The 212,062-nt window shown below is 63.2% G+C and carries 176 protein-coding genes, 1 tRNA gene and 3 pseudogenes (1 of these 180 running past the window's edge); 78 read left to right on the top strand and 102 right to left on the bottom strand.

Annotated features, from left to right (window positions below; translation table 11 throughout):
* Positions 1-382: 382 nt before the first annotated feature.
* Both tyrS and FGL95_RS09095 read right to left on the bottom strand, forming a co-directional pair.
* Complete coding sequence (gene tyrS / locus FGL95_RS09100) at positions 383-1,654, bottom strand: tyrosine--tRNA ligase (RefSeq protein ID WP_338079769.1); 1,272 nt, start codon at positions 1,652-1,654, stop codon at positions 383-385.
* Positions 1,651-2,277 (bottom strand): DNA-3-methyladenine glycosylase, encoded by a 627-nt coding sequence (locus FGL95_RS09095; protein ID WP_420838031.1) that lies wholly within the window; start codon positions 2,275-2,277, stop codon positions 1,651-1,653. The genes tyrS and FGL95_RS09095 overlap by 4 nt, the downstream gene beginning before the upstream one ends.
* 95 nt (positions 2,278-2,372) lie before the next feature.
* Here FGL95_RS09095 and FGL95_RS09090 point away from each other — a divergent pair, with 95 nt between their 5' ends.
* Genes FGL95_RS09090 through FGL95_RS09080 form a run of 3 tightly spaced genes read left to right on the top strand, consistent with a single transcriptional unit; the run spans position 2,373 to position 4,467 of the window.
* Complete coding sequence (locus FGL95_RS09090) at positions 2,373-3,098, top strand: ABC transporter ATP-binding protein (protein ID WP_169585864.1); 726 nt, start codon at positions 2,373-2,375, stop codon at positions 3,096-3,098.
* Positions 3,099-3,100: 2 nt separating this feature from the next.
* Positions 3,101-3,856 carry an ABC transporter permease gene (locus FGL95_RS09085; protein WP_169585863.1) on the top strand — a complete coding sequence of 252 codons (756 nt, stop codon included), beginning with the start codon at positions 3,101-3,103 and terminating at the stop codon, positions 3,854-3,856.
* Positions 3,853-4,467, top strand: a complete 615-nt coding sequence (locus FGL95_RS09080) for a TetR/AcrR family transcriptional regulator (protein WP_169585862.1) — start codon at positions 3,853-3,855, stop codon at positions 4,465-4,467. The genes FGL95_RS09085 and FGL95_RS09080 overlap by 4 nt, the downstream gene beginning before the upstream one ends.
* On the opposite strand, the gene FGL95_RS09075 is transcribed toward FGL95_RS09080, so the two are convergent.
* The 19 genes from FGL95_RS09075 to infC all read right to left on the bottom strand — a co-directional run bounded on the left by FGL95_RS09075 (position 4,459) and on the right by infC (position 24,134).
* Entirely contained in the window at positions 4,459-4,680 is a 222-nt protein-coding gene (locus FGL95_RS09075) for a Trm112 family protein (RefSeq protein WP_169585936.1), read from the bottom strand. The two genes, FGL95_RS09080 and FGL95_RS09075, sit on opposite strands and share 9 nt — an antisense overlap.
* Before the next feature lie 27 nt (positions 4,681-4,707).
* Complete coding sequence (locus FGL95_RS09070) at positions 4,708-7,665, bottom strand: AMP-binding protein (protein WP_420838030.1); 2,958 nt, start codon at positions 7,663-7,665, stop codon at positions 4,708-4,710.
* 63 nt (positions 7,666-7,728) lie between these two features.
* Positions 7,729-9,153, bottom strand: a complete 1,425-nt coding sequence (argH, locus tag FGL95_RS09065) for an argininosuccinate lyase (protein WP_169585860.1) — start codon at positions 9,151-9,153, stop codon at positions 7,729-7,731.
* Positions 9,150-10,349 carry an argininosuccinate synthase gene (locus FGL95_RS09060; RefSeq protein ID WP_169585859.1) on the bottom strand — a complete coding sequence of 400 codons (1,200 nt, stop codon included), beginning with the start codon at positions 10,347-10,349 and terminating at the stop codon, positions 9,150-9,152. Before FGL95_RS09060 ends, argH begins: the two co-directional genes overlap by 4 nt.
* A 23-nt stretch (positions 10,350-10,372) precedes the next feature.
* On the bottom strand, positions 10,373-10,864 hold the full coding sequence (locus FGL95_RS09055) for an arginine repressor (RefSeq protein ID WP_169585858.1): 492 nt from the start codon (positions 10,862-10,864) through the stop codon (positions 10,373-10,375).
* Positions 10,861-11,796 carry an ornithine carbamoyltransferase gene (argF, locus tag FGL95_RS09050; RefSeq protein ID WP_169585857.1) on the bottom strand — a complete coding sequence of 312 codons (936 nt, stop codon included), beginning with the start codon at positions 11,794-11,796 and terminating at the stop codon, positions 10,861-10,863. Before argF ends, FGL95_RS09055 begins: the two co-directional genes overlap by 4 nt.
* Entirely contained in the window at positions 11,793-12,971 is a 1,179-nt protein-coding gene (locus FGL95_RS09045; protein WP_169585856.1) for an acetylornithine transaminase, read from the bottom strand. The genes argF and FGL95_RS09045 overlap by 4 nt, the downstream gene beginning before the upstream one ends.
* The gene (gene argB / locus FGL95_RS09040) at positions 12,968-13,852 is read right to left on the bottom strand and encodes an acetylglutamate kinase (protein ID WP_169585855.1); all 885 of its coding nucleotides are present in this window, start codon (positions 13,850-13,852) and stop codon (positions 12,968-12,970) included. Before argB ends, FGL95_RS09045 begins: the two co-directional genes overlap by 4 nt.
* Positions 13,849-15,048: a bifunctional glutamate N-acetyltransferase/amino-acid acetyltransferase ArgJ gene (argJ, locus tag FGL95_RS09035; RefSeq protein WP_169585854.1), complete on the bottom strand. Its 1,200-nt coding sequence runs from the start codon at positions 15,046-15,048 to the stop codon at positions 13,849-13,851. The genes argB and argJ overlap by 4 nt, the downstream gene beginning before the upstream one ends.
* Positions 15,045-16,103 carry an N-acetyl-gamma-glutamyl-phosphate reductase gene (argC, locus tag FGL95_RS09030; protein ID WP_169585853.1) on the bottom strand — a complete coding sequence of 353 codons (1,059 nt, stop codon included), beginning with the start codon at positions 16,101-16,103 and terminating at the stop codon, positions 15,045-15,047. The genes argJ and argC overlap by 4 nt, the downstream gene beginning before the upstream one ends.
* A gap of 60 nt (positions 16,104-16,163) precedes the next feature.
* Positions 16,164-16,916, bottom strand: a complete 753-nt coding sequence (locus tag FGL95_RS09025) for an N-acetylmuramoyl-L-alanine amidase family protein (protein WP_169585852.1) — start codon at positions 16,914-16,916, stop codon at positions 16,164-16,166.
* On the bottom strand, positions 16,913-17,968 hold the full coding sequence (locus FGL95_RS09020; RefSeq protein WP_169585851.1) for a hypothetical protein: 1,056 nt from the start codon (positions 17,966-17,968) through the stop codon (positions 16,913-16,915). The genes FGL95_RS09025 and FGL95_RS09020 overlap by 4 nt, the downstream gene beginning before the upstream one ends.
* Positions 17,965-18,390: a hypothetical protein gene (locus FGL95_RS09015; RefSeq protein ID WP_169585850.1), complete on the bottom strand. Its 426-nt coding sequence runs from the start codon at positions 18,388-18,390 to the stop codon at positions 17,965-17,967. Before FGL95_RS09015 ends, FGL95_RS09020 begins: the two co-directional genes overlap by 4 nt.
* 14 nt (positions 18,391-18,404) lie before the next feature.
* Positions 18,405-20,873: a phenylalanine--tRNA ligase subunit beta gene (gene pheT, locus FGL95_RS09010; RefSeq protein ID WP_169585849.1), complete on the bottom strand. Its 2,469-nt coding sequence runs from the start codon at positions 20,871-20,873 to the stop codon at positions 18,405-18,407.
* Between the two features lie 19 nt (positions 20,874-20,892).
* Positions 20,893-21,924: a phenylalanine--tRNA ligase subunit alpha gene (gene pheS / locus FGL95_RS09005; protein ID WP_169585848.1), complete on the bottom strand. Its 1,032-nt coding sequence runs from the start codon at positions 21,922-21,924 to the stop codon at positions 20,893-20,895.
* Between the two features lie 39 nt (positions 21,925-21,963).
* Entirely contained in the window at positions 21,964-22,767 is an 804-nt protein-coding gene (locus FGL95_RS09000) for a TrmH family RNA methyltransferase (RefSeq protein ID WP_169585847.1), read from the bottom strand.
* Positions 22,768-22,784: 17 nt separating this feature from the next.
* Positions 22,785-23,174 (bottom strand): 50S ribosomal protein L20, encoded by a 390-nt coding sequence (rplT, locus tag FGL95_RS08995; protein WP_169585846.1) that lies wholly within the window; start codon positions 23,172-23,174, stop codon positions 22,785-22,787.
* A gap of 46 nt (positions 23,175-23,220) precedes the next feature.
* Entirely contained in the window at positions 23,221-23,415 is a 195-nt protein-coding gene (gene rpmI, locus FGL95_RS08990) for a 50S ribosomal protein L35 (protein ID WP_169585845.1), read from the bottom strand.
* A 53-nt stretch (positions 23,416-23,468) separates the two neighbouring features.
* A complete protein-coding gene (infC, locus tag FGL95_RS08985) occupies positions 23,469-24,134 on the bottom strand; it encodes a translation initiation factor IF-3 (RefSeq protein WP_206071703.1) in 666 nt (221 codons plus the stop codon).
* 373 nt (positions 24,135-24,507) lie between these two features.
* Here infC and FGL95_RS08980 point away from each other — a divergent pair, with 373 nt between their 5' ends.
* Positions 24,508-24,843: a DUF1844 domain-containing protein gene (locus FGL95_RS08980; protein WP_169585844.1), complete on the top strand. Its 336-nt coding sequence runs from the start codon at positions 24,508-24,510 to the stop codon at positions 24,841-24,843.
* Here FGL95_RS08980 and FGL95_RS08975 read toward each other — a convergent pair.
* Both FGL95_RS08975 and FGL95_RS08970 read right to left on the bottom strand, forming a co-directional pair.
* A complete protein-coding gene (locus FGL95_RS08975) occupies positions 24,840-26,231 on the bottom strand; it encodes an alpha/beta fold hydrolase (protein WP_169585843.1) in 1,392 nt (463 codons plus the stop codon). The genes FGL95_RS08980 and FGL95_RS08975 overlap by 4 nt on opposite strands.
* Before the next feature lie 52 nt (positions 26,232-26,283).
* Positions 26,284-26,973: a helix-turn-helix transcriptional regulator gene (locus FGL95_RS08970; RefSeq protein ID WP_169585842.1), complete on the bottom strand. Its 690-nt coding sequence runs from the start codon at positions 26,971-26,973 to the stop codon at positions 26,284-26,286.
* Positions 26,974-27,036: 63 nt separating this feature from the next.
* Here FGL95_RS08970 and FGL95_RS08965 point away from each other — a divergent pair, with 63 nt between their 5' ends.
* Positions 27,037-27,732 carry an alpha/beta fold hydrolase gene (locus tag FGL95_RS08965; RefSeq protein ID WP_169585841.1) on the top strand — a complete coding sequence of 232 codons (696 nt, stop codon included), beginning with the start codon at positions 27,037-27,039 and terminating at the stop codon, positions 27,730-27,732.
* 163 nt (positions 27,733-27,895) lie between these two features.
* Here the strand turns inward: FGL95_RS08965 and FGL95_RS08960 are convergent, their stop codons facing one another.
* Positions 27,896-29,026, bottom strand: a complete 1,131-nt coding sequence (locus FGL95_RS08960; protein ID WP_420838029.1) for a lipase family protein — start codon at positions 29,024-29,026, stop codon at positions 27,896-27,898.
* A 97-nt stretch (positions 29,027-29,123) separates the two neighbouring features.
* On the opposite strand from FGL95_RS08960, the gene FGL95_RS08955 reads away from it, so the two are divergent.
* Positions 29,124-29,822, top strand: a complete 699-nt coding sequence (locus FGL95_RS08955) for a lytic transglycosylase domain-containing protein (protein ID WP_240962900.1) — start codon at positions 29,124-29,126, stop codon at positions 29,820-29,822.
* On the opposite strand, the gene uvrA is transcribed toward FGL95_RS08955, so the two are convergent.
* A complete protein-coding gene (gene uvrA / locus FGL95_RS08950; RefSeq protein ID WP_169585839.1) occupies positions 29,819-32,722 on the bottom strand; it encodes an excinuclease ABC subunit UvrA in 2,904 nt (967 codons plus the stop codon). The genes FGL95_RS08955 and uvrA overlap by 4 nt on opposite strands.
* A 101-nt stretch (positions 32,723-32,823) precedes the next feature.
* Here uvrA and FGL95_RS08945 point away from each other — a divergent pair, with 101 nt between their 5' ends.
* From FGL95_RS08945 to FGL95_RS08930, 4 genes are all read left to right on the top strand, one after another.
* Positions 32,824-33,507, top strand: a complete 684-nt coding sequence (locus tag FGL95_RS08945) for an MBL fold metallo-hydrolase (RefSeq protein ID WP_169585838.1) — start codon at positions 32,824-32,826, stop codon at positions 33,505-33,507.
* Between the two features lie 89 nt (positions 33,508-33,596).
* Positions 33,597-34,802, top strand: a complete 1,206-nt coding sequence (locus tag FGL95_RS08940; protein WP_338079785.1) for an FAD-dependent oxidoreductase — start codon at positions 33,597-33,599, stop codon at positions 34,800-34,802.
* Positions 34,799-35,401, top strand: coding sequence for a DUF4389 domain-containing protein (locus FGL95_RS08935; protein ID WP_169585836.1), 603 nt, complete (start codon positions 34,799-34,801; stop codon positions 35,399-35,401). Before FGL95_RS08940 ends, FGL95_RS08935 begins: the two co-directional genes overlap by 4 nt.
* Positions 35,388-36,020, top strand: coding sequence for a class I SAM-dependent methyltransferase (locus tag FGL95_RS08930; protein ID WP_169585835.1), 633 nt, complete (start codon positions 35,388-35,390; stop codon positions 36,018-36,020). Before FGL95_RS08935 ends, FGL95_RS08930 begins: the two co-directional genes overlap by 14 nt.
* Here FGL95_RS08930 and FGL95_RS08925 read toward each other — a convergent pair.
* Together FGL95_RS08925 and FGL95_RS08920 are read right to left on the bottom strand one after the other, a co-directional pair.
* Positions 36,017-38,503 (bottom strand): ABC transporter permease, encoded by a 2,487-nt coding sequence (locus FGL95_RS08925; protein ID WP_169585834.1) that lies wholly within the window; start codon positions 38,501-38,503, stop codon positions 36,017-36,019. The two genes, FGL95_RS08930 and FGL95_RS08925, sit on opposite strands and share 4 nt — an antisense overlap.
* A 22-nt stretch (positions 38,504-38,525) precedes the next feature.
* Positions 38,526-39,071, bottom strand: coding sequence for a QcrA and Rieske domain-containing protein (locus FGL95_RS08920; RefSeq protein WP_169585833.1), 546 nt, complete (start codon positions 39,069-39,071; stop codon positions 38,526-38,528).
* Positions 39,072-39,527: 456 nt separating this feature from the next.
* On the opposite strand from FGL95_RS08920, the gene FGL95_RS08915 reads away from it, so the two are divergent.
* Positions 39,528-41,729 (top strand): ATP-binding protein, encoded by a 2,202-nt coding sequence (locus FGL95_RS08915; RefSeq protein ID WP_169585832.1) that lies wholly within the window; start codon positions 39,528-39,530, stop codon positions 41,727-41,729.
* A 3-nt stretch (positions 41,730-41,732) separates the two neighbouring features.
* The gene (locus tag FGL95_RS32915) at positions 41,733-42,395 is read left to right on the top strand and encodes a response regulator (protein ID WP_169585831.1); all 663 of its coding nucleotides are present in this window, start codon (positions 41,733-41,735) and stop codon (positions 42,393-42,395) included.
* A 4-nt stretch (positions 42,396-42,399) separates the two neighbouring features.
* Here FGL95_RS32915 and FGL95_RS08905 read toward each other — a convergent pair whose 3' ends face one another.
* From FGL95_RS08905 to ligD, 3 genes are all read right to left on the bottom strand, one after another.
* On the bottom strand, positions 42,400-42,990 hold the full coding sequence (locus FGL95_RS08905) for a TetR/AcrR family transcriptional regulator (RefSeq protein WP_169585830.1): 591 nt from the start codon (positions 42,988-42,990) through the stop codon (positions 42,400-42,402).
* 88 nt (positions 42,991-43,078) lie between these two features.
* Positions 43,079-44,437, bottom strand: coding sequence for a cryptochrome/photolyase family protein (locus FGL95_RS08900; RefSeq protein ID WP_206071610.1), 1,359 nt, complete (start codon positions 44,435-44,437; stop codon positions 43,079-43,081).
* A gap of 3 nt (positions 44,438-44,440) precedes the next feature.
* On the bottom strand, positions 44,441-45,418 hold the full coding sequence (gene ligD / locus FGL95_RS08895) for a non-homologous end-joining DNA ligase (RefSeq protein ID WP_169585828.1): 978 nt from the start codon (positions 45,416-45,418) through the stop codon (positions 44,441-44,443).
* Between the two features lie 48 nt (positions 45,419-45,466).
* Between ligD and FGL95_RS08890 the strand changes: the two genes are divergently transcribed.
* From FGL95_RS08890 to FGL95_RS08880, 3 genes are all read left to right on the top strand, one after another.
* Positions 45,467-46,210 carry a DoxX family protein gene (locus FGL95_RS08890; RefSeq protein ID WP_169585827.1) on the top strand — a complete coding sequence of 248 codons (744 nt, stop codon included), beginning with the start codon at positions 45,467-45,469 and terminating at the stop codon, positions 46,208-46,210.
* A gap of 102 nt (positions 46,211-46,312) precedes the next feature.
* Positions 46,313-48,577: a HelD family protein gene (locus FGL95_RS08885; RefSeq protein ID WP_169585826.1), complete on the top strand. Its 2,265-nt coding sequence runs from the start codon at positions 46,313-46,315 to the stop codon at positions 48,575-48,577.
* Entirely contained in the window at positions 48,574-48,948 is a 375-nt protein-coding gene (locus FGL95_RS08880) for a DUF732 domain-containing protein (RefSeq protein ID WP_169585825.1), read from the top strand. Before FGL95_RS08885 ends, FGL95_RS08880 begins: the two co-directional genes overlap by 4 nt.
* Before the next feature lie 10 nt (positions 48,949-48,958).
* On the opposite strand, the gene FGL95_RS08875 is transcribed toward FGL95_RS08880, so the two are convergent.
* Entirely contained in the window at positions 48,959-49,411 is a 453-nt protein-coding gene (locus FGL95_RS08875; RefSeq protein ID WP_169585824.1) for a universal stress protein, read from the bottom strand.
* Between the two features lie 129 nt (positions 49,412-49,540).
* Here FGL95_RS08875 and FGL95_RS08870 point away from each other — a divergent pair, with 129 nt between their 5' ends.
* Both FGL95_RS08870 and FGL95_RS08865 read left to right on the top strand, forming a co-directional pair.
* Entirely contained in the window at positions 49,541-52,324 is a 2,784-nt protein-coding gene (locus tag FGL95_RS08870) for an alpha/beta fold hydrolase (protein WP_169585823.1), read from the top strand.
* On the top strand, positions 52,321-53,169 hold the full coding sequence (locus tag FGL95_RS08865) for an ABC transporter permease (RefSeq protein WP_169585822.1): 849 nt from the start codon (positions 52,321-52,323) through the stop codon (positions 53,167-53,169). Before FGL95_RS08870 ends, FGL95_RS08865 begins: the two co-directional genes overlap by 4 nt.
* Before the next feature lie 4 nt (positions 53,170-53,173).
* On the opposite strand, the gene uvrB is transcribed toward FGL95_RS08865, so the two are convergent.
* Positions 53,174-55,330 (bottom strand): excinuclease ABC subunit UvrB, encoded by a 2,157-nt coding sequence (uvrB, locus tag FGL95_RS08860; RefSeq protein ID WP_169585821.1) that lies wholly within the window; start codon positions 55,328-55,330, stop codon positions 53,174-53,176.
* Between the two features lie 52 nt (positions 55,331-55,382).
* Between uvrB and FGL95_RS08855 the strand changes: the two genes are divergently transcribed.
* The gene (locus FGL95_RS08855; protein WP_420838028.1) at positions 55,383-55,886 is read left to right on the top strand and encodes a ribonuclease FAU-1 family protein; all 504 of its coding nucleotides are present in this window, start codon (positions 55,383-55,385) and stop codon (positions 55,884-55,886) included.
* 11 nt (positions 55,887-55,897) lie between these two features.
* On the opposite strand, the pseudogene coaE reads toward FGL95_RS08855, so the two are convergent.
* Positions 55,898-56,809, bottom strand: a pseudogene (gene coaE / locus FGL95_RS08850) (dephospho-CoA kinase); the annotation flags it as partial.
* Positions 56,810-56,930: 121 nt separating this feature from the next.
* Between coaE and FGL95_RS08845 the strand changes: the two are divergent.
* Positions 56,931-57,143 (top strand): hypothetical protein, encoded by a 213-nt coding sequence (locus tag FGL95_RS08845; RefSeq protein WP_169585819.1) that lies wholly within the window; start codon positions 56,931-56,933, stop codon positions 57,141-57,143.
* 125 nt (positions 57,144-57,268) lie between these two features.
* On the opposite strand, the gene rpsA is transcribed toward FGL95_RS08845, so the two are convergent.
* Positions 57,269-58,753: a 30S ribosomal protein S1 gene (rpsA, locus tag FGL95_RS08840; RefSeq protein ID WP_169585818.1), complete on the bottom strand. Its 1,485-nt coding sequence runs from the start codon at positions 58,751-58,753 to the stop codon at positions 57,269-57,271.
* 176 nt (positions 58,754-58,929) lie between these two features.
* Between rpsA and FGL95_RS08835 the strand changes: the two genes are divergently transcribed.
* The 3 genes from FGL95_RS08835 to FGL95_RS08825 are packed head-to-tail and all read left to right on the top strand — an operon-like array spanning position 58,930 to position 62,057.
* Positions 58,930-59,799, top strand: a complete 870-nt coding sequence (locus FGL95_RS08835) for a class I SAM-dependent methyltransferase (protein ID WP_169585817.1) — start codon at positions 58,930-58,932, stop codon at positions 59,797-59,799.
* Between the two features lie 45 nt (positions 59,800-59,844).
* Positions 59,845-61,272, top strand: a complete 1,428-nt coding sequence (locus FGL95_RS08830) for an ABC transporter substrate-binding protein/permease (protein WP_169585816.1) — start codon at positions 59,845-59,847, stop codon at positions 61,270-61,272.
* Entirely contained in the window at positions 61,269-62,057 is a 789-nt protein-coding gene (locus tag FGL95_RS08825) for an amino acid ABC transporter ATP-binding protein (protein WP_169585815.1), read from the top strand. The genes FGL95_RS08830 and FGL95_RS08825 overlap by 4 nt, the downstream gene beginning before the upstream one ends.
* 49 nt (positions 62,058-62,106) lie before the next feature.
* Here the strand turns inward: FGL95_RS08825 and FGL95_RS08820 are convergent, their stop codons facing one another.
* Positions 62,107-62,259 carry a type II toxin-antitoxin system antitoxin gene (locus FGL95_RS08820; protein WP_169585814.1) on the bottom strand — a complete coding sequence of 51 codons (153 nt, stop codon included), beginning with the start codon at positions 62,257-62,259 and terminating at the stop codon, positions 62,107-62,109.
* 9 nt (positions 62,260-62,268) lie between these two features.
* Complete coding sequence (locus tag FGL95_RS08815; protein ID WP_169585813.1) at positions 62,269-63,129, bottom strand: SPFH domain-containing protein; 861 nt, start codon at positions 63,127-63,129, stop codon at positions 62,269-62,271.
* Positions 63,130-63,221: 92 nt separating this feature from the next.
* Between FGL95_RS08815 and FGL95_RS08810 the strand changes: the two genes are divergently transcribed.
* Complete coding sequence (locus FGL95_RS08810; RefSeq protein ID WP_169585812.1) at positions 63,222-65,543, top strand: putative bifunctional diguanylate cyclase/phosphodiesterase; 2,322 nt, start codon at positions 63,222-63,224, stop codon at positions 65,541-65,543.
* A 2-nt stretch (positions 65,544-65,545) separates the two neighbouring features.
* Here the strand turns inward: FGL95_RS08810 and FGL95_RS08805 are convergent, their stop codons facing one another.
* The 4 genes from FGL95_RS08805 to FGL95_RS08790 all read right to left on the bottom strand — a co-directional run bounded on the left by FGL95_RS08805 (position 65,546) and on the right by FGL95_RS08790 (position 69,391).
* On the bottom strand, positions 65,546-66,298 hold the full coding sequence (locus tag FGL95_RS08805) for an amino acid ABC transporter ATP-binding protein (RefSeq protein ID WP_169585932.1): 753 nt from the start codon (positions 66,296-66,298) through the stop codon (positions 65,546-65,548).
* Between the two features lie 38 nt (positions 66,299-66,336).
* Positions 66,337-67,251: an amino acid ABC transporter permease gene (locus FGL95_RS08800; protein ID WP_169585811.1), complete on the bottom strand. Its 915-nt coding sequence runs from the start codon at positions 67,249-67,251 to the stop codon at positions 66,337-66,339.
* Between the two features lies 1 nt (position 67,252).
* The gene (locus FGL95_RS08795; protein WP_169585810.1) at positions 67,253-68,188 is read right to left on the bottom strand and encodes a transporter substrate-binding domain-containing protein; all 936 of its coding nucleotides are present in this window, start codon (positions 68,186-68,188) and stop codon (positions 67,253-67,255) included.
* A 138-nt stretch (positions 68,189-68,326) separates the two neighbouring features.
* Positions 68,327-69,391: an isocitrate/isopropylmalate family dehydrogenase gene (locus tag FGL95_RS08790; RefSeq protein ID WP_169585931.1), complete on the bottom strand. Its 1,065-nt coding sequence runs from the start codon at positions 69,389-69,391 to the stop codon at positions 68,327-68,329.
* Between the two features lie 26 nt (positions 69,392-69,417).
* Here FGL95_RS08790 and FGL95_RS08785 point away from each other — a divergent pair, with 26 nt between their 5' ends.
* The 3 genes from FGL95_RS08785 (at position 69,418) to FGL95_RS08775 (ending at position 70,787) form a co-directional block, all read left to right on the top strand.
* On the top strand, positions 69,418-69,945 hold the full coding sequence (locus FGL95_RS08785; protein ID WP_169585809.1) for a 2'-5' RNA ligase family protein: 528 nt from the start codon (positions 69,418-69,420) through the stop codon (positions 69,943-69,945).
* Positions 69,946-69,976: 31 nt separating this feature from the next.
* Positions 69,977-70,342, top strand: coding sequence for a thioredoxin (gene trxA, locus FGL95_RS08780; protein ID WP_169585808.1), 366 nt, complete (start codon positions 69,977-69,979; stop codon positions 70,340-70,342).
* A gap of 85 nt (positions 70,343-70,427) precedes the next feature.
* Positions 70,428-70,787: a YciI family protein gene (locus FGL95_RS08775; protein WP_169585807.1), complete on the top strand. Its 360-nt coding sequence runs from the start codon at positions 70,428-70,430 to the stop codon at positions 70,785-70,787.
* Positions 70,788-70,832: 45 nt separating this feature from the next.
* On the opposite strand, the gene polA is transcribed toward FGL95_RS08775, so the two are convergent.
* The 8 genes from polA to FGL95_RS08735 all read right to left on the bottom strand — a co-directional run bounded on the left by polA (position 70,833) and on the right by FGL95_RS08735 (position 81,803).
* Entirely contained in the window at positions 70,833-73,565 is a 2,733-nt protein-coding gene (polA, locus tag FGL95_RS08770) for a DNA polymerase I (protein WP_338079768.1), read from the bottom strand.
* Between the two features lie 43 nt (positions 73,566-73,608).
* Complete coding sequence (locus FGL95_RS08765) at positions 73,609-75,729, bottom strand: bifunctional serine/threonine-protein kinase/ABC transporter substrate-binding protein (RefSeq protein WP_169585806.1); 2,121 nt, start codon at positions 75,727-75,729, stop codon at positions 73,609-73,611.
* A 15-nt stretch (positions 75,730-75,744) separates the two neighbouring features.
* The gene (locus FGL95_RS08760) at positions 75,745-76,518 is read right to left on the bottom strand and encodes an ABC transporter ATP-binding protein (RefSeq protein WP_240962819.1); all 774 of its coding nucleotides are present in this window, start codon (positions 76,516-76,518) and stop codon (positions 75,745-75,747) included.
* Positions 76,505-77,458 (bottom strand): ABC transporter ATP-binding protein, encoded by a 954-nt coding sequence (locus tag FGL95_RS08755; RefSeq protein WP_169585805.1) that lies wholly within the window; start codon positions 77,456-77,458, stop codon positions 76,505-76,507. Before FGL95_RS08755 ends, FGL95_RS08760 begins: the two co-directional genes overlap by 14 nt.
* Entirely contained in the window at positions 77,455-78,651 is a 1,197-nt protein-coding gene (locus FGL95_RS08750) for an ABC transporter permease subunit (RefSeq protein ID WP_169585928.1), read from the bottom strand. Before FGL95_RS08750 ends, FGL95_RS08755 begins: the two co-directional genes overlap by 4 nt.
* Before the next feature lie 68 nt (positions 78,652-78,719).
* Positions 78,720-79,742: a branched-chain amino acid ABC transporter permease gene (locus FGL95_RS08745; RefSeq protein ID WP_169585804.1), complete on the bottom strand. Its 1,023-nt coding sequence runs from the start codon at positions 79,740-79,742 to the stop codon at positions 78,720-78,722.
* An 80-nt stretch (positions 79,743-79,822) separates the two neighbouring features.
* Positions 79,823-81,049, bottom strand: a complete 1,227-nt coding sequence (locus FGL95_RS08740; protein WP_338079767.1) for a branched-chain amino acid ABC transporter substrate-binding protein — start codon at positions 81,047-81,049, stop codon at positions 79,823-79,825.
* 151 nt (positions 81,050-81,200) lie between these two features.
* Complete coding sequence (locus FGL95_RS08735; protein WP_169585802.1) at positions 81,201-81,803, bottom strand: ANTAR domain-containing response regulator; 603 nt, start codon at positions 81,801-81,803, stop codon at positions 81,201-81,203.
* Between the two features lie 139 nt (positions 81,804-81,942).
* On the opposite strand from FGL95_RS08735, the gene FGL95_RS08730 reads away from it, so the two are divergent.
* From FGL95_RS08730 to FGL95_RS33130, 5 genes and pseudogenes are all read left to right on the top strand, one after another.
* Positions 81,943-82,016, top strand: a tRNA-Leu gene (locus FGL95_RS08730).
* 200 nt (positions 82,017-82,216) lie between these two features.
* A complete protein-coding gene (locus FGL95_RS08725) occupies positions 82,217-82,759 on the top strand; it encodes a hypothetical protein (protein ID WP_169585801.1) in 543 nt (180 codons plus the stop codon).
* On the top strand, positions 82,731-83,171 hold the full coding sequence (locus FGL95_RS08720; protein ID WP_169585800.1) for a hypothetical protein: 441 nt from the start codon (positions 82,731-82,733) through the stop codon (positions 83,169-83,171). The genes FGL95_RS08725 and FGL95_RS08720 overlap by 29 nt, the downstream gene beginning before the upstream one ends.
* Positions 83,172-83,404: 233 nt before the next feature.
* Complete coding sequence (locus FGL95_RS08715) at positions 83,405-83,851, top strand: hypothetical protein (RefSeq protein WP_169585799.1); 447 nt, start codon at positions 83,405-83,407, stop codon at positions 83,849-83,851.
* 889 nt (positions 83,852-84,740) lie between these two features.
* Positions 84,741-84,892 (top strand): annotated as a pseudogene (locus FGL95_RS33130) (hypothetical protein); the annotation flags it as partial.
* Positions 84,893-85,564: 672 nt separating this feature from the next.
* Here FGL95_RS33130 and FGL95_RS08705 read toward each other — a convergent pair.
* The 7 genes and pseudogenes from FGL95_RS08705 to FGL95_RS08670 form a co-directional block, all read right to left on the bottom strand.
* Positions 85,565-86,227 carry a hypothetical protein gene (locus FGL95_RS08705; RefSeq protein ID WP_169585798.1) on the bottom strand — a complete coding sequence of 221 codons (663 nt, stop codon included), beginning with the start codon at positions 86,225-86,227 and terminating at the stop codon, positions 85,565-85,567.
* Between the two features lie 1,308 nt (positions 86,228-87,535).
* The gene (locus tag FGL95_RS08695) at positions 87,536-87,736 is read right to left on the bottom strand and encodes a hypothetical protein (RefSeq protein WP_169585274.1); all 201 of its coding nucleotides are present in this window, start codon (positions 87,734-87,736) and stop codon (positions 87,536-87,538) included.
* A gap of 348 nt (positions 87,737-88,084) precedes the next feature.
* Positions 88,085-89,884 (bottom strand): vWA domain-containing protein, encoded by a 1,800-nt coding sequence (locus FGL95_RS08690; protein ID WP_169585796.1) that lies wholly within the window; start codon positions 89,882-89,884, stop codon positions 88,085-88,087.
* Between the two features lie 346 nt (positions 89,885-90,230).
* A complete protein-coding gene (istB, locus tag FGL95_RS08685; protein ID WP_169585795.1) occupies positions 90,231-91,019 on the bottom strand; it encodes an IS21-like element helper ATPase IstB in 789 nt (262 codons plus the stop codon).
* Positions 91,016-92,526: pseudogene (istA, locus tag FGL95_RS08680) on the bottom strand (IS21 family transposase). Before istA ends, istB begins: the two are co-directional and overlap by 4 nt.
* Positions 92,527-93,011: 485 nt before the next feature.
* Positions 93,012-94,826: an NPCBM/NEW2 domain-containing protein gene (locus FGL95_RS08675; protein ID WP_169585794.1), complete on the bottom strand. Its 1,815-nt coding sequence runs from the start codon at positions 94,824-94,826 to the stop codon at positions 93,012-93,014.
* 904 nt (positions 94,827-95,730) lie between these two features.
* Positions 95,731-96,477 (bottom strand): hypothetical protein, encoded by a 747-nt coding sequence (locus FGL95_RS08670; RefSeq protein ID WP_169585793.1) that lies wholly within the window; start codon positions 96,475-96,477, stop codon positions 95,731-95,733.
* A 185-nt stretch (positions 96,478-96,662) separates the two neighbouring features.
* On the opposite strand from FGL95_RS08670, the gene FGL95_RS08665 reads away from it, so the two are divergent.
* From FGL95_RS08665 to FGL95_RS08655, 3 genes are all read left to right on the top strand, one after another.
* The gene (locus tag FGL95_RS08665) at positions 96,663-97,439 is read left to right on the top strand and encodes a hypothetical protein (protein ID WP_240962818.1); all 777 of its coding nucleotides are present in this window, start codon (positions 96,663-96,665) and stop codon (positions 97,437-97,439) included.
* A 729-nt stretch (positions 97,440-98,168) separates the two neighbouring features.
* Positions 98,169-98,600, top strand: coding sequence for a hypothetical protein (locus FGL95_RS08660; RefSeq protein WP_169585792.1), 432 nt, complete (start codon positions 98,169-98,171; stop codon positions 98,598-98,600).
* A 1,238-nt stretch (positions 98,601-99,838) separates the two neighbouring features.
* Positions 99,839-101,161 (top strand): phenylacetate--CoA ligase family protein, encoded by a 1,323-nt coding sequence (locus FGL95_RS08655; RefSeq protein WP_169585791.1) that lies wholly within the window; start codon positions 99,839-99,841, stop codon positions 101,159-101,161.
* A gap of 87 nt (positions 101,162-101,248) precedes the next feature.
* On the opposite strand, the gene FGL95_RS08650 is transcribed toward FGL95_RS08655, so the two are convergent.
* Positions 101,249-102,349: a TetR/AcrR family transcriptional regulator gene (locus FGL95_RS08650; RefSeq protein ID WP_169585790.1), complete on the bottom strand. Its 1,101-nt coding sequence runs from the start codon at positions 102,347-102,349 to the stop codon at positions 101,249-101,251.
* A gap of 751 nt (positions 102,350-103,100) precedes the next feature.
* Here FGL95_RS08650 and FGL95_RS32905 point away from each other — a divergent pair.
* Positions 103,101-103,370 carry a LuxR C-terminal-related transcriptional regulator gene (locus tag FGL95_RS32905; protein WP_420838033.1) on the top strand — a complete coding sequence of 90 codons (270 nt, stop codon included), beginning with the start codon at positions 103,101-103,103 and terminating at the stop codon, positions 103,368-103,370.
* Between the two features lie 536 nt (positions 103,371-103,906).
* Here the strand turns inward: FGL95_RS32905 and FGL95_RS08640 are convergent.
* From FGL95_RS08640 to FGL95_RS08630, 3 genes are all read right to left on the bottom strand, one after another.
* Positions 103,907-105,460, bottom strand: a complete 1,554-nt coding sequence (locus tag FGL95_RS08640) for a vWA domain-containing protein (RefSeq protein WP_277351752.1) — start codon at positions 105,458-105,460, stop codon at positions 103,907-103,909.
* Between the two features lie 625 nt (positions 105,461-106,085).
* Positions 106,086-106,280, bottom strand: a complete 195-nt coding sequence (locus FGL95_RS08635) for a hypothetical protein (protein WP_169585787.1) — start codon at positions 106,278-106,280, stop codon at positions 106,086-106,088.
* Between the two features lie 1,418 nt (positions 106,281-107,698).
* A complete protein-coding gene (locus FGL95_RS08630) occupies positions 107,699-107,980 on the bottom strand; it encodes a hypothetical protein (RefSeq protein ID WP_169585786.1) in 282 nt (93 codons plus the stop codon).
* Between the two features lie 622 nt (positions 107,981-108,602).
* On the opposite strand from FGL95_RS08630, the gene FGL95_RS08625 reads away from it, so the two are divergent.
* Positions 108,603-110,609 carry a sensor histidine kinase gene (locus tag FGL95_RS08625; protein WP_169585785.1) on the top strand — a complete coding sequence of 669 codons (2,007 nt, stop codon included), beginning with the start codon at positions 108,603-108,605 and terminating at the stop codon, positions 110,607-110,609.
* 98 nt (positions 110,610-110,707) lie between these two features.
* On the opposite strand, the gene FGL95_RS08620 is transcribed toward FGL95_RS08625, so the two are convergent.
* The 4 genes from FGL95_RS08620 to FGL95_RS08605 form a co-directional block, all read right to left on the bottom strand.
* Positions 110,708-111,007 carry a helix-turn-helix transcriptional regulator gene (locus tag FGL95_RS08620; protein ID WP_338079766.1) on the bottom strand — a complete coding sequence of 100 codons (300 nt, stop codon included), beginning with the start codon at positions 111,005-111,007 and terminating at the stop codon, positions 110,708-110,710.
* Between the two features lie 169 nt (positions 111,008-111,176).
* Positions 111,177-112,094, bottom strand: a complete 918-nt coding sequence (locus FGL95_RS08615) for a hypothetical protein (protein WP_169585783.1) — start codon at positions 112,092-112,094, stop codon at positions 111,177-111,179.
* 131 nt (positions 112,095-112,225) lie between these two features.
* Positions 112,226-113,431, bottom strand: a complete 1,206-nt coding sequence (locus FGL95_RS08610) for a sensor histidine kinase (protein WP_169585782.1) — start codon at positions 113,429-113,431, stop codon at positions 112,226-112,228.
* Complete coding sequence (locus tag FGL95_RS08605; RefSeq protein ID WP_169585781.1) at positions 113,401-114,075, bottom strand: response regulator transcription factor; 675 nt, start codon at positions 114,073-114,075, stop codon at positions 113,401-113,403. Before FGL95_RS08605 ends, FGL95_RS08610 begins: the two co-directional genes overlap by 31 nt.
* A gap of 1,184 nt (positions 114,076-115,259) precedes the next feature.
* Between FGL95_RS08605 and FGL95_RS08600 the strand changes: the two genes are divergently transcribed.
* Both FGL95_RS08600 and FGL95_RS08595 read left to right on the top strand, forming a co-directional pair.
* Positions 115,260-115,715, top strand: a complete 456-nt coding sequence (locus tag FGL95_RS08600; RefSeq protein WP_169585780.1) for a hypothetical protein — start codon at positions 115,260-115,262, stop codon at positions 115,713-115,715.
* Positions 115,716-116,854: 1,139 nt separating this feature from the next.
* A complete protein-coding gene (locus FGL95_RS08595) occupies positions 116,855-117,277 on the top strand; it encodes a nuclear transport factor 2 family protein (protein ID WP_169585779.1) in 423 nt (140 codons plus the stop codon).
* A 21-nt stretch (positions 117,278-117,298) separates the two neighbouring features.
* On the opposite strand, the gene FGL95_RS08590 is transcribed toward FGL95_RS08595, so the two are convergent.
* The gene (locus FGL95_RS08590; RefSeq protein ID WP_169585778.1) at positions 117,299-117,745 is read right to left on the bottom strand and encodes a hypothetical protein; all 447 of its coding nucleotides are present in this window, start codon (positions 117,743-117,745) and stop codon (positions 117,299-117,301) included.
* Between the two features lie 106 nt (positions 117,746-117,851).
* Complete coding sequence (locus FGL95_RS08585) at positions 117,852-118,136, bottom strand: helix-turn-helix transcriptional regulator (protein ID WP_169585777.1); 285 nt, start codon at positions 118,134-118,136, stop codon at positions 117,852-117,854.
* A gap of 234 nt (positions 118,137-118,370) precedes the next feature.
* On the opposite strand from FGL95_RS08585, the gene FGL95_RS08580 reads away from it, so the two are divergent.
* Positions 118,371-119,636 carry a TetR/AcrR family transcriptional regulator gene (locus FGL95_RS08580; RefSeq protein ID WP_169585776.1) on the top strand — a complete coding sequence of 422 codons (1,266 nt, stop codon included), beginning with the start codon at positions 118,371-118,373 and terminating at the stop codon, positions 119,634-119,636.
* 3 nt (positions 119,637-119,639) lie between these two features.
* Here the strand turns inward: FGL95_RS08580 and FGL95_RS08575 are convergent, their stop codons facing one another.
* The 7 genes from FGL95_RS08575 to FGL95_RS08545 form a co-directional block, all read right to left on the bottom strand.
* Positions 119,640-120,809: a glycoside hydrolase family 3 N-terminal domain-containing protein gene (locus tag FGL95_RS08575; protein ID WP_169585926.1), complete on the bottom strand. Its 1,170-nt coding sequence runs from the start codon at positions 120,807-120,809 to the stop codon at positions 119,640-119,642.
* 514 nt (positions 120,810-121,323) lie between these two features.
* Positions 121,324-121,905 (bottom strand): hypothetical protein, encoded by a 582-nt coding sequence (locus tag FGL95_RS08570; RefSeq protein ID WP_169585775.1) that lies wholly within the window; start codon positions 121,903-121,905, stop codon positions 121,324-121,326.
* Positions 121,906-121,932: 27 nt separating this feature from the next.
* Complete coding sequence (locus tag FGL95_RS08565; RefSeq protein ID WP_169585774.1) at positions 121,933-122,490, bottom strand: hypothetical protein; 558 nt, start codon at positions 122,488-122,490, stop codon at positions 121,933-121,935.
* Between the two features lie 526 nt (positions 122,491-123,016).
* Positions 123,017-124,267: a serine hydrolase domain-containing protein gene (locus FGL95_RS08560; protein WP_240962816.1), complete on the bottom strand. Its 1,251-nt coding sequence runs from the start codon at positions 124,265-124,267 to the stop codon at positions 123,017-123,019.
* On the bottom strand, positions 124,267-125,307 hold the full coding sequence (locus FGL95_RS08555) for a YVTN family beta-propeller repeat protein (protein WP_169585772.1): 1,041 nt from the start codon (positions 125,305-125,307) through the stop codon (positions 124,267-124,269). The genes FGL95_RS08560 and FGL95_RS08555 overlap by 1 nt, the downstream gene beginning before the upstream one ends.
* A gap of 164 nt (positions 125,308-125,471) precedes the next feature.
* Positions 125,472-126,707, bottom strand: coding sequence for an acyltransferase family protein (locus tag FGL95_RS08550; RefSeq protein ID WP_338079765.1), 1,236 nt, complete (start codon positions 126,705-126,707; stop codon positions 125,472-125,474).
* Between the two features lie 14 nt (positions 126,708-126,721).
* Positions 126,722-127,639, bottom strand: coding sequence for an SGNH/GDSL hydrolase family protein (locus FGL95_RS08545; RefSeq protein WP_240962887.1), 918 nt, complete (start codon positions 127,637-127,639; stop codon positions 126,722-126,724).
* Between the two features lie 227 nt (positions 127,640-127,866).
* On the opposite strand from FGL95_RS08545, the gene FGL95_RS08540 reads away from it, so the two are divergent.
* Positions 127,867-128,211, top strand: a complete 345-nt coding sequence (locus FGL95_RS08540) for a hypothetical protein (RefSeq protein WP_169585769.1) — start codon at positions 127,867-127,869, stop codon at positions 128,209-128,211.
* 10 nt (positions 128,212-128,221) lie between these two features.
* Here FGL95_RS08540 and FGL95_RS08535 read toward each other — a convergent pair whose 3' ends face one another.
* From FGL95_RS08535 to FGL95_RS08490, 10 genes are all read right to left on the bottom strand, one after another.
* Positions 128,222-128,905, bottom strand: coding sequence for a hypothetical protein (locus FGL95_RS08535; protein ID WP_169585768.1), 684 nt, complete (start codon positions 128,903-128,905; stop codon positions 128,222-128,224).
* Between the two features lie 15 nt (positions 128,906-128,920).
* Positions 128,921-130,078, bottom strand: coding sequence for a hypothetical protein (locus tag FGL95_RS08530; protein WP_169585767.1), 1,158 nt, complete (start codon positions 130,076-130,078; stop codon positions 128,921-128,923).
* Positions 130,075-131,106: a hypothetical protein gene (locus FGL95_RS08525; RefSeq protein ID WP_169585766.1), complete on the bottom strand. Its 1,032-nt coding sequence runs from the start codon at positions 131,104-131,106 to the stop codon at positions 130,075-130,077. Before FGL95_RS08525 ends, FGL95_RS08530 begins: the two co-directional genes overlap by 4 nt.
* Before the next feature lie 34 nt (positions 131,107-131,140).
* Positions 131,141-133,993, bottom strand: coding sequence for a GAP1-N2 domain-containing protein (locus FGL95_RS08520; RefSeq protein ID WP_169585765.1), 2,853 nt, complete (start codon positions 133,991-133,993; stop codon positions 131,141-131,143).
* Positions 133,990-136,389 carry a SaeA-related protein gene (locus FGL95_RS08515; protein WP_169585764.1) on the bottom strand — a complete coding sequence of 800 codons (2,400 nt, stop codon included), beginning with the start codon at positions 136,387-136,389 and terminating at the stop codon, positions 133,990-133,992. The genes FGL95_RS08520 and FGL95_RS08515 overlap by 4 nt, the downstream gene beginning before the upstream one ends.
* A 41-nt stretch (positions 136,390-136,430) precedes the next feature.
* Entirely contained in the window at positions 136,431-139,217 is a 2,787-nt protein-coding gene (locus FGL95_RS08510) for a magnesium transporter (RefSeq protein ID WP_169585763.1), read from the bottom strand.
* A 1-nt stretch (position 139,218) separates the two neighbouring features.
* Complete coding sequence (locus FGL95_RS08505; RefSeq protein WP_169585762.1) at positions 139,219-142,785, bottom strand: tubulin-like doman-containing protein; 3,567 nt, start codon at positions 142,783-142,785, stop codon at positions 139,219-139,221.
* Between the two features lie 43 nt (positions 142,786-142,828).
* Positions 142,829-145,726, bottom strand: coding sequence for a vWA domain-containing protein (locus FGL95_RS08500; RefSeq protein WP_169585761.1), 2,898 nt, complete (start codon positions 145,724-145,726; stop codon positions 142,829-142,831).
* Positions 145,723-146,166 (bottom strand): hypothetical protein, encoded by a 444-nt coding sequence (locus tag FGL95_RS08495; protein WP_169585760.1) that lies wholly within the window; start codon positions 146,164-146,166, stop codon positions 145,723-145,725. Before FGL95_RS08495 ends, FGL95_RS08500 begins: the two co-directional genes overlap by 4 nt.
* Positions 146,167-146,418: 252 nt before the next feature.
* Entirely contained in the window at positions 146,419-147,591 is a 1,173-nt protein-coding gene (locus FGL95_RS08490; protein ID WP_169585759.1) for a flagellar basal body-associated FliL family protein, read from the bottom strand.
* Positions 147,592-147,817: 226 nt separating this feature from the next.
* Here FGL95_RS08490 and FGL95_RS32900 point away from each other — a divergent pair, with 226 nt between their 5' ends.
* The 4 genes from FGL95_RS32900 to FGL95_RS08470 all read left to right on the top strand — a co-directional run bounded on the left by FGL95_RS32900 (position 147,818) and on the right by FGL95_RS08470 (position 154,256).
* The gene (locus FGL95_RS32900) at positions 147,818-150,184 is read left to right on the top strand and encodes a DUF7937 domain-containing protein (RefSeq protein WP_169585758.1); all 2,367 of its coding nucleotides are present in this window, start codon (positions 147,818-147,820) and stop codon (positions 150,182-150,184) included.
* A 99-nt stretch (positions 150,185-150,283) separates the two neighbouring features.
* Complete coding sequence (locus FGL95_RS08480) at positions 150,284-151,912, top strand: PQQ-binding-like beta-propeller repeat protein (protein ID WP_169585757.1); 1,629 nt, start codon at positions 150,284-150,286, stop codon at positions 151,910-151,912.
* A 408-nt stretch (positions 151,913-152,320) separates the two neighbouring features.
* A complete protein-coding gene (locus FGL95_RS32265; protein ID WP_169585273.1) occupies positions 152,321-153,058 on the top strand; it encodes a hypothetical protein in 738 nt (245 codons plus the stop codon).
* Positions 153,059-153,875: 817 nt separating this feature from the next.
* Positions 153,876-154,256: a sigma factor gene (locus FGL95_RS08470; RefSeq protein WP_169585756.1), complete on the top strand. Its 381-nt coding sequence runs from the start codon at positions 153,876-153,878 to the stop codon at positions 154,254-154,256.
* 438 nt (positions 154,257-154,694) lie between these two features.
* Here FGL95_RS08470 and FGL95_RS08465 read toward each other — a convergent pair whose 3' ends face one another.
* Entirely contained in the window at positions 154,695-156,185 is a 1,491-nt protein-coding gene (locus tag FGL95_RS08465) for an NAD-dependent epimerase/dehydratase family protein (protein WP_169585755.1), read from the bottom strand.
* A gap of 2 nt (positions 156,186-156,187) precedes the next feature.
* Positions 156,188-157,321 carry an aminotransferase class I/II-fold pyridoxal phosphate-dependent enzyme gene (locus tag FGL95_RS08460; RefSeq protein ID WP_240962815.1) on the bottom strand — a complete coding sequence of 378 codons (1,134 nt, stop codon included), beginning with the start codon at positions 157,319-157,321 and terminating at the stop codon, positions 156,188-156,190.
* 405 nt (positions 157,322-157,726) lie between these two features.
* Here FGL95_RS08460 and FGL95_RS08455 point away from each other — a divergent pair, with 405 nt between their 5' ends.
* The 6 genes from FGL95_RS08455 to FGL95_RS08430 all read left to right on the top strand — a co-directional run bounded on the left by FGL95_RS08455 (position 157,727) and on the right by FGL95_RS08430 (position 165,328).
* Positions 157,727-158,842, top strand: a complete 1,116-nt coding sequence (locus FGL95_RS08455) for an acyl-CoA dehydrogenase family protein (protein ID WP_169585753.1) — start codon at positions 157,727-157,729, stop codon at positions 158,840-158,842.
* Entirely contained in the window at positions 158,839-161,145 is a 2,307-nt protein-coding gene (locus FGL95_RS08450) for an MMPL family transporter (protein ID WP_338079764.1), read from the top strand. Before FGL95_RS08455 ends, FGL95_RS08450 begins: the two co-directional genes overlap by 4 nt.
* Before the next feature lie 58 nt (positions 161,146-161,203).
* Positions 161,204-162,817 (top strand): LCP family protein, encoded by a 1,614-nt coding sequence (locus tag FGL95_RS08445; RefSeq protein WP_338079763.1) that lies wholly within the window; start codon positions 161,204-161,206, stop codon positions 162,815-162,817.
* A 99-nt stretch (positions 162,818-162,916) separates the two neighbouring features.
* The gene (locus FGL95_RS08440; RefSeq protein WP_169585752.1) at positions 162,917-163,783 is read left to right on the top strand and encodes an SGNH/GDSL hydrolase family protein; all 867 of its coding nucleotides are present in this window, start codon (positions 162,917-162,919) and stop codon (positions 163,781-163,783) included.
* Between the two features lie 130 nt (positions 163,784-163,913).
* Positions 163,914-164,288 (top strand): ArsR/SmtB family transcription factor, encoded by a 375-nt coding sequence (locus tag FGL95_RS08435; protein WP_169585751.1) that lies wholly within the window; start codon positions 163,914-163,916, stop codon positions 164,286-164,288.
* A complete protein-coding gene (locus FGL95_RS08430) occupies positions 164,285-165,328 on the top strand; it encodes a cation diffusion facilitator family transporter (protein WP_169585750.1) in 1,044 nt (347 codons plus the stop codon). Before FGL95_RS08435 ends, FGL95_RS08430 begins: the two co-directional genes overlap by 4 nt.
* 29 nt (positions 165,329-165,357) lie before the next feature.
* Here the strand turns inward: FGL95_RS08430 and FGL95_RS08425 are convergent, their stop codons facing one another.
* Positions 165,358-166,422: a hypothetical protein gene (locus FGL95_RS08425; protein ID WP_169585749.1), complete on the bottom strand. Its 1,065-nt coding sequence runs from the start codon at positions 166,420-166,422 to the stop codon at positions 165,358-165,360.
* Entirely contained in the window at positions 166,419-167,702 is a 1,284-nt protein-coding gene (locus FGL95_RS08420; protein WP_338079762.1) for an oxygenase MpaB family protein, read from the bottom strand. The genes FGL95_RS08425 and FGL95_RS08420 overlap by 4 nt, the downstream gene beginning before the upstream one ends.
* A 60-nt stretch (positions 167,703-167,762) precedes the next feature.
* On the opposite strand from FGL95_RS08420, the gene FGL95_RS08415 reads away from it, so the two are divergent.
* Positions 167,763-168,419: a TetR/AcrR family transcriptional regulator gene (locus FGL95_RS08415; RefSeq protein ID WP_240962814.1), complete on the top strand. Its 657-nt coding sequence runs from the start codon at positions 167,763-167,765 to the stop codon at positions 168,417-168,419.
* Here the strand turns inward: FGL95_RS08415 and FGL95_RS08410 are convergent, their stop codons facing one another.
* Positions 168,420-168,707: a DUF4190 domain-containing protein gene (locus FGL95_RS08410; RefSeq protein WP_338079761.1), complete on the bottom strand. Its 288-nt coding sequence runs from the start codon at positions 168,705-168,707 to the stop codon at positions 168,420-168,422.
* Positions 168,708-168,781: 74 nt separating this feature from the next.
* Between FGL95_RS08410 and FGL95_RS08405 the strand changes: the two genes are divergently transcribed.
* A complete protein-coding gene (locus FGL95_RS08405) occupies positions 168,782-169,534 on the top strand; it encodes an arsenate reductase/protein-tyrosine-phosphatase family protein (RefSeq protein ID WP_338079760.1) in 753 nt (250 codons plus the stop codon).
* A 2-nt stretch (positions 169,535-169,536) separates the two neighbouring features.
* Complete coding sequence (locus tag FGL95_RS08400; RefSeq protein WP_169585747.1) at positions 169,537-169,929, top strand: VOC family protein; 393 nt, start codon at positions 169,537-169,539, stop codon at positions 169,927-169,929.
* On the opposite strand, the gene FGL95_RS08395 is transcribed toward FGL95_RS08400, so the two are convergent.
* Both FGL95_RS08395 and FGL95_RS08390 read right to left on the bottom strand, forming a co-directional pair.
* Complete coding sequence (locus FGL95_RS08395) at positions 169,917-170,279, bottom strand: cupin domain-containing protein (protein ID WP_169585920.1); 363 nt, start codon at positions 170,277-170,279, stop codon at positions 169,917-169,919. The genes FGL95_RS08400 and FGL95_RS08395 overlap by 13 nt on opposite strands.
* Before the next feature lie 23 nt (positions 170,280-170,302).
* Positions 170,303-170,647, bottom strand: coding sequence for a nuclear transport factor 2 family protein (locus tag FGL95_RS08390; RefSeq protein WP_169585746.1), 345 nt, complete (start codon positions 170,645-170,647; stop codon positions 170,303-170,305).
* Between the two features lie 102 nt (positions 170,648-170,749).
* Here FGL95_RS08390 and FGL95_RS08385 point away from each other — a divergent pair, with 102 nt between their 5' ends.
* The 7 genes from FGL95_RS08385 (at position 170,750) to FGL95_RS08355 (ending at position 179,465) form a co-directional block, all read left to right on the top strand.
* Positions 170,750-173,965, top strand: coding sequence for an ATP-binding protein (locus tag FGL95_RS08385; protein ID WP_169585745.1), 3,216 nt, complete (start codon positions 170,750-170,752; stop codon positions 173,963-173,965).
* Positions 173,949-174,347: an SRPBCC family protein gene (locus FGL95_RS08380; protein ID WP_169585744.1), complete on the top strand. Its 399-nt coding sequence runs from the start codon at positions 173,949-173,951 to the stop codon at positions 174,345-174,347. Before FGL95_RS08385 ends, FGL95_RS08380 begins: the two co-directional genes overlap by 17 nt.
* 59 nt (positions 174,348-174,406) lie before the next feature.
* Positions 174,407-175,876, top strand: a complete 1,470-nt coding sequence (locus FGL95_RS08375; RefSeq protein ID WP_169585743.1) for an APC family permease — start codon at positions 174,407-174,409, stop codon at positions 175,874-175,876.
* A gap of 69 nt (positions 175,877-175,945) precedes the next feature.
* Positions 175,946-176,233, top strand: a complete 288-nt coding sequence (locus tag FGL95_RS08370) for a hypothetical protein (RefSeq protein ID WP_169585742.1) — start codon at positions 175,946-175,948, stop codon at positions 176,231-176,233.
* 42 nt (positions 176,234-176,275) lie between these two features.
* Entirely contained in the window at positions 176,276-178,048 is a 1,773-nt protein-coding gene (locus FGL95_RS08365) for an N-acyl-D-amino-acid deacylase family protein (protein ID WP_169585741.1), read from the top strand.
* Complete coding sequence (locus FGL95_RS08360; RefSeq protein ID WP_169585740.1) at positions 178,045-178,647, top strand: TetR/AcrR family transcriptional regulator; 603 nt, start codon at positions 178,045-178,047, stop codon at positions 178,645-178,647. Before FGL95_RS08365 ends, FGL95_RS08360 begins: the two co-directional genes overlap by 4 nt.
* A gap of 20 nt (positions 178,648-178,667) precedes the next feature.
* Positions 178,668-179,465, top strand: a complete 798-nt coding sequence (locus FGL95_RS08355) for a crotonase/enoyl-CoA hydratase family protein (RefSeq protein WP_169585739.1) — start codon at positions 178,668-178,670, stop codon at positions 179,463-179,465.
* Positions 179,466-179,470: 5 nt separating this feature from the next.
* Here the strand turns inward: FGL95_RS08355 and FGL95_RS08350 are convergent, their stop codons facing one another.
* Complete coding sequence (locus FGL95_RS08350; RefSeq protein WP_169585738.1) at positions 179,471-180,382, bottom strand: oxidoreductase; 912 nt, start codon at positions 180,380-180,382, stop codon at positions 179,471-179,473.
* Positions 180,383-180,459: 77 nt separating this feature from the next.
* Between FGL95_RS08350 and FGL95_RS08345 the strand changes: the two genes are divergently transcribed.
* Complete coding sequence (locus FGL95_RS08345; RefSeq protein ID WP_169585737.1) at positions 180,460-181,059, top strand: TetR/AcrR family transcriptional regulator; 600 nt, start codon at positions 180,460-180,462, stop codon at positions 181,057-181,059.
* A 21-nt stretch (positions 181,060-181,080) separates the two neighbouring features.
* Positions 181,081-182,253: a protein kinase domain-containing protein gene (locus FGL95_RS08340; RefSeq protein WP_169585736.1), complete on the top strand. Its 1,173-nt coding sequence runs from the start codon at positions 181,081-181,083 to the stop codon at positions 182,251-182,253.
* Here FGL95_RS08340 and FGL95_RS08335 read toward each other — a convergent pair whose 3' ends face one another.
* Entirely contained in the window at positions 182,254-182,997 is a 744-nt protein-coding gene (locus FGL95_RS08335) for a hypothetical protein (protein WP_169585735.1), read from the bottom strand.
* A gap of 98 nt (positions 182,998-183,095) precedes the next feature.
* Here FGL95_RS08335 and FGL95_RS08330 point away from each other — a divergent pair, with 98 nt between their 5' ends.
* The 3 genes from FGL95_RS08330 (at position 183,096) to FGL95_RS08320 (ending at position 186,797) form a co-directional block, all read left to right on the top strand.
* The gene (locus FGL95_RS08330; protein ID WP_169585734.1) at positions 183,096-184,685 is read left to right on the top strand and encodes a phospholipase D-like domain-containing protein; all 1,590 of its coding nucleotides are present in this window, start codon (positions 183,096-183,098) and stop codon (positions 184,683-184,685) included.
* Between the two features lie 111 nt (positions 184,686-184,796).
* A complete protein-coding gene (locus tag FGL95_RS08325; RefSeq protein ID WP_169585733.1) occupies positions 184,797-185,792 on the top strand; it encodes a zinc-binding dehydrogenase in 996 nt (331 codons plus the stop codon).
* A gap of 9 nt (positions 185,793-185,801) precedes the next feature.
* The gene (locus FGL95_RS08320; RefSeq protein WP_169585732.1) at positions 185,802-186,797 is read left to right on the top strand and encodes an RNA polymerase subunit sigma-70; all 996 of its coding nucleotides are present in this window, start codon (positions 185,802-185,804) and stop codon (positions 186,795-186,797) included.
* Positions 186,798-186,808: 11 nt separating this feature from the next.
* Here the strand turns inward: FGL95_RS08320 and ampC are convergent, their stop codons facing one another.
* Together ampC and FGL95_RS33125 are read right to left on the bottom strand one after the other, a co-directional pair.
* Positions 186,809-187,933 carry a class C beta-lactamase gene (gene ampC / locus FGL95_RS08315; RefSeq protein WP_169585731.1) on the bottom strand — a complete coding sequence of 375 codons (1,125 nt, stop codon included), beginning with the start codon at positions 187,931-187,933 and terminating at the stop codon, positions 186,809-186,811.
* Positions 187,934-187,971: 38 nt separating this feature from the next.
* Positions 187,972-191,103 carry a protein kinase domain-containing protein gene (locus tag FGL95_RS33125; protein WP_169585730.1) on the bottom strand — a complete coding sequence of 1,044 codons (3,132 nt, stop codon included), beginning with the start codon at positions 191,101-191,103 and terminating at the stop codon, positions 187,972-187,974.
* A gap of 131 nt (positions 191,104-191,234) precedes the next feature.
* On the opposite strand from FGL95_RS33125, the gene FGL95_RS08305 reads away from it, so the two are divergent.
* Complete coding sequence (locus tag FGL95_RS08305) at positions 191,235-194,327, top strand: FAD-dependent oxidoreductase (protein ID WP_169585729.1); 3,093 nt, start codon at positions 191,235-191,237, stop codon at positions 194,325-194,327.
* Here the strand turns inward: FGL95_RS08305 and FGL95_RS32895 are convergent.
* Positions 194,307-195,230, bottom strand: coding sequence for an FHA domain-containing protein (locus tag FGL95_RS32895; RefSeq protein ID WP_169585728.1), 924 nt, complete (start codon positions 195,228-195,230; stop codon positions 194,307-194,309). The genes FGL95_RS08305 and FGL95_RS32895 overlap by 21 nt on opposite strands.
* A 69-nt stretch (positions 195,231-195,299) precedes the next feature.
* On the opposite strand from FGL95_RS32895, the gene FGL95_RS08295 reads away from it, so the two are divergent.
* Complete coding sequence (locus tag FGL95_RS08295; protein WP_169585727.1) at positions 195,300-195,755, top strand: MarR family winged helix-turn-helix transcriptional regulator; 456 nt, start codon at positions 195,300-195,302, stop codon at positions 195,753-195,755.
* 20 nt (positions 195,756-195,775) lie between these two features.
* Positions 195,776-197,023 carry an MFS transporter gene (locus FGL95_RS08290; RefSeq protein WP_169585726.1) on the top strand — a complete coding sequence of 416 codons (1,248 nt, stop codon included), beginning with the start codon at positions 195,776-195,778 and terminating at the stop codon, positions 197,021-197,023.
* A gap of 13 nt (positions 197,024-197,036) precedes the next feature.
* On the opposite strand, the gene FGL95_RS08285 is transcribed toward FGL95_RS08290, so the two are convergent.
* A complete protein-coding gene (locus tag FGL95_RS08285; protein ID WP_169585725.1) occupies positions 197,037-198,314 on the bottom strand; it encodes an HNH endonuclease signature motif containing protein in 1,278 nt (425 codons plus the stop codon).
* 610 nt (positions 198,315-198,924) lie between these two features.
* On the opposite strand from FGL95_RS08285, the gene FGL95_RS08280 reads away from it, so the two are divergent.
* A complete protein-coding gene (locus tag FGL95_RS08280; RefSeq protein WP_169585724.1) occupies positions 198,925-199,461 on the top strand; it encodes a hypothetical protein in 537 nt (178 codons plus the stop codon).
* Position 199,462: 1 nt separating this feature from the next.
* Here FGL95_RS08280 and FGL95_RS08275 read toward each other — a convergent pair whose 3' ends face one another.
* From FGL95_RS08275 to FGL95_RS08245, 7 genes are all read right to left on the bottom strand, one after another.
* Entirely contained in the window at positions 199,463-199,795 is a 333-nt protein-coding gene (locus FGL95_RS08275; protein WP_169585723.1) for a hypothetical protein, read from the bottom strand.
* A gap of 61 nt (positions 199,796-199,856) precedes the next feature.
* Complete coding sequence (locus FGL95_RS08270; RefSeq protein WP_169585722.1) at positions 199,857-200,135, bottom strand: hypothetical protein; 279 nt, start codon at positions 200,133-200,135, stop codon at positions 199,857-199,859.
* 117 nt (positions 200,136-200,252) lie between these two features.
* Entirely contained in the window at positions 200,253-200,585 is a 333-nt protein-coding gene (locus FGL95_RS08265) for a hypothetical protein (RefSeq protein ID WP_169585721.1), read from the bottom strand.
* 88 nt (positions 200,586-200,673) lie between these two features.
* Positions 200,674-201,006, bottom strand: coding sequence for a hypothetical protein (locus FGL95_RS08260; protein WP_169585720.1), 333 nt, complete (start codon positions 201,004-201,006; stop codon positions 200,674-200,676).
* 114 nt (positions 201,007-201,120) lie between these two features.
* Entirely contained in the window at positions 201,121-202,032 is a 912-nt protein-coding gene (locus tag FGL95_RS08255) for a MinD/ParA family ATP-binding protein (protein WP_169585719.1), read from the bottom strand.
* Complete coding sequence (locus FGL95_RS08250; protein WP_169585718.1) at positions 202,029-202,832, bottom strand: DUF8176 domain-containing protein; 804 nt, start codon at positions 202,830-202,832, stop codon at positions 202,029-202,031. Before FGL95_RS08250 ends, FGL95_RS08255 begins: the two co-directional genes overlap by 4 nt.
* Positions 202,833-202,870: 38 nt before the next feature.
* Positions 202,871-203,881, bottom strand: a complete 1,011-nt coding sequence (locus FGL95_RS08245; protein WP_169585717.1) for a hypothetical protein — start codon at positions 203,879-203,881, stop codon at positions 202,871-202,873.
* A gap of 316 nt (positions 203,882-204,197) precedes the next feature.
* On the opposite strand from FGL95_RS08245, the gene FGL95_RS08240 reads away from it, so the two are divergent.
* The 9 genes from FGL95_RS08240 to FGL95_RS08200 all read left to right on the top strand — a co-directional run.
* Positions 204,198-204,662: a GtrA family protein gene (locus FGL95_RS08240; protein WP_169585716.1), complete on the top strand. Its 465-nt coding sequence runs from the start codon at positions 204,198-204,200 to the stop codon at positions 204,660-204,662.
* The gene (locus FGL95_RS08235) at positions 204,655-206,874 is read left to right on the top strand and encodes a glycosyltransferase family protein (protein WP_169585715.1); all 2,220 of its coding nucleotides are present in this window, start codon (positions 204,655-204,657) and stop codon (positions 206,872-206,874) included. The genes FGL95_RS08240 and FGL95_RS08235 overlap by 8 nt, the downstream gene beginning before the upstream one ends.
* Positions 206,875-207,000: 126 nt before the next feature.
* Positions 207,001-207,981 carry a glycosyltransferase gene (locus FGL95_RS08230; RefSeq protein WP_206071606.1) on the top strand — a complete coding sequence of 327 codons (981 nt, stop codon included), beginning with the start codon at positions 207,001-207,003 and terminating at the stop codon, positions 207,979-207,981.
* Positions 207,978-209,126 carry a dTDP-4-amino-4,6-dideoxygalactose transaminase gene (gene rffA, locus FGL95_RS08225; RefSeq protein ID WP_169585714.1) on the top strand — a complete coding sequence of 383 codons (1,149 nt, stop codon included), beginning with the start codon at positions 207,978-207,980 and terminating at the stop codon, positions 209,124-209,126. The genes FGL95_RS08230 and rffA overlap by 4 nt, the downstream gene beginning before the upstream one ends.
* Positions 209,127-209,282: 156 nt before the next feature.
* Positions 209,283-209,795 carry a L,D-transpeptidase gene (locus FGL95_RS08220; protein WP_169585713.1) on the top strand — a complete coding sequence of 171 codons (513 nt, stop codon included), beginning with the start codon at positions 209,283-209,285 and terminating at the stop codon, positions 209,793-209,795.
* A 12-nt stretch (positions 209,796-209,807) separates the two neighbouring features.
* Positions 209,808-210,488, top strand: coding sequence for a phosphatase PAP2 family protein (locus tag FGL95_RS08215; RefSeq protein ID WP_169585712.1), 681 nt, complete (start codon positions 209,808-209,810; stop codon positions 210,486-210,488).
* Complete coding sequence (locus tag FGL95_RS08210) at positions 210,485-210,877, top strand: DUF1003 domain-containing protein (RefSeq protein ID WP_169585711.1); 393 nt, start codon at positions 210,485-210,487, stop codon at positions 210,875-210,877. Before FGL95_RS08215 ends, FGL95_RS08210 begins: the two co-directional genes overlap by 4 nt.
* A gap of 39 nt (positions 210,878-210,916) precedes the next feature.
* On the top strand, positions 210,917-211,510 hold the full coding sequence (locus tag FGL95_RS08205) for a molybdopterin-dependent oxidoreductase (protein WP_169585710.1): 594 nt from the start codon (positions 210,917-210,919) through the stop codon (positions 211,508-211,510).
* Positions 211,507-212,062, top strand: the 5' portion of a protein-coding gene (locus FGL95_RS08200; protein ID WP_338079758.1) for a ferredoxin reductase. It continues 179 nt past the right edge of the window; 556 of the gene's 735 nt are visible here — the first part of the coding sequence; the start codon lies at positions 211,507-211,509; its stop codon lies beyond the right edge, outside the window. Before FGL95_RS08205 ends, FGL95_RS08200 begins: the two co-directional genes overlap by 4 nt.

Here is a 212,062-nt window from a genome sequence, read left to right as displayed (position 1 = left end):
AAGAATGAGAAAGACAGCAAAACCAATAACTAATTGGCACTGACATTCATCGACACACTGTTGAGTTCTCAAAGAACACGCACACACCATCACACCCACACTCAGCGGGTCCTCCGGGGCAACCGTTCCAGCCTAACCAATCAACCCCCAAGAGTCAAAGACGCGCTCGAACCTTTACGTTCGATGACTCCGGGTTTTCAAAGCGCTCGACCGTCCAACCTCGTTTCCCAGGCCTTTCGGTCCGGGTCGGTGTCCGTGTCGCTCTGACTTGAAGAAAGTTACGCGACGGAGAACAACAAATCAAATCGCCTGGTCGCGGCTGAAAATCCCAGTTCAGCGGCGTAAGGTGCGCGATCGCCGACCGGAATTACAACAATGTGATTCAGGGCACTAGTTCGATACCCGCGAAGTTGCGCTTCCCGCGCCGCACCACGAGCCAACGATCGTGCAGAAAATCAGCAGGTGCGGGCGCCCACGCCTCGTCGCTCACGCGCTGGTTGTTGACCGACGCGCCACCCTCCTTGACCGCTCGACGCGCGGCGCCTTTGCTCTCACACAGTCCACTGCTCACGAGGAGATCGACGATCGTGCTCGGCTCCCCCGATCGCAGCTGCGCCACCGACGCCTCCCGCAATGCGGCGGCAAGGGTCGGTTCGTCCAGTTCGGCGAGTTCTGCCCGACCGAACAACGCTTGACTCGCGAGTTCCACCGCTCGCGTGTTCTCTGCGCCGTGCACCAGCGTCGTCATCTCGGCAGCCAATCGGCGCTGGGCCTCACGAGCGTGCGGACGCTCGGTGGTCGCCGTCTCTAGTTCGGCGAGTTCGTCGGCCGACAGGAAGGTGAACCACCGCAGGTAGCGGATGACATCGGCATCTGCCGTGTTCACGAAGTACTGGTACCACGCATAAGGACTGGTCATCTCTGGGTCGAGCCACAGGCTCCCGCCACCTGTCGATTTGCCCAGCTTCGTACCGTCCGCGGATGTGACGAGCGGTGTAGTCACCGCGTGTGCAGTCCCGCCTTCGACGCGGCGAACGAGGTCGACGCCGGCGATGATGTTCCCCCACTGATCGGAACCACCGACCTGAACGCTGCAGCCATGGTTTCGCCACAGCTGCAGAAAGTCGTTGGCCTGCAACAGCATGTAGCTGAATTCGGTGTAGGAGATGCCATCGCCGTCCAGCCGACGTTTGACGACATCGCGCGACAGCATGACGTTCACCGAGAAGTGCTTGCCGACATCCCGCAAGAAGTCGATGACATTCAGCTGCCCGGTCCAGTCGAGGTTGTTGGCGATGACTGCACCCGTCGGGGACTCGTCGAACTCGACGAACCGCTCCAGCTGGGAACGGATTCGCCCAGCCCACTCGGCGACCGTATCCGCCGAGTTCATCGTCCGCTCCCCCACGTCGCGCGGATCGCCGATGAATCCTGTTGCGCCACCTGCCAACACGATCGGACGATGCCCAGCTTGCTGAAAACGTCGCAACATCAACAGCGGCACCAGGTGACCGGCATGCAGGCTCGGCGCGGTCGGATCGAAACCTGAATAGACGGTCAGGACGCCGGCGTCGCTCGCAGCGCGGAGCGCATCGATATCGGTGGACTGAGCGATCAGGCCGCGCCAGGTCAATTCGTCGACGATGTTGGTCACGCTGTCGATCCTTCCGCAAGGCCCACACCGGGCGCACGTGGGCTTCGCCGGTACGTCGAAACCGCGGGCGATCCCGGCAGCCACAGCCGCCACGGCCGGTCGGCCGCCGTGCTGATCCCGACCCGCGGACCAGCGGCCCACTCGGTCACAGGGTCCAGCGACAGCTGGATCCGAGCGTCCGCTCCGAACAGGCAGGAACCGTTGTCTTCCAGCGCAATTCCGAGCGCATTGCCGAGATTCCCGGGCCCACGAGCAAGGTCCGCGGGCCGGCGAGCAGTAGGTCGGCGGGCGAACGCGATGTCCTCGCCGTCGACCACCTCTGCGGATCGAAGTAGTACCGCGCCCGCAACACCGGGCGGACTACACGTCACGTTGAGACACCGGTGCATCCCGTAACTGAGATATACGTACAGGCACCCAGGATCGCCGAACATCACGGCATTGCGCCGAGTCGGACCCGGATAGGAATGCGATGCCGGATCCGGCCACGGACCGCCTGGATCGGTCCCGTAGGCCTCGACCTCGACGATGCGCACGACCACCCCGTTCGCCGACAGTGTGCCCCCGAGGATCCGGCTGGCGGCGGTCACCGGATCGACGCCATCGAACTCTCGAAAAGTCACGTCACTGATTGTGCCCGACCTCTTGACCTGCACCGTTGCAGGGTCTATAAATTCACTACGTGATGAACTCATCACCTGATGAATTGGAGCAAGCGATGGACACTACCGTCCGTACGGACGCGATCGTGATACGAAATCTCAGCGTCAAAAGAGGTAAGAACCCCGTGCTGCGCGACGTCAGCCTGACGGTGCCGCGAGGTTCGATCACTGGCCTGCTCGGCCCGTCTGGATGCGGAAAAACCACTCTGATGCGCAGCATCGTCGGCACCCAGATCGTCGAATCAGGCGAGCTGACCGTGCTCGGCGCTCCCGCCGGCTCGAAGTCGCTGCGTTCGCAGGTCGGCTACGTGACCCAATCCCCCAGCATCTATCCGGACCTGACGATCCGCCGCAACGTTGCCTACTTCGGCGCTCTGTTCGGTAAGTCGTCTGCCGGCGTCCAAGAAGCAATCGATGCAGTCGGCCTGACGGCCTACGCCGATCAACGCGGAGACGAGCTGTCCGGCGGGCAAAAGACCCGCGTCTCACTGGCGTGCGCACTGGTCGCAGAGCCGGAGCTGCTGATTCTCGACGAGCCCACCGTTGGACTCGATCCCGTTCTGCGAGTTGAGCTTTGGGAACGCTTTGCGGCGATAGTCGCCAAGGGCTCTACCCTGCTCGTGTCGAGCCACGTGATGGACGAAGCCGAACATTGCGACCAACTGCTGCTGATGCGCGAAGGTCGACTGCTCGCGGAACTTCCACCCGCCGAACTGCGCGAGCGCACGGGTGAAGAAAGTATGGAAAACGCATTTCTCGCGCTCATTCGTAGTGGAGCATAAGCATGAACGCCAAGGCCTACGCCGCGACAACTGTCCGAATCCTGGAGCAGCTCAAGGCAGATCACCGAACAGTCGGCATGATCGTCGCCGTCCCGGCACTCCTCATGACCCTGCTGTACTTCATATATCAGAACTACCCGGGTGCCCCGAATCAACCGCGACTGTTCGATCGCGTCGCGATCAGCATGCTCGGCATCCTCCCGTTCGTGCTGATGTTCCTGATCACCGCGATCGCCATGCAGCGCGAACGCGCATCGGGAACGCTCGAGCGCCTCATGACCACTCCATTGTCGAAATTGGACCTGCTCGCTGGCTACGGATCGGCGTTCTCGTTCGCAGCTGCCATTCAGGCGGCCGTCGCGTGCACGGTGACCTTCTGGTTCCTCGGCTTGACCTCGCAGGGCAGCGTCGCGCTGGTCATCCTCGTTGCGATGGTCGACGCCGCGCTGGGAGTGGCGCTCGGCCTGCTCGCGAGCGCATTTGCCCGAACCGAGTTCCAGGCCGTGCAATTCATGCCGATCATCGTCCTGCCGCAATTCTTCCTGTGCGGGCTGCTCGTGCCGCGAAACTTGTTGCCAGGCTGGCTCGAAGCGATCAGCAATGTTCTTCCGCTCAGCTACGCGGTCGACGCCCTGAACCAGGTCGCGACCCAGACTGGCGCGACCGGGCAGATGTGGCGGGACCTCGCAGTCGTCGCCGGATTCGCCATCGTCGCGCTCTGCCTGGCAGCGGCGACCCTACGCCGCCGGACGCCATGACGGCCGAAAGCGCCACCGCTGAGCCGGCCCGAACCGGAAGGCGGCCCGGCCAGTCGGGTACTCGTGAGGCGATCTTGAACGCGGCACGGGTCCGATTCGGCGAAGTCGGCTTCGACAAAGCGTCCATCCGGTCGATCGCCGCCGAAGCAGGCGTCGACTCGGCACTCGTGCACCACTACTTCGGCACCAAGCAGGAGCTGTTCGTCGCCGTCGTCCAACTACCCATGGATCCGCGAATAGTGTTGCAGGCAATAGCAGCTGCGCCACTGGACAATCTCGGCGAGCACCTGCTGCGGACCGTCGTCGGCGCTTGGGACTCGCCCGCAGGGATCGGCATACTCGCCGCGTTCAGAAGTGTGATCGGCGGCGGGGACACCACGCTGTTCCGCACCTTCATGCTCGAAGTCGTGCTGAAGGACGTTCGCGAACGCGTCGACAACCCGAAAGGCTCGGGCCAGAAGCGCATTGCTCTTGTCGCGTCGCAGATGATCGGCTTGCTCACCGTCCGCAAGGTCATAGAGATCGAACCGATCGCATCGATGTCGGTCGACGAACTCGTCGAGCTGGTTGCCCCAACCGTCCAGCGCTACCTGACCGGCGACCTACCCTGAGGCGCTTGTACCCCGAGCGACGTAGTCCTCGTGCTGAGCATCGTCGGCAACGTCGCGCGCTTCGTCGATCAGCAGGACCGGAATCCCGCTCTCGATCGGATACGCGCGACGCAGCCGCGGGTTGTAGAACAGCTGGTCCTCGCGAACGAGCAGCAGAGGCCCTTTGTCCTGCGGACACACGAGAATGCTCAGCAGAAACGGGTCGAGCTCCAATTCGGATTCCACGCCCCAGACCCTACGTCAGCCCGTGGACTCGGTTGGAAAGAGCATTGCCGCGACCTCCGCTGTCAGCTCCTTGTATGCGCCATCGTGCGGTTCGTACGCCCAAGTGGTGGGTCCCGGTGCGGGCATGCCACGTGCCGCGAGAGCGCGGTTGCTCGGCCGGTAGGTCGAGCTGAGGGCGATCTCGTCGACGACGTGAACCAGGTCCGGGCGGTCGGCCGGTGCAAGCTCGCGAATCGCCGACGTGACTGTGTCCGCTTCCAATTCGGCACCCTTGTGCAGCGTGACCGCCGCGACAGCGAGGGTCCGGCCGCCGACCTCGACGCCGTACGCCACGGCCAGGTCGACCTCGGGAATCGAGTCGAGCAAGTCGATGATCGGCTGCGTGAACACCGGCCCGCGAGCGGTCTTGACCACCGTCTTCTTGTTGTCGACCAGCCAGTAGTCACCGTCGGCGTCACGACGGAAAAGATTCTCCGTAGGGATCCACGCGTCGCCGCGATCGAACACCCCACGCATCGCCGCACCGCCGGCGAAGGCACCGTCGGTCGCGGCCTTGCTCATCAGCAGGCCCACCTCGTCGGTCTCGCAACGGCGGACGAAGCCGTCGTCCTGCTCGATGAACTTTCCGGCAACCGCGTCGTAGGCGGCGAGTTCGACGTGAGCGGTGCCCGGAACCGGCCGCCCCTTGCAACCAGCCTTGATACCGGAGACGTTGGCCAGAACGACGTCGCCCTCGATGGACGCATAGAACTCGAGGACCCGCGCAGGCTTGAACCGCTCGGTCGTCTCGTACCACAGGCCGACCGGCATGCCGGAACCGATGAACAGCCGAATCGGGTGGTCGCGCCCGATGGCGAGCGACTCCGCAGCGAGAATCTCGCGCATCATCGTCCACGTGTAGGTCACGACTGTGACGCCGTAGCGGTGGATCTCCTCCACGAACTTGTCCGGATCGAGCCCGCGACCGAGCGCGATCCGAGAACCACCCGCGACCGCGCCACCGACGCTGACCAACAGTCCCGACGAATGATGCAGCGGCGCAAGACAGTACACCGTGTCCTGGCGGCCCAGATTGGCGGACGTCGCGGTCCCGAACGCCGACAGCGCCCAGCGGTGGTTGGTGACGGGTTTGAGCTCCATCCGGTCGCCGACACCGGCTACCAGGATGAAGGCGAGTTCGCGCGCAAGCCCTGGATTCGGCTTGTACCAGGCCGGAATCCGGACCGCGCCGGGATCGATCTGCTCGAGGTCGATCACCGTCTCGACCTCGACATCGAGACCGCGATGCTCACCACCACCGAGGACGAGCACCTTGATGCCCGTCGCTGCGGCGCTCTTGAGATTGTTCGGATCGGTGACGAGCGTGTCGATACCGCTCAATTCGATCGCAGTCGGGAGGTCCGTACCAGGAGGCAGCAGGACCGCAACGGCACCCAGCCGCGACAAGGCAGCGATCGTGACCAAGGCACTGGGGCGAGTCTCCATCAACACGCCAATTTGCGCAGACGGTCGTACGCCGACACTGATGAGGCCGCGAACGACGTTGTCGATACGCGTATTCACGGCCGCGTTCGTGTGGACCCGATCGTCGAAGAGGAAGCACTCTCCCAACGGTGCCCGCCTGCCCTGTTCGGCAAGCAACGAACCGAAAGAAATTTGCGTGTGCGGCTGAATCTGGCCCAACCGCGCGAGCCGGGGCAGTGCTCGGGCCGCTTCGCTCGACATGCCGATCGTCCCGCGGAACGCACCTTGGGCAATGTTCGCGATCTCACGACCGATGCCTGCGGTCACTTCTACGACCGATGTGGCCGTCGCTGCGAATTTCGAACCGGCCGAACCCGGACTCGACGCGCCTTCGTCATAGCTCATTTCGTAGATCAGCTCGGGTCGCGGACCGAGATCCTCACGCCATTGCACCCAGTCGGCGACGGCCGGCCACGTGATGGTCGCGGCCTTGGTGCCGACGACGAGTCCGAAATGACCTGCCCGGATGTCGGCCTCGAACACCTCGGCATTCGGCGCGGCACGACGAATGCCGCGAACCGCTGCCGGCTGACCGATATCGTCGACCTCGCCGACGAAACTCAGGATCGGGATCGTCAGATCCGCCAGCGAGATGACCTGATCGCGGACCACGAAGCCGCCGGACATCATCCGATTGCCGACCACGAACTGCTTGAGCAAGTCGGCGATGGCCGGCCCCGAATACGGGACCCAGCCCTCGTTGGACAGGAACCGCCGCTGCTGCTCGCGCGGCAGCAGCGCCTCACGATCGTGCAGCTGACGGACGAAATCGATGCGGGATTTGACGGTCTTGATCGGGTCCAGCAGTTGGAAGCCGGTTTTGACCATGGTGTCCGAGATCGACAGGCGATTGAACACGTGATCGGCGAGGAACTCGGCGCCCTTGGTGGCGAATTCGACGGGAACACCGAGCGGCATGTTGGCTGCCGCGTCGACCGGGCTGCCGAACGTCATGATGCTGGCGATGTTCTCGCACTTGCGGAACGCCGCGGCTTGGTAGGTGAACATGCCACCCTGCGAATAACCGGCGATGTGGACATCGCGCTTCGTCCGCCGATGGATATCGTCGATTGCGTCGCTGACGGCGACAATGTGATCGGCGAGGTCGCGCTCCCAGCCGCCCTCTTCGGTGGCAGGCGAGCCGAAGTCGACGACCCACGGATCGAGACCGGCTCGGTGCAGAATGCCGACTGCCCCGTCGCTGGTGACGTCGTAGACATCGGCCGACACCATCAGCGGCGGAACGAGCAAAACCGGCGGCAGGGTGCCGACCTCGGTCTCGGGATGATAGTGGCGAAGCTTGTACATCCGCTTGCGCTCGACAACGTCGAAAGGCGAGGCGACCTCACCCGTGTCGAGACCGCCGAGCCGCATCACCTCTAGCCCGTTCTGCGCGGTCGCGATCAACCGCTGCAACGGTCCCATCACCTTGTCGGGATCCAAACTCACCACGGCATACTCCCAGCTAACAGCGGCCTTTCGGCTCTGTATTGGCACGTCCGTTAGAGCTTCTCACACGGAGTCAGCCGACCATCGGCGATGGGCAACCGCAGTTTCCCGCACTCCACCGAGTTGCTTCGCGACTTGAATCCCGGCGGTGCCACCGCGGGCATCACGCGAGGCGATCGAACCCGCGACCGTGAGCACCGCACGAACATCGGGCGTCAACGCCGGGTCGATCGACGCGAACTCCTCGTCGGTCAACTCGTCGAGACCGACGCCGCGCGATTCGGCCTGCCGAACGCACGCGCCCGCCGCTTCGTGCGCGACGCGGAACGGCACGCCGTTGCGGACGAGCCACTCGGCGATGTCGGTCGCCAAGGTGAAGCCGGCAGGCGCGAGCTCGGCCATGCGGTCCGTGTGGAACGTCAGCGTCGACACCAAGCCGGCGATCGCGGGTAGCAGCAGCTCGAGCTGGGCAACCGAATCGAACAGCGGCTCCTTGTCTTCTTGCAGGTCACGGTTGTAGGCGAGAGGTTGCGCCTTCAACGTCGCAAGTAGACCGGTGAGGTTGCCGATCAACCGCCCCGCCTTTCCGCGGGTGAGTTCGGAGACGTCCGGGTTCTTCTTCTGCGGCATGATCGACGAGCCCGTCGACCACGCGTCGGCCAGCGTGACGTACCGGAATTCGGGCGTACTCCAGATGATCACTTCCTCAGCCATGCGGCTCAGATCGACCGCGATCATCGCGAGAACGAACGCCGCCTCTGCCGCGAAGTCGCGCGACGAGGTCGCGTCGATCGAGTTGTCTGCCGCCGCATCGAACTTCAACTCGGCGGCAATCGCGTCGGGATCCAGTCCGAGCGAGCTGCCCGCCAGGGCTCCCGATCCGTACGGCGAAATTGCGGCGCGCTTGTCGAAGTCTTGCAAGCGAGCAATATCACGCAACAACGGATGCGCATGAGCAAGCAGGTGATGCGCCAGCAGCACGGGCTGAGCGGCCTGCAGATGCGTCTTGCCGGGCATCACCGCGTCGGGATGCGCGGCAGCCTGCGTTGCAAGGGCATCGACGACATCGAGCACTCCCCCAGCTACCCGCCGGACCGCGTCACGCAGCCACATCCGGAAGAGCGTCGCGACCTGATCGTTGCGCGAACGACCAGCGCGCAGCCGCCCACCGAGCTCGGCACCGACCCGGTCGATGAGGCCGCGCTCCAGCGCGCCGTGCACGTCCTCGTCGGATTCGGCCGGGGCGAACTCGCCCGACTCGACATCCCGTGCAAGGCGGTCGAGACCGTCGAGCATCGAAATCAAGTCCGCGTCAGTGAGCAACCCAGCCGAGTTCAACACCCGGGCGTGAGCCTTCGATGCTCGGATGTCGTACGGCGCCAACACCCAGTCGAAGTGCGTCGACTTGCTCAGCGCCGCCATCGCCGCCGCGGGACCGGACGCAAAGCGCCCGCCCCACAGCGCGCCGGTGTTGGTCGAGGAGGTCACTGCCCGCGATCCCGCTTGGCCGCAATCTTGGACGAAAGTCCGTGCAGCTGAACGAATCCCTTGGCCGCCGACTGGTCGAAGGTGTCGCCCTCGTCGTAGGTCGCCAGGTTGAAGTCGTAGAGCGATTCCTTGCTGCGACGGCCGTTGACGATGATGCCGCCCGCGTGCAGTACCAGCCGGATGTCGCCGGTGACGTGCTCCTGCGTATTCGCGACGAAGGCCTCCAGCGCGTTCTTCAGCGGCGAGAACCACAGGCCGTCGTACACCAGCTCGCCCCAGCGCTGCTCCATCTGACGCTTGTAGCGGCCGAGTTCACGTTCGAGGGTGACGTGCTCGAGCTCCTGGTGCGCGGTGATCAGCACCATCGCGCCGGGAGCTTCGTAGATCTCGCGGCTCTTGATGCCGACGAGCCGGTCCTCGACCACGTCGAGGCGGCCGACGCCCTGCGCACCAGCGCGAGTGTTGAGTTCCTGAATCGCCTCGAGCACGCTGACCTCGCGGCCGTCGATCGCGACCGGCTTGCCTTGCTTGAACGAGATGATCAGCTCGTCGGGTGCATTGAAGTTGACCGTCGGGTCGACGGTGTAGTCGTAGACGTCCTTCGTCGGCGCGTTCCAGAGGTCCTCGAGGAAGCCCGTCTCGACCGCGCGGCCCCACACGTTCTGGTCGATCGAGAACGGCGACTTCTTCGTCACGTTGATCGGGATGTTGTTCTCTTCGGCAAAGGCAATCGCCTTCTCCCGGGTCCACGCGTAGTCGCGGACCGGCGCGAGAACCTGCAGGTCAGGCGCGAGCGTATTGAATCCCACCTCGAAGCGGACCTGGTCGTTGCCCTTACCTGTGCAGCCGTGGGCCACAACGGTTCCGCCGTGCGTCCGGGCAGCCGTGACGAGGTGCTTCACGATCAGCGGACGACTGATGGCCGAGACGAGAGGGTAACGGTCCATGTAGAGGCCGTTGGCCTTGATGGTCGGCAGGCAGTACTCGTCCGCGAACTCGTTGCGTGCATCCATCACCACGGACTCGACCGCGCCGCAGTCGAGGGCGCGCTGCCGGATGACGGACATGTCCTCGCCGCCCTGACCGAGATCGATGGCGACACAGACCACTTCGGCCCCCGTCTCCTTGCCGATCCAGCTGATGGCGACGGATGTGTCCAACCCGCCCGAGTAGGCGAGTACGACGCGCTCGGTCATTGTTTTGTGCTCCTTCTTTGCGTTCAGGCCAAGTCTTCGATTTTCGCGGCGAGCTGCGCGCCGGTGGTCGGTTCGCGCGCGATTACGAGAATGGTGTCATCCCCAGCAATCGTTCCGACAACGTCCGGCAAAGATGCGCGGTCCAATGCGCTCGCCAGGTAGTGCGCCGCCCCGGGCGGAGTACGCAATACCGCAAGATTTCCGCTGGCATCGGTCGAAACCAGCAACTCCGACAGCAACCGTGCCACCCGGTCGGTACCGCCGAACACCCCGCGCACGGGGCTGCCATCCTCGGGGACGACATAGACGCCACCCCCGCCGTCTGCGGCCCGCAATTTCATCGCACCGAGTTCTTCGAGGTCCCGAGACAGCGTTGCCTGCGTGGTTTCGATGCCTTCCTCGGACAGCAGCGCCGCAAGCTCGGTCTGGCTACGGACCGCGTTCGCCGAGAGCAGCTCGACGATCCGGGCTTGCCGTCCAGCTCGTGTTCGCGCGATCGCCGGATTGACCGTCATCGCAGGTCTCGCTGTTGTAGCAACCACACGAGCAACGCCTTCTGTGCGTGCAGTCGGTTCTCGGCTTCGTCCAAGACGACGCTCTGCGGCCCGTCGATCACCTCGTCGGTGATCTCTTCACCCCGATGGGCGGGAAGGCAATGCAGGACAAGTGCGTTGGGGTCGGCCTTGGCGAGCAATGCTGCGTTGATCTGGTACGGCCGGAACGGTCCGACGCGGTCGAGTCCGTCGTTCTCCTGCCCCATCGAGGTCCAGGTGTCGGTCACCAAGACGTCCGCACCGTCGACCGCCGCGATCGGATCAGTCGTGACGGTCGCCTTTGCACCCGTTTCGGCGGCCCGGGCTCGGACTGCTTCGAGCACGTGCGGCGCAGGGATGAAGCCTTCCGGCGCAGCGACGGTCACGTCGATACCTGCGGTGACGCCACCGAGCAGCAACGAGTGCGCCATGTTGTTTGCGCCGTCGCCCAGGTAGGTCATCCGCAGACCCTTCAGCTCGCCTTTGCGCTCTGCGAGCGTTTGCAGGTCGGCGAGGATCTGGCACGGGTGATAATCGTCGGACAACGCGTTCACGATGGGAACGGTTGCACCGGTTGCCATCTCCTCGAGTCGGTTCTGACCGAACGTGCGCCACACGATTGCGTCGACATAGCGCGAGAGCACCTTGCCGGTGTCCTGCAACGTTTCCTCACGACCGAGTTGCGTGCTCTTGCCGTCGACGATCACGGCGTGCCCGCCGAGTTGCGCGATGCCGACCTCGAACGAGAAGCGCGTGCGCGTCGAGTTCTTGTCGAAGATGACGCCGACGGCGCGCGGACCTTCCAGCGGTCGGTGCGAGAACGGCTCGCGCTTGAGTGCGGCCGCGAGAGCGAGTATTTCAGCCTGCTCGTCGGGCGTGATGTCGTCGTCTTTCAAAAAATGCCGCACGCTCATTGTTCCCCAGCCTTGTCGAGAATCGCAGGGAGCGCGGCGACGAACGTGTTTGCCTGCGCTTCGGTCAGGATCAGTGGTGGCGCGAGCCGAATCACATCCGGCTTTGCCGGGTTCACCAGGAATCCGGCCTCGCGCGCAGCCGCGTCGACGTGTGCCGCGACATCAGCCGTGAGCACGATACCGATGAGCAGGCCGGCGCCGCGCACATGATCGACCAGCGGATGACCGATTGCTTCGATCCCCGTGGCGATCGTCTTACCGATCGAGTCGGCATGCGAGATCAGGTCGTCGTCGGCGATCGTCCGCAGCACCGCCAATGCTGCTGCGGCGCAGACCGGATTGCCACCGAACGTGGTGCCGTGCATACCGGGCTGCAGCAGGTCCGCGGTGGGTCCGGTCGCGATGCACGCACCGATCGGCAACCCACCGCCGAGGCCTTTCGCCAGCGTCATCACATCCGGCACGATGCCTGCAGCCTGGTGTGCGTAGAACCAGCCTGTGCGCCCGATGCCGGTCTGAACCTCGTCGAGGATGAGCAAAGCACCATGGCGCGTGGTGATTTCCCGCGCCGCCGCCAGGTAACCCTCGGGCGGAACGACGACGCCGCTCTCGCCGAGGATCGGTTCGAGGAACACCGCGGCAGTCTCGTCGTCGACCGCTGCTTCCAGAGCTGCGATGTCGCCGAACGGAATATGAACGACGCCCGGCGGCATCGGTTCGAACGGTGCACGTTTCGCCGGTTGACCGGTCAGCGCGAGCGAGCCCATCGTCCGGCCGTGGAAAGCCTCTTCGCACGCAACGATTTTCAACCGTCCGGTGAGCCGGGCGATCTTGAACGCCGCCTCGTTCGCCTCGGTGCCGGAGTTGCACAGCAGCACCCGGCCTGGGGCCCCTACATGTGCAAGGAGCTGCTCGGACAACGCGATTCCCGGCTCGGTCGCGTAGAAGTTGGACGTATGGCCGAGCGTGCCGAGTTGCGTGGTGACCGCTTCGATGATCGCCGGGTGCGCGTGGCCGAGGATGTTGACCGCAATGCCGCCCAGGAAGTCCAGGTATTCCTTGCCATCGGCGTCGTAGAGCACCGCGCCCTCGCCACGGACGAGCGCCACCTTCGGCGTGCCGTAGTTGTTCATCATCGCGCCGGCCCAGCGCTGCTGCAGCTCTTGGGTGCTCATGTGGGTGTCACCATCGTTCCGATTCCCTCTCCGGTAAACATCTCCAGCAGCACCGAATGCGGCACGCGACCGTCGATGACGTGCGCGGAAGGCACCCCGCCTTGGACAGCACGCAGGCACGCTTCCATCTTCGGCACCATGCCGGAATCCAAGTTCGGCAGCAGCTCTTCGAGTGCACCCGCCGCAATTCGCGACGTCAGCGAGCCGCGATCCGGCCAATTCGTGTACAGGCCTTCGACATCGGTGAGCACGATCAACTTCTCGGCGCCGATGCCCTCGGCGAGCGCTGCAGCCGCGGTGTCGGCGTTGATGTTGTGCACGATGCCGTCGACATCCGGTGCGATCGACGAGACGACGGGAATGCGGCCGGCGCCGATGAGATCGAGAACCGCATCGGGCGAGACGGTCGTGACATCGCCGACCAGTCCGACGTCGGTCGGGGTGCCGTCGACCAACACCGTCCGGCGGGTAGCGGTGAACAGGTGCGCGTCTTCCCCCGAGATGCCCACCGCATACGGACCGTGCGAGTTGATCAACCCGACCAACTCGCGACCGACCTGGCCGAACAACACCATGCGGACGACGTCCATCACCTCGGGCGTCGTGACGCGGAACCCGCCCTTGAATTCACCTTGCATACCAAGCTTTTTCAGCATCGCACTGATTTGCGGTCCACCGCCGTGCACGACCACCGGCAACACGCCGATGGTCCGCAGAAACACCATGTCCTCGGCGAATGCGCGCTTCAGCCCGTCATCGACCATGGCATTCCCGCCGTATTTGACGACGACGATCTTGCCGGTGAACTGCTGCAACCACGGCAGTGCTTCGGCCAGAACGTAGGCCTTCTGACTCGCAGTCAGCGACTCGATGCTGGTCATGAGCTGTAGGCCGAATTCTCCTCGACGTACGCATGACTGAGGTCCGTGGTCCGGATGGTCGCCTCGGCATCGCCGATGCCGAGGCTGATCACCAGGTGGATGTCTTCGCCGGTCAGGTCGACCTCGCGAGCGCCCGGTGCACCGACGCCATCGATGCACACGGGATTGCCGTTGAACGACACCGAGATCCGGTCCGGGTCGAGCGTGATCGGGGCCATGCCGATGGCAGCCATCACCCGTCCCCAGTTCGGGTCGGAGCCGAACAACGCGGTCTTGACCAGGCTGTCCCGCGCGACCGTTCGAGCGGCCGCGACGGCCTCGTCCTCGGTCGCCGCGCCGGTCACGGTGACGCGGACTCGTTTGGTGACGCCCTCGGCGTCGGCCATCATCTGAGCGGCGAGGTCGTCACAGACGGCCAGCACGGCGGCGTCGAGGTCTTCTTGCGACGGCTCCACGCCACTGGCGCCCGAACTCAGCAGCAGCACAGTGTCGTTCGTCGACGATGCGCCGTCGACGTCGAGGCGGTCGAAGGTCAGGCGAGTTGCCGCGCGTAGCGCTTGGTTCAGTTGCTCGGTGGTCGCGACCGCGTCGGTCGTGATCACCGACAGCATGGTTGCCAGGGCAGGCGCCAACATGCCTGCACCCTTCGCCATTCCGCCGACGACCCATTTTCCGTCGTGATGGAACGCGGCTTCCTTGGCGACGGTGTCGGTGGTCATGATGGCGTGCGCCGCGTCGGTGCCGCCCGAGATTCCGCCCGCAAGTTCATGCACGATCTCGGTGAGGCCAGGCACCAACTTCTCCATCGGCAGCCGATCGCCGATCAACCCGGTCGAGCAGACGGCGACCTCGATCGCGCCGGTCTCGGTCCCCCAATTGCTCAGTGCGGCAGCCAGTTCCTCAGCGGTCCGGTGGGTGTCCTGGAAGCCCGGCGCGCCCGTACAGGCATTCGCCCCGCCGGAATTGAGGACGACCGCGCGGACCCGACCGGTCGTAAGGACCTGCTGCGACCACAACACCGGCGCAGCTTTGACCTTGTTGGAGGTGAACACACCGGCGGCCGCAGTCTCCGGGCCCTCGTTGAAGACGAGCGCCAAGTCCGCCTTACCACTCTTCTTGATTCCGGCCTTGATACCCGCGGCTCGAAAGCCGGCAGGAGCGGTGACGCCTTGCGTGCGAAGCAATTTGCCGTTCAAGGAGCTACTCCCACCGTCGAGAGCCCATCGGTTTCGGGGAAACCGAGGGCGAGGTTCATGGACTGAATTGCAGCGCCGGCCGTGCCTTTGGTGAGGTTGTCGATCGCGGCGATCACGACGAGCAGGCCTGCGCCCTCGTCGACCGCCACGCCGAGCACTGCCGCGTTCGATCCCACCACCGAACCGGACTGTGGGAACTGGTTTTCCGGAAGGACGTGGACAAAAGGCTCGTCGGCGTATGCCTTTTCGTACACCGCACGCGCCTCTGCCAGCGTCGCCGTCGTCGGCGCGGTGCAGGTCGCGAGGATGCCACGAGGCATCGGCACAAGGACCGGAGTAAACGACACGGTGACAGTCGAATCCGTCAGAGCGCCCAGGTTTTGGATGATCTCGGGCGTGTGCCGATGCACTCCCCCGACGCCGTACGCCCGCACCGACCCCATCACCTCGGCGCCCAACAAATTGGCTTTGGGCGCGCGCCCTGCGCCGGACGCGCCGCTGACCGCAACGACATTGATGCGCGGCTCCACGATTCCCGCAGCAACGGCGGGAGCCATCGCGAGACTCGCTGCCGTCGGGTAGCACCCCGGCACCGCGATTCTCGTTGCGCCGACCAGCTTCTCCCGGCCACCCGGAAGCTCGGGAAGACCGTAGGGCCAGCTACCCGCATGCGCACTGCCGTAGTAGCGCTCCCACGCAGCGGCGTCGGTCAATCGGAAGTCCGCACCGCAGTCGATGATGACGGTCGACTCCGGAAGCGCCTTGGCAATCTCCGCGGAATTCCCGTGCGGAAGGCCGAGGAAGACGACGTCGTGCCCCGCAAGCTCGTCGAGCGTGGTCGCCGACAGCACGCGATCGGCGATCGGCAACAGGTGCGGATGGTGCTCGCCGAGCGTGCTGCCTGCGTTTCCGCCCGCCGTCAGCGCGCCGATGGTCAATGCACCGCTCTGGTATGCGGGGTGGCCCAACAACAGTCGCAGGATCTCGCCACCGGCGTAGCCGCTCGCTCCTGCGATCGCAACGGTGCCTGGGCTTTCAGGCGTCCAATCTCCCATGCGATTTATTATGCACCATCATGCAAGCTCATTCATAGAATGGTGCCTGAAACTCCGCACTCAGCCGAGGAAGGCCACGATCCCGTTCGCGATGACCTCTGCGTAGTGCTGCCTGCCGTCGGGCGACGACAAGATCGCGGCCTCGATCGGATCGCGCATATTGGCGCATTCGATGAGTGCAGACGGGCGCTCGGACAGATTCAGACCGGCCAGATCCTCACGTGGATTCAACCCATTGGACCCGACGTAGTTGGATGGCACGAATCCTGCGCCCGCCAATGCGTCGCGCAGCGTGGTCGCGAGCCGAATCGACGGCTCACCCTGAGCGTCGTTGAGCGGGGGTGCCGAGTAGGCGACATGGAAGCCGCGCGCATCCGCGGAATCGTTGCCGTCCCCATGGATGGAGACCACCGCAGCCGCGTTGGCACGGTTGCCGATCGCCGCCCGTTCGTCGACGCACGGTCCGACGCCGTCGTCGGAGTTTCGGGTCATGATCACCTGAACGCCGCGCAGCGTGAGCAGATCGCGGACTCGGTTCGCGACGTCGAAGGTGAACGCATGCTCGGAGTAGCCGGTGTTCGTCGAGGTACCGCTGGTGTTGCACGCCTTCGTCCCACCGCGACCGGTCGGCACCTGCCGATTCAGCTCCGCTGGCGTACCGCCACCGTTGTGCCCTGGATCGAGAACGACGACGGCGCCGAGCGGGAGCTTCTCCGGCAAAGGTGCGGGCGCGGTCTGCGCTGCCGTCGTGCACGCACCCATCACCACTGTGGCGAGTGCTGCAACGAAGACGGCGCGTACGGCTCGAGTCATGAGGTCACGATAGCGGCCGCACCTGCGTCGGAAAGCAAGGCCAAGGTCGCGTCGGAGGTGAAAAACGGAGCCAACCGTGACCGGATCTGGGCCGCGAGAACGCCATCCGACTTCGCTGCCTCGAGGATGGGCGGGGCGAAGGCGACGATGTCGGTGACGACCTCGTCTGCGCTGATCCCGACCTCGACCAAAAGTCCGGCAAGGGTATGCGAACCGTACTTCTCGAAGAAGACGTCGATGCCCGCGTCGATAGCGTGACCGATGTACTCCTTGTTGCGCGAGGTCCTCGCGATCTCGTGAATGATCACAACCAGCTCGCGCAGGTCCGTCTGGGTCAGGTACTCGCGGAGTCCGCTGACCGGCTCGTCGGCATGCAGATCCCAGAACTCCATGGCCGCGTCGTGCAGCGGGGCGTCGTGAATGAGCTCTCGAATTGCATTGTTGGTGCGGCGCAACGCAAATTGAGCGCCCCTTCCAGCGACGTCGCCGAGGAACCCCTCGAAGTGTCGATCACCCGCACTCCGGACCTTGGTTGCCGCACCCTTCCCCATCTTCAGCACAGCCGACATGCCAGGCACCTTCTCGGCCCGAGCACGGTTGGCTGCCATGAAGTCCGCGACAATCTTGTTTACGAAGGACGACGCGATGTTGGCGACCAGCGGGCTTTCGGTCAGTCGCTCCAGCGCACGATCGTGCAGCGTGTTCATCGTCAGGAACTTCTCGATCAACGCCGCGACCGGCTCGCGGTCGACTACGTCGCCGAGGGTGTACTCGTCGCTGGCGGCCATGTCGTAGATCGCGTCCGCGACGGCGACCGTCATATCCTCGATGATGTCGCTGCCGCCGACCGCGTCTGTGAGTCGATGACCAACGGCCTTGACCATCGCGCTGTCGACGACCTCGGAGACGATCATCGTGTCGGCCACCGCAAGGACGTCGGCAACGTCGCGTGCCACGACGTCTTTGAAGCGTTCGCCCGTCAGCTCTGCGAGTACGAACTCGACCTGGGCGTCGAGCAGCCGATCGGCCAACTCCTTCGGATCCGCGGTCACTCGGTGCCCTTCGGCTTGTCTTCGGTGCCGTGCACGGAGCGGCGAATCTCTTCCAGCCGCTCACGACCGGCCTTTTCGCGTGCATCCCACTGCTCTTGCAGCGACTGACCTGCAGGAGTCGACTTGTCGAGTTCGCGGCGGCCCAGCGAAGTGCCGAAGCGTTGGTCGATCTTGTCGCGGACGCGATCGAGCGTAGGAACACCGGCGTCGGTGTAGTCAGGCGCAGGTGCCTGGACCGTAGGCGCGATCACCGGCGCAGGTGCCACAGCCGGAAGCTGCACCGGCGGTGGCACATTCCCGACCGCCGCCGCATGCAATGCCGCGAGACCGGGTCGATCCGCCGTGACGTCTCGCACCACATCCCGCAGTTCTTGGTCGGTCAAAGTACGTAACCATGCGAGTGCGTCGCTGTTGTCCACCACGACGCCCAGGCTACTCAGCTCCGGAGTTCGGCGCCGACAGCTGTGGCCGCGGCAGCAACGGCCGCATCCCGGACCGCGCTGGCCTCGTCTTCGGTGAGGGTGCGGTCGTGGGCGCGGATGCGCAGCGCGAACGTGAGCGACTTGCGGCCGCCGAGCTGCTCGCCCTCGTAGACGTCGAACAGTCTGATGTCCTCGAGCAGATCGCCTGCACCGAACAGCAGCGCTGCCTCGACCACGGACGCGGGAACCGACTTGTCGACCGCCACCGACACGTCCTGCAGCACGGCAGGGAACGGGGAAACAGCAGGTGCAGGCAGGGATTCGACGATCGGCAGCGCATCGAGATCGAGTTCGAACGCACACGTCCGACGCGGCAGATGCGACCGCTCGAGCACCGCAGGGTGCAGTTCCCCTGCGTGACCGACGACGACACCGTCGACGAGCAGCGCTGCGCACCTGCCGGGATGCCACGGCAGCTGCTGGGCAGCCTGCCGTTCGATGGTGACGCCAGCGGTCAACGCAATTGCTTCGACGGCCGCGAACGCGTCTTCGGCTTGGGCAGGCCGACCTGGCCCCCACGGGCCTCGCGGTTCGCGATCACCGGTCAAGACGCCCGCGATGTGGACGGGCTGCGCAGGCAACGAGGCTTTCAGGACCGCGATCTCGTCGTCGGTGGGTCGGCGATCGACAGGCAGCGGATCCACGGCACGGGTGTTCGGACCGGGCTGCACGACCTGCGCGATCCCGAAGATCGACAGGTCACGCTGGCCCCGAGCGATATTGCGGCCGGCCACTTCGAGCAAACCGGGTAGCAGGGTCGTTGCCAATTCGGGTCGGTCCGCTTCCAGCGGATTCAGCACGCGGGCGGTGTGGCGCCTCGGATCGTCCCGGTCGAGCCCCCAGATATCGAACACGCCCGTCGGCAGAAACACCGGCGGGGGTACCTCGACGAAACCTTCGAAGGCGAGGGCACGGCCGAGCGCGCGCCGCCGTCGCTGGGCCGCGGTCAAACCGCGACCGGGCGGCGCCGCGACCAGCACTGACGGAATCTGCTCCAGCCCTTCGAGCCGCAGCACTTCCTCGACGAGGTCGGCCGGCTGGACGAGATCGGGCCGCCACGACGGCGGCGTGACCGCCAGCGTGCCCTTTCCCTTGACGGCGCAACCGATTTGCGTAAGACGACTGACCGTCGTGCCTGCCGGGTAGGACACTCCAGCGATGCGGTCCGGGAGATCGGCCGCGATCTTGATCGACGGACGTGCTGCAGGCGCGCCACCGACATCGGTGAGGACGTCTTCCACTGTGCCACCGGCGATCTCGACCAGCAGGGAGGCGGCACGATCGAGCGCGGCAATGTTGAGGGCGGGGTCTACGACGCGCTCGAATCGTTTCGAGGCCTCCGACGACAGCTTGTGCCGGCGGGCAGTGCGGAAGATCGCCAGTGGATTCCAGGTCGCTGCCTCGAGCAGGATGTCGGTCGACTCGCCGCCGACCTCTGTCGTCGCGCCACCCATCACCCCTGCAAGTGAGATCACGCCGGTGTCGTCTGCGATGACGACGTCTTCCACGTCGAGCACTCGCTCCGCATCGTCGAGAGTGGACAGCTTCTCTCCCGCTGTCGCGCGACGAACGACCAACCCGCCGTTGAGCTTTGCAGCATCGAACGCGTGCAGCGGCTGGCCGAGCTCGAGCATCACGTAGTTGGTGACGTCGACCGCAGGCGAAATCGGCCGCACGCCCGACAACAGCAGACGGCGTTGCAACCACCACGGACTCGTCGCCTGTGGGTCGATCCCGGTGACCCTGCGCAGCGCGAATCGCGTCGCGCCGGAATCGGGCTCGACCGTCACGGGCCACGCTTCGCCCTTGGCGTTCTGCGCGAGTTCGATTGCAGGGTCGGCGAATTCAAGGTCGAAACCGCACGCGAGTTCACGGGTGAGGCCACGAAGAGAGAAGCAATAGCCGCGGTCGGGGGTGATGTTGAGTTCGATGATGGTGTCGCCGAGACCGAGCAACTCGTTGCCGTCGGATCCCGGCTTCGCGGTCCCGGGTTCGAGGACCAAAATCCCCGAATGGTCCTTGCCGACACCGAGTTCGGCGACCGAGCAGATCATGCCGTCCGAGACGCGACCGTAGGTCTTGCGCGACGCGATCTCGAAGCCACCCGGAAGCACGGCGCCGGGCAGGGCAACGACGACCAGGTCGCCCACCGAGAAGTTCCGTGCGCCGCAGACGATTCCACGCGGCTCTGCTTCACCGACGTCGACCTGACAGAACCGGATCGGCTTCTTGAACTCGGTGAGTTCCTCGATGTCGGCCACTCGGCCGACCACCAACGGACCGTCGACCGGATGCAACGGGTCGACCTCTTCCACCTCGAGTCCGACGCGCACGAAACCCGCGTCCAACTCCTCGGGAGTCACCGACCAGCCGGGATTGGCCCGGTCGAGGATCTCGGTCAACCAGGATTGCGCTACTCGCACGTCGAAGTCGCTTTCTTTCTCAGGCCTGCACGCCGAATGGCAGCGTGAACCGGACATCGCCTTCGACGATGTCGCGCATGTCGTCGATGTCGTTGCGGAACTGCAGGGTTCGCTCGAGGCCCATGCCGAACGCGAAGCCTGTGTAGACCTCGGGATCGATGCCGCATGCGCGCAACACATTCGGATTCACCATGCCGCAGCCGCCCCACTCGATCCAGCCCGCGCCACCCTTCTTGCTCGGGAACCAGACGTCGACCTCGGCAGACGGCTCGGTGAACGGGAAGTAATTGGGGCGCATGCGGGTTCGTGCGTCCGGACCCAGGATGCCGCGCGCGAACGCATCGAGCGTCCCCCGCAGATGCGCCATCGTCAGGCCCTTGTCGACCGCCAAGCCCTCGATCTGCGAGAACACCGGCGTGTGGGTCGCGTCGAGTTCGTCGGTACGAAAGGTCCGGCCGGGGCAGACGACGTAGATGGGCAGCTCACGCTCGAGCATCGTCCTGATCTGGACCGGCGACGTATGGGTCCGCAGTACCTGCCGGGATCCCTCGGGCGCGACGTGGAAGGTGTCCTGCATCGTCCGTGCCGGGTGATCGGGCAAGAAGTTCAGTGCGTCGAAGTTGAAGTGCTCGGTCTCGACCTCCGGCCCCTCGGCAACCTCCCAGCCCATCGCGACGAAGATATCGGCGACCTGCTCGGAGATGACGGTGATCGGATGGCGAGCGCCGAGAGCTCGACGGGTTGCCGGCAGCGTCACGTCGATCGACTCGGCTTCCAGGACTGCGGCGTCGCGTTCGGCGAGCAGCACGGCGCGGCGTGCTTCGTAAGCGTTGTTGACCCGAACCCGCGCGGCGTTCACTCGCTTGCCTGCGTCGGCTTTCTGGTCTTTCGGCAGTGCACCCATGCCGCGGCGCGCCAGCGCAATAGGAGACTTGTCGCCCAGATGCTCGGTTTTGGCTTCGGCGAGCGCGTCCAAATCGGCCGCCGCCGCGAACGCCTTCTCAGCTGCGGCGGCTGCCGCTGCGAGGGACTCTTCGCTCAGCGGATCCATGGTGCCAACTCCTGACCTCGTCTATGTAGGAATTTGATCCTACGAGATTGATTTGCCCCTTCGTTGCGCGCGTGAGCTCGCATACAGACAGATCGCCGCTGCCGTAGCCAGATTCAAGCTCTCCGCACGGCCCTGGATCGGGATGCGAATGCGGTGATCGGCGCGAGCGAGAACGCTGGACGGCAGACCATGGGCTTCGTTGCCGAACAGCCATGCGGTCGGGCCGTCGAGCAGTTCGTCTGCATCGTCCAGATCTACTTCACCATCGGCCGCGGTGGCGAACAACCGAATATCGGTCAGGCTGTCGAGCACCGAGTCGATGCTGCGCTCCCGTGCGATGGGGATATGGAACAGGCTGCCTGCGGACGCGCGGACACACTTGCCGTTGTGCGGATCGACCGTGTTGCCTGCGAAGACGACTCCGTCGGCGCCGACCGCATCAGCAACGCGAACCACAGTGCCTGCGTTGCCTGGGTCGGCTATGTCGATCGGAACGGCCAGCAACCGCGGCTTTGCGCCGAGCACTTGCGACAACGGAACGTCGATCTGGCGGCAGACGGCGACCAGTCCTGGCGGCGTGACCGTGTCTCCCAGTGCTCGGGCGGCCTTGTCGTTGACGAGCGATGCCCGCAGTCCTGACTTCAACGCACGATCGACGAGCGCCATCGCGCGTGCGCCGGCGTCGGCTGTGTAGAACAGCTCGCTGACATGGCCCCCGTCGAGTGCCGACCCGACCGCGTTCGCTCCCTCCGCGAGGAACTCGCCGGTCTTCTTACGATCGGCAGTGCGATGCAGCTTTACAGACGAGACGACCCGTGGAGTCCGCTCGGTGAGGGGCTCCACGGGTCGTGGGTCGTGAATCAAGCAGCCGGTGCGTTGGCAGCGTTTACATCCGAAGGCAGTGCTGCCTTCGCGATCGCAACCAAGCCGGCGAACGCCTCGGCGTCCGACACCGCGAGTTCCGCGAGGATCTTGCGGTCGACCTCTACGCCAGCGGCCTTGAGGCCCTGGACGAAGCGGTTGTACGTGATGTCGTTGGCGCGAGCCGCGGCGTTGATGCGGGTGATCCACAGCTTGCGGAAATCACCCTTGCGCGCCCGGCGGTCGCGGTATGCGTAGCCGAGCGAGTGGAGCTGCTGCTCCTTGGCCTTGCGGTAGAGGCGCGAACGCTGACCGCGGTAGCCCTTCGATGCCTCGAGTACACTCCGACGCTTCTTCTGGGCGTTGACCGCCCTTTTAACGCGTGCCACTGGAAAATCCTGTCGATCTGGGGGCAGTTACGCCCCGATGGTCAAGTTAGATACCGAGCAAGCGCTTGATGCGCGGAGCGTCAACCTTTGCAACCGACTCCGTGCCCTCGAGGCGACGGGTCCGGCGGCTGGACTTGTGCTCGAGCAGGTGGCGACGGTTTGCCTGCTCGCGGAGCAGCTTGCCGCGCCCGGACACCTTGAATCGCTTCGAGGCGCCGCTGTGGCTCTTCATCTTTGGCATTGAAATCCCCTGGTTCTCGGTCGTGCTCTGTTCACATTGTGAAATGTGGTGGTCTAGCCGCTGGTGGCTTCGCCGCTCGGTGCAGCGGGTGCTGCAGGCGCCTGCGGAGCTGCCGTTGCGGGCGGATCCGATGCGCGCTGGTGAGCCGCCACGCGGGTTTTCGCACCCTTGTGGGGCGCGAGCACCATGGTCATGTTGCGGCCATCTTGCTTTGCCGAAGTCTCGACGAATCCCAACTCGACGACGTCCGCGGCTAGACGCTGCAGCAACCGGTAACCCAATTCGGGCCTGGACTGCTCGCGACCGCGGAACATGATCGTCACCTTGACCTTCGAACCGACCTCGAGGAAGCGAATCACGTTGCGCTTCTTCGTCTCGTAGTCGTGATCGTCGATCTTGGGACGGAGCTTCTGCTCCTTGATGACAGTCTGTTGTTGGTTCTTGCGAGACTCCCGCGCTTTCTGCGCCGTCTCGTATTTGAACTTGCCGTAGTCCATGATCTTGCAGACCGGTGGACGGGCATCGGGAGCAACCTCGACGAGGTCGAGGTCGGCTTCGAGGGCGACGCGAAGTGCATCTTCAACACGCACGATCCCAACCTGCTCACCGCCTGGTCCGATAAGACGGACCTCGGGAACACGGATGCGATCGTTGATGCGGGTCTCTGTGGTGATGGGGCCTCCTAGGTAGAGCGGTGTCCTTATGACAACCGCCCGCAGCCTGGAACCCTTCCCGTACTCAACGCAAAGAACCCCGCGTCGTTTCCGATGCGAGGCCCGATTGTCGACCGATCTGCTGACGCACAGCCCATAGGCATGGCGACAACCCCTCGAAAATATCGAGGGAGCTCATTCGCGGTGTCTAATGCAAGACGCCTCGAACGAGCGACCGGAACCGTAGCGTGTGCTTGCCGCGCAACGGTGGGAGTCGGGCTCCACTTACTGCCCTGAGGGTTCGCATGAACCGTTCAGGGAGGTCGTCGGGGAGAAGTCTAGCATTTATGCACGTCGCGACCGAATCGTCGGAAACTGTGCGTGATTTTCACCCCTCTGGCAGTGAGACACGCGCACGGGAACGGTAGCGTCGGCACCCGTGAGCGACCAACCCGTCCGTGAGCTAGCCGACGTCCCTGCGGTCGAGGTAATCAGCCGAGCTGCAGTGATGCTGATGAGTTCGGCAGCCGAGAAGCTGGGACTGTCCGATCCGGACCCGGATAACAGCCCCCACCGTGACCTCGACGAAGCGCGTCGGGTGATCACTGCGCTCGCCGGCCTGGTCACGGCGTCGGTCGAGTACCTCGGTCCGCACGCTGGTCCGATCCGCGAGGGCTTGCAGGCGCTGCAGAAGGCGTTCCGCGAATCGTCTGCGCACCCCGACGAGCCAGGCAAAGGCCCGGGAGAGAAGCTGACCGGACCCGTCTGGACCTAATGGTTCTCGTGCTGGACACCTAGCAATTTGTGAATCCCATGCAGGCCGTCCCGTATCGGTCCGGCTGGGGTCATGCCCTCGACCGTCTCGACCAGGTCACCCAGGCTGTCGATGATGCTGCCGCCGGTCGACTTGTAAGCGGGCGTCATAGGCTCGTTGGTCTCGGTCGCGGCATCGTTTTTCGACATGACGATGTTCGGTCCGGCGCCGACGCTCTCGCTCTCGACTGCCGTGACGATGCGAAGCAGCTCGGCGTTGACTTCGTCCTTGGCCTCGAGGATCGTCATGTGCCCGCATTTGTCGACAGTCGTCAGCGTCGCATCGGGTAGCGAACCGATGAAATTGCGATCTCGGGCGGGAACGATTCGATCCTTGGCACCCTCGATCACAGCGACATGCGCGTCGCCCAACGCGGCCAACGTCGGCCGCTCGTCGTGATCGAGAATCGCCGCGACGAGGTCGCCGGTCTGGCGAAAACCGTTGGCGTAGACGATCGATGCAGTCGTGCGTAACGCCTTCTTGGAACCCCGTTTGCCAATTGCGAAATATCGCAGCGACAGCAGGTACGGCGCCAGCCCCATCAATCGCGGAACGAACCTGGGCAGCGCGTCGAGCACCAACAGGAAACCGGCCGCTTCACGACGCATCAGCCAGCTGACCGGCGAGAGAATCCGCCACAGGCCGAAGGTCATGGTCGTGCCGAGTCGGTCCGGCGTCGCCGAGCACAGCACGTAACCGCTGGTGCGGAGGGCGAGATCCGGGCGAACGACGGGGAGCGCAAGAACGGTCAAGCCACCCATCGAATGGCCGCACAGGACGAGTCGGCCGGTCCGCGCGGTGGCATCGATGACCAACCCCAAGTCCTCTGCCAGTTGCCGCACACCGCGGACCTTCTGGTCCAGCTTTCGCGCGTCGGACTTGCCGTGCCCACGCGCGTCGTAGCTGACCCTGCGGACCGAGCTGTCCGCCAACGCTGCTCGCTGAAAACGCCACGAGCTCGCGTTCATCTGAATCCCGTGCACGAAGACGACCGTCGTCTGCGCGTTCGCCGGTCCCTCCACTTCGACGTGCAGCTTGGCACCATCAGCCGTGCGCACGGTTTCGGTTTGGCCGGCGCGGCCCTTGTCTGCCAATTCGCGCCACGGTCGGCCGTCCCAGTATTCGAGTACGCCGAACCACCCTGCGAGGAAGATCCCGCCGCCCAGGAGGACGACGCCGATCGCCCACCAGACGAGCGAGCTGAGGCTCATGACCTGGAGCAGTCCGTAGATTGCCCACACCGCGACTGCCAAAGCGATGAGCGCTGCTCCCCCGGCCAGCACGAGGAATTCGAGAACGCACGCCGCTCGCGAACGGCGCGCGTGGTCGTACTGTCCTGTGCTGGCCATCGCACACCTCCGAGATCGGCGTTCAACCTCGGTCGATCGTAAGCTTTACGGTTCACCCGCGGATCGGAAACGCGTCGGCTGGTGGCTCGCCGAAGACAGCGGGGTCACGCGGCTCGAACTGGCGTGTCGTGACCGCTGCATCGGTCACGCGGTCGAGGCGGAACCACCGCACAGCGTTGCGCGTCAGACACCATCCGATGACGTACCAATGGCCGTCGGTGAACGCCAAAAGCTGTGGCTCGACTCTGCGGAGGGATCGGTTTCCGTCGCCGTCCGTGTAGCCGAGCGAGACGACGAGGTTCCGCTCCACGCCCTCCTCGATCGCTCGGCGGATAGTCGCCGCCGAACCGTCGGCCCCACGCACCCACACCCGTGCGCCCACTTTCTCGACCTGCTGCCGAGAGGCGGGGTCCATGACATCGAGCAGCTTGGCCAGCGCAGCGCGACCGTCCTGTGCGTACGGCGCGTCGCGGTTCATCGCCAACGCGACCGCGATCGCGACTGCCTGCGCCGATGTGAAATTGACCGGTGGCAGCGACGGCTGGCCGATGAGGAAGTACCCGCCGCCCGGACCCGCCTGCGCCGCGATGGCGCTGCCGGCCGCCTGCAAAGTCGCGATGTCGCGTTTGATCGTCCGCGTCGTGACTTCCAACAGGTGTGCGAGTTGTTCGGCTGTTCGGCCACGGTCACCGACGCGGCGCAGTTCCTCCATGATCGCGTGAAGTCGGGCCGCTCGCTGCATCGATAAATCGTGACATAAATAGTGACAGGCAGGTGTCACCAGGCCGATGGCATTGTGGCTGGCATGACAAAGCACATCGTTCTCGTCCCAGGATTTTGGCTCGGCGCGTGGGCATGGGACGCCGTTGCCGCTGACCTACGCGAACGAGGAAACCGAGTGACGTCATTGACGCTGCCAGGTCTGGCGCCCGACGCCGATCGGGCCGGCGTCACGCTCTCGGATCAGGCTCGCGCCATCCTCGACGTCGCCGACAAAGGTTCGGTTCTCGTGGCACACAGCGGCGGCGCTGGACCGGCATACATCGCGACGGATATCGCGCCCGACCGATTCGAGCGCGTGATCTACATCGACGCTGGCCCCCTCGCCGATGGGCTCGCCATCAACTCCGAACTCGACGAATCACTCACCGAGTGGCCGCTGCCGACGTGGGCGGAGCAAGAGGCCTCAGGCAACAGCCTCGACGGACTCGACGACGCGACCTTGGCGCGCATCCGCGAACTCGCGGTCCCGGAGCCTGCGCTCGTCGCACGTGAACCGTTAGCGCTGTCCAACCCGGCTCGGCGGAACGTTCCCACGACAATCGTCTGCAATGCGCTGCCGTCCGAGGTCCTGCTGCAATTCCGCGATGCCGGTCACCCGATGGCCCAGGAACTGCGCGAAATCGACGCCGAATACATCGACCTGCCCACCAGTCATTGGCCGATGTTCTCCAAGCCCGCCGAACTTGCCGAGATCATCGATAAGGTCGCGAACCGCTGAGACCCAGTGCATACAAATGGTGGCTCCGAGGGCTGATTTCGCCACCATTTCTATGCGCTCGACGCTTCGTGAGGGCTAGTCGAGCGAGTTCGGCGAGAGTGTCATTGTTCAGGCAAGAACCGCCGAAATTGCCTGAAAAACTGCACTTTCGGCGCTCAAGGGGCTAGCCGAACAATCCCGCGACGAAAGGCACTGTGTCGGGCAAGGATTGGTTCATCGTTCCGCTGTGAGTGGTCGGGTAGGCGCGGAAGGTGATCGGCTCGTTGTTGGCCGCGAGCCTGGCTGCCAAGGCCATGGTGGTCGGGGGCGGAACGTCGGTGTCGAAGAGGCCTTGTCCGATGAAGAAGGGTCGGTCGTAGCCGGTTTCGGGAATTCCCATATAGCCGCGCAAGATCTGGTCGATTCCGGGAATCGCGGACAGCGGTCGGGTGAACAGCGAGCCGATCGCCAAACCTCCGACGACGTCACCGAATTCGTCGTAGCACAGGGTGTCGGCCTGATTCAGCAGCGCGACGCCCTGCGGGGTCAGCAACGAATCGATATCCAGAGCCGGGTAGGTCGCGCGTAGACCGTTGAGGATGTAGACGAGGTAGGTGTTGAGGCTGTGGCCGAGCGTGATCGGCGGCACCGATGGACCCAGCTTCGACACCAGATCCTCGATGTAGGACGGCACTCCGGTCGCGACTGCGCCGCGATAATCGAGGTCGGAGCCGCCGAACTCGGTGGCATATCGCGCAGTCGTCATCGCAGCGCCTGCGCCCTGCGACTGGCCGATGACGACCCACTTTTTCGAGAGCGCCGGGAACTCACTCGTGCTGGCCTTCACCATGTCGACGACGCTGTGGGCTTCGACGATGCCGTTCAAATACTCGGTGGGGCCAGGGGTTCCGTGGCCGACGTAGTCCGAGGCGACGACCGCATAGCCTTTCGACATCCACGTCTGCAGGTAGGGGTAATCGCGTTCGGGAAGCAACGGACCGTGGATGCTGTACGCGCATTGGTCACCGAGTCCGAGGGTGCCGTGCGCCCAGGCGACGACAGGCCACCCGCCGGGCGGTGGCTGCCCGGCCGGGAGATAGACCGCGCCGCTGCTCAATGCTGGACCGTCGGGTCCGGTGGTCCAGTAGGTGAGGCGACGAGCATCCGCGGAACCAGGCACCCAGATTTCGCGCGGCAGCGGCTCGTTGTCGACGACCGATCCGGGCGCCGCATCGGCGATCGCCGGGCACATACTCGCCGCCGAAAGCAGCAGAGCCACTAGCAGTATCGACCGGACGACGACGGCTCTAGTCACAGAGGAGCAGCCTAGTCCAACGCATACTCTGGAAAAGGTGAGCGGCAGACAGACATTGCGCGGACTGGGTGCGTTCACCGTTGGCCTCGTCGTGATTCTGCTGATCGGTCTAGCTTTCGTCGCACTCGTTGCACGAGATCGCCACGATCTCGTAGACATTCCGGAAGGGATCCCACCAGGGGCGGGCATCGCTGTCCCACCGATCGATCTCGATGCGCCAGGGCGCACAGCTGGTCAGCTTCGTTCGTGGGCGATGGACCTTTCCCCCGACCTCGGCATCCCTATCGTGTCGTTGGAGGCGTATGGCTACGCGGCAGCGGTGATGGCCCGGAGCCGACCGGATTGCGGCATCGCCTGGACGACATTGGCCGGCATCGCGGCGATCGAAAGCAAGCACGGTACCTATCACGGCTCCGAGGTGGAGGCCGATGGAAAAGTCAGTCCGCCGATTCGGGGCGTACCGCTCGACGGGTCGCCCGGTGTGGCCGTCATTGCCGACACCGATGGCGGAGCGTTGGACGGCGACCCCGATTACGACCGCGCGATGGGCCCGTTCCAGTTCATCCCGGAAACCTGGAAGCGGTTCGGCACAGACGCCAATGGCGACGGGTTCGCCGACCACGACAGCATCGACGACGCAGCACTGACCGCCGGAAAATACCTGTGCGTCAGCGGCGGCGACCTCACGTCACCGGACGGCTGGCAGCGGGCCGTCAAAACCTACAACCAGTCGACCAAATACCTGCTCGACGTGCGAAACGCGGCGGCCGCCTACTCGGTCGGCCGGGCGCCTTAGGCGACGGTCGCGGGTTTGCGAGTCCGCTTCTTGCGTGGTGGTGGCGTGCGTTCCAGGACTTGCTTCAAGAACTGCCCTGTGTAGCTGTCCGCGACCTCGGCAATGTCCTCGGGTGTGCCCTCCGCGACGACGACGCCGCCGCCGGACCCGCCCTCCGGTCCCATGTCGACCACCCAGTCCGACGTCTTGATGACGTCGAGGTTGTGCTCGATCACGATGACCGTATTGCCCTTGTCGACAAGGCCGTTCACCACGAGCAGCAGCTTTCGAATGTCCTCGAAGTGCAGGCCGGTCGTTGGCTCGTCGAGGATATAGGCAGTGCGTCCGGTCGACCGCTTCTGCAATTCGGCGGCAAGCTTGACGCGCTGCGCTTCACCACCGGACAGTGTCGGTGCTGGCTGGCCGAGCCGCACGTAACCGAGTCCGACGTCCACCAGCGTCTGCAGGTAGCGGTGAATCGACGTGATCGGTTCGAGGAACTCGGCTGCCTCCTCGATCGGCATGTCGAGAACCTCGGCGATGGTCTTCCCCTTGTAGTGGACTTCGAGGGTCTCGCGGTTGTACCGCGCGCCGTGACACACCTCGCACGGCACATAAACGTCCGGCAGGAAGTTCATCTCGATCTTCAACGTGCCGTCGCCCGAGCACGCCTCGCACCGGCCGCCCTTGACGTTGAACGAGAACCGGCCTGGCTGGTAGCCGCGGACCTTCGCCTCCGTCGTTGCCGCGAACAGCGTCCGGATCTTGTCGAACACACCGGTGTAGGTCGCCGCATTCGACCGCGGGGTACGACCGATCGGCGACTGATCGACCTGCACGAGCTTGTCGAGCTGATCGAGGCCGTTGACCCTCGTGTGCCGACCGGGAACCTGGCGTGCGCCGTTGAGCTTGTTCGCCATGACGGTCGCGAGGATGTCGTTGACCAGCGTCGACTTACCGGATCCGCTGACGCCCGTGACCGCTGTCAGCAGGCCGAGCGGGAAGCTGACATCGATGCCTTGCAGGTTGTGCTCGCGGGCTCCGACCACCGTGACCTGCTTCTTGCGGTTCGCGATCCGCCGTACCAGCGGAACAGGTATCTCGGAACGACCGGAAAGGTATGCGCCCGTGATGGATTCCGGATCGGTGAGCAACTCTTGATAAGGACCGCTGTGCACCACCCGGCCACCGTGTTCGCCTGCCAGCGGGCCGATGTCGACCACCCAGTCCGATGCCCGGATGGTGTCTTCGTCGTGCTCGACGACGATGAGCGTGTTGCCCATGTCGCGCAGCCGGGTGAGTGTCTCGATGAGTCTGCGGTTGTCGCGCTGGTGCAGACCGATCGACGGTTCGTCGAGAACGTACAGCACGCCGACCAAGCCCGACCCGATCTGTGTCGCGAGGCGGATGCGCTGCGCTTCGCCGCCGGACAAGGTTCCGGCCGCACGCGAAAGCGAAAGGTACTGCAGGCCCACGTCGAGCAGAAAGCCCAACCTGGCCTGGACCTCTTTGAGCACTTGCCCGGCGATCGCCTTCTCGCGCGGACCGAGTGTGAGGTTGCCGAGGAATTCGGCGCACTCGGTGATCGACAGTGCGCTGACCTCGGCGATCGACTTCTTGTCATCGCCTGCGGCGATGGTGACGGCGAGAATCTCGGGACGCAGCCGCGCACCGTTGCATGCAGGGCACGGCACATCGCGCATGTAGCCGTCGTACCGCTCCTTCATCGCATCCGATTCCGTCGCCTCCATACGGCGATGCAGGAACGGCATGACGCCTTCGAAGTCGGCGTAATACGAGCGAACTCGGCCGTACCGGTTCTTGTACTTCACATGGACCTGGTCAGAACTGCCCTCCAGCACGGCTTTTCGAGCCTTGGGCGGCAAATCCTTCCACGGCGTCGACATCGAGAAGCCGAGGATCTCGGCAAGCCCCGACAGCAGCCGACCGAAGTACTCCGACGCCTGACCCACGGACCACGGCGCGATCGCGCCGTCCTCGAGGCTCAGTTCCGGGTCTGGAACCACGAGGTCGGGGTCGACCTCTTTCCGGATGCCGAGGCCCGTGCACTCTGGGCACGCGCCGTACGGCGAGTTGAACGAGAACGACCGCGGCTCGAGATCGTCGATATCGAGCGGATGGCTGTTCGGGCAGGCAAGCTTCTCCGAGAAGCGACGCTCGCGGTCGTGCGCCTTCTCGTCGCGATCGACGAACTCGAGAACGACGATGCCATCTGCCAAGCGCAACGCGGTCTCCACCGAATCGGTGAGCCGCTGCTTCGACGTCGGCTTGACCGTGAGGCGGTCGACCACGACCTCGATGTCGTGCTTCTCCTGTTTCTTCAGCTTCGGCGGATCCGTCAGCTGGTGCACGACGCCGTCGATGCGAACACGGGAATAGCCCTGCGAGTGCAGCTGATCGAAGAGGTCGACGAACTCGCCTTTACGAGTACGGACCACGGGCGCGAGCACCTGGAAGCGGATGCCCTCTTCCATGGCAAGCACCTGGTCGACGATCTGCTGCGGAGTTTGCTTCGCAATCAGCTCGCCGCAGACCGGGCAGTGCGCGGACCCCGCGCGCGCGTAGAGGAGACGGAGATAGTCGAAGACCTCGGTGATCGTGCCGACCGTCGATCGCGGGTTGCGGTTGGTCGACTTCTGGTCGATCGAGACCGCAGGCGACAAGCCCTCGATGAAGTCGACATCCGGCTTGTCCATCTGGCCGAGGAACTGGCGGGCGTACGCGGACAGCGACTCGACATACCGGCGCTGCCCTTCGGCGAAGATCGTGTCGAATGCGAGACTCGACTTACCAGACCCGGACAGCCCGGTGAAAACGATCAGGCTGTCTCTTGGTAAATCGAGGTCGACTCCGCGCAGGTTGTGCTCGCGCGCACCGCGCACTATCAGGCGATCCGCCACAGGCAATCCCTTCTCGTCTCCACGGTTGGAGAGGCTACGTGGTCCCACCGACAAGTTTGTTGTAGGCGATTGCGTCGCAACCGCCGAGTACCGTTCGGGATATGGACCAGCCCATCGCCATCGACGACACCTACACCGGCCACGTCTCCCCCGGTTCTACACCTCAACGCCGGGTATTGCCCGGCGCGAGCATCGTCAAACTCTCAGTCGGCCCCATGGACAACAACGCGTACGTGGTCCAGTGTTCCGCGACAGGGCGCGCACTCCTAATCGACGCCGCCAACGAGGCCGACCGACTGACTGCGCTGCTCGACACCGTGGCGCCGAACGCACTGGACTTGCTGGTCACGACCCATCAGCATGCCGACCACTGGCAGGCCTTGGCCGCCGTCGCACCATCCGCCAAATCGACAGCCGCCCATTCGCTCGACGCCAAACCACTGCCCGTCACCCCGGACCGCACGTTGACCGACGGCGAGGTTGTCACGGTCGGTGACCTGCAGTTGGAGGTCGTCCACCTGCGCGGCCACACACCCGGCTCGGTCGCGTTGGCCCTGACCGACGGCGACGGGACCGTGCATCTGTTCACCGGCGACTCGCTGTTTCCCGGTGGGCTCGGCCGAACGACCTCACCCGAAAACTTCGCGTCACTCTTCGCCGATGTGACGGCGAAAATCTTCGACCGCTATCCCGACAGCACCATCGTCTACCCCGGCCACGGCGACGACACGACGCTGGGCACCGAGCGCCCACACCTCGATGAATGGAAGAGTCGCGGCTGGTAATCAGCGACGCCCATAATCGAAGAGTGTGGACGTTCGCCGATCACGGTCGATTTCACCGTCGGCCTCGCCTCGATCATCGAGCGCGGGTGATCCCACAGCTCCGGGTCCTCGTAATCGGAGCCGGCGTAGGCGGGATCTCCGTCGCACGCGGGCTGCTACGCGACGGTCACGACGTCACGGTTTTCGAACAGAAGTCGGCCGTGCGAGCGGGTGGCGGTGCAGTGACCATCTGGCCTAACGGCGCGACGGTTCTCACCCAGTTGGGCGTCGACATGTCGGAGGCAGGCCAGGTTCTGTCGACGGTGCGGGTCATGACCTCCACTGGCCGGAAGATCGCCACCTTCGACGCCGCAACGATGGCGGAGCGGCTCGGCGCTCCGGTCCGAATGGTGCCGCGTCGAGTGCTCCTGGAGCGCCTACTCGATGGTTTCCCGATGGATCGGGTCCGGTGCGGATCCTGCGCCGTCGCGGTGACGAATACTGCCGACGGCATGCGCGTCGAGTTCGCCGACGGCAGTCTCGCCACCGGCGATCTGGTGATCGGCGCTGACGGTCTGCACTCGGTCGTCCGCGACATCGTCGGCGCGCAAGCCGCCCAGCCGACCGGATGGTGCAGCTGGCAAGGACTGGCATCGGTTCCGCAGATCGCCGACCGGGGTACCGCTTTCGTGATCATCGGCGAGCATGGAAACCTGGGGATGTGGCCCGCGGGGGGCGCTGAGCTGCAGTTTTGGTTCGACCTGCCGTGGACACGCGACTACATCAGACCCAACCGTCCACTCGAGTTGATTCGCTCGCATTTCGCAGGCTGGTCCGACAACGTCGACACGGTCCTGAGCGTGTTGACTGCCGACGATCTTGCGCATTCGCCGTATCCGCATTTCCGCCATCCGATTCCGCCGGTGGTCGATCAGGGCGCGTTGACCCTGCTCGGCGATGCAGCCCACACGATGCCGCCCACCTTGGCCCAGGGCACCAACCAAGCACTGCTCGACACGATGGTGTTGTGCGAGGCGTTGACGCGCGTTGGCTCCCAAGCGAGCCAGTCCGGCGTCACAGCCGCGCTGCGCTGGTACGAGAAGGTCCGTCGAAACCGGGTCACGGTGGTGTCGCGGGTGGCGTCGCTCCAGGTATCACACGGCGAAGCTGCGATGCGGCCCGCAGCGTTGGTTCCCGATGCGGTCATGACCTGGGTGCTCTCGACCTTTCTTCGGTCGGTCAGTCATCGCAGGTTGTCGGCAGCAATCGCAAAGGACCTCGACAGTGCCCACACCGCGACCTCCCCAGGGCGATGACCAGCGGGGACCCGGTTCGGGTCCGAGCCGAGCCCGACACACCGTCACGCTGGCTGTGGCTCGTCAAATGGTGTGTCTTGGCCGTCCCTCACTATCCGATCTTGATCGCGCTCTACATCGCGTATCCGCTCCTCACGGTCGTCGCCGGCGTCGCAGTCTTGGTCACCGGACGATTTCCGCGTGCCATCTTCGACTTCAACGTCGGAGTTCTGCGCTGGTCCTGGCGACTGATGAACTACCGGTTCCCCATGAACGCGACCGACAAATACCCGCCGTTCACCCTGAAATCTCGGGCCGACTACCCCGCCGATCTCGAGGTCGACTACCCGGTACAACTGACGCGATGGGCCGTGCTCGTGAAGTGGCTGCTGGGGCTGCCGCAATACCTCATCGCATGGGCGATGGAACCGTTGCTGCAATTGCTGTGCCTCGTTGCGGCCATCGCTCTGCTCTGCACCGGGACGGTCCACCAGGGGATCTTCGACCTGCTGATGGGCATCGTTCGTTGGCGGTACCGAGTCGCGGTCTATGCCTCCCTGATGACCGACGTTTATCCGGTGTTCCGGCTGGATCAAGGAGTAACGCATGACACGCGGTAACCCACTCTTTCCGTACATCTACGGGTACGGCATGCCCATTTTCGACCGGCTCTTCTACCGTCGATATCGGCGCGAGGCAATGAGCAACGCGACCGGCCGATTGCTGATGGTCGGCATCGGACCCGGAGCGGATCTCCTGTTTCTGCCGCCTGCCGTCACCTCGGTCGCCGCAGTGGAGCCGGAGCCCGCGATGCGGCGGATGGCCAGCTCCGTCGCGCGCAAGCACGGCATCGAGGCTGACGTCGTCGACGGCGTCGGTGAGTCGATTCCATTTCCGGACGACAGTTTCGATTCGGTTCATGTCGGGCTGGTGCTGTGCTCGGTCGATGATGTCGGCGCCACCCTCACCGAAATTCGCCGGGTGCTCAAACCCGGCGGACGATTGGTCGTCCTCGAACACGTGCGTGGCGATGGTGCGATGGGTCGTTTCCAGGACCTGATCGCCAAACCGTGGTCCTGGCTGGCGTCGGGCTGCGAGCCCAACCGGCGCACAGTCGACGCCATCGCGGCGGCAGGATTCGACACCTCGAACCTGCGCGGCATCCCACGCACGTTGGTGCCGCCGCCCTGTACGCCGCACCTGCAGGGTTTCGCCACGCTCACCGACTCGGCGAACTAGTCGACGGTCACGGCGTCGATGATGTTCAGCCGCGCCGCACGCACGGCAGGCGGGACAGAGCCGAGCAGGCTGATGACGAGCGCACCCGCGGCGAAGAGCAATGCAGCAGGGCTGGGCCGGAAGTTGACGTCGAAATTCATGATGTCGCCGCTGACAAGGCTGACCAGCCACTGATCTGCCAACCCGAATGCCAACCCCAGAACACCACCGACCACACCGATCCCGGCAGCTTCGGCCAAGATCATTCGCAGGGTGTAGCGACGACTCGACCCCATCGCCCGCAAGACGCCGATCTCCCGCCGCCGCTCCAGCACCGAAAGCGTCAACGTGTTCAACAACGCGATCGCGGCGACGAACACGACGATGATCCACACGGCAGTCGCGATGAACATGCTCTGCTGCAGCGGCGCTTCGAGGCCCACCAACGCCGCCGGACCGTCGTAGACGTAGCCCGGCGCCGGAACCACCGCACGTACAGCGGTCAGCAGCTCGCCTGGATCGACACCCGGTCCGGCAGCGACCTGCAGGGTTGTTGCACCTGGGCGATCGAACCACTGCCGCAATTGATCGAGATTCATGCCGATCGTCCCGATGATTGTCGAGAAGTACGGCACCAACGCAAGGACAGCCACGTTCTGCTCGCCATGTGGTGTCTGCAAGGCCAGGTCGTCGCCGACGTCAACGCCGAGAGCCGTTCCCAAGTTTTGGGTGACCACCACTCCCCGACCGTCGAGCACTGCCGTGCGGACCTGCTCGCTGACGGCACGGTAGAGCGAGTCGTTGGTACGTGCAGCGAATCCATCGAGCAGCACTCGCTTGCCGCCGACCGCCGCGAACGCGAACGACCCTTCGGTCACCCGTGCTACGCCTGGTACGGCAGCGACCTGCTCTGTCAGCCCACTCGGGAGGATCGTCGTCGGATACGTGTCCGGCGGGTCCGCGCTCACCCAGACGTCCGTCTCGGCGACCGAGGAGAAGATTCCTCGCGCTGACCGAATCATGTCGTTGTCTGTGCCGGTTATCCCGACGGTGGTGACTACCGCGATAAGGACGGTCATCACCGTGGCCCACACCCGCCGCGGCGCGCGCTCGATCGTCGCCGCCGCGAGCGCACCGGCCGAACCGAAGATCCGCGCCGTCGCAGCCGTAGCTCGGACGATCGGGACGGTCAACGCGAAGCCCAACGCGATCTCGGCCGCGAACAGTGCGCCCATGGCGGCGAAAGCTATCGGCCCGACATGCGCCACTACAACGAGGATCGCCCCGGCGAACACCAAGACCGCGCCTACCCCGCAGACCAATCGAAGCCACCGCGGAATGAAATCCGCGGTCGAGGCCCCCGCAGACGCCAAGGCCTCGATCGGTGACACCTTGTAGACCTGCCGGGCAGCCATAGCGGCCGCTGCCACGCTGGTGAGCACGGTCGCTACGATCGCGGCAGGAATGGCGAATCCGGGCAGCGAATATTCCAGTCGAACCTCGAGCCCCTGGGTCACGGCGGGTGGCAGCCGACCGATCGCGACGCGACCCAGCACGATTCCGAGGCCCGAACCGAGCGCTCCACCGATCAGCCCGAGGATCGCCGCCTCGGTCACCATGTCCCGGACGATCGTCGTGCGTCTACCGCCGATCGCACGAAGAATCGAGATGACCGGACGGCGTTGCGTGATCGCCATCGTCATAGTCGTATACATCAGGAACGCGCCGACTACGAACGCGACGGTCGCACCCATCAGCGCCATGTAGTTCATCAACTTCACACCGTCACTGGCCTGGGCAGCTCGTGCGCTCGGGTCCCCGACGACAGCTCGCCCGTTCACGGCAGTTGTCACCGCGGCGCGCACCGTGGCCAGGTCGGCATCGGGTGTGGTGGTGATCAATATCGAGTCGAGTTGACCTGGGCGGTTCGTGACGCGCTGCGCCAATGCAAGCGGAGCGAGGATGTAATGCCCGTCGTTGAGGTCCGCGAGTCGTTTGCCCTGCAGCACCCCCGCGACGGTGACGGTGCCGGTTCCCAACGCGAAGCTCTCGCCTTCCGCATGCCCGACACCCGGACCGATCAGAACACCATTGGGCACCGCGAGCAGCGAGCCGAGTCGGCCGCCGAGTGCGTCGCGCAAGTTATTGCCGAGCGCAGCGCTTCTCGCATCCGCGCCGAGCAGCAGCACGTGGCCCGACGGAGTAGCGACCGTCGTTCGCAGCATCGGCGCCGCAGTTGCAACGCCCGGAAGCGCAGCGACATCGTCGACGATCGAGTCGGGAAATCCGGCGTCGGTGATGCCCGCGACCTCGAGCGCGGCCGTTCCCGCGATTCCCCCAGCGAGCCGGTCGACCGACCCCGATATCGAGCCGAAGATGCCGAACACCGCGATCAGGTAGCTCGCCGACACCGCCATCACGACGATCGAGGCAACAGTCCGACCGCGATGCACCGCGAATTCGCGCAAGCTGAACACACGGAGACGATCGACGACCGCGATCATGACGTGCTGCGCACTGCTCGTCTCAGCTCAGCGGCGGAATCGTCGGCACCCATTCGGGCTCGTTCGGGAGCACGTTCGGCAGACTTGGGCACGGTATGTCCAAACCCTGCACAACGGGTTCGAGCACCAGCGCCTCGCCGTCGACACGAATCATCCGCGGCGCCAGCGACAAGAACGCCGGGCCGTGCGCGACCTTGCCGTTCAGATAGAACTTGCTGCCGTGGCAATGGCAATCGATTGTTCCGTTGGCAACGGTCGAAAGATGGCAGAACGCATGAGTACACGTTGCGCAGAACGCTCGGAAGTCGCCGGCCGTAGGTTGCGTCACGACGACATCGCCGAGAATCATGCCGCCCCCGACGGGGATATCGGTGGTCTGCGCGATCACCCGCGCAACCGACGAGCACTGCACGGGCGCCGGGCCGGGTTCGGCGGGCGTAGCGGAAGCTTTGGGCGCGGCTCTCGAACCGACGGCTACGAATGCGGCGGCAGCAACCCCCGCACCGGTAATCATCACTGTGCGTCGATCGATGTTCTTATCGATGTGCGACTGCTCTCGCTCGGGCATGGGCCTCCCTTTCTGCGAGCACTTACAACATCAAGTAGGGCACCGATCGGCACGTCGCACAAGGGGACGAAAGCGACACTTCGGATCGATCCGCGCTGATCACCCGTCCATCGACCAGCGCATGGCCTCGGCTGCGATCGGCAGACGGCGATGCATGGATCAACTCCCCCCAGTCGATCCTCATTCTTGCGTCCGATCCCGCGGACCGTGCGGCCCCGACGCGCCACACCAAGTAACGTTCCCACAACGTCGGGGGCGGAAGATCGTCGTCGAACTGCGTCGCAAGGAATCAGAATCGAGGTGGCCGAGGATGTCGTCAGTTTGCGAAACCCCTCGCCTCGCAAACGCGACATACCGCACGGCGCCTCGGCAAATACTCTGCACGATGCCGGCGCTCGTGTATGTCGGGTGTTTACGCGACAGTCGCAAATGGGACAGCCAGATCGGTTCTGTCCGTTGACCACACGAGAAGCACGCAGGCTCGTCGAACTGATCGCATTCGGGCTACGACACATCGTCGTATTGATCACTGGCGCAGTCGATCTCGTCGTCTGGCAGATGGCCGCGCCTGCAGGGCCGATGCTGAGCGCAACGCTCGTCGTCTGGTCCGTGGCGCGGTTGGTCACGCGCCGTTCGGGCCCGGTCTGGCTGATTGCGGACATGGCAATTGCCGTCGGCTACATCTGCTGGTCGCCGTCTCTTCTAGAGGGCGGCGTTGTGCCAGCCACAGCCGGAAGTGGCAGCGTCGCAGTGGCGATGATCATCTCGGTCGGCCTCGTTGCCCGAACCTCGGTCACCGTCGCCGTGACCGCGTCGACTCTGGCGGCGTTGATCGTTGGCTGGTCAGTGGTCGGATATTCGACCCTGGCGCTCGGCTACGGACTCGTGTTGGCCGCGGAGTGGGGGCTGACGGTGTGGATCGGCCGCATGGTCCGCCGGGCATCGCAGCTCGCCGACGAAGCGCTGACCGAAGGCAACCGCGCCCACGTTGCTCGCCAGGTGTCGCTCGCGCGACGGTCGTTCGAACGCGAGCAGTGGGCATTGCTGCACGACACCGCCGCATCCACTTTGCTAATGGTCGGCCAGGGCGTTGCGGTGGATCCTGCCCGCCTCGCAGCCCAAGCGAAGCGCGATCTGGCAACACTGGAGTTGGTGCCGCTCGATGACACGGGCACGACGATCGATCTCGTCGCGCAGCTGGCGACGCTCGTCGTCGACTTTCCGATCGCCGTTCGATTCTCGGGCTCGAAATCCCTCGAACTCGACGAAGCGACAGCACGGACCGTCGTTGCTGCGGCACGGGAGGCCTTCAACAACGTCGAACGACATGCCAACGCCCAAACTGTGGTCGTGCACGTCGAGGACCGATCCCTCGCCATCTCCGACGACGGAATCGGGTTCTCGTCCGCCCGTGAGCGATTCGCTGCACGGCACGGAGTGCGCAACTCGATCATCGCTCGGCTGCAGCACATCGGCGGTGCAGCGACTGTGTCGTCCGCGCCTGGACGCGGAACTGCCGTCCGAATGACGTGGCCCGTGCGGTCCGATGAGTCGACAGCCCCCGCCCCGATTGCCGACCCCGCCGGGGGCATTGCGCGCATTCAGCGAGCGCTCGGGTACGGGGTCGTGATGACCGCCGGTCTCATGGCCTTGTTCTCGGTGCCACCACCCGGCGTGGCAGGCACCGAGCCGACGTGGTTGCTACCAGTGCTGATGGCGACGAACGTCGCAGGCATTCTGTTCGCCGCGTACGGCATCAGACGCAGTTGGCCACCCGTTGCGACCTGGCTGGTGATCGGACTGGTGTTTGCGGTCGCGCCGCTGCAAGGCCTCTTCGGCGAATCCGTTCGACTGATCGCGGGTACGAGTTGGACGTTGCTGGCCCTGACGTTTCGCTGCCGGCTGCCTGTATCGCTCGCGGTGGTGGTCGCCTCCTGGATTGCGGCGTTCGGCGTCGCGAGCGTGCGGTCCGTCGAGGGCGCCGGTTTCGCAGTGCTCGGGTACAGCGCTGCAGGCAGCGGCAGTCTGTTGATCTTCATCACCGTATTGGCCGACATGATTCGACGAGCGGAGCGCACCGCGCTCGCGGAGACCAACGATCGTGCTCGGCTCGCTGCGGCACAGGCAGTCGAGGATGCCCTGCAGCGGGACTACCGGCGCCGCTTCGACGATCTGTCGAAAGCTGTCGTGCCGCTGCTCCGCGGTCTTGCGTCGGCGCAACTGTCCAGCGTCGACCCTGCGGTTCGCGCGACCGCGCGTGTCGAAGACGCGCGCATGCGACGACTTTTCGCCCAATCCGTGAGCTTCGACCATCCGCTGCTGCAGGAACTGCAACCGAGCATCGACATCGCCGAAAGCAATGGCGCCACAATCACGTTCGACATCGCGGCGGACGTGCCTGACATCCCAGCGACTGCGCGGACCGAGTTGCTCGTCGCTCCGTCCATGCTGCTGGCCGACAGCCGGTCGCGAGCTCGAATTGTCGTTGCTTCGTCGGCGACCGACGTGACGATCAGTGTGGTCTGCGACTGCGGAGCGGACGCAATTCGGGCCGTGGAAAGGCTGCCCGGCGACGCCGCGTTCGAGCTGATCACGTTGGCTGACGAAACGTGGTTGAAGGTCCGTCATCCACTTGCCGAGCTCTCGAAAAGGACCTGAGCGGTGCCGGAAACCGACGCTGTGCGGATCGCGGTCATCGACGATCACGCCGTCATTCACGACGGCATCCAAGCCTGGTGTCAGGCCGCCGAGACACCGATATCGCTGGTCGCGACCTACACCGAACCGGCGGAGTTCATCGCCGAATCAGTGGCACCGCAGCCGATCGACGTTGTGATCCTCGACCTCCAATTCGACCGGCAAGCGCCGAATCTCGAGGCTGTGCGCATCATCTGCGAGCGAGGCTATCGAGTCATCATCTACTCCCAGCACACCGACTCATCGCTCGTTCTCGCATGCCTGGACCTCGGCGTCGTGACGTATCTGTCGAAAGCAGAAGGTCGCGCGCACCTCGTCGCAGCGATCGAAGCTGCTGCAACGGACCGCTCGTATTTGAGCCCGACCATGGCGAAGGCGATGAGTGCCGACGACGCACAAACACAGCCGCGCTTGTCGCAACGGGAACGCGAAGTGCTGCTGAGCTGGTTCCAGACCGAATCGAAAGCGTTGGTAGCCAAGAGCCTGTTCATCACGGTCCGAACGATCGACACGCACCTTGCCCGCATCCGGACCAAGTACGCAGCCGTCGGCCGACCAGCGCCGACCAAGGCCGCGCTAGTGGTCCGCGCGATTCAGGACGGTCTGGTCCGGGCGGACGAACTCTGACGCATCATCCGATCGAGATCGGCGCGTCCGTGAGGATCATCGCGACCAATTGGACGATCCGATCGATCGCGACTTCCCTCGGCAGCGTCGGCGCGACCGCGTGCGACGAAGCGATTCGAGCCACCGCGTCCGACACGACGACGGCCTGTTCCTCTGACAGCCCGGGTCGCCGTGCTCGAAACAGCTCGGCCAGCCGCGCAGTCGCCCGCTCGTTCGCCATCCGGATGAGCGCGATCAAATCCTCCTGGTTCGACCAGCCGGACAGGATCGTCTGAATCAACGGCTCGTCGGCCATGTCGAAGAACAGTTCCAACGCTGCGCGGAGCCCTACCTCGGTCTCTGCCGATTCCATCGCTTTCGTGATTCCCGCGGTCAGCTCGTCCAACCGATGCAGGATGTATGCGTCGCCGAGTGATCTGCGCGAGCCGAACTCGTTGTAGACCGTCTGCCGGCTCACTCCGGCGGCCTGCGCGACGGTCGCGATACTCGTTGCCGCCCACCCGTTGTGGCGGATGAGCTCGTCGACTGCGCTGAGAACGGTTTCGCGCAACAGGTTGTGCGCGGCTGTGACGTACGGGATCTTCGGCGAAATCATGGGCTGTCCAGCAGTTCTTTCCGTTCGGGAGTGACGTGGACATTACCCGTCTTGATGTCTTGCGTCTAGACAAACATAGGCAATTTGTCTACGCCTTGATGTCATCGTAACGGCGCAATGCGTCCACCCGCTCATGCGCGTGGTCGACGATCGGCTCCGGGTAGTCGTCCGGTCGCGAATCCTTCAACGTGTGGACCGCTTTTCCCGCGACCCCGGCGAGTTCCGGCACCCAGCGCCGAACGTAGTCGCCGTTGGGATCGAACTTCTCGCCCTGGGTTGTCGGGTTGAAGACGCGAAAATACGGCGAGGCATCGGTGCCGGACCCCGCAGTCCATTGCCAGCCGTGCTGGTTGGACGCAAGGTCACCGTCGACGAGGTGCCTCATGAAATGACGTGCGCCCCACCACCACGGCAAGTGGAGATCCTTGGTGAGAAAGGACGCGGTGATCATGCGGACGCGGTTGTGCATCCACCCTTCACCGAGCAACTGGCGCATGCCGGCGTCCACGATCGGGAAGCCGGTGCGACCCTCACACCACGCCGCGAAATTTTCGTCGGCTTCTCGTCCGCTGGCGTACTCGATCCGATCGAATCGCCGGTCGAAGTTTTTCCTGGCGGTATCCGGTCGGTTGTGCAGAACATCGGCGTAGAAATCGCGCCACGCGAGTTCGCTTCGCAGTGTCGCCGTGCTCGGCTCGTCGCCACGAAGGTCGGCGAGCAACGTCCGCGGGTGCACGCAACCGAACTTCAGAAATGGTGACAACCGGCTACTGGCATCGAGGTCCGGGCGGTTGCGTGCGTCGTCGTATTGTCCGAGATCCTCGGCGAGAAACTCCTTCCACCGTGCGAGCGCGGCGGCCTCGCCCGCTGCTGGCAGCGTTGTCTCGCCGAGGTCTTCGTCGTCGGGAATAGCGATGCGGTCGGGCAGGTCGGGCTCGAGCCAACGGACCGTCTTCGCATCGGTCTGCGCCGGAGCGCGCCACCCGTGCTCGTACCACGCGCGCCGAAACGGTGTGAAGACTTTGTACGGTGTGTCGTCGGATTTGCGAATTCGACCGGGCGCGACGGCATACGGCGACCCTGTCGCGACGAGTTCGACCGAGCCGAGCGCCTCGCCGACCTCGGTGTCCCGTCGGGTGCCGTACGGTCCGTAGTCGGCGCTGATGTGGACCGTCTCGGCGTCGATCGACGACGCGACTTTCGGCAAGACGTCGACGGGGTCGCCTTTCACGACCAGCAGCCGCCCGCCGAGCTGCTCATCGAGCGCTCGCAGGCAGCGGTACAGATACGTCCGCCGCGCCGGACCCGATGGTCCAAGCAACTTCTCGTCGAGGACGAACAATGCCAGGCAGTGGTCCGCCGCATCGGCAGCGCTCAGCAGGGTCGGGAGATCACCAAGGCGGAGGTCGCGCCGAAACCACACGATCGCGCTACGTTTCACAGCCATCCTTCAGTCGTCCAGGTCGGTTCCACCGGGATCGGCGGCGCCGTCGTGCTCGTCGCGTTCGGCCCATTCGAGAAGCGGTTCGATCGAGAACACCGCGTCGTCGATGCCGGCGTGCAGGTCGCCGAGTTCGGCGAATCTCGCTGGCACCGTAGCGATCGTGAAGTCGTGCGGATTCACGTCGTCGACCTCGTCCCACGCAATGGGCGTGGACACGGTCGCATCGGGAACACCGCGGACCGAATACGCGCTGGCGATGGTGTGATCGCGGGCGTTCTGGTTGTAATCGACGAACAACTTGGCTGGGTCACGGTCTTTGCGCCACCACGTGGTGGTCACGTCGTCTGGTGCCCGACGCTCGACCTCGCGCGCGAATGCCAGTGCGGCCCTTCGGACATCGCCGAAACTCCAGTCCGGCCGGATGCGGACGTAGATGTGCATGCCCTTGCCGCCCGATGTCTTCGGCCAGCCGACGGCGCCGAGTTCATCGAGCACTTCATGCGCCACCCCTGCCACGCGCTGCACGCGGTCGAAACCGCAATCGGGCATCGGGTCGAGGTCGATACGCCATTCGTCGGGTCGCTCGACGTCAGCGCGCCGACTGTTCCACGGGTGGAATTCCACAGTCGACATCTGCACCGCCCACACCACATCGGCGATGTGCGTGACGCACAGTTCGTCCGCATTCCGGTTGTAGCGCGGAAAGTGGACACGGACCGTCTGCACCCAGTCCGGCGCACCGTGCGGCAACCGCTTCTGGTGCACCTTCTCGCCGGCAAGGCCATCTGGAAACCGGTGCAGCATGCACGGACGCTCGCGCAGCGCCCGGACGATGCCGTCGCCGACGCTGATGTAGTAATTCGCCAGATCCAGCTTCGTCGCACCCGTCGCAGGGAAATAAACCCGGTCGGGATTGGAAATCCGGACCGTGCGGTCGCCGACTTCGAGTTCGATCGCAGGAGACTTGCTCTTGCTGGTCGCCATGCACGCAACCTTACGTTTCGAATCTGGGCGGCTGGGAACTCTCGAAGCATGCTGATTCGCAGAATTGCCCGACCACTCCTGTCGACCATCTTCATCGCCAAGGGCGTCGACGCACTGAGAAACACCAAACTGAACGCGGACGCCGCGAGGCCGATGCTCGAGAAGTCCGGTGTCCAGGCCGACGCCGAGACCATCATCCGCGCGAACGCCGCAGCTCAAATCGCCGGTGGCGCACTCCTGGCATCCGGACGGGTGCCGCGGCTGGCATCGGTTGTCCTTGCGGGAACGCTACTTCCAGGCCAGCTCGGCCAGCACGCCTTCTGGACCGAGACCGATCCGGACCGCAAGGCCCAAGAGCGGACCGAGTTCTTGACCGGCCTCAGCCTGCTCGGCGGCTTGATGATTGCGTCCGTCGACACCGAAGGTAAGCCGTCCCTCGGCTGGCGCGGCAGGAAGGCCGCAGCAGCGGCCGCCGCTGCTGTGTCTGCTGCGCTGCCTATCGGAGAAAGCTCCTCCGACCACGCGGTGGGCGAAAAGGTCAGCCACGGTCTGCACATCGCAGCCGAGCGCGGGCGTTCGCTTGCCGACGTTGCGCAGCATCGCGGTGCCGAACTGGCCGACATTGCTCGCGAACGCGGACCGGTGTTGGCCGAAGCCGCCAAGAGCAAGGGCGCCGAACTCGCCGATATCGCTCGCGAACGCGGTCCGGTCCTCGCCGATGCCGCAAAGACCAGAGGCGCCGAGCTCGCCGAAGCTGCTCGGGAGCGCGCCGCGGACCTTCGCGACCGCTAGGCCCTCTGACCCCGCACTTCGGCGCGGATTGCAATGTCGCACTAGACTCCTCAAGGCCGTTTTCGCGACAGTTTTCGTCGCGTCCGAAACCGAGGAGATCTATTGCCTGAGGACGGCCAGAGTGCACTCGACCGTGAGCAGGCGTACGTGTCGATGCTGTACCAACAGCTCGACACGATGCGCGCGTATGCGTCCACTCGCTTGAGCAAAGTCCTGCTCGAGACGGGCGGAACGCCGCAGGCGAGAAGTGAGCGCGAATCGTTCAGCCAGATGTATGCCGAGGATTTGGCGAAGTACGACGCTGCGGAAAACGGTCTCTGTTTCGGCCGGATCGACCTCGATGATTTGGAAGAGCGCTACATCGGCCGCATCGGGGTCTTGGACGAGAAGAACGACTTCGAAACGCTCCTACTCGATTGGCGAGCGCCTCTCGCTCGACCGTTCTATCTGGCGACAACCGCGGCACCCGACGGCGTCACGCGGCGCAGGCATATCCGGACCCGCAGTCGTCGCGTCACGTCGATCAACGACGAGTATCTGGACCTCGACGCCGCCGAATCGGCGGGTCGGATCGACGGCGGCAGCGTCGGCACCGAAAGCGCCTTGCTCGCCGCACTCAACGCCGCCCGCACCGGGCACATGAACGACATCGTCGAGACGATCCAAGGCGAGCAGGACGCGATCATCAGGTCCGACCACAAGAGCGTTCTGGTCGTCCAAGGCGGTCCAGGCACCGGCAAAACTGCGGTCGCTCTGCACCGCGCGGCCTACCTGCTCTACACCTACCGTCAGCAGCTGGCGAAGAGTGGCGTGCTCATCATTGGTCCGAATGCGACGTTCCTCGACTACATCGGTCAGGTGCTGCCCTCGCTCGGCGAGACCGGCGTGCTGCTGTCCACGATCGGCGATCTGTACCCCGGTGTGCGTGCGTCGCGCGAGGACACGATTCGCGGCGGCGAGCTCAAGGGTTCGCTTGCCATGATCGACATCTTGCGCAACGCGGTCCGGGATCGGCAGGAACTGCCCGAGACAGCCGTGCCTTTGCGCTTCGATTCGGTCACCGTGCTTCTCGACCGTCGCATCGTGACGCGGGCGCGTGGCCGGGCCCGATCATCTCGCCGACCGCACAACCTCGCGCGACCGATCTTCGTGTCCAGCATCATCGATTCACTGGCCGATCAGGTCGTGATCGCACTCGGCGAGAACGTCGTCGGGGGCGCCAATCTGCTCAGCCGCGACGACATCGCCGACATCCGTGATGAATTGCGGTCCGACCCCGAGGTCATGGGTGCCATCGGTCGGCTGTGGCCGGAGCTGTCGCCACAGGACGTCCTGATCGAGCTGCTGTCGTCGCCTACCCGACTTGCGACCGCAGCGCCGGACCTCACCGACGACGACCGAGCGAGCCTGCTGCTCGGCGACGAGTGGAGTTTCTCCGCTGCGGACGCTCCCCTGCTGGACGAACTTGCCGAACTGCTGGGCGTCGACGACGCCGAGGAGAAGGAACGCGCGGACCGACGGTGGCGTGCACAGATCGCGGATGCCCAGGGCGCACTCGACATTCTGACGGGTTCCGCGCCACAGGATCTCGAAGACGAGGTCGATCCCGAGATTCTGATGGCCTACGACCTGATCGACGCCAGTCAGCTCGCGCAACGTCAGTCGACGGGCACCCGGCTCACGACGGCCGAGCGTGCCGCAGGCGACCGAACCTGGACCTACGGTCACGTGATCGTCGACGAGGCGCAGGAGTTGTCGGAGTTGGCGTGGCGAATGGTGATGCGCCGCATCCCGAATCGCTGGATCACGGTCGTCGGCGATGTCGCGCAAACCGGTGATCCGGCGGGCACATCGTCGTGGCAGCGGATTTTGGAACCCTACGTCGCGCGACGTTGGAAGCTTGCCGAGTTGACGGTCAACTACCGCACTCCCGCGGAGATCATGGATGTTGCCGAAGACGTTCTGGCCGCGATCGATCCGGAGGCGACGATTCCTCGCTCGATCCGCAACTCGGGCGCACCGCCATGGGTCGAGCGCGTCGACGAGGATGATTTGGAGGCAGCGGTTCGCCGTCACGTCGCCGCCGAAACCGGGCCCGGTATCAGCGCGGTCATTGCAGGGCACGACCTGCGCGCCCGGCTCGCCGGTCTGGAGTCCGACACCGTCAGCGTCCTGACCGTTCGAGACGTGAAAGGGCTGGAATTCGATTCGGTGTTCATCGTCGACCCGCAACACATTCTCGATGAATCACCCCGCGGGATGAACGATCTTTATGTTGCACTCACTCGCGCAACGCAACGTCTGGGCGTTATTCATTCGCAGGAACTGCCCGCAGTGCTCGAACGAGTCCATGCGGTCACGCGGTGAGGATCGAGGTCGCCGTCGGCGCCTCAGCAGCCATGTTGGTGCTGCTCGGCTGCTCGTCGCCGGCGTCGGATACCTCACCGACATCGACGACAACGCTGAGCGCCGTTGCGCTCAGCGGGCTCGACGCCAAAGCCCAGGGCTACAAGGACGCGCTGCTCGCGGCGGGAGTGCCCGCGAGCCAGCCCGATTCGACCACCCTGGCGATGGTGCAGGGCATCTGCCGCCAGATCTCGGACGGCACCCCCGAGACCGAGATTGTCGCCAACCTTCGTCCGCTTGCGGACTACGCGGCAATGATGTCAGCAGGCAAGCTGACCGGCGCCCAGGTTGCGCAGCTGTACCTGGACACGGCACGGTCCAGGTACTGCTGAGACGAAAGCGTCAGCGAACCGTGTGCACGATCAGAACGTCGGACGCCGTCTTGCGCGCGATGTCGGATGGCACGGACCCGAGGAGGCGGCCGGTAAGGGAGTTCAAACCCCGGTTTCCGACAACCAGCAGATCTGCCTGTGTTTCGTCGATCAACCCGAGCAGCGCATCCACGGGCGCGCCGACGACTGGGCGGAGCACAACGGTGGTGGCGCCGGCGGCAGTGGCCTTCTCTTTCGCCGTCCGCAGAATCTCGTCCGTTGGGCTGGAACCCCGTACTTGGTATGCGTCGCCCTTCAACACGTCCGCCGCGGCGCCGAGGTCGCGCTCGTCCGTCGGGTAGTACGCGCAAGCGATGACGAGCTTCGCCGATTCGTCACCAGCGAGCGATGCGGCCTTCTCGACGGCTTTATACGACGAGTCGGAGCCATCAGTCCCGACGACTATGGTCCGGTACGCGGTCATTCGTTCCTCCAGGGGTGCAGTAGACCTTCGTGCTGACCCTAGCCTTATCGGCCCTGGATGAGGCGCATTTGCGGCTAAACACACAACTGCGCACCGTCAGTGATCGAAATTGCCGCATACATTGGTGTGATGCGAATTCGGTGGCGGCGCGCAACTGCGATCGCCGGTGCCGCCGCGATAGTCGTTGTGCTCGGTTTCGCGGCATCGAAATCCGATGACGCGCCGTCGGTTCCCACCGAAGACGTCTCCATCACCGTGCCCGCCGGACCAGGCGACGCGGCAACAATAGCGCTGGACGCACGCGTGTACGAGCCGGAGTCGACGCCTGCCCCCGCCGTCCTGCTTGCCCACGGCTTCGGTGGGAGCAAAGAATCGGTCGACAATCAGGCGCGGCGGCTCGCTAGAGACGGGTTCGTCGTACTCACCTACAGTGCAAGAGGATTCGGCAAGAGCACCGGCACCATCTCGATCAACGACCCCGACCGCGAGGTCGCGGACGCAAGAGAGTTGGTGAGCTGGCTGGCCGTTCGCCCCGAGGTCGCGCTGGACGCGCCCGGCGACCCACACGTCGGAGTCACGGGTGGATCGTACGGCGGCGCACTCGCATTGATGCTCGGCGGCACCGATCCGCGAATCGACGCCATCGCCTCCGCGATCACCTGGAACGACCTGGGCCAAGCGTTCTTTCCGAATTATGCGACACCCTTGTCCGGCACGGGGGTCGCGGCGCCCGGCGTGCTCAAACGCGGCTGGGCCGGAGTATTTTTTGGCACGGGCAGTGCCCCCGACGAGGACGCGCCGACCGACACCGGACCACCTGCCAGCGTCGGCGAGCAGATCTGTGGCCGGTTCGACGAAGCCCTGTGCCGTGCGAGCGTCCAGTCGCTCGTCTCCGGAACGCCGACACCGGAACTGCTGGCGCTCTTCCGATCTCACTCGCCGGTTGCCTACGCGTCGAACATCAAGGCACCGACCCTTCTTGTCCAAGGTCAGCGCGATACCCTCTTCGGTCTCGATCAGGCTGACGCCACCGCCCATCAAATCGCTGCTGCCGGTACGCCGGTCGAGGTTCGGTGGTTCAACGGTGGTCACGACGGCGACGCTGCTCGAGGCGATTCGGCGATGCGGGCCTTCCTGCACGACACCCTGATCGACGGCAAGCTGCGTCCGACCAGCGACGCGCCCTTCAACTACGCGTTGCCTGGCACCGCCAACGAGCAGGGCGAAATTCCGAGCCGCCGGATGGCGGCACCGAATTACCCCGGTTTGCAGGGGACCGACGCCGCCGAGGTCCGGGCGCTGCCGCTGTTGGCGAAGTCCCCCGTGCCGCAGAACATCATTCGACCGCCAGGGGCCGCACCGTCCGCTGTGTCGAGTGTGCCGGGGCTCGGCTCGGTGTTGTCGGTGGCGTTACCCGGTCTCGACATCATCGGCACCGACCCGCCTGGTCAGGCCGCGACGTTCAGTACTCAGCCGGTGACGTCACCACTCACGATCACCGGGTCGGCGACCGTCGATCTGCGCATCCAATCCTTCGCCGCCCCTGGTGAATCCGTACTTTTTGCCAAGCTCTACGACGTCAGCCCCGACGGTCGCCGCACACTGCCAGGCGGCGCGGTGTCGGCAATCCGCCTGCCCGACTCCCCCGACGGAGCCCCGCAGAACGCGCGGATCACCTTGCCGGGCATCGCGTATCAGCTGGCAGAGGGCCACCACATCGAAATCGCCGTAGGCACAACCGATCAGGCCTATGCGGTGCCCGTGAATCCCGCGGTCTTCAGCGTCGAGCTCGCCGACCCGCAGGTGCAGATCCCGACCGTCGATGGCTCACCGACTGCTCGCGCGGTGCCGTTGTCGCCGCTGATCGGCATCGGTGCAATCGTGGCCTTCTTCGTTGTCGCGTTCATCGCCGTCAAGGTGTGGACCCGCAGGCGCGGAACCGCCGACGCCGATCCCGAGTTGGCGCACGTTCCTCTCGTGGTCACCAACCTCGCGAAGACCTATTCGAACGGGTTCCGCGCAGTCGACGGCGTGAGCTTCCGCGTGGAGCACGGTCAAGTGCTCGGCCTGCTCGGACCCAATGGCGCAGGGAAAACGACGACGTTGCGCATGGTGATGGGCCTGATCAAGCCCGCCGCGGGCGAGGTCCGGGTGTTCGGTCACAAGATCACTGCGGGAGCGCCCGTCCTTTCTCGGCTCGGCGCATTCATCGATGGGCCCGGTCTGCTCCCCCATCTGTCCGGCGCGGAGAACCTGCGCTTGTTCTGGCTCGCGACAGGTCGTCCGGCGGAAGACGCGCACCTCGACGAAGTCGTCGCAATCGCCGATCTCGGCGCGGCCATCGATCGGAAGGTTCGGTCGTACAGTCACGGCATGCGGCAGCGGCTCGCGATCGCGCAAGCGATGCTCGGCCTGCCTGACCTGCTCATTCTCGACGAGCCGACCAACGGTCTCGACCCGCCGCAGATTCGGACGATGCGTGATGTGTTGATCTCGTACGCCAAACGCGGCCGGACCGTCGTGGTGTCGAGCCACCTGCTGGCCGAGGTCGAGCAGACCTGCACGCATGTGGTCGTGATGAATCAGGGCAAGGTGATCAGCTCCGGCTCGGTCCGCGACCTCGTCTCCGCAGGCGGACCGACCGAGATTCGGGTCGACGACTCCGCTCGCGGGGCGGCCGCTCTCAAGGGCTTGGTCGGCCTCGGGCGGGTGGTCGCGACCGACGGCGACAACCCTCGCCTGCGGATCGACATGGGCACCGCAGCGCCGGCGGACGTGGTCCGGGCGTTGGTCGACGCAGGCGTCGCGGTCAGCGGGGTCACCTCGTCGACCCGGCTAGAGGATGTGTTCCTCGCGCTGGTGCACGACCCGCGAGCCGTGGACGGCGCGAGCGAAAAGGAGCCCGCCCGATGACTCATCCCGACGGTCGCGCAGTGGGCTACCGGCCCGCCCGGACCCTGCCGGTCCGCGTCGAGTTCGAACGCCAGCTTCGCCGCCGACGCACCCAGCTGGCGATCGGATTCGTCGCGCTGTTGCCGGGAATCCTGGCCGCCGCGTTCGCGATCGGCGGCGCGGACGCGGGATCTGGTTCCGGCCTCATCGAATTGGCGACGCGCGGTGGCGTGAACTTCACCGTGTTCACGCTCTTGATGTCGGTCGGCTTCCTACTGGTCGTGGTGGTGTCGTTGTTCTTCGGCGACTCGGTCGCGAGCGAAGCTGCGTGGTCGAGCCTGCGGTACCTGCTGACGATCCCGATTCCACGGTCGCGGATGCTCGCGGTGAAAGCTCTTGTCGCGGCAGCGCTTTCCTTGGTGGCCCTGGTTGTGCTCGTCGTCTCGGCGTTGAGTCTCGGCACTCTGCTGTACGGCGCGGACCCACTGGTCACGCCGTTCGGCGACTCATTGCCGTACCAGACGGCAGCAATGCGGCTCGTGCTGGCGCTCGGCTACATTGCCATCAACCTGACGTGGGTCGCAGGCCTCGCCTTGTTGTTGTCCGTTCTCACCGACGCTCCCCTCGGCGCGGTCGGCGGCACGGTGATGGTCGCGATACTCGTGCAGATTCTCGACCAGATCACCGCGCTCGGTTCGCTGCGAAACCTGCTGCCCGGGCATTTCGCGTACAGCTGGACCCGGACCCTCGCGCCATCCATCGACTGGCACGACATCGCCATCGGCTCGTTCTCCGCGCTCGCTTACGCGTCCGTCTTCTGTGTGGTCGGCTGGATCCACTTCGTCCGCAAGGACATCACGAGCTAGCGGGTTACTTCAGCCCAGCTGCGTCCATTCCGCGCAGTTCCTTCTTGAGGTCCTGGATTTCGTCGCGCAACCGGCCTGCGAGTTCGAACTGCAGATCGCGCGCGGCGTTCATCATCTGATCGGTCAGTGACTTGACCAGGTCAGCGAGTTCGGCCCTCGGCATCGACTTCACGTCGCGGCCCTCGAAGACACCCGAACTGGTCGATGCGCGGCCCGGTTCGCCCTGCGCTCGTCGGCCGCGGCTCTGGTTGCGACCGGACCCACCGACGCCGACCGAATCTTCGGCTTCCTCGTAGACCTGGTCGAGGATGTCGGCGATCTTCTTTCGCAGCGGCTGCGGGTCGACGCCCATCTTCTTGTTGTATTCGATTTGCTTCTCGCGTCGCCGCTCCGTCTCGCCGATGGCGATCTTCATCGAATCGGTGAGTTTGTCCGCATACATGTGCACTTCGCCGGAAACATTTCGGGCAGCGCGGCCAATCGTCTGAATCAGGCTGGTACTGCTGCGCAGGAAGCCTTCCTTGTCTGCGTCAAGAATCGCGACGAGCGAGACCTCCGGCAGGTCGAGGCCTTCGCGAAGCAAGTTGATGCCGACCAGAACGTCGTACTCACCGAGGCGGAGCTGACGGAGCAGCTCCACGCGTCGGAGGGTGTCGATTTCGGAGTGCAGATACCGAACCCTGATGCCGAGCCCGAGCAGGTAGTCGGTGAGATCCTCGGACATTTTCTTGGTCAGCGTCGTCACGAGGACGCGCTCGTCTTTCTCGGCACGGATGCGGATCTCGTGCACCAAGTCGTCGATTTGGCCCTTCGTCGGCTTCACAATGACGTGCGGGTCGACCAAGCCGGTCGGGCGAATGACCTGCTCGACGAACTCGCCGCCGGCCTGCGCCAGCTCGTAGTTGCCCGGCGTTGCGGACAGGTAGACCGCCTGACCGATCCGGTCCGCGAACTCCTCCCACGTCAGCGGCCGGTTGTCGACCGCTGACGGTAGCCGGAACCCGAACTCGACGAGGTTGCGCTTGCGCGACATATCGCCCTCGTACATGCCGCCGATCTGCGGCACCGTCACGTGCGATTCGTCGATGACCAGCAAGAAGTCTTCGGGGAAGTAATCGATCAAGGTCGCGGGGGCCGTCCCCGCCGCGCGCCCGTCGATGTGGCGTGAATAGTTCTCGATGCCGGAGCAGAACCCGACCTGACGAATCATCTCCAGGTCGTACTGCGTGCGCATCCGCAGCCGCTGAGCCTCGAGGAGCTTGCCCTGCTTTTCCAGCTGGGCGAGCCGGTCGGCGAGTTCGGCCTCGATGTCGCGCACCGCGCGCTCCATGCGCTCCGGCCCTGCGACGTAGTGCGTCGCAGGGAAGATGCGCAGCTGCTGGACCTCGCGGACGACGTCGCCCGTCAGCGGATGCAGGTAGTACAGCGACTCGATCTCGTCCCCGAAGAACTCGATACGGACCGCCAACTCTTCATACGACGGGATGATTTCGACGGTATCGCCACGCACCCGGAACGATCCGCGGACGAACGACAGGTCGTTGCGCGTGTACTGAACGTCGACGAGCAACCGAAGCAACGCGTCCCGGTCGATCTGTGCCCCGACCTCCAGCTGCACGGACCGATCCAGGTACGACTGCGGCGTGCCGAGACCGTAGATGCACGACACCGACGCAACCACCACGACGTCGCGGCGCGACAGCAGGCTCGACGTCGCCGAGTGCCGCAGGCGCTCGACGTCGTCGTTGATCGAGCTGTCTTTTTCGATGTAGGTATCGGTCTGGGCGATGTACGCCTCGGGCTGGTAGTAGTCGTAGTACGAGACGAAGTACTCGACCGCATTGTGCGGCAGCATCTCGCGCAGCTCGTTCGCCAGCTGGGCGGCCAGAGTCTTGTTCGGCGCCATCACCAACGTCGGCCGCTGCAACTTCTCGATCAGCCACGCCGTCGTCGCCGACTTACCGGTTCCGGTAGCACCCAGCAGGACGACGTCCTTCTCTCCCGCCCTGATGCGACGCTCCAGGTCGGCAATCGCCGCAGGCTGATCACCGGCAGGCTGATGATCGCTGACGACCTTGAAAACACCCTCGGTCCGCTCGATCAGCTCGCCGACCGGTCGGTGCTCCGAATGAGCGATGGGATACTCGGTTGCAAACGCCATGCTAACCAGAGTAAGCGGACGCACCGACACGTTCTCGGCTAACTTCTTCAGTGTGGTCGATGTGCATAAGCCGAAGGTGGAGTACTTCGACGTTCCCGGCCGCACCAACACCGACCCGAAGGGCTTCGTCCGCCTCGTCGACTCCTACCGGGTCGAGCCGTGGGGCCTGTACATGGCGCGGCCGTCGGACCACCAACGCTTCCACTACCTCGAATCGTGGCTGTTGCCGTCCGTCGGACTCCGCGCCTCGATCTTTCACATGCGCGAAGACATGACGGTCGGGCGGATCTATATCGACATCGGTGAGTTCACCTCCGGACCCGACGTCTGGACCTCGGTGGACCATTACCTCGACCTCGTCGTCCTGACCGGCGAAAGCACTGAGCTACTCGACGTCGACGAACTGATCGCCGCCAACTCCGCCGGATTGCTCAGCGCAGCCACCGCCGAAGATGCCGTGGCGAAGGCGGTCGCTGCAGTCGACGGCATCGCGGCGCATGGTTACAGCTGCGAGGCCTGGCTCGAATCGTTGGATATGCCGATCACCTGGCGGTGACCCGCTCAGCTCATCTGCAGCCGCGCTGGACGTCCGGGATCGGCAGAGCCGTGGCGCCTGACGCCGTCAGCACGAGGAAAACCGCCCGCTGCAAGCGATTGCGACAAGGCTTCCGACGACGAATTGTCCGCGACCGTGATCGTCAGATCGATGACGTCGATTGCATCGTCGCCGAGTGCGGTCGGGCCGACATGATGGATGGCTGCGGCCTTTTCACCGGCCAACACCCACAGGCGAGCGATGAGCCGCTGAGCTTGCCTGGGCCACTCCGGATTTGCGGGCACGACCACTCGAGCCGGTGCTGCGACGTTGCCCTCACGCACATTTCGCTCGAACGGCACTAGGCGCTCGTCCCACAGCCGACCCACCTCGTCGTCCAGCGATCCCACCGGACCGCTGTTGTCGAGCCACACATCGGCGACCGCGCGGCGCTGATCGTCGGTTGCCTGCGCCGCAATACGCGCTCGCGCATCATCTTCGGCGATCTCGCGATACTGCATAAGTCGCCGGACCCGTTCCTCGGCATCGACCCACACGACGATCACCAAGTTGAACAACGGTGCCAAGCCGCCTTCGACGAGCAGCGGAATATCCTGCACCACAATTGCATCCGCAGGTGCGGATTCGATCAGCTCGGCAGTTCGCTTGCCGATCAATGGATGAGTGATCGAATTGAGCTGCTTTCGGGCGTCGTCGCTGCCGAAAGCTTTGGCTGCCAACGCTGCCCGGTCGAGATTGCCGTCGTCGTGCAATATCTCGGGACCGAATGCGTCGACCAGCGACGCGAGACCCGGCGTCCCAGGCTCGACCACTTCGCGCGCAATTCGATCCGAATCGACTATGACCGCGCCGTGATCAGCCAACAGTTTCGACACTGTCGACTTACCTGCGCCCATTCCACCCGTGAGCCCAATTCTCAACACGTGCTCAGTCTCTCATTCAACACGCCGATAGAGCACCAGTCCCAAATGCATCAGGTTCATCAATATGTCGGTTATGTTGCACGTGGTGTGCCAGGCCAACCATCTCGAACAAAGGAATTCCATGCGAAGCAATCAACACCAGGCCGGTCGGCACCGCCTGGGCATGGTGAACGGGGTGCACTGCATTCTGATTCCCTCAGTGGCAAATGCGCTTGCGGAGCACCGTCGTAATTGGTTCACCTCGCTGATCAGCCCTGCCCGTCACAGCTTTGCAGCGATGCGCAAGCGAACCGAATCAGCGGCAACGCACTGGGTTCCCGCCACTGCCAGCTGAACCCCTCACTGCACAAGCGGCTCAACCCCACTGGGGTTGGGCCTTTTGTGTTTTAGCGGCGCAGGCATCCCGCCAACGAAAAAGGCCCCGATCCATACGGATCGGGGCCTTTCTTCAGCTACAGATCAGGAGTTGCCCGAAAGCTTCTCGCGAAGTGCGGCGAGCTGAGCGTCGCTGGCGAGCGAGCCGCCTGCGGACTCGGCAGGAGCGGAGGACCCGGCGCTGGCGCCGGCCTCGTCGGACGAAGCACCGGACTCGGAGGAGTAGTTCGACGACCCTGCAGCCTCGGCTGCGGCGTCGGCGGCCATCTTCTCCATCTGAGCGGTGTGCATCTTGTGACGACGCTCGGCCTCGGCGTAACGGCCTTCCCACTCTTCACGCTGCTTGTCGAAACCTTCGATCCAGTCGTTGGTCTCGGAGTCGAAGCCCTCGGGGAAGATGTAGTTGCCCGCTTCGTCGTAGCTGTCGGCCATGCCGTACTTCGACGGATCGAATTCGGCGTGGTAATCCTCGTTGGCCTGCTTGAGGCTCAGCGAGATCCGACGACGTTCGAGGTCGATGTCGATGACCTTGACCATCGCATCGTCGCCAACGCCGACAACCTGGTCCGGGACCTCGACGTGGCGCTCGGCCAGCTCCGAGATGTGGACCAAGCCCTCGATGCCCTCTTCGACCCGAACGAAGGCGCCGAACGGGACGAGCTTCGTGACCTTGCCGGGCACGATCTGGCCGATTGCGTGGGTCCGGGCGAACTGACGCCACGGGTCTTCCTGCGTTGCCTTGAGCGACAGCGACACGCGCTCGCGGTCCAGGTCGACGTCGAGAACCTCGACGGTGACCTCGGTGCCGACCTCGACAACCTCGGACGGGTGGTCGATGTGCTTCCAAGACAGCTCGGAGACGTGCACCAGGCCGTCGACGCCACCCAGGTCCACGAAGGCACCGAAGTTGACGATCGAGGAGACAACACCCTTGCGGACCTGCCCCTTCTGGAGCTGGTGCAGGAACTCGCTGCGGACCTCGGACTGGGTCTGCTCGAGCCATGCGCGACGCGACAGGACCACGTTGTTGCGGTTCTTGTCGAGCTCGATGATCTTGGCCTCGATCTCCTTGCCGACGTACGGCTGCAGATCGCGGACACGACGCATCTCGACGAGCGACGCGGGAAGGAAGCCACGGAGGCCGATGTCCAGGATGAGACCACCCTTGACGACCTCGATGACGGTGCCCTTGACGGCCTCGTCCTTTTCCTTGAGCTCCTCGATGGTGCCCCAAGCGCGTTCGTACTGCGCGCGCTTCTTCGACAGGATCAGCCGGCCTTCTTTGTCCTCTTTGGTGAGGACGAGCGCCTCGATCAAGTCACCGACGGAAACGACCTCGTTGGGGTCGACGTCGTGCTTGATGGACAGCTCACGGGACGGGATGACACCTTCGGTCTTGTAACCGATGTCTAGCAGAACCTCGTCGCGATCGACCTTCACAATCGTGCCCTCGACGATGTCGCCATCGTTGAAGTACTTGATTGTTGCGTCAATGGCGGCGAGGAAGTCCTCGGCGGAGCCGATGTCGTTTACGGCTACCTGCGGCGAGGCGACGGTGGATGAGGGCATGTGTTGAGTTGCTCCGGACGGGTTGTAGGTCGGTCGATGGGTGTTCTGTCGGACACGCGCGCGGCGTACCGCACCTGAACAGGCGCAGCACAAACACACTCGCGGGGAACAGGGTACGCGACTGCGGTTGAGCGGGGCAAACCGGACGCAGTGTGTCGCGACCCTAGAGTAATCGCATGCCTGAGCCCGCACCTGGCGCGTCGCAAGACCGTCACGCCGACGCAAACGCCCAGCTAGGGACCGTGGGCGTCAGTCGGGCGCGGCTCGATTCCGCCACGAGCCAACGAGCCAGCCGCTCCTGGTGGGACGCCGACGCCGATGCCTACCACTTAACGCACGGTGAATTCTTGGGTGTGGACTCCGACGCCGGCGAATTCGTCTGGTGTCCCGAGGGTCTGCACGAGGGCGACATGCACCTACTGGGTGACGTCGAGGGCAAGGCAATTCTCGAGGTCGGGTGCGGATCGGCCCCGTGTTCGCGCTGGTTGGCGAGCCAAGGTGCCCGTCCAGTGGGGCTCGACCTCTCGATGGGCATGCTCGCGCGCGGTCTCGCGGCGATGGAACGCACGGGAAACCGGGTCAGTTTGGTCCAAGCAGGCGCTGAGTACCTGCCGTTCGCGAACGAGAGTTTCGACATCGCATGTTCGGCGTTCGGTGCCGTTCCGTTCGTCGCCGACTCTGCGTTGCTGATGCGCGAAGTTGCCCGAGTTCTTCGACCCGGCGGGCGCTGGGTGTTTGCGGTCAACCACCCGATGCGGTGGATCTTCCCGGACGACCCCGGTGAGGCCGGGCTGATCGCGACGATTTCCTATTTCGATCGCAGCCCCTATGTAGAGGTCGACGCGCAGGGCACGCCGACCTACGTCGAGCATCATCGGACGCTCGGTGACCGGGTACGGGAGATCGTCGCGGCCGGACTCGTTCTCGAGGACGTCGTCGAACCCGATTGGCCCGAATGGCTGGACCGCGAATGGGGCCAGTGGAGTCCGCTGCGCGGGGCGCTTTTTCCCGGCACCGCAATCTTTGTCACCGCAAAACCCCTGTGAGCGAAAAGGTTCTTTCGTCGGGTAATCACCTCTAGGGTTCCCCGAATGCGAAGGTTCCACGTATCAGCGGTCCTTGCGATCCTCCTGGGCACGGCATTGCTGAGCGGGTGCGGCGGTCCGGACGATTCCGATTCGAACGTGCTGCGCGTAGGGACCGAGGGGACGTACGCGCCGTTCAGCTACCACGATCCCGAGACCGGCGACCTCACCGGTTACGACGTCGACGTCATCAAAGCGATTGCCGAGAAGCTCGGCAGGCGCGTTGAATTCGTCGAGAGCCCGTGGCGCTCGATCTTCCAGAACCTCGAGACCGATCGATTCGACGTCGTCGCGAATCAGGTGTCGGTCAACGACGAGCGCAAGGCTCGCTACGACCTCACCGATGTCTATGTGCAGACCGACGGCGTGATCGTCGTCCGCGCCGACGACGACCGCATCAAAGGCGTCGCAGATCTGAGCGGAAAGACCGCGGGCCAGACGTCAACCTCCAACTGGGCCGATTCCGCCCGTGGGGCAGGCGCAAAGGTCGAGGACGTCGACGGTTTCACCGAAGCGGTCCAGATCCTGAAAGACGGCCGGATCGACTTCATCATCAACGACAACCTCGCCGTGCTGAATTACCTTGCCCAGCACCCGGACAGCGGGTTGAAGACCGTCGGCGTCGTAGGTGAGCAGAGCTCTCAGGCGTTTGCACTGCGCAAGAACAGCCCGCTCACCGCCGACATCAACAAGGGCCTGGAGGACATTCGCGCCGACGGCACCCTCGAAGAGATCGGCGACAAGTACTTCAATCCCGAGCCGAAGCAGACGCGAAGCACACTCCAACTGGTCAAAGACACCCTGTGGCCACTGGCGAAGTCGGCCCTGAAGGGCACGATCCCGCTGACTGCCATCAGCTTCGTCCTCGGACTGGTGATTGCGCTGGCTGTGGCGTTGGCGCGGTTGTCGCCGATCAAGCCACTGTCCTGGCTCGCCCGGGTCTACATCTCATTGATTCGTGGCACGCCGCTGCTGGTCCAGCTCTTCATCATCTTCTTCGCACTCCCCCAGGCCGGAATCACGATCGATCCGTTCCCAGCCGCGGTCATCGCGTTTTCCTTGAACGTCGGCGGTTACGCGGCAGAGATCATCCGCGCGGCGATTCTCAGCATCCCGCGCGGGCAATGGGAGGCCGCCGAGACGATCGGCATGGATTACCGAACCTCGTTGCGGCGCATCATCCTTCCGCAAGCGCTACGGACCGCGGTGCCACCGCTGTCCAACACGCTCATCTCATTGGTCAAGGACACGTCGCTGGCATCGACGATCCTCGTCACCGAAATCCTGCGGACCGCGCAGATCGCGGCCGCGCCGAGCTTCGAATTCTTCGCGCTCTACGGCACCGCGGCGCTCTACTACTGGGTGATCTGCTTGGTGTTGTCCTTCGGCCAGGGCAAGCTCGAACATCGACTGGATAGGTACATCGCGAAATGACCAGCAACGAGCACGTCACGAAGTCCGACGCCCGGCCGCTCATCGAGGCCACCGGCATCACCAAGTCGTTCGGTGACAACAAGGTGTTGCGCGGCATCGATATTCGGGTGCCGCGTGGGTCCGTGACGACGATCATCGGACCGTCCGGCTCCGGCAAGACGACCTTGCTGCGCGCACTCAACGCCCTCGATGCGCCGGACGGCGGCGTGGTCCGGGTCGGCGACGTCGAAATCGACTTCAGCACGAAACCGACCAAGGCGGTGCTGAAGGCGTATCGAGCGCAGAGTGCGTTCGTCTTCCAGTCGCACAACCTGTTCCCGCACAAGACTGCGATCGAGAACCTTGTCGAAGGTCCGATCGTCGTTCAGAAGCGGCCGAAAAACGAGGTCTACGCCGAGGCCCGGGAACTGCTGGAGCGAGTCGGCCTGGGGCACAAAGAGAATGCCTATCCGAGCCAATTGTCGGGCGGTCAGCAGCAGCGGGTCGGGATCGCGCGGGCACTTGCGTTGCGCCCCAAGCTGATTCTGTTCGACGAGCCAACCTCGGCGCTGGATCCGGAGCTCGTCGGTGAGGTGCTGAAGGTGATCAAAGACCTCGCCTCCAGCGGCTGGACCTTGGTCGTCGTCACGCACGAACTGCAGTTCGCGCGCCAGGTTGCCGACCAGGTGTTGTTCACCGATGGCGGACTGGTCGTCGAAACCGGCCCGCCGGACGACGTGATCGGCAACCCACAGAACGAGCGGACCATTCGATTCCTCGATCGGGTGTTGAACCCGCTGGGCTAGAACAACCGTGCGCGAGTTTCACCCCTGTGGGGGTGAGACGCGCGCACGGTCAGCGAATCTTGCGACCCGCCTCGGTCAGCGCCAGTCGCAATGCGAATTCGATCTGGGCGTTGACACTGCGCAGGTCGTCGGCGGCCCACTTCGCAATCGCATCGTGGACCGCCGGGTCCAACCGCAACAGAATCTTTTTGCGCTCAGCCATGGCGCCGCATCACCCATAGATGGTGCCGGTGTTGACGACGGGCTGGACGGCACGGTCGCCGCAGAGCACCACCAACAAGTTCGACACCATCGACGCTTTGCGGTCTTCGTCGAGTTCGACCATGCCTTGTTCGGCGAGACGGTCGAGCGCGAGTCCGACCATGCCGACCGCGCCTTCGACGATTTGCCTGCGTGCCGCGACCACCTGGGAGGCCTGCTGCCGGACCAACATCGCCTGCGCGATCTCGGGTGCGTAAGCAAGGTGGGTGATCCGCGCTTCCAGCACCTCGACGCCGGCGAGTTCGGTGCGTTCGCGAAGTTCGATGGTCAACTCGTTGGCCACCTCGGTGCCGTCGCGAAGGCTGGTCCGTCCTTCGTCGTGTGAATCGTAGGGATGCGTCGTCGCCAGATGCCGGACCGCCGCCTCGGACTGAATCGCGATGTACTCCTCGTAGTCGTCGACCGCGAATGCCGCTTTGCCACTGTCGGTGACCTTGTAGACGACGACTGCTGCAATCTCGACCGGGTTACCGTCGGCGTCGTTGACCTTCAGCTTCGCAGTCTCGAAGTTGCGGACCCGCAGGGTGATTCGCCGACGAGACGATAGCGGAACAACCCAGGAGAACCCCGGCTGGTTGACCGAACCGATGTACCGGCCGAAGAACTGAACGACCCGCGAATCGTTGGGGTTGACGATCGTGAACCCCGTCATCAGAAGCAGGAAGAAGATGCCGCCGACGACGAGTCCACCGCTCGCGCCCGCAGCCCCGCCCGCTGCCGCCCCTGCCCCTACGACAGCGAGATACAGGACCACCAGCACCAACAGCACCAGGAATCCGTTCAACCGAAACGCTTGCCGCTCCATTTCCATGCCCTTCTCGTGCTACCAAAGTGATATCACTACGATACCAGTGCGATGATCTGGTGTAGTGCAGCGCGTCGAGGACTGCGAAAGAAGCAACGATGAGGTTCAGTCTCGACCCGACGGCCGACAGGCGAACGGGGGGCGAATTCGCGCCCGTGGGTGTCACCCATGCGGTCACCGTTTCGCGGGTGCTGTGGACGCTGGGGTTCGTCGTCTTCGCTTGGCACGGCGCATACACAACGTTCAATATCGGACGCGGGCACTGGGACTTCGTCGTCAGCCAATGGACGCCGTTCGTCGTCTTCCTCCTCTGCGCTGCCGCGTCCGCAGCGCGCGCACTGTCGGACCGACGAGATCGCGCGACCTGGCTGGTATTCGCGTGCGGGCTCGGGTTCTACGCCGTGAGCGCAGCGTGCGTGGCAGTGGCGGCACAGTCGGACAGCCCACGAGGATTTCCCGCGGCCTCCGATGTCGTCGCGTGGCCGATGTATCCGTTGGTGCTCGTCGCGATTGCCCTGCTGGTGCGCTCTCAACGCAGTCGCGCACGCGCGGACCTCTGGCTCGACGGCGTGATCGGTGGTTTGGCGGTTGCCTCGATCGGTGTGGTCGTCATCTTCGACGTGATCATCGATCCACAAGCCGCGCTGGCGGGCTCACCGGGAAACGTGGTGTACGTCCTGGGCGATCTGCTCGTGGTCGGATTCGGGATCGGCTCCTGCGCGTTGCTGGGCTGGCGCCCGTCGCGTGCACTTGTCGGTGTCATCATCGGCTTCGCCGCGCTGGGGCTCGACGACACCCTGTACCTGTCGGCACAGGTGAAAGGGACCTTTGTCCCCGCCAGCGGGCTGGATTCGTACTGGGTCCTGGCCGTGTTGCTCGTCGCTGCAGCCGCTGCGTGGGCGCCGTCGGCACGCCAACTGACTCATGCCGTGACGCCGAGGAGCGTCGTCGCGTTTCCGTTCGTTTTCGCTCTCGCCACGGTTTGTCTCGCGGCGTACGAAGGGCTCACGAACCGCCACAACACCCTGGCCGTCTCGTTGACCACGCTGACGCTCGTCGCCGTCGTCGTGCGCTTCGCACTGACCTTCCGCGCACATCTGACCATGATCCAGGAGACCGAACATGATGCGATCACCGATGACCTGACCGGCTTGGGGAACCGCAGGAAACTGCTGCGCAACGCCGATCTCCTACTCGCGGGCGCAGCTAACGAACGACCGGTCGCGCTATTGCTGCTGGATCTCGACCATTTCAAGGACGTCAACGACTCGCTGGGACACGCTGCGGGCGACGAGTTACTTCGCGTCGTTGCGGCCCGCTTGACGACCACACTGCAGGACGGCGACCTGCTTTACCGGCTCGGTGGCGATGAATTCGCCCTGCTGCTTTCGGACGCCGAATCAGAAGCTGCGCTACGGGCGGCTGCCGCCCTCGTCGCCGCCCTGGACACGCCGGTGGACCTCGACGGGCTGCCGGTGGCGACGGGAGGAAGCATCGGTATCGCGCTGAGTCCCGACCATGGTCGCGATATCGGCACACTGCTCCGCCGCGCCGACGTGGCGATGTACCGGGCCAAACGAACCCAAACCCGCCACGCGGTGTACAGCCAAGAGTCCGACGGACAAGAGACGACCCGGGCTGGCATACAACTGCTCGGGCAGCTACGCCGCGCGATCGGCGACGGCGAACTTGCCGTGCACTACCAGCCCAAGGTCGACCTTCGCACCGGCAGCCTCATCGGCGCGGAGGCCTTGGTCCGCTGGCTCCACCCCGACCGAGGCATGCTCTATCCGGACCAATTCCTACCCCTGGTCCGGCAGCACGGACTGATGCACGCGATGACCGACTTGGTCCTCGACAGAGCCCTCGACGACGCGGCCACATGGCACGCCGGCGGACATCCGCTGCCGGTTGCGGTCAACCTGTTTCCACCGACCTTGGGCGATGTGGATCTGCCGACCCGGATCACGCAGGCTCTGGCCCATCGCGATCTTGCTCCGACGACGTTGATGGTCGAAATCACCGAAGATTTCCTCTTGGGCAACCTCGACCGAGCCCGCACCGTACTCGTCGGACTACGCGAACTCGGGATCCGCATCGCGATCGACGACTTCGGGAGCGGCTACTCCGCCTTGTCCTACCTGCGCGAACTGCCGATCGACGAGGTGAAATTGGATCGTTCGTTCATCGCCCCCATTACGCACGATCCCCGTGCGGCGTCGATCGTGCGTGCCGTCATCGACCTCGCTCACACTCTGGGGCTGACCACGGTCGCCGAGGGTGTAGAAGACACGGAGACCGCGAAGACACTCGCCGGCTACGGCTGCGACGTAGCGCAAGGCAACTACTACAGCGCGCCGGTCACGGACTGCGATCTGCTCTTCCTATTGGCCTCCGCGCCGCGCGCAAAACTGCGCTGACGTCACAACAGTCGGGACAAGAACAACTTCGTCCGCTCGTGCTGCGGGTTCGTCAGCACCTCTCGTGGATCACCGGCTTCGACGACGACACCGCCGTCCATGAAGACCAGTTGATCGGCGACCTCACGGGCGAATCCCATTTCGTGCGTGACGACGACCATCGTCATGCCGTCGCTTGCCAATTGCCTCATGACAGCCAGCACCTCGCCGACCAACTCGGGATCGAGCGCCGAGGTCGGCTCGTCGAACAGCATCAACTTCGGATCCATCGCCAGCGCTCGCGCAATCGCCACGCGCTGCTGCTGTCCGCCGGACAACTGCGCGGGATAGGTGTCCGCCTTGTCCTGCAGGCCAACTCGTTCGAGGAGCTCTCGTCCGCGCGCAATCGCGTCGGCCTTGCGGACGCCCTTGACTTGGATCGGTGCTTCGATGACGTTGCCCAGCGCCGTCCGGTGTGGGAACAAGTTGAAGTGCTGGAACACCATCCCGATGTCACGACGCTGTTTGTTGGCGACCCGTGGGGCCTGCTCGTAGAGCTTGTCGCCCTTCTGGCGATACCCGACTAGATCGCCATCGACATAGAGCCTGCCAGCGTTCACCTGCTCGAGGTGGTTGATGCAGCGCAGAAAGGTCGACTTGCCGGAACCGGACGGACCGACCATACACAGCACCTGACCACGCCCGACCTCGAGCGAAATCCCTTTCAGCACCGCGAGTGCCCCGAAGTTCTTGCACACCCGCTCGGCCCTGACCATCGGAACGGAAGCGGTGTCCGGCGCCTTCTCAAGAGAGGTCACTGCGCGTCACCGCCGCCACCGGCCATGCCGGCCATCGCCTTGAGTTGTTTGGTTGTCAGCTTGCGGGACACGCCTTTCGAGTAATACCGCTCGAGGTAGAACTGGCCAACCATCAACACACTCGTCACTGCGAGGTACCAGGTCGCCGCCACGAGCAGCAGCGGGATCGGCTGGAAATTGGTACCCGAGATATCGCGGGCGACGCCGTAGAGCTCCTTGCTGTACGGCACCGCGGTGACCAGCGATGTCGTCTTCAACATGCTGATCAGCTCGTTGCCGGTCGGTGGGATGATGACCCGCATCGCCTGCGGCAGCACCGTTCGTCGCATCGTCAACGACCACGACATACCCAGTGCAACAGACGCTTCCGTCTGGCCTTCGTCGACCGAGTTGATACCGGCACGCACGATCTCCGCCATGTACGCGGCCTCGTTGAGCCCCAGCCCGATCACGGCGAAAGCAAAAGCGGCGCTTAGCCCTTGGATGTCGAAGTGCGCAAACTGTGGACCGAACGGAATACCGAGCACGATCGTCTTGTACAGCGACGGGAACAGCCCCCAGAACACGAGCTGCACATAGACAGGGGTGCCGCGGAAGATCCACAGGTACACCCAGGACGCCGACCGCAGAACAGGATTGGGCGACAACCGCATCACCGCAAGCAGTACACCGAGGACGACGGCAATGGCCATGGCGAGCACCGTCAGCTGGATCGTCGTCCATGCGGCCGCCGAAATCCGCTGGTCGAAGAGGTACTTGCGATACGTCGCCCAGCCGTACGCCTTGTTGGTCGCCGCGCCGTAGATGAACAGCCCAGCAAGCACGAGCACGACGACAGCGGCGATCACCCTGCCCGGCCGACGAAGCGGTATCGCCTTGATCGGAACAGGCTCGTCGACTACCGGGTCCATGTCAGCTGGTCGCGCCGTTGATGACCGGCTTCTCGATCAGACCGGCCTCCACGCCCCACTTCTCGGCGATCGTCTTGTACTGGCCGTTGTCGATCAGCTTCTGCAGAGCCTTCTGCAACGCCGTCGCCAGCGGCGATCCCTTGGCAACCGGCCAGCCGTACGGCGCGGAATCGAAGACAGGACCTGCCGGTTCGAGTTTGCCGCCGCTCTGCTTGATGGCATATGCGGTGACAGGTGAGTCGGCCGACATCGCGTCGACATTGCCGAGAACGAGATTGGTTGCGGCGTCGTCCTGCCGGTCGTACTTCACCTTCTCGATCGCGGGCTTGCCTTCCTTCACGCATTTATCGCTCTTTGCCGGGATCTCGTCGGTGTCCTCGACGGTCGTGGCTTGGACGGCGACCTTCTTGCCGCAGGCGTTGTTCGGGTCGATCGGCTTACCGGTCTGCTGCGCCCACTGAATGCCTGCGCTGAAGTAGGTGGTGAAGTCGACCTGCTTCTCGCGCTCCTTCGAGTCGGTGAACGACGACATACCGACGTCGTACGAACACGCCTGGATCGCAGGAATGATCTTGTCGAAGTCGGACTCCTTGTAGTCCGTCTTCAGTCCGAGTTCTCCCGCGACGGCGTCCAGCAGGTCGACGTCGAAGCCGACGATCGTCCCCGAGCTGTCCTTGAACTCGTTGGGGGCGTACGGGATGTTGACGCCGACGACCAACTTGCCCGAGCTCTTGATCTTCTCGGGAAGGGAGCCTGCCGGTGCGTCGGGATTAGCCGGGTCGGGGGCGGCCGTGGTGGTCGGACATGATCCTGACGCCGCACTGCCCGTGTCCTCATCGTTGTTTGCGCACCCGGCCAGCGCAAGGACGCCGACTCCGGCGACCGCAACTATCGAGCGGACAAATCGACTGCGGGAAAATACAGATCGATCAGACACGGACGTCCTCCAATGATTGGTCGGCACCCAGGCAACGTTGCCCTGCCGTGGCAATGTAGATCACGGAGACCGCGCCTGCTAGGTCGTAACCGAACATTAATCCCAATTGAGAATCCGCGGAACCTTTCGCAAAGCCGCTCAGCGCCGGTGAATCCGGGCAAGTACGTGCTCGGTGAAGGTGCTGGTCGATGCCAAACCGCCGAGGTCTGCTGTCGCGGTGCCTGCCTCGAAGGTGCCAGCAACAGCAGCGCTGATTCGATGGCTTGCGCGGGTAAGGAGAAAGTCACTGCGGCGATCACCGAGCCACTCCAAAAGCATTGCCGCAGAGAGAAACAGCGCTGACGGGTTCGCCCGGTTGTGGCCCGCGATCGTCGGTGCCGCACCGTGCGCGGCTTGCGCCATCGCAGTCGTGTCCGAGCAATTCAAAGACGCGGCGAGACCGAGCGATCCGCTCAACTCCCCCGCCAGATCCGACAAGATGTCGCCGAACAGGTTCTCGGTGACGACGACGTCGAACTTCGATGGATCGCGCACCAAATGCGCTGCCATCGCGTCGACGTGTTCGTCGTCGACGCGCACGTCCGGGTACCCCTGCGCGACCTCGAAACACACATCGCGGAACAGGCCCGTCGTCATCGGCAGAACGTTTGCCTTGTGCACGATGGTGACGTGCTTTCGCCGACCGCGAGCCAGCCGAAACGCCGTGTGCGCGATACGTTCCGACGCCGCCCGGGTGATCACACCGACCGACAACGCAACATCGGGAGTCGGCATGAACTCCCCCGCTCCCGCGAACATGTTGCGATCTGCGTAGAGCCCTTCGCTGTTCTCGCGGACGATGACGAGGTCCATCTGCGACGCGACAGACCGCAGCCCGGTGAAGGTCCGGGCTGGCCTGACGTTGGCGAACAGACCGAACCGCTTGCGCACCACACCACCCGGCGGCGTGCCGCGGCGATGCTCCTGCGGGTAGGAGGCGCTGTCGTGCGGTCCGATAATCCAGCCGTCGACGTCGTCGAGTGCCGTCAGCGTCTGCTCCGGCAGCGGCGCGCCGAACTCCTCGATCGCACTGTGCCCCATGGCGAGCGGCACCCACTCGACCTTGGGCGCCCCCACTACGGCGAGCGCTTCGTCCACGAGGAGCCGCGTCGGTGGCACGATCTCGTGGCCGATGCCGTCGCCTTCGATCACGCCTAGTCGAATCACGCCCTATCACTACCATGGCGATCATGGTCCAGTCGGTGGAGTTGCTCCTCGACGCCGAAGCCGAGGCCGCAATCAGTCGGCAATGGCAGTCGTTGGCCGACGCTGGATTGCCGGCCTTGCACGAACCCCATCGGCCACACGTCACACTCGCCGTCGCGCAAGAGATCTGGCCCCGCATCGAACGACGCCTCGAGCACGACCTCGACTTCACACCGTTTCCGCTTCGAATCGGCGCTGTGATGGTGTTCGGCGATCGACGGCCGATCCTGGTTCGGCTCGTCGTCCCCACAGTTCATCTGCTCGACCTGCAGCACCGAATACATCACATCGTCGCTGGTTCGCCCGGCATCGCCACGAACACTGCACCCGACGCATGGACCCCGCATGTGACGCTCGCACGGCGAGTCCAGCCGGACCAGCTCGGTGCCGCGATCAACACCGTGCTGACCGGCGGCGATATCCGGGCGACGGCAGTCGGGATTCGGCGGTGGGACGGCGAACAACGACGAGCGTGGACAATCGCGGAAGAATCGACGCCCCCTCGGCGTTGAATGGCTTAGACATCCAAGCGAAAGGAATGCAGTGGCCACTCAGACCCTGACCCAAGAGAACTTCGACGAGACCGTCACCGGCAACGACATCGTGCTGGTCGACTTCTGGGCCGAGTGGTGCGGTCCGTGCCGTGCCTTCGCTCCTACCTTCGAGAAGTCATCCGCGGCACACCCCGACGTAGTGCACGGCAAGGTCGATACCGAGGCCGAGGAAGGGCTCGCACAGGCCGCCAACATCCGGTCGATCCCGACGATCATGGCCTTCCGCGAAGGCGTACTCGTGTTCGCACAGCCCGGCGCGCTCCCCGCACCGGCACTCGAGGACCTCGTGACCCAGATCAAGGCCCTCGACATGGACGACGTCCGTCGCCAGATCGCCGAGAACGAAGCGAAGTAGAAAGCTCGTCCCTTCGTGTCGAAATCCCGTTAGGTTGTTCGACGCGGTAGTGAGGACAACCCGGTCCGACACGAAGGGAAAGCCGATGCGCTACATCAGCTGGGTACGAAGCGACAAGGAATACGGCGCACCGCCACAGGCGCTCACAGACGCCATGGCCAAGGCCGGAGAAGAAGCGTTCAAGAACGGCACCATGGTCGACATGGGCGGATTGAGCACCCTCCGCGAAGGTGGCGCAAAACTACGGTTGTCCGGCGGCACCATCGTCGACGGTCCGTACAGCGAAGCCAAAGAACTCGTCGGCGGCTACGCGATCCAGAACTACAACTCCCTCGAAGAGGCCCGGGAAGGCGCAGTCTGGTTGCTCCAGCTGCACAAGGACCTGTGGCCCGGGTGGGAGGGCGAGGTCGAGGTCCGGCAGATGTACAGGCCGGAAGACTTCTAGATCTCGCAACAGCCGCACCCGCTTTCGGGTGCGGCTGTTGTAGTTCTAGTGCGCTGCCGCGTCCCAACTACGACCAGTGCCGACCGACACATCCAGGGGCACGGACAGTTCGATGGCCGATGCCATGTTCTCGCGCACCAACTTCTCGACCTGCTCGCGCTCGGAGTCGACGACCTCGAACAGCAATTCGTCGTGGATCTGCAACAACATTCGCGATTTCAACTTCTCCGCGGCCAGCGCCTTCTGCACGTTGATCATCGCGACTTTGATGATGTCGGCCGCCGTGCCCTGAATCGGTGCGTTGAGCGCTGCGCGCTCGGCAACCTCACGGCGTTGACGATTGCTGCTATCGAGGTCTGGCAGGTAGCGCCGACGACCGAACAGCGTCTGCGTGTAGCCGACCTTGCGGGCTACTTCGACGGCCTCACGCAGGTAATCGCGCACCCCGCCGAACCGTGCGAAGTACACGTCCATCTGCTCTTTCGCCTCTTCGGTGCTGATCTTGAGCTGCACCGAGAGGCCATATGCACTCAAGCCGTACGCGAGCCCGTAGGACATCGCCTTCACTCGACGCCGCAGCTCAGGCGTGACCGCGTCGATGGGCAAACCGAACGCCTTCGACGCAACGAAACTGTGCAGATCCTCGCCGGTGTTGAAGGCTTCGATCAGTCCCTCGTCCTTGGAGAGGTGCGCCATGATCCGCATCTCGATCTGGCTGTAGTCGGCGGTCATCAGCGTGTCGTAGCCCTCGCCGACAACGAACGCGTCCCGAATCTGCCGGCCTGTGTCGGTCCGGATCGGGATGTTCTGCAGGTTCGGCTCGACCGACGACAACCGCCCGGTCGCGGCGATCGTCTGGTTGAACGTGGTGTGGATCCGGCCGTCGTCGGAGACTGCCTTCAGCAACCCCTCGACAGTGACCTTGAGCCGCGTCGCATCGCGGTGAGCAAGCAGATGCTCGAGGAACGGGTGCTGCGTCTTCTCGAACAGCCCTTCCAGCGCATCGGCGTCGGTGGTGTAACCCGTCTTGGTGCGCTTCGTCTTCGGCATGTCGAGCTTCTCGAACAGCACGACCTGCAATTGCTTGGGCGAGCCGAGGTTGATCTGCTCGCCGATCACCTCGTACGCCTCGTTCGCTGCGCGGTTCACCTCTTCGGAGAAGCGGCTGTGCAGGTCGTTGAGGTGATCGGTGTCGATCGCGATGCCTGCGGTCTCGAGATCCGCCAGCACCGTGAGCAGCGGCAGCTCCATCTCGGTGAGCAGTGCCGTCGACTCGATGCGCTCCAACTCTTCGTCGAACGCGGTCGCAAGATCGGCCACCGCCTGGGCACGCAGGATCTCGGCTTCGGCAGTGTCGGCACCGAGTTGCTCTTCGTCGTCGAGCAGCGAAAGTTGGCCCTGGTCAGACTTTTCCACCCGAAGTTCGCGCTTCAGATAGCGCAACGAGAGGTCGTCGAGGAAGAAACTGCGTTGCCCGGGCCGAACCAGATAAGCCGCGAGTGCGGTGTCACTCGTCAGCCCGCCGAGCTCCCACCCGCGACCGCGCAGCGCGTGCATCGCGGCCTTCGCCTCGTGGATGACCTTCGGCTCGGCCGGGTTGGCGAGCCACTCCCCTAGAGCTTTCTCGTCGGCAGGGGTGAGTGCCGTCGTCTCGATATATCCGCCCTCGCCGTCGCCCGCGGCAATGGCGATTGCTTTGACATCGCCGCCATACGGCGTCGTCGTTCCGACGATCGAAATCCCGTGCCGCACGCCGCCCGACGCGTGCGCCGCAAGCCACGCGCCTACCTCGCCGGCCGGAATTGCGCCACCGCTGATCTCGAAGCCTTCTTCGGCTTCGGGTTCTGCGGACGCCAAAGTCTCGAACAACCGATCGCGGAGTACCCGGAACTCGAGATCGTCGAAGAGCTGGTGAATCTTGTCGCGATCCCATGGACCGTGCTCGAGCTGGTCGGGCGTGTACGGCAGCTGGACCGTCTTGAGCAATTCTGTGAGCTGCCGGTTCATCACCACGCTGGACAAGTTCGCCCGCAGCGCATCGCCGACCTTGCCGCGAACCTCATCGACGCGATCGACGAGCGCATTCAGGTCGCCGAACTCCCTGATCCACTTCGCGGCGGTCTTCTCCCCAACCCCGGGAATGCCGGGGAGGTTATCGCTCGGGTCGCCGCGCAGCGCTGCAAAATCTGGGTACTGCTTCGGCGTCAGGCCATATTTCGCCTCGACCTCTTCGGGAGTGAACCGCGTCATCTCCGAGACGCCGCGCTTGGGATAGAGAACCGTCACGTCGTCGTTGACCAGCTGAATCGCATCGCGGTCACCTGTCACGATCAGCACCTTGAACCCCAGCGGGACCGCCTGGGTGGTGAGCGTCGCGATGATGTCGTCGGCCTCGACGCCCGCCTGCGCCATCACCGGAATACCCAAGGCGCCCAACACATCCTTGGTGAGCTCGACCTGCCCCTTGAACTCGTCCGGCGGCCTGCTCCGGTTTGCCTTGTACTCGGGAAACGCCTCCGCGCGGAACGTCTGGCGAGACACGTCGAACGCTGCGGCGATGTGCGTCGGCCCCTCGTCACGAAGAATGTTGATCAGCATCGCGGTGAACCCGTAGACCGCATTCGTCGTCTGCCCACTGACCGTCTTGAAGTTTTCCGCAGGCAACGCGAAGAACGCCCGGAATGCCAGCGAATGCCCGTCGAGCAGCATTAACACCGGCTTTTTCGGCGTTTCTTCAGCGGATGTCGGTAAGGACCGTTGAACGGTTGCGGGGCTCACGCCAGTGAGTCTAGGGAACGGCTCCGACACGTTCCGGGTGCCGTCACTTCCCGACGGCGTAAGCCCACACGTTCTGCTCCGCGAGCTCACCCGGACCGGTCCAGCGGTAGTCGCGCACAATGCCTGGTCCGGAGTAGTTGCGCAGGAATTTGGTCAGTGCCGCGCGGTCGTGTGCGCCCGAATCGATGCCGGTCAGCATGATCGTGGCGACGTCGTAGGCCTCGACCGCCCACAACGGCGGCTGCGACCGAAACTCCTTGGCATACGCAGCTGTGAAATCCTGCGAACCCGGTCCGCACCCGCACGTCACGACCGCCGGACCTGGCGTGAAGTCGCCGTCGAAATCTTTTGTATAGACGCCGTCGCTCGCCGTGAACAGCGACCGCACCCCCGCGACGTCGAGCTGTCGCCACAGCGTCTTCGCAGGCTCGGTGTAACCGCCGAAATACACGGCATCCGGCGCCGACCTCTTGATGTTCTCGACGGTCGCGCCCGAACCGGAGCAACTCGTATCCGCGACCGCGCCCAACCGCTCGTTCATTACCCGCAACTGGTTGTTGCCGACATCGGATCCATCACTCGCGACGCACACCTTTGCGACGCGGCGAACGTTCTTCAGATAGCCCGCCATCGCAGGTACCTGCGCGGGGTCGTTGGTTGTCGCTTGAAAGAACGAATCCCAATGCGATGCAGTCAAACCCGGCCGACTTGCCGACGGTGTGACGAACGGCAAACCGGCGCTGTCGAATTGGCCCCCGACCTGCTCGGCGACCGTGGAAAACACCGGGCCGACGAGTCCGATGATCGACGTGTCTGCGGAAATCAACGTGACGGCGCCGGACGCGACCGGAAGTCCGCCTGCACCTGCGATATCGACATTCTGGAGCCCGACCTGGCAGCCGGGGTTCGCGGCATTGTGCGCGCGGACGGCCAGGCTCGTGCCATTGAAAACGCCGTCACTGATCGAGCCCGCGCCATCGGTCGACACCACGGATACCCCGACAGCAATCGAGAGGCCGCTGCACTCTGCCCGGCCGTCACCGGCGGGATCGACCGCGTGCGTGGCCGTTCGCTCGACCGTCTTGCCGTCTTTGTCGATCAGGAAGTGGGCGGCAGTGTTCTGGGCGATCGGGAATCCGTCAGCGCGAGTGTCGCCGCCGCCCTTGTCGCTCGGCCACTTCCACACGGCCAGGCCGGCAGTGAGCGCGACAACGACAGCAATTACTGCACCCACCAGCAGCGGACGGCGTCGCGAGCGGTGCGGGACGATCAGTGGTCGGGAGGCAACGACAGTCGGCTCGTATGTCTGATAGTCGACAGCGGTCCGGGCCGGTGCCGTGATCGCCTGGCGCAATGCCGACGCAAACTCGGCGCACGTCGCAAATCGCTGGGCGGGATTCTTCGCCATCGCCCGCGCCAACACGTCGTTCACGGCAGGAGGCAGATGCGGCGCCAGCGCGTTCGCCGATGGCGGCGGCTTGTGCATGTGGGCAAACATCACCGACGCGGCACTGTCGCCGACGAACGGTCGCGCACCCGTCAGCAGTTCGAAAGCGCTGCAGGCCAGCGAATATTGATCGGATCGACCGTCGACCGGCCGCCCGTCGATCTGCTCGGGCGACGCATACGCAAACGTCGCGACGACGCCGCCCGTCTGCGTCAGCCCGGCGAGGTCTGCCGCCTTCGCGATCCCGAAGTCGGTCAGCAGTGCGCGTTCTGAATCATCGTGCGCCAGCAACATGTTGGCCGGTTTGACGTCACGGTGAACCAGTCCGGCCCGGTGCGCGTAGTCCAACGCGGAACCGATCTGCTCGATGATCCCCACTGCGCGGCTCGGGTCGAGCTGACCGCGCGCCGCACGAAGCGCACCAGCGGCGTCCGTCCCGTCGACGTATTGCATCGCGATCCAGAGCTGGCCCTGCGCCTGCCCCTGATCGTGGATCGACACGATATTCGGGTGCGAAAGCCGCGCAGCCAGAATCGCTTCCTGGGTGAATCGGCGACGGAAATCTGTGTCGGCGGACAGCTGCTCGTTGAGCAGCTTGAGCGCCACGCGACGCTGCAACTGCGACTGATGGGCGACGTAGACGGTCCCCATGCCGCCCGCGCCGATGGCGCGCTCGATCACGTAGCCCGCGAACGTCGTGCCTGGCTCGAACGGCAACCGCTCCCCCTTCAGCTAACCGACGCCGAGGTACGCCGCCTTGATGGCCGGATCCGCGAGCAGGTCCTTACCGGTCCCGTCCTTGGTGACCTCGCCGGTTTCCAGTATGTACGCGCGGTGGGTGCGAGTGAGCGCCTGTTGAGCGTTCTGCTCGACCAACAGAATCGTCGTTCCCAGCGCGTTGATCTCGGCGATGATGCGGAAGATCTGCTGGATGATCATGGGCGCCAAGCCCATCGACGGTTCGTCGAGCAGCAGGAGCTTCGGGCGCGCCATCAGCGACCGGCCGATGGCAACCATCTGCTGCTCGCCGCCGGACAACGTGCCACCGACCTGGGTGCGACGCTCGAGCAGCCGCGGGAACAGCTCGAAGATCCACTCCAACGTCTCGTTGTACTTGGCCTTCGACTCGAACTTGCGCGCATAGCAACCCATGTCGAGGTTTTCCTGCACGGTCATGCCGGGGAAAATGCCACGCCCTTCAGGAGCCTGGATCATGCCGGCTTTGACGCGATCGTGGGCCTTCATGTGCGTGATGTCGCGACCGTCGAACATGATCTTGCCGCGCGTCAGCGGCAGCAAGCCGGACAGCGCGCGCATCGTGGTCGTCTTGCCCGCACCGTTGGCACCGAGCAGCGTGACCAGCTCACCGGCTTGAACCTGCAGCGAAATCCCGTGAAGTGCTTGAATTCTGCCGTAATTGACGACGAGGTCGATTGCTTCGAGCATCGGCGCTCCGGATTGCACGACCGGAAATTCGTCGGTATCCGGTTTTCTATGCCGTGACATCGTCTGGCACCCCTAAGTAAGCAGCGATTACGGCCGGATCTTCGCGAATCTCGGCCGGCAGTCCGTCGGCGATCTTTCTGCCGAACTCCAAAACCACGATACGGTCGGTCACTCCCATGACCAGCCGCATGTCGTGTTCGATCAGCAGCACCGTGAAACCGTCGTCACGGATCTTGCGAATCAGGTCCATCAATGCGGCCTTCTCGCTCGGGTTGAACCCTGCAGCGGGTTCGTCCAAGCACAGCAGCTTCGGCTCGGTCGCGAGCGCGCGTGCGATCTCGAGCCGGCGCTGGTCGCCGTAGGAGAGGTTCTTCGCCTTCTCGACCGCGCGGGGAGCGATGCCGACGAACTCCAGCAACGCCATGCCACGCTCGACCGCGTCGTGCTCCTCGCGGCGGTGGCGCGGGGTCCGGAAGATCGCGCCGGGCACCGAGGTCTTGTGCCGAGCGTCCGTGCCGACGACGACATTCTCCAGCGCGGTCATCTCGTTGAACAAGCGAATGTTCTGGAAGGTCCGCGCGATCCCGAGCCGGGTGATCGCATTGCGCTTCGTCTTGGTCAACGGCTTCCCGTCGAAGAAGACAGTCCCTGAGGACGGCCGGTAGACGCCGGTGATCGCGTTGAAGCACGTCGTCTTACCCGCACCGTTCGGACCGATCAGACCGAGAATTTCGCCGCGGCGAATTTCGAAGCTGACGGCGTCGAGCGCGGTGAGGCCACCGAACTTGACGGTCAGGTCCTCGGTTCGCATGAGCGCGTCGCCGACTGCAGTCTCGATGGTGCGAGTCGGTGCCACAACGTCGGCAACCGCGTCCGGATCCGCCAGAGCTGGATCGATCGCCGAGACGTCGACAATTCCGGCTTCCTCGACGGGTACTTCCGGCGCGGACTTCGCAGCCATGTCCTCGTTGCCGAACAGCGCGTCGCCTGGGTTCGTCATTTCGACGCTCCGATCGCGTCTTCGGGCTTGGCGACTGGGCGGCGGACCGCTTGATAGATCTGCCTGCCGTACGCGAGCAGTTTCTGGCGCGCGGGGAACAGACCCTGCGGCCGGAAGATCATCAGCGCGACCAAAGCCAGGCCGAAGAAGAGGTACTTGTATTCGCCCAGCGACTGCCCGCCGACCTCCACCGACAGCAAGCGGTTCGGGAGATACACGATGATGAACGCGCCGACGATCACGCCGAGCTTGTTGCCCTGGCCGCCGAGCACGACAGCGCAGATGAACAGCATCGAGTTGATGATGTTGAAGTTCGTCGGGGTGACGAACTGCACCTGACCGGCGTACATGGCACCCGACAAGCCACCGATCGCCGCGCCGATCGTGAACGCCCAGAGCTTGAATTTGAAGGTCGGCACACCCATGATCTCGGCGACGTCCTCGTCTTCACGAATGGCGACCCAGGAGCGGCCGACCCGGCTGCGCTCGAGGTTTCCGACGAGCAGCAGGACGATGACGATCATCACGAGACCGAACCAGAACCACCACACGCCGACGTTGAGCCGGTCGTAGATGTTGCCCTTGAAGAACACGCCTTGTGGATCCGACGCCGACTCGCCGATATGCGGATATTCGACGCGGTTCAGGCCGAGGCTGCCGTTCGTGATTTCGGGCAGGTTGTCGGCGAGCAGTCGCACGATTTCACCGAACCCGAGGGTCACGATGGCCAGGTAGTCACCACGCAAGCGCAGGGTCGGCGTCCCGAGAATCAGACCCGACACTGCGGTGATCGCAACCGCCAACGGCAAGCACGCCAACCACGCCCAGCCGGAACTCAAGAATCCGTCCGGTCCCGTCTGGTTCCACGGACTGTCCGGGCTGGTCAGGATTGCGACCGTGTACGCGCCGACGGCGTAGAAGCCGACATAACCGAGATCGAGCAATCCGGTCTGCCCGACGACGACGTTGAGGCCGATTGCCAGCAACGCGATCATCGCGAACTGCGCCATCACAGCCGAGAACGACGTGCTCGGCGTATCGAGGAACGGCGGTGGATACACCGGGACGATCGCGATCAATACGACGACGACAGCGCCGAACGCCCACTGGGCCGGCCGGGACAGCCCGTCCCACCACGTACGGACCGAGTCGCCCACGCCGCGTCGCGGCACCGGCGGTGGGACTGGCGGCACCGCGGGCGTCGGTGGCACCGCAGGCGGCGGGGGCTCCGACGGCGGGGTTGCTCCCTTGGTCAGGTTGGTCACACGCGTGCCTTTCCGAGACTTTCACCCAGAATGCCGGTGGGGCGGATCATCAGAACGAGGACCAGCAGCACGAATGCGATGACATCGCGCCACTGCGAACCGAAGAAGATCTGACCGTAGTTCTCGATCAGCCCCAGCAACAGGCCACCGAGGAGCGCGCCGCGCAAGTTTCCGATTCCCCCGAGAACCGCCGCGCTGAAGGCTTTGATGCCGAGAATGAAGCCGCCGGAGTAGATGATCGCCGACGGCAAGTTGATCGTGTAGAGCAGTGCTGCCGCGCCGGCCAGAACGCCGCCGATCAGGAACGTCAGCATGATGATTCGTTCGCGCGATACACCCATGAGTGTGGCGGTGTTCGGGTCCTGCGCGACAGCGCGAATGCCACGACCGAACTTCGTGCGGTTGATCAGCACTTCGGTCGCAAAGGCCAGGACCAGCGCGGACACGATGATGATGATCGTGATGTTGTTGACGACGCCGGAGAAGATCGAGAACTGATCCTTCTGCTCGACCAAAGAAATCGGTTGCTGGGCGGTCGATCCGCCGAGGCCGGGTTTGATCTTCGGGAGCACGAAGTGCACGAATTCTTGGATGATGAACGACATACCGATCGCGGTGATCAAGAAGATCAGTGGCTTTGCGCCACGCTTGCGCAACGGTCGGTACGCGATTCGCTCGAGGCCCACGGCGGCTCCGCCGGCCACGGCCATACCGATCAGCACCGCCAAACCCAGATACAAGACCGTCAGGAAGACGCCGACGCTGTACGCGTCACCGGCCGGGGCGAAGCCGAGCAGCTCCAGACCGACGTATTGGCCGAACATTCCGAGCATGAAGATTTCGGAGTGTGCGAAGTTGATCAAGCGCAGCACGCCGTAGACCAGCGTGTATCCGACCGCCACCAGCGCGTAGATCGAGCCGTACGCCAAGCCGTCGATCGTCAGCTGCCAGAAGTTGTCCGCGACCCCTGAGAAGTTGAAATCGATCGAGGCGGCCAAGATGTCGGTGGTTGCGGTCATGCCTGCACTTTCGCAATATCAAGACAACAGGTGCGGGGGTCCAGCAGGACCCCCGCACCCACAGTCAGCCGTCGCTGGAATTACTTGACCTTGTAGACCCAGATCAGTGCCGTGGAAAGCTCGCCGTTCTCGTTCCACTTGTACTGACGGGCCAGGCCCGGGCCGTCATAGGACCGAACAAACTCGAGGAGGTCGGCGCGGGTGACCTTACCCGAGTCGATTCCCTTGAGCAGAATGGTCGTCAAGTCGTACGCCTCGACCGAGTAAACACCCGGGTCCTGACCGTTCAAAGCCTTGTACTCGGCCTTGAACTTATCCGGTGCCGGACCGCAGGGGCACGACAGGATTGCGTCCTTGGACGCGCTGCCTGCTTGCTTGACGAATTCCGGGTCGTTCGAGCCGTCAGCGGAGACGAACACCGCGTTGACGCCGTTCTTCTTGAGCGACGCGGCAAGCGCGGCGGCCTCGGCGTAGTAGCCCGAGTAGAAGATGGCCTGCGCGTTCGCGCTCTTCAGCTTGGTGACCGTGGCGTTGAAGTCCTTGTCACCCTTCTTGATGCTCGCCGCACAGTTCTCATCGGCTGCGGAGCCGAGCGCCTCGGTCACGGCCTTCGCCAGACCGGTGCCGTAGTCGGTGTTGTCCTGAACCACGCACACCTTGTTGTAGCCGAGCGTGCCGGTCAGGTACTTGGCAACAGCCGGACCCTGGATGTCGTCGTTGGCAAGGCCGCGGAAGAAGGTCTTCCACCCGTTCTGGGTCAGCTTGGCGTTCGTCGCAGACGACGTCACCGACACGAGGCCGGCGTCGCTCAGCGTCTGGCCGGTTGCCTTCGTCTCACCCGAGAAGGCGGGGCCGACGAGGCCGATGACCGACTTGTCGTTGATAACGTTCGGGATGACCTGGGTGGCCTTCTCCGGGTTGCCTTCGGTGTCGAACTTCTTCAGCTCCACCTGGCAGCCCGGATTGGCCTTGTTGTGCTGATCGAGCGCGAGCTTCACGCCGTCGATGATGTTGATGCCGAGTGCGGCATCCTCACCTGTCAGCGCGCCAGCCATGGCGATGGACACTGGATCGCACTTCGCCGTGCCGTCGCCGGCAGGGTTCGCTGCCGACGATGCGTTCGTCGCCGGAACTTCCTTACCTTCGAGGTCGACCTGCAGCTCCGGCTGGATGCTGAGCCCAGTTGAAGTCTCCGACCCCGATTCGCTGCTCGACTTGCTGTCGGTCTTCTTGTCGCCACAGCCGGCCAAGACGAGCGTGGCCGCGACTCCAACGATTAACGCGCCCCTCGCTGCACGACGATGCACGTTTTCACCTCCGAGTTCATTGCTCTCCGGCTGTTGACCGGAGGGCCGACTGCGCCAGCCCGGAGAGAACATAACCTCGTCGCGTTACCGATGCATCACATTGGGTGCGATTTCGTCACATTCGCGTCGATGTAGTGCTGCGCAGCCGGTTTTACTCGCTCTTGAGGTTGTCGATCACAACTTGGGCGACGGCCTTCATCGTCGTCCGGCGGTCCATTGCGGTCCGCTGGATCCACTTGAACGCCTGCGGCTCCGACAGCCCCTGCGTCTTCATCAGCACGCCCTTGGCCCGTTCGACCAACTTGCGCGTCTCCAGACGGTCGTTGAGACCGGCCACCTCTTTTTCGAGCGCCGAAATCTCCGAGAACCGGCTCGCCGCCAGCTCGATCGCAGGAACCAGATCCGACTTGGAGAACGGCTTCACCAAATACGCCATCGCACCCGCGTCGCGGGCCCGTTCCACCAGGTCACGCTGGCTGAACGCGGTCAAAATCACGACCGGCGCGATCCGCTTCGTCGCAATCTCCGCCGCCGCATCGATGCCGTCACGGCGCGGCATCTTCACATCCATGATCACGAGATCCGGGCGGTGCTCGATCGACAGGTCCACAGCCTGCTGACCGTCGCCCGCCTCCCCGACGACCTCGTACCCCTCCTCCGACAACATCTCGACGAGGTCCATACGGATCAACGCCTCGTCCTCGGCAACCACAACACGTCGCGGGCCACTGCTGCGCACTTCAGCTGTACTCATCGGTTCCTTGTCCCCTCATTGGCAATGCGGGACATCGCCCCGAAGCTTTGTACGCAGGGTACCGGTGGTTGCGGCTGGAAGCGCATTCTCTATAGTCGTGTTCCGCAGCACCGCCCGCTCCACGGGCCCGCTCGCAAACGCCCTCGTATCCCAATTGGCAGAGGAAACGGATTCAAAACCCGTCCAGTGTGAGTTCGAGTCTCACCGAGGGCACAGGTAAACCCCCAGCTAGCGGCCTTTTAGCCCGCGGACCTGGGGGTTTCGTCATTCACAGCCCCACCCCCGTGCCATCCAACGCGCGGCGTCGTCGGGATAGCCTGCCGGGCGCGCCTCGCCGTCACCCCAATACCGACGTGAGACGATCGTGCCGGCCAACCGTACAGCAGCAAGCCCCTGATGGAGTTCCCGACGACGTGGCAAATCAACCGCTTCCGCAAAGGCAGCCGTGGTGGTACTACGCAATTGGCGTCGTCCTGTTGGTGCTGGTGATCGTAAGCGCCATTTGCGGATTCGCCATCGACGGCACCCGCGGAAAGGTCTCGCAGGGTCTTAATCCCGTTCTCGGCACGCTGTTCGGACTCTGGGCGGCAGACCTCTATTACCGCCGCGACGCCAATAAGAAACTCCATCGGGACGTGAAAAGTGCCGCGTACACCATCAACGTGATGATTCAGCGAGTGTTCGACATCAACCAGTACGTTGCGCAGTCCGCGAACCGACTCAATGAAGGTAATCAGCAGCGCGCATTGCAGGAGCTCTACGGCGCAATTGCCTCCATCCAGGGGACGATGAGTCAGGGTTATCAAGCGCTGCGTCAGTGGCGGGATCTTTCCGACGCGGCGGCGCAGGAGGCAGAGGCAGCTTACGACGAGGATCGAGCGCGGATCGGCCAGCGGCAGCAGATCCAGCGCGGCGGAAGTAACAACAGTGGCGGAGGCAGTAACGGCAATGCTTGAGCAGAATCAGATTCGAGGCAAGGTTGCCGACATCGAAGATCGTTATGTTCTAGTCATCAACAAGGGCGAGGACGACGGGGTCGAACTCGGAATGATCTTCTCAGTAATGGATCCCGATGGAGTTCCTGTCGTTGATCCCGACACCGGCGACCAGCTTGGAAAGCGGCCAATCGAGCGCTTGCGAGTCAAGATCATCGATGTGTATCCGCGGTTTAGCAGGGCGGCAACCTATCGGATGACTGCCGGCCTCGGGATGTTCACGACCACGGCGTCGCTGGCGGAAGTTATGGAGGGCATTGTGCCCGGGCGTGAACGAATCGCCAACCAACCGAGCGAGTCAGAGTCGCCTTCGAAACGAGTCGTCACGGTGAATATTGGCGATCCCGTACGCCAAATCGGTGAGCCCACCTGATGCAATTTGCCGTCACCTAACCAGAGCGTCGACAAAACAGTTGCACCAGTTTCAACGGAGTAGGCGCAGTGGGTTCGGGTAGCTGGTTGCCCGGCTAACAATACTGTCGTCTAACCGCGCCATACGGACGAATAATGCTACGTTCCTGCAAGTAAAGCGCTTCCCAAAAGCTCGCCGCCGGGGATCAGCATCAGCGCTCGGGGGGGTGTGCATTCTTAAGGAGGGCCACGGCCATGTCCGAGCAACAACCCGCGCAGCGGACCATCGTCGTTTCGGTTCCCGGTCGTCGAGTGTGGGCGATGCTAGCGGCAGTCGCTGCCCTGGTCCTCGTCATCATCACGATTCCGTTGATGGCCACCACAATGCGTGACGAGTTTGGTGACTGCGGAACGGTCTGGGCGTCGTCCGACACGTGGACATACAAGTCCACCTACGACGGACCAGCCGGTTACTTCAACGGCTATAGATCGCCAGAGGCGTCAGCCGAAGCCGCGCTCAACGCGATGATGGCCGACGCAAACGTGGGTGCGGCCGCCTACGAGCACTGTCAAGTTATGCACCACGATCGGAAGGTGCTGCTGTCCGTCTTGGGCGGAACAGCTTTGGCGTTGCTATTGGTTGGCGGCGCCCTTTGGTGGACGGGTCGGCGCGGACCGAATCGAGCTCTTCCAGCTGTTTAGCCGGATTTTCGTGCGACCAAACAGCGGCACCACATTCGAAAGAACGTCCGGCGGAGCAACGAGAGTAGGCGCAGTTGGTTCCGGTAGCTGGTTGCCTGCGCCGCGGTCTTCGGCAGGAATCCAGTCGCCGTAGACGTCTAGGGTAAGGCTCGGTTGGCCGTGCCCGAGCCATCTCGACACTTGCAGGAAATGCACCCCGGCAACAGCTGCATCGTTGCGAAGGTATGACGTAGGTCGTGCAGCCGAACGCCGCGCACCTCTGCGGCCGCACTCGATTTGCCCGGCGGATAAACGTCGCGGCTGCCAACAGGTGTTGCCACCATGTGGGCCTCCTGCTTTGCCGCGATGCGTACTGCTGCCGAAGTCAGCCAATCACAGCCGTTCTGCACACAGGAAGACTTGCCGACTTCCTGCAGCCGAAGACTGCATCATTCGGCTGCTCTCGCAGTCGGATGCGGGTGACAGAAAGTCGCGTGCGGGGCGCTCGATTCGAAGAGGGATCAGAATATGCGATTCAATCCGCCACCCAACTGGCGGTCCCGAGGACAGGTGAGGCCCTCCCTCGGGGTGGCAGCCTGATCCGGCATGGCCGCCGGCGCCCGCTGGTTGGCAATTCTGGATGCCGAACAACAAATTGGTCGGCGGCCAGCAGCAGTGACAAATGGAGAATCATGCAGGGCTGGAGTTTCGGCGCAAATCTAGAAATCGTAGGATGATATTCAAGTTTGCGGCCATGATTACTGCGCGGTCATAACCGCCGTCACGGTATACGTAAACGAGCACACCGATTCGAAACGCGGGCAAGTCTCAGTAGCATCGGCGATGTACTTGTCGCAGATCGAACTCCCTTCACTGGCCTTGACGCAGCGCACGGTTAACGGTCACCGACGGCGGCGAAGTCTACGTCGCTGACTCAAACAACGACCGGGTTTCGATGTTAGCCGCGGATCCAACACCCAAACCGAACTCCCGTTCGTCGGACTCGACAGCCCCGACGGGGTGGCGGTCTCCGCGAGCGGAGACGTATACGTCACTGACACATAAACCAATCGAGCGCTTCTGCTCCCTGTCGGCTAGCTCTGTACGGCCGACGTTCCCGCTTCGCTCGGTCTTGGCGGTGTCGATCACTGACACTAATTTGTCGTCGCGATTGACTACTAAGGCGGTTTGGCTGACCAAATCGACGGCCACACCCTCTGCGCCCCGGCCGACCGGGATAGTACTGGCTGCCGAGCGGTCAGGGGGAAAAGCTCGCCTGCCGCGGATCGCGGAAGGGTCAGCGGCAGCGCCCAGATCACTTGACGGACCAGATCGGGGCCGTGCGAGCGCGGGACTCGGAGGCTTCCCCGTTGCGGGGTTCGTTCTCGGCGAGGCGGATTCGAATCCCCAGCGTTGGTGATGGACGGCCGCGAGCTCGGCCGCCGAGGCGATGTCGGGGTCGATGATGGTGGTGATCAGCCGATCGTGTTCCGCCATCTCAGTCCCGGTTGGTGATGCCGTATTTGACCAGACGCAGCCGGGTCCCTTGCGGGTCTGTGGACAGCCCCGGTCGGGGCAAGGCTGATGAGCACTGCCGCTCTCGCGACCGAGAATCTCCTCGGTCGCGCTCAATATCTTGCTTCACTACATGATGGCTGTGATGAGAACCAAACGGATTGGGGGTTTGGCCCTAGTTCATCTGCGTGCACATCAGTCAGTTTGTCGCCGATACTTTCACCACGGCGCATACGCCCACCCGTATATTTTCGAACCTCTTCCGGGATTCGGATTGGAGAGTACTTGAACGTAATGCCCGGCCCCGACCGTTCCCTTCACGCTCTTGTCGACGCCACCTGAGACAAAAGTGCCGTCGCCGCGCGCAATGTCGATATGACCTCCCCCGCCGTCCCATGAACTCTCGGAGAACACCAAGACTCCTTTGGGAAATGCCGTGTCTGCGTGAAACTGGTTCTTGGCTGCCAGTGCCGCTCTGAACTCGTTGGGAGTGTTGTAGCCCGTCGCCCGGACACTGAAAGCGTCAGCGACAAGGAGCATGCAACCGCGCGGGCCGAAATCATCGGTTCCGACATGCGCATTAGCTTTGGCCAGCGCGGCGTCCACCTTCGAAGACGGAGCCGACTGGGGTGCCGCGGCAGGACTCGACTGCGCTCCAGAACCGCACGCTGGGGCGACGTTGCTCAACGTTCCGGTCTCAATGTCGACGTCGGCGACAAAGTGGCCGTCAGACGTCTGATACCAGAGATCGTCCCAGCCCCCGGGGATGTTGAAACTGAAGTATCCCTTCACCTTCTGCCCGTGCTTCGAGCAGCTGAGCGTTAATTGATCGCCGACGTTGTACCAACCCTCTTGGCGCGATTGGAGACTTGCGTCGGTCATCCGTTGTGTCTTTGCTTTGACAGTGGCCGTGGGCGTTGCGTTGGCAACGGGCGCGCTGACCGTTGATGCCAACGCCGTGCTGACGAGGGTTGCTAACGCGATCCTCAGGACGCTGTGCGGCAGCCTGGTGCAAATCGAAGCTGACGACATACAAGACCTCATCGCAACACCAGTCCCTTCGAGAACGACGATCTCGATATATGAATATGATCGTTACGGGTTACGCTACTTTCGAAGTGGGACACCTGGTGTCCCCTGAACGTCCGACAATCTCGGCAGTTGCAAATTTGGTCAATGCGCTGCTCGATTCCAGGCACCCTGTGGTGCAAGCCATTCCGACGGATATGTCTTGTTGCCACGCGCGCGAGGTGTCGTCGGGGCGTAATCCGAGACGGGCGCTCCCGAGGTAATCGCGGATTATCTGTGCTCTCGAATCGGCTGCACGACGTTGAATCCAACGACGACACTAAGGCAATGCGCAAGGCATCGCGCGTGGACAGCGATCAGGTAGCCACGCGTATTTCTGCTCTCGGACTTCTCTCCGTTGTTGGAGACACGCGAAGTGGGGCGGATGAGATGGTTTCGACACGACAAACGCGATCTGGTGCGCATGATCCTTACCCGACGCGCGGCCCTGTGACACATCCCGATCGCGCTGGTGCTGGAATTTCGCAAATTGCCCAAGGGGCGTCGCCGCCACGACACCACCGGCAGCGGTGGAATATTGGTCCAGGTCAACGGCCGTTCGGCGAAACCGGTGATCGATTGGCTCGACACTCGGCCCGCGCAGTGGAGGTCGAACGTCGCGTTCGTGGCGATCGATTTGTCGGTGACGAACGCGAAGGCCGCGCGCGAGGCCCCACGCGAGGCTGATCGTCAGACCAGTTCCACATCTGGCCAAATGAGTCAAACGAGATGGTCGGCCTGGTAATGCGGGCGACCCGGAATGCATCAACCGGCGCCGACTGCTTCGTGCTGTCGAACGACTGACCGACAAACACAGTACAAACTGTTCGAGCGACTGACCTCGGCGGATCCGAACTGCGACATCGCCGCCGCGTGGATCGCGAAGAAACTCCTGCGAGATGTGTTGGCGTGCAGCGCCCGTGGCGGCCGCGGTACGAGATCTCGAGTTTCATACTCGTTCTACGCATTCTGCGCAGCATGCTCGGTGCCCGAGTTTCACACGCTCTCCGAAACCATCAAATCGTGGCAGGAACCGATGATCCTCGCGATCGGGACCGGCCTGTCCAACGCCCGCAGACGACAACTCCTGATGGACCTAGTCGGGTCCTACTCGCACACAGGCTATGCCTTGCCTGAGGCTTTGAAATACATGTAGCCTATGCCGAAAATCGGTACCAGGTAGATGTAGCTCGAAACCCAGTAGCTTCGCTTCGTAAATGCGATATATCCGCCATATCCGATCAACGCAAGCGCGGCAAACCAGCCGCCGACCCCGACTCCGTTGCCATTGGCAGCAAAGACGATAATTGCAATACCTGTCACGACAAAGCATGCCGCATTTATCATTCTGCCCACTGCGTGTCTCCAATTCTTGCCTGAACCCATCCCCTAGCGGGCCATTATTTTCCCACGACACTTACCGCGCTGATATCATTCGAATAATCGACACTTTCCCGTCGGCCAGCGACTGCCGTGCGCGGACAGGACGATCGACTCTTGACCGGAGCAAATAGTGTGCGGATCGCATGAATCCGTTACGTTTCACGTCCAAATGGCATGACTGACATGCGACCAATAGATCCTGGTCGTTTGAATGGAATGCGTCACGCCCGCCGCCCGACATCGCGAGCACCAACGGTTACCAGCGAAGGCCCGAAACGCGATAGGTCGTCAGCGTCGCGCTTGATCGGTGCATTTGAAAGCGACCAGCGTTTTCCAAAAATCCGGAATATCTGCGCTCAGGTCGGGCACACTTTCGGCACCGACAGACGTCCACCTACCGTCTGCGTAGGTGAATCGTTCGGACTTGCGGATTCCTCCTGCCGGATTCGGCATGCCAGCGTACGAGGTTGGCGAGAGCCGCGATTCGGTGACCTCACCCGGTCGCTCGCAACTGAGCCATTCGTACGAGCCTTCGTAATTGACCGTTGGCCAGTTGCGGTCGCCCGGGGAAGCCAGGATCGATAAATGGTTCCCCGTCCAAGTGATCACCGTGTGCGTGGGTACGCCCCCGGCACAAACACATTTTGTCACCACGAGATCCGCGCCGCGCGGCCGGCTAATCAAGAATGCGCCATCGTAGGCACACGGTTCCGAATGCTGGTCGCGCTTCCCCGGGCAATCAGAACTAGACCGAAGCGGGCCCTCGACCTTGATTAGGATTTCCTCGACCTCTCGCGCTGTCGCCACCTTGACCGTCACAGACGCGGTCGGATTGCCCTTTCCCGAATTGGCGGTAGCGATAACCGCAACCCGGTCGTACGTCCCGTCGCCGTCGACATCGACTTCCGCAACTTGCGCGCAACCGGTGGCCACACCTGCACACGGATCAGGCGCGCGACTCGGGGCTGGTGGAAGACAACGACACAGCGCAATCGTCGCGATTGTCCCGGCTATGCTTCCCTTCGATTCCGTGTAGTCCTTGACGAGAAACTTGTAGCCTGCCCGTCTGGCCTCATCGGCTGTCAAGGTCAGATTGTAGGTGCCGTCTTTGTTGTCCACCGTTTCGAGCGGATCCCCGTACAGTTCAATCGCTTTCGCGATTGGCGTGCCTGGTGCGATGCCGTCGATCGTGCGTCCCCCGCCATGCGGTGCAATGGAATCGAGCACACCGTCTTGGAATGTGAAATCGCAATCCCGCCAGACAACAACGACCCGACCGGACAGCCCGACGTCCGGGAAGTCTGAGTGTCCGCGTTTGACCTCACCGACCGTCAATCCGAGATCGATTCCGGCTAATCCCTTCGTCGACAACGATTCTCGCGCTTTCTTAGTGTCCTGGGTCGCGAGCAGCCGCGCAGCGAGTTGACGACTGTTCGCTGCCTGCACGAACAAACCATCAGTCGTGGTTGCGACGCAATTCAGCTGCTCACTCGCCGTGCCGTCGGTCTTGAAACCGACCGTCGATATGGACAATCCTGGATGCTGTAGGCGCAATTCTCTCGCCACTTCACATGGCGGAACGCCGCAGGTATCCTCTCCGTCGGACACCAACACAATCGCCTGGTTGCCACCGTCCGTCGGCAGCATCGACGCTGCGCGTCGCATAGCTAAACTAATCGGCGTATATCCCGACGGCCGCAGCGCATCGATCTCTCCGCGGACTCTGTCCCGATCCAGCCGGCCCAGACCTACCAGCGACTTCACGTCCTGACATCCGGCGACCTTCTCATCATCCGAGCTGCCTGTCCCGATTCCGTAGGTCACCAGCCCGACCATCGCATCTCCAGGAAATGAATCGATCAAACCGACCGCCGCAATTCTCGCCGCGTCGATCCGCGAGCCCGGAGCATCCTCAATAGTCATCGATCCTGACGCATCCAAAATCAACACTGTGGGAACCGCGATTATCGCTGCGGGCGCCGACGAAGCCGATTCAGACGACACTGCTGAATCGCCAGCATCCGAGCTACAGGCCGCCAGCAACGCGACTACAGCCAAAGCAAAAAGAAACGATCCCAGACGCGACATGAAACCCGACGCTACGGTTCTCGGCATCAATCTGGGTAGTCAGACAAACGGCCGACATCCGTAGTCCGAAAATCCCACTCTGGGCCATAATGTCGCGCGGTTGGTGGATCGTTGAGACTGCGGCGATGTGCCGAGCCCTAGCGCTGGCGCGCTGGTAGCGCGGGCTGAAAATGCCGGTGGCGCCGGGGATTTACAGCATGCCGGACAGTTTGAGTCGATGCACGACGATGGTCTTGCAGCCTGCCTCGACGGACCGGGGCCTCGCGCGCTCAGTAATCGTAGTTGGTGTCAATGGCCAGTTTGATGTCTCCGTTTTTGGCCAGGTGAAAGTCCCCACGGTGGTGGGCTAGTTCTGGTCTTTACGTTGTTGTCGGGCGTCTCGCATTCGGTAGGACTCACCGTCGGTGATGACGATGGTGGCGTGATGCAGGAGCCGGTCGAGAATGCTGACGGCAGTCGTGTGTTCGGGTAGGAAGCGGCCCCATTGCTCGAACGGCCAATGCGAGGCAACCGCCAAGGACTGTCTTTCGCAGGCGGCGGCGACAAGCCGGAACAACAACTGGGTGCCGCTGTCATCGAGCGGGGCGAAGCCGATCTCATCGAGCACGATCAGGTCGGCCCGCAGCAGGGTGTCGATGATTTTGCCGACGGTGTTGTCGGCCAAGCCACGGTAGAGAGTGTCGATCAGGTCGGTGGCGGTGAAGTATCGGACCTTCAACCCGGCGTGCACCGCGGCGATGCCGAGCCCGATCAGGGTGTGGCTCTTGCCCGTGCCCGGCGGACCGATCATCGCCAAATTGGCATGTGTACGAACCCATTCCAGGCTCGACAGGTAGGAGAACGTCGCTGCCGGGATCGACGACACCGCGACGTCGAAGGTGTCGAGCGTTTTCGCGACCGGGAACGCCGCGGCCTTGAGCCGGGCGGCGGCGTTGGAGGCATCACGCGCAGCGATCTCGGCCTCGATGAGGGTGCGCAGCACTTCTTCGGGTGTCCAGCATTGAATCTTGGCTCTGCTCAACACGTCCGGGGCGGTGCGGCGAATGGTGCCGAGTTTGAGTCGCCGCAGCGCGGCGTCCAGATCTGCCGGCAAGGCCGGTGCCGCCGGTGGCGTTGCCTGCGTGGTGGTGGTCATGGCATCGCCGTGTCCGGTGGGGTGAATTTGTAGGCATCCAGTGACCGGGTCGCACTGGTGGGCAGGGCCAGGATCAACGCATCACCGGCGGGACGGGGGTGCGGGGTGCCGGCACCGGCAGCCAAGATCGAGCGGACATCGGCAGCACGGAACCGTTTGAACGCCACCGCCCGCGCCACCGCACCGAGCAATGCATCGTGTCCGTGTGCGGCGCCGAGGGCGAGCAGGATTTCCAGTTCGGACCCGAGGCGGGTGTTGCCGATCGCGGCGGCACCGACGAGGAACGCTTCCGCGTGGGTGCCGAGCGCGCAGAACTGCTGCTCGACAGTCGTTTTGGGGCGTGGTCCCCGATCGGGTGCCGGGCGTGGTCGGTCGTAATGGTCGTCGTGGACCGACGCCGTCCCCGGTGCAGCGAGTTCGTGGTCGGCGACGACCTCGCCGGTGCCGGGCTCGATGATCAGCAATCGCCCGCCGTCCTGGAGCAGGGTGACGGTCGTGCCGATCAGTCGGGTCGGCACCGAATACCGCGCCGAGGCGAACCGGACACAGGACAGGCGGTCGACCTTGCGGGTCACCGGTGCCGGCCCGATCTGCAAACGCAGCGACGGCAACGGTTGCAGCAGGACACGTTCGGTGATCAGCCGTTCATCGGGGATCGCGGCGATCTCCGAATGCAACCTGGCATTGACCTCGACACACCACGCCTTCGCTGCGGCGTTGGCGGCATGCATATCGACCGGTTTACCGGTGATGTCGGCGTCGGTGAGCAACGGGACGACCAGGTCGCGTTGGGCGTAGCCGACCAGGTTCTCCACTATGCCCTTCGATTGCGGGTCGTTGGCGTGACAGAAATCTGGGCGGAATCCGTAATGGGTTGCCAGACGCACGTATTCGGGTGTCGGAACGACGACGTTGGCGACCACACCGCCTTTGAGGCAGCCCATCCGATCGGCGAGCACTTTCAACGGGACACCACCGGCCGCGTCCATCGCCGCAGCGATGAAGCCGAGGGTGGTGGTGGCGCGTTCGTTGTCGGCGAAGGCGACGAACCGCCATCGAGAGAACGCGAGTACGGCGCAGAACAGGTGCAACCCGCCACCGACGGTCGCCCAGTCGTCACCAGGTACTCACCCGGGGTCCAGACTGCGGGGCGTCGTCCACGGTGATGGTCTTTGCGCCACAACGCTTTCGCCTCCGCGACCAGGCGACGGAAGTTGCGGTCAGAGCCTTCGTATCCGGCGGTCCGGGCGATCGGCAGCAACCGTTTCGCCGAGATTCTGCCTTTGGATTTGGCGACTCGTTCGGTGACCAGCTCGGTCACGGCGTCGTAGTTGTGTGGCCGTTCGACGCGTTCGGTGCTGTCGTGACCGTGCTGTTCGGCTTCGAACCGCTCGACGACTCGCTTCACGGTCTTGTGGGTGGTGCCGCACAAATCGGCGGCACCACGATAGGTTCCGACTTCTCGATACGCAGAAATGATGTCCATGCGGTCCCTCGCAGACTTCAATGGAAACTCCCTGGGCGGTGTGGTGACTGGTTGGCACCTTCACCGTCACCGCCCAGGCCTCGAGCTCCCGTACGACACGACGAACACGGGTGGGGACTTTTATCTGGCCACCCGTGGGGACCTAGAACTGGCCACCAGTGGGGACTTTTTCATGGCCACGGACAGTTGGCGAGCACGTCGCCCAAAGTGCTTCATTCGACTGACAGAGCTTCAGTCCGCCAGCGGGGTCGCAGACAGTCGACCCGAGTCGGGTCGGTTGGTTGTTTGCCGCCAACGACTACCTGCTGACGGTGATCCGGCCAGCACCGTCGAAGGGTGGTGAGTAGGCATCCAGCCCAGCGCCGCGGCCTCGGATCTGCCAGCTGACGTAAAGCCGGTCACTAGAAGTGTTGGACCCGATGCAATCAGTAGAGAAACGAACAGCTGACAGCACAATTCGCCCTCTTCCCGGATTAATCCATTGGCGTGGCGTGGATTGCCGGGACCTATTTGGGGTTGGGGTTTGTGGTGCAGTGCAGTCGGGGCGTGCCCCAGACATTGATGGCGTCAGTGGAGTGGCGGTCGTCGCGAAGTTTGAGCCTGGAAGCGCCGTTGAGGTCGATCGTGAGGTGGATGGCTTCCTCGTTGATGCCGATGGTCTGATCGGACACAAGTTGGGTGTCGTTTAGGTAGACGCGGAATCGGCCGGGTCCAGTGGGGCTGCCCGATTTGGCGGATTGTCCGATGAAGACGTCGAGTTGGTCGCATTTCCCGGCGAGGAGCAGATTGACGTGGTTGTTGTCGTCACCGGGCGCGTCGCCGGTTTGGTAGTAGCCGGTCGCACTTTTCGGAAACGACGTGTTATTGATGATTTCGGTGCTGCAGCAGTCGTATCCGTTGCCGGTGGACAACGAGCCGATCTCGTCGAGGGTGAACCACCGCGGACCGGTATCGGTGGGAGTGTTCGACGAGGTCGCCGACGTGGTCGGGGACCCGGTGGATGTGGAGGTCGAGCTAGCTATCTCGAACTCGAGGTGTTGTTCGCCTTTGAATTCGGCGGCGATGCCGTCGATGTTGGCGAACAGTTGCTTCGGCAGAGTCGTGAACAGCGACGTTGCAACACTCAGCTTATGCAGGACCCGGGTGGTGTCTAGTTTGCCGACAGCGGCTTGGGCGCCGGCGAGGCCGCATTGGGCGAGGTCACCGAGCGCGTTCGCGAGTTCGGTCGGGGAACCTTTGCCCGGTTTGGTCCAGGACTCGTAGGCGGTAACGAGGCAGTCGTAGGCGGACTTGGTGTTCTGGAACGCGTCGACCAGGTCGTCGCCGGAGACGCCGAGCATATCGATACCAGTCAGGATCGTTTCCAGCTGCAAGGCCGCAGGGTCGATGTCGAGGCTGATCTTTCGAGGGGTCTGACTCGCGTCGAACGCGATGCTCGCTCCCCCGTTCGGGGTGAGCAGACCGGTTTTCCCGTGTGCGAACGATGCGTGCAGCATCGCCGCGAGCTGGTCGGATCCGTGTAAGGGTTGGGTGTTGGTGAATGTACCGGCTGGGTCGGGGGCGACTTGGTAGAACTGCGAGGACTTCGACGTCATGTCGACGGTGATGCCGTTCCCAGCCTGTCGTAGGCAAGCGGTCACGATCCTCGGTTTCGAGGCGGTGATCTTGTAGGTCGCGCCAGCGACCTGCAATTCAGGTTTCCCATTGCAGGCGCTGTCGGTGTTGTTGCTACCGAGCGCTTTCCACGCTTGTTTCGCGGCGTCGGACAGCACGGTGTTGATGTCGACCAGCCCGATTTGGAAGTTCGACAGATGGTCGGTGGTCGTAGTAACCAGTTTGCTCTTCGCATCCCATTCGGCCTCGAGAAGATCCGCCTCGGCCGTCCCAGAGTTGACGGCGACGATCGGGCGGACAGTGTCGCTGATCTTGCCGGCGACGTCGGACTTGGCCAGGTCGAAGGTGACGGTGATCGGCTTCTTCGGCTGCCCACCGTCCCCCAGGGCCAATCCGATCGCCGGGGTCGTTGCCACCGCGGCGGTGAACGGCTTGTCAGCGGCAGAGTTCACGGTTGACAACGACAGCTGTGTCCCCGCATCGGCGACACCGTTCGGCGCCGTCGCAGTAACAGAGACACCGTCGACAACCCCAGAAACGGTCACACCCGAATCGCCGACCACGCCGGACGCAACCTCAGAGCCAGATGTCGAACTCGTCGATTGCGGCGTCACAGCTTTGTCCGGTGATGACTCACCACACCCCACGAGCGCCGCGACGAGAACGATCGTCACACCGATAGCGCCACACGACAATCGAGCACCCATCGAAGCCTCCGAACGGTTCATCCTCGACCCGACTGGGCCGATGCACAAGTTCTGGCTATGGTCCCAGCGATACGCCGGAACCGTTGGTGCATCACGGAAGTTTCATCCATTCAGCTGACACCTCAGGCGCACGGTTCGTCGCATACGACCGGAAAGCCGAGCGCATCGGCAAACCGGAAGACCGCAACGACGGACAGTGGACATCCACCGAGAGACTTGCGAAGTAGTTAGCACTCGTCCGTCGAGTACACACGCCGATCGAACACAAATGGCGTCACCATCGATTGCTCAACAAAGTCGAAGTGCTGGGAGCCGAGCCCGCCATCTAGACCAGAGCAGTCCGCCATTTTCGATCCGGCAGCCGCTCCATGAACGAGTATTCGAGGGACCGAAGAGTGCCTTGCGATTCCCAAATCGCACTGTCGCCTCAGTGAGCATGTTCGGCGCGTGATCGCCGGCGTCGAGTGTGCACCAGGCCGGTTCGTGACGTGGAACCGATTACTTACAGGAAGCGGGTTGCTCGTTGGCGCCGTTTCGAGGGCGTCAATCTTGCTGGCTTTGAAGACGTCAGCGGAGGTTTCGCAACGCCTAGATGGCGAGACAGCGTGCTAAGCAATCGTCGAGGTCCGAGACCGAAGGCCTGCTGGCCGTAGCGGTATCTTTCGCGGACATAAGTCGGCTGCCTCGCTCTATGGGAAACGAGATCTCGACGCTAGCAAGGGGTCGTCCGCATCACGTTCCGAGAATTATTGTTTGTGGAACGGGCTTCGGGACATCAGGGGCGCCGCTGACAAGGGCGATTTCTGCAGGGGGTAAAGAGCTCGTCGGTAGCGTGAGACCGTGAGTTCTTTCGGCCACGACACAATCGTGCGGCGTTGCATTCGAATTGCGCGCGATGGTGCGGTTACCGATCAGGGCTGGGAAACGAGGTCGGGTTCGGAATAGGTCCCGTCAGGCGATCCTTGGAGTAGGACACTTCGCCTGAATAGTGCGGAGTCGATGGTGCGGCATTTCGCTGAACAGGGTCTGCCTTGCTCGCATACAGGGCAAAGATGGCCGCGGTCGCGAGCACCAAAGTGACGACCACATACAACGCAACCACGACCGTCGGCGCGAAAAGGGCACTTACGCAGGTCAAAACGAACGCACCCCCGGCGCACTTTGCGAGGATCAAGGGCAGGTTCGATAGTTGCGGGCGTCCGCCAACCTGCACGTTGGCCAGTGCTGGCTGCTGAAGCGGGCGTTTTGCGGTATTGGCCGCAGTCTGTGTTGGAGCTGGCGCATTCGAGCGCTCGGACGGAACCGGGCGACTGTGCGCCAGCGGGCGTGGCTGCTTGGCTGGCGTCCGTGCGACGACAAGCGCCAGTATTAAAAGGGCCCAACCGAGGAACCGCATCCCTGAGAACCATGGTCCGAAATCATTCACCATTTTCAGATTGGCGACTGTCGTGAGCTGACCGAAAATCAGCTTTGCTTCGATGATCTCCGCCGGAAGCGTAAGCAAGACTCCAAGCATCCCCAGATTCGACGATGCCTTTCCGCGGTTCGACCTTCCCGAAAACATCAACAGAACTCCGAGGCTCGACAACACAATCCAGGCGACGGACCATGCCTTCGCGGCGTCGAGAGTGTGATACGACAATCCTGACATCGAACGGACCTCTGCTCGTCGGCGAAACTAGCGATAGCAAAGAACATCCCACTCGGATGCCTGAGCTGTCTGTCCGACGTTCAGCCGACGGATCGCGTGTCGGTCGGAACCGATTTCTATGGCTTGCGCGTTTCGTGCAGAGCGGAATCATCGCGATAGACCCGGGCGAGTCGGGAGTCGAAGTAATGCATCGTCTCGCCCCATTTGAGACACGAGAATGCTGCGACATTCCTTCATGCCCGTGTCATGCGATCGGCGGATACCTGGGCAACCCGGCCGGGCGGAAGATCACGATTGAGAGTATTCCCGCCAGTGAAGCGACGAGGGTAAAATTGATGAGCAAATCAGGAGCTCGTAACAGCGGCAGCCGTAAATTCGCAGCGGTTGGCGTAATGCTTACAGCCGCAGCCGTCGCCTTTCCCTACGCTGCGTCTGCAGATCCGGAATCCGCTCCGGATCCGAAGCCGATCGGCAACAGCGGAAGCAGTGCCGTCGACTTCGGCAGCAGCGTCATCGATGGCGGTAGCGGCATCATGAATGCCTGTGTACAGGATCCCGGGAGCTGCGTCGGCAGGATCATCGACGGTGGCAGCAGCGCCCTCGGCGCCGGCGTCGGCGTCCTTTTTGGTGGCAGCAGCAACGGCGGGCTTCAGAACTCGCAGCCGTGCAATCAGTCGACCAAGTCGGGCGGCCCCGGGGTCACCACCACAACGCATTCGATCGGCAGAAGTGGACCGACATCGTTCGACTTGTCGTGGGACACCGAGGACGTGCCGGACGATATCGTAGTCATTTATGAGGGCGTTCCGATTGCCGACACCGGCTATGTCGGTGGTCAAAAGGGCACAGAAACCGGCGTGATCAGTGTCAACGTCCCGCCTGGTGGCGCGTCCACTGTCACCGTCCGAGTCACCGGGCCGAGTGGCACTTTATGGGCGTACACCGTCCATTGCCCCAGGTAGCGCTTGGCCAGACTGCTCGGGTCGTTACGAAACTATCCGTGCAGGCCCTAAGTCGAACGGGCGTGACATCGGCCCCCACGACCGGCAGTGCTCGGAAGAGGCGCCTCGCCGCGCCACGGCTCCGGCGCCGGATACTGCACCCGGACATGAAGGAGACGTCGCGGTCCCTTGTCGAGCCCAGATTCTGGCGGGATCGTGGATTTGGCTCCTATACATCCTCCGACGCGAATGGAAATCTGTGCGTCCGACTACGTACCCGACCGTTTTCATTCCGGAGATTCGAGTCCAACAGGGACGAACGTGTCTTCGAACATGCGAGCACTTCGCGCTATTAGTCCATCCCAACCAGAGCCGGATCCAGGTAAGCCGCGACCTCATTTACTTTGGTGGGTAAATCTATGAAGTGCGGTGATTGATTCCTCGCTGATCACGCAGAAGTGTCGAAACCATCTTGGGCAATTCCCAGGTGTACGCCGAATAATCGATTGTCGGGCTCGTTGGATTGTGCCGATAATTGAAAGCGGCCATCGGAGGGAGGCGCGAGCATTATCCGAACGTGCGACAACCAAAAACAAATGTCAGTATTTACCGGTTCCGACCCAGCACGCTACCGCCTGAAACGCGACGATAACAACGACGACGCCACGCCTGAGGACGACAGCACGCCGAAGTCCCGCGGCACAAGAAACGGGCGACCTGAAGCCTCGCCGAATCGACACCAATGAGGTGTTGAGCGATGCCGAGAACGACGGGGTCGTCACCGAAGTCCAGGTGGCGGCTGAGCATCTTGCTGCGCTGTTGCTTGCGGTACACGAAGGTTCCGAGGGAGCGGAGGCACCCCGACCGCATCCCTGGAAATATGACAACGTCATCGACATAGCGCGAGCGCGAGTCGCTGACCTAGATCTGTCCGGGTTTCGTCCATCAAAAGTTGACGTTGTCGAGCCACGCGTCGTCGCCGGAGTCGTCATCATAAAGACAGCCGCGTCAGTCGACGTGCTGTTCTGGTTGGACGCAACGACCGCGACCGCTCGGTTCGGTGGGGCACGCGGCGGAGAGAGCGATACGACTGGGCGTTCGACGCAGTTGGCGCGATTTCTGGCGACTCAGACCGCGGCAGTGCTCGCTGCAGACGAGATCAACCACACGATTCATCTCTGAAATTGACCTGTCTCTCGGCGCGAAATGAGCATTCCACCACCGCGCAGGTCTCTGAGTCCCCTCCTCGACTCAGAGACCCAACAGGTCCCGGCCCCTGACCGGGTCGACCTGGACCGCCTATCCGTGCTCGGCCGATGCTTTTGTCCTTCGAATGTGGGATAGACGACACCTTGCTCGCTGGCAGGCTCCAGTGCTGAGTAACCGTGGCGCAGGCCACACGAACCTAGCCGTCTGTCAGGGGATTCCGGGTCAAGCAACAAAGTAGGACTCGCGCGGTTCAGGACTTGAAATCCGCTCAGATCACACGGGTCTCGCGTCACCATTCATTCGCCATAGGCGTCGTAGGGCAGGAGTCCCGCCAAAGATGTTGCCAGCAACATTATCCCGCGATCATTGCGGGCACCCGATTCATTTCAAGCCTCGCATTTAGCGTTGGCAACGAACGAAGGGGGCTTGACGGCTTGGTCTTTCGACTGGCCCCGATTAATATTTCCGTGCTGAGATGTTGCTGTTTGATGCCTCGAAAGGAACCCGGACAATTCGGGAAAGGGTCACCGACCAAACTAGCGGACGCGCTCGGCATTCAATGTCGAATCGCCGGCTTCATCGGACTCCATCGACAAATTCGACAATCGCGCGGATCCTGCGTAAACAGATTTGCGCTCGGCCTCCAATCACCACACCTGCTAAAGCAGCGATTGCCACACCGACGGCGAAACTAGACTTCGGCTTCGACGATATGCTCGGCCAACAGAACCTTGCCGCATGAATTTTCTTTAGAAAACGCCGAGGAGAATTTCCTTTGCTAACGGTGACCCTATTTCCTGGGTCAACAAAGTCGAACCTCGCCAAAGCGCCCCATGCCAAATAGCGTTGTGCCTATCGAGTTTGGACTCACGGTGAGGGCCGGAGGGTATTCCGAAGCGTTTATTGAAAGGAACTGCTTCTCTCACAATTGGACTTCAGTTCGTTGCCGTCAATACCGATGCGCACGAGGTTCGATGCTGTCTCCAAACCGGCGCGCAGATCCATTTTGGACTGTCAATTCGATATCGCTCGAGCCGTAAGAAACGTGAGGCGTTGCAATGAACGAGATAGTCGATACACGTGGTCCGGCTTCGCCACTTGAGATCTTTCGCAGAGCCAGTCAATTTCCTGGCTATTGCGCATTTCTGGTTCGCCACGGGATGCGTCCGGAAATGGTCACCACGCACGACGACTTCGATTTGGTGCCGGCGATGACCAAGCCAGACGTGATGGCGAATTGGCCGTTGCATGAAGTCGTCAGCGATCAAGGCCATGACCCTGCAGCGATGCTGGTTGCCAGTTCGGGGTCGTCGGGCCAACCCACCTTCTGGGCTCGCGGGACAACGTCCTTCGCCAAGGCCGAAGACCACTTCGATCGGCTCTTTCGCACACAGTTCCAGACTCAACAACGCAGGACACTCGTCGTCGTCTGCTTCGCGATGGGCACGTGGACCGGTGGCACCTACACATTGCTTGCGATGCTCGGCTTACGCTCCCGCGGTCACCTGATCACCGTGATCACACCGGGGGTCGACCTGCGGGCAGTCCAAGACGTGCTGGCTGATTTGGGGCCCATGTTCGATCGAATCGTACTTGCTGGGTACCCGCCATATGTTCGGGACGTGCTCGATCAAGCACCGGAAGCCGCACTTGCCCAGGATATTTGGCTACTCGTCGGCGGCGAGCCGATGAGCGAGGATTGGCGTGACTACGTGTTGAACCGACTGAAGCGAGTTCATGAGCCCGCGCGTGTCGTGTCGGTATACGGTTCGTCGGAGATTGGCTTCGTCGGTAACGAGACGGCACTAACGATCGCGGCGCGGCGGGCGGCACAGAAGGACAGCGCCCTCTCAACTGCGCTCTTCGGAGGACAGCACCCAGCCAGCTTCATCGTCACCGACACCGAAGCAATTCAGCCGACTCTGATCGAATACGACCCACACCTGTGCTACGTCGAGACCGACGAGAACGGATACCTTTTGTTCACCGTCGATGGCACGATTCCGATGGTCCGGTACCGAGTGAACGATCAAGGCAGGTTGATTTGCGGTCAGGAGCTTTTCACGTTGCTGCGCGCGACGGGCAACACCAGGTTGGCCGACATGGTTGACACATCCGCGTGGTACTTGGTCATGTACGGGCGCACCGATGTTGCAGCGATCTTCTGTTCGGCCAACATTTATCCTGACCCTATTCGCACCGTCGTCGACGACCCGACGTTTTCCGAGACTGTGACCGGCAAATTTCTCGTCACAGTAACTCACGACGCGAATCAGCGAGAGCAATTGCATCTCCGCGTCGAATTGCGTCGCGACGCGGTCTACGACGAACAGTTGGCAGACCACCTCGCCAAGTCGGTCGTCGATCGCCTCGTCCGAACCAACAGCGAGTACCGAGTACTGCGTGAAAAGCTCGGTTCCTTCACTGATCCGATCGTCGTCTTCGAACAGTACGGATCGGAAGCATTCATCCCGGGCGCCAAGCAACGACGAGTAGCCCCGGCTGATCCAACGCCGAGTGTTGCGTCGACATAACGAGCAATTCGACGCCCCCACGGCTACCCAGCATTCGACAGCGGAAGTTGTGTGCAACTGTCCAATAGAGACCCAGCCGTCACCTAATCACTTGCTTGCGGTCGGACCAGTGTCCTGGTTGCCGGCACCAGGCGCGCAGATCAACCCACGCAAACAGAGCCTTTCCACCGTCGCCGCAATCGATCCAGGCAACGCGGTCGGATCGCGCAAGGACAGAAACAACACGTTGTTGACGAGCGTCGCTGCGATTGTGGTTGCGGGAATATCGTTGACGATGATGCCGTCGCGCTGGCCTGCCTCCACCGGATCGATGATCAAGCTGGGAAAGTGCAAATCCTTAAGCAGCTCGGTCGCTGATACAGGGGTTTGAAATCGCTCCATGCTGAGGATCATCGTCATCGCCACGGCCATTGATCGGTTATCGCACAACAGGATTGCGAGTTGCTCCAGATACCGCCGCAACGCCTCGTCGGGGGTTCGAAGTATCGAATCGGTACTGGTACGTTGCTTGAGACGTTCGAACGGCGGTCTGAGAGCTGCGGCAACGATATCGACTGATGTCGGGAACAGCTTATCCAAGATCGACGGCGGAACTCCCGATGCTATTGCAATCTGCGTACGAGTCGTATTGAAGTATCCCCGCTTGGAGAATTCGCCGGCGGCGGCATCGATGATCGCTTGGGCGGGATCGTCAGGAAGATCATCTGCCTGCGCGAATCTGTAACTGCCAATCGCCTTGTCCACCAAGGGCCCGATGACATCGTCGATATGCGAGTGAGTTTGCTCGACGTCGGCGACCGCGCCGATAAGAGCAACGACTGCATCACCGAAGAGTTCTGCAGACACGGCATCAGGGTCCAGCTTGGCCCTGAGCTGTAATCCTTCGGCGAGTGCCGTCACAAGTACACCCAGCTTTTGAAACGTGAACGGCTGGCGAAGATTCGCCCCCCATCGTGCGAACTCACCGATTAGAGCATCCGCGGACGAGGTCGTGATGTCGTTATATGTTGCTCGAACGGCGTTCACAGCACCGGGATGGTTGCTACCCAGAGCGGCAACGACGAGACGTAGTTGAGTTCCAGGATCTGTTTGGGCCTGCTCGAAATCCCACCTCGACATCTCGCGTATCGACTGACGCGGATCGCCATCCGCCGTCACATTACGACGCGCTATCTCTGCATCGACCACCGCCCGCCGGCGCCACTCACTGTCATGCATGATCGATGCGAGTAGGTCGTCGATGAATTGCGCCTTACCGCCACCACCTCGCGTTCGCGTCGGATAGGTCGTCGAAAAGGTCTGCTTCGACAACCCCGCCCTCGGAGCAACGTCCCGTTCAACCAACAAACCGTTGATGAGAACATCCGGTCCAGCGCTCGCGAGAGCGTCTCGACCCGCCATCAGAAACCGCTGCCTCGCTGATTTGGACTGTTCTGGCACAGCCATCGCCCCTCCGTCTCGACTCTCGATTCGGCAACAGTGACCGTGCTTGACTCAGAAGTCAAGCCAGCCCGGACTCGGGTACGGGAATGGTGCTGCCGGGAATGCCTCTCCATATGGCAATTAGGGGCGTTCCCGTGCTGAGATAACGGCACAAGTCGCTACCACTAAACCTGTTGGAACGCCTCCGCTTGGTCGCTGACGTTAGGAATGAACAGGCATGCGAGGGGTTTCCTGTTCGGCTGCGCCTGTAGGGAGAATTCTGGAAAGGGCACACACGACACCTGTCGTTCTAAACGGCGCACTCCCGCAGGAACTCGATTGGTATGCACTGAGCAATCTCACCACTTTCCAGAAGGCGATACCTTGGGTCGGGGAGTAAAGGAATTCGGCACCGATGAGTCAAATCTTTCAGAGACAACTCGTCAGTAATAACATTGGGCTACGCCACAATACCGGTGAAGATCTCACTCAGATCGGCGAATCCTCCGCATCCGCGGTGTCTACGGAGAGAAGCAGAACCGTCGATAAGAGAACGCTGTCACGACCAATGCTGAGTAGTCGTGAAAGCGAGGTTTTGCTTGCGTGGCTAAGGGCAGACACCAAACCGGACGCGGCTCGGCGTCTTTACATCTCGCCGGGAACGCTTAACACACACCTCACCCGGATTCGGGCGAAATACGCGGCCGTCGGACGCCCCGCCACGACCAAAGCAGCGCTATTCGCGAGAGCCCTGCAAGACGGTTACACCGACATCGAAGACTGGTGACCCGCCGATCACCACTTGGCTATCCGATGCTCCCGCGCCTCCGCTGACCAGCGAGAGACGAATCCTGTTCTCAATTGACGCCGCGCGCCAATGCGACGTGCCAGTGAACACCAGTCGGGCAACGCCGGGGACGGAGACCGTTTAGGTCAGCTGATTTCCGGGGCTATTGCGCTGCGAGTCCCCCTGCAGCAGGTCAGCCCGTCGCTCCAGCGCAAACTGCTCGCGCCGGCGCTTCCACCAACTTAGAACCGGCTAGCCGGTTCTAACCGCCTCGACGGCTCGCCCTTTTTCCGAACAACAATTCGCGCGGGAAGTTTGTCCGTCGGCACTGGCAAACTACGCTCTCGCGAGCCGCGCTCTCATTGCTTCCCCTGGCCGACTCTGCACGAGGATCGTGACGGACGACGGACGACGCCAACGCCTCGAAGAGCAACAAATCGCCGTAGGCGGATTCCGTTGAGCGCTCGTTTGCTCTGCTCGAAACGGGAGACCCAGAAATGTGCCCGGCACACACATCCGCAAGTACGACGTTGTTCTCAACAACCTTCGTTTGCCGGACCTCGACCGACACTTGGCGGTCCGACGGTCCCGTTGTTTTCGATTGGGAACACTAAATAATCCCCGGGCTTGGCGCTGCCCGTTGGCTTGACGACAACACCGGGACTGCCCTGACCGGCACTGTTACCGACATCGACGTCGTGGTCACGCGCATAGACCGCGCGAATCTGATCCACTGTCGATCCGTCACCGACTCCGCGGTCAGTGACCGTACCTGCAGGTGTGTTTATCCCGGTGACGACACCTTTATCGTCCTTAATCCAAAGGGTCAATGCGTACTGCCGGTTTTCCCCAAGCACAGAGCAATTGTAGTAATGGTTTCGCGTCACAGAAATCGGTGCGAGGGCACCGGCAGCGTCCGGCAACGACATACCAAGCCGGAAGGGCCCGTAGGAATCGGTCGTGGCAACCCAAGCGGTCGGCTTCTTTGGGAGGCAGTGGCACAACACGATCGTCTTGATCAGACCCGAAATAGTGCCTGCTGTTGCGGAGAAGTCGGTGACGGCCATGCGGTATGCGTTGCCGCGTGCTTCGTCCGCGGTGTAGGTAAGGCTGTACGTACCGTTTCTATTGTCGACCGTTTCCAGCGGATCACCATACAGTTCAGTCGCTTTGGCGACGGGAGTACCTGGTGCAATCCCATCGATCGTTCGTCCTCCCCCATGTGGTGCGATGGAGTCGAGAACTCCGTCCACGAAAGTTAATTCGCACTCACGCCACACCACTACGACCCGGCCCGACGACCCGACATCCGGGAACTCGGAGTGGCTGCGTTTAATGTCGCCGACAGCAGATCGCACCTCAACTCCTGCTATTCCGTTAGGTGACAACGACTCTCGCGCAGTCTCGGTGTCCTGGGTCGCCATCAGGCGCGCGGCGAGCTGCTTGCTGTTTGCGGCCTGAACGAACAACCCGTCAGTTGCCGTTGCGACACAATTCAATTGCTCTCTCGCCGCGCCGTCCGTCTTGAAACCCACCGTCGAAATCGACAGACCCGGATGCTGTGCGCGCAACTGTTTCGCCACCTCGCACGGCGGAGAACCACACGTATCTTCGCCGTCGGACACTAACACCACAGCCTGCTTGCCACCATCGGTCGGCAACATCGAAACCGCCTGCTGCAGAGCCAAACTGATCGGCGTATAGCCAGACGGCCGCAGAGCAAGGACCTCACCGCGAACTCGTTCACGAGCCAGACGACCAAACTCAATCAACTTTGTCACGTCCTGACATCCGGCCGCCATCTCTGCGTCGGAACTTCCTGTCCTTGTTCCATAGGTCACCAGCCCGAGCATCGCTTCGTCCGGCAACGAATCGACCAACCCCAACGCGGCCTGCTTCGCTGCGTCGATCCGCAGACGGGGCGCATCGTCGGCCGTCATCGACCCCGACGCATCCAAAATCAACACCGTCGGTACCGTCGCCGGCTTCGCCGACGCCGAGGATGCCGTCGCTGAGCCGGACGACTCTGCTGAATCGGCACCGTCCGAACCACAGCCTGCCAACAGGGCGCACGTGACAGAGAGAGTCATAACGAACGATCCCGTACGACGCATAAATATCGACGCTACGTGCAGCGAACCGCAATTCGACAGTCGACCGAACAGCCGACATCGCGACGCATTGCAAATTAAAAGCCTCTTAAAGGAGAATCGGAATAGCCGCTCGTCTGCCGTGCGACTCGCCACCAGTCGCTCTGAGTGTTGCCTGCGACCCGTTCACCCAAGGCAACGCTTGGATTCGCTCATCAGCCAGTCCTTCGAGTAGCACAGCGCCGCCCGAGCGACAGGTCGAAGAACTCGCGACGGGCTTCGCCTTGCGGAGCGGTTCACCCAGGCGATGAGGATGGGGGCGACGCCGGGACCTGATATCCCCTGCGCCCAGCAGTTCTGCCTTGACCACCTCTGGATCGGCCTGCGTTTCGTTGCGATCGGCGTCCAAACTAGCGCATCGAGTCGTTCAACAAGCGAAAGCGCGGATCGCACCGCGCCCGCAACCGTTGGGCCACGTGCTCGACGGTCGTGTCGTACTGGCGACACCAAGGACAACCAGTAACGATGCCAATCGATCCTCAAACTTCACGCTGACTGATCTCTCCTGCATCGTCAGCACCATCACGGGAATCTACAGCCGACCTGCCGCGATGATCGGTTTCAATTAACCGTTTGTAGACTTCCCCTGATTTCCATTGGCCCCCAGCAGAAATGGTTTGATCGCCCGCCGTTCCGTTGAACGAGCGAGCAAAAAAGTCACCAGACCGGCGACTACAGCGATCACCGCCAAGATCGGAATATACCCGTAGTCTGTCGAGGTCGAAATGGCACCTGTCGAATAATTGGTCGTTGTGGTCACCTCTACTCCCACAATGCTGGCCTTATAAATTATACCGAGAACCGATAGCGCAAAGACCACACCCGACACTCGTTGCACAACACTATTCATAGGACCCTCCAGGGCAATCGGATCGAAGAATCTTCTGCGGGTCCACCGTATCGCGACGAACGCAGCACGCGTGTCATTCAATCGTCCGATTTTCGCCATAGCAGTCCGCGTGAAAGATGGTCGGGCATCGATTCCACCGCCAGCACTCCATTCAGCAACGCGCAATCATGGCAAAGCCGCGCAAGTTGCACGAATCGCATCGAAGTCTCCAAACCCGGATGCGCTCCGATCGACGGGCACAAGTACCCAAGACGGTCGGTGACGACTTTGGGAACAAGTTGCTTAACGTTCAGTTCGACGGCGCCCATCCCGGACTCGCGCAATTCTCGGTCCGTTTCTGGGGGCTTCGCGAGTACATTACTGTCTTCGTATGGAAATGCGGATTCAGGCCGTCGATGCCCTGGTTCGAGCCACGACGTCGAGTCCAAGTTGGCATTCCTTCGTCGTCGGCTCACTTACTCCCTATGCGCCTGCCCGGCAGCCTCGTATTCTTGTACGCGAACGACTGTCAATAGACGTAAACCACTGCATCGTTGCCGCCCCGACAAACGACGACGGTTTCCGTCACACAGGTCATGACGTAGTACAAATTTGTGACTGGACTGAACACGTTAATGATCTTCGCCGGTTTCGCATTTCCCGCGCTAAATTCACGGCGAACATTCTCAGCGAACGGACAAGACGTCACATCGTTACCACGCGCCGAGCGGGCGTACGGTCCCGTACCGGTGTTTGAACATTCGACTGCGTTCGGTGGTGGCACTGCAAGCGGGGACAGAGCCTCTGTATGCGGTGCGACCGTCTGGAGTAGCGACGCAGAAGTCGTCTGGTCGGCGGCGGCCGCATCGTCATTTCCCGAGTGATTGGCCATGAAGATCACAAACCCGGCCACGACGAGTAAGGCAACCAGACCTGCGACGACTGCCGCTGCCGCACGTGGTGGCCCCGAGCGCTGGGGCTGTCCATCGGATGGTTCGGGACCAGGCGGCACTGGGGCAATATGCCCTGGAAACACAGGCGGCGGGAATTCCGTTTCGCGATACTCGATCGGTCGGTTCGCCGTCGCTGACAGATCCTCCGCCGCAGACGGATCCACTGGGACCGTTCCGCCGCCTCGCTTGTGGCTCAGTTGCCAATCCTCCGTCACCGTTCGAAGTTACCCCACCGCGGCCGTGAGATATGCCCCGTTGATTTTACAAGGAAAAAAGTGGTTCGTGACACCGCGGCGTCGAGCGCGTGGAGTGCGGTACACGTCATTTGATTTGTGGCAGATCGACCTTGCCCGGCTCGACCTCGTCGCCGGGCAAGGGCCGGATCCGACCGTATCTTCATTTGTCGCGCACCGCCGTCCAGGTATCCCAGGCGATAACAGTGTTGATTGGTTTCGACGCATTTCCTGCACGCACACATTCAGTGCGCACTTGGCCGGCGACCATCGTCGAGTCGAAGGCCCCTTCATGGCTGACTCCGTGCTTGTCCATTGCCTCCTCGCCGATGTCTTCTTGGTCAAAAAACCCGCCTTGAGGAAATCCGCGCAGGTAGTCTCCCCCGGGTGACGAACATCCGATGGAGGCGACGGCGTAAATCAATGTCATGCGTTTGAGCGACACAATTCGTCGTCCGAAAAATGGAGAATCGGTTCATAGCGCACACACTGTGCAGATTCTGTCGTCTCCGAACCCTTCACCCGGGGGCGATCCCCTTGGCCGGCATACGCGCCAGCCGATTGGTAGACCCAGCGCGGACAAAGGCATGGGTGGTTCCCGCTGTCGCAGGGCGTGGCGACGACAAAGATACGACGTCGGGAGGAGCAAGGCCTCCCCGACTCCGGGGACTCCGCCCCAAGGGGCACTCGACAAGCGCGGGCCACGACGGTAAGGCCGTGCGCAGACGCCGCCCCGCGTCGATCCTTCACCGTGGGCCCTCCGTGGACCGGATACGCCTCACCCAGAGTTCCGGCGGAGCGAGCAAGTGGCGAGCCGTCGCCGCGTCGCTGCAGTACTGTCTAATTCCATGTTCACTACGGCGCAAGCGCCGGAAAGAACCTTCCGGATTGTGTGCTTCGCGTTCGGATCAGCCGGCGTTCTGTTCCTTTCGACCTTGCGTCCCTCTGTCCCTGCGCAATTCGAATTCGCAATACCGTGGTGGAACGTAGCGGCTATCGCACTGATTGCTGTTCCGCCGCCTCTAATGGCAGTCGGGGCATTTTGGTGGCCGATAGCGTCGCTTCGCATGGTTGTCGGAGTGCTCGTCGCATCATTTATTCCGGTCCTAGCGGTGCTGCCTTTCGGGTTTGCGCGCCATGCGTTCCTCACGGACTATGGCTGGCCTTGGCCGACACTAATTCACGGCGTGGTGATCGGCGTGGCCCCGCTTGTGCTGAGTCTGCGTTGGTTCGTTGCCTACTTAGTGGCGTATGGCCCCTTGGTGGCAATGGCGACTTGGTGGGCAGGAACCGGGTGGTCGGCGTATCAAGTCGCAGTGAACACGGTGTCGACGCCGCTGTTCGGGCTGGTGGTCGCTGGGGCGACGATAATGTCGACGCGGGCGGCGGCAACGCTGGACCGCGACACCGGTGCGGCCCTCGTCCAAGCCGCACGTCGAGCTGCCACAATCGCAATGGCGACCGAACGAGCGCGTGTGGACGGACTAGTTCACGATGCGGTTTTGGCTGCTCTGCTATTTGTGGGCCGGACTCGTGGCAATGTGGCGGCGATAGCCGTGGCCGGCGGACAGGGAATCGCGGCGCTTGACCGCATCACCGCGGAATTCGATCCTGCCGCAATGATCACCGTCGGCGAGCTAGTAGTGCAAGTTCGCCGCACCTGTGCAGAGATTGATCACCGAGTCGTGGTCTCTCTTGCCGGGGACCCACAGCGAACGCTAGCTGCCTCAGCAGCCCAGCTCTTTCTAGAGGTGGCGTCAGAGGCGGTCCGCAACAGCGTTCGCCACGCAGATCGATCGGACCGTGCGGTCAATCGCGTCGTAGAGGTTCGCGAGGCGGACTTGATCACTGTTCGCATCACGGACGACGGCTCCGGATTCGAACCAACGAACGTTGGTCCTACGAGGATGGGTCTCGCAGTTGCATCCGCAAGAGTCGACCAATACGGCGGCGCGTCCCTTCTAGTCGATTCGTCACCCGGCGCCGGAACGGTGATCGAGGTTGCAGCACCGTCAATCCCCGTCGTCGACGGCGGACCGCGGACGGCTATAGGGGACGCTGCGCAGCACACCGAACCAGTGACTGCCGCTGGCATGGTCGGGCTGCACACGCCTCTCGCTGCGGTCTTGCTCACGACATACCTCGCCGTCGAAGCAGCGCGGGGATTTGAGTCACACCTCGATCCAAGATGGTTCTCCGCGACTCTCGCGGTGCTGCTCGCCGGAATCGTCTTGCTAGTAGCGCCGTCGCTCGATCCGATGCCGCAAAGACGGGCGGTAGTACTGGCAGTGGTTCCGGGCTTGGCGGCGCTCGCCAACGTTACGGCGATCAACTCCGACAGCCATCATGGTCACAATGCACTCTGGTCGTGGACCATGGGAACCCTGCTTATGGCTCTACTGACTCTGCGGGGAAGGTTCATGCTCGCTTGGTGCGGCATGCTCGCGGCTACCGCCGTGTTTGTCGGTTGGGCGGCGCATTCGCGAACTGGGTTCTACGGCGACTTCACCGGCATGGTGACATGGGAAATGATGCTGCTCGCGATCACTAGCGCATTCTCAGTGACGATGTGGCGGATGGTCGGACGCATCAACGCTGTGAGGATTCGCTCGATCGCGCTCGCGACCGAGCGCGCCGAATCCGAGGCTCGGTTACGCGAACGTGACGATCAGCTGCGATACCTCAACGTCACCGCCCGTCCGATGTTGGTCCGTATGTGCCAGCCCGAGCGCTTCGAGGACGATGAATGCCTTCAGGCGCTGCTACTAGAGGCGCGGCTGCGCGACAGGATCCGCGCACGAACACTAGCGAGTGAACCTCTCCTGGATGCCGCCGCACGCGCCCGCAGCCGAGGAATCGACGTCGTCCTCCTCGGCGACGGTGACGTCGAGGAGGACCAATTCCGTGAGCTGACAGAAATTGCAATCCGCGAACTCGACACCTCCGAGGGCAACCAAGTCACGATTCGCGTCCATCCCGATGGCCGCAGTAAGTTGTGCACGATCGTTCACAACGGCCAAAACTTTAACCGCCGCGTCGAGATTCCCCGATCCGATGCGCTCGCCGACGCGTAACGGCCTCTCGCACAGCAATCGAATCCCACGGAACGAAACGTGCTGAGCTCAAACGCGATCTGACTAACATCGCAAACTGTGCCGTGTCAACCCGGGGCTCAGAGTTGGTCGAGAATAATGTGACCGTCCTGTAGCGCTCTGGCGAGCATTATCGCCTTCGTCGGTGCGGGACGACCGACAGACTCGTATTTTTCGCGTATGCGAGAGAGATGCGTGTTCACCGTTCCTGGCGAAATGTAAAGCTGTTCGCACACACTAGATTTCGAGTCATTGAGGATCCAACTCACCAATACTTCGATCTCACGCGCACTTAGCTTAGGCGCCCGCAAAGGGTGTCTGTCGCAGGCAACCTCACGGGAGTTGGCGTCGACGGCGATGGGAAGTTCGATTGTGAGCACAGTAGTTCCTTTCACCGAACGCTTCGGGAAATCTTACGGCCCCCCGACCGTGGTTTTGAACCGATTAACCACAACGCTATGCGCGATGGCGTGCTTACACGAGGTTCGACTTCCTTGACGCCAGAATTGGGGTCACCGTTAGCCGAAGTAGTTAGTTGCATGCAACTATTTAGGAAATTTGTTGCGTTACAGGGAATGTCGGCGCTACGTTGTGGTCGATTTCGAGGCGCCGAATACCAGTCGCGGGATCGTACGCGAGAATAGTTGCGAGCAGTTGCCGGTGCGGCGGCAAAATTCGGATCGTCACCGTACCTGCCTCGGCCCGTCCAAGCTCGGTTGACACAAGGCTGAACAGGCGCGGTCCGATCTCGTCATCGTCATCGTCGAGCCCGTGGTCGTCGACCATCACGACCTCCACGCCTCGCTGACGAGCTTGCCTTGCAGCTGCGGCAACGCTCGGCTGGTCCAGCGCTGGCGCACGAAGCTTGTCTCGCAAATGGGCTTCGAGGAGCGCGCATTCGAGCTTCGTTGTCGAGTCCAGCTGTTCCGGGTTCGCGATCGTCGACAGAATCGGTCGGACGAGTTGGTCTAGTTGCTGCATCTGCTCGTCGCGTTCGACCAGGGCCGCGGTTGCGGCGGCTTCGGTGGCAATGCGCCGCGTAGATTCTTCGCGGAGGTCGAAGATCGCACGTGCAGCAGGACGGATGGTGTAGGCGAAGAAGGTTGCCATTAAAAGCGGACCGAGGTTGATTACCGAGATGCCGACTCCGTGAAGGAAGCCCTGCCCAGTCGACGCCGACCATATTGCAGTCACAGCAATCATGGCCAACACGTTTATCCAGGCCGCGCCGGTGCGGCCGCGGACGCACATGTAGGTCGCAGTAGCGGTGCCTGTGCCCAACGGCCATAGCTGAGCGGCAGACGTGGGGGGAATTGGCAGGACGCAAAACACCAAAGCACAGCACAACGGGCCCGCCAGCGCCATCATCACCGCAATCCCGACAGGGAGCGGGTCGGGTCGGACTGCGATCAAACCGATGGTGACCGCAAACGTGATCACGAGCGCTGCACCAATCGGCCAGCGCACGTTTACTCCATGCCACGATGTCACGACGAGCAATACCTCTGACGCGAGATAGAATATGGCAATGCCCCACGCGGCGCGTGTGTCCATTCCCAGCAAGGTCCGCGCATCTCGGATGTGCGCTCCACGATTCGTCAAGGCTGGGCCACCCAAACCATTTTGATGGTGGTTCCCGCGCCCAGACATGACTGCACGTCCACCGAGCCACCGTCGAGTTGTTGCATCCGACCTCGGATGCTGACTGCCAAGCCAAGACGATGCGGAGCCACAGCTTCGATATCGAACCCGGTTCCCGTGTCGGCGATGACGGCCTCGAGTCCCATCGCTCCAACCGTCACCGACACCGAGCGCCGAGCCCTGTCGCCTGCGTGGAGAACACTGTTGCGAACAGCTTCTGAAACTGCACCGCCGACCACGCGGATCGCCTCTGCAGGATACGTCGCTTTCTCGGCGCCGGGGTCGACGCGAGTGTCCACTCGCAAACTGTCGTCGACGGCTCCCACCGCCGTGCGCAAGTGCGCCAACACAGCCCTAGCATCAAATGACCCCTGCTCTACATCGCCAAGCTCATCGAGTTTGGACAGTGTCAGTCGCGCCTGATTGCGCACCACGTCAGTGTGCGGTTGCCGAGCCGCAGCAAGGAGCGTCGACATCACCCAGTCGTGAACCAACGCGTTGAACCGGACCCTTTGCACGGCGCGTGCCTCAATCGCCGCGGCGGCGGCGGCGACGGCATGTGCCCCCGACTGCGTCTCGTCAAGCAGCCGACCGGTTCGCATCGCCATCAATGCGGCTGCCACAAATAGCAAGCAGAAGCTCATCGCAAACGCAAGATCTGGGACGAAGGCGCCGTTGTGGTTTGGCACGCGACAGGCGTGATTGATCAACTGCACGATCGTGATCGCAACGACCAGCTGAGAAATTGTCCGACGCGGACCCCAAGCCACCGCCGCCGCCAGACCAGACAGACCAGGAATAGACGAGATCCACGAATCCGATTGCAGAAGAACACCATTCCACGCAATCGGCCACGTCGCAGCTGCGACGACGTACGACAACGCGGTCACACCAGCGAACAAGCGCACCCATCGAAGGTCGCGCCCAAACGTCGCAGCTCCCATCGCAAGCGGCGGAATAAATACCGCGACCACACCGAAGGGCGTCCACCACGCCGCCATGGCCCGCGTCTGATCGCCGATTGCTGGAGCCAACAAGATCAGGTAGAACAGATACCCTGCGCTGACGAAACGTGCGAACAACCGCAAGATGCGAGTCTCGGCACCGCTAGCAAAGTCAACAGGCAGCGCGCCTAGTGGCGTCGACGGGGTATCGGCAGCCATCCGTCCTCCAGTGCCCTTTTGTATAGCTCCGTCTTGGTGCGCGCGGGGCGTCCAGCTTCGGCATACTTTTGCCGAATTCGACCGAGATAAGCGTTGACGGTGTCCTCAGTAAGACCCGACAGCTTCGCCACTCGCGCCGCAGGCTCACCAGACGCATACAAGCCCAGGACGTCACGCTGCCGCGGACTCAAATTCACCTGAGCAAAATCCTCATCTGCATCGATCGCCGCCGCCCAATCCATCGTCGCAACGAGCCGGCCCATCGCCGCATCGCGAATCGCGGAGGCAACAACCTCACCGCGTTCAGATTTGCGCACCACGCCCAATACGCCCGCCCGCGCCGCGGCACGAACCATGAATGGCTCGTCTCCCGAGGTGAACACTAACGTTTCGATTCCCGCCCGCCGCAACTGCTCGACGTTGGCAATTGGAGAGGATCCATCAGGCAAACGAAGATCAAGCATCGCCAGATCGAGATCCGTAGTGATCGCTAGCAATTCGGACACTGTTGTCGCAGCGGCAACGATCATCAGGTCGGGTTCATCCGCGAGAATTTGGCGCAACCCTGCCACTGCCACCGCATGATCCTCGACGACTCCGATCCGCCGAGGCACGCTCCCACAGTGAGGCGTGTCGTTCGTCATCGTCTCCCCCGCTTTACGACTGCCGAGCCGTCACCAGGCAGATCTGCCCTGGAAGCATTGTCGACCGGACGTGCCTATTCCGTAAGTCAGTCAAACGATCGACGAGCGATTCGCGCGCGACGAGTGTCGGCTAGCGCCACACAAACTGTGGCCGTCTGTCTTTACCATGCTGTCTTCGCAAGCGGCTATCGACAGTGCAGCGACTTTGGATGCGAATTTTCGTCCCCTAAACAATGCGTGTCGACCGTTCGCACGATGGACGACGGACTCAGTGTCACACCAGGATATACGCCATACCGAATTCATCAGATCGGCAAGAACTGCAACGAAAGGTAACTCGATGGAGAACAAGACCCTGCCCTTCGCACTAATGGCAGGACTGTCCGCCGCGCTTCTATTCACCGGCTGCTCGTCCAATAAAGGAGGCGAGACTACGTGTCACGATTTTCTGAGTCAAGCGCAGGACAAGCAGGACTCCATAGTCACAAAGATGTACAACGACAAGCACGGAAAGGATCCAAACGGGATCAAACTGGTGGCTCTCCGGACAGAGGCGAAGGCATACTGCTCTATTACAGCGAATGACAAGACCAACATATCCAATGTCCCATTGTCTTAACAGTCGCTGTCCCGCGAGCTTGGCTGGCGTCGTCTATTGTCAGCCTGCGAGTGTCCCCGGGCAGTCCGCGTGAAATTCTGCGCGCTTCAAAATCCGACAAAGGCATCATAATGGAAACGTTTGGGATTATTTTGCATCGCAGTGGGTTGGTGGCTCGACCTGTTTGAATTGCCAATCGGATGTCGTGCACCAATTTGGAGCGCGGTGGCGCCGTGACTGGCGTCCACAATGCTCGAAAGAGCGAGGGCGCGCGCAAGGGCGATAGGCGGATGGAGGCGACGCTGGGTGTCGGATGATTCGCAGCCCGGGCCATCGAATTCGCGACGAAGCAGGCAGCCGCTTGACGCATCGCGCAGAGTATGGATCATTGGACACATGTCCAATCGTCGGCCAAATGCCCGACCTGCTTGTCAGCCACTCATACGCGAAATCCTCACCGCGCGTCGGGCTGATAAGGGCTTGACCAGTTACCTGCAAAGGGCGACGAGGGCCGCAACGATCATTTGCCGCGGCCGCCAACCGGACCGTGCCGACTACTCACGTCCTCGCCGGAGGTGATCACAGCATGGCCAATGAGCCAGCGTTGAGTTCGCCCGAGATCAGCACATTCGAGGTCACGGTCCCCGCGGCGTCGCTGAGCGAACTCATCCTTGCCGTTCACGATGCGGCAGCGCACCCAACCAATACTCAGCGAAAGTGGAAGTACGGCAACGTAATCGGCATTTCTGGTGCCAAGGTCCGGGAATTGAACAGAACCATCGCGCAGAGACGACATAATCGGTTACGTCGCCCTGTCGCTGCCGTCGAGGTCACCCAGCGACGGCTAACGGCCGATGTGCTCTTCGACGTTGACTTAGCCGCTGCGACCGCCAGCGCGCACTTCAGCGGTGCTGGCGAAGCGTCGCAGCGACATGATTCCCGCGAGGAAGCCGCGTGGGCGTCGTTTCTGGCGGTGAGTACGACCGACATACTGCTACAGGCCGGCGTCCAAGCTATCCTTTGCCCGGACGCCAGCATGTGAGCACTCGGCCGCCCAGTGTTGGTGCGCTGCCCACCGGGGCGGCGGCTGTGTCGACGAAGCAGACGACTTCGGCGACCGAGTAGTCGACACGCCTGCAGCCGGCCCAGACGGCTCGAATCGGTCTGTTTGTCGGTCCTACGGTCGCATTTATCGCCACCGGGCTGCACCGCTTCGTGTGAATACATTGACAACCACCGAGCGAGGAATTGCACTCGCACCCCGCGAATCCAGGTTCGAGAATACTCCGGGTCCGGCCATACCAGCGCATTGACTTACTGAAATCGACGGCGGCCCGTCGGTCAAACGTACGATACCGCGGCGAACCGCCGACGAAGTAACGTGGCTGCCGACCGTCGATCATGACGTATCTCGCGTACTTGGGCCCAATTGTGAAAGGACCCATCATGGCCGCACCGCACAAATTCTCCCAGTCACATATTTTCGCACGAACAACCTTGAGCGCCGACCGGGTCGCAGAATTGACTAAAGCAATCGGAGAAAATACAAGCGCGGTGGGCATGTCGACATGACACGCACCGATAGGATTCGAAGGCGCCGAACTGGGAAGCACCAATTTCTCCGTCCGGGGAGTCGGAAAGTTCTCCGAACTGATGGTGTTCCATGTACCAATCGACAACGCGCCAGCAGGTTGCACGGTTCGTAGCGAGATAGACAATTACAAGACCAGCCAGCAGCCCGTGTTCTTCATCCCGTTACGCCTAAGGATATGGTCGGATACAACGCATACCGAAAATTCATGATCAATCTCGCCGAAGCGATTCGGGCTGAGGATCCCGCCGCCCAGATATCCATCTCAGAGCGCGAGGGACAAACCGTCTAGACATGGATGCGATCGTTATCGCAATCCGAGTTGCCTTGGGGCTATCGGCCTATTGGGCACCATCCGATTTTGGACTGATGGAGAATACCGGCGGAATCGTCCTTCGCCGGACCTGTCAGGTTTTCGGGACGACGGGAGTGGTCGCCAACCGGCTCCGCCGAACACGTAGTCACCACCCGAGAGTCCAGACAATTGAGTCCAGATTGCGGGGATACCGCTCGGTCACACTATGTTGTTCGATGACCAAGCGTTGTTCGATGACCAAGCACAGCAGGTCCATCTCGAGGGGAGAATTTCAGTGGCTACGACCACGGACCCGATCAAAGAACTGTTGGACAAGAACGATATCGCCAACCTGGTCGCGGATATCGGGCGATTCATCGACTCGAAGCAGTTCGACGACTTGTCGCACGTCTATTCCGTTGACGCTAGGCTGAAAACCCCCGACGGTGTCACGACCGGCGTCGACGCGATCATCCAGACTGCGCAACGCAATCATGAAATGTTCGAACGGACGCAGCATCTCGTCGCTGGCGTTTCGATCGATCTGCAGGTCGACGAAGCGGTGGTCGACGCCAACATCGTCGCGATCTTTGTCCCTGCGGCAGCAGTCCCCCAAGACAATCGAATCATCGGCATTCACTACGCGTTCGACGCCCTTCGCACCGCGGATGGTTGGCGATTTACCCGCATGTCGATCACGCCCGTTTGGACGCGCTGAGGGCCGCAGAAACCCGATCTCTCACCGAATATCGAAATCGCCGGCGCGCACTCGCAAGAGTAGCGCCGCAGGGATATGGACGCTAAGCAACGCCGAGATCTTGTCGTTGATTGCGACGCCGACAGCGCCCTTGGTGCTGAGAAACTTCGACAGCAACCGTGGGTCGTAATCTGGCCTCGCGAGGAGCGACCGAATTTCATCCCACGTCACATCCACGCGACCAATCGTCGTCTCGCGCAACTTCTCCTGCAAGACGGTTCGGACCACGGTCAGCAACCATTCCTCGTCGACTACGCCAATATCGCGCCCAGATTGCGCGAGAATGTCATCCCGGACCTCGGAACACTCTGGAATCGCCGAGGGCATGTACTGCGCCCAGCGCGAATCAGGCTCGATAGATGCCTCTGCGCTGGTATGAAGTTCCGAACGTGCGCCACGATGTTGGCCACCCCCAACCGTGCCGCTCACATCCGACGCCTTCCGTCGATTCCGCTTCTAGCTACCATGCGGCCTATGGCCGCAAACGGTCTGCTGGCGTGCGTGGGCCCCTGCGCCCGCGCACCGCAATCAGGAGTCATAGATCTTCGACGCAGACGAACCCGTCTTGTAGCGCACGTGCCACCAACGCCGCCTTCGTTGAAGCTGATCGGCCGACAGATTCGTACTTGTGCCGGACGCGCGCCAGATGCGTGTTGACCGTGCCGAGCGAAATGTACAGTCTCTTAGCGACGTTTGCCTTCGTGTCGCAGCAGAACCATGCCAAGAGCACCTCAATTTCACGATCACTAAGATTCGGCTTTGTATACGCGCGTACCCCTTCCACCTCGGACGACCTATTGGCAGATCCAGAAATGCTCATCACGCGGTCCTTGCTGATAAATGCACGACGCTACTGATTCACGCTGCGCAACCATCCCCGACTCTTTTGCAATGGAAGCCGACCATTGCCGGAAGGTCACTGTTGCGTCGCGGAGTCCCCTGTCTCAAGTGAGACGGTTCTCTCTCACACTGTGCTCTAATGAGGCGATCGTCCACAGGATCGACCACTCCGTCGTCACGCGCGAGCACGCCGACCTGATCAAAAGGGGTAGTGATGGCTGTCGAAGACGCGGCCGCCAGGCGGTTTGTCGAAGCTGGCTTGCGCATTCTCATCGATCAACCCGGCAGCATCCTCGATCGCGGTCTTCGCAGCGAGGACGTGATCAACAGCGCCAATGGCTCGCACGCGACGTTCTATCGGAAATTTCCATCCAAATCTGACTTTCTCGCAGAAGTAGTCGATGGGCTGATTCCGTCGGGTCGCTACACACCGAAGCAGATGCGATCACTGGTGCTGACGGAGATGTCCGCCAACGGGGGGCTGACACGGGCCACGGTCCGAGCATTGATCACATCGCACTTCTCAGCGATCACGGACGAGTTGACGGTGACCAAACGTCTTCTCGCACAGGTACTCGCAGTCTCGACGCAGCGTACGACCTTCGCCCTCCGCGCGGATTACCAACGCCGCGACCAACTGGTGCTGGCCGCATTTGAAGCTTCGTTCGGCCGACTCGGCGCGACGCTCCGAAAGCCCTTCACCGCAACGACATTCGCGACTGCAATGATCGCGATCGTCGAGGGTTTCATGATACGCCGCCGGGCCGATCCGGGTTCGGTCACTCCGGCGCTGCTCGCCGACACCATCCTGGCGGTACTTAGCACAATCGTCGACACTGCGCAGCTGCACGAGCACGTGGATGATGCACTAGCGTCGCTCGACCCGCAATCCTCCGTGCCGAGAACGATGGCACGCGATCCGCGATCCGCGGTAATCGTCGCCGCGCGAGACGAATTCAGCAAACGTGGCTACTTCATGACCCGGCTCGAAACGATCGCGTCGAATGCTTCAGTCCCTGTCGAGACGGCTCGGATGTTGTTCCCCACGAAGTCACATATTCTCATCGGCGCACTGAAGTCTCGGGTGTCAGCGCTTACCGAAGCGGTTGCCGACGACCTACTGATCGGCGTCGGCACGATCACGATCATCGAGAACCATCTTCTCCGCTGCGCCCAATTAGTGGCCGACGAGACGGCATTTATGGACGCGCTGGTCGCTGCGGTCGCCCACGACACCTACTCCGAACCAGAGGGCATGATTTCAATCAAGCAGCAATTGAACCTGCCCGCCATCATCGCACCGGTGATTCAGCAGGGGCAAGACGACGGAGACTTCACCGACCTCGGCACGCCGACCGAGATCGCCGCTGGCATCACCAATACTCTCCTACTGCGTTGCTTCACCCGACGCCACCTGTCTCCCGAGGAGAATGCGACATTCATCGGCAACCTGTTACTTCAGGGATTACGTGCTCGGTGAGATCTAGCAAGAGAGAGCGCCTTTGAACTTCGCCACCCGGACCAGGGATTGGTCGACATGCTGCTGGGTCGGCCGGCCGGCGGCGACCGATTTCTCCAATTTATCCGACACGCTCGATACGGTGTCGGTGCTGATCCACAGCGCGATGTCAGCGCCAGCGACGAGGGCGGCCTCGACCGCGGTCTCGATGTCGTACTTCGCGGTGATGGCTGCCATACCGCTGAGATCGTCGGTGAAGATCGGTCCGTCGAACGGCGCAGCGCCGTAGCCGGTCCCTTCGCGTAGCAACGCCATGACCTGCGGGCTGATGCTGGCGGGGATGTTCGCGTCGGTCAAGCCGGGCACGTCGAGGTGACCGACCATGACGGCCGCGCCGCTGGAGACGAGGTCGCGGAACGGCAGCAAGTCGACCTTCTTCAGCTGGTCCAGCGGCGGCGTCGACACCGCGCCGGTGTGCGAGTCGCCAGTGCCGTGACCGTGGCCGGGGAAGTGCTTGATCACCGGCTTGACGCCTGCGTCCAACATTCCCTGGATGTATTTGCCTGCGAATTCGGTGACGACGGCAGGATCGTTGGAGTACGAGTGGTCACCGATCACGGAATCGTCCGGTTGGTTGCTCACGTCGACGTCCGGCGCGAAGTCCACGGTGATACCGAGTTCCTTCAACTTGGCCGCACGCGCCTTGGTGCGCTCGTAAACCTGGTCCGCCGTATAAGTTTTCGCGACTTCGCGGGCGGAGAGCTCAGAACCGCCGAGCAGCTCGGGGATGCGCGAGACCCGGCCGCCTTCTTCGTCGATAGTGACCATCAACGGCAGGTTCGTCGAGGCGGCCTTGACCTTGTCCATCTGAGACTTGTTCAAGATCGACTTGTCGGTCGGGCTGCCGATGAAGATCCCGCCGACGTGTTCTGTGCTGACGACGTCGATCGCGTCCGACGGGCCCGTCACACCGACGGTCAGCAACTGAGCGAGCTTGTCCCGCAAGCTGAATTTTGAGAGGAACTGACCGACACAATCGTTGAACGGCGTCGTGCCGGAGGCTAACGGAGGTTGCAAGGTCGGTTGCGATTCAGGCGCAGCCGACTGAGGCGGGGGAACCCTCGAAGAGTGCGACCTTCCGAATAGCACGAAACCCAATAGCGTCAACGAAACAAATGCGATTGCAAATATCAGCTGGACACGATGGATCGCCTTGCGACGAGGGGCGGAGCTCGCGGCGATGTACTCGCTCTGCTGTAGGTGGGCCGGAAATATCGGAGGCGGGAACGCAGCGATCTCGAGTTCCTCGCGCGCAGGGCGAGATCGGACTTCTGAGGGTCGACGGCGCGACCTACACCGCCGATTTCGTCATCGTTTTCTGCGCCGGTCATCGCACCGCCCGTCCCACTCTGCCTGCGCGATTCGCGCGACCAAGGCCAACCTATATGGATGGAATCAACGTCCCTATCGGACGAACGAATGAATGGAGAGGCAATCGAGTTCAGTGATCGAACGGACTGCTGCCCCGGCTGGGACTAGGCCTCGCGCCATAGCTGCCGCCCGCCGCGCCCCGCGATCTTCGAGAGGTCACGATTCGCGGCCGGATCGATCCGGGGCCGTCATTCCTAGCTGACAGCCATCCTGACGGTCGGCGGCACAATTGTCGAGACCACTGCGTCTCCGAGTATCACACGGATGACCCTTAAGCTCAGCGGATGCCGGTCCGCACCGCGTCCTGATGCTCGTGCAGCACGGCTGACGGGTCCAATTCGTAGATAGGTGCACAGCACCAAGGAAATATGTTATCCATTACGGCGCTCTCCGCCCAGCCCAGATCGTGCGGGAACCGAGTGAGGCGCATTCGACCTATCGTGCGTGGCCCGCGGCTTTCATAGGTCAATTCGGCGACAATCACGGGTAGCCCTGAGCCGTGCGCTTTTGAACCATCCTCCATAGTGAATTCGACTTGCTCGTGCCAGGCGATGCCAATGATGAATATGCCCGGCTCGTCCGTTTGCACGATAACTTTGTTTGCGGGGTGTAGATCACCTTTGTTGAAGTGTTGGGCGAGAGCCCCGCGCAGGTGATTCACTGGCGTCGACGTGTCGAAATAGAGGCCGTTGACGTACTTGTCCATCTTACTTTTTTCACGCGCCCTTCCGGCCGCGTTGAATGGGGCTGAAATCAATCTAAACAGACCACCGATCAAGCCGTCGACCATAGTCTCTAAGATCCACATCCCGACCATGACGACAACCACGATGCCAACGAGAATTGCTAATCCTTGCACGGTGAATTCACCTCTCTCTAGTTTCAGTTATCGCTGCGCAGGGGCGAATGGCACTTCTCGGTCGTTCTCATCCACGAGCACGGCGCGTGCATGTGGGTCAACAGAAGCCACAATTGCGACGAGATTTTCCCGCAAGGACGCGAAGTGCTTGACGGCGATACGCATCGCTTGGCCGTTATCTACCCATCGCAGCATCGCGTGTTCGCAGACTGTCTGGCCGTCGGCTTCCCGAATGACGAAGATGGCGGACCGAACGCACTCATTCCAGTCAACCCTCAATCCATGGTTGCCATCCTTGGTGCTTGGCAGCTCACCAGCGATGTACAGCGAGTCCACGAATCGGGGTTTGCTAGAGGGCAACGGCAGGCGGAAGACGAGCTCGTTCCACAACTTGTCGGATGCGAGGGAGGTGCGGATCTTCAGAGCGTTGGTCCCCAACTCGCCGGCCGCATAGCGCTGCTGACCGTAGACCGCCTTGTCGGTGAGGTCGCTCGCCTTGTCCTCCACCGCCTCGGTGAGGGACGACCAAATCCAGCCGACTACAAAGAGGAACGCAATAGCTCCCACAACGGCCAGCACTTCCATCGCGACCTCCCGTGCCCGGAAGCTAATGCTGATTCAGCGCTCGCTTCTCGACACATCGTCCCAGTGGGGCGCGGGCCGCGCAGTCGTTCAGATGGTCGACACCTCACTGGCATGAGCTGGCGGCATTGGCTCTTTAGCCAACTGTTGACTAGACGGAGTTCACCCTGGAGTCAGGTGACGTGACAAAGACTGTATGGAAGACGTTGCCAGTGTCGGTACGACCGCCTCGCTCCAACGCCCTGCGCGGCACTCCCCTTCTGACGTCAAAGCACGTCAGCGGTGATTCCGTCGCGGTCGCGGCAACGGTGAAGTCGCGCAGCCGAGGAATCCAGACTTCAAACTCTCGGACTCAGGTCGGTCAGCGGGATCCGAGACACGGAAAGTCCGGCGCGCTTTTCAAGAAGCCCGCCTAGCACCACCCGCGCTCACGACGACCACGCTGAATGATTGCCTTGCCCGACGCACTGCAAACGCGTGAGTAATCCTGCGCTCAATATATATCTACTCTGCGGCGATCTGAGTGTCGCTAGTTTTCGTGGAGCGCACGGAAGACGTTCTTCGCAATTTCATTCGCCGGCCGTACGCCTGTCGGGCTGTCTCGCATAGTGCAAAACACGACGATCGTGGTCCCGGAGGCGGGCTCACGGCCCATGAACGTCTGAAAGCCGGGGATCGCGCCATCGTGGCCGATCATCGGACCAAAGGACATCCACCCCAACCCGTATCTGATTGTTGCCGGATTAGTTTCGTCGAGCTGCCCCAAGCTCTCGATGCGCAATCGGTCGATCTCGTGCGTAAGTAAGTGTCCATCGACCAGGGCCCTCGCGTACGTCGCCAGATCCGCGGCAGTCGAGATCACGCCGCCTGCCGCCCAGATCCACGACGGGTCCAACTCCGTCACATCGTGCGGGAACAGTGCACCCGTCCGCGCCGCCTGGAGTTGCGCATCGGGCAACTGCACAGTCTGGAGCGCCGACACATTCGTCCCGTAAAGATATCCACGCGGCGACGGCACCGGCATGGTGTGATCGCCGTCGGCCGGAAATGAGGTCTCATGGAGGCCAAGCGGCTCGAAAATCCTCTCCTGTAACAGATCTCCGAGGGTTTCCCCAGTCACCTGCTGCGCGATCGATGCTACGAGCACAGTGTTCGTGTTCGAGTACCGGAAGCCATTGCCGGGTTCGAAGTACGGCGAATGCGACGTGGCAATAGCGAGGAGCTCCGCAGGCTTCCAGACGTAGCCGGGATTGTCGTCGAGTGTCTCGTTAAAGGACACGTCCTCCGTGTAACTGAACAACCCGCTACGCATGTCCAGCAGCTGTTCGATCGTGATCTCCTCGCCGTCGGGAAATTCCGGGTAGAACTTTGACACCTTGTCCGAAAGACTCAGTTTTCCTTGTTCGACAAGTTGGAGAACAACGGTCGCCACCATAGTTTTTGTCACGGACCCGACTCTGAATCGATCGTCGACGGTAACCGGATCCGTCCCAGCGAAGGCACGCGTCCCGTAGGCCTCCGCCCAAGAGCCGCTCGGTGTTACGACAAATACGACCGCGGCTGGAATCTCTGCCAGCGCCACAGCCGACGACACCACTGGAGCTAACTTGGCATCGAGGCCTGGATCGTTCGGCCGTGGCGACGTATCGGGCGTCGAAACCTTAACTACGTCCGCCGCTGCGGGTTGTTCGGACGAGGGTTCACCGGAGTGTGCGGCCGTACACCCGCCAACCAGAATTACCAAAGCAAAGAACGACACCGAGCGGCTCCGCCAACGCATCATCGCGCCCACGCGTCAATGTCGACGATTGCGGTCATCGTGTGTTCGGTGAAGTTGGTGAAGTACGCGGTGTGGGCTACCGGGTCGTATGCGGCGCCGTGAGGATTGGCCCCGACCGGGATGGTTGATACAACAGAGTGCGCCGAAGCATCGAGCACGCTCACGGTGTTGGTGCCGTGATTGGTGACGTAGACGGTCGACGTCGCATCATCGACGGCTACGCCAACGGGTCCGCTTTGCACCGCAATCGTCGCCGACGTCGACCCAACCGCGAGATCGACTACCGACACTGAATCCTGCGCGTGATTTGCCACGTACGCGGTACCCTTCGAATCGACCGCGACACCCCAAGGCTCATCACCCACTGCAATCGTCATCACGACCTGTCTCGCCGTCGGATCGACCACGCTCATCGAGTCGTCACCGGCATTCACGACCATCACATGCCCGCTCGATCGGTCAACGGCGACGCCATACGGATGATCGCCGACCCGAACGGTAGCCGTCACCGCGGCCGACGCGAGATCTATGACCGACAACGTATCGGACTCGAAGTTCGTTGTGTACGCCTTACCAGCGGAACTGTCAACCGCAACCCCATAGGGCGCGTCGCCAACGGGAATGGTGCGCATAACCGACCGGCTGGACAGATCGATGACCATCACTACGTCGTCTTCCGCGCATGTCACATAGCCCGAGTGCGTAGCCGGATCGATCGCGATAGCAGCCGGTTTGTTCGCTGCGGGAATCGTGGCGACGACCGTCTGCAATGCGGTGTCGAAAATGGTGACTGTGTCGTCATCGGCATTGCTCACGAGCGCGACGCCCAGGATCGGATCCACCGCAACACCCCACGGACTGGAACCGACCGGCAAGAAAGCCGAGCGCGGCGTCCGCGCTGCCGAACTCTGCGTCACCGACGCGGATGTCGCGGCGACGCTTGCCTGTTCCGCCGAAGGCCCCGAGTCATCACGCGTACCGATGACGAGACCTACCACGAGAAATAACGTCGCCAGAACAGCACCTACCAACAATGGCACTCGCGAACGCCGCTGGTGTGGCGGTGGTGGCGCTGCTGGCGGCGAGATCGGAGGAACAATCTGCCCCGGGAATACCGGAGCGGGGTACTGCGGCGCCGAATATCCCACTGGCGGTGGGAAATCGGCACCGTCGGATACCCCAGGCGGCCTCGGACCGTGCCCGGTCATCGAGCCGGATCCACTCGCGACGAATGCAGCGCGACTTCCTGAGATTTCGGACGCGCCCAACGAGTCATGATCGGCATATCAACCCATCGATAAATCGCTGCGGCTGCGATCAAAGACAGCGCGAACACCACCGCCGTCCAGGCCAACCAGCCCGTCGCCGAGTACCGATTCCCTCCGATGAACACGCGAGTCACGATCGCCATGACCGGGAACTGAATCATGTAGAAGGCGTACGACACGTTGCCCAGCCACACCATCCGCGGCGTCGCGCTCCATCGCGAAGCACCACGAATGTCCCGCATCGCCACCGTCGCGATAAGGGCGGTCATCGGCAAAAGCATTAGCACCGACATTTTGTAGTTGACCGGGACAACCCACGTCGCCGCATAGGCGACACAAAGGCTGGCAAGAACAGGAGCCATGCGGGTGTTTCTCCATCGGTTCTCCGCGACAAGCCTCGCAACAAGCACACCGAGATAGAACTCCGGCAGCCGCGATAGCGGGAAGGTGTAGCTCAGCCAGTACGACGGCGACACCGGTATATTCTCGCGGGCGAACCACGCGGGTGACGAATGGATCTCAAACTCCGGCGAATCGTCGCCCGGCAACAGTCGGGGGGCGAAAGCGTTCGCAATTCCCTTCGGACCATCGGCCCATATGTAGAATGCAGTGTGTAGCAACAGGATTGCCACGAACAGTCCTGCGATCGCCCAACCGATGCGAGCTGCTGGAATCCGCGCAACAAAGGGCGCTAGCACCGGAAAGCTCAGGTAGAAGAGCATTTCTGCGCACAGCGACCACGACGGCACATTTAGTCCGCCCACCGTCGTCGATTTCGGCACCCAGGTGTGAACCAAGACCAAGTTTGGAAGCCAAACCACCAAGCGCATCAAAGGGACCGATGCTGCGAGGACGAAGACCGCAGCCGCGAGGATATGCGTCGGGTAGATCTTGAGAATCCTCTTCCGGTAAAAGTTGCCGATCGAATCGCCTTGGCGATACGACCAACAGATCACGAAGCCGGACAGGACGAAGAAGAACGTCACGCCGGCGGCGCCGAGTTGCATCGGAACAAGCCAATGGATCGTTCGGAAAAGATCCGACTTCTGGAACGGGTACACCGGGAGAAACACGAGTGCATGAAGGACAAACACCGCGACCGCCGCCCACCAACGGGCGCCAGTGAGCGACGGCAGCCGCGACCGCGGCGACACCGCCAGATCGATAGTCACACTCGTAGTCATTGTCAAAGACCCAGTTGCGCACGCAATGCCGCAGCCAAAACCTCGTTGCCGGCAACCGAGGGATGGATCGGTGCTCCGACGAACAATGAGTTCGGTTCGGTAAATCCACCGATCCACGAATCTGCGGCACAACTGCCGTGGCGGGCGGTCACGGATCGCGCATCAAAGAATTCGACTCCGAGTACGCCTGCCGCACCGCGCTGTGCCGCGTCAAGGTGGTCTAGGAATGCAATGTAGCCCTCAGCTCGAGGCTGAACCACCTGGCCGCCGGCTGGAAGGCTCAGACACGCAGTCGACTGTCCAGGCGGAAAAACCTCCGGGTAGCCCACGAAGACGATCCGGGACTTCGGCGCGTAGTACTTGATGTAATTGACCACCTCGCGAGTACGGTCGGCAAACGCAAGCGGGGTTACAGCGAGGAAGTCGGGTAGACGGCCCTGGCTGATTGCATCGAAACCGCAGCCTCGGATCACATCCATCAGACAGTCGATCGATGGAAACGCTCGGCCCGGTGACGCGCCCCACGTGTCGTTCCACCCGATCTGAATGAGCACAGCTCGTGTTGAATCGCCGAACGCACCGTCGGCAGCCGCCTTCCGAGCTTGATGCACGAGCGTCCAGCCACCGCCTGTATCGATGCTCCCACCGCTACACGAGACGTCCTCGTAGCCAGGGGTTCCCAGCAATCCACTCGCCGCCGCAAGCCGCGCCGGCCATGCCGTCGGTGGTCTCGTGCACCCGTCGGGATCTCCCCCTACGAATGGGGATGTTGCGGTGAAGGAATCGCCCAAAACCACAAGCGTTCGTCCAATGGGCGCCGCGCTGGCTGAGGGTACGGCAAGCACCGTCGAGCACGCCGCTGCCAATGCCATCACAAACGCAGCAGCCCGTGGACCGACTCCACCCGTGCCCAGCGACATTCGCACTCTCGCGTTCCTTTCGTCCTAGGCGTCGATCCGGACCCAGTGGCCCACGCACTCCGACTCCGCAGTATGTCCGATCCGACGTAAGTGCGCCGTCCGTCGTTTGCATGACAGTCGCAGCAGCTGACACAAGTGCTAGGCTTTGCGGCGCCGCGCGTCCGCGTCCGAAAGACCATGGCGCAGTGGAGGAGAGGGGCCAAAGAGCTCCAGGGTGAGGAGATTCGATGACGTCAAAGCGCACCGGCATGTTGGCTACAGTTGGGTTCGGACTCGTGCTCGCATTGTCTGCCTGCAGCGACGATTCCGGCTCTTCCACCGAGACAAGCACGGGGTCGACCCCAGCAAAGACGACGTCGGAAAGCGCTACGACCATGGCCGAGACCAGTGCGCCGCCGACAGTCGCACCCGAGACAGTCGTGACTCCAGTCGAACCAACGACACCGGCCGCTCCGGTGCCGGCAGTGCCGCAAACTGTCGCTCCTGCACCGCAAACCGTCGCGCCGGTCCCTCAATCCGATGCGCCGCCCGAACTTCCCGACCCGGGTTTCGAGCCGAAGAACGGGTACTGATCCGGGCTCGTTAATACGGATATCCGTACGTCCCTTGCGGTCCAGGTGGCGGAGGGTAAGCGCTTGGCACGATTCCGGTGCGGGCGATCTTCTTCACCTGGATGTACGCGGTGGATGGCGCGAGCCACATACAGACGACCGCGCCGACGCCCAGGGCCACGATCAGCCAGCTAATCGGCCCGCCCAAGACGAAGATCGACGACAATCCGGCGAATACCGTCGAGACAATCCGGCCCGCCTCGCTTCCCGCTTTCGCCAGGAACGCCATCAGCACATAAACGGCGGCGATCAGGATGTACAGGATCGCTAACACGATCACTACGGACATGGCCGCATCATCAGCCCAGCCGCCGACCTGCGCAGCCGAGAAGCCTGACACCTCCCCGTCTGGGATAGTGTCGGTGACACCCGCCGCGTAGCGTCTCAGATCGAAAATCCATAGGGCCCAGCGGATTCCACTTCCAAGCAAAACAACTGCCGCAGCAAGGGTCAGGCCGAACGCGACCCAAATTGTTCCGGGCGGTTTGTCGGCCGCCGCGTATCCGCCCCGATTAGCCGGCGTCGCCGGCACGGGGACGGACGCGAAGGGCGCGGACGTGAAGGGCGCAGGTGGCGGCCACGACGATCCCCAATCGGGCGGCGGCGCCGATCCGCCGTTCGAGAAGGGGTCCGAGGGCGGCGGTAGATAGCTCATCTGTTGACTTCCGTTTCAGAGGACGCCGACGGGCGACAGAATCCAGCGGACTGGATCGACGCACCGAAACGGTGCGATTCCGCGCGAGTGAATGTTCTCGCCGATCGGGGAATCGCCGAGTGCCGAGACAGCGAAGAAGCGGAACGGGATAGGCGCACCGCTCGTCGGGTTTTCAACAGCCGCGACCAAAGGGCCGGCGTGCAGCTTCAACAAGAGGCTGCGGACTTCTTGGTGCAGCAACTCGCCATCGACATCGTTGTAGCGGACACTCATGCTCGGATCACGCAGGTACGCGGCCCCCGGGTTCGCCATCAGCTGGCTCCACTCGGAACCATCGACCTTCCGAAGCGCCTGCAACGCATCGAATTTGGAGAGAATTACAGCGACCTTCGGCGTACCGATCCCAACGCTCATAAGGACATTGCTCAGCACCGTCTTCGGTTCACCACCAATCCGAAGTTGACTGGGAACCAAGTCCATCAGTTGGTCGCGGATCTCGGACACCTTGAGCGGATCGAACATGAAGAACACGCCGTCAGCGTTTGCGAAGAAACTGAGGTGTAGCGCTTGGGACGCACTCGATTCCAGGTCCTCCCCCGCGACATCCCGTATGACCACATAACGGCGGACTCCGCCCCACAGCCCGAGACTGAAGATCAGCGGCTCTCGTTGATAGGAACCTTCGACGTCGGCACGCTGGGTGGACTGCATAAGTCCGCGTTCCTCGTACAGTGGCTTCTCGTAGTAAGTCTGGTAGTTCGTCTGGGTCAGCTGCGTCGCAGGCTCGACGGAACAACCGAGTCGCTCACCTAACTGTTCGAGCTGTTTGATGACAACCGCGATGTAGAGACTCTTACCTGTAGCACGTGCACCTGCCATGGCGATGCACGTCGCTTGTGCCTGACGCCAGCCCTCCGGGTAGCGATAGTGACACATTGCGCACACCTCGGGTGTGCGTTCGTTGCAGGTCGGGCAGGCAGCCCCATCGGGCGGCGCCCAGCCCGGCGCAGCGCCGGGTGCCTGACGCAACTGCAGGATCGGCCCGCTAGCGACGGGACCGCCGGTGAAGGCGCTTGCAGCCGGATCCGGTTTGGCCTCGCAGCGCCCGGACACGCACATCCAGACGTAGTTGTTCGGATCCACCGGGTGAAAGCACCTGGGGCACTTGGTCATCGAGTCACCACCGCATGTCCGCGTCCACCGAGGGTGGTCGCATTGAGCATCGACCGGACGGCGGCATTGACCGCGTCCCGGTCTCGTACAAGACGTTCGAGCGCCGATGCCCCAGGAGGAGGTGGCGCTACAATCGTCACATTCGGCATCGCTTCTTGCCCGTCGAACGGAGTCTGAATAGTCACGATATGACGACTGTCACGGGTGTCGTACGCTAGCCCGTTGCTGTCGGCGGGAACTGCGTCGGTGAGGATGAAGGTCACCATATCGGCAGCACTGCCGTCGAGCTGCGAAACCGCCGCGGACTGAAATCCGGACACGAGTACCACATTGACGACTTCAGCTGTCACCACGGCTGACGCTGTCGCGAGATCTTCGATTTCCAACCACCGAGGCGACGCATCTGCGAGGCAAAGGCGAATCCTCCGGTGTGGCGCGACAACGCTTGCGATGCCTGAGATGACATCCACCACAGCGGCGACACTGCCGTCGGCGAACGCTGGGAGCATCGACGCCGACATGTCGACCGCGATCGCGATATCGGCCTGCGCGTGCTCGGGGAGCTGATCGACACCCAACACCGCGCGTGTCGCGACGCGCGCCTGATTGGCGACGGGACCAAGTTCGATCTCCCGACCGCCGCGCAACGCCGCAACCGAGATTCCTTCTCCGACGGATTCGAGCGCGGCAACGTCTATGTGCGTAAGCCCGGAAACGTCGATCGGGCCAAGCACAGCCCGATCCGGATCCGGGTCGGAGCGGTCCTCGACAGCGAGCGTCAGATGCACAGTCGTATCGGGCGGAAACTCTGCCGGTCCTGCCGGCATAAGGCGAAGCACGGTTGGCGCGTCGACGCGCGGCAGGACCAGCAAACCGGGGGTAGGCCGGACGACCCGTGAATCGTCGACGCCGTTGACGAGCGCCCGAATCGTCGCGGAGGCCACGGGCCCGACGACGGTCATGGACACGACGATCGGCCGTCGCGGAAAGACCGCACGGCCTGCACCTTCCAGCACATATGTCGGCACGCCGGTCAGTCCTTTCGGTTTCGTTCGCGCACGGTCACCTTCTCCTCCGGGTACGGACGCCACCCGGTTCGATGCCACGGTCTTCGAGCCACTTCTTGGCGTACTTGCGGTACAGGGAGAGAATCTTGTCTTCTTCGCCCCCGTAGGTCCTCCTGACGCGCTCGACGAGCGCGCGCTCGATGGCCGCTGGTTCGGCCGGACCGATGTACCGGTTCTGCTCAACAAGACGTTCGACCACTTCGTCGAGCAGCGACACATGCCGATCATCGACGTCCCGCGCAAGTGTGCCGAGAAATCGCTCGATCGGGCGGGCGAGTCTCCGCTCTGGCGCTTGGTCGCCACCCACGACGGCAGCCTCGACCAGCCAACCGACCGAGAGTCCTTCCGAGCGCGTGAGATCGGCGACCGCGGCGACAAGCCTTGCCCGATTCGCAGCATTCTCCTGTTGCACAACAATTTTTGCAGCCTCAAGGATGTCGGAGCGTGACGGATCATCCACTGCCTCGGCTACAGACAGCACGGCCAACGAATGTGCGAGGTCACCGGAGACGCGTGAGCCACCGCTTGGGGCGACCCTTCGCAAAGCTGGTCCCAGGAATCGCTTCTGCAGAGCGGTGCGTTCCTCGCGCGACATCAGATGCCATGCCGAGTGAACCCGCACGTGGTAGATGGCCGACGCGATCGCGTCCCACTCGCCCGGGCCTGCAAGAGGCGGCGGTGATCCCGGTCGTGCGGGTGCCAAGATGCTCGCTGGCAGTCGCCTGTAATCGTCAGTCAGCGGCTCGAACATGAACGTGGACATAAAGTATCGCGGTGGCACGATGCCGGGATAGCGCGCCAGCAACGGATTGAGTGCCGCGGGCGGGAATGCAGCCGCGAAGACAGTTTTGACATCCGGTGCCTGCACGTCTGGTTCGCCGTGTTGCGCGAGTAGCCGCCACAGCACCAGCCAGTTGAGGTGCATCCACCGGTTCGCCATCTTCGAATCGGCCATGTGCTGGCTGGCCAACTCCGCGGTCAGAACCGCGAGCGGGTGGATCTCGCCGACCGGCAATTCGGCCAACTGCCTGGCAGATGGCAACTCGTCCCATGACGGTGGCATCAGCCAGGTCAGCACCTCAGTCGACGACCGCTGACCGAGTGTGCCTCGGTTCATCGGTGCCGCGCTGGCCAACACCGGCCGGACCAATGCCCGCGCGGTGCGTTCGTCGAGAGGCCCGCAGGCCGCAACAAACCCCGGACCCGAACCAGGATCGACAAGTGTTGGTACGACTGCCATTTCAAGGAGATTCTGCGCGCGCTCCAGTGACGAAAGCCCGCCGTAGGACACTGAGTCGAGGCAGTTCGCACGAACAAGTAGATCGAGTGAACGAAACACGGCGAAGACCTGCTCGGGCTGCGTCGGAAATCCCTGGTGACTCGCCTCGCGGAACTGCTCACTAAGCGCGTCGAGATGCGCGGTGATCTGACGGTCGAGACGTTCGGGACGCCAGTGTTCACGGAGACGATGCATCACAAACGGCACGCCGCCGGCCTGGATGAGCCACTGCCTATCGCTGAGCGCCCGTTCGACGTACACGGCGGCGAGCATCTCCAGTGCAACCCGTGAACTCGATCCTTTCGCGGTCCCGAGGACCTTCCAGGCGTCGGCGGCAGAGGTACCCAACGAATCGGCGATCGCTGCCGAAGCACGTTCTGCCAATTCTGGTTTCGCGCTGAGATCATCCGGCGAGTGCCGGGCGATCACGGCACCCGCTTCGGCGCCGACGTCGTCGCGCAACTCTTCGATCAACGCTGCTGCCATAGCGAGGGGCCATGCTGGATCCAGGCCCGTATCGGCGACCGACCTCGCGACATCATCCAGCACGCGTAGCGCGTGGTCGAAAGTCTCATGATCGACGACAGCACTCTGCGCGATCACTGACCATTCGGTGACGGGCACCTCCGATCCTGCGGCGGTGCGATGCGGAGCACCTCCGAGATCGCCGATTGCCGGGACCTCGTTCTCACGTAATACGACGAGCGACTCTGCGCCCGCCACTGCGCCCACGTCGCCGATCGGGACGGCAGTCAGCACAACCCCGCGCCCGAGCGACGCTGGCACACCGGCCGCGCGATCGAACGTGCTCCAGCCGAAGCGGCGCGCGGTGCCGGCCGACATCAAGTGACTCACCGCGCCGATCCACATAGCCGCGGTGTCGTCCGAATGCGCGCCGAATACAACTGCCGGACCTCCTGCGAGCGCTGCTGCGACCGCGTCGAGAAGCACGCTGAGCACGCCGATCCGCCACTCGGCGGGGTCACACAGAAACTCGATCACCGACTGTCGGTTGACAACCGAACCACTCGCCGGCAACGCCGCGGTGCTCAACTTGGCCTCGACCACGTCCGCCGCACCGTATGGGCACAGCCAGTCCGACGAACGCCACAGGTCGATTGGGCGGAGGTCGACATCTGTGGCGTCAGGTCCTCGATCGAGCACCGTATGTGCGAAGACATTGCCCGGGCGTCCAGAACCGTCCGCGCCGGCGGGAACGGTATGCCAGTACCCGGCTCGCCCGTCGGGCAACCGGGTGTACATCAGTCTGCGCGGAAAGCGTGCGACGTCTTCCGGAGTCGGAAACTGCGGCAGCGGCTTCGGCAATTCGAAAGTCGTCTGAACCCAGAAACGCAGTTGTTCGCGCTCGGTGTCGGTTAGACCGCCTGTGATGTCTTTGACCTGCCAGCCGCCGCCAACGCCGGAACCATCGTCGAACGACGAATACGTCAGCTGACCGAACCTATTTATCGCCGCTCCGCCGACCGACTGCTGACTGGGCACCGATTGCGGGACCGCGGCGTGGCCCGGCCACGACGCGGCAGCAGATGTTGCGGAGGGATAAGTCATCGCCGCCGTCCCGCGCTGAGCACAAGCTTGGCCACAGGCGGATCGAGCAGCGCGAAAATGCCGAGCCGCTCGGGAGGAAGGTGAGCGAACAATCGCAGGAAGCCGGTTCGGCCTCGCACGTCGGCCTGGAACTTCAAACCGTTACGCGACGCTGTAAGCCCATTGGGCGGGCTGAACATCTTCGCGGGCCGGTCCGTACCACCCGCCCGCGCCACGTCGATCGCGTCACCGTCGCGCACACCGAGCGGCAACCGGTCGGGATTGTTGACGAGCACGAAAGGTGGCGAACCGTCGGTGTCCTTCTCTGCAGCGATCTCGATCGTGGCGACTATAGGGTCCCCCGTACTGCCGCGGGTGATGTCGAGGTCATAGAACACACGCAGCATGCCCGGGTAGTCGACGGTCACGTACTGCCCTTGGATTCGTTCTCCGGCGGCGAAGGCCACGGGCACCATGTGCAGGGAGCAACCACCGTTGGGCAAGCGTTGCGGAAAGTGCAGCCCACCGAAACGGGCGTACATACCCGCGGAAATCTCGGTGGGCTGGCCGCTGAGCCCCTGGTCGGCGGTCTGGCCCCGAACACCGGTGTAGACGAGCACCGCCGCCGCGCCGGCGGGCCAGGTGAACGTCAGAATCTGCTTGTCGACGCGTTCGACGATCTCGGCGTGTGTGATCCTCTCGGTGCGGGTCGCCGACGTGGTCTTGCCGACCTGATAACGCCCGTCCAGCACGGTCACCGGCGTGAAGTAGGCACGCGTCCATTCTCTCGGCCAAGGCACGTCGACCATAGTGCTACTGGAAGCAGTATCCGACGAAATAGGATGTGCGAGGCGCGATTCGATCGGTAGACCGGCACCAGCAAGCTGGCCTTCAGCCAATGGCACCGCGTCCGCACCGGGCGTGGGACCACTAACCGTGCGGTAGACGTACACCCGTCCCGCCGACGGAGTTGTCCATTTTAGATCGAACTGGCGCTCGCCGTCGTCACCGTCACCAAACACGACTGACAGATCCTCGACTGGTTCGAGCAGCGCCGAGACGAAGGTCTCGGCCTGCGTATGGACCGAGAGCCGCGTTGTGCCATCTATCGTCGCTTCCGCGCGTACTCGGTACAGATAGCGCTTGCCCCGCTCAGCGCCACGGTCGACGAACCCACCGAGGTTCGGGAGATCGGTGAGAATACGGAATCTCGGTTCCTCACCGCCGAAGGCCGCGCGTTCGATCGGGATCCGATAGACCTGTACAGCGCGAATGCCCTCGAACACCGACCACTGTCCGATCACGCGGCCCTGATCCTCGCGGATTTCTAGTTCAGTGACGGGACTGACGAGCGCTCCATTCGCGTACAACGTTGGTTGTTGCCGGATCGCATCCGAAACATTCAGGCCGACATAAGTCCACACTTGGACGTGCCGGACCGCAGACGCGTACCGCCTCGCATCGCCGACCCGCGTATCGAGCGTCGCACCGATGTAGTCACCCTTGTCCGGCCCCCACGGCTGATGCTCGTCGTTGGAGACGAGCCGATAGACGACGACCTCACCGTCGGCCGCCGAGTAGGCGGGCCAGCCGTAGGTCATCCCCGTTGCCAGGGAGCCCGTCACCTTGATCGTGTGCACGGTGTCGGGGGCATCAAAGTAGTCGAATTCGTCGAAATCCTCCGGTTCCAGGTCGAGCAATACTCCTACCGGTGCGCTTCGACGTTCCCGAATGGCTTCACGCGGTGAGGCGGGGGTGGTGTCGGATCGCCCTGCCGTCTGGCTGGCCGGCACCGGCTGTAGAGGCGCCGCCGCGTTGGCGTGCGCCTGCTTGGCCGGCGTCGACATCGGTGTCGCCTGGGTGCGCGGATCGGTCGCGGGTGCCGGTGCCTGTTTGACAGAATCCGAAAGCACGTTGGCGATCTCGGCCGCCAACGCGGGCGATACCGACAAAGTCCGTGCAATGTCCGGGGCCAAGTGACCCGGCATCCGCAAGATAAGGCGGAGTTTCTTTTCCGTGAGCGCGGCGACCTCGGTCCGGCCCGCATCGATCGCTCGGCGCCGCCATTCGAGCAATGCCTCAAGTCGCAGCTCCGCGGGTGACGACGGCCCCCCGAACCGGCTCTCAGACGCTGATGACACCGTGCGGCTCCCGTTCGTTCCCGTGCCGGCCCTCGGGACCAGCAACTTGTTCGGCAATTGCGCGACTGGGTCGACGACGCCCATCTTCAGCTGGTGCAACAGCCAACCCAGCGTCTCGGACCATTCCTCTACTGCTTGCTCGTAGTCGCCGTCGATGGTGTTGAGCGAGGCAATCGTCCGCAATGTTTCGGGCGTCGGTGTTCGTAGACCGCGCGCCTGGGTAATTCGTTGCCATTTCATCAGCTGCTCGAGGCGAAGCTCCGGACTCGCACCCATCGCTGCCCTCCATCACCAAAACTACTGATTCGGAACCAATTTCAGAAGACATAGGTCCCCGATCCAGGCACTTCGACGTGCCGCGGCCCGGGCTGCGGCGCTGCCGCATGCCGTCCGCGCTCATGCTCGTCGACAGAGCTCACGACGTCGGATTCAAGTTCTAGTGCCGCATCCCCGCCCGGTATCAGCACAAGATCGGGGGCGGGTTGGCTTCGCGTACCTACGAACCTGAAGAGGTACTCAGGTATCGCGTCGCTGAACTGCGTCAGGGCAGTCACAGCACCGAGCCCGACGCGCGGCCGGGCGCGTGGATCATCGGGGCCGCCGTCTGACGGAGGCCAGTTCAGCGCGATTCGGGGGTCACCCGCGGAAGCCGCTGCGTCGGTAAATAATTCGTCGTCGAAATATTGGACGCCGAGGTCGCCCGCACCCGCTTCGAGGCCTGCGAGGAAGTCGGGGAGTCCTACGATTTCGGGCCCAGCGGGCGATACGCTCTCGACATGGTCGCGCAATGCCGCCCCGATCGGCGAACGCGGGTCCGACAGTGTCGACAATACCTGCCGCCACAATTCGTCCGAGCCAGACGCAACCACGCGCCCCGCCGCGACCTCACTCGACCACACATCCAAAGGTGAACCTGACCCCACCCCTTCGCTGCCGAACAGTAACCGTGAGTTCTCCCTAATGTCCTGGCCGAGGGCACCGAGTCCGTTACCGGCGTCTGCGATGGCACGCTCCCACACGGGCGTGAGCCACCCGATGCGGAACAGATCACGCCGGACCTGCTGGGCCACGTTGGCGACTACGTCACCGCCCGGCTTGGCTACACCGATCTTGGTACTCAACGGCAGTCCGACACCGATATGTGGCAGAACCGGCACAGCGGCGGCCTCCGGCCCGAACGGCGCACGCAGCAGCGCACCCAGTGCCCTACTCCATGCGAGATACTGCGAATAGGCTGTCGAGAGGCGGTTGACGTCCCGGAGCGCAGTCTTGAGATTGAGCCGATCGGCTTCCGCTTTTGCCGAATCCGATTGCCGTCGAGCCATTTCGGCGAACAGCTCGCCGCGTTCCTTCATGAACGTGACAACAGACGCTACCGCCCACGCGAGGATCGACATAAATGCGAAACCGAGCGCCCACTGCAGCGGAAGCACTGCGAAGCCGAACAGTAGCCCCAGGCCGACAAGCGCAACAAACAACAGTCCGCCGAACAACTTGATGCACATCGCCAGCATTCGCTGCCTGGCGCGAGCCTGCGTGCTTATGTCCGGCGCGCCGGTGCGGCCCTCCATTCGCCCGATCAGCTCTCGAACCTCACGTGTTGTCACCGCGAGCGACTCGAGAATTGCGCGGCCGACCTGGGCTCCGTAGCTGCGACCGGTAACGGTAGCCCACTCCTTGAGGGCCATGCCGGTGTTCTTCGCCTCGAATCCCACGACAGGATCGCCCTCGGCGCGGCTGAGGGTGGCAGCGAGTGTGTTGATCGCGTAGACGTCGTTAGGTGAGACCGAGGAAATCCCGATCACGGCGGCAAGCGGGCCTGCGACCTCGAACCGCTCCGACTCTGCGACAACGCAGTCGGTGACCGACCGCATGACAGCCCTATTGGCGCCGATCTGGATCGGCGGCATGCCAGGGGAACGCTCGCCGCCGTCAGCGAGTGTCAAAGCACCGTTAGCGTAGTCGTCCCACACCGAGGAGAGGTCGGAACGAACGTCGTGGTCGTCCATGCCACCACCGAGCATCGCGCCGAGCCGATCCGACGCGGCCGCTATATCATCGAGTCCAGCCGGAGCACCTTGCGCCGTTACACCGTTAACAACGACGGCATACTCCGAACGCGCGCCGAATACGGTGCTCTGCACCGCACCGGCGACCCCCGTCGACACCCGTCGGACTACTCCCGCATACCACTCCCCCGGCGAATTCTTCAGTGCCGCAAGCAGGTAAGAAAAGAACATCTTGATGGCTTCCAGCGCGCCGATGGTCTTGACCGGCACCGGTGGTGGCGAGACGCGCGGACCCCGTAACAAGTGCCGACTCTTGTTCCACCAGGCACGTGCCATCGCACGCGCCGATATCGCCGCATCGTCGATATAGTAGACCGACTCACCCTGCTGGCGCGGTAACGGTAGCGCCGTACCGGATTCGAAAACCTTTCTGCGCAACTGCGATTCGGCCGCCGAGGCGTCGATGCTGCGGTAGAACGACCGCACGACGCGGATCGTCTGGCCCGGCGGCGGCGCCGAATTGTCGAGCGGTGCATGGTCGATATGCGCCCACATCCCGACGGTACTGGCAATGGCCGGTGCCGCGTGCCGTCCGATCACCACCGGGTCGTCGGTAGGTGTCAATAGTTCGTGTCCGCTACCTGGGCCGCGCGCATCTTCGGGCGCAATCAGCAGGTTGTGCCAGCCTTCGATTGTCGCCGAGTCCACCGTAGGCCCGTCAGGCCGCACAATCAGTATCCGCACGCGCGTGACGCGGGCTCCACCTGCCGACGAGTTGAGCAGTTCGCTGAGCTCCTGATGTGTACCGATGCTCGGTGATTCGGCGCTGCCGGACACCGGCACGAGCACAACGAGGCGAACATAGGCGAAGTTTCGAGCCGCCAGCGTCGATTGGATCGTCGTCCGATGCTTCCGGCCGCCGTCGACGACCGTCGCGTGGACTGTCGTCCGTGTCACCTCGTGTTCGGCAACCCACAGAAACGGACTGACCAGACCAACCGCGGACAAGTCGGTCAAGACGTCCAAGATCCCGTCGGCGGTGCCGCGCCGGGCCACGAGCACGTTCAGCGAGGGCTGTGACAGTGGTGCGACCATCTCAGAAAGTCCCCCCTTGCGGGATCACCACATGGATGAGGTCTGACCCATCACCTGGGCCGTCTGCCGCCGTTGCTCCAGCCAGCAATGAACGTTCGGCAGCCACCTTCGCGATCTCCACGATCGAGATCAATTCATTTGTCGCCCATAGCACGTCCGGCGCGAGGTCACGGAAGACCGGCGTGTTCGACGCCAGATTGCGGTTGCTGATCACCGAGAATTGGCCGCCGCCACGCGCACCCTGGACGCCTTGCACAACGAAGTGGTCGCTGGCGAGATTTCCTACGGTGCGCAGCCATTCCATCGCGAGTTTCGCGCGCTCCTCGATCGAATCCGCAGTGTCCGCGCCAGACACACGAGACGGCTTGCCGCCAGCGGTGGCGCCCGTCGCGAGCCACGGAGTGATAACTGCGGTTGCTGTGACTTCGAGCAGTCCGCTTGCCGGATCCTGCGTGCTCGCGTCGTACAAACCACGCAAAACCTGGTACGGCCGAAGCGAACTCATCGCCGGTGACTGATGCGACTGCGCGATTGCCACTAGAACGCCTTCGAGCACCGCTGGCAGCCAGTCGTAAGTCGCAAGGAAGCTACGAGGTGACGTCAGCAGCGGATGCGGGAAGCCAAGCCAGCGCGCCTTTTCGTCATCCCAGATCTGGACAGGTGTCCCGAATGGCGGCCCGGGTATCTGCACACGCCCAACGAGCTGCCCTACGAACCACCCAGCTGCCATTGCTCGGCGCTCACCCTCTGCCATCGGCAATGCCGCATCGAGCGGTCGAGTACGCCGATAGCGCCAGAACGATTCGCGTGCTTGATCAGCAGTCTGCGCCCATTGCTCGGCCACCGGCTTCAGCACAGACGAGAACGCCAACGGTGAATAGTTCGGGTAGGAACCGAAAACGTCGACCTTCGTCAAGTCGGCTTGATCGCTCAGCGACCGGCCGAAGTTCTCCTTAGTCGCCTGATCGATGCGCGGGTTCGTCTCAAGGATCTTCGCCAACTCCTCTCCGACGGATATTCCGCCGAACGGCACGTCGGAGAATTTGTACCGGTACTCGAGCTGTGCGCCGTAGTGCAACACATTCAGCGCCTCGTCGCTCACGGTGGCCAGCGGTCGGGCCAGCGACAACGTCTCGGCAAACTTCACCACGATGTCATGACGTCGTTGCGCCAGTTCGGATTCCGCAGCCCCTTCGCCTTGGACGAAGTTTCGCAGTGACACGCGGACGAACTTGTCGAAGGACTCGCCCGGTCGAGCGACGAATTGCCGTGCACGATCAAGTAGTTCATGCGGGCGCACATGAACGTCGAACTGAGCAAGGGACGGCTGGAGCAGCTCGCCGGTGAACGGATCGTTGGTGAACGACCGCGAACGCCACTCTGCGGTCTTCTCGACCAGCCCACCGGGTGGCCGATTGCCACCCGTGGTCGCCCACAACCCGGAGATGACCTGCCGTGCCGCGAGCGGTATCGCATCCGACAGCGGAGGTTGCCCACCGCCCTCGCTGACCGCGCGGGGTAGATCGACGCGCTCGTACTGCAGCTGGAAATCGGTCGAACTAGTCAGCAGCACTTCGTTGTTGGCCTCAGCGAAGCGGGCGTGCACGCGCTCCTCCCCGTCGGCCGGCCATGCGCCGTATTGAACGGTCGTCAGCCGGGCAAGACCCAGATCGGCGACCTGCTCACGGGTAGCGTGCTCGAGAATCCGCTGCGCCTCGCTCATGGCGGCGATCAAGGGCATCAACACCTCGGTGGCGATCGCGCCGCATGCCGAGCTGACGTGGCCGGCCGCACGAGCAAACAGATGTGTCCTCACGCTGTTGGCATACGACGCGAGAATGCGATCGTTGAGTTGCGGCCCGCTAGGTACCGTCTTCTTCAACGCCGCGAATGTCGGTTCGACGTCGGCAGGCATCGCGGTGATGTCGCTGTTCGCGTGTCCGACAAGATCACGGGCCGCGGGCAGCAATCCGTCTGACAGGTATCTGCGCAGCCGTTCGGCTAGCGCAGTCGCGTACGGAAGGCCTAGTGCTGCAATCGCATTGGAAACGACGCCGACGATTCTGTTAGCGAGCTCCTGGTGCCAGGAAAACGCCCAGGAGTACGCGGTCGACTGCACGGCCTGGTTCATCGCCGCTCGTCGCTCACCGACTCGCTGGCGTACCATCGGCACCCATTGCGCTGCGTTCATCCCCGCACCGTTGGGAAGATAAGGGCGCAGTTGCTGTTCGATGATGGCGCTGATCATGGCGTCGGTGCTCTGGCGCGGGATTGCTCCGCCGCCCAACCATGGTCCCACCGACGCCGCCGCCCGACCCTGCCCGGAAAGAGCTGGTAGACCGACGGCGACGAGCACCCCGTCCCACTGCGAATCCAGCAGCGCGGTGGCTTGTTCCACCGAGGACGCCAGGTTGCCCGGCTGCAAATGGCCTTTGAGGAGCTTGTCGACGCTGCTGCGGGCAAGCCGCTGCGCTGAATACTCGGCGTAACGATCGCGGCCCATACTGAGACTCGCGAAACCGTAAGAGCCCCAAGGCAAGGAGTCCCAAACACCACTTCCCCAGCCGAGAAAATCACGGTCGCCGTCCGGCGACCCTGTGTTGCCGAGGTCGTACGAGACGAACTGATCGGTCGCCTTGCCGCTCATCATCAGCCCCGCGAGCCCGCGTGCGAGCCCCCGATACACCGCGTTTTGCGAGCCGTCGCCGAAGATCGCGCCTTCGGCTCCCACCTTCCGACCGACGGGGAACACTCGAGCGAATGGAATGAGTGCGCCAGCACCGTTGTGCAAACCAAGCGCGGACAGCGTGCGCTGGTCGTGCTCGCGCGCCGAGCCCGTCTGGCTTGCGACGATCTCGCCGAGCATCGCAAGTGCGTTGGCGCGCACACCGGATCTCGCGGCCTTAGGCAGCGAATCGAAGATGTCGGGCGTCACCATGAACACACCCATCAACTTCGGATCGAGGCCTTCGACGAGCGTCAGAAGCCGGCAGATGTCCAACGCCATCGACGCTCCGGCACCACCGGCCATGGACGAGACGACGAGCACGATTGGGGTGTCATTCGGGTTGTACCCGCCGAGGCCGGGAACCGATAGTCGCGCCATCTCCGACTTTGTCGTGTCGTGATTGAGCTGACTCCACGAATTCTGCAGCCGCGCAAGGATTTCAGAAACCTTATTGAGCGTAATCATGCGACCGACAGCTCTGTATTGACCGGCTCCAACCGAGATCGGGATCGCGACCGCGTCAGGGCGTCGCGGCGCCCAGGTCGCGATCGTGTCGAGGCTCTGTTGGGCACCGAGACGCTGACTTAGCGCGCCGTCGAGCATCGAATAGTTGGCGCCCTGGGGACCACTTCCGAAGTAGGCGCCGTCCTGATCTTCGACGTTCGGCAATCCGTCGGGCCCGCGCTCGGCCCCGCTCGGCACATCCAGGTGCACGAACTTCCATCCCGCGGGGATCTTGTTCACACCGTGCGCAGCCAAATCCGACCGGAGCTGATCCATCATGTAGGACAGCGTCGCCCCGCCCGATCCGCCGCAGCCGACGATCAAGAACCGCCTCATCGGTTACCTCCCAAGTTGTTTCGTCGCATCACACTTGTTCTCGTCACCATTGATTGCCTTGTTGGTCGGGGCTGCCGCCGTACTGAGGCGGCGGAGGCGGAGGCGGCGGACCGTCGCTGCGCGCGCCGCTGTACTGCGGCGGTGGCGGTGGGCCACCGAACGGTGCAGGCGGTGCCGACGGCGGGACGGAGCCGCCCGTCGATGCCGGAGCGTGGGAATCACCACCACCCGGCCCGAACAGATCACTACCACCCGGCCCGAACGGATCACTACCACCCGGCCCGAACGGATCACCGCCACCCGGCCCGAACGGATCACCAATGCCTGGGCCAGCACCGGCAGGCCCAGCGGGAATCGAGCCTGGTGTGCCGGACCGAAGTTCGGCGAGCAGCGCCGGCAGGCGCCGGGCTAGGTCCCCGGCGATCGCGTCGCGCTGGGTCTGATCCGTCATGCCGCTGGTCATCAAAATGACCGCTGCACGATCGGGCGCCCAGCTTGGATCGCTGACCACGATCCACTTGTTGTGGATTGCGAGCGGCAACCGGGCACGTGGCGGCGATCCAATCGACGCTGGAGTCTCCGACGATGCACTGAGCAGCATCGTCTTCTGAGCCGCTACGTAGCCGCTGCCGAAAGGTGACCTGCCGATGTGGGTGGCCAGTTCTATGCTCCCCACCCGCAAACGCCGGGTTGGCTTGTGCAGACCTGGTACGGGATCGACGAGATCGCGCTCGCGCAGCGCGAACGGCTCGCCGTCACGCAGAACAGTTCCAGCATCGATCATCACCGGAATCTCCACTGCCAGTAGGGGTTGTGCGGGGATTCGTGCGGTTAACCATTTCGCTGCGTAGAGAAGCAGCAACGGCAGGCCGGGCCCGAGCAGCAGCGCAAGCAGGAGGGTGAGCCAAAACGTCTGTGTATCGAGCGACTTCGTCAGCTCGAGCGTTAGATTGACGTTCTGGTTGACAACCTTGTCGGGCGCATCGTTGGACACCGACGAGACGACGAACGTTCCGGTGAGGGCGCCTTTGGCTTCGTTCTCCGTCGTCAATTCGACGTCGATGGTGCCGTTCTTACCGTCGTCCAAGTTCAAGCACTTCTCACGAGACGAACCGTCGCGTTGCGCCCCGACGGTCACGGCGCCCACGCCAGCTGGATTGCCGGACAGATCAGGTGTGGCCTTCTCGATCCAAACGCAGCCAGGGCCCGTCACCGGCAGTTTGGCGGTGACAGTTCCCGCACGACTGGATTGACCGAAATCGAGCGCCGTCGCGATTGTCGGATACCCGACAGCGGGCCCTATGTCGATCGGCAGCCTGATCGGGACCGTTACCAACTCGGTGCCGGGGACCGCGGCGCCTGCCGAGTCGACGGTAGGTGCGGTCGACAACTTCAGACCGAGCGCCATGTCGTAGTGCCCCGCGGTCACCCTGGACAGATCGAGCCGTAACGGCTGACCGATCTCTGCCTTCGATAGCACGACGGGCGCGAACTTCGCCGGATCGGGTACCCCGCCGGGGGGCACAAGATCGATAGTCAACGAGACCTCACCGAGAAGGCTCGACGAATCCTTTGTTTGCCCGCCCCGGTCGACGAGCCCGAACTTCAGCTCCTGACTCTGCGACGGTCCGGGCGCGGGAGTCTGGCCGGCGGCGAGGGCTGCTTGATCGAGCCTGGCAGGCCTTACCCCAGCTTCGAGACTGATGCTGCTCTGCGACACGCCTGTGCCGGCGCCACCCTCGTCGACGAACGTCAGTGCCCACTGCCCCGACCATGGAGCATTCGGTTTCGACAGGCTGATCCGGACGGTGTCTGCCGTCTCCCACTTATAGGTGACGCCTGCGCCGGCGATTGTGAGCTGGTCGACGTGCGGTTCGTTTTGAATTGGTATTCGTAGCTGTTCGTTGGCGGGTGACACCAGGTACGGGACCAGGCTCGGATCACTCTTGGCGAGAAGGTCGACGAAATCGATCGAATCGTCGAGGGTGAAGTTGTGCCGTGCGGTGTCGCACACTGTCCCGGCGCAAACACCGGTGTCGTGCACAGTAGGTTGCTGTCCGGGTGTGCTGAGCTGGTCGAAGGCGAACAAGAGTTGATCGATGTCGGACGCTTCGTGGAAGTCACCCGGCTTCGGCGACTTAACCGCGCCACAGTCTCCGGCCCCAGCAGCCGAACCTTCGACGATGCGGCGCATATCGGTGAAGTTCGGCGTTTGGGCGCCGCCGCCTACTAATCCGACTCCGAAGATCACGATGCCCGACGAGCGAATTTGGTCGGCAACGCCACCTGGGCGGCAGATCTGGTTGGCGCCGAGCGAAACTGCTTCGGCGACGCCGGCCTCAGTACTCATATCAACACCAGGCGCGTACGGAACACTCAGGCCGGACCGGTTTTGGAAATCGAAGGCGCCGTCGGTGAACCAGCCGATCGCCTGGCATCGTGGTGCGTTTCCGGTGCCGTGCGGGCGCTGCGCCAGATACGCCCGTGCCGCCTCCAGCGCAGTCAGGTAATCAGTATCGTTTCCGTCCACCCGGTTGGCGAACCTGTCAACGACCGCCTTCAGGTCGTCAGCATTTTGCGGTGTAACCGGTGTCCAACCGCGGTCGACTGTGAAGTCCGTCGAGAACCCGGCGATCGCGACATCTACAGCGAGGTGGTTGCGGTCGGCGTAGCTGGCGAGCCGGTCGATCAGGTACTTGGCAGCGGTCACACGGGCGCCACCGGGATCGGACTGACGCAGGCTGGCTGACTCGTCGATCATCAGTAGTAAGTCGCCGGTGCCCTGGCCCGCGATGCATGCTCCGTAATTCGTGATTGCACTGGCGGCGGCGGGAGGGGGCACTGCCGTCGCAATCGGCCCCATGCCACCTACGCCGAGAATGCCCAGTGTCACAACGGCATACAGCGCTACGGCCGCGCAGACACGCCTCAGCCGGCTCATCGGGTACCCGCCCAGTAGGCGATCCGCAGCGCACCGACGATCACACCGGCCAGCGCGACGGCCAGCGTTACCCAATAGCAATAGGCTGTCCATGCCGGTTGTGAGTAGAACGGCTTGGTCTGTTGCTTGGTATCGAAAGCGGTGTAGACGGCAAGCAGGCCGATGGCGACGGGACCCGCGATCACCCAGCCGGCCACCGCTATCCCGAATGCGGACGAGCCGAGGAGCGCCAACGCCAGTCCGATCAGTGCTGCCGCCCCCGCGATCCCCGCCCATAGAACAGGCGGCCCGGCAATATCTTCGGGCGCGAACAAGCCCTGCCCGTGCGCGGGTTCCAGCCCAGTGGCCTGGCCGAAACTGTCACCGATCGGCGCAGCCGAACCGAATGTATCCCCCACATTCGAGTCTCCGAATGTGTCGAACGGAGGCCGCTGATCCATGGGGGAACCCCCGAAATTTCCGCCACCGAAGCCTGCGGACGACGCGCTGTCGGGATTCGACGCCGGTGACCCGAAGTCACTGAAGTCGAATGGGTTCGGTGGTCCGGACACCCTGCGCCCTCCAATTGTCTCGTCTGAACCGCTGTGCGTGCTCCGACCTCTGCCGCAAGAGTCGAGTCTTACTCAGTTCGCGCGCTACCGATGTCGGTCGAACGATCGACGCACATCGCCTGCGGCGGTAGGAAACTTCGGCTAAGGCTGGTACTCGTTCGAACCCTGTGTGCCCGTCGCGTTGACCCGTTTGGCGAAGCAGTGGTCTTTGTCCATACCCTGCTGCGCGCACCATGCGAGTGCCCCCTGCGAATTACTGAAAGGGATCAAAACGACCGAACCCCACCAGTTCGGATCGTTGTACGAACGGAAGTCACCCGTCCACAGCAGCGCGGTTTCGCGATAGCGCTCACGGAAGTAGTACTGCTCCCCCAGAATCTGCTCAAAGTTCCAGACGATGTTGTCGTAGAACAGTCCCGGCTGTTTGGTACTGACCTGCGGGACCCATTTGTCTGCGCCGAGCGCTCGAATCCGCGCGACGTCAGTGGTCCGCATCGCCTGCAGCCCTTCACTACTGGCGGATTCCGCATCACCGGTCTGCGGTAGCGCGGCACCCGATGCGCACACCCGGCCGACGCTGTCGACGACGTCGGCGGGATCCGCCTGGCTGGGTCCGCCCACTTGCCCCAATTTCTCGACGACGACCTGCGCGCCGGACGTGCTCACCGAATCGGGCAACCGCCAATAGTCGGGGGGGTTAAAGCACAATTCGAGCGCGACCGGCGCATCCCCGCTGCGCGGCAACACGATCGGCTTGGCGGCGAAGTCGAACGTCGCCGCCGCGACGTTGCTTCCGGAATCGGAGATCGCGACGCGAGTTGCACTGGAGGAGAGGATGTCACCGTCGGCGCACCCTGCACTGACTGAGATGGACGCGATGAACTGATGGCCGTCCCTTCGGAACCCAGTGACCGACATGCCCGGCGGGCTCGCACAAGGCACGATTGGGCTGCCGCCTGCGGCGAGCGACTGCGCGCTGCGTTTGCCCGAACTTGCCGCGTTCGTATCGTCATCGCCTGAGCTGACGGCAAAAGTGACACCGCCGATCGCAAGCAGCGCCACGATCACGGCCGCGACAATGAGCAGCGGCTTCCTGCTTCCACCGCGCTCCGGCAGCGGCGGTCCAAGCGGGATCACTTCCTGCGGGAGCGGCGCCTGACCTGGGAATACCGGTGCGGGAAATACGGGTTCCGCATACTGAATGGGCGAAACCGGGTCCGCGCCGCCCGTGAAGTTCGGTACAGCGCCCGTCGGCGGCGGTCCCGGCCGCGGCGGCGGGGTACCGGGTTGCATGCCCTGCCACTCGCCGTTCATAACCACCGTTTCTAAGACCGTGCGTCGCTACAATCGCTCGGCTGCTGGCCACGGTCGTGGTATCCGACTTGCCGTCGATGGCAAATCTACCGAGACGAGGCCCTTCTCGCGTCGGCTGTTCGAATGACAGTCGCAGCAACTAAGGTCGGCGCGCCGTGTCCTTCGAACGACCGACAACGGTGGTGTTTCTGTGGCTTTTGCGCCCTGCGGCGGCGAGAATTCCGTAGTGACCTATCGTGATTCACCGTTCGGCGGCGGTGCGATGCCCCCCAATCCGTTTGCGGCGGCACCGCCCGCACCAGGACAACAGACGGCACCACCTGGCGAGCTTCCGCCACGCCAGACGAAGTTCGCCGACGTCACTCCCGGCGACATCGTGGTCGAGGCAATCGCAGCCGTACTTCTCGTCCTCTCCCTCCTTGTACCGTGGAATCGCGAGTATTTGGCGTTTCGGTTCGACCTCCCTCTAGTCAGCTTGGCCATCATCGGTGCGATCGGGGTATCGCTCCTGTCGCTGCTTGTGTCGTATCTCGGCAGGCTCGGGTCGTCCGTGAACTACGCGAGTATTCGAACCATTCGTGCCCTTCTCAATATCCCGCTCCTCATCGTCGCCGCTGGATTCGTCGGCTACGACATCGTCCGAAAGTTCGTCCACCTCAGTGCCCCGACCGGACTCGGGGACTATCCCGGCGTGGGCGCCGGGGTCTGGTGCGCTGTCGCCGCCGCAGTTCTGGCGGCACAGCCGCGGTCCGCAGAACGGGCGGCACTGCGAATCGATTGGTCCACCTTCGGGCGCGGGTTTGTTCGCGTTGCACTTGTCTTGTCGGCGTTCGCGCTGGTCGCGACGTTGCTCGGTGCCGCCGATTCGACGAACGGCGCGGCTTCGACGAGCCGCCTCGGCTACATCGCGCTGGTCGGAGCTGCCGCAATAGTCGCGGTCGTTTTCGCGACGACGGCGACGCTGGGGCTAAGCAACGACTTCGCAGGGTGGCGAGTCGCCGTCTGTGTGTTTGGAGCAACTGCGCTCATTGTCGGGCTGTGCCTGTCGTTTGCTGGACATCTCGGCTCCGGCGACGGAAATACACGCGCGGGCCAGTCGCCGCCGCGGTCGGTGTTCGGCACCGCGATCCCGCCGCAGCCAGAGCACAACGTGCCCGTCATGGTTGTGCTCGATACGTCGGGTTCGATGAACGAAATCGTAGGCACGGGAAAGACGCGAATTACTGCAGCGCGCGGCGCCGTGAATGCCCTGATCGACAATCTGGACGTCGGCCGCCAATTCGGCATGATCGTCTACCCCGACATCAAAGACCAGCAATCGGAGTGCGCAACCGGCCGCGTTGCAATCGAGTTCGGCAACCTCGACGCCAAAGCCGCGCACGCTGCCGTCGATACCGTCGTGGCCGATGGAGACACGCCCACCGGATCGGCACTGAAGAAGGCAGCACAGACTCTGCGTGACAAGGGCAAAGAGGGCGTCATCGTCCTGGTCAGCGACGGAGAGTCGACATGTGCGAACGAGCCGCCCTGCGACGTGGCGCGTGAGCTCACGGCCGACAAGACCGGAATCCAGGTCAACACCGTCGGGTTCGAAATCTCCCCAACGGGCGCAGGCGAACTTAGTTGCATCGCCAATGCCACTGGTGGGCAATTCATTCCAGCTTCGGATCCCGATCAACTGAGCAAAGCGATGGCCGAACTCAGTCTGTTATCTGCTCCAACCGTGTCGGCTTCGTGGCTCGAACTATTCCACGGGGACGGCGGCTACTACGCGTTATCGCTCTGGATTGCGGCCGGCGCCGCACTCGCATTCACCCGTCGCCAGAACACCGGCAGCACACGCCATTCCGGCTTCGAGTGGCTGGACGGCTGCAGGCACGCACTTACGCTCGTGGCGGTTTGGAACTACGGCTACGCCGTGATCGGCGTGCTTACAGTAGTACTGGGGTTCAACGCCCGAAGCGTAGGCGAGTGCGTTGCGGTCTCGTTCATGCTGGTGACCTGCGGACTCGCGGCATCGTTTGGCGCATCGGCGCTGCGCATCGACAGCGGTTTCGCCGAAGAAGGTCCCGGCTCAGAAGCATTGCCATCGCGTGAGCTCGCGGTTTCAGCGTGCATCGGCCTGGGCTTCCTCTCGATCGGCCGATTGGTCGTCGAAGCCCGACCAGAGAACAATCCGCCGCCGAGTGTCCTCGACTGTGTGATGGTCGCGCTGCCGATCGTTGTCGCCGTGCTGTTGCTAGCCGCTAAACCGATCAACGATCTTTACAACTTGCCGCGCGACAAGGAACGCCACAAACAGGCGGACCAGGAGCAGTTCGGGCCGTTCACCTCACCGAGCCTTGCATCCACGGCCGCCGCTAGCGCGACCAACCCGCTCGGAGACGTGTCATCGTTCGGTTCGCACGGCCGTAGCGAACGCCGAAACGAGCCCTCTCGCAACGATGCCGACGCGTCAGCGGTTGCCAACCCCCGAACCTCGCCCGGCGATCTCTACCGGATCGCACAGGCGCGTACGGACCTGCGCAGCCGAATCGCCGCACACCCCAACGCTTACGACGGGCTTCGCGATTGGATTCGCCAGCAGCAGTAGCCCAACTCCGCTTGCCTGGCGAGCCGGCCGGTAGCACTTGAATCACCGACCGAATGTCGACCATTCGACCGATACAAAGAGCATTCCGAGACGAATAAGGTGTGGCCGATGACGAATCCGACCTCCGGCGATCCGGGGCAGCCCTCCGGGCCGAACTACGATGCGGGGCCGTCGGATTGGGCCTCCGCGCCCATTGGCGACAGCCCGTTCGCCGGTAGCTGGACCACTGGACCGGTAGGTTCCGGCGAACCCGCCGACCGTTTCGCCGCATCTCCCGGCGGCTACGCACCCGACCCCTACGACGTTCCGCCACCCCCGCGCCGTCGCGGCAACGGCGTCCTCATCGGTGGCGCCGTGGCCGTTGTTGCCGTCCTCGCCATCGGCGTCGGCGCCTTCGTCTTTTTTGGCAGCAATGATTCCACCGACTCGGCGAATGGCAACTCCACTCGTCAGGGTGTTCAGGAGCCGCCGGACAACCCTGTGATTACGATTGCTGGCAGCTTTCCCACCGTGCCAGATAAACCGGTTCCGTTGGAGATCGGCGACCCCACCTCAGCTGAGTTCACTTCAAGCGCAGACACTTTGCTGATCCGGGATCCTTCGCGCACAGAAGCACGCACATACGTCCCGGCGACCGGCACGCTCGGCAAACCATTTCCGCTCGACGTATCCCACTGCGACCCAACTGCCATCGATAACCGGGCAGTCTGCGTCAAGGGCGACGAGGTCAGGTTCGTCGATCTCGCTTCCGAAAAATTCGGCGAACCCGTCAAGCTTCAAGGTCTCACGGACGTCCTGGTCACCGCCGACGCGGCATTCGCCGGCGGGCGCGACAGCAACACAGTCTGGATCGCAGACATAACACCAGGCGCGTCTGTTCCGGCGCGGAAGTACGATTCTCCAGGTCCCGGGTGTAACAAGAAAGACGAGTTTCTCTACAGCGCGGGCTCTTTCGTTAGTTTCGGCGGAATTCTTATCAACCCTTCCACCGGCAAACAGATCGATACAGCGGGGAGGAAGGTTCTCGGTGTCGGATCCGTCGCATTGCTGCAGCCCTGTGGGAACGACCACGCGGATATTCAGATCGTCAATCGCGACGGCATGATCCTATTTAGCCACGCGTTCGGCGCAACCCCGACGGTGCCGATCACGCAGCCGACAACAACCGCCCGCAACGACACATCCGCACCCACCACTGCGCCAAGTACCGCCGCGAGCGTTCCTGCGAATCCTAAAAACCCAAGCGCAACAACAGGATCCAATGAATCGACACCGACCCCTGCAGTGCTCAAACGTGGCGACCCGGTGTCATCCAACTATGTGGCAACAGTCATCGGTTCCGATAGCCGGTACGCGATCGGCGCTGATGTATTCAATGCCGCAGATGGAACGAAAGTCTGGTCGGAACCGGGCGGCAAGGCGGTGACCCACATCGTCGATGGCCTCGCAGTTGTGAACGACGGGACCGCGATTCACCTGTACAGCGCCGCGGACGGAAAATCAGTGCGCTCGGGACTTCCTGCGCCGGATGGTGATTCGACCATCATCTACGACGGGCAGCAACTATTGGTGACCCACGATGGGGCACTGAACGCGATCACGTTGCAGGACGGAACGACCCCGTGGCCCCCCCTCACCAAGGGCAAGGTAACCCCGACCGCTGGCGGGCTCGTCCTGGCAGCCGCCGACGGGACCCAGTACTTCGCGACAACCGGGCAACCGTCCTGAGCGAACAGTCGACACCATCCCGCATACGTGCGGCTTCTCGGCAGTATTTTCCAAAGGGAATCGATTTGGCCCGCCATGGTGTTCTTCGGGCCCGATGAATCTCAACGCGCGTAATAAGGCATCGATGCATGAGACCTTTACAACGAGCTTGGTGTCGATGGGGCAAAGTCGCTTTCGGCGTGGCCGGCGCTTCATCTGCCGTTGAAATGAGCCCTGACCCAGCGTGTCCGACACGTTTGATCCGGATTGCGGAGTTGGTGAAGCGGTTATTCAACCCGCTGGGTCAAGGCCAAGGATGGAGGATCATGCGAAACATTGGGTTAGCAATTGCGCTTCTTGGCGCGGCGGCTGGCGGGCTGGTTGTCGGCTGCTCAAGTTTCGGGACCTCCCGAGACTGCATCGCCGCCCGTGACGGCCACCACCAGTGCAACGTCTATCGCGGCGCCGACGCCGACCGGGAATCCGGCGCCTCCACCGGCCGGCGACGCCGATTCCCAGGGGTTTACCGCCTTCAGGAACGGCGCACGGTGCTTCGGTACCGACAAAGCCGAGATGTTCATGCGGACCAAGCAGTCGGCACTGGTGGTGTGCCGAAGCGAGGTCAACCGACTCTATTATCGTGGCTACCGAATATCCGACGGCGCCACTATCGACGTGTACGACGTTTCCCGTCAAACTGATGGATTCGTCGCCACGGATGCTCCCGACAACGCGCGCTACGTGATCACTTCCGACGGATTCCAGCTCATCCAGGACGGCACCGTCGTCGTGAGCGAAACAGCGGTTGAAACAGGTCCCGTGCCTGGAGTGCAAACACCGACGACACAGGCCGCATCGACAATCGTGCTGGGCTCGGCATCCGACATGGGCCCGAATTCGCTCGGCTACGGGACCGAACAGCCCTCGGTGATTTCCATGGGTTCGTGCCCCAATGCCATCTCGCAGATCGTTTGGCAGGACTGGGGCGCCGCAGTGGCGCACGGCAGTGGTCTGGGGTGTGTGGAATACGGTCCGCAACCGCGATACCAGCTGGTGGCTTCCGGCCTCGGCATGTGCCACGGAGTCATGGCATACCGCGCACTACAGATCGCCAGCACTCCCGAGGAGATTTACACCGCTGACCTGCAGCACCTCTGCGACAAATAGCTACGCGTCGTCACACGTTCGACCGACACCTGTCACTTGTGTGCACCCGCTGCTCCGATCTCCGCGATGAGACGCGACCTGCTCAACACCCCGCATTGCTTGTGTTGCCGTACCTCGCTCAAGACCGGCAGCCCGCCTACCTTGTCATCAGCAGAACCCTGGCGTTGAGCGTCTCTGTCCTGTCCAGCCCGAGTCGCGACCAGGGAGCCCGGTGGTGGGGCTTGGCAGCAACTTTCCGAACATATCGCCGACCAAATCCAAGTGACCAACGAACAACGGCAGCTGGCCAATCTCGAACACCTGCCTCGGGACGGGTACCCCATGTTGTGGCGGGGCCACGTCGAATTGGTTCGACAGCGCGACCGAGCAATGTCGCTTCTTGGCTCCAACCGTTCCGCAGCGGTTCCGCAGCGGAGCCAGCAATACGAAACGATCATCAACAGAGCCAACACCAGAAATCCCAGTTCAGCGGCATTTTCAATCATTGCCGTCAACCGCCAACAACCACAAACGTCGAGAGCGACAGATTCAAAACCCGTCCAGTGTGAGTTCGAGTCTCACCGAGGGCACATCTACCCGATGGTCTGCGTGCTCCCCATCGTCGCGCGGTTACCCGGTGGTCTCCACCGGCCTGGTTCGTCGCTCGTTGGCCGCGTTGGCTAACGACCCGATAACGATCGCGAAATCCGTCCCATACGCGGTAACAGTTCGCTTGCCGAAACGCGTTAAGCCACCTGGAGGGTGGAAGGCCACGCCGTCATCGATGACCAAGTGGGTCTGTCCGCCTCGATCGAGCTCGGGGCAAGAACGAACAGACATGGTGATGCGCGATACCGCAAGCAACGACACCGTCGATCGAACACGGCGCACCAGAGACGACGCTACAGAGCTAGCGGACGTGGTCGTCCGCATTGCCGGTGGTGACGTCGACTCGTTCGCGGAGCTTTATGACCGCACTTGCGCGGGTGTGTACGGCATTACACTCCAGGTTTTGCGCGATGCCGGTTTCGCAGAAGCAGTCACTGAAGAGATCTATCTCGAGGTCTGGCGCACAGCCGGCAAGTTCGATCCCTCTAGAGGCTCAGTGCTGTCCTGGTTGATCGACATGACGTACGCCCGCGCGATTGAGCGAGCCCGATTAGAGCGGTCGCGCACCGATCGTGGGTCGCATTCGCAACTTATGACTGGCCCGCCGTGAATATGAGCAACGCCCAAAATCTCGCCTATCAGCCGTCGAGCATTTCGCCAGCCACAGACCCTTTCGCTAGCAATTTGGCGAGCGGCTGGCGATTCGGTTTGCGGCTGTTTTGACTCAACAGTCAACGGGGTCGTGCTCCCCCACCGATAGTTTTGAATCCAAAAGTTTTGACCGAAGACGTGTCTCCGAACCCCGGCCTCGCAGAGACGTGACGATGTCGCGGCCGCAGATCAATGCGATCGGATGCCCATCGGCTCGGACCTCGTCGTAGACCTGCGGGTCAGCCGGAAGTTGCTCAGCCTTGCTCCTAATGATGGTCGTCGACGGAGCCACGAGAGGTGTGTACGACCGGCCCAGCACCGAGTCGCGCCAGGCAGACGGACATGTGTCGGGTCTATCGGATGTCCAGCCCCTGAGTTCGAGTGCCGCCGAGGGGCACTACGTAGCAATCGCAGTCTGAGCGATCGCCACCGCCTCGCGGGGGGTGCGGGCGTGCGGAAGGCGACCAAGAATGGCGCTGTCACAGCGAACCTTTCGGGGCAGCAGCCCGTCCGCAGGCTTCAGATGCCGCTCGAACCTGTGCGAAAGTCGTTCCGCACCAGCACCGACTGTTAGTGTGTCGGGTTCGCCATGGAACCTGGACCGCGCGTAGGCGGCGGCAACTTCGAGCGCGTCCGCAACAGCTTGACCATTAGCGTGACCACGTTTCCCGGTGCTCAGTCCGTGGCCGGGTAGGTCGACCACGACGACGTCGATGCCCATCGCACAGATCTCGGCCGCGATTGGAGTGAGGTAGCGAGCATGCAGACCCGGCGGCGCGGGGATGACGATGGCTCCTCCCCCAACCGATTGTGCGACATGGACTTCGGCGTGGACTGAACCGGTGGCGGTCGGGAGTTGGACGTGTTCGAGCCCGTGCCCGTCGACGCCGACCGCTGCCGATGCGGGCGCCAGGGCAGCCTCGCAAGCGATGTGGCGTTCGAGGGCATCGTCTTTGCGCAGCAGCGGCTTTCCCTGCAGCAAGATCATGATTGCCGCACATTCGTGGGCCGACATGGACGGACGCCATCCGGTCGCGGCCGTGAGCCGGGCAGAGTCCACGATGGTCTCGCCTGCAGTCACCCAGTGGCCGGAGAATGGCGTCAGTCCAAGGCGGAATGCGATGTTGGCGGCAACGATGGCGGGGCGCTCGGGCACGTCGAAGAGCCGCTGCCCTTGCATGGCGGCGAGTTCACGGACTCCCACCCAGTCCTTCGGACCGAGGTTGAAGGGACCGTCCAAGTCTTGTTTTGCGGCACGGTGAAACGCATCTGCCATGTCGGACTCGTGCAGGAACTGGTACGCGGCTTCGTCGGCTCGCGGGAATGCCGCCACCGGACCGGTGAGTTGATCGATGCCGTCATTGGAGAAGCTCGGCCCGATGATGTAGGTGGGACGCAGCATCGAGATCGCCATCTCGCCGGCGTGGCGCCGCAGCCACCATTCGGCATAGTGCTCGACCTCCGCTTTGTCATGGAAGTAATAGCGGTCGGGGTCACCCTCCGGATAGACGTCTTCGGTCACCGGTTCGGGCCGGACTTCCGGGCCGTATGCGTTGATACTCGAGGCAATCACGACCCGCCGTACCCCGGCGCGGTGGGCAGAGTCGATGACGTTGCGTGATCCGCGCAGATTGATGTCGTGCGTCTCGGTCTTGTCCTTGATCTCCTCGACGACGAACGCCAAGTGGATGACCGCTGCACAGCCCCTCATCGCGTCTTCGATCTGCGGGTCACGGATGTCCATCTGGACGGCCTCGAGTTTGGGGTGCTCGATCTGCAAAGTCCGCCTGGACAGCCCGACAACGCTGTCGATATCGAGGTCGGCCAGCAGGACGGGCAGGATCGCGGTGCCGAAATCGCTGGTGGCTCCGGTGACGGCGACCTTCATCGTTACGCCGCCGCCTGTGTGACCGTCTCGGCAATCACTTCGATCGCTCGGTTCAACTGCGCATCCGTGTGCGAGGCCATGACGCACAGCCGCAGCAGCGCGCCCGACCGCGGAACGGCCGGATACAGTGCGGCGCTGGTGAATACACCGCGATCGAAGAGTTGGCGCCACATGTCCATCGCGGCGAGGTCGTCGCCGATGTGCACCGCAACGATGGGCGTCACCGTCTCGCCGCCGGCAGGCAGCGGCGACAGCGCACTGACATCGAGTCCGCTGTGGGCCAGACCGTTTCGCAGCATCGCCGCGTTGTCGAGTGCTCGCTGCGCCCGTTGCGCGCCTTCCTCGCTGCGAATCAGTCGTACCGCCGCCAGGGACGCCCCGATCGCAGCGGGGACGCCGGACGTCGTGAACAAGAACGCGCTGGCATTGACTCGAAGCGAGTCGAGCAGATCCCGGGACCCTGCGATGAATCCGCCCGTCGAGCTCGGGCTTTTGGACAGTGAAGCCATCCGAATGTCTGTTGCCGTGTCGATGCCGAACAACTCGGCGACCCCGGTACGGCGAGCGCCGAAAACACCGAGGCTGTGCGCTTCGTCGACCATGAGCGCTGCGCCGTGTCGCTGGCATACGGCAGAGATCGCTCCGAGTGGTGCGAGATCGCCTTCCATCGAATACAGGCCATCAACGATGACAAGCACGGCGCCGTCGCCGTCGAGTGGTTCCTGAAGGACCTTCTCCAACTCGGCGACATCGTTGTGCGCGAAACGGCGGACGTCCGCCCCCGAGAGCGAGCACCCGTCGCGGATCGACGCGTGCGCCGCAGCATCCACGACAACCCGGTCGCCTGGGCCGACGACGGCGCTGATTGTGCCGAGATTCGTTTGATAGCCGGTGGTGAAAACGATCGCGTCTTCGGTGTCGTGCCACGCCGCGATCTCGGCCTCCAGTTCGAGGTGGAGATCGATCGTGCCGTTGAGCAGTCGGCTTCCGGTGACTGCGGCCCCGAACCGATCCAGCGCGTCCTGAGCGCCCTTCCGGATGGCTGGGTGATCGGCGAGGCCCAGGTAGTTGTTCGAGCCGAGCATGATCTTGTCTGCGCCCTCCACCTGCACAATCGGCGCGGTGGCTGACTCCATGACCCGAAAATAGGGAATTCCGACGGATTCGCGTACGGCCCTGAACAGCTCAATTCGTTCGTCGCCACTGAGTCTTTGAATCAAATTACTTTCAGCCATCGATGCCAACCTCGTCTCCATACGCGGATTTATCCCGGGATTATTGAGAGGGTTCGGATCTGGCGAGAATTAAGATTGGTTACTCAGGATAATCACATGAAATGCCCGAATTATCCCTAATCGACCTTTCAGGCGCCGCACCACAGCCGAAAACCGCAGGTAAGAGCCGTCTTGCCACGGATTGGACACGATCCGAAATTTCCCGGAAAAGAGCACACGGACACAGATCCGCATGGCCGCCCGCTCCGAACCTCCTTACAGACACGCTTAAATTCAGGAAATTCGGAAATTATTCGAGGGAGCATTATGACCGCACTGATGGGCCGTGAACGTGCAGCATTGCAGAAATACCTGCCGAATTTGGTCACCTATTTGGACGAAACGCCACTGCTCGAGATGGAAGGCAAGAACAGCGACGCCATCGCGCATTTCCGGGATGCCGGCGGCACCGCACTGACCATCCCTGTCGAGTCAGGTGGGCTCGGCGCCTCGGCATTGGACGCCGTGCGCGTACAGCGAGCCATCGGCAGCAGGTCGCCGTCGCTCGGCGCCGCGACGACGATGCATCACCTGTCCCTTGCGACCCTCAACGAATTCGCCCAGATGGGAACAGATGAAGACCGCGCGCTCATCAAGGGTTTGGTGGAGCAACGCGCCATCGTGGCTTCGGGTTTCTCGGAGGGCACCACCGGTGGGAGCGTGTTCATTCCCACGATGACCGCAACGCGTAGCGGCGAGACCTACCTCATCAACGGCAGCAAGAAGCCGTGCAGTCTTTCGGCATCGATGGACCTGCTCACCGCGAGCGTGCAGGTCGACAACGGTGAACGGGGCATCGCCCTGATTCCCGCTTCGTCGCCGGGCATTTCGGTGCACCCGTTCTGGGAGAGTTCGATCCTCGCGGGAGCCGAGAGCGACGAAGTCCAACTGAAGGACGTCGAGGTGCCGGCCAGCTTCGTTCTCCTCAACGGCGACGACGACCCCGACGGTCAACACGAGATGACCGGGTACCTCTGGTTCGGAATGCTCGTCACGGCGAACTATCTGGGCGCTGCGAGCGCATTGCTCGAGCGACTGGTCGCGGCCCGCAAGGACGACTACGAAGGTTACGTACGCGCGGCGTCGGAGATCGAGAACGGCATGAGCGCAATCGAGAGTATCGCTCGTGCGGTGGACGAAGGTGAGCGCGGCCAGGACATATCCGTCCGCCTCCTGTTGTGCAGAATCGCCATTCGCGACGCGCTCGTCCGGGCATCATCCGCGGCCGTCGAATCTCTCGGCGGCATCGCATTCATCAAGTCGTCCGACATCGGGTACCTCGCCGCGGCGGTGCACGCCTTCGCATTCCATCCGCCGTCACGTCGATCCGTGTCGGAGTCTTTGGCGCGATTCCACGCCGGAGACGAGTTCGCCTTCGTGTGACAGGGCACCCGCAGATGCTGACCCGCTTGGCGGCCATGGTTGTTCGTTACCCGCGTGCAGTCCTGGCCGGCGCGCTGGCAATCGTCGTTCTCGCGCTCGTCTTCGGAGCCTCGGCCGCCGAGCATTTGAAGGCCGGCGGATTCACCGCGGCAGACGCTGAGTCGACACGAGCGTCGACGCTGCTCGCCGACGAATTCCACACCGGCGAGCCGAATCTCATCTTGTTGGTCACCGCACCCGGAGGGGTCGACACGCCTGCCGCGCGTAGCGTCGGGGAGGGACTCACCGCAGCGCTCGACGCGGAACCCGACGTCTCCGCTGTCGAGTCTTATTGGGCCGCCCCCCAGGGCATTTCCGCAACGTTGCGCAGCGACGACGGAACGAGCGCCGTCGTGACGGCGCGCATCGCCGGCGACGACACGGTCGTCCCGAATCGTGCAGGCGAGATCACCGATCGGTTGACCGGCGAGCATGACGGAATCGTGGTCAGAGCGGGCGGCTTCGGCCCCGTGGAACATGAGATCAACGACCGGATCACGGCCGATCTCGCGGTCGCCGAGGCCATTGCCATCCCGCTCACCGCGTTGTTGTTGATCTGGGTGTTCGGAAGCATCATCGCCGCGCTTTTGCCACTCGCGATCGGCCTGTTCTCTATCATTTCGACGCTCGCGATCTTGCGTGCGGTGGCACTCGTCAGCGATGTCTCCATCTACTCCTTGAATATGACGACTGCGCTGGGGCTGGCCTTGGCCATCGACTACAGCCTCTTCATCGTCAGTAGATTCCGGGAAGAACTCGGTCGTGGTCTCGCACCCGAGCAGGCTGTCCTGCGGACGGTTCAAACGGCCGGGCGTACGGTGCTGTTCTCCGCGATCACGGTTGCCTTGTCACTGGCAACGCTCGTCGTGTTCCCACAGTATTTTCTGAAGTCGTTCGCCTACGCAGGACTGGCGGTCGTTGCCACAGCGTCGTTCGCCGCGCTCGTGATCCTGCCTGCCGCCCTGATTCTTCTGGGACGACGAGTCGACGCCTTGGACGTACGCGCACCGTTGCGCCGGTTGTTCCGTCGTCCGCCTCGTCCACCGGTCGACGAGGCGCGGACCTTCTGGTACCGACTCGTGCGCGTCGTCATGCGCCACGCAACTCCGATCTCGGTTGTCGTCGTCGCCTTGCTGCTTTTGCTCGGATCACCGTTTCTGGCTGCCGAATTCGGCTCCGCCGACGACCGAGTGCTGTCCGACCAGGCGACCAGTCGGCAGGTCGGCGATCTGCTGCGTGAGGACTTCGGCCAGAACGTCACATCGACGGTCGTCGCAGTCCTGCCCGAGTTCCGCGACACCCCTGGCGCGCTTGCCGACTACGCGTCCGACCTGTCCACGGTGAAATCAGTCGGTGAAGTGACATCTGCTGCCGGCATTTTCGAGGCCGGTCAGTTGGTGTCGCCGGCACCGCCGGGCATGAGCAACGACCGAAGCACCTACCTCAGCATCGCCACCGACACCGACCCCTTCTCCCCCGACGGCCAAGCCCAGTTGGATGCGCTACGCGCAGTCCACAGCCCGGCCCCGGCGTTGTTCACAGGTGCCGCCGCGCAGAACCGGGATGCAATCGACACTCTGGGAGCACGAATACCGCTGGCGTTCGCGTTGATCGCACTTGCCACGTTTGTGGTGTTGTTCATGTTCACCGGCAGCTTGGTGCTGCCGCTGAAAGCACTTGTGGTCAATACGCTTTCCCTGACGGCCGCGTTCGGCGCAATGGTCTGGGTCTTCCAGAACGGACATTTGTCGGGACTGCTCGGGTTCACGGCGACCGGCTTCCTCATTCCATCGATGCCGATCCTGATGTTCTGCATCGCATTCGGGATGTCGATGGATTACGAGGTCTTCCTGCTCTCGCGGATTCGCGACGAGTGGATGCGGTCAGACCAACGCGCCGAAGACAATTCAATTGCCGTCGCCAAGGGCGTCGCCCGCACAGGGCGCATCATCACAGCGGCAGCGGCGTTGATGGCGATCGTCTTCTTCTCGATGATCACGTCGCAAGTGTCGTTCATCCAGTTGTTCGGGCTCGGTCTGACGATCACAATCCTTGCCGACGCAACTCTGATCCGAGGCATCCTGGTACCCGCCTTGATGCAACTCATGGGCACCTTCAACTGGTGGGCACCGGCTCCGCTGGCTCGGTTCCACAATCGAATCGGCATCGAAGAATCCGACAGCGAAGACCGACCGACCGCACTCGTCGGAACGGGCGGATCAGACACTTCGCCCAGAAACACCGGTCGGCACAGGCGATCGTGATACCGCAGCCGCGCGCGATCGTGGGGAACGCACGTGAGGCTGGGTAGTCTCGGATTCTGTGATCGATCAACCGCGCCGGCATCGGGCTCCAGCTCGCGGGGCCGGACGGTCGCGCTCGTCGGCGGTCAAGGTCATACGAAGTCTGGCGGCGCTCGCGGCGGTGGCTGCGCTCGTCGGAACCGGCAGTGGGTGGCGGGTCTACCACGGCGTCACTTCCGGCCTGACGCAGTCGGAAGCGCTGGCCGGTGAGCCCACGTCCAACGGCGGGACGCAAAACGTCCTGATCATGGGACTCGACAGCCGTCTTGACGAGAAGGGCAAACCGCTGCCCTCCGATGTCTATGACGCACTGCACGCCGGCGACGACAGCGTCGGCGGCTACAACGCGAATGTGCTGATCCTGCTCCACATTCCGGGTGATGGGTCGAAGGCAAGCGCCATCTCCATCCCGCGCGACGACTACGTCGAGCTGTCTGGCTGCACCGCCAGCCCGTGCAAAGGCAAGATCAAACAAGCCTACGGGCAGGCGCTCGCCCGGTCGCGAGATGCGCTGGCGGCCAAGGGGGTCAGCGACCCACGCCAGCTCGAACAACTCTCGCGCGAGGCTGGGCGGAAAGCCGAGATCGCCACCGTGCGCCAGTTCCTCGGTGGTGTGCCGATCGACCATTTCCTCGAGGTCACCCTCGTCGCGTTCTTTCAGATCGCGCAGGTGGTCGCCCCGATCGAAGTGTGCGTGAACGAGGACACCTCCGACAGCTACTCCGGGGCGCGTTTCCACAAGGGGAAACAGGAAATCGACGCCTCACAAGCCGTCGCGTTCGTTCGGCAACGACGTGATCCCGACACGAATCTGATGTTCACCGATCTCGACAGGGACCGTCGGCAACAGGCGTTCCTGGTGTCGCTGTCGCGGAAGCTGAACGAGAGCGGCACCCTGACCAGCATGAGCCGGCTGCAAGGCATTCTCGACGTCGCCGAACAGAACATCGCAGTCGACGCAAACCCCGACCTGGCCTCGTTGATGACCACTGCGCGGCACCTCAGCGGCGGCAACATCGCTTACTACACGCTGCCGATCGACCACTTCGGAACAACCGACGCCGGTGAGGACGTCAACATCGTCGATGCCGACGCAATCCATGGCATCGTCGGGCGGCTCCTCGGGAGCGGACCGGCGGATGCCGGTGTGCCGACCTCTACCACGCCGGGATCGACGGGGACCGTCGCGGGAGCAGACGGCGTCGTGCTCAATGTGGTCAATTCGTCCGGACAGGTCGGTCTCGCGGGACAACTGGAGTCGAACTTCGCCGCGCGCGGATTCACCCGAGGTGCCGCGAGCAACGGACCGATCCAGAAGTCGTCGTCGGTCCAGTACGGACCAGGTTCGGCACAGCCGGCCCGACAGTTGGCTTCGATGCTGGGCGGACTGTCCGCGTCCGCACGCCCGAACCTGCCGGCCGGAACGGTGCAGGTGACAGTTGGCACCGATTTCGCGCTGCCGCCGAGCCTGTCGAACGAACCGGGCCACAGCAGATCAGATCTCGCCCACTCAACACCTACCAGCCCGCAATCAGCTGTGCCTGTTGTGCCAGCAACGGCGACAGGCAACAACGCACCGGCACCCACCGACCTGACCAGCCTCGGCGGCGACGATGTTCCGTGCGTGAAGTGAACTCGCCGACCGAACCGGGCGTGCGCGCGAAACATGAGTGAAATGTCGCGGGTTTACGTTTACCTTTCATGAACGTTGTTCGAGGGAGACGCCCACGCCATGCGACCCGGTCGTGACGAACACGGGACGCGTGGTCGTCGCGCGCCCGCGGCGGCGGCGATCCTCGCGATAGGCCTCGTCCTCGGCATCATCACAGCTGGTTCTTCGCCTGGAACGCGTCTTGCCACCGACCTCGTCACCCCCAGTGTCGCGCCCGTGGCCGACACCGCCGTGCTGAACGTTGTCAGCATCGGAGACTCCATTCCGGCAGGCAACAATTGCGCCGGGTGTACGCCGTTCATCGAGCTGTTCGGCCAAGTACTCGCCCGCGACCGCGTATCGAAGGTGCAGGTCACCAATCTCGGCGTCGGTGGGGCGACCACCACAGACCTGCTGGAATCCCTCGGCGCCGAAGGCGACGATTCCGCTCCCGTCCGTGATGCCGATGTCGTGACCGTGACGATCGGAGCAAACGACTTCGCATCCTCGCTCGATGGCTATCCCGACGGCGGGTATGACGAAAACTGGCCAAGCACCGTCGACCCCGACTTCGATGTCCTCCGAAGCAACCTCACCACGATTCTGCAGCGCCTCACCGAGCTACGCGAGGGTCGTCCAACGACCGTGCTGGTCACCGGATACTGGAATGTGTTCCCCGACGGCGACGTCGCGCGCCACGAGTACGGACCGGGTTTCGAGGCCGACAGCGCCGCGCTTACCCGTCGTGTCGACACCGTCATCGAGGAGGTGGCGACCGCGCATGACGCGATCTACGTCGACCTCCTACGCGCGTTCAAAGGGTCCGCCGAAACCGACGATCCGACCGAACTGCTTGCCGACGACGGTGACCACCCCAACCAGGCCGGGCATCAGAAGATCTCCGAGGCCCTGTCCGCTGCGGTGGCCCCACGGTCCGCCGATCGTTGACCGCGGCCGCGCGCGCAATCGCTGTGGCGGGATGAGCCCCGCCGCGCTGCAGACCGAACGTTGGGCAGCGATCAGACCGCTCATTTCCGGATAGCGACGCGACAAAAAACGTATCCCTTATTATCTACGTATGAATGCAGCTAACGAGCCTCTGCGGCGGTTGCCTGACGACCAAGTGGGCCTCGTGGTCGAGGTCTTCCGCATGCTCGCCGATGCGACGCGGGTGCAGGTGTTGTGGGCACTCGTCGGCCGGGAGATGTCGGTCAACGACCTCGCCGACCACGTTGGGAAACCCGCGCCGTCGGTGTCGCAGCATCTCTCGAAGCTGCGGATGGCGCGGCTCGTCCGCCCCCGACGCGAGGGCACCACGATCTTCTACAGCCTGGAGAACGATCACGTCGCGCAATTGGTCACCGACGCGGTCTATAACGCCGAACACGCTGGTCCGGGCATCCCCGGACACCACCGCGGCACCGGCGCGCTGAAGGCGGAGACGGGCGCATGACCCACGAGGAACACAACCATCTGGGCCACGGCCATGGCCATGGACACGGCCACGCGGGTTGGGGTGGACGGTTCGGTGCCGCGGTGCGGGAGGTGTTCGTCCCACACAGCCACGATGCCGCCGACAGCATCGACGGCGCGCTGGAATCGAGTGCGGCCGGGATCCGCGCGGTGAAGATCAGCCTCGTCGCGTTGGGTGTCACGTCGATCGCGCAGTTGGTGATCGTGCTGATTTCGGGATCGGTCGCGTTGCTGGCGGACACGATCCACAACATCTCCGACGCGATGACGGCGATCCCGCTCTGGATCGCGTTCGTGCTCGGTCGACGCGCCGCGACCCGCCGCTACACCTATGGGTTCGGCCGCGCCGAAGATCTCGCTGGACTGTTCGTCGTCGCGATGATCACTCTGTCCGCCGCGGTCGCCGCGTTCGAATCGATCCGGCGGCTGATCAACCCAGTCGACATCGTCCACCTTCCTTGGGTCGCCGCCGCCGGGCTCGTCGGATTCCTCGGCAACGAATTCGTCGCCGTCTACCGCATCCGCGTCGGGCGCCAGATCGGCTCCGCTGCCCTCGTCGCCGACGGACTGCACGCCCGCACAGACGGCTTCACCTCGCTCGCCGTCCTCATCGGCGCCGGCGGGGTTGCGCTCGGATTCCCGCTCGCCGACCCGATCGTCGGACTTCTCATCACTATCGCGATCCTCGCCGTTCTGCGTACCGCCGCCCGTGACATATTCCGACGGCTCATGGACGCCGTCGATCCCGAACTAGTCGATGCCGCCGAAACAGCGCTCGCCGCCGAACCCGGCGTGAGAAGCGTACGAAGCGTGAAAATGCGCTGGATCGGACACCGCCTGCACGCCGACGCCGAACTCGACATCGACCCCGCCACCAGCCTTACTGGTGCGCACAAGATCGCGCACGACGCCGAACACACCCTCACCCACGCAGTCCCCAAACTCGACAGCGCACTCGTCCACGCCTACCCCGCACACGACAACCGAGGGCAGACGCGATCGCCGGCGTCGAACACCTGAGTCGCGGCCTGCGTTACCGCCGCTGATCCCTACCGCAACGCCACGAGTTCGTGGAGCGTGGTTCCACTGCGCTGAATCTCGCCCTTGTCGGTGGTGACATTGAGCTCGAAGGCCGAGTTGAATCGGAAGTAGCCAGGATGCCCAATCAATCGGTATGCCAACGGCTTCAGCAATCCGGTGCGCAAAACCGGAACGTCGTCGATGAAGTCGTGGGCGTGAATGACGTCGTTGACGGTCAGGCGAAGATCGACCGCACCCGGAACCTGAATTCTGATCCACGCGGGGTAGGAACGGTTGGCGGTCGAGTCGTAAACCGCTGGACCTTCGGTGAATTCGACTTCGCCTGTGCTCAGGATGATCTCGTTACCACGAGCCAGCATCAACGGCCGAATCTCGTGGGCGCCGTACTTCTTCTGCGTCAGGACCGTCGCGTAGAGCAGCGAATAGTCGTCGACGTAGAGCCGACCCCAATGCCAGCGTTCGATGACGCGCTTCATGTCGCCGACGCCCCAGTTGTGGTCGGCGTAACCGCGGCCGTCCGCGTCGAAGGTCTCTCCGCCGATTCGTACGGACCCAGACACCCGGGCGCGCGGAGCCCCGACCGTCCAACCGAACGAATCCTTTGCACCGAAATGGGTTTCGCCCTTGCCCGGCATCCAACTCGGAGTTTCGTTCTCGAACGTCAAATCGAATTCGAGACCGTCTTCGGCGAGGTACACGTGGTGAATCGGCAACCCCGATTCACCGAACTCGACATAGGCACGGTTCGGCCCGATCACCACGTCGCACTTCTCCGACGAGAAGGTCGCCTGGGCGCGCGGGTACTTCTTGCTGACCTGTAGCCGAGTTCCGTCGGGCGCGTAGACGATCAACTCCACCCATGGCCGGCAGTTCGGCAGGTCCTCGGGCCTACGCTTGGCGAGGAAGCCGATCACGGTGTGCCCCGAGGTCAGGTGCGCATCGAAGTACCAATGCTCGAACGCGGTGAACCTGTTCTCGGAATGCAAAGCGTTGTGGTGCGGGCGCACCGGGGTCAGTTCGCCGTCGCGGCGGCCAGGACCGTTCCATGCCTCGATGATGGTGGGAGTTGTCATCGTCGCAACGCTCCGCTCGCGTCGAATGCGGCTGTACGGCCGCTCATTTGGGCTTGGTACCAGTTCTCGCGGTGCCAGAGCATGACCTTCTCGTGCACGCGACCGAAGCCGGGAACGAACCTGCGCGCCAGTTCCATGCCGGTGATCAAGGGAAACCGCACCAATGGAATGAGAATCCACGGAAACGCTGCAGGCATGGTGTATTTGCTTCGAGTCCCCGGCGCCATGTACATCGCCGAGTACACCGAGTTGATCCGGAAGTTGTAAGCCTCGCGCAGCCGGACCAGACCGCGGTGACCATCTCGCGGGGCGAATGCGGCGGGGTACGACTCGATCAGTTCCGCGCCGTGAGTTCCGGCGTCGTAGGACCGGGACGCGACGGTCATTGCGAGCAGTCGCAGTGCGTCGGTGATCGTCTCGGGATACCACCGGACCCGCACTCCGAGCAGGTAACCCATGTACTTCTGAAAATGCAGCAGGGCCCTGATTTCCGACGGCGTCGTTTGGTGGCCGAGCGACCACAGCGCCAAACCCGGGGTCACACTTCCCGCCAACAGGGTCAACAGCATGTAGCCCTGACTGATCGGCAAACCCCACTTCTCCGTGTCCCATTCGGCGTGCTGAGCGACCCTGGCACGCACCGACACGTGCATCACTCGCACCTTCAGCGCGGTGACGCGGCCCTTCGAACCGGGGGTGAGCAGAGCGCCCGGTTCGGACACGTCGATCCAGAAGCGGCAGGTCTCCAGGAAACGGCGCAGCGCATTGTCACCGGCGTAACCGCCTGCGAGTGACAGCGGCGTCGCGACGGCCGCCTCGGTGTAGATCTCGAGGGTTTCGGCTCCCGCGAAGCTGAAAAGCATTGTGCCCCAGCGGCGCCAGATCGCTGCGCCCTGCTCGACCAGCTCGGGTTGGACCCAATCGGGCACAGTCTCGAACTCGGCGAACAACTCTGCCATCGCGTCGGGGACGTCGGGCAGGCTGTCGATACCGTCGGAGAGTGCGGCGTCGAGCATCTTGCGGCCCGCCTTGGGGCCGACGTCGCCGCGAATGACCTCGGCGACGAAACGCTCTGCGACGGGATCGCCCTCGAACAGGTCGCTGCAGAAGTCGTGGGCCTGACGGTCGGTCGGGAACAGTTCGCCGCCGGTCACCCGCTTCACTATGCGGCGCGCTCGTCGAACCTGTTTGGTGTCCAACGAATCCCAGTAGCGAAAGGCGGTCGGGCACTTCTCGGTGGATCCGTCGGTCGGGGTCGTTTCTATCTCGCTCAGAGTCACTGCGTATCCCTTCGTCAGCTCGACCATACTTCAAAGTACGGAACTGCGGTACCCTTGGGTATGGAGACGGCCAACTATGCTGGGACGCGTGAAAACGGACCTCCGCGCGTGATGGAGTCGACGCCCGTTACGCCGAAGTCCCGAAAGGCGAAAGCCCAGCAGTCCAAGCGCCCTGCGGCGACGCGGCTCACCGAGCAGGATTGGATCGACGGGGCGCTCGCCCTTCTGCAGCGTGACGGCGTCGGCGCGATCCGGATTCCGCAACTCTGCGCGGAGCTCGGCGTGACGAAGGGCAGCTTCTACTGGCATTTCAGCGATGTCGACCAGTTGCTGGAAGCCATCGCCGACCATTGGTGCGGTATCCAGAACGACGCCGTTCGCGGACTGACTGCGGTCGAGTCGTTGCCCGTCGGCGAACGACTCGAAGTGATGGCCGAGGGCCTGATCAACGAGCCGACCTGGCTGGTCGAATCGACGATCCGCGAATGGGCACGGACCGACCAGAAAGTTGCCGACGCAGTGCGCGATCTCGATCTTCGAATCTTCGGAGTCCTGCAGAAGGCGATGCTGGAGCTCGGCTTCTCCCCTACTGAAGCTCGCACTCGCGCAGGCACTTTGGTGTTCGCGGGAATCGGGTTCGTACACAGCCGGCGCAGCATGCCGACACCGACCTCGGCTGAGCTGCGCGAGATGTTCGACCTGCTGACGCGCAGATAGCTAGTGCCCGCTGAGGACCACGACCCCCACCGCGATTGCGAGCAGCAACGGAATTGCCCCGATCACGATGCCCGCGATTGCCAGTCCGCGCCCCTTCTCCCCGGTGCGGCCGATCTGCTTCAGAGCAACGACGCCGAGTATCGGCCCGACGACAAAGCCGACCAGCAATGTGATGGGGCCGACGCACGACGAGATCAGTGACGCGATCGCGTAGCCGTTCGTCGGCCGCGGGAGAACGAAGTCACCGCGCATCTGGTCGGGATTCCACCCGCCTTGGGGGGTTGCCACTCAACGAGGATACCAAGGCAAAAGCTCACCGTTAAGGCTTGATGCATCAAACTGATTTGATGTATTATCCGGCTGTGGCTATAGCAAGCCAGCCCGAGGTTCCCTTGCTCATGCGGATGGCGGCGCATCCGCTTCGCTGGGCGATGCTGACAGAACTGTCTGCCAGCGATCTCCGGGTGCGCGAACTGGTCGCCGCCGTCGGCGAACCGCAAAATCTCGTGTCGTACCACCTTCGGCAACTCCGGTCAGCAGGGTTCGTCGACGTGCGACGCAGCAGCTTCGACGGTCGCGACAGCTACTACCACCTCGATCTCACCCGCTGCGCAGCGGCCTTCGAAGAGTCGGCGCACGCGCTGCATCCGGCTCTGTTCCCCGAGCACGGACAGGCGATGCCGAAGGACAGTTCAGTGTTGTTCCTGTGCACCGGAAACAGTGCCCGCTCTCCGATGGCGGAGGCGTTGCTGCGCCACCGCAGCGACGGCCGGGTGCGCGTCGCAAGCGCAGGCAGCCACCCGAAGACTCGGGTGCATCCGAATGCGGTGCGTGTGATGCGCGAGCGGTACGGCATCGATTTGCGCAAGCAGATCCCGAAATCAGTTGCTGCGGTTTCCGATCAGACGTTCGACCATGTGATCACGTTGTGCGACAAGGTCCGCGAGGTGCACTCGCCTGCGTCGGCACATTGGAGCCTGCCCGATCCGTCGGCTGCCGCGGACTCCGATAGGGCCAGCTACCCGGAATTTATCAGTGTTGCAACAGAACTCGACACCCGCATCCGGTTTCTCTTGCCGACCCTCGCTCACCCTGCCAACACTCAGGAGGATTGATCATGCCCATCACGGCGACGGAGCTCGCGAGTATTCGCTATATCGTCGACGACGTCGAGGCTGCGGTCGAGTTCTACACCACACACCTCGGATTCACCGTCAATCATGATGCCCGACCAGCGTTCGCCGACGTCGTCCGCGGGCCGATGCGGCTACTCCTGTCCGGGCCGATCAGTTCGGGTGCCCGCCCGATGCCCGACGGAGTGACGCCCACTCCGGGCGGCTGGAATCGTATCCACCTCATCGTGGACGACTTGAGCGCAGAGGTCGCACGTTTGCGCGACGCCGGCCTGACATTCCGCAACGACATCATCAGCGGACCGGGCGGACAACAGATCCTCTTACTTGACCCCGCGGGCAATTTCGTCGAACTTTTTCAACCTCACTTGGCGTAGTTGCTGGCTCCCCACCAGTCGATGACGACGACGTCCTCGTCGCCTACGACCCAGGCGTCGTGACCAGACGGGAGTGCGGTGACTTGGCCAGGGACAGCGTCGAATTCGCTGCCGTCAGCCATCACGACATGCAAGGTGCCGGCCACGTGGTACTGGAAGTGCGGCGCTTCGCACAACTCGGTGCCTGCCAACGGTTTGACGTCGTTGGACCATCGCCAGCCGGGATGTAGCACGAGGCGACCGATGTCGGCGCCCTGCACCTTGACCAGCTCCATCTGCCCGTGTTCGAAGGTGCGGGTCTCGTCGGGGCTCGCGAAGTCGCGCTGTTCGTAGGTGTGCGTATGAGTCATGTTGTCGGTCATCGTCGTTCCTTCTATTCGTCCCAGACCTGAACGCCGACTTCGCGCCCGATTCGGCCGTCGGCGATGTGGAGAATGGCTGAGCACAGCACGCGGCTGCCGCTCGGGTATTCGCAGCGTTCGGTGAATGCCACCATGTTGTCCTCGCTGATGAGGTGCTCGATACGGTGCGTCATGTCGCGGCTGCAGACGTCGGTCAGGTAGTCGGCGATCTCCGCGCGCCCGCGCAACACGCGCGGTTTGCTCGGCGGGTTCAGGTGGTCGACCAACTCCAACTCGGCGTCGTCCGCGTAGAGGTCGATCAGATTTGCTGCGTCGCGTTCTTCGATGCTGCGGCGCAAGGTGGCGACGTCGAACATGTGGCACTCCTTCCGGTCCGGGCCACCGATCGCGACCCGCTGACAGAAAGCATCCGCACGGTCCGTCAAACGATCGTCAAGCGGCTACAGTGAGTTGTCGAAATGGTGCACATGCTGCGGATATACGCCTTCGGAGCGCTCGAAGTCGAACTGGATGGCGAGGCGCTGACCCTCCCACCCGGTTGGCGCGTTCGGTCGTTGCTCGCGTATCTCGCGCTGCACCCGGGTCGACATCCCCGCGGCCGACTTGCCGGACTGTTGTGGCCCGAAGTAGCGGACGCCAACGCCCGCGCGAGCCTCCGCAGCGCCGCATGGGCGTTGCGCGCGGCGTTGGGGCCGGCCGCCGACGTCCTGCACGGCGACAGGGACTCACTAGAACTCGGTCCCGAGCAACTGTGGGTCGATGCGCTCGAGTTCGACCGGCTGTGCAAAGCCGGTCGAGCAGACGACGCGGTCGCGATCTGCCGAGCAGAGTTGCTCGCCAATCACGACGAGGAATGGGTCCTGGCGAGCCGTGACGAATACGGTCGGCGGCTCGCGACCGCGCTTGCGGCACTGGCGAGTTCGGCTGAGTCCGCTGACCCGGTCGACGCGGTCGAATGGGCGCGGCGACGCGCAGACCTGTGTCCGCTCGACGAAGACGCGGGTTACGAGCTGATTCGGCTGCTCGGCGTCGTCGGCGATACACCCGCCGCCTTGGTGGCTTTCGCGAAGTTGCGGGCGTCGCTGCAGGCCGAACTGGATATAGAGCCTTCGGCGGCCACAGTCGCGTTGGTAGATCAGTTGCGTCCCACCCCTCCTCCAGCCGCTATTGTCCAGATCGACACTGCACCAACTTTTTTCGGGCGAGCTGACGAACTGCACCGCCTGCGTGACTGCTGGCGACAAGCCAGAACCGGCACTGGCGGGGTCACGTTGATCAGCGGCGACGGCGGAATCGGCAAGTCCCGACTCGCGGAGGAAATCCTCGACACAGCTCGCCTGGACGGGGCCCGCACGGCCGTCTGCGCGCCCGGCGCATTGAGTGGCGCACCGTACGAATTGTGGTCGGAGGCGCTCTCCGAGTTGGTCGACCGCGGCGACCGACCACCCGCCCGCGCACCTTGGGTCGCTGACCTGGCGCGATTCCTGCCTGGCGTCGCCGCGTATCTCGCACCCGACCTACCCCCCGCCTCGGAGACAGCGCCAGCGCACGACCGGGTCCGGTTGTTCGAAGCAGTCGTCGAACTCATCAGCCTGCTGGCAGCCAGAGGGCCGCTGGCCCTGCTGCTGGAAGACGTCCATACGGCCGACGTGTCGAGCCTCGAACTGCTTCGCTACGCCGGACGGCGGCTGGCCCGACTACCGGTCATGGTGATCCTCACCCGTCGCCCCGCGCCGCCACGACCGCAACTCGACGCCGTCTTGGGTGCGCTGCGCGCCAAGGGCGCGCTACGGCTCGAGGTGACCCTGCAACCGCTGTCGCCGAGTGTGATCCGACAACTGGTGCAACAGGTTTCGCAGTTGCCCGAGCCGCTGGAGTCACGGATCGTTGCGGTGGTCGACGGCAATCCGTTGCTGGCGGCGCAGACAGCGAGACACGTCGCGCAAGGTTGCGGCGACCCCGCCGACGGACTTCGCGTCGCAACCCGGACCGCGCTCGCGCGTCTCAGCGACGCGAGCCGGCTGTTCGTGGAGTTGGTCGCGACGAGCGGGCGCGACGTCAGCAGGGTCGAGGTCATGTCACTGCCATTGCTGACCGACCCTGCCATTGCGGCAACGGAATCGCTCGGCGCCGGACTGCTTCGGGTCCGCGAGGCCGCGATCGGCTTCCGGCACGAGTCGCTTCGTCAAGCGGTGTACGACGATATCCCCGAGTTGCGTCGAGCCCGCTTGCACGACGCGCTGGCAGGCGCGATGCGCCGACGCGGCGGGACCGACGACCGTCGTCACGCCGCAGAATTGGCCCGACACCTGCAACTGGCCGGACACCACCAATCGGCCGCTGCCCAGTTTCATCGCGCCGCCGCAGCGGCCAGAGCGGTCGCCGCCATGCCCGAAGCGGCTGAATTTCTGCAGCAGGCAAGCGAATTGACTCCTGACGATGCAGATGTGCTGATCGAGCTTGCCGAGGTGCAGGCATGGCGCGGCTTGCTGCCCGAATCCGACGACGCGTTTCGACGAGCATTGAGTGCCATCGCGCCGACCGACGTCGGCGGGCAGCTGACCGCATGGCTGCGACGTGGTCGCTGGCTGCGCGGCGGTATCTGCCACCCACGCGAAGCCAGGCGGTCCTACCTCGCCGCGTTGGACGTCCTGGACCGTGATCCAGATACCGACCCCCGACTCCGCGCCGAAGCGCTCGCTGGTACGGCTTGGGCGGAATCGGTTGCGGGCGATCCGATCACGGCCAACAATCTGCTCGTTCAGGTCGACGCGCTGACCCACAACCTGCCTGTCGACAACCTGCTGACCCACGATGTCGGTGTGGCTCGGGCGCATGCGCTCCTGCGAGCGGGAAAGTTCACCGAAAGCTACGGTCCGCTGATCGCCGCAGCCGCGGCAGCCGGACGCGCAGGTCGACCCGACATGGCGTATTCCTGCTTGATCAATGCTGCAAGCGCCGCCGCCTGCGCAGGCGCGCTCGACCGGGCGCTGGACTTCGTCGACCGGTGCTATCCCCAGGTCGTCCCGAACGGGCTTGCTCGGCTCGTCGTCAACACCTACACCGGACGGGCGGCCATTCTGCGACGGATGGGCCGCACGACCGAGGCTGCGGAAGCGCTCCGACTGGCGGCCGACACCGCAGACCGTCTCGGCAGCACAGCGCTCGACGGCCTCGTGCATTTCGAACGCGGCCTGCTTTCGCTGACCACGGGCGAATTCGCCGACGCTGCAGCCGAATTGGGGTCCGCACTCGACCAGCCGGACGCGCCGATCAGCCGCCCACTCGCCCGCCTTCATCGTGCAGAGGCGCTGGCGCGATCCGGACGCTGCGTCGAAGCGCAGGCCGAAATTCGTTCCGTGGCAATGGAACCGATGACGGGCAGCGACTTCCCCGACACACTTGTAGCCCGAATGAACCGGATCGAAGCGCTGATCGCCGCAGACGCAGGAGATCTCGAGCTCGAGACATCGCGGCTTCAGCAGGCTGCCGACGGCTGGCAACGACGTATCGCGCAGCCCGCATCAGGTGACCGCTACGTCGCCAACCTCATCGACCTCGGGGCACCGCCCCTGTCCTCGCTCGTCGAGCCGGACCGCGAATACCGAACTGTCATGGCCGAACTGGCCGCCATCACCGAGCGCTTGCGGAGCAACGATGCCCACCTTCGATGATCACACCCACTCTTCAGCCGCACCCGAGGCGGTCTGGAAACTGCTGTACGACCCGACCCGCTTCACCGAATGGTGGGTCGGCGTCGAAACCGTGTCCTCGCGCGTCGACGACCCCACCTACACCATGTATCCCACCGGCTACCCCGACTTCCCGATGCCCCAGACATTGCGAGCCGACCCGCCCAAACAACAGGTGAGCATCTCCTGCCTCGTCTCCGACCTCCAATTCGTCTGGCAGCTAGGTCTCGCCGACGACGGCCGATCCACCGAAATCCATGTGCACGTGGACATTCCCGACGCCGAAGCCGCCCGGCTCGACGCGCAACGCGACATCATCCACCGATCGCTCGGCAACCTCGCCACATTGGCCGCAGATTCCTGACCGAGTGGATTTGTCGACTATCGCCACATAGTCCCTCAATAGGGACTACCGTTTCGACGATGACGGCTGAGAACGTTCTGAATGCGGAGTCGGCGGACGACGAGAGCCGGCATGCGGGCTACGAACCGGAGCTGAAACGAACTCTCGGGCCATTTCAAGTTTTCGCGGTCTCGTTCGCGTTCATCTCGGTCGCGGTCGGCATTTTCGGTACTTACGACGACGTGCTGCAGAATTCGGGCCCGGTCGGAATATGGCTCTGGCCGATTGCAGCGGTCGGGCAAACGTTGATTGCGTTGGTCATCGCCCAGTTCGCTGCTCGTATCCCACTGAGCGGTTCGTCCTACCAATGGGCGTCGCGGCTGGCCAACCCGAAGGTCGGCTGGTTGTTCGGCTGGCTGAGCTTCTGCTACCTGGCGTCCGGAGTGGCGACCGTCGACAATGCGTTGGCGAGCGCAGCGCTGATGCCGTTGCTCGGAATGGAGCCCAACGAGGACACAGCGCGCATCCTGACTCTCGTCGTGCTCGTTATGCAGGCCGTTCTCGTCGTGTTGTCGACACGGCTGGTCGGCCTGATCACGTCGGGTGCGGTGGGGCTCGAATTGGTGATCGTCGTCGTATTGACGATCGCGCTCATCGTCGCCGTGCTGGTCACCGGTGATGGCGATGTCAGCAACTTGACCTCCCGCGGCATAGCGGAGGGAGCACCGAACTATTTCGCGATCGGCGGTGGGTTGGCTGCCGCGATGATCATGGGGCTCGCGACGCTCGTTGGTTTCGACTCTGCGGCGAACATGGCCGAAGAGGCGAAGGATCCCTTCCGGACGGTCCCTCGCGCGATCGTCGGGTCGGTCGTAGCGGCCAGCCTGCTCGGACTTGTGTTCGTCGTCGTGCTGACGATCGCGATCAAGGACATCCCCCGAGTCAGCGCCACCGACTCCCCCGTTGCATTGATCTTGCGCGATCAACTTGGTCCGGTGATGGAGCGATCACTCCTGGTCGCGATCGTGTTCGCCTTCTTCGGGGCCGGACTGGTAACCCTGGCCACCGGCGCCCGCATGGTCTTCGCGATGTCACGCGACGAACGATTCCCCGCACACCGATTGATGCGTCAGGTCAATCCGCGGACCCAGACTCCGATACCGGCGACCGTCTTGATCGTCGTCGTGGGATTCGTTCTCATGGCCGTGTTGCCGGGTGGCGCTCTGCTGGAGTTGCTCACCGTGGGCGGCCTCATCGGGGCATCCCTGTACGGCGCGATCATCGTGCTCTATCTCGCAGTTCGAAAGCGGCTGGGACGTCAGGAAGACGCGTTCGACCTGGGGCGTTTCGAAATGCCGGTCGCGGTCGGCGCTTTGGTGTGGTCGATCGTCGTCGTGTTCATTCTCGTATCGCCTGCAGAGGCCCTTACCGCGGTCGTGATTTCGCTCGGCATTCTCGTCGTAGGCGCGGCGTATCTCGCCTACTTGGTGGTCTTCAAGCGCGAGGTCATGGATACCGAACCCGGCGACGCGGACGTCTTCAAGCATTGATCGAGGGTCGGGATTTTCACCCCTGTGATGCATGGTGGCGAGGGTCTGCACACACGGAACATCATCACCATGCAATTTGCATTCGAAGTGGGTCGTGGACGTGTTCATCGCGTCGACTTCACCCACCACCTGTTTGCTCTTCCGTTCGTCTCGATCAAAGTCGACGGCGTGCCAACGTTTTTCGAATACTGCGGCGCACGAGAACGGGCCAAGACGTACACCGTCGACGTAGGACGGTATGTCGTGCAGATCGAACAGAACTGGAGGAACCCCACGTGGTTTACGGGTTATGCGTTCGCCCGCATGACTTACTCGGTGTACGTCGACGGGGAATTCGTGTGGCAATACGGGAGCTGACGAGCCATTGACACTTAGAGACCGATCTGTTGCTATCTTTCCATGCGATTCGACGTGGTCATCGAGAACGGGCTCTGGTTCGACGGGACGGGAGCGCCGTCGGCGCGGCGGCATCTCGGGCTACGCGACGGGACCGTCGTCGCCGTCTCGGAACAGCCCCTCGACACGGCCGGTGCTCGCGTCATCGATGCGGACGGCAAATGGGTGCTGCCCGGCATGGTGGACATCCACACCCACTACGACGTCGAGGTGCTGCGCGGTCCGGGGCTGGCGGAGTCGGTCCGGCACGGCGTCACGACTATCTTGCTGGGCTCTTGCTCGCTGTCGACCGTCCACGTCGGCGCGACCGATGCCGGCGACCTGTTCGGCCGAGTCGAGGCCATTCCCCGCGACTACGTGATCGACGCCATCGGTGCCCACAAAAGCTGGTCGAGCGCACGCGAGTACGTCGACGCGCTGGAGAGCCTGCCGCTCGGACCGAACCTCGCGGCGTTCATCGGCCACTCCGACATCCGCACGGCGGTCATGGGTTTGGACCGCGCTACCCGACCCGACGTGCGACCCACCCCGAGCGAGCTCGCCCGCATGGAGTCGATGTTGTCAGAAGCACTCAACGCTGGCTTCGTCGGAATGTCCGCGCAGCAGTTGCTGTTCGACAAGCTCGACGGCGAGACCTGCCGGTCACGTACCTTGCCGTCGACGTACGCGAAAGCCCGCGAGCGTCGGCGCCTGAACGCGGTGCTGCGCGAACGGGCGCGAGTACTGCAGGCCGGTCCGGACATCACCTCGCCGAAAAGTGTTGGGGCGATGATCACCTCGACGCTGGGCTGGGGCCGCAAGCCACTCAAGACCAGCTTGCTGTCGGCGGCCGACCTCAAGGCCAACCCTGCGCTGGTTCACATCATGGGACCCATCGCACGCGCGATGAACGCGCTCGGCGGCAACTTCCGCTGGCAGCACCTGCCGGTGCCCTTCGAGGTCTACGCCGACGGCATCGACTTGGTGATCTTCGAAGAGTTCGGATCCGGTTCCGCCGCATTGCATTTGCGCGACCAGGTAGAGCGCAACGAGCTGCTGCGCGACGAGGAGTACCGCCGCCGCTTCCGCAAGGACTACGACCGCAAGTTCACCCCACATGTCTGGCACCGCGACTTCTTCGACGCGGAGATCGTCGCGTGCCCGGAGCCGGGGGTCGTCGGTAAGACGTTCGGACAAGTCGGCAGGGACCGTGGCGTTCATCCGGTCGATGCCTACCTCGACCTGGTGGTCGAGCACGGCACGAAGTTGCGGTGGCGCACGACGATCTCCAACCACCGGCCGCATCACCTGGACAAGCTCGCGGCCGATCCCGGTGTGCAGATGGGTTTTTCGGACGCAGGCGCGCATTTGCGCAATATGTCCTTCTACAACTTCGGATTGCGGTTGCTGCGTCGCGCGCACGCAGCCGAACAAGCGGGTACGCCGTTCTTGACGCTGGAGCGCGCGGTCCATCGGCTCACCGGCGAACTCGCCGACTGGTACGGAATCGACGCGGGCAGGCTGCGAGTAGGCGATCGCGCCGACATCGTCGTCGTCGACCCAGCACATCTGGACGCCTCGTTGGACGAGTACGCCGAGGAACCGGTCGAGCAATACGGTGGACTCCGTCGCATGGTCAACCGCAACGACGATGCCGTGACTGCAGTGTTTGTGGCGGGACGCCAACTCATCGCCGACGGCGAGCCGACGCCGGACCTGGGCACCACACGCAGCGGTCAGTTCCTGCGCGCCGAGGCATCGGCGCCCGCGGCAAGGCTCGATCCGGTCACTGCATGAGCGCCCCGGCGACTCGCCGCACCCAAGCGGAGCGCCGCGCCGACACCATGGGCAAGCTGATCGACGCGACGATCGACGCCATCGCCGAGGTTGGGTACCACCGCACGTCGCTCGGCCAGATCTGTGAGCGGGCAGGCATCTCCCGCGGCGGGCTGTTCCGCCACTTCGACTCGCGCCTCGACGTGGTCGTCGCCGCAGCAGAAGAGGTCGGCCGCCGACACGTCGAGCGCTTCCAGGAGTTGCGGGCAACGGGTGGGGTGACCCGCGCCGCCGACGCAATCTCTTTCGCACGCAGTGAAATTCGTGACCGAATCAACACCGTGTGGTTCGAACTGCTTGTCGCCGCGCGCACCGACCCCGACCTGCGGACGAGACTGGCACCCGTCGCCGAAGCGATGCTCGAAGAGGTCGAGGAACTCGGTCAGCGGTTCACCGACGACTACGGAGTACCGCCTGAACTCGCCCAGCTCATCATCACCTCGCTCATTCACATGTTCGACGGCGAAGCGATCTTCCGGGCGACCTACCCGCGCCCCGCCCTCGAGGAGGCGCGGATGGCGCAAGTCGAGCGACTGCTCGAAGCTGCACGTCGAAAATAGCTCAACGACAGGAGACGCGTGTGTCCACAACCAACGACCAGCCCGCTGTGACGCTCGAACGAATCGGCCATACCGCATTGATCACGCTCAATCGCCCCGACGCGATGAATGCCGTCAACGCGGCTGTGTCGATTGCACTGGGCAACGCATTGGCCGAACTCGCCGCCGACAAGGACTTGCGCGTCGCCGTCGTCACCGGCGCTGGGCGCGCCTTCTGCGCGGGCGCCGACCTGAAAGCCCTTGCCTCTGGCCAGAACATCCTCGACGCCGATCATCCCGAGCGAGGCTTCGCCGGGTTCGTCCAACATTTCGTGGACAAGCCGATCATCGCCGCTGTCAACGGTTTTGCTCTCGGCGGCGGGACCGAGATCGTGCTGGCCTCCGACCTCGCAGTCATCAGTGATCAGGCGAAACTCGGCCTGCCCGAGGTCAAACGAGGTTTGGTAGCGTTGGCGGGCGGCCTGATCAGGCTCCCCCGTCAGATTCCCCTCAAGCTTGCGCTCGAAGTCGCACTGACCGGCGATCCGATCGACGCCGAGACCGCCCTCCGCTGGGGCCTCGTCAATCGCGTTGTGCCACAGGAACAAGTGGTCGAGACGGCGTTGGCCCTCGCCGAGAAGATCGGAACCAATGCACCGCTGTCGGTTCAGGCGTCCAAGCGGATCATCTATCGCGCAGCGGAATACGGGTCCGAGTGGCACGACGACGTCTGGTCGATGAACATGGCCGAGTTCGGACCCGTCCTCCGAAGCGCGGATGCGATGGAAGGTCCCCGCGCATTCGCCGAGAAACGCGCTCCTGTTTGGCGTGGCGAGTAGCGCGCCTACTTGTGCTGCGCGCCGCGAATCGCGTCGACTGGGAACTGCACGCCAGTCAGCTCTTCGGAGGCCGTCCACAGCTTCTTCGCGAGTTCGACGTCGCCTGCCTCACGCGTCCGCCCGACCAGCTTGGGCTTGCCCCGCATCTCGAAAGGACCATCGGGGCCGACGTAGCTGACGCCGGGCAGGTCCTGGCTGACCGCATAGAGAGTCGGCTGGGCTCCCGCTTCCGCGTCTTGGGCGAGCAGCTTGTTGCCAATTGCCATGAGGCCGTTGACGATGCGGTTTCCGGAGTGTGACTGCAAGTTCGTCGCGGCCCAACCCGGGTGCGAATTATGTGCGCGGACAGGCGATCCGGCCTCGTCGAGACGACGTTGCAATTCGAGACTGAAGAGCAGGTTGGCGAGTTTGGACTGCCCGTACGCCCTCGCCCGGTTGTAGTCGCGGGTTTCCCAGTTGAGGTCGTCGAGTTTGATCGTCCCCTGGCGATGCGCCCCGGACGAGACGGTGACGACGCGGTCGGTGATGTTCGGCAGCAGCAGATTGGTGAGCGCGAAGTGGCCCAAATGGTTCGTGCCGAACTGAGTTTCGAACCCATCTTTGGTCTTGCCCTTCGGCGGGACCATGATGCCTGCGTTATTGACGAGCACGTCGAGGGGGCCGGTCCATTCGTCGGCAAAGCTGCGGACCGATGCCAGGTCGGCGAGGTCGAGCTCGCGTACCTCGGTGTTGCCTGCGATCGTGGCGGCGGCGTCCGCGCCTCGTTTGGTGTCACGGACAGCAAGTACGACGCGAGCGCCGACTCGGGCCAGTTCGCGCGCGGTCACCAGGCCGATGCCACTGTTCGCACCGGTAATGACAACTGTTTTGCCGTCGAAGGAGTTGAGCTGAGCTGAAGTCCAGGATGATGTGGTCATGGACCTCAATGTAGGCACTGACAACAAAGTAGTCAATGCCTACATTGCGTCGAGTTTTCAGCTATCCTCTACACACCATGACGTTCACTCGCGCCCGTTCGTACCATCACGGCGATCTGCGCGGCGAACTCCTCGCGCGTGCCGAGGAGACGCTGCGTGAGTCCGGCGTGGACGGCCTGTCGTTGCGGCAACTCGCGCGTGACATCGGGGTCAGTCACGGCGCCCCGAGCAGGCACTTCCGTGACAAACAAGCGCTACTGGACGCGATCGCGTTGGCCGGGTTCGAGCGGTTCGGGGCGTTGTTCACCGACGTGCCTTTGGAAGGATCTTTTCCGCAACGGCTCGAGTCGGTGGTGCGGATCTACGTGCGGTTCGCGACGGAAAATTCCGCGCTGCTGGAATTGATGTTCGCCCGAAAGCACAGTCCGACAGCAAGTTCCGCGTTACCCGCGGCAGCCGAGCAAGCGTTCTTGATACCCGCGGCCTTGGTCGCCGAAGCGCAGGCAAACGGCGAAGTGGTCGCCGGAGACCCGCTGCGGATCGGCGTCGCCGCGTTCGCGACGATGCAGGGCATCGCCACGTTCGTCAGCTCGGGATTCATGACTGCCGAGATGGCCGAGGAACTGCTCGGCGACATCACCACACAGATCTTGAACGGGCTCAGGCCGCGAGCTTGACCCGACGAAAGTGAGTCACAGGTGATATCCACGGGCTCGGTCCTGGCAGGTCGGTACCGGTTGGGCGAACGGATCGGCCGCGGCGGCATGGCCGACGTGTTCCGTGCCGACGACGAGTTGCTCCATCGGCCGGTCGCGGTGAAGGTGTTTCGTCTCGACACTCCCGCCGGTCAGGACCGTCGGCGTATCGACGCCGAGGTTCGGATACTGGCCGCCTTGCGCCACCCTGGGCTGGTCACGGTGTTCGACGCCGGAGCGGTCGACGAGCCCGGTGGCGACACTGCCCCGTTCCTGGTCATGGAATTTATCGATGGGCCCACGCTCGGTCGTCGCCTTGCCGACGGTCCGCTCACGGCCGAGTTGACCGGCCAACTCGGAACCGAACTGTCGACCACCCTCGCGTACATCCACGGCAACGGCGTGGTTCATCGCGACATCAAACCGGCCAACATCTTGCTCGACACCGAGAGCGCAGCGGGAGCCGCCAAACTGACCGACTTCGGCATCGCACGATTGCTGGACAGCACCCGAATCACGATGCACGGCATGGCAATCGGAACAGCCAACTACCTCAGCCCGGAGCAGGCCACCGGCGACCCAGCCGGTCCGCCTGCCGACGTCTACTCGCTCGGACTGGTGCTAATCGAGTGCCTCACCGGCCACGTTGCCTATCCGGGTAGCGGCATCGAAGCTGCGGTCGCGCGCCTGCATCGTCCGCCAATGATCCCGACTGATCACGGTCCGGAGTGGACACGACTACTCACCGCGATGACCGCACTGTCACCCGGTGATCGGCCGAGCGCCGCCGACGTCGCTCACACGCTGGCACGACAGCCGACTCCACCAGGGCCTCCGAGACCGACTGCCACTGCCCTCCTCGACGCGCCCGAGCAGACCACCCCACACTCGAGCCCCCCGTTACTCGGCCGGGTGTCACGTGGCGCCTGGCTTGGTCTGATCGCCGCAATCGCCGCGGTGACCGCTTTGCTGTTGTTCATGGCTTCGACCGCTGACCGGAGTCCCCAGACACCCGGGCCGACCGCGCCGTCCACCAGCACGATCGAGCCGACGACGGTGGACTCGACGGTCGTCGCTCCCCCAGCGCCACCGCCAACGAGCAATCCCGATCACGGTCCAAAGGTGGACAAAAACAAGGACAAAGGGAAAGACAAGAACAAGGGAAACAACAAATAGCTACCAGACGCGATGCCAAGGCTCCGGCGGCGTCCAGTCTTTGAGCACTTCCCTGCCTCGGTCCGCATCCTGGGCCAGGTCCAGCGCCACGAACAACGGCTGCCCGTGGCGCAACGCCGTCTGCACATCCGTCGACACGGTCCGCCATTCGGCGGCCAGCGCCCAGAAAAGATCAGGCAACACCGGCTTTCGCTCGGCATCGATCAGGTTGCTGGACCGCAGGCTCGTCATCACCTCGGACACGGTGCTCGGGGAACGACCGATACGGTCCGCGATTCGCCGAACCCCTTGGGATACATAGGGGTCGAGCAACAACTCCACCGCGACCTCGATGCCACCGCGACCCGAGAAGGGGCTGGTCCGTTGCCCTCTCCCCTTCACCGTCGCGACGTCGGTATCCACGAACAGTCCCGGAGCCGAAAGATGCAGGTGGCCGCGAAGATCCAGCCAACTCCAGCCCGCACCTCGAAGGAGCTCACGCGCGTCGTTGGTGACTCGGTCCGCGACCACGATGCGAATGGCCCGCGAATCAGCAACGCGCCGCTCCCATTTCACCAGCCGACCGGGCAACCCATCCGCCGACGCCAACGAAAGGCGTTTCACCACAATGGGAATGCGCTCGCCCTCGGGAATCACGAGTTCAGCGGTCGATCCCAGCTCGCGCGTATCCACGACCTCGATCCCGACCGTCGCGGTCGCCTCGATCAACGCCGCAATCGGATCCGCCCGCTCCGCCGCCATCATCAGTCGATTGTCCCCTGCGGTCAGGCTGCCGCCGGTGGGAAGTTGATTTTCGACCACCCTTTTGTTTGAGGCGACCGAAATCCGGGGACATCTAGACGGTGCCGATCGAGGACTGGTTTCTCACTGTGGAGGAACGAAACAACTCCGCGTCCGCGATCCCAGCGTGGTCCCGCGAGAATTCGGCCGAGCCGCTGATTCACGGCGCCACCTATTTCGATCGACTGGTGGACGCCGTCCAATCGCTCGAAGCCGGAAACCACCTCTTCTTCACCGATTGGCGTGGGGATCCCGACGAACGGTTGCGACCGGGCGGCCCTACTGTGGCCGAATTGTTCTCCGCCGCAGCGAAACGCGGGGTCGTCGTGAAAGGCCTCATGTGGCGTTCACACCTCGACCGGTTCCAGTACAGCGAGGCGGAAAACCGCCATCTCGGTGAGGACATCGAAGCGGCCGGTGGCGAAGTACTTCTGGACCAACGAGTCCGGTGGGGCGGGTCGCACCACCAGAAACTGGTGGTGCTTCGCCACCCGGGCGCTCCTGAACGTGACGTCGCTTTCGCCGGTGGTATCGACCTCTGCCACAGCCGTCGCGACGACGCGTCACACCGCGGCGATCCGCAAGCAATTTCGATGTCGCCGCGCTATGGCGACAATCCCCCATGGCACGACGTGCAGCTGCAGTTACACGGCCCGGCAGTCGGGGCGCTCGACTCGACGTTTCGCGAGCGGTGGAACGATCCCGCGCCCCTCGACTTTCATTCGCCCATTGCCCTGGTCAAAGACAAGCTGAGTGGTGCGGATCTGTCGCCAGGCAAACTCCCGCCGCAACCGCCCGATCCGCCACCATGTGGAACGCATGCGGTTCAGGTGCTGCGGACCTATCCGGACGTCCGAAGAGCTTTCGACTTCGCCCCGCACGGTGAGCGAACCATTGCCCGCGCGTACTCCAAAGCGGTCCGTCGGGCGTGTCGGTTGATCTACGTCGAGGATCAGTACCTGTGGTCCGAAGATGTGGCCAACTTGTTTGCAGCTGCCTTGAGCGAGAATCCCGATCTGCACCTCGTCGCGGTGGTGCCGCGATATCCCGACGTCGACGGCCGGCTGGAATTGCCGCCGAACATGGTCGGGCGCGAGCAAGCGATAGCCGTCTGCCGCGAGGCGACAAGGGACAGAGTTCACGTCTTCGACATCGAGAATCACAGCGGTAACCCGGTGTACGTGCATGCGAAGGTCTGCGTGATCGACGATGTGTGGGCGAGTGTCGGCAGCGACAATTTGAACCGCCGATCGTGGACGCACGACAGCGAATTATCTTGTGCCGTAATCGACGACACCATCGACGATCGCCCTCCCACCGATCCAGCCGGGACGGGCGATATGGCACGCGTGTTCGCCAGAAACCTGCGTCTGAGCCTTATGCGGGAACATCTCGATCGAGCCGTCGACGGCTCGGAGGACGACGGCCTGATCGACCCAGTGAGCGCGGTCGAGGCGCTGGAGATGTCTGCCAGCAGGTTGGCGGCGTGGCACGAGTCGGGTCGGCGAGGCGATCGACCGCCCGGAAGGCTCCTGCCACACGAACCCGAACAGCTCGGCAGGCTAACCCGACTGTGGGCGCTTCCCGCGTACCGCATGATCTACGACCCTGACGGCCGATCCGTACGCTCGCGCCTGCGCGGACATTGGTGACGCCAGCGTAAGCCGATTCCTTTTGGCGACGAACACGGTCTACACGGTGGAAGAGCGGCCCACTGATAGGGCCGGTCCCCAACATGTGCGCTGAAAAGGAGTCCGATCACCATGAACGCTTCCGCGACTATGCGAGCTTTGCAGCAGGTCTCGTTCGACGGTCCGCAGGACCTGCGCCTGATCGACGACGCGCCGGTGCCGGTTCCCGGGCCCGGCGAGGTCCTGGTCCGTGTCGCGGCCGCCGGCGTCAACTTCGCCGATATCTCGAAGGCCTATGGAACGTTCCTGGACGGACCGCGACCGCCCTACGTGGCGGGTTTCGAAGCCGCCGGACAGGTTGTCGCAGTGGGCGATGCGGTAACCGGCGTGCAATTGGGAGCCCGCGTCGTCGGCATCGGAGACGGCGCTTTCGCGGAGTACATGGTGCTACCCGCAGCGGCAGCGGCGGCGCTACCTCCCGGATGGACCGAGCAACAAGTGCTGGGTTTGGTTGTGAACTGGCCGACTGCTTTGGCTGCACTCAGGCCGCTGGGCGGCATCGCCGCCGGCCAGACCGTGCTGATCCATGCCGCGGCTGGGGCGACAGGCCAGGCCGCGGTCACGCTGGCGAAGCACTACGGCGCGACGGTCATTGCCGCCGCGTCGCCGGGCAAGCATGAGGTAGTGCGCGCACTCGGCGCCGACCATGTCTTGAACTCCCTCAGCGGCGACCTCACCAACGAGGTGCTGAGCCTGACCGGCGGTCTTGGTGTCGATCTGGTGCTGGAATCGGCCGGCGGCGCGACTTTCGCCGCGAGTCTGACGTCGGCGAAGAGAGTCACTGGCCGCGTCGTCGTATTCGGTTTGCCAGGCGGCGAAGCGTCGATCACCAACTGGGAGTTGGTGTACAAGCACCAAGTCCAGATCATCGGCCTCAACATCGGCGTGCTGATCCAAGCCGCACCACAGATCTTCGGCGACGTAATGGGTGAGCTGTTCTCGCTCATCGCAGCCGGCGTGCTGTCCCCCGGCTGCCCCAGCGCCTACGACTTGGCCGACGGCCCGAAAGCGCTCGCGGAACTGGAAGCCCGGGCTACCGTCGGCAAGCTGGCCCTGATTCCGGCTTAGGCTCTCTCCATGACGTCGGACTTGCGGGCGGCACCCGACCAAGACCGCTTCGCCGCCGAGACCGAGCGCTTCCGCCGGGAGCTTTTAGCGCACTGTTACCGCTTGGTCGGCTCCGCGCACGACGCAGAGGACCTGGTGCAAGACACCTATTTGCGGGCGTGGCGGTCCTACGCCGCTTTCGAGGGGCGCGCGTCGGTTCGGACATGGCTGTACAAGATCGCCACGAACGTTTGCCTGACGGCGATGGAGTCGCGGCGGATTCGGGTGTTGCCATCGGGCTTGACTCGCCCGCAAGACAGATCCGACCGTCCACCGAGTCCCGTTGCGCCGAGCGAGGTCTCGTGGCTGCAACCGCTGCCGGATCGGTTGATCGCACCGGGCGACCACGATCCTGCCACCGTCGTGGTCGCACGTGAGTCGCTGCGGCTCGCACTCATCGCGAGTCTGCAGCACCTGCCCGCTCGGCAGCGCACGATCCTCATCTTGCGCGACGTCCTGGCGTTTTCAGCGGCCGAAACCGCAGAGATCCTCGACACCACAACGGCAGCGGTCAAGAGCGGTCTGCAGCGCGCCCGCGCCCGGCTCGACAAGTTGGATCCACAAACCGAGACGCTGCTGGAGCCAGTCGATCCACGGGCACGCGCGCTGCTGGACGGCTACATCGCGGCGTTCGAGAGCTCGGACGCCGCCATGCTGGAGCAGGTACTGCGGACGGACGCCACGCTGGAAGCGACGCCATTCCGCGAATGGCAGGCGGGACGTGCGATGTGCATCCACATGCTCGACACTTACGTGTTCGGTACGCCGGGCGACTGGCGGATGATCCCCACCACCGCCAACGGTCAACCCGCCGCCGTCGTCTACCACCGGGACGTCGCCGGCAATCTGCGAGCCGACGGGACTGTGGTGCTGGCGGCGACCGCTACCGGCATCTCGCGCGTCGTCAAGTTCCACGATTCGAGGCTCGTCGCGATATTCGGATTCCCGGATGTACTCGCGGACTGACCTATTCGTTCTCAGTTCCCGTGTGTGGACAGGTAGTCGAAGATCGCGTGGGCAGCGGTGACCTGGGCATCGGTGGGGAAGTTCTTGTTCGAGAGCATCACGAGCCCGATTCGCTGGTCGGGCACGAAAGCCGCGATAGAGCTGAACCCATTCGTCGTGCCTGTCATGTCGAAGAATGTCGACGACGACGGCGGCCCGGCGGGTGTGGTGGGGTTCGGCTCGGTAATCGTGGCCGTCGACGTGCCGGCTTGCAGTTGATCCAGTGAGACCGGGTACGGGTACTGCTCCCAGCCGAGCCCCTGGACCATGTCGCCGACCTGGTAGTAGCCCGTATGAGTTGCCTCGACAGCTTCCTTCACCGCGGGATCCAGATGACCGGGATCGATGTTTGCCTGCACGAAATCGAGCATGTCGCCGACTGTCGACTTGACGCCGTATGTCTCCGAGTCGAGCACGCCGGGGTTGACGCGCACCCGTTGATGGTCTTTGTCGTACCCCCAGGCGTAGTTGCCGTCCAACTCTTCGGGCACGTTGTAAAAGGTGTGCCGCAGACCGAGTTTGGGGAGAAGGTCAGAGGTAGCGGTATCGGCGAAGTTCTTCTTCATGGCTTTGCCCGTCAAATATCCGAGCAGTCCGATGCTGGGGTTCGAATTTTGCCACTGCTCGCCGGGCTCCGCGGTCGGCGTCCAATCCTCGAAGTACGAGATCAGGGTGGAGTCGGTGACCGAGTCGGGAATCTGGGCCGGCAACCCACCCGCGGTGTTCGTGCCGAGGTTTATCAACGTGGCCGCGTCGACGCCGCTGCCACGCAGCGCAGGCACGTACTCCCCCGGATGATCGTTCAACGAAAGGCGACCCATGGCCTGCGCGTACCCGGCGAGCGTCGCGGTGAATGTCTCGCTGACAGAACCGATCTCGAAGATCGTCTCCGCCGTGACCTTCGTGGAATCGCTTTCGTCAGCATAGCCGTAGACGAAGAAATACTGGCGTCCACCTGCGATCACACCGACCGCAACACCGGGTACGCCGTAGTCGTCGAGGAGCGGCTTGACGGCAGCATCGACCGCGGCAAGGAGCGGACTTTGCGGACCCGGCGGCGTTTTTGCCGAGCAGGACGTGACGAACACGATGGCCATGGCCACCACGATCGCTGCGACCGATCTCAATGCGCCCCTCACGCCTGAGCTTTGGAGAGAATTGCGGCAACGACGGCCTCGGATTTTCCGGTGATGTCCCCTTCGCCGCAGGCAACAGCCTCCGCGACGACGTTGGACCACACGCCCATGCTGTGCTGGCAGGTATAGCCGCCACCCTCGACCGTCCGGTTCTGCGTGATCGTGTTGCCGTTGGTGGAAACGTTGGCGAGCGTCGCGACCGTGTTGGTGCCGCCCTGGTTTGCGAAAACGACGGGCGCACCCGTACACGCTTGCCATTGCTGTTTCGACGTGTCGAGGAATTTGGTGGCCGCCGCGGCCGAGGGAAAACTTGCAACGGACTGGTCGACCAGGAAGTACGCCGCCGATTCCGCTGTCTGCGAAATGTTCTGTTGCGCAGCGGTATGACCTGCGTTGCCGTACGCATACTTTTCGAGCGGATAGATAGCGCTCGCGCATTCGGGGCGGGTAGGAAATTCGGAGGCCGCGTCCAGGACCGTCGACGCGCTCGACGCACTCTCCAGTGTGTGGCCGGTTATGGCGGAAAGCTGCTGCGCTGGAATCAGCAGACTCGAAACCCTGCCGGGCTGGACCAATGCCGAATCGACGGCGGCCGTTGGCGGCGCAGCCGCGCTGGTGCCGTTTGCCGATCCGGCATCCTTGTTGGATCCCGAGTCCGACGACCCGCGGGTAAGCAAGATCCCGGCGGTCACCGCGATCGCAACCGCGACCGCTGCCGCGATGCCGGCAATCAGCCAGTTCCGTCGACTCTTTGGCGGCGGTGCCGCCACCGGCGGAGCGAAGGTCTGCACCGGCGGGCGCACGCGAGCAGCGGCGGGAGCGATCAACGTCTCGTGATCTGTTCGCGGCTGCGCTTCGACAGCCGCAGCGAGCGCCTGAGCAAAGTCCGTGCACGACGGGTATCTGTCGCCAGGTTTTTTCGCCATGCCCTTGGAGATCACCGCATCGAGCGCAGCCAAATCGGGCCTGCGTTCGCCCATCGTCGGCGGTGGCGACGTCAGGTGGCTGCTGATGATGACGGCCGCATTCGAGTTGTCGAACGGCGGCTTGCCGGTGAGCAGGTGAAACGCCGTAGTCGCCAAGGCGTACTGATCGGCCTGCCCGTCGAGCGTCCGTCCCATCAGCTGCTCCGGTGCGGCGTACGCAATCGAACCCACGGTCATGTTGGTGGCGGTCAGCCCGTTGGCGTCGTCCATTCTGCGAGCAATACCGAAGTCGGACAACAGGATTCGACGACGCTTGGTCGATTCGGGAGCTGATTCGGTGAGCAGGATGTTGGCGGGTTTGACGTCACGATGCAGCAGTCCGCGTTCGTGCGCATGGTCGAGCGCATCGGCGACCCCGGTGACGATCTCCGAAACGAATTCTGGCGGCAGACCGGCGGGGTACCGAGATCGCAACAGCACCGCGGCATCGGTGCCTTCGACGTAGTCCATCGTGATCCACAGTTGACCCTCGAACTCGCCCCGGTCGTGCACTGCCACGACGTGCGGATGCCAGATTGTGGCGGCGAGCTCTGCTTCGCGGATGAACCGTTGCCGATACTCGTTATCCGCGGTCAGCGTCGCAGGCAGGATCTTGAGTGCTTCGCGGCGGGGCAAACGAGGGTGTTCGACCAAATAGACTTCGCCCATCCCGCCGGAGCCGAGCTTGCGCACGATCGTGAACCCTGCGAATTCGGACCCGGGTTCCGGCTGCGGCATGCGCGAAAGTGTACAACCTAGGTTCTCGATTTCTTTCAGATCAGGGACGGCTCCCAGCTCTGCGAACACCGTGCGGCATGCCTCCCATTCCTGCATCGCGGTGTCCTCGTCACCGATTTCACGACAGGCAGCGCCGATCAGTTGCCGACTTCGGGCGCACTCGTAAGGGAGGTCCAATTCTGCCCAGATTTGTGCAGCGGTCCGCAACGGCGCCAATGCGTCGGCGGCGTGTCCGTCGGCGAGGCTGACAGCGCCTGCGGCATGCGCGGCGGCAGCTCGCACCGCAGGTGGGCCGTCTGCGGCAAGGGTGGTCAGGTCGGCCGCCGCGGAGCGAGCACGTTCGAGGTCACCTGCTCCAATCGCGATTTCGACTTGTGCTGGAAGGAGTTTCGCGCGGGCAATGTCGTTCTTGGCCTGTTCGGCCAGCGCCCGCGAGACTCCTGCGACTGCGGCAGCACCGTTGCCTTGCGCGGCGCGCAACAGACCGAGACCGGGCTGCACATCGAAGCCGTACCCCGCGGCACGTGCGTATGCCGCATCGGCCGCGGCCAGATCGCCGACCAGACGGCGCACTTCCCCGATTTGATACCAGCCGTTGCCGGTGTCCATCGCGATCGTGCCATTCTGCTCGGCGCACGCCTGACGCGCTTCACGTTCGGCATCCGACCACGAACCGTGGACCCGCAGGATCCGTGACCGGTGCACTCGGCACGAGCCGGATACGGCAGTCGCTCCGTCTTGGCTTTCGCACCACCGCTCGAATTCCGAGGTCCACTGCTTGGCTCGGACGAAATCGGACACGTCCTCACAGACGTAGATCGAGCTGCAATAGATCCAGGCTCGATATATCGGATCGTGCACATCGCCCGCGAGCACGCCGACCATCGCTTCATCGATCAACGCCAAACCTGCGTCGACGTCGCCGAGCGCGACCATCGCGCGTCCCGTCTGGTGCAGTCCGACATTGATGAGGTCGGGGTCAGTGAACCGGTCGCCGATCTCGGTCACCGCCCGCGCCGCTTCCAGCGATTCGACGATGTTCCCTGCGTAATAACGACCTTCGGCGTCGGCCAGGAGAACGTAGCCGTGCACGACGCATTCCGGCTCGTGTTCGAGAATCCGGCGGGCGCGAGACAACCATCCCGCCGCTGCCGAATGATCTCCGCGCAGCAACAAGACAGTGTGAACCAGATATGCGGTCAGCGCGGCCTCGACCGTTTTTCCGATTGAGATCTGCCGCCGGTAGATGCGAGTCCGCGCCTCGAGACACTCGTCTACTCGGCCGGTGAAATAGGCAGCTTCCGCAAACGCCTGCAGATTCTCGAGGTCGAGTGGTGCGTCGGCGTCGGCGCGGCGCAGCGAGTCGTAGGCTTCGCCCCAGTCGCGGCCGCGGTGCGCGGCACGACCACGCTCGACATCGGAATCCATTACCACCACACCCCGCTGACGCGATGCGACCTCCCACGAAGCGTACCGAATCCTCTGCTTTCTGCCGCGTCTAATGGGCCTGTCGCGCGTACGATTAGCGCGCATCCGAGCGTGAGAGAGCGAGCGCCGCAATGGACCCCGCCAAGCCTGTCGTCGAAATTCGCGAATGGGGCCGCCGTCCGCGCCGGGTTGTATTGAGTGCGCCCGTCGCGTTCGGCCGAGATTGCGCCGGTGAAAATCTCGCAGATACCGAGGTGTCGCGCGAGCATTTGCGCATCGTGCCGAGTCCGACTGCGTTGTCCGTCGTCGACCTCGGTAGCCGAAACGGCACGATGCTGAACGGTCTGCCGCTGACGGGACGCGCCGCACTGTCGTTGGGCGATGTGCTGCGGCTCGGCCGCACCGAAATCATCGTCGTCTCCATGCCTGCCGGTCGCGGGGCAGAAAAACCGTCGGAGCCGGCGCCCGACCATGATTCGACTCGGCTCGGCATCAGGATCGCCGCTCCTCCGCCGCCGCCTCGTGCCGAGGTCCAGCCTTCCCGCGGAGTTGCTCTTGCCGAACGTCTGCTCGGCATCGACCCGACCGGCGAACGCGATCTTTTTCCGGCGTACACCGATTTGCCGAAAAAGATTCCGCTTCGCGTCTGGCAAGCAGCCCGCGCGGTCAGTATCGCGTGCTTCCTGGGCGTGATCGTGTTGCTGTTCGTCCGCCCCGCGGCAGGACTGTTTATCTTCTTCGGCGTCATCGTTCCGGTGCTGCCGGCGCTCTTCCTCATCGCACCGGGGTTGTGGCGCAACATCTGTCCGCTCGCCGCGACCAACCAGATACCGCGTGTGTTCGGTTTCGGACGCGCCCTGAATCCGCCGGACTGGCTACGCAACCGTGGCTACCTCGTCGCGATGGCTCTGTTCTTCGGCATAGCCGGATCTCGCCTCGCCGGCCTCGACCAAAGCGCAGCAGCGACCGGCGTCGTTCTTGCCCTCGTTGCGGCGGTCGCCTTCACCGGCGGCTATGTCTTCAAAGGCAAGAGCGGCTGGTGCAGCAGCATCTGCCCGCTGTTTCCCCTGCAGCGCGCGTATGGACAGACGCCCTTCATCACCGTGCCGAACAGTCACTGCCCGTCCTGTGTGGGTTGCGCGAAGAACTGCTACGACTTCAAGCCACGCGCGGCATACCAAGCGGACCTGGTCGACGACGACCGCGGCTGGACCGCTCAGCGCAAGCTGTTCGTCGCCGCACTTCCTGGTTTCATCCTCGGATTCTTCACTGCGGTCAACCAGCCGGACCTGGAAATGCTCGGAAAGTACGGCGTGCTGGCACTATTCGTCCTCGTCAGTGTCGGCGTCTATTTCGCTGTCGAGGCCGTCTCGCCGCTGAGTCCGCCGATGGTGGCGGTTGGCTACGCCGCCGCCGCGCTCAATATCTTCTACTGGTTCGTGGGGCCGGTCGTGGTGTCGTCGCTGAACGAAATCACTGGAATCGACCTGCCGTGGTTACGGTGGCTGATCAGCGCGGCCGTCCTGCTGGTGACGCTGATTTGGATTGCCCGGACCAGGGTCAGCGAACTGCAGTTCGCGTGGACGTCGGGTAAGCGGTCCGACCCGGTCCGGCTGCTGCCGCTCGAGCCGGTCACGGCGGCTTCCACGGAACCAGCAGCCCGAGTTCAGTTCGGCACCAACGGCACTCCCGTCCCGGCCGAGGTGGGAACGAGCTTGCTCGAGATAGCCGAGAAGAACAAGCAGCCGATCGAGGCAGGTTGCCGCATGGGCGTCTGCGGCGCCGACCCGGTCGCGGTCTTGGACGGCGTGTCGTGCCTGTCGGCCCCCGAGCAGGATGAGCTGAATACGCTGCGACGTCTCGGGCACGGCGAGAACACACGTATGGCATGTTGTGCGCGGATCTCGTCAGGCACGGTCACGATGTCGCTGACACCGGAACCCGGTGACGGATCTGGCTCCAAGCCAACACGATTCGACCGATCGATCGTGAGCGTCGTGATCATAGGCGGGGGCATTGCCGCGGTCACTGCCGCCGATTTCGTCCGCCGCGGTCACCCGGACTGCGAAATCCACCTGGTCGGCCGCGAGTCGCACGCGCTCTACAACCGGATGGGCATCTCTCGCTTGATCTACGGTCGATCGGCGATGCAGGGCCTCTATTTGTTGTCCGAGCAGTGGTACGACGAGCACGGGGTGCATGCCTGGTTGAACACGATGGCCAAGCGCATCGACGTCCCCTCGCAGCACGTTCTGCTCGGTACCGGCGAGGCCCTGCCGTACGACCGCCTGATTCTCGCCATGGGTTCGAGCCCGATGATTCCGCCTACGCCAGGTCTGGATCGTGCGGGCAGCTTCGTCCTGCGCGAAGCGGGCGACGCGATGCGAGTGCGCGCCTACGTTCAGCAGTACGGGTGTCGTCGAGCGGTCGTCGCCGGCGGCGGACTGCTCGGCCTCGAAGCCGCCTACTCACTGCACCTGCTGGGCTTGCAGGTCACAGTCCTCGAACGTGGCGACCGATTGCTCAGCAAGCAGATCGACGCTCGCTGTTCGGAGTTCGTCGCACAGCATTTCAAGAACGTAGGCATCGAACTGCTCACTCGTGCCGAGACGGACCGAGTCGAGGGCGCACCCGCTGTCACCGCCGCAATTTTGAAAGACGGACGAGAGCTACCTTGTGACGTGTTCCTGACAGCTATCGGGGTGAAACCCAACGTCGACCTCGCTCGCGATGCGGGGATTGCAGTCGGAAAGGGCGTCCTCGTCGATGATCGGATGCGGACGCGTACACGTTGGGTCTATGCCGCAGGCGACGTCGCCGAACACCAGGGAGCGGTCTGGGGGCTGTGGCCGGTCGCGGTCGAACAGGCAGAAGCGGCTGCCGTGAACGCACTCGGCGGTGACATGACGCTGACCGCCGAGACTCCCGCGACGATACTCAAAGGCGTTGACCTCGAACTGTTCTCGATCGGCAAGGTCACACCGTCTGCGACCGACGACGTCATCGTCATCGACCGCCCGGCGCGCATGTCCTACCGTCGTCTCGTGTTGTCACGGGGTCGAGTCGTCGGCGCTACGGTTCTCGGCCACCATCCGGCCGACGTCACAGCTGCACAGAAAGCTGTCAAGGGACGGTTCCAGGTCGGTCCGAGCGCGCTGCCTGCGCTGCGTGCGGGCGATTGGAGCGGATTGACGGCCGAGAAGTCAGCGCGCGCCACCCACTAGGTGAGTGACGACCCAGTCGCCGATCCGCAAGGTCGACCCTGGATCCAGGCGTGTGGGTGTCGTGCCGACCTGAGTCCACTCCTCGGCGCCGAGCTCCGCGATGAACGTGCCTGCGGCGGTACCTGCGTCGCGCACGAACACGCCATCGCGGTTCACCGTGACGTAGGCATGCACGCGCGAAATATAAGGGTCGTATTCGACGACGATCGGTGACGCCAACGCGTTCGACACGGCCTCGTCCGACAGCGGCGCACGCCCGATGACGTACGGACGGTCCAACGGATAGGTGGCGCCGTCCTTCGTCGACAGCACGCTGACCGCCGGTGCCGACAACGCCGTCTCGACCGGGGTTCGCAATGCGGCCACGGTTTCCTGCTCCGTTGGGATCGGAACTGTCGCAACAGTTTCCATGTGACGCGGCGGTTCGACCACGGCTTCCGCGTGGACGATCGCAAAGCCGCCGCCGGGCACGATTCCCGCTCGGAGGTCGGTGTTGGGCCGCGCCTGTTGCCCAGGGCGGTTAGCGTCTCTGATGCCGATCGAGAGGGCGAGTTCGGGCACCGCTTCGGTGACGAACCGCTGACCGTCGACGCCGGACAGGCGTCGTTCGCCGCTGCGCGTGCGGATCTCGGCGCTCACCGAGCCGGCGAGCAGGATCAGATTGCCGTCGGCGGTCGGCGCGACCACCCCGAACTTCACTCCGAGCGCCGCGCCGTAAGCGATAGGCGCGAGAAACTCAGGCAGCCCGGCCCCCGGGTACTGGACGCGCGCGGCTGCATCCACCGCTGCAAGCAACTGAGCCACCGGCTCGTCGGCGCCGAGGGCGTACACAATCACGTCGCCGAAGCGTGCGATCAAGCCATCGCCTGGGGAAATTCCAACTGTGAACGGCCTTTGCTGCACGGTCGTCATCATAAGCCGAGCCCCATGCGAATCAGCGGGTTTACATAGATAGTTAGCTTATGTAACAATATGTCGGTGACCTCCTCCACTGATCGCCCAGAGCTGCGCGACCTCATCGTGGACCTGGTGACCAGTTCGGCTCGTTTCACCAGGCAGGCAACGGCGCTTGCCGCGGACGGCCGACCGAAGGCGCTGACCCGCGCTCTCTCGTTGCTCGACGAGCACGGGGAGCTGCGGGTCAGCGAATTCGCTCGAATCGACCGGTGCAGTCAGCCCTCAGCCACCGCAGTCGTCCGCAAGCTGCACGCACTAGGTCTCGTCGACCGCACGACCGATCCCGACGATTCCCGCGCCGTGCTGGTCGCGATCAACGACGCCGGCCGCCAATGGTTGACGGAATCGCGCAATTCGATCGGCGACGCGCTCGCTCCCCGATTCGCACACCTCGAGCCAGAACAGATCCGTCGCCTCACCGAGGGTTTGCAAGAACTTCGCGACGTCCTCAAGACCACAGACCTCAACTAAGAACAGAGAAAGAAGGGTTCGTGAGTATCACCACGACCGCGCCCTCCCCCAGCGCGGAGACCTCTAGTCTGCTGCATCAACCGAAAGCCGTCTGGGCTGTCGCCTTTGCCAGCGTCATCGCGTTCATGGGCATCGGCCTGGTCGACCCCATTCTCAAGCCCATCGGTGAGCAGCTGCACGCCACGCCGTCGCAGGTGTCGCTGCTGTTCACCAGCTACATGTTGGTCACCGGCGTCGCGATGCTGATCACCGGCGTCGTGTCGAGCCGCTTCGGCGCGAAGAAGACACTGCTCGGCGGCCTCGCGATCATCATCGTGTTCTCGGCACTCGCCGGGATGTCGAGCAGCGTCGGCGAAATCGTCGGATTCCGCGCAGGCTGGGGACTCGGCAACGCACTGTTCATCGCCACCGCCCTCGCCACGATCGTTGGGGCAGCCAGCGGCGGTGTCGCCAAGGCGATCATCCTCTACGAAGCCGCGCTCGGCATCGGCATCGCGACCGGACCACTCGTCGGCGGCGTGCTAGGCGGAATCAGCTGGCGTGGACCATTCTTCGGCGTTGCAGCGTTGATGGCGGTTGCATTCGTGCTGATCATCGTGATGCTGCCGGAGGGCCCCAAGCCGACCCATCACACCTCGCTCGCGGCACCATTTCTGGCATTGCGGCATCGCGGTCTACTGACCGTCGGCATCACTGCGCTGCTCTACAATTACGGCTTCTTCACGCTCCTCGCGTACACGCCGTTCCCGCTCGACATGGGCACCTACTCGATCGGTTTCATCTTCTTCGGTTGGGGTCTCATGCTCGCGATCGCCTCGGTGTTTCTCGCACCTCGGTTGCAGCGGGCCTACGGCACCCTCCCGATGATGGGAGTTGCGCTGACGCTCTTCGCAATCGACCTCGGACTGATGGCCGCGTTCACCGAGAACAAGACCGTGTTGATCGTCGGCGTCGTTGCGGCCGGACTCTTCCTCGGCGTCAACAACACTCTGATCACCGAGACAGTGATGATCGCTTCGCCAGCCGAACGGTCAACGGCTTCAGCGGCATACAGCTTCGTCCGTTTCGTCGGCGGTGCAGCAGCGCCGTACCTCGCAGGCAAGCTCGGTGAGCACAGCATCCACATCCCGTTCTGGGTGGGCGCCGCGTGCACTCTGGCATCCGTGGCCGTGCTTTACTCCGGCCGGAAAGTCCTGGCGCATATCGACGACCACGATCCCGCGCCGCACAGCATCGAAGAAGCCGAAGCCATTACCGTCGGCGACTGATCGCCCAGATCGCCTAAGCCGCCGTCGCCAGCCCGCTGGCGCGGCGGCGTTCGTCTAGGTCCCAGTTGCGGAGCAGGACATCGGTGGCGAAGCTGACGTCCAGCGGCTCACCGGACCAGTCGGCCGTGATGGCGTCGGGTTCGATGTACCGGTACCGCTGCGTGAGGTCGTCGGCATTACCACTCAGCGGTGGCGCGTAATCGATTCGCGCACCGTTCGGATGGTGAAAGCTGAACTGCTGGTTGCCATGTGCAGTGATCGTGAAGTGTCCATCGTGCAGGGCGCGATGGTGTTCGCCGCAAAGTAGGACCAGATTGTCGAGCTCGGTCGGCCCGTCCTGCGAGACGTACTTGACATGGTGCGCGTGCAGGAATCGAGTCCGACCGCAACCGGGCACAGCACAGCAGCGATCGCGGATCACCAACTGCCGCAGGAGCGTTCGACTGGGGCGGCGCCGGGATTTGTCCCACGCGATCGTCGGCCCGAGCCGACCGTGGCGAATCAGCCGCACCGACGCCGTGCACAACACGTTCTCCAACGTCTGTGGGTCGAGGCCGGGCCCGTCGTCGAGGTGGGCGTGCGTCGTGTCAAGCGGTTCACCGTCGGGTCCGACGTGGATCAGTACGTCGGCGGCCGGGGCGACGACCGGGGAGTCGCTAGTGGCGCAGACGCTTTCGGCCATCGCGGTCATGGCTGGGACCGGGTTCGGCGGTGCGGGTGCGGTGAGGTCGGGTTCACGATCGTCGGTGCGGGTGCGTTCGTATTCGGCTCGGGTGAGCGCGGCGAGGAATCGGGCGCCGTCCTCAGGGCGGAATCGGGCGGTGAGGACGAGGTAGCCATCGTCGTCGTAGAACCAGCGTCCACCGGTGCGTTCGACGTCTTCGGGTGTGCGGGTTTGTTTCTTGAGGCCGCGGACGAGTCGGTCCAGGTGTGCGGCGGGCGACTCCAGTGCGATGCGGAGCAGCGATTCTTCGGTGTGCGGGGTGGCAGTGCGGGTCAGTGCCCGGACTTTCGAATACGACAGCGTGCCAGCCGCGAAAGCTTGTGCGATGCGGGGTAGTTCAGTCAAGGCTTTGGCGACACGGACGTATTCACGAGCGGTGTGCACCCCGACTCCCGCTTTCCAGGACAGCCAGTGCGCACACGAGTGGAGTTGCCAGCTGGCCCAACCGCGCCGAGCGTCGAATTCGGCGAGCAGGAAGAGGAATCGCGCTGTAGCGGCGGCGATCTGCCCTGCGAGCGTGCAGATTTCGGTTTCGAGTTGATCGATCGGTAGTTCCTCTGCGTTCATCGAACCCTCCCAGTCGATAGAACTGACGTTCTACGAAGCTAGCGCAGGGCACCGACAAAAAACGGTCGCCGGACGTCCCCGCGGGGACGTCAAATCACGGTCGGCGACCGACACCTTGTACGAGATCCCCAATTTCGTACGAAACCACCGCGGGACAGAACGCGATCTGGCTCGCGCAACTTTCGTACGCAATAGGAAGTTTCGTACGAAACGTGCCGCGCCTATTCGGCGGCCGGACGTCCCCGCGGGGACGTCTACGCCGATCAGCGGCAATCGACGTACTCGATGTATGCCCGGCCGCGCCGAGACCGTAGGAATAATCGCCGCCGGCCGTCGCTTCGATGGCAAGCAGGTCGTTGTCGTCGTTGTCGAGCACCATCCATGACAGGGTGTGCGGCAATCGCATCCCATCAGGTGTGCGGCGGGGCTCGGGTTCGTACTCGCTGACCTGAAAGTCGAAGCCTCGGTGCAACACCGAGCCGTGGTCATCGAGTGAGCGAACTTTGCAAAGATGTGCGATCCGTACACAACCTGCGCGCCCTGGCCGGACCTCGAGAGCGGCAAGCCGAGCGTCAGCCGCCGATAAGCACAACGGCGTACCTTGCGAGTTATGTCAGTTTTGCGTCTTTTGGCAGTCGCGCTCACTGCCGTTGCACTCGTTGCGGGGTGCAGTTCGGACTCGTCCGATGCGTCTTCGTCAGCGACGTCGACGCCTGTGCCCGCCAAACCCGTCGCCACGGTCCTTGGGTTCGGTCCCGTGACGGTCGGCATGACTCTGGACGAAGCGACCGCCGCGCTGGCGGGAATACCGGTCGAGCAAAGCCACCCGGCCCCGTACCCGTGTACAACGCTGTTCGGCCCAGCCGCCGGACGGATCTATGTTGCAGACGAGTCGGGTCGCGTGATCGGAATTGCCACACCGGACGGCACCCTCACCGACCGCGGAGTCGGCGACGGCTCCACCGCCGACCAGGTCAGAGCGGCGTACTCACGCGACCACACCATCGAAGTCGGACGCTTCGACGGCCTGGTCGTGAAACCCAACGGCAGCACAAATCCGCTGGAGTTTCTCTCGTTCGCACCCAAGGACGGCAAACTCGGTCCGCCATATGTCGGTCGCTATTACTGGGACGACGACTGCCCGTAATCTACTGTCCCGCTTTGACGATCGGTCCGTACCAGATCACCGGTGCAGCAGATCCGCTGCACGACACCCAAACATCCGCGCCCGGCGCGAACCGGAGGAAGATCGGGTTCGGGCCAAGGGTCCACTGGTAGTAGCCCGGCCCGTACTGAACGAACGGCGGCGACAAACTCAACCCCTGGCACATCCACCATTCACCCGCGGGAATGTCGAAGCGGATGATGCCGCCCGGCTCAGGCGCCGGAACGGGTGGCGTCGCGTGCGCTGAATTCATCCCCAGACCGACAGCCACGACGGCCGCAGAGCCAACAAACGCAGCTTGCAAATATTTCTTCATCAGTTTCTCCCCCTAATGTGAATGTCCGATGCGCCCGAGAGCGCCCACCCGTTCCCTCGCTCTAGTTGCCGACCTTCACGATCGGGCCGTACCAAGCGATCGGCCACGCGGTCCCACTGCACCTGACCCACACATCCGCCCCCGGCGCAAAACGTAGGTAAAGCGGACTCGGCCCAAGCACGACCGGCGATAGCTGCCAGAACGGCGGAGCGAGACTGATTCCGTCGCAACTCCACCACTCACCGGGCGCGAGGTCCATGCGGATGATTCCACCGGGTTCTGGTACTGGAATCGGCGGCGTCGCCTGCGCCGAATTAGTGCACACGCCGATTGCCGTCACCGCTGCAGCGCAAAGGAATGTGACCCTCAAATATGTCTTCATAAACTCCCCCGAATTATTTGACTCACAGATCTGCGCGATTGCGCAAGATTGTCGAGCTCTGAAATATCGGACCCGCTAGTTTCCGGCCTTCACGATCGGTCCGTAGTAGATAACCGGCAGTCCCGTTCCGTTGCATTCGACCCATACGTCGGCGCCAGGGGTGAACCGCATATAAATCGCCGCAGGCCCAAGGGCATACTGGACCGGACCAGGAGTCACTTGATAAAACGGCGGCTGCAGGCTCAGCCCCTGACAGCTCCACCATTCTCCAGGAGCGACATCAAGGCGAATTACACCGCCAGGTTCGGGCGTCGCGACCGGTGGCGTCGCCAGCGCGGAGTTCGTCCCCGACGCAACCGCAGCCGCAGCAATGACCCCAATAAATGCGGCTCTCGAAGTGTTACTCATGCCTCTTTCCCCCTGTACTCAAGGCTGAAATTGATCACTTGACTCGATTTTCGGGCCGCGGCGGGCCAGGCCTGACCATGCCAGATCTTTAGTTGCCAGCCTTCACGATCGGGCCGTAGTAAACGATCGGAAGCGCGGACCCATTGCATTGCACCCACACGTCGGCGCCCGGCGTGAAGTGCAAATAGATTGGATTCGGCCCCAGCGAGTATTGGTACAAGCCCGGAACGAGCTGAAGGAAAGGCGCTTGCAAGCTGTAACCAACGCAGCTCCACCATTCACCAGGCGCTACGTCGATCCGAATCACGCCTCCCGGCTCCGGCGTCGGTACGGGCGGTGTGGCTTGGGCCGAGTTCGACCCCATCCCAACAGCAACTACTGCAGTAGCGCCGACCAACGCGGCCTTGAATGCATTCTTCATGTGTGTCCCTCCCTAGCGGTAACCCACACTAATTGCGCAGGTTCGAACAATCGAACAATTGAACTAAACAAGAATTGCGGGCTCAAATGTGCGTCCTCAGCCGACATACTCGCTTCACGACGTCAACTCCCGCAAGACATTTCGATACGCTTCGCGCGTCTCGTCACGAACCTCGGACCACAGAATTCGCTCCCCGATTGCGAGGTGCGGGTCGTATGGAATCTCCACAACCGAACGCACCCAGCCATCCAAGTTCCGGCGCAAATGACCCGCCACGTCGGCGTTGTCGCGCGGCGACTGCCGGCACACAACGATGACCGTGTCGCCGATAAGAAACTCACCGAACTCGTCGTCGAGCCAGGACAAGACAGGCTTCAGTCGGTTTGCCGCATCGGGTCGCGCTGCGACGACGAGCGCCAACGAGATTCGCGAATCCGCCAACAACGGCCGAACTCCGCGGGCGGACACCGGCGCTCCCCCGTCGTAGACCGGAACCACGCCCGCGTCGCTCAAATGCCGGTGCACCGACACCATCGTTTCCCGCCGCGGCAACGGCCGATCGTCGCGTGGCAGCACCAATGCCCCCGACGACGCTCTGCCGCACGCGGCCTCGACGGTCGACGGCAGGCTCGGATCGTCGGACGTCAACCACGTCTGCAATGTCGACATCGGCCGTTCCTCGTCTGCAACCCGAGCGACAAGGTCGCTACCACCGGCAGGAGTCGCGTCGACTACTACCGAATCGACATCGAGCTGCTCGTCGGTCGCGATGACCGAAGCCAAACCCTGCGCGGTCGCGGTCACCCCGGCGCCTCCGCTGCCACCCAAAACAAGTAGCGGCGGCGGAGCCAAGAGACCAGACGCAGTCATTGCCGTAGTCCAGACTCGGAGAAACTTGGGCCGCTCTCGACCCAGCTTTGCAATGTCGGTCGGCGAACCTGCCGGAGCCGGAGCGAACAACCAGTCGTGTGCACCGTCGTCCTTCGTCTCGTCGCGGACAGCATCCTCGCTCGTCAACAAGGTCACGACCCAGCCGCCGTGATGGAGGTGATCAACACATGGCCGTCCGGTTGAACGCCGGTCGACACGATCGTGTCCCAGGCCTGGGTCTGACCTCCGGGGTAACGCTCTTCGACCGTGACAGCGAAACGCTCGGCGGCGAGCACGGTGATGTGCACGCAGTGCTGAGTTCCAGCAGGAAGCGCTGCGATCGCTGCTTGCGTGGCCTCGACAGGGGCGACAGTCGCGCCAGGCGCGAACACCTCACGCATTCCCGCCGCGTCCCGCTCGACGTAGAACTTGTGGTTGAGCCGCAGAATCTCCGCTGGACCATTGGATAGATCTCCAGGACCTGCGCCGCGAATCTTCGAGCCCTGATCCAAATCGCCACACCACGGTTCAGGTGTCGCGGCGGGTTTATCAGCGGTGGTGGTCGGTGCGGTGTTGTCGGTAACGGTGGCCGCTAGATCTTGATTCGACGAGGATTCCCTCGGCCACAACAGCGCTATTGCGACGCTGCCTACTACAAAGACAGCACCCGCAGCGAGAGGGAGCGCAACTCGCGCTCGCCTCCGCCAAATTTGGCGCGTGCGCGCCTTGCCTTGCATTTGACGAGCAATCTCGTCGATGTCGAGCGGTGCCGCCCGTCGGACCGGTTCCGGCTCCGATTCGAATTCCCGCGACTCGCCTTCGCCGGGCTCGAACCATGGCGGCGCGCTTGCATCATCCGCGGCTACGGAATTCGGCTCGATGGAAGGAAACCACTCGTTCGGCCTCGCTTGTTCGGGCGAGTTCCGCACGGCATCGTCATTGGTCTCGTCGGCCATACGCGGAACTCCCTTCTTGTTTGCTGGTCTGTTGTGAACTATTCAGCTGGCATCAACGTCGGAATCTGCGACAAAGCAACCTGGAACTGCTCGGCGAAAGGCTTCGTCTGCTCGTTGAACTGGTCGACGACCGGCTGAATGGCCTGCTGCGCCTGCTCGACGTAGGGACGCGCTTGCTCGACCACCGTGGTCCGGACTGCCTCGACATTTGCGAGGGTTGAGTCGACTGCCGGTTGTGCGGCGGAGACGAACGGCTGCGCGAAATCTGCGAGCGAGATTGCAGGCAAGGTCGGGAGCGCGGGCAGATTTGGATCGGCATTTTCATCGCCGGCTCCGACTGCAGCGCCGAAGGCCGCTCCGCCGACACCACCGATGAGTCCGCCGGCCAATGCTGCCGGAACGCCAAGCAGCGCCGCGCCACCGGCGCAACCAGCCAGTGCACCGATCCCCGCACCGGCAGGTGAACCGGGGCCGCCCGTCGTCGCGAATCCGATAATCGCACCCGCAATAGCACCAACCGCCGCGCCGCTGGCGCATCCAACAACCGCCGCGGGGACGCCACCAACGACAGCGCCAACCCCCGCACCGAGTGAACCGGCAGCAACCGCAGCGGCGGCGCGTTTGTCGGATTCGCTGGTGGTGAGGCCGGTCGCGCGCCAACCTTCAGAGAATTTGGCTTCCGTGTAGGACGCCCAGCGGTTGATGAGGGACATGTCTTCGTCCGACATCCATTCCGGCTTGTCGGTGATGTAGGTGCCGATTCGCACCTTTCCGGCGGGCGCTTCGATCTCGGCGACCGGACCGGTCGACTCGACTTCGGGCGTCGAGTAGTTCGTCGAGTAATTCGGAATCTGACGCGTCGGACCTGTTCGTGCCGGCGGCGCGGGAACGTAAGGCGCGACGTAGGACGGCTGAATCTTCGCGGGCGCGACCTCGGCGGGCGCTTGCGGCGCCGTGACGCCCGGCTGTGCAGGCGAGGGTGCTGCGATGCCCGGTTGGCCTGGGGCTCCAGTGGCATTCGATGCCGCGAACGCCAGGATTAACGGCACCGCGACTGGTACTCCAACGACTCCGTAACGCTTCACAGAAACTTCCCTCCCAAGAGTTCACGCGCGTAAGTCACGGCCGCGCATTGCGAGCCGCCACTCGAAATAGATCCCACCCAGCCAGCAACCCACACCCGGCGCATGTTTGCTACAAAGTAGCCGAAACTCCCCGCCGCAGCCAAAACCTGCTGGTTGTCTTCCCCCAGCGGCCAGTCGAAGCTAGCCGCGTAATCGCCAAAATTAGCCGATTGGGTTATTCATCGCAATTCGCCGGACCGTCGCGACGTGTCGCTTGCGTCGGCCTGAGACAATTCGGCCCGTGAGCGACAGCACCGAGCTCGATGCCAGCCCTCCTCCTGGGCTGTTGCTGCGCCTGGCCCGGACCCAGTCGATCGCGTTTGCCGTCGTCGGCTGCGTGAATACCGCGATCGGCTTCCTGCTGTTCGTCGCGTGGGTGACCATCCTGGGCGATCACCTTTACCTTTGGTCAGTCGCGTGCGCGTACTCGATGAGCGTGGTGATTGCGTTCGTCCTACATCGCACGCTGGTGTTCAAGGTGCGTGGGCATGTGCTCCGCGACTTCATCGCCTTCGTGGGTATCAACGCGTTCGGCTTCGGATTGAACATCGTTCTGATGGCCCTGGCGGTCGGCATCCTCGGCTTCCCGCCGATCCCGTCGCAGTTCGTCGTGATGGGAATCGTCGCGGTGTCTAGCTTCTTCGGCCACCGACACATCTCCTTCCGGCGTCCGTCCTCTGTTGTAGTGTCACCAACTCGTGAGTGACCCGCGGAAAACCACGTGGCGCTGGGCTGGCGTGACCGCCCTGGGCATCGTGGTCGGCTTCATAGCTGTGCTGCTCGCGAACGTCCGCTTCTTCTATACAGACGACACCGAGACGCAGTACGTCCCGTTTTGGCTTCGCGTCGGCCAACTCCTTCGCGAGGGCCACTTCCCGACTGTTGCGCCCGAGCAATGGATGTCAGGGAACTTCGCGGTCGAAGGTGAGGCGGGGATCTACAACCCACCGCAACTGCTGATCAGCTTCATCGCGCCGTCGGTCGACAACCTTCTCGTCCTCGCGACGGTCGTCAAATTCCTTTACACGCTCGTGCTCGCACTCGGCATCTTCCGCATCTGTATCGAATACGGAGCGAAGCCGCAGTGGGCAGCTGTCGCGGGCGTCGCGTTTCCGTTCTCGGGTTGGTTCCTCTTCCTCGACCTCGCGAGTTGGGCAACGTCCTTGGCGGGCACCGCGTGGCTCGCCGTGACCTGGGCCGCGGCGGTACGCTACGCGCGCGGTCGAGGCGGACCGATCCCCGTGTTCGTGTTCGCGTTCTTCGCCATCACGACCGGCTATATCTGGCCCGGCCTCGAAACGATCTTGATGATCATCGCGGTCGCGGTCGGCGAACTTGTGTACCAACGGAAGTGGTTCCCGTCGATCCGCGTCGCCCTCGCCGCGGGCTTCGGCGTTCTTGCCGGGGCGATCACCTATCTGCCTGGAATCCTCTCGTCGAACGTGACGTGGCGCGACGCCGAGTTCGTACTCAAGAACGACGGTTTCATGACCGTGCCCTGGTCGGAATCGTTGAACGCCAGCCTCCCGACGACGCTGCCGTCGTTTACCTCCTGGTTCGGTCTCATCCAGCCGATGCCGATGGTCTACATAGCCTGGTTCCTGATTCCCGGCCTTGCGTTCATCGACTGGAAAGCGGCGGCCAAATCCGCGCGTGAGGTCAGCGCTATTGCGATCTTCGCGAGCATCGCGCTGATGTGGGCAGCCGGACCAGCAGTCATCGGACCACTTCGTTGGCCGGCGCGAGTGTTGCCCATGCTCGCTATGGGTCTGCTGATTCTGGTTTGTGTATTACTGAGCCGCCACGGCACGCTGCGGAGTCTGCGGTCGCGCTGCATCGCCGCGGGCGTCCTCCTCGGCTTGCTGTTGCTGCGGACGATGTCGGCCGCACCCAGTGGACGGTTGTGGCTGCACACCGGCGGCGCCGTGGTTGTTGCCGTGCTCGGCGCGGCCGTGTTGTTCATCGCGGCCAAGCGGACGCCGACAGCGGCGTGCGTCGCTCTCATCGTCACCATCGCGCCGATCGCGTTCTACCAAGTTCACGCGAAGGTGCCCCATCCGATGTCGTGGAACATCCCCGAGCGACGCTCGGTCGCACAGGCCGGTTTCCCCGACTTCACGGGCACCACGATCCAACTCGGCGACAGCCTGCAATTTCCGAACGACGCCAAGGACATCAACGGCGTCTATGGCTCGCTCGTGGTCGGCTACTACGCCGGCGACCTGGGGCTCGACTACGTCAACGGCTACACCCCGATCGGCCACTATTGGTTCTCGCAGCACCTCTGCATGAAATGGGACGGCAGCGTCTGCCCCGACGCCCGTCGGCGACTGTTCGAAAAGGAACCGACGACCGGTAAGCCGCTGGTCGACCTGATGAAGCTGGACCGCGTCGTCCTGCAACGGCTGCTGTATCCGGACGCGATCAAGGACGCGCCGCCGCCGGGCTGGCATTGGGTCGACTATCCCCCGCACGGCAAGTGGATCTACGTTCTCGAGCGTGACGGCGGACCGATCTCGTCGGACAACGGTCGCATCGCCGATGCGCAGGGCGTCACCGCGACGTCGGTGTCGGAATCGGATCCGACGAGCCGGGCGCGCGTGACGTCCGAGAACGGTGGCCGCGTCGTCTTCGCCCGACTCCCCTGGCCCGGCTACAGCGTCACCCTCGACGGTCGCGAACTCGACGTCCACAACGTGAAGGACATCTTCCTCGCAGTCGACATCCCGGCCGGCACGAAAGACGGCGATCTCGTGGTCACCTTCCGGCCGCCTGGGTGGAAGACCGGGCTCGCGGCAGCGGCGCTCGGACTGTCGGGAATCGGTGTGCTGCAGTGGCTCTACGTTCGCAGACGGAAAACAGACGAAGCCGCGGACGACAGTCCGGCCGAATCGAAGGACCTTGTCCCCGCCTCGTAGGGGACGACACCGCCGTTATCAACGTGTTATCGTGCCTCTCGCCCTTGCGCCTCGTCGGCGCCGCACATGCCCGCAAGAAAGTCACCTCTTTGATGCCGCACTTGACCACCGGGATCGGTGCCCTACATGGGTGATCGGATTCATTCGGTGTCGGTAGTCGTGCCGGTGTATCGAGGCGAGCAGACGATCGCGGGTCTCGTCGCTGAACTCGATCAATACGCGTCGCCGACCGAAACTCCCAACGGCGCCTTGTTCGCCGTCGAGGAGATCGTGCTCGTGCACGACAACGGACCCGACCGTTCGGACGTCGTCCTCAACGAGCTGGCCGATCGCAACGACCGCATCCACGTCGTCTGGCTCAGTAGGAACTTCGGGCAGGACGCGGCGACGATCGCCGGTATGGCCGTGTCGCGCGGCGACTGGATCGCGACGATGGACGAAGACGGTCAGCACAACCCGGCCTACATCGGGACCTTCCTCGACGCTGCGCTGGCCGAACGTGCGGACCTCGTCTACTCGAAGCCGACCAACAACCCGCCGCACAGCTTCTTCCGCAACGTGACCTCGCGTGGCGCAAAGCTGGTGCTGTCGACGTTGTTCCAATTCCCCAGCGCGACGCAGTTCGAGAGCTACCGCCTGATTCGCGGCGATATCGGCCGCAAGCTCGCCCAGGTCGCGTCCGCGGGCGTCTATCTCGACGTCGCCCTGACGTGGGTCGTCGGCCGGACCGCCACGGCGCCGATAGAACTCCGCAACGAGGGCCGCGAGGAGTCCGGCTATACCTATCGCAGCCTCTTCTCGCTGTTCTGGAAGATGGTGCTGTGCAGCGGGACGCGCGGTCTGCGGATCGTCAGCATCCTCGGCATCGCCCTTGCCACAGCAGGCGGAATTCTCGCCGCAGTGGTGATCGTGCAGAAAATCAACGGAGTATCCGACCCGGCAGGATGGGCATCGACGATCGTCGCCATCCTTCTTTGCTCGGGCGCAATTCTGTTTTCCCTCGGTTTGATCGCCGAGTATCTCGGCGTGGCTCTCCATGTTTTGGCAGGCCGACCCCTATTTTTGACCGTGGACACCCCGACGCCGCGCCCGGACGGAGCCAAATGAGTACCCTTCGCAGCGACACGATTCCGCTGAACCGGCCCTTCCGCGCGCCTGGCGAATTGGAGAACCTCGCCGAAGTCCTTGCGTCCGGCCATGTGCACGGGGACGGCAGATTCACTGCTTCCGCGACTGCGAAGCTGAAGCAGATCACGTCCGCGCCGCATGCCTTGCTGACAACGTCGTGCACACATGCGCTCGAACTCGGCACGCTGCTGCTCGAACTCCAGCCCGGCGACGAAGTGATCGTGCCGAGCTTCACCTTTCCGTCGCCTGCGACCGCGGTCGCGCTGCGGGGGGCGACGTGCGTCTTCGTCGACATCGACGAGACGACCGGCAATATCGATCCCGCTGCCGCCGCCGAGGCGATCACCGAGAAGACCAAAGCCATCATCGTCATGCATTACGGCGGCGTCGCAGCGGATATGGGTCCGCTGCTCGAACTCGCGGAGGAGCACTGCCTCGCGATCATCGAGGACAACGCCCACGGTCCGGGCGGCACGTGGATGGGTCGCCCACTCGGCACGATCGGCACCATCGGCACGCTGAGTTTCCACGACACCAAGAATGTGCACGCGGGCGAAGGCGGTGCGCTGCTGCTCAGCGACGACCTGCTGATGATTCGCGCGGAAATCATGCGTGAGAAGGGCACCGACCGCGCCCGCTTCCTGCGCGGCCAGGTCGACAAGTACGGCTGGCAAGACATCGGTTCGAGCTACTTGCCGAGTGATCTGAACGCCGCAGTCCTCGACGCACAGCTCTCTGCATACGACGAGATTCAGGCCAACCGCCATCGTGTGTGGAACACCTACGCGCGCGAGCTTCCTGCGTGGGGGCAACGCAACGATGTTCGCTCGATGGTCGTACCGGCGAATCGCGAACATACGGCTCACCTGTACTACCTCCGGATGCCGTCCGAGGACGTCCGCGACGAGTTCATCACCCACATGCGCGACCGTGGAGTGGCGACGCCGTTCCATTACGTGCCGCTGGATACGAGTCCCGCGGGACTGAAGATGGGCCGCACGCCGGTGCCATGCACGCGCGCTGCGGAGTTCTCCAGGACGATCACTCGACTGCCGATTTGGCCCGGGATGACGGATGACCAAGTTGCGCGTGTCGTTGACGCCGCGACCGATTTTGTGGCCTAAAATCGCCTCTCCCGTAACTCCTGTCCCAAACGTAACATTCAAACGTGTTCAACTTTGTGTTTTCATGCTCCATACTGAGTCCGGCAAACGGGGCCATCCCATCCGGGGAACTGACGTGTAGGGTGCCGGGAAATCGGTAGAGAGGGCAGCAACTCAATGAGAAGCCAGCGTTTACGTAAGTGGTTCGCAGGAGCCGCAGTGCTCGTCGGCGTCGGGTCGGCCGGGTTCACGATGACGGCTCCCGCGCAAGCAGACCCGATCTTCCCGGGCGGTCCGGATATTCCCGGCATCCCCGCGATCATTCCTTCGCCGTCGGGCGGAGCGCCCTGCACCGCAGCCGGAGTCAAGACCTGCTTGCGTATAAGCACCAGCGAAGCGTGGCTGATGGACAACGGCAAGGTCGTCTGGGGCCCGACCCGCATCTCGACCGGCCAGCCCGGTTACGAGTCGCACGTCGGCGTCTTCAAGGTGTTCCTCAAGAAGCTCCACCACTGGAGCACATTGCACAACGCTCCGATGGATTTCGCAGTCTTCTTCGATGGCGACATCGCCTTCCACATCGGACCCGTCGACTTGGCGTCGCACGGCTGCATTCGCATGCTTCCCGACGCTGCCGAGAAGAACTACAACCACCTCAACATCGGCGACGTCGTCGAGGTAGTCGCCTAGCTACAGTCAGGTATGGCCTCTGCCCGTACTTGGACACGATCCGCGCTGATCGTCGCGGTGTTTGCGATCCTGGTCGTCCTGACCACGCAGGTCACCGCACAAGGTTGGCTGACGGACGCAGATGTTCCTGTGCACGATTGGTTCGTCGACCATCGCACTGACCGCTGGACCACCGTTGCGGACTTCGTCACCAACGCAGGCGGTCCGGGATGGGTCGTCACCACTACGGTCGTGCTCGCCGCGTTCGTCGCCTGGCGCCGCCGCTCCCCCATGCCCGCGATATTCCTGTTGGGAATCGTCGAAACCGCAGCTATCGCGAGCAAATTCACCAAACTCGCGGTCGGCCGCGATCGTCCACCAGAGGTGAGTCGATTGGCGACCGTCGCCGACATGTCTTATCCGTCCGGGCACGCAACGCACATCGCGGCGTTCGTCGGAGCGCTGTGGGTCGTGTTCGAAATACGTAAGCACTCCACTGCGCGCATTGTGTCTCTGGCAACTTTGTCAGCGTTCGTCGTCGCCGCGGTTGCGTGCAGCCGCCTCTACCTGGGAGTTCACTGGCTCACCGACGTCGTCGCCGGCGTGTTGATCGCCGCGGTCGTCGTCTTGATCGGGGCACTCGCGTATGCCCTGGTCGACGGAGGCGAACCTCTGATCCAGCGAGTAACAGCGCGTAGAAGGGCAATCGTATGAGTCGGTCCGTACAGCACCACCCCGCTGTCGTCGCCCACCTCGAACATCGGGCATCCGACCTTCAACTTCGGATCGCCGACGCGATTACGAAGTTCGCGGGCTCGATGCCATTCGTCTATCTGCATACCGTCGTGTTCGCCGTCTGGATGGTGTTCATCGAGTCGTCACCATGGCCGACGTTGACGCTCGTCGTCTCGCTGGAGGCGATATTCCTGTCGACCTTCGTCATGATCGGCCAAAATCGTCAAGCAGCATTCCAACACTTGAAGGCCGATCACGACTTCATCGAACAAGAGCTCGAGTTGAAGACCAACACCGAGCTGACCAGGGCGATACATGTCATGACCACAGAACTGCATCGCCGCCTGTTGACCCGAGAAACCGAGTGACCGAAACTCGTACGGTTGGGTGTCACCGAAAGGTTGCTCATGTCTACCTTCACACGTGGTTTCACAGGCCGCCGCCGCGAACGCGATGATCGGTTACCGCCAGGCCAGACCAAGGTCGACGACTGGCCCGTGCTCTCGGCTGGACCGTCACCGAGGATCGATACGGCCAAGTGGGAGTTCACGATTCGCACCGAGTCCGACACCGTACATCGGTGGAACTGGGACGAGATCCACGCTCTCGGGGTCGAAGACATCACCACCGACATTCATTGCGTCACGCACTGGTCCAAGCTCGGGATGGACTGGCGCGGCGTCTCGCTGGACCGACTCTTCGAGAATGTCGATACGAGCTACGACTATGTGATGGCTCGCAGCTACGGCGGCTACACAACGAACGTCCCGTTGGACGAACTGCTCGACGGCCAGTCCTGGATTGCGTTCGAAGCAGATGGCGAACCGTTGGGCATCGAACACGGCGGCCCCGCCCGGCTTCTGGTCCCGAAACTGTATTTCTGGAAGAGCGCGAAGTGGATTCGCGGTCTTCAAATGATGCCGGACGATCAACCAGGCTTCTGGGAGCAGGCTGGGTACCACCTGCACGGCGACCCGTGGAAGGAAGAGCGCTATTGGTGACTCGACGCCGAGCGACCTGGCACACGGGGACCGTCGTCGAGGCGAGACCGGAGACATCCAGCGCCCGCCGGATCATCGTGGACGTGCCGAGCTGGCCGGGAAATGATGCCGGTCAGCACATCGACGTGCGCTTGACCGCTCCCGACGGATATCAGGCGACCCGCTCCTACTCGGTCGGGAGCTCTGGGCCGGGTACCCGCATCGAACTCGCTGTCGACGAGCTTCCGGACGGCGAGGTGTCGCCGTTTCTCGTGCGCGACTTGCTCGTCGGCGACGAACTCGAGATCCACGGTCCGCTCGGTGGGTTCTTTGTCTGGCGACCAGGGGACAGCACACCAGTGCAGCTGATCGCCGGTGGATCCGGCGTCGTGCCGCTCGTCGCGATGGTGCGCGCTCACGCTGCGGCCGACGACGCAACTCCGTTTCGGTTGTTGTACTCGGTTCGCTCCCCCAACGACATCTTCTTCCGAGACGAGCTATCGACTGCCGCCGCCGATGCGTCGCCCCTGCAGCTCGACTACGTCTACACGCGCGAAGCTCCAGACGGCTGGC

The sequence above is a fragment of the Antrihabitans stalactiti genome, from assembly GCF_012932915.1.
Taxonomy (GTDB): Bacteria; Actinomycetota; Actinomycetes; order Mycobacteriales; family Mycobacteriaceae; genus Antrihabitans; species Antrihabitans stalactiti.
The sequence above is the reverse complement of the archived record's forward strand: the minus strand, read 5'-3'. Positions and strand labels throughout refer to the sequence as shown.

Excerpts from the sequence above, each read along its gene's own strand:
- FGL95_RS09090 (WP_169585864.1), top strand. The coding sequence starts at position 2,373 with ATGGACACTACCGTCCGTACGGACGCGATCGTGATACGAAATCTCAGC.
- FGL95_RS09085 (WP_169585863.1), top strand. The coding sequence starts at position 3,101 with ATGAACGCCAAGGCCTACGCCGCGACAACTGTCCGAATCCTGGAGCAG.
- FGL95_RS09080 (WP_169585862.1), top strand. The coding sequence starts at position 3,853 with ATGACGGCCGAAAGCGCCACCGCTGAGCCGGCCCGAACCGGAAGGCGG.
- FGL95_RS09060 (WP_169585859.1), bottom strand. The coding sequence starts at position 10,349 with ATGACCGAGCGCGTCGTACTCGCCTACTCGGGCGGGTTGGACACATCC.
- FGL95_RS09055 (WP_169585858.1), bottom strand. The coding sequence starts at position 10,864 with ATGACGGTCAATCCGGCGATCGCGCGAACACGAGCTGGACGGCAAGCC.
- argF (WP_169585857.1), bottom strand. The coding sequence starts at position 11,796 with ATGAGCGTGCGGCATTTTTTGAAAGACGACGACATCACGCCCGACGAG.
- FGL95_RS09045 (WP_169585856.1), bottom strand. The coding sequence starts at position 12,971 with ATGAGCACCCAAGAGCTGCAGCAGCGCTGGGCCGGCGCGATGATGAAC.
- argB (WP_169585855.1), bottom strand. The coding sequence starts at position 13,852 with ATGACCAGCATCGAGTCGCTGACTGCGAGTCAGAAGGCCTACGTTCTG.
- argC (WP_169585853.1), bottom strand. The coding sequence starts at position 16,103 with ATGGGAGATTGGACGCCTGAAAGCCCAGGCACCGTTGCGATCGCAGGA.
- FGL95_RS09025 (WP_169585852.1), bottom strand. The coding sequence starts at position 16,916 with ATGACTCGAGCCGTACGCGCCGTCTTCGTTGCAGCACTCGCCACAGTG.
- pheS (WP_169585848.1), bottom strand. The coding sequence starts at position 21,924 with ATGGATCCGCTGAGCGAAGAGTCCCTCGCAGCGGCAGCCGCCGCAGCT.
- rpmI (WP_169585845.1), bottom strand. The coding sequence starts at position 23,415 with ATGCCAAAGATGAAGAGCCACAGCGGCGCCTCGAAGCGATTCAAGGTG.
- FGL95_RS08975 (WP_169585843.1), bottom strand. The coding sequence starts at position 26,231 with ATGGCCAGCACAGGACAGTACGACCACGCGCGCCGTTCGCGAGCGGCG.
- FGL95_RS08970 (WP_169585842.1), bottom strand. The coding sequence starts at position 26,973 with ATGCAGCGAGCGGCCCGACTTCACGCGATCATGGAGGAACTGCGCCGC.
- FGL95_RS08965 (WP_169585841.1), top strand. The coding sequence starts at position 27,037 with ATGACAAAGCACATCGTTCTCGTCCCAGGATTTTGGCTCGGCGCGTGG.
- FGL95_RS08945 (WP_169585838.1), top strand. The coding sequence starts at position 32,824 with ATGGACCAGCCCATCGCCATCGACGACACCTACACCGGCCACGTCTCC.
- FGL95_RS08935 (WP_169585836.1), top strand. The coding sequence starts at position 34,799 with ATGACCAGCGGGGACCCGGTTCGGGTCCGAGCCGAGCCCGACACACCG.
- FGL95_RS08930 (WP_169585835.1), top strand. The coding sequence starts at position 35,388 with ATGACACGCGGTAACCCACTCTTTCCGTACATCTACGGGTACGGCATG.
- FGL95_RS08925 (WP_169585834.1), bottom strand. The coding sequence starts at position 38,503 with ATGATCGCGGTCGTCGATCGTCTCCGTGTGTTCAGCTTGCGCGAATTC.
- FGL95_RS08920 (WP_169585833.1), bottom strand. The coding sequence starts at position 39,071 with ATGCCCGAGCGAGAGCAGTCGCACATCGATAAGAACATCGATCGACGC.
- FGL95_RS08905 (WP_169585830.1), bottom strand. The coding sequence starts at position 42,990 with ATGATTTCGCCGAAGATCCCGTACGTCACAGCCGCGCACAACCTGTTG.
- FGL95_RS08900 (WP_206071610.1), bottom strand. The coding sequence starts at position 44,437 with ATGGCTGTGAAACGTAGCGCGATCGTGTGGTTTCGGCGCGACCTCCGC.
- ligD (WP_169585828.1), bottom strand. The coding sequence starts at position 45,418 with ATGGCGACCAGCAAGAGCAAGTCTCCTGCGATCGAACTCGAAGTCGGC.
- FGL95_RS08890 (WP_169585827.1), top strand. The coding sequence starts at position 45,467 with ATGCTGATTCGCAGAATTGCCCGACCACTCCTGTCGACCATCTTCATC.
- FGL95_RS08875 (WP_169585824.1), bottom strand. The coding sequence starts at position 49,411 with ATGACCGCGTACCGGACCATAGTCGTCGGGACTGATGGCTCCGACTCG.
- FGL95_RS08870 (WP_169585823.1), top strand. The coding sequence starts at position 49,541 with ATGCGAATTCGGTGGCGGCGCGCAACTGCGATCGCCGGTGCCGCCGCG.
- FGL95_RS08865 (WP_169585822.1), top strand. The coding sequence starts at position 52,321 with ATGACTCATCCCGACGGTCGCGCAGTGGGCTACCGGCCCGCCCGGACC.
- uvrB (WP_169585821.1), bottom strand. The coding sequence starts at position 55,330 with ATGGCGTTTGCAACCGAGTATCCCATCGCTCATTCGGAGCACCGACCG.
- FGL95_RS08845 (WP_169585819.1), top strand. The coding sequence starts at position 56,931 with ATGCGAAGCAATCAACACCAGGCCGGTCGGCACCGCCTGGGCATGGTG.
- rpsA (WP_169585818.1), bottom strand. The coding sequence starts at position 58,753 with ATGCCCTCATCCACCGTCGCCTCGCCGCAGGTAGCCGTAAACGACATC.
- FGL95_RS08835 (WP_169585817.1), top strand. The coding sequence starts at position 58,930 with ATGCCTGAGCCCGCACCTGGCGCGTCGCAAGACCGTCACGCCGACGCA.
- FGL95_RS08830 (WP_169585816.1), top strand. The coding sequence starts at position 59,845 with ATGCGAAGGTTCCACGTATCAGCGGTCCTTGCGATCCTCCTGGGCACG.
- FGL95_RS08825 (WP_169585815.1), top strand. The coding sequence starts at position 61,269 with ATGACCAGCAACGAGCACGTCACGAAGTCCGACGCCCGGCCGCTCATC.
- FGL95_RS08820 (WP_169585814.1), bottom strand. The coding sequence starts at position 62,259 with ATGGCTGAGCGCAAAAAGATTCTGTTGCGGTTGGACCCGGCGGTCCAC.
- FGL95_RS08815 (WP_169585813.1), bottom strand. The coding sequence starts at position 63,129 with ATGGAAATGGAGCGGCAAGCGTTTCGGTTGAACGGATTCCTGGTGCTG.
- FGL95_RS08810 (WP_169585812.1), top strand. The coding sequence starts at position 63,222 with ATGAGGTTCAGTCTCGACCCGACGGCCGACAGGCGAACGGGGGGCGAA.
- FGL95_RS08805 (WP_169585932.1), bottom strand. The coding sequence starts at position 66,298 with ATGGTCAGGGCCGAGCGGGTGTGCAAGAACTTCGGGGCACTCGCGGTG.
- FGL95_RS08800 (WP_169585811.1), bottom strand. The coding sequence starts at position 67,251 with ATGGACCCGGTAGTCGACGAGCCTGTTCCGATCAAGGCGATACCGCTT.
- FGL95_RS08785 (WP_169585809.1), top strand. The coding sequence starts at position 69,418 with ATGGTCCAGTCGGTGGAGTTGCTCCTCGACGCCGAAGCCGAGGCCGCA.
- FGL95_RS08775 (WP_169585807.1), top strand. The coding sequence starts at position 70,428 with ATGCGCTACATCAGCTGGGTACGAAGCGACAAGGAATACGGCGCACCG.
- FGL95_RS08760 (WP_240962819.1), bottom strand. The coding sequence starts at position 76,518 with ATGTCACGGCATAGAAAACCGGATACCGACGAATTTCCGGTCGTGCAA.
- FGL95_RS08755 (WP_169585805.1), bottom strand. The coding sequence starts at position 77,458 with ATGACGAACCCAGGCGACGCGCTGTTCGGCAACGAGGACATGGCTGCG.
- FGL95_RS08745 (WP_169585804.1), bottom strand. The coding sequence starts at position 79,742 with ATGACCGCAACCACCGACATCTTGGCCGCCTCGATCGATTTCAACTTC.
- FGL95_RS08735 (WP_169585802.1), bottom strand. The coding sequence starts at position 81,803 with ATGAGTACAGCTGAAGTGCGCAGCAGTGGCCCGCGACGTGTTGTGGTT.
- FGL95_RS08715 (WP_169585799.1), top strand. The coding sequence starts at position 83,405 with ATGTCCGAGCAACAACCCGCGCAGCGGACCATCGTCGTTTCGGTTCCC.
- FGL95_RS08705 (WP_169585798.1), bottom strand. The coding sequence starts at position 86,227 with ATGACCGACGCAAGTCTCCAATCGCGCCAAGAGGGTTGGTACAACGTC.
- FGL95_RS08690 (WP_169585796.1), bottom strand. The coding sequence starts at position 89,884 with ATGTCGCGTCTGGGATCGTTTCTTTTTGCTTTGGCTGTAGTCGCGTTG.
- istB (WP_169585795.1), bottom strand. The coding sequence starts at position 91,019 with ATGACCACCACCACGCAGGCAACGCCACCGGCGGCACCGGCCTTGCCG.
- FGL95_RS08675 (WP_169585794.1), bottom strand. The coding sequence starts at position 94,826 with ATGGGTGCTCGATTGTCGTGTGGCGCTATCGGTGTGACGATCGTTCTC.
- FGL95_RS08670 (WP_169585793.1), bottom strand. The coding sequence starts at position 96,477 with ATGTCAGGATTGTCGTATCACACTCTCGACGCCGCGAAGGCATGGTCC.
- FGL95_RS08665 (WP_240962818.1), top strand. The coding sequence starts at position 96,663 with ATGCATCGTCTCGCCCCATTTGAGACACGAGAATGCTGCGACATTCCT.
- FGL95_RS08655 (WP_169585791.1), top strand. The coding sequence starts at position 99,839 with ATGACCAAGCCAGACGTGATGGCGAATTGGCCGTTGCATGAAGTCGTC.
- FGL95_RS08640 (WP_277351752.1), bottom strand. The coding sequence starts at position 105,460 with ATGACTCTCTCTGTCACGTGCGCCCTGTTGGCAGGCTGTGGTTCGGAC.
- FGL95_RS08625 (WP_169585785.1), top strand. The coding sequence starts at position 108,603 with ATGGTTGTCGGAGTGCTCGTCGCATCATTTATTCCGGTCCTAGCGGTG.
- FGL95_RS08610 (WP_169585782.1), bottom strand. The coding sequence starts at position 113,431 with ATGGCTGCCGATACCCCGTCGACGCCACTAGGCGCGCTGCCTGTTGAC.
- FGL95_RS08605 (WP_169585781.1), bottom strand. The coding sequence starts at position 114,075 with ATGACGAACGACACGCCTCACTGTGGGAGCGTGCCTCGGCGGATCGGA.
- FGL95_RS08600 (WP_169585780.1), top strand. The coding sequence starts at position 115,260 with ATGGCCAATGAGCCAGCGTTGAGTTCGCCCGAGATCAGCACATTCGAG.
- FGL95_RS08585 (WP_169585777.1), bottom strand. The coding sequence starts at position 118,136 with ATGAGCATTTCTGGATCTGCCAATAGGTCGTCCGAGGTGGAAGGGGTA.
- FGL95_RS08580 (WP_169585776.1), top strand. The coding sequence starts at position 118,371 with ATGGCTGTCGAAGACGCGGCCGCCAGGCGGTTTGTCGAAGCTGGCTTG.
- FGL95_RS08565 (WP_169585774.1), bottom strand. The coding sequence starts at position 122,490 with ATGGAAGTGCTGGCCGTTGTGGGAGCTATTGCGTTCCTCTTTGTAGTC.
- FGL95_RS08560 (WP_240962816.1), bottom strand. The coding sequence starts at position 124,267 with ATGCGTTGGCGGAGCCGCTCGGTGTCGTTCTTTGCTTTGGTAATTCTG.
- FGL95_RS08545 (WP_240962887.1), bottom strand. The coding sequence starts at position 127,639 with ATGTCGCTGGGCACGGGTGGAGTCGGTCCACGGGCTGCTGCGTTTGTG.
- FGL95_RS08540 (WP_169585769.1), top strand. The coding sequence starts at position 127,867 with ATGACGTCAAAGCGCACCGGCATGTTGGCTACAGTTGGGTTCGGACTC.
- FGL95_RS08535 (WP_169585768.1), bottom strand. The coding sequence starts at position 128,905 with ATGAGCTATCTACCGCCGCCCTCGGACCCCTTCTCGAACGGCGGATCG.
- FGL95_RS08530 (WP_169585767.1), bottom strand. The coding sequence starts at position 130,078 with ATGACCAAGTGCCCCAGGTGCTTTCACCCGGTGGATCCGAACAACTAC.
- FGL95_RS08520 (WP_169585765.1), bottom strand. The coding sequence starts at position 133,993 with ATGACTTATCCCTCCGCAACATCTGCTGCCGCGTCGTGGCCGGGCCAC.
- FGL95_RS08515 (WP_169585764.1), bottom strand. The coding sequence starts at position 136,389 with ATGGGTGCGAGTCCGGAGCTTCGCCTCGAGCAGCTGATGAAATGGCAA.
- FGL95_RS08510 (WP_169585763.1), bottom strand. The coding sequence starts at position 139,217 with ATGGTCGCACCACTGTCACAGCCCTCGCTGAACGTGCTCGTGGCCCGG.
- FGL95_RS08505 (WP_169585762.1), bottom strand. The coding sequence starts at position 142,785 with ATGAGGCGGTTCTTGATCGTCGGCTGCGGCGGATCGGGCGGGGCGACG.
- FGL95_RS08500 (WP_169585761.1), bottom strand. The coding sequence starts at position 145,726 with ATGAGCCGGCTGAGGCGTGTCTGCGCGGCCGTAGCGCTGTATGCCGTT.
- FGL95_RS08495 (WP_169585760.1), bottom strand. The coding sequence starts at position 146,166 with ATGGATCAGCGGCCTCCGTTCGACACATTCGGAGACTCGAATGTGGGG.
- FGL95_RS08490 (WP_169585759.1), bottom strand. The coding sequence starts at position 147,591 with ATGAACGGCGAGTGGCAGGGCATGCAACCCGGTACCCCGCCGCCGCGG.
- FGL95_RS08470 (WP_169585756.1), top strand. The coding sequence starts at position 153,876 with ATGGTGATGCGCGATACCGCAAGCAACGACACCGTCGATCGAACACGG.
- FGL95_RS08465 (WP_169585755.1), bottom strand. The coding sequence starts at position 156,185 with ATGAAGGTCGCCGTCACCGGAGCCACCAGCGATTTCGGCACCGCGATC.
- FGL95_RS08460 (WP_240962815.1), bottom strand. The coding sequence starts at position 157,321 with ATGGAGTCAGCCACCGCGCCGATTGTGCAGGTGGAGGGCGCAGACAAG.
- FGL95_RS08455 (WP_169585753.1), top strand. The coding sequence starts at position 157,727 with ATGACCGCACTGATGGGCCGTGAACGTGCAGCATTGCAGAAATACCTG.
- FGL95_RS08440 (WP_169585752.1), top strand. The coding sequence starts at position 162,917 with ATGCGACCCGGTCGTGACGAACACGGGACGCGTGGTCGTCGCGCGCCC.
- FGL95_RS08435 (WP_169585751.1), top strand. The coding sequence starts at position 163,914 with ATGAATGCAGCTAACGAGCCTCTGCGGCGGTTGCCTGACGACCAAGTG.
- FGL95_RS08430 (WP_169585750.1), top strand. The coding sequence starts at position 164,285 with ATGACCCACGAGGAACACAACCATCTGGGCCACGGCCATGGCCATGGA.
- FGL95_RS08425 (WP_169585749.1), bottom strand. The coding sequence starts at position 166,422 with ATGACAACTCCCACCATCATCGAGGCATGGAACGGTCCTGGCCGCCGC.
- FGL95_RS08415 (WP_240962814.1), top strand. The coding sequence starts at position 167,763 with ATGGAGACGGCCAACTATGCTGGGACGCGTGAAAACGGACCTCCGCGC.
- FGL95_RS08400 (WP_169585747.1), top strand. The coding sequence starts at position 169,537 with ATGCCCATCACGGCGACGGAGCTCGCGAGTATTCGCTATATCGTCGAC.
- FGL95_RS08395 (WP_169585920.1), bottom strand. The coding sequence starts at position 170,279 with ATGACTCATACGCACACCTACGAACAGCGCGACTTCGCGAGCCCCGAC.
- FGL95_RS08390 (WP_169585746.1), bottom strand. The coding sequence starts at position 170,647 with ATGTTCGACGTCGCCACCTTGCGCCGCAGCATCGAAGAACGCGACGCA.
- FGL95_RS08385 (WP_169585745.1), top strand. The coding sequence starts at position 170,750 with ATGGTGCACATGCTGCGGATATACGCCTTCGGAGCGCTCGAAGTCGAA.
- FGL95_RS08380 (WP_169585744.1), top strand. The coding sequence starts at position 173,949 with ATGCCCACCTTCGATGATCACACCCACTCTTCAGCCGCACCCGAGGCG.
- FGL95_RS08375 (WP_169585743.1), top strand. The coding sequence starts at position 174,407 with ATGACGGCTGAGAACGTTCTGAATGCGGAGTCGGCGGACGACGAGAGC.
- FGL95_RS08370 (WP_169585742.1), top strand. The coding sequence starts at position 175,946 with ATGCAATTTGCATTCGAAGTGGGTCGTGGACGTGTTCATCGCGTCGAC.
- FGL95_RS08365 (WP_169585741.1), top strand. The coding sequence starts at position 176,276 with ATGCGATTCGACGTGGTCATCGAGAACGGGCTCTGGTTCGACGGGACG.
- FGL95_RS08360 (WP_169585740.1), top strand. The coding sequence starts at position 178,045 with ATGAGCGCCCCGGCGACTCGCCGCACCCAAGCGGAGCGCCGCGCCGAC.
- FGL95_RS08350 (WP_169585738.1), bottom strand. The coding sequence starts at position 180,382 with ATGACCACATCATCCTGGACTTCAGCTCAGCTCAACTCCTTCGACGGC.
- FGL95_RS08345 (WP_169585737.1), top strand. The coding sequence starts at position 180,460 with ATGACGTTCACTCGCGCCCGTTCGTACCATCACGGCGATCTGCGCGGC.
- FGL95_RS08335 (WP_169585735.1), bottom strand. The coding sequence starts at position 182,997 with ATGATGGCGGCGGAGCGGGCGGATCCGATTGCGGCGTTGATCGAGGCG.
- FGL95_RS08325 (WP_169585733.1), top strand. The coding sequence starts at position 184,797 with ATGAACGCTTCCGCGACTATGCGAGCTTTGCAGCAGGTCTCGTTCGAC.
- FGL95_RS08320 (WP_169585732.1), top strand. The coding sequence starts at position 185,802 with ATGACGTCGGACTTGCGGGCGGCACCCGACCAAGACCGCTTCGCCGCC.
- ampC (WP_169585731.1), bottom strand. The coding sequence starts at position 187,933 with ATGGCCATCGTGTTCGTCACGTCCTGCTCGGCAAAAACGCCGCCGGGT.
- FGL95_RS33125 (WP_169585730.1), bottom strand. The coding sequence starts at position 191,103 with ATGGATTCCGATGTCGAGCGTGGTCGTGCCGCGCACCGCGGCCGCGAC.
- FGL95_RS08305 (WP_169585729.1), top strand. The coding sequence starts at position 191,235 with ATGGACCCCGCCAAGCCTGTCGTCGAAATTCGCGAATGGGGCCGCCGT.
- FGL95_RS08295 (WP_169585727.1), top strand. The coding sequence starts at position 195,300 with ATGTCGGTGACCTCCTCCACTGATCGCCCAGAGCTGCGCGACCTCATC.
- FGL95_RS08285 (WP_169585725.1), bottom strand. The coding sequence starts at position 198,314 with ATGAACGCAGAGGAACTACCGATCGATCAACTCGAAACCGAAATCTGC.
- FGL95_RS08280 (WP_169585724.1), top strand. The coding sequence starts at position 198,925 with ATGTCAGTTTTGCGTCTTTTGGCAGTCGCGCTCACTGCCGTTGCACTC.
- FGL95_RS08275 (WP_169585723.1), bottom strand. The coding sequence starts at position 199,795 with ATGAAGAAATATTTGCAAGCTGCGTTTGTTGGCTCTGCGGCCGTCGTG.
- FGL95_RS08265 (WP_169585721.1), bottom strand. The coding sequence starts at position 200,585 with ATGAGTAACACTTCGAGAGCCGCATTTATTGGGGTCATTGCTGCGGCT.
- FGL95_RS08260 (WP_169585720.1), bottom strand. The coding sequence starts at position 201,006 with ATGAAGAATGCATTCAAGGCCGCGTTGGTCGGCGCTACTGCAGTAGTT.
- FGL95_RS08250 (WP_169585718.1), bottom strand. The coding sequence starts at position 202,832 with ATGGCCGACGAGACCAATGACGATGCCGTGCGGAACTCGCCCGAACAA.
- FGL95_RS08230 (WP_206071606.1), top strand. The coding sequence starts at position 207,001 with ATGGGTGATCGGATTCATTCGGTGTCGGTAGTCGTGCCGGTGTATCGA.
- rffA (WP_169585714.1), top strand. The coding sequence starts at position 207,978 with ATGAGTACCCTTCGCAGCGACACGATTCCGCTGAACCGGCCCTTCCGC.
- FGL95_RS08220 (WP_169585713.1), top strand. The coding sequence starts at position 209,283 with ATGAGAAGCCAGCGTTTACGTAAGTGGTTCGCAGGAGCCGCAGTGCTC.
- FGL95_RS08215 (WP_169585712.1), top strand. The coding sequence starts at position 209,808 with ATGGCCTCTGCCCGTACTTGGACACGATCCGCGCTGATCGTCGCGGTG.
- FGL95_RS08210 (WP_169585711.1), top strand. The coding sequence starts at position 210,485 with ATGAGTCGGTCCGTACAGCACCACCCCGCTGTCGTCGCCCACCTCGAA.
- FGL95_RS08205 (WP_169585710.1), top strand. The coding sequence starts at position 210,917 with ATGTCTACCTTCACACGTGGTTTCACAGGCCGCCGCCGCGAACGCGAT.